The organism is Shewanella psychromarinicola, from assembly GCF_003855155.1.
Classification (GTDB): Bacteria; Pseudomonadota; Gammaproteobacteria; order Enterobacterales; family Shewanellaceae; genus Shewanella; species Shewanella psychromarinicola.
Window position 1 is genome coordinate 2710559 of the sequence record NZ_CP034073.1, and the last position, 230686, is coordinate 2941244.

Below are 230686 nucleotides of genomic sequence, written 5' to 3' on the forward strand. Positions count from 1 at the left end.
CCTTAGCAGAGATCAATGAGTGGGTGTATGGCCAAGGATTACCCCAATGGTTTATTGCCCCAATATCAAGTAGTTTGGATAAAGTCGATTTGGCTGTTGAGGCTATTGTCAAAGGAACACCCGCTAGTGAGTTGTTGGTAGATGAATGGCGAGTTCACCACTGGCAGTATTTTCTCAGCCAATTACCGTTATTCGTTAATCAAGCCACCTTATTAGATTTAGACGACACCTTTATATTAACAGACAGCCACAATGCCGAAATAGCATGTGATTGGTATCGAGTCGCCATTCGTAATCATTTTGATCCCGTGTTGCCTGCGCTAAAAGACTACTTATGCCGGATCGGCCGAGGAAAGTTTGTTAGGCCATTATTTGTTGAATTACAAATAGCCGGTTACCAGCAAGAATTAGTCGATATTTATGTTAAAGCTCGCCCTGGTTATCATCCTTCATTGCAAGTGCAGCTAGACAATTTACTTAACCTTTAGCAAGTTAACTGCTTTAGTATTAACAATTTAACATCAAAAAATGAAAAAAATGGCAGCCATATTGGCTGCCAAAATAACTCTTTACGGGTTGCTATTAACGGTGCGCTAGCGTGTTAATGCTTCCCAATGGGGATGATGATGAACAATAAACGGTGTAGCAGTAACTCAATCCTAACTGAAGCTTGAGGGAAGTAGGATAAACCACTAAACAGTGCGAATAATTAGCTCCGGGGGAGAAGGTTAACTCATCACGCTGCACTTACTTCAAACTGCATTTTATTCCTTACATACTTACTCGTACAATTAATCAGACTGGGCGTCATCAGGAAAGTTCACCGAAAGAGAGATTTTTTTTAATAAATTTTATCGGGCAAAATTTATTGCGCTAAAAATAATCATGAGTTTTATGGCATACGCATTAATCTTATTAAATAATTATTAATAACAATGACTTGTTAATACTGCGGCAGGAACATAAGTTTTTTATGTCCCAATGGTTGGTTTTACTGAGTACCAGTGGCGTTAGCTGTTGGTTATGGTAGAGAACGATGATAATTGGGGCGGGAGGGATGATGTCAATACGTAAAGAGAATTCACAAAATGAACCTAAAAAAAGGGCAACCAATGTGGTTGCCTAAGTCGTTCTTTGTGGGTTGTGATTAACGGTGCGCTAGCGTGTTAACACTCCCCAAATAGGGATGATGATGAACAATAAACATAAAACGGTGTAGCAGTAACTCAATCCTAACTGAAGCTTGAGGTAAGTAAGATAAATCACTAAGCAGTTTACTCAATTAACTTTCGGGGGAAAAGATTAACTCATGACGCTGCACTTACTTCAAACTAAATCTTATTCCGTACAATTAATCAGACTGGGCGTCATCAGGAAAGTTCACCGAAAGAGAGATTTTTTTTAATAAATTTTATCGGGCAAAATTTATTGCGCTAAAAATAATCATGAGTCTTATGGAATACGCATTAATCTTATTAAATAATTATTAATAACAATGACTTGTTAATACTGCGCCAGGAACATAAGTTTTTTATGTCCCAATGGTTGGTTTTACTGAGTACCAGTGGCGTTAGCTGTTGGTTATGGTAGAGAACGATGATAATTGGGGCGGGAGGGATGATGTCAATACGTAAAGAGAATTCACAAAATGAACCTAAAAAAAGGGCAACCAATGTGGTTGCCTAAGTCGTTCTTTGTGGGTTGTGATTAACGGTGCGCTAGCGTGTTAACACTCCCCAAATAGGGATGATGATGAACAATAAACATAAAACGGTGTAGCAGTAACTCAATCCTAACTGAAGCTTGAGGTAAGTAAGATAAATCACTAAGCAGTTTACTCAATTAACTTTCGGGGGAGAAGATTAACTCATGACGCTGCACTTACTTCAAACTAAATCTTATTCCGTACAATTAATCAGACTGGGCGTCATCAGGAAAGTTCACCGAAAGAGAGATTTTTTTTAATAAATTTTATCGGGCAAAATTTATTGAGCTAAAAATAATCATGAGTCTTATGGAATACGCATTAATCTTATTAAATAATTATTAATAACAATGACTTGTTAATACTGCGCCAGGAACATAAGTTTTTTATGTCCCAATGGTTGGTTTTACTGAGTACCAGTGGCGTTAGCTGTTGGTTATGGTAGAGAACGATGATAATTGGGGCGGGAGGGATGATGTCAATACGTAAAGAGAATTCACAAAATGAGCCTAAAAAAAGGGCAACCAATGTGGTTGCCTAAGTCGTTCTTTGTGGGTTGTGATTAACGGTGCGCTAGCGTGTTAACACTCCCCAAATAGGGATGATGATGAACAATAAACATAAAACGGTGTAGCAGTAACTCAATCCTAACTGAAGCTTGAGGTAAGTAAGATAAATCACTAAGCAGTTTACTCAATTAACTTTCGGGGGAGAAGATTAACTCATGACGCTGCACTTACTTCAAACTAAATCTTATTCCGTACAATTAATCAGACTGGGCGTCATCAGGAAAGTTCACCGAAAGAGAGATTTTTTTTAATAAATTTTATCGGGCAAAATTTATTGAGCTAAAAATAATCATGAGTCTTATGGCATACGCATTAATCTTATTAAATAATTATTAATAACAATACGTTGTTAATCGTTATACCAAGATCATAATGTCTACATTCAACCTGTTGGTTTTTCCCGAGAGCAAATGGGGCCTGCGGTTGGTTATGCTAGCCGTCGATGATGACTTTTGGCTTGGTTTATACCAATACGTAAAGAGAATTCACAAAATGAGCCTAAAAAAAGGGCAACCAATGTGGTTGCCTAAGTCGTTCTTTGTGGGTTGTGATTAACGGTGCGCTAGCGTGTTAACACTCCCCAATAGGGATGATGATGATGAACAATAAACATAAACTGTAGTGGCAAGTAAATATGAGCTTTGAATACACACTAAACCGTTGGAGGAAGACGTTTAGTGAGTTCGTGTTCTTACTTGCTACATATACTATGACTAGGGCTATTTGGAAAAGTTCATTAAATGATGTACTAAATTTAAACGTCATTAATTGCTAGAATTTGTTCATCTTTGATAGTCGAAAGTGGTTCGATATACACGGGTGTTAATCGCGATGTACAGTATGTTTTTTTACTTAGTTATCGATTGTTAGTGTGTCGTGATGACACTTAACAAGTCCTACTTAATCTCAATTCTAGAAAGCAGATCGGATAACTGGTTAAAAAAGGGGTTTATTTCAAGTCAGTAATATTAAACTTTCCATGTCTTTTGCTAACAAGATCTATTGCAAGTCGATACAACTTCGACCGCGGCAAAAGCGCTGTTTGATAACGGGTTATGAGCCCCTGTTGAGGTAAGTTATTATAAGTAAGACACTAATAGTGGAACAACGCCTCTAGAAAGTTCAATAAATGGTAAATATGCGATCAAATCTATAGACATAAAAAAAGGCAATCAAATAATTGCCTATCGATCGACTTAGCGATCAAGGGGACCGCGCTAGAAGTCCCAGGGAGATGATGAACAAAAGTGAATATCACTGTTACTAAGTTTGAGTACGTGGTGGTTTAAAAGTTCAATATAAATGTATTTTTTTAGCCAAATAATGATGTTTATTTTATATTGCATATTTATCATAAACTTAAGTTTTGATGTGTTTTGTAATGTGTTTCTTGTGGTTTGAGCGTATTTAATTTGAGCATGTTCAATTCGGGCATATCGTTAAATGGAAATGTTATTGACTTAACATGGTCATGGAGCGTCCGCCTATGCCCCAAGAAGTAAAGTAAGGCGATTAACATGACATCAATCGCCCAAAGCAAACTCGCATACATTATGGATTAACGGTATTCGATTACAGGTAAAAGCCACGGCTAACTTAGCAGCTTTTCAATAATAACGTTAAGGTCTTCTGGCTTAGTGGTTGGCGAATAACGTTCAATAACATTTCCTTGTTTATCGACTAAGAACTTAGTGAAGTTCCATTTGATAGACTCACTAGCCAAAAGGCCTTTGGCAGACTTTTTAAGGTGTTGGTACAAGGGGTGACTATTAGCACCATTAACATCAATTTTACTGAATAGCGGAAACGTAACCCCAAAGTTGAGTTCACAAAATTGGCTGATCTCGTCTTCATTACCTTGCTCTTGCTTACCGAATTGATTACAAGGAAACCCCAAAATAACTAAACCACGATCTTTATATTGTTGATATAAGGCTTCAAGACCTTTGTATTGCGGTGTAAATCCACATTTACTTGCCGTGTTAACAATAAGGATAACTTTATCTTTAAAGTCCTCCATAACAACGTCTTTGCCTTGAATGTCTTTTACGATAATAGGGTAAATTGCAGCGGTCATGTGAAGCTCCTTATATGAAAAGTAAACTATAATACAAATATGGTTGGCTGGCAATTAAGTTGCGCGCAACTTAATTTATCTATTTGCTTATAAATACTAATTTCAATATAGTTTGCGCATAATTTACTATCAAGGATTAAGGACGGGCTTATGAATGAATTGAAGAACGAACTTAACTCTGAAGATGAAATCGACTCCAATTCGCAGCCACAAGCTGATGTCAGTCACGTGGTACATTTATTAACGGAAGCCGAGGGTGATGAGCAGGCCGAAATGTTCAGTGAGATTTTGACTGAAGCTGAACCAGGTACAATTGCTTTACTTTTAGAATCGTTACCGCTGGATGAGCGTTATGAACGTTGGCAGCAAGTTGATGTAGAAGAGCGTGTTGACGTTTTAAACTTAATGCGTGCAGATCCTCGTTTAGGCATAGTGAAAAAAATGCCAGACGAGGAGTTAGACTTACTCTTTTCGCAATTAAGTCCCGAAGATCTTATCGAGTGGAGTGATACGTTACCAGACAATATTACCGATCGTGCATTAGCACAGATGGGGGAGCGTCAGCGCAAGCACTTCGAACTGTATGATCAATATTCTGATAATGAAATCGGTCGTTATGCTGATCACCAAATGTTGGCATTAAGTCTTACGTCTACGGTCGCGCAAGGGCAACGTTTTTTTCGTCGAATTGATTTAGATTGTAATGACCACCTTTTTTTGGTGGATAATAACGATAAATATCTAGGGACAGTGCGTCGTTATGATGTTTTTAAAACGACCGATCTTGATACCCAATTACAGGTATTAATATGGGAAGACAGCCGGGTGATCTCTGCCGACTCATCTTTGATCGAAGCGGCCGAAGCCATTGAGCATAGTCGTGAGCTTGAATTACCGGTTGTCGATGATGACGGTATATTGATTGGCCGAATGACACTGAGAACGGCTACAGCCCTAGTGCGTGAACATTACGAAGCACAATTAATGGCAACCGCAGGTATGGATGAACACGACGATTTGTTTGCTCCAATTATGGTGGGAGCAAAACGTCGTGCAGTGTGGCTAGGGATTAACTTACTCACTGCTTTTTTAGCTTCTGCGACCATTGGATTATTTGAAAATGTGTTGTCGCAAGTGGTGGCATTAGCGGTATTGATGCCTATTGTGGCTTCAATGGGCGGTATTGCTGGTAGCCAATCGTTAACACTGATGATCCGCGGTATGGCAATGGGGCAGATTTCTGCCGGTAACGTGATGTCGTTGATGAAAAACGAACTCGGGATCGGTGCACTTAACGGCATGTTGTGGTCGATTGTCATTGGTATTGTTGCCGGGTGGTGGTTTAACGATACGATAATGGGCATTGTAATTGGTTGTGCCATCTTAATTAATATGGCGGTTGCGGCTATTGCGGGTGTTATGGTGCCAATGATCTTACAACGTTTTAATCAAGATGCGGCATTATCAGGATCGGTCATTCTCACCACTGTCACCGACGTGGTAGGTTTTTTTACCTTCTTGGGATTGGCCACCATATTGTATCTGTAAAGGTGCGGCATTGCTTACATCGAAATGCACTGAGTCAACATTGGGCTAGCCTTTGGTTAACGTTGTCCAGCGCCTCGACGATTATCACGTATGCTGTTATTTAGCTTCAATTCGCCTTGCGGGTAAAACAAATGACACGTTTAATATAGCCTGACTTGAAAGAGACTTATTGCTATCGGTTTAGCCTATATCTTATTCCAAGTTGAGGTCATTTAAATGCTCGTGAGTCTCTCAAGGTCATTTTTTGACAATAAAAAAGCAAGTTACAGGTAACTTGCTTTTTAAACTCGATGAGACAATGCGGTTAAATTATTTCCACTTAGGAGGCGCTAACTCCATTTCTGGATTATCGTCAAAGTAGCCTCGCTTGGTATCTCGGCGGCGTTGTTTTACTTTTTTCGATTTTGGTTTTCCCTTTCCCTCGATGTTATCGCCCCATGGCGCATCGTCTTCATCAAATTCAAATGAGTGTGACATTTTTAACATTCCAGATAACTGTACCTTTTTTGGTACAACCCCTTTTTTACCTAAAGTTAATAATAAGCTAAAGCGAAATATTTAATCCTTGATGGTAAAAATTATTGCACGTAGAAATGACAATTCAATTTTTGGCGACAAATAAACATTCTTTGCTGTGTTTGAGTTCATTTAGGCATAGGGATAATTGTTGTTGCCAGGGGTTTTGTGTGGCAATGGTGTGTGATAAACCGCTATCTAGCGCACTAAATACTGGCCTATTGACGATTGAAGCATATTGTTCTGATGTTATAGGCTGTAAATAAATCGGTTGACGTAATAAGCCTAACCCTATCGCTTGTGTTTTTATCGCTTGTGCAAACTCATACCAAGTGCATATGCCAGCATCACTCCAATGGTAAATAGCTGACCATTGTTTTTGTAAACACAGTTTCCACAAAAAACGCGTAAGATCATCAACCATTGTCGGGCTGCCGGTTTGGTCATTAACAATATTAATCGGGTTTTCTTTACTTGAGCCTATGGCTGCCTGATTATGCGTCTGTGACATTAACTTCAGCATAGTGGTCAGAAAATTATTGCCAGTATGATGGTAAAGCCAAGAGGTACGTACAATGCAAAATAGATCAGATTGGTAGCTCAGTAGTGTTGCTTCTGCGAGTAATTTTGATTGCCCATAAGTATTAATAGCCGCTGGTTTTTGTGTCACCAAATAAGGTGTCGATGAGCCGCCATCGAATACATAATCTGTTGACAATTGGATCAGTTTAATCCCATAAGCACTGGCCGCTTTAGCGATATACTCAACGGCTAATGCATTGGTTTTTATCGCGGACTCAGGGTTGATTTCGGCTTTTTCGACGTTGGTATAGGCTGCGCAGTTAATGATGATATTGGGTCGATAATAAGCCAATGCTTCGTCAATACGTTGTGGCTGAGTAATATCAACTTGTTGGTGGCTGAGCTGGATCAGTTCCACCGTATTAGGCTGAGTACGTTTTAAGGCTCGGGCTAGTTGACCTGTTTGACCAAAGGTTAATATTTTCATTGAACGTGAGCCAAATACCATTGGACAGTGCGGTATAAGCCATTAAAGAAGGTATGTTTAGGTGTCCAATTCAATGTTGTGGCCAATTTACTGGCATCAATGGCATAGCGACGATCATGTCCGGGTCTATCTTCAATATGCTCAATGAGTGAGGTAAAGCCATTGCCACTAGCAAGGCGATGATCCGGGAGTAATTGGCTAAGGTGTGCGCAAATCGACCTCACTACCTCAATATTAGTTTGCTCATTATTGCCGCCTACCGTATAGGTTTCACCCACGTTGCCTAAGGTTAATATTGTCAGTAAAGCTTCAACATGATCATCGACATAAAGCCAGTCTCGAATTTGTAGACCATTACCATAGATAGGAATTTGCTCACCCGCTATAGCGCGGATAATGGTCAATGGGATCAGTTTTTCTGGATGTTGGTATGGGCCATAATTATTAGAACAATAACTGATTAAAATGGGTAAACCATAGGTTCGATACCAGGCTTTGACTAGATGATCGCTTGATGCTTTACTTGCTGAGTAAGGTGAGCTGGGTGCATAAGCACTTTGCTCATTGAAAAAGCCTGTGCCGGGTAAGTCACCAAATACCTCATCAGTCGAAATATGATGGAAGCGAAATCGTGCAGCCTTAGCGCTCAATAAACCATTATAAAATTGTCTGCTGGCTTCTAAAAGTTGATAAGTACCGACTATATTAGTCTGAATAAATTCTGCAGGACCTGAAATGGATCGATCAACATGAGTCTCTGCCGCTAAATGCATGACGGCGTCGGGTTGAAACCGATTAAATACTTGGGTTAATAATTGAGCATCACAGATATCGCCTTCGATGAAATGGTATCGTTGACTTTGGTTTAGCATTTTAAGGCTGCTGGGATCCGCTGCATATGTCAGCTTATCGATATTAATGACACTGTGATGGGTAAAATTAATGATAAATCTGATTAGTGCCGATCCAATAAATCCACAACCACCAGTAATCAGTATTGCGAGTGCTTGTTCGTTTCTGTGTGTCATTGTTTTAGGCCAAATGAGATAACCTTAGGGTTTAGCATCGGGTTATCTTTGTCTGAGACGAGAGGAGCAAGGTGTTGTTTTAATGGCCATTGAATATTGAGCACGGGATCATTCCATGCGATGGTTTGATCATCATCTGGTCGATAATATTGTGAACATTTATAAATAACATCAGCGATGTCAGACAATACGTAAAAGCCATGAGCAAATCCCGCAGGGATCCACATTTGATAGCCATTTTCGTCTGAGATTTCTTGGCCTATCCACTGACCATACGTTGTAGACCCTTGACGAATGTCGACAGCAACGTCAAAGATGCTTCCTCTTGCTACCCGGATTAATTTACCTTGAGGGAAGTGTTGCTGGAAGTGAAGTCCACGTAAGACATTGTTAATAGAACGCGATTGATTTTCTTGGACTAGTTGAGGAACATCTAAGTTGTTTTGAGTAAACGCGTCACTAAAGGTGTTTTGGCGTAACGTTTCCATAAAGAATCCACGCTCATCAATGAACTTACGTGGGCTAAAAATCATCACGTCTTTGAGTTGAGTGTTAATCCATTTCATCTGGAAAATTCTTATTTAATAGAGACAGTAAGTATTCACCATAACCACTTTTTAACAGTGGCTTAGCCAGTTTTTTGAGTTGTAATTGATCAATTAATCCCATCGAATAGGCTATTTCCTCAGGGCAGGACACTTTTAAACCTTGGCGTTTTTCTATTGCAGCTATGTATTGTGTCGCTTCTGCCATGGCATCGGGTGTACCAGTGTCTAGCCAAGCGGTTCCTCGGCCTAAGATATTGACTTGAAGATTATTATTATCAAGATATTGATTTATCACATCCACTATTTCGAGTTCTCCTCTTTCAGAGGGGAAGACTTGCTTAGCGTAATAGCTTGCCTTGTTGTCGAAAAAATACAGCCCTGGCATGGCAAAATTTGATTTGGGTTTAGCGGGCTTTTCTGTAATAGAAAGTACTTGATTATGTTTATCAAACTCAATAACCCCATAAGCTTGTGGATTAGCAACGTGATAACCAAAGACGGTGGCAGATGATATTTTATTCGTTGATTGTAGAGTGTGCTGTAATTGATGGCCATAAAATAAATTATCCCCTAAAATCATTGCACAAGGACTACCATTTAGAAAATGTTCAGCAATAATGAGTGCTTGTGCGAGTCCTTTAGGCTTTGCTTGTGTTGCAAATTCAATGTTAATACCCCATTGATGGCCATTGTGCAGCAGTGATTTAAAAAGAGGCAGATCGGTAGGCGTGCAAATAAGCAAAATCTCTGTAATACCAGCCTGCATCAATGTGCATAGCGGATAATAAACCATAGGTTTATCGTAAACGGGTAATAACTGTTTACAGACAACTTGGGTGATAGGAAATAGTCGAGTGCCTAAACCTCCAGCTAATAAAATACCTTTTCTCATCAATCTTTCTTTAAGTGATTCATAAGTGAATTTTAGCACAGCTAAAATCAATTAAGCAGATTTGTTATGGGTGTTATTTACCTAAGCCTTCAATTATATCAAGGCTATATCGCTCTGCATCAGGGCCTTTAATTCGCTGAAATTTAACATCTAATAAAGATAAGGGATCTGAATAGACTCGATAAATATGGTCGCGATCTAAATGATAATATTACTCGTTTGATCCTATTTGAAGGTGCCTTTACCTCGATAGAGATGAGGATCGCTGTCTAAACCTATGGTGTGGATGGTGCATGTAAGTTCGAGTTTGGGCAAGGGAACATGCCACGATAAACACCTGCCATTGCAAGGTTGCTTTGCAGCTTGTTGCTATATCAATCGTGAGATTGTTTAGTCGGTTGGCTGCAGCCTAAGATTACCCATCCGAGTACTAAGCATAAATTTTCATCTAAGCCCCCTTTAGATACAAAATTGTCGTGCATATTATCCTCAGCAGTTTTGGTGTTATGTGTCTACACTCAATGATAAAAAACTACAAAAGGATTTTCTAGAGTAGGTGATACTATTTTAAATGATTGTTTTTAAGTTATTTTTTTTAAACGATTATTTTTAAACGATTGTTTTTAACAAATCGTTTTAAGAGATTATTTTTAAATGGCTATTTGACTCAAGTTAAACCAGTATCATAAGGATTACTTGATAATAGGTGACCAGAGTGTACTCGTGCTTTTATCATCAACCGATCCTGGCGTTAAAATATAGCTAACGCATATATTTTGCGCTTTAATGGTTAAACTTTAGTCGGGATATCAAAAAATTGTTTTATCTCATCTATTCTATCCATTGCATCTTGATAACCCAAATCAATCAAGGTTGTGGTATAGCTTTTTTCGAACAATAGATATGAGACGATACTTGAATCTGACTGTCGATTAATGCCAAAAAACTTCAATAAGATTTTGATTGCAAATGGCATGTCATCATAAAATCGATCCGCAATTCGGCTGAGATCTTGACTGGGCTTTATGACCAATGTCTCTATATGGCGAAGATTTAATGAGTCACGTCCTTCTTTCGACATGAATGACAATGTTTGATTTTCTCTCTGTAACCTTTCTAAATCACTGTTTAATGTATCCGAAAAAATCGTGTCTAATAAATGTCCTCCTATTGTTGCTGTTTTAGGATGATATTCAAACTCGATAGGGACATTTTTGTGTGGACTTTCTAAATTAATAACAAATATTTTATTGGCACCAAGGTGGACCGGACTTGATAAGGGAGAGAGTTGATGGACTGACCCATCGCAATAATAAGCCTGATTAAGTTTAATTGATGGAAAGACCATTGGGATAGCAGAGCTTGCGAGTAAATGCTCAGTATTTAATAAGCTGCGAATACCACTTCGTTTAGCACTTTGCCAATTTTCAATGTGTTTATTGCCCTGATAAAAACTATATGATCGTGAATTGTTATAACTCGAGGCGTCGACACTTATTGCCTTGAGTGCATCGTTACTGATGTTGCGGTCGATTCTTTTAAAATCGATAAGTTTATCCAATAATTCACGTAATGGTTGATTATCAAGTAGGCTTGCTGCGTCCGTACTCACCTTGTCGTCTTGTAAGCCTTTGATTGCCATTCGGCCCAAATGTCTTAACACTTGGGGGATGGAAGCCCGATAGACTTTATGGGTTTCAAAATGACGCCACACCCAATCCAGTTTTTTTATGCCCAAATGGAAGCAAGATGCGTGGGTTGCCAGAGATGTTGCGTTAATGGCTCCTGCCGATGTCCCGCAAATGATATCAAATGGGACATTATGGTTGCGTGGGTAAAACTGCACTAGCGCTTTCAATACGCCTATTTGATACGCAGCTCTTGCCCCACCGCCACCTAAAACTAATGCTGTTGATACTGACAATATCTATCCTTAATGTTTTAAATGTACTTATTTTTAGTATGAATTCTTTTTCGAGTTTATACCAGTTACCAATAAGTCGACTATGCTATTTATCGTCTGTTTCTCATCTTAATGCGAGTAAGCAGTCTATGAGTAAACAGTAAGCATTAAGCATTGAACATTAAATATTACTGATCAAAAAGGTATCATCTGTTTTTCTTGAAGCAATAAAAAAACGCACCATAAAGTGCGTTTTTAAAATGTATTGTTGTTAATTATTAAGGGTTAACCTTTAGCGGCCTTGGTTAAAAACGCCACAATCTCATCAAATGGGATATCTTGTTTCTCACCAGTACGACGATTTTTGTACTCAAATACGCCAGCATCGATATTGCGGTCGCCAATAACCACAACATGGGGTAAACCGATTAATTCCATATCAGCAAACATAACACCAGGACGTTCTTTACGATCATCCATTAATACTTCAATACCGGCATCCGCTAAGTCTTGGTAAAGTTTTTCAGCGATGTCAGCAACGCGATGGGATTTATGCATATTCATGGGTAAAATACCCACCGTGAATGGTGCAATTGCTTCTGGCCAAATAATGCCGCGATCATCGTTGTTTTGCTCAATGGCAGCAGCCACAATACGGCTCACGCCGACACCATAACAACCCATCAACAACACCTGTGCTTTGCCGTTTTCATCTAACACTGTGGCATTCATTGATGTAGAGTAACTTGTTCCTAACTGGAAAATATGGCCGACTTCAATACCACGAGCCATTGCATAAGTACCAAGGCCATCTGGGGTCGGTTCACCTTCAACCACATTACGAATGTCAGCAGCGGTTGCTAAAGGGAAATCTCGCTCCCAGTTGATACCGAAATAATGCTTATCTTCAGCGTTAGCACCTGCGGCAAAATCGCTCATCACAGTAACACTGTGATCAACAATAATCGGCATAGTTAAGCCGACAGGTCCGATAGAACCAGGACCTGCGCCAACGGCTTCTCGAATTTCAGCTTCTGATGCAAATTCAAATGGCGATGCGACTAATTCAAGCTTGTCGGCTTTGACTTCGTTAAGTTCATGATCGCCACGGATAACTAATGCCACCAATGGTGCTTCTTCAGTCGCGCCTTTAACAATTAAGGTTTTAACTGTTTGGGTGATGACGACATTAAATTGCTCAACCAATTCGGCAATTGTTTTTGCGTTAGGTGTCGCGACCAACGTCATTGCTTCAGTTGGCTCTGCGCGTGTTTGGGTTGGCATAGGTGATTCAGCTTTTTCAATGTTAGCGGCATAGTCGCTGCCCGTTGAATAAGCGATTAAATCTTCACCACTGCTTGCGAGCACATGGAATTCATGCGACATGCTGCCACCAATAGAGCCCGTATCAGCTAGTACAGGGCGGAACGATAAGCCCATACGAGTCAGTATATTGCTGTATGCGGTATGCATTGCATGGTAAGTACTGTCCATGGTTTGTTGATCTAAATGGAAAGAATAGGCATCTTTCATCAAGAATTCGCGCGCGCGCATGACGCCAAAACGTGGACGTACTTCATCACGGAATTTGGTTTGTACTTGGTATAGTGTTAACGGCAGTTGTTTGTATGAGTTTAGCTCTTTACGGACTAAATCGGTGATCACTTCTTCATGGGTTGGTCCCAATACAAAGTCACGATTATTACGGTCTTGGAAACGCAATAACTCAGGACCAAATTTGTCCCAACGGCCTGTTTCAACCCATAGATCAGCAGGTTGTACTAACGGCATTAATATTTCGATAGCGCCTGTTTTGTTCATTTCTTCACGAACAATAGCTTCAACTTTACGTAATACACGTAAACCTGACGGAAGCCAAGTGTAGAGACCTGAAGCATTACGACGGATCATACCGGCACGTAACATTAACTGATGACTAACCACCTCTGCATTTGCAGGGGTTTCTTTTTGTGTTGAAAGCAGGTACTTGCTAACTCGCATTCCCAATGTCCAAAATAGTTACTATGAATGAGCATCATTTTAGCACCTGCTTCAATGATGTCACCTGCTAATTCGACTCAAAAGTAGGCTTTGTGGTGCTTTAATGGCGGGATATTATTATTTAACTTCCGCGCCGGATAATAAACGGTTATCAAACCACTCTTTGTCCTGCTATCTGTGTTGTATTCACGTAGACGTTAAATTGCTATAGGCACGCTATTGACGCATCAATGCGCCTTGTTGGTAAACAAATGGAAAGTTTGATATTGCAGACTTGAAGTCAATCCGTTTTTGTCGATTTAGCTCATCTTCTATTCCAATTTGAGGTTATTTTTTACGTCTATCGCCAATGACTCGGGCAGGATTACCAGCAACAATGGCGTAGTGTGGAACATCTTTTGTGACAATGCAGCCCATACCAATAACAGCATGATCCCCAATGGTCACACCGTCAACAATGCCTGCTTGAGCGCCAATCCATACATCTTGGCCAATCACGACACCTTTTGATGTTGCGGGTTGTTGATAAACGGGGGTGTCGGGTGACATGCCATGATTAAAGGCATATATAGTCACGTTATTAGCTATGCGGGTTTGGCTGCCAATTTTGATGCCGTTGCGGCCGCCATCTAAGCTACAACCATGATTAATGGCCACTTCATTGCCTAGGGTGATTGGACCATGCATAAACACTTCGGCGGCAATCATGCATTGATCTCCAATGCTGATGTCTCTACTGGGTTCGGCAAAAAGCTGAGCTTGTGGCGCTATAAAGCATTGTTCACCAATATGAATGGTTTCAAGCTGACGCAACCGCTGCTGAATGTCATCTTGCCAGGGCTTTGCCCATGCTAAATGTTTTGTTTTAAGCGAAAAATACAGCCATGGCATCCATGACAAACGTTTTTTGTGTTGAGCTTGGTAATCAATGTCTGTCATTGGCTTAATCCTTTAATAATGTCACTTTGGTCGGTTTAAGCTCTAATACTTCGATACCTTGAGAAGTGATATGCCAAAAAATATCTAAATCGTACAATGCAACTTGATATAATTTGGGGTCATCTTTATTTTTTTTATAAGCGGGTCGCGGGTCTTGAGATAATACCCCGTTAATTAATTCGGCTAAGCCTTGGTATTGTTCTATAGCAGCATATTGAGCTATTTGTGTCAGCGCTATTGCGGTATAAGTTACCGCAATAAGTACGGGAGCATCTTGGGCTATGCCGCTTTTTGCATCGACAATGGCATCAGAAAAAGGAATATACGGTTTAATATCAATGATAGGAGTACCGTCTAATAAATCCATCCCCGATATTATTAAACAGACTTTACCTTTGCGTTGAACCACGCCATGGAGTTTGACCACTGACTGGCCAATACCATTGGGGCGAAACGTTGAGCGTGTGGCAAATACGCCCAATTTTTCATTACCACCTAAACGGGGAGGGCGTACCATCGTTTTCCAGCCTTGTGCTATATTTTCATGGAAACAAAATAATAACCATAAGTGCGAGTTTTGTTCTATCCCTCTGACGGCATCAATGTGATTAAAAGCAGGTTCAAATTCAATATAACCAACCACATCGACTAAGCCGGGCTGACGCGGAATACCAAACTTTTGTTTATAAGGTGTTCGGCATATTGCAACAGCATTTAATTGGCTGCTAAATGGAACGCGAGATCTGTTATTTATAGGATCTGTTTGACCGTGTTGATCGTTACCTTGTGTCATGCAATACCTGGATTAAACATAAAAAGGAAATCAGACATAAAATATAAAAAATCTTGATGAGTATTATATGGGCACTCATCATTTACAGGCTACCAATATATTATATTGAGTTATTATTTTTCTGTAGGCGTTTTAATGGCTTGACCTACGCATAGTGCACGACTAAAACAACTGGTGTCCGCTTCTGCAAGAATAAAGCAACTTTTAACCACGAATCCATTAGCGCCCAAATCGGCTGCTGCTCTTCTAGCATTAGTACGTGCAACGGCCATTTGTGGCGGTGCATCTTGGCTGCTTTCTTGACAGGCTTCACCTTCAACTAAGCCTAATACTGCAAACGGTCCTTTTGGTAGTTGGTTACCTTCGTATAATTGGACATCACTGGCTTTAAAGTAATCATTGATATTTTTACTGTCTAAATTACTTTTGAATGTGTAATCACTTGCACAAGCACTCAATAATAATGCGATACCGGAGATAATAAAAATAGGTTTAAGAGGAAAAGTCATAGCCGTAACCTTCTATTAATGGGAAATGGATCAACAAGGGTGAGTTTACCTTGTCTGATGGCGATGATAAAGCGATTAAAGGCCATAAAAAAAGAGCTTACCGAAGTAAGCTCTTTTCAAATTTAAGGGGTAATTGTGTTGTTAACCATTAAGTCAGAAAAATTATTCCATACCAGGAATTAAAAATTCAGCCATGTTCTTTCCGCTATCAACTTGTTGTTTGAATACGGTTGGCATACGCCCTTGACCAGTCCATTGAATTAATTTGTCATCAATGGTGATTTGATATTTTGGTGGACGTGGCGCACGTTTTTTGGTCGACGTTTTAGCTGAAGAGGTAACTTCACCTAAATCTTCAATTGATAAACCACTGTTTTGAATTTGGGCAAGAATTTCAGCAATACGTGCATTACGCTCAGCATTAGCTTCGAGTTCTAATTTCTCTTCTTCTTGACGTTCGGCAATAATTTTTTCTAATTTTGCAGCGGCTTCACGCAAATCATCAAGCGACAATTCTTTTACTGCAGCTTTAAAACGGCGACCGTGGGTTAATATGTGTAAAAAGTCACTCATGATATGTAGTTTCCTAATGATTGATTTATAAAAATAAACAGTTATAAGATATAAAGTTATTAACGTTTCAGTGCCACTGATGGTTTATTTAGTCGTTATTCTTAATCTAAATCAGATATAAATCAGATATAAATCAGATTATTTGTCTAATTATTACCAATACAGCTAAATAAATACTGAATATAGATGTAATAATAGAAACTATTTGGCATTGAATCAAATTAAATTACCTGTTTATGAAATAAAATTTAACTCAGCGTTCTCATTAAGCCCTAATTCAACTCTGTTTGTTTAGTTTGATTGCCACCATAACAACAAAAAATATGTAAACAAGCGTTTGACTTTGATTGACGTTCACGTTAACAGAACGTAAAGTTAACCCATCTTGCATTGGCAAACGCCAATGTGTTGTCCAAATGCATTGAAGGTGTAGGAAGGAAACCCTATGAAAGTATTGGTGCCAGTTAAACGCGTAGTCGATTCCAATGTGAAGGTCAGAGTAAAAGCTGACAACACAAGTGTTGATATGACAAACCTTAAAATGGCGTTAAACCCATTTTGCGAAATTGCGATAGAAGAGGCTGTTCGCTTAAAAGAAGCCGGTATTGCTACTGAAGTTGTGGTAGTGAGTGTTGGTTCTAAAGCGGTGCAAGAACAATTAAGAACAGCAATGGCATTAGGTGCAGACCGAGCGATTCATATTGAAACCGATGAAGAGCTAGTGCCGTTGTCTATAGCAAAGCTTTTAAAAGCGGTGCAAGAAAAAGAGCAAGCGCAATTAATTATTTTTGGTAAGCAGTCAATTGATGGCGATAACAATCAAACTGGACAAATGTTAGCGGCTTTAACTGATATGCCACAAGCAACATTTGCATCAGAAGTCAACGTTGAGGGTGATATTGTTACGGTTATCCGTGAGGTAGATGGTGGGTTACAAACCTTAAAAATGCCATTACCTGCGATTGTTACGGTTGACTTACGTTTGAATGAGCCTCGTTATGCTTCATTACCTAATATTATGAAGGCTAAGCGTAAGCCATTAGAGATAATGACGGTAGCAGATCTTGGTGTGAGCTTAAAGACACATCAAACGGTACTAAGCGTTACGCCTCCTGTTGAGCGTAAAGCAGGCATCATGGTGTCTTCTGTTGAAGAGCTAGTTGATAAGTTAAAAAATGAAGCGAAGGTGATCTAATATGACCATTTTAGTATTAGCAGAACACGATAATATCAGTCTGAAAACTGATACGGCTAAAGTGGTTAGCGCTGCTGCAGCCATTGGTGGTGATATTCATGTATTGGTTGCTGGTGTTGATTGTTCTGCCGCGGTAAGTGCAGCACAAAGTTTAGCGGGTGTGAGTAAAGTCTTAGTAGCAGATGCGGCATTATATGGTGCTCAATTAGCTGAAAATGTTTCAAAACTGGTCGTTGAAATAGCGGCGGATTACGAATACATTTTGGCTGCGGCTTCGAGCGTAGGTAAAGATACCTTACCTCGTGTGGCAGCATTATTAGACGTTGCTCAGATTTCTGAAGTGATTGAAGTGGTAAGCAGTGACACTTTTGTACGCCCTATTTATGCTGGTAATGCACTTGCTACAGTTCAGAGCTTGGATGCCAAGAAAGTCATGACTGTGCGCTCAAGTGCCTTTGATGCTGCGGCCTCAACAGGCAGTGCTGAAGCGATAAACTTAAGCCAAGCAATTGATGCCCGCACTGAATTTGTATCTCAATCGTTAACTGAATCAGTCCGTCCTGAACTCGGCAATGCAGGCATTATTGTGTCTGGTGGCCGTGGCATGGGTAACGGTGAGAACTTTGCTTTATTAGAGCAATTGGCAGATAAACTAGGCGCGGCTGTTGGCGCATCTCGTGCGGCTGTGGATGCTGGTTTTGTGCCAAACGATTTACAAGTGGGTCAAACGGGTAAGATTGTCGCACCTGACTTGTATATTGCGGTAGGTATTTCTGGTGCGATTCAACATCTTGCCGGTATGAAAGATTCAAAAGTGATTGTAGCGATTAATAAAGATCCAGAAGCACCTATTTTTCAAGTGGCTGATTATGGACTGGTTGCCGATTTATTTGAAGCGGTACCAGCACTGAATAATCTCGTATAATCGGGCTTAAATTAGAGAGATGCGAGTTGATCTAGTCAGCAATGGCTACTGATGTAGAAGTGTTATTGAGCGTCTTGTCGATTGATTCTAAAAGGTTTCTACTCATAAGGTAGAAACCTTTTTATTGGATTACTTTTGGATTATTACTGGATCTATCCTGATCTTGAAAAGAGGTTTCTGTCCAAATGTCGACGCTTGTATGCCGTTGCTATTTCTGTGCCCGTTACGCTAGCGTGTGTTTTATGTAAAAACGTTACATTAATGCTAAGAGGTTGTAGTTTAAATTGGTGTTATTGTTATTTGCACTTCCGTTAAGTGTTTTTTTACTGGCATTGCATATGCTACTTATGGTTGTATGTTCGCGCTGTTTGTAATGAGCTTTAAGTGCAAACAACAAAAGTAGAGGTGCGTTGCATAAAAGTCATGTTGAATTGGGTGATGCCAATAATTCAACATAAAAGGATGCAATGCCGAAGCAAATGGGTCTATCAAGCGCATTTGTTGGGGCAGTTCTTGAAAGGGACTGCACTGTCATGGTGTTTTTTATCGATAAGATAAAAATAATGATATTCATATTAAATGGGTATTGCTGTGGAGTGCTACTAGTAAGTTGTGCATATGCTTTCTGTGTATGCTTAGTCTTATTTCTAGTGTTGCTTCATTCGTATCCAGCGAAGACATAAATTAACTATTATGATGACAAGTTATGCCGATTCGGCTCTTTCTGTATTGCCTCCTCTTGTGGCAATTACGTTAGCCATTTTAACCCGTAAAGTTTTATTATCCTTAGGTTTAGGTATTATTTTTGGTGCCTTATTACTCACTCAGTTTTCGCTGGTTGGAACGGGTGAGTATATCGTGCAAACCGCTAGCCAGCTTGTCTGGAAAGACGGTGAGCTGAGTTCATGGAATGTTTATATTCTAGGGTTTTTAATTGTACTTGGGATGATCACTGCGCTGATCACCGTGAGTGGATCGGCTCGAGCGTTTGCCGATTGGGCCAAACTGCGCATTCGTAATAAGCGTGATGCAAAGTTAATGACCATTTTTCTCGGTTGTGTAGTCTTTATTGATGATTACTTCAACAGTTTAGTTGTGGGTTCTATTTCTCGACCTATTACAGACCGATATCATATTTCACGCGCTAAACTCGCCTATATTCTTGACTCTACAGCAGCTCCTATTTGCGTTATTTCTCCTGTATCGAGCTGGGGTGCATATATTATTGCGCTCATTGGCGGTATTTTAACGGCACATGGTTTTGCTGATTCTGGTCATCTAAGTGTGTTCATTCAAATGATCCCAATGAACTTTTATGCGTTGTTCTCGTTACTGTTATTAGTGTGTGTGGCGATTTTTGGCTTAGATGTGGGTCCAATGCGCCAGCATGAATTGAATGCACTTCGAGGTAACTTATTTGATGAATCAAAAGGCAAGCCACCTGGCGCCGTGACCGATTTACCGGAAGCTGACACCGGTAAAGTGATTGGGTTGTTTTTACCTATCGCCATATTAGTGTTTGCGACCGTTTACTTTATGGTTTCCAGTGGCGCTGAGGCATTAGTAGCCAAAGACCAAGTGTTTAGTATGTTAGGCGCATTCGAAAATACAGACGTCAGTTTTTCTCTATTTTTTGGATCTTTAGTGGGATTGATTGTCACCGTATTGTTAGCGTTCCAGCAGAAAGTTGAGCTGTCTATGCTGTTCAAAGGAATGTCTGTTGGTGCACGTTCAATGCTACCTGCAATTTACATTTTATTATTTGCTTGGACTATTTCCAGCGTAATTGGTCAGCTTGAAACCGGTAAGTACATGGCCAGTTTGGCTACTGACAACATTCCATTTGCTTTGTTACCAGCAATGTTATTTTTATTAGCTGGTATTACCGCATTTTCAACCGGAACGAGTTGGGGCACCTTTGGCATTATGCTACCGATAGCGGCCGATATGGCGATGGGCAGTGATAGCACTATGATGTTACCTATGCTGGCAGCGGTGCTTTCTGGTGCTGTATTTGGTGATCATTGTTCGCCTATTTCAGACACCACGATTTTGTCATCAACCGGAGCCAGTTGCCATCATATTGACCATGTTGTGACTCAGTTGCCTTATGCACTTATTGCGGCCTTGGTTAGTTTAGTGGGTTATATCGTACTTGGTTTTACCGGTTCATTAATGGCCGGGCTTGTTTGTTGCTCAATATTATTTGTGATCAGTATTGTGATCCTGCGCTTTTGGGCTAGAAAATGCGCGATATGAATAAGGCTGCTTTTTGTAAATGATGGTCTTGTTCAGCTGAATGGCCTCACTTTGTGTCACATCGAAAAAATGGCGTATGGGTAACGAATACGCCATTTTTGTTTTTCATTACGATGCTAGAAAAGGTAATATGAACGATATTATCTGGCTAAACATTAGGACGCTTAACTTTGGCGCAACTGTATTTTTATTATTCGGCGATGAATGCCGGTAAATCAACGTCATTACTGCAGTCTTCTTATAATTATCGTGAGCGCGGTATGCACACGTTAGTGATGACGGCATCAATAGATAATCGTTATGGTGTTGGTAAAGTGGCATCGCGTATTGGTATTGAAACTGAGGCACAGGTGTTCGGTAGCACCGATAATTTAACTGAGTTAATTTCGACTTCGAATCATGAGCAAAAAATTCACTGTGTATTGATTGATGAATGTCAGTTTTTAAGTAAAGCCCAAGTCAGGCAGATAACACATGTTGTAGATAACCTCGATATCCCGGTGTTATGTTATGGCTTGCGCAATGATTTTCAAGGTGAATTGTTTACGGGTAGTCATTACTTATTAGCGTGGGCAGACAAGCTAGTCGAACTGAAAACCATTTGTCATTGTGGCCGTAAAGCCAACATGGTGGTTCGCCTTGATCATGAAGGTAATCCAATGCGCGAAGGTGAGCAAGTTGAGATTGGCGGTAATGAAAGTTACGAGTCGGTTTGCCGTAAACATTTTCGCGAATTTTTGTGGGATTAACACTTAATTACTGCGACAGAATAAAATAAAAACCGCTTCAATGGATATTGAAGCGATTTTTTTAGGATTTTTTACGGTTGTTTTGACAGCATCATACCGTGATTAAAAGTCGGCTTCTGCGAAATCGACAATATCGGCGCTGCTAGACTCAATTTGTTTGCGTAGGCTGCGAGTTTGGCTGCCCCAGTAGCTCATGAAGAATTTTGCCGTATTAAGCTTAGCTTGATAAAACTCGGCTTCTTCAGTGCCAGCCTCTAATGCGGCCAATGATGTTGCCGCCACACGGGTCCACATCCAAGCGAGTGCGGTAATTCCAAAGAGTTGCATATACGGCATTGATGCTGCGCCAATAAGGTCTGGGTTTTTGCTGGCTGATTGCACTATAAAGCCAGTGGCTTTTTCAAGATCGCCCGCCGCATCCATTAACCCTGCAATATAAGGCTTCATGGCTTCGTTGCTAGCGTTTTCTTGAATTAACTGTTTCACCATGCCCGACCATACCGTTAATGCTGCGCCTTTGTCGCTCAGTAGTTTTCGGCCAACTAAATCGAGGGCCTGTACGCCATTTGTGCCTTCGTAAATCATCGCGATACGAATATCACGCACATACTGCTCCATACCCCATTCATTAATATACCCATGCCCGCCATAAACCTGCTGGGCATCAACACAAGCTTTAAAGCCTTGGTCGGTGACAAAGCCTTTAACAATAGGCGTAAACAAGGCGGCAAGTGCATTAGCTTGTTTAGCTTTTTCAGGGTCTGCATGACGTTCTACTTGGTCAAGCCATAACGCCTGTTGGCCCATTAGCGCACGTGTACCTTCATTGAAAGACTTTTGTGATAACAACATACGTCGAATGTCACCATGCACTAACAAAGAGTCTGCGGCTTTCTCAGGTTGTTTAACACCACTTAAGGCGCGGCCTTGAATACGATCTTTGGCATAGACCAATGCATTTTGGTAAGCAATATCGGATACGCCTAAACCTTGAATACCGACACCTAAACGCGCTTGGTTCATCATGGTGAACATGGCTTTTAAGCCTTGATGCGCTGCGCCAACTAATTCGCCTATTGCGCCGTCAAAATGCATTACACAAGTCGAGTTGCCGTGAATTCCCATTTTATGTTCAAGGCCTGTCGCACTCAGAGTGTTTGCTTCGCCTAGGCTGCCATCGGCATTGACTAAAAACTTAGGCACTGCGAATAACGAAATCCCTTTAACGCCTTCTGGCGCATCAGGCAGGCGAGCTAATACTAAGTGAATAATATTTTCGGCAAGATCATGATCACCAGATGATATAAAGATTTTCTCACCACTAATGGCAAAAAGCTCATCACCGGCTGGGACAGCCTTGGTGCGAAGTAACGCTAAATCGGTACCAGCATGGGACTCGGTTAAGTTCATGGTGCCGGTCCACTCGCCACTGACTAGCTTGGCTAAGTACTTTTGCTTTAATGCATCACTGCCGTGCACATGAATAGCCGAATAAGCACCATGGGTTAACCCTGGATACATAGCAAAAGCCATGTTAGTAGCCGTTTTCATTTCGGTAGCAAATGTGCCAATAACTTCTGGCAGACCTTGGCCGCCAAACTCAGGATCGCAAGTTAATGTGGCCCAACCATCTTCTACATATTGCTTATAAGCTTGCTTAAAACCAGAAGGGGTAATGACCTTGCCATCGACCAGTTTACAACCTTCCAAGTCACCACTAGCATTGAGAGGCAACATGATGTCGGTAGTGAAGTCGGCGACACCTTGTAAAATTGCATCAGTGAGATCTGCATCTAATTCATCAAAGCCGCGTAAATCAGTTTGTTGATAAACATTAAGCAGTTCAGACAGAATGAATTGATAATCACGAAGAGGAGCTTGGTAAATTGGCATAAGGTCGTTCCTTGGTTATGTTATATTTAAGTTTGGTCTCGGTAACAAGTCGTAACCATTGCTACTGGTCGAATCAGATTATGTATGCTTATCTAACATACGCAAATTCGAGTAAAAACTCAGTTTTTTACATCAGGGTAAACTTATCTTTTTGGCGACACTGTAACGATTTATTTACTCTTTAATCTATCTGTTGCTTACCGCTATATTAATACCTTACTTGGGCTTGAAAAGATCAGTACTAATGAAAGCGTTTTTATACACAGCAAGCGAACACAAAATGGGTTTTGTCTGGTCGGTATAATCTCAACTTGGCATAACAGATGAGATAAAATAAGCTATCAAAATAATGTTGAAGCTTAAGAGCCTAAAAATATAAGTATTTGAAGCGGCTGAAATCTCACTGGCTAGTAGGAGTTAAGACGTTGCAAGATTTAATCAAGGATCCACAAGCATGTTATTAAATTCGTGGGATACTTCGGGATCTAAGCCAATTTTATTATGTTCTATCAAGTAACTTATCTTACTGGGTCTACATAGCATCCAGCAGCAAAAGAACCAGAATCACAAGAACTAAGAGTAACAATAGAGTGGTCGCAATTGACCAACGCTGCAAAAAGTATTCACCGGTGTCGAACGCGTTTTGCCAGCCTCGCTTTTGCCAGAATCTCTTCCATCTGGCAAACCATGAAGCACGCAGTTCTGGCAAAGTCTCGTTTCCCATCCACCTTCCCCAACGAATGAAGGCATCAAACCAGCGCTCTATAGTCAATTCTGTGAGGTTCTCATTGCTCGATGCGGATGTTTCCCCTCTATCCTTGAACCATTCTAACCTAGCTGTCATCAATGCCAGCCCCCATCCTAGAGAGGCAACGATGACATGGGCCGAGCCTCCATATTGGTTCCATAGGGCAGGTTCTATCAACCCCATCCCCAAGCCTATAACAACGCCTCCCGTCGAAATGAAGAAAACACAGATAAGTCGCTGTTTCCATTGAACCCACAAAACCGACAGCATGGCATAAAGGATTGTCGCAAAGCCGATAGCTATCAGCACGGCCCCAGCCATGGGTGCGGCAAGTTCACCCAACGGCAACCAACGCAGGCCACAAAGCAAGCCAGTGGCGACGGGGCCGAGCCACAATAGCAGCGCCATCGCCGGCCGAACCGAGTAATAAGACAGAGATAGCCATCGATGTAATGGCCACACTCCTACCTTGAGGGCGATGCCGACAATGACCATCGATAGATAAAAAGAGGATGACTTTGATAGCGTCATTGCTTTGGCTAAGGTGGCGAAGTCCAGATATTGTGTTGTTGCTGTGGCCATCATCATGGCCTCGAATAGCAGGATGTCTGCCAGGATCAGTAGCACCAAATATATCCGCCCAGCGCGGCGCGTAGCTTCATCACCATGAGCAAGCAAGAGGCCAATACACGAGTAGCTCATCAGAGTCGTAAAGCTGAAGAAGACCATCATATCCGTCGCCAGCACTGCGCCAATCTGCCCCACCATAAATAATAGCAATAAACTAGTCTGTGGATTATAGATATTACGTTTGGCTGGCGTAGGAAAAAAGGCTGCTCCAACGCCCCACACCACCACCGACATAGCCAGCCACCAGCGGGATAGCGCGTCGAGACCCAAGCCAGCGCCCTGCCAAAACCAGGGCAGTTCAATAGCCAAATCCACAGGGATAAACACGAGCATAACAGCTGGCAACAGCGCCATATGTATCGGCCTAGGTAGGTGAGTGTGCAGTGCAGGGAACGCCAACAGCAGCGGCAAGCCTAGTGCTGATAAAAGTAGGAATACACTCACTATGGCGTTCATTAGGCAAATCCTCGACTTACAATTAATCGAGTCCATTCCAATAGGTTAAACGGTGCAGACGCCAGAAGCCCCAAAGCCAATGTCAACAGCGCGGTAACCACGGGGGGGAGAAGTAATGTCCAAGCGGTCTCTTTATTTCCAAAAGATCGTTCGGCCGGCCAGTTATCGGGAGGGGTCTTGAACCAAGCGGTATACAATATGGGTAAAAAGTAGGCTGCGTTGAGGACACTACTTACCGCCAGAACATATATCACCCAGCCTTGCCCAGCGTCCAATGCCCCCAGCCCTAGATACCATTTGCTAAAAAAACCTGCGAGCGGCGGCGCACCTATCATACCGAAGGCGCCAATGGTGAATGCCGCCATGGTCCAAGGCATCCGACGTCCAACCCCGTTCATCTCGCTGATTTTATGAATTCCTAGGGTCTCGGCGAGGTTACCTGCGCACATAAAAAGGGTGATTTTTTGCACCCCCTGATGCACTAGATGGATCAGACCTCCCAGCGTCGCGATAGGACTGGCAAGCGCTATGCCTAGCACAATATAGGACACTTGGCTGACGGTAGAAAATGCGAGTCGACGTTTAAGTTCGTCCTGAAATAAGGCACGCAGCGAGCCATAAATTATGGTCGCAGCAGCCAGTGTCGCTAGGGGCAAGGTTAGCCCCAAACTGTTAGCGAACTCAATGCCATATACTTCATAAACCACCCGTATTATGCCAAATGCGCCCGCCTTTACCACAGCAACGGCATGCAGCAGCGCACTTACGGGCGCAGGGGCAACCATGGCCTGAGGTAGCCAGCCATGCAAGGGGATCAAAGCCGCTTTTACACCCAAGCCGGCAATCAACAAGCCGAAGATTATCATCAGCGTTGGGTGCAAAGAGGCATCAAGACCAGACAGGAATCCGCGATCGGTAAACTCCAGGGTGCCAGCAAGCGTATAGAGCCACACAGATGACAGCAGCAGCAATGCCCCCCCCATGATAGTATAAATTAGGTAATTTCTGCCGGCCTGGCGTGCTATGTCAGTTCCGCGGTGGACAATCAGCGGGTAAGTACACAGGGTCAGTAGTTCATAAAACAACAGGAAGGTAATCAAATTCCCCGCAAGGGCAACACCTGTAGTGGCAGTGACACACAGACTGAAGAAGCCAAAAAAGCGGCTGCGATGAGGTGACTCCTCCAGATATCCAATTGCATAAACGGTAGTGACCAGCCACAGTCCGGAAGAAAGTGTCACGAAAAGCATCGCCAATGGACCGGAACGCAGAACCAAATCGAGTCCTGGCAAGAGGGCTAGGCGAGCCTCAAAATGATAGCCATGTAACATGCCCCAAAACATTCCCCCGACCAGCACAATCTTAAATAGCGCACCTGCCAGATTAAGCATTGTGCGGGTGACGACACGATCCTCGGGTAAACAGAATATTATCAGTCCCGGCAAGAAAGAGCTGGCAAGGATCAACAAGGGCAGAGCCGTATTCCAATTCATCCACTATATCCTGTGCCAATAGGGGAACCCATTTCTAACATTGCCAACGGCCAGTAAGTGAATATGCCCAAGAGCACTGCTATTAAAGCCAACCCCAAAGCGCTCCACTCCATCGTGGCCGGCAGCTTTCCAGCTTGGCTTGTAGGCTCGTCATGGGTGAAAACATGGCCAATGACTTTGAACACATAGCCAGCGGCCAGAAATCCACCAAGGAGCAGAATAATTCCCCACCACCACTGTCCGGATTCTATTGATGCCTGCAGTAATAACCACTTGCCAATGAATCCCCCGCTGGGCGGTAGCCCCATAATACTGATACCTGCTAGGGCGAATGCCGTCAATGTCAACGGCAAGCGTTGGGTTATAGGTCCGAGTTCCGCTATGCGGTCATGCCCCCCCAAAAACTGAATATTACCCGCAGCCATGAACATCGCCGCCTTAGCCATGGCATGGGAAAACAACATATATAGCGCCCCCTTCCAGGCAAGGCTAGTCCCCAGCGGAAAAGCCAGAAACAGATAGCCCAGCTGCGATACTGTCGAGTAGGCAATAAGTAATTTTAACCGTGTCTGGCGTAGCGCTTGGATTCCGCCCCAAAGGACGGCCGCTGCCCCAAGCAGTCCCAGCAAATTAGCGAATGAACCACCCTGAGTTTGGAAGAACTCCAGCCACATGCGTAGCAGAATATAGAAGGAAGCTTTCACTACCAATGCGGACATGAGCGCACTCACGGGGGCTGGGGCTGAGGCATGGGCTGGCGGCAACCAAAAATGCATTGGGAAAAGAGCTGTTTTGAGCAGTAGGCCGGTACTTATCAATCCCACCGCCGTCCACACCGCAGGCGACGGTTCTACTCGTTGTGCTAATATTGCAATGTCCAGACTACCAACACTGTGGTAGATAAGGGCAACGCCCAACAGATAGAACAAGGAGCCCAGTAGGCTGACCAATAGATAACGCATGGCTGAGATCAGGGCGTTGGCGCTACCGGCCAACGCCACAAGAGCCACCGCCGTTAATCCCAGTAATTCCAGTGTGACATAGAGATTGAAGATATCAGCTGACAGAAATAGTGCATTGAGCGCCCCGCACAGGAGTAACCACAACGGCCAAAAATGGTTCGCTTTATCGCGACTGAAATAACTGCTGGAATAGATGCTGATACCTAGACCTACCAGTGCCGCCATCAGTAGCATTAGCAGACTCAGACCATCTGCGTAAAGATCGATGCCCAATGGCGCCCCCCAGCCACCTATGGGGTAGCGCAGCGATCCTAACGCTTTGAGTTGCCAGCCGAGCCCAGTCACACATGTCAAAACAACCAACGAAGTCAGCAGACTCAGTGATTTAGCTTTAGCCGGAAACAGGAAGCAAAGCATACTCCCTATCAAGGGGAATATGATCGGCATCACAATCCACGGAACCTGCTCCAATATTAACGCCATGCAACGGTCTCGTCCTTTTTAGTGTTCAGAGCCTGTCCTTAAATTACTGTAGAACTCTTTTACGAACCCCGACAGCTCAACAAGCCGGGGCCTGCCAGTTCCAAATATGGCCATATACCATCGAGTGGATCGCAGACCTGAAGCATAAAAATTCGACTAATTTGTCTGGTAGTCCTTTCTTGCTGTACTGCAATCTTTGGTTGTGTAGTCTGCATGGCACTCAATCATTGAGACAATATGACATGGCCTATATTTTCTCGGTCCCAGACACCGAGATATCATTCACAATCTCTGTCCACGAGTTCGATTTTTCCGATTGCCTTTTTTATCCTTAGCATCAAAATGAGTGCCAGCGCAGTCGCTGACACGGCAACCACGATACCGGTAATCACCATGGCATGAGGCACAGGATCTGGTTGGACATCATTATTACGTGAAGCCAATGATACCAAAACCAGAAACACCCCGGTGCACATCACATTGATAGCCAGTATTTTGCGCAGCAAATTAGCATAAACGATTAAAGCGTGCAGGCCCAAAACGAGCAAACCCAACCCAAGTAGTGCATAGAGGTAAATATGGCTCACTTGTCTTCCCCCTTCGGCCGCCCACCGAGGAACAGTGCCGCCAGTGTTGCACCGATGGAAAGGGTAGCCGCCGATTCGATCATCAACATCAGTTCACTGGCCAAAGTTGGTGGATATTGTAAGAATTCGTCTCCGATCAGCAACGCCCCCGTACCGGCCATTACAAACATACCTAGACCCAAGACTAAAAGTACTCTCAACGGAAGCCCTGAGTAACGGTTGTCTATCCTCCATCCGCAAAGCCGAAGCAGTACACCAGCCGCTCCCAGAAGAGCACCTGCTTGAAAGGCTCCCCCCGGCGCATCGGCGCCTGTCCACAGCAGGTACCCGGCGACCAAAATAAACACGGGAACCAGCTGACGTGACATGATGTCCAGAATCAGGTCCGGGTCTGATCCGCGATAAGCCGGCATATCGCCCAAAGACCACACGCCAAGCAGAGCTGCCAGCAATACTGCCATTTCCAGCAAAGTGTCGTAACCGCGAAAATTCAGAAGCACCGCACTCACAGGATTGTGCGCGCCACTGATCGTGATGCTGTCGGCAAGCATTGTTGGCAGATCTTGCGCAGGTTCAGGTATAGACAATACGGCATAACTGAGAACAACACCGAGCGCCAGCAATAACGGCAACAACAACCAAGGCTTGGTATCCATATTATCTCTCCTAGTTTTGCGCTGCCGCCAGACTTTGACTGGATTGCAGTTTATAAAAGGAAACAACACTGAAGTAGCTGACAAGGGGAAGGGGAGTCATAATGCCGCCAGTGTCTATCAGTGAAATGTTATTCATATCAGGTTCGAACTGATTCGGGTTATCCAGTATCTTTTTACTCCCCATTTGTTTCTCCCTCAATCGAATTATGTGGAATAATTTTCTGACCTTCCTCACCATCAGACACATCGACGCAGGGATCCTTAAGCCGCGCAAACGCCGCCAGCAACAGGGCGCCAGTCAGGCCAGCACCAATAGCCGCCTCAGCCAAGGCAAGATCAGGAGCATTAAGCCTTACCCAAGCTAAAGCCATTAACAATCCAAAATTGATAAACAGCACAATCGACTTGAACATATCCGGGCTGGCGAGTGCCTGCCAGGCTAGGTAAAACAAGCTCATTCCCAACAGGCTATCAAAGCCCCAGTAAAGCAGGTTTAACGCTTCCAAGGCTTGATACCTCGCTGCAATGCACGTCTTGCAATCAAATGGGACGTGGTTGCGCTAGCGAGCATAACGAACGCCCAGATAAGCAGCAGCTTCCCAACGATGAACCAGCTTTGTGCCTGAACAGCCAATCCTGCGACCACCAGACCCAGACCCACGTTGTCGGCTTTGGTCAAGGCATGTAAGCGAGTGTATACATCTGGAAACCGCAATAAACCCAGAGTGCCTGCTAGGAAGAAGACGCCCCCAGTGAAGAGCAGTATGCTGGAGAGGACATTAATGGGTGTCATGCTTTGTCTCCCTATCGCCCCAGACTCGCCGGACAAAGGTTACCGCGGTTACCGCCGCAAGTAAGGCTAATACCAACGCCACATCATGAAGGGCTGGTTTATCCGTCGCCTGAGCTAGTAATAACATTACAGCCACTGATGTGGTGCCGAACAACTGAGCCGTCAACATGCGATCCGCTTCAGTGGGGCCGCGCAACACTCGCCACATTCCAACAATGAGATTCAGCAAGAGGAACAAAGCCAGTGAGATATATAGAGTTTGCATAGGGATTTAATCGTCCAATATAACCGAGGTTTTAAGGCCCCAGTGGTTTGACCGCGAGTAGGAAGCAATCTTTTTGATTCAGGATTGATTTTGCAGTATTTCCCATAACAACAAGATCGGCATCGATACGCCTAGCCAGCGCAGGTATTTGTTTACGAACCGCTTCCTTTACAAGATGGGTTTTGGGGTTAAGATAGTTAAAAGTATTCTGCACCATATTGACGCTTACCTCGCACACTAGATTATTCAGAATAGCCTCGTGTTGTGCCCAACATGCTGGACACAGGCGTTAATTTCTCTTTCCTATAACGCTTTAATTGCCATAACGTATGGATACATTTCAAAATATAGTTAATGCATGCACGATATGCCACTCGGCAGCATCGGCCAGAGCCAGAATACTGACAATTTAGTTTATGCCGAAATTCCCTCTCCGGTTGTAGATAAGTGTCATCGACATAGACTAGGATGACTCTGTGGGTCTTTGGCACGACTTGATTAACCAAACTGTACATAGGCACTTGGGCAAAATATGCATATCGTCACTGTCAAACAACCGTGCTAACCAATTTTGATATTCAGGAACTACTATCACTATATCGTGGCCGTTTTGCACAATATCACGTATGACTTTCAAGAAAGGAATGCCAACGTACACCTTAGTTTCGATCTTAATCCGTTTAGCTAATTGATCGACGAATGCTTCTAGTCGTTGTTTGTGTATACTAACCATCGCGGCTGCAAATCGGCTAAGCCTGTGCCACCATCAGACATCCCAACTCTTCACATTAATGTATGGCGCCTCGTTAACTACCGTTAAGCAGGCCTGATTATTCTCGGCCAAAGTGACGCTACTCTCCAGCTCTTGTGCGCAAATGTCATTGGTTCCAACTGAAAACGTCTGTCTTTAAATATCTTGATTGCATTTATCTTCTTTAGCATCTTGCAAAGAGATCTTGAACATTTCGGCCACTATTTTTTCTAACGTCATTAGTTCCGACAACACATTTTTTCGTGTATCAAGCACATGAACTTTTAAATGGTTTTTTCCCAAATTGACACTCAATGTACCAGGTAACAGACTGACCGTATTAACCATGAATACACGGGATATTCCCGGTGGCAGATGTAAGGGAAAATCAATTAGGCCCGGGGCTATGGGTATTTTGGGATTTAATGCGCACCACGCGACATCTGCACCACCACGAAGGGAGTTCCAAATAAAAAAAGGTACGAAGCGTGCAGAGTGAATCACCGAGCAGGAAAAAGGAGACACCAGTACCATACTTATCAACGTAGCAACGAGCACTACCGGAGCGCCAACCAACCATGAGTTGACTGACCCCTCAGTGAGCATCACCCACATAAAGGCAAAAGCAACCACGCGAAACCATGCTATTGGAAAATGAATATTCATCAAATCGTTAAACCAGCTTTTACTTGATAATCTACTCATCCCTCATCCCTTATCTCCTAGAACCATTTCGTCGTATAATGTAATACACCCATATACGGCATCATTACTAGGGGCAACTCCTATTTCTCCTAACCAGCGACAGCAGCCAATCTATAATCTGCTAATTCACTAAATATGCTTTGGAAAATGCTCGTTTATTCGTTTTATCGTGCTCCACCAAAGTGTAGGAGTGATCCCGTCTAGTTAGTCGTATTTCTGAATGATTACCGTTGGACTCCACCAGAAAAGAACGCTGCCGGTTCTATTTACATCATTAAATGACAAGAAGGCTTTTTTAATTTAGTTACTTCTCGTTATTGATAGAAGCACTATTTGCCTACACTTATGTAAAGGAACCTAGCGCACTGCAGAGCGTTTCTGCTCAGCTGGATCAATTTTCTTACAACTCCGAGTGACGAATATTATCGTATTTAATGGCTTATTTCATCATCGCAAACTCCGTTACTTCAATGTAATACACGCTAAAAAGATTTTATATTCAGAGTGTTAGTCATCCAATAAGCACATTTTTTACGATTCCACCATTTGAGGTCATCACAGTGTATTAAAGGGAAACTCCAAAGGTAGTGGTCAACAATTATTGGCCAAGGTTTTAGGAGCATTCCAATATAACCATTTAGATTAATTTGGCATCAGCCCGCAATCATATTGAGGAGCTTGGTTTCACTGTAATGTTGACCTTTCATCTGCTTCCTAAAAATGGGTACAACCACACGTCGGTATCCTTTCTTATTTTAGACTTCAAAAAAAGCGTTCCATTGGAGTATTAATCTTGCTGTGATTTATCCGACTACGATTGGCCCCTCTGTCGGTTACTAAGTTCATCCAAAACTCTACCAGCAACCAGAATGAGTGATATAACAAAGTTGTCTATTGCCATATCTCTCCCCTAAGTTGGTTAATATATAATTGATTCATATTGCTTTAAAAAAGTTGATTTCGATCAACTTTTGTACCGATACTTAAGCACAAACTTACGCTATTGGCTAATCTGAAAATAGTGACTTGTTCACGTTTTGCTCAGTTTTTTAACCTCATTTTTGCTGGTGGAATATTAGAGTGATAATTTATTGGCTACTCTAAAGATAGTTACTTGCTCACGTTTTGCTCAGTTTTTTAACCTCATTTTTGCTAGTGGAATATTAGCGTGATAATTAGTTGGGGAAGCCTGCTCGTCAGCTTTATTAAGCTTACCGATAGATGCTTGTTTAATGACGTGAATTGAGTTTTTTTCAAGCGTTTTACACAGTAAAAATTAGCTTGTATAAGGAGATTTAAATGGACAAAGTGTTTATTATTGCTCAAATGGAACAGGCACATACCGACGCGGTCGCCAGCGGATTGCAACTGGCTAAGCAACTGAACAAAACGGCGGAAGTCTTTGCTTATACTTATGCCTATTTCAGCGGTGCTGAAAGCTATAATCCTCGTTTAGTCAGCGTTGCTCAAAAGCAGTTAATGGATCAACGCCAAACCGACTTAAAGCAGCACTTAGCGGCGCTCAATGATGAGGATGTTCCGGTACACATGGTGTGGAGCAAATATTTATTTGAACATGCTTGTCATCATTCGATCCGTCATGGATTCGACCTTATGGTAAAGGCGGTGCATCATGCCGATCATTACTTACCTACAGATTGGCAATTAATACGCCATACTCGGATCCCGTTGTTATTGTTAACGGATAATCCGCTCCATAAAAGCAATACTATTCTGATGGCTGTCGATCTCGCTACCCATGATCCCATTAAACAACAGCTCAATAGCGTTGTGGCGGCTTATGGTAAGCAACTTGCCAAGGCTACGGGGGCTCAATTGCATTTAGCCTATATTCTTAGAGTGCCCAAAGTCTTGCGCGATATGGATTTACTTGATTGTGATGCCCTGGTGAAAAAGGCCTATAAAGACCATCAAAAACAGATAGCTAAATTTAATATGGATCCTGGATCCGTGCATATCATTGCTGGTGAACCAGAGCTGTGTTTATATGAGTTAGCCTGTAGACTGAAGAGTCAATACTTTGTGATTGGTGCGCGGCAACGACAGGGGGTTTTAGGACATATTATAGGCAATACTGCCGAATCAGTTTTGGGCCGCATGCGCACAAATGTATTGATTATTCCTGCGGATGATCAATTGCTTGCACCTTTAACCTAGTCGCTTAGTGTACACATTTACCGCCATACCCGCCGTCAGATCTGATCTCTGTTACTGAGCGGTTCATTTTCTATAATAAACAAAGCCCGTATCATTGAGTATATCAAGAGTCGCGGGCTTTGTTGATATTGACCGTTTACGCTTAATTAAAACGTCATTTCAGGTACGTGTACTGGGACGATTAACTTACCAGCGGTTTTGGCCACAATTTCTTCAACGGTAACGCCGGGCGCGCGCTCAAGTAAATGGAACGCACCTTCTTTAATTTCCATAAAAGCTAAATCGGTCATCACCCGTTTAATACAGCCGTAACCGGTTAGCGGTAACTCGCATTTTGACAATAGTTTAGAGTTGCCGTATTTGTCTGCGTGCATCATGGTGACAATAATATTGTCAGCACCGGCGACTAAATCCATCGCGCCGCCCATACCTTTAATCAGTTTTCCGGGGATCATCCATGAGGCAATTGAGCCGTTAATATCCACTTCAAATGCACCCAATACGGTGAGGTCGACATGGCCGCCACGGATCATGGCGAAGCTTTCTGCTGATGAAAAAAATGAAGCCCCTTTTACCGCTGTCACCGTTTGCTTACCAGCGTTGATAAGGTCTGCATCTATATTGTCTTCAGTAGGAAACTCGCCCATCCCCAACAAACCATTTTCTGACTGCAACATCACTTGTATGCCATCAGGAATATAGTTAGCTACAAGGGTAGGGATGCCAATGCCTAGGTTAACGTAAAAGCCATCTTGTAATTCTTTTGCTACGCGCTGGGCGAGTTGTTCTCTGGTCAATGCCATGGTGTTATCTCCCTTATTTTGCCGCAGCGGGTGCTGTTTTGACTGTGCGTTGCTCGATACGTTTTTCAAAGCTGGCTTTGATCACGCGATCGACATAAATACCCGGTGTATGAATGTGGTCTGGATCGAGCTCGCCAGGTTGAACAATTTCTTCTGCTTCAACTACGGTAATTTTACCCGCGGTGGCCATCATCGGATTGAAGTTAGCGGCGGTTTTGCGAAACACCAAGTTACCCATAGTATCGGCTTTCCACGCTCGCACTAAGGCAAAATCAGCGCTAAGTGATTCTTCTAATACGTAGTGACGACCTTTGATTTCACGGGTTTCTTTACCATCAGCAATGGGCGTGCCGTAACCTGTGGCGGTAAAAAACGCAGGTATGCCAGCGCCGCCAGCACGAATTTTTTCAGCTAGAGTGCCTTGCGGGGTTAATATAACGTTGAGCTCACCCGATAACATTTGTTGTTCAAAAGTGGCGTTTTCACCCACGTAAGAAGCGATCATGGTCGAAATTTGGTGTTGTTTCAGTAATAGCCCTAAACCAAAGTCATCGACACCGGCGTTGTTTGATATTGCCGTTAAGCCTTTAACGCCCAATTTAACCATGTGGTTAATTAACCCTTCTGGGATGCCACACAAACCAAAGCCGCCGACCATAATGGTCATGTCATCTTTTAATCCTGCTAGTGCTTCTTCATAGCTGTGGACGACTTTATTGAATCCTGCCATCTTGTTGTCCTTATGGTTATATTTATATCAACTGCCAGCGTTATGTCGTGCCAACTATTTTGAGTATATGTGATTATGCTCTGATTGCATTTGCTACTTTGGACCCATTAGTGCGCCCCAATGCGCGACTAATAGTGTCGCCAGCTAGTGCAAGTTTTGTTAAGTCTATGCCCGTTTCTATGCCCATGCCATGGAGCATGTAAACAAGATCTTCTGTGGCTAAATTACCCGATGCACCTTTGGCGTAAGGGCAGCCTCCAAGGCCGGCTACCGAAGCGTCAAACACGCTGACACCTGTTTCAAGGCAGGCGAGTATATTGGCAAGTGCCTGACCGTAAGTGTCATGAAAATGCAGGGCTAATTTATCCACGGGTACCACATTAGCAACAGCTTCGACCATTTTACGGGCTTGGTTTGGTGTGCCAACGCCAATGGTGTCGCCAAGGGATATTTCGTAGCAACCCATCTTATAAAGGATTTCAGATACTCTAGCGACTTCACTGACGTTAATATGGCCTTCGTATGGGCAACCGAGTACACAAGACACATAACCGCGCACGGCAATATTGTGCTTTTTGGCAGTTTCAATCAGCGGAATAAAGCGCTCTATTGACTCATCAATGGAGCAATTAATATTTTTTTGGCTAAAGGTTTCTGATGCCGCGCCAAAAATGGCCACTTCATCAGCGCCAGCAGCGAGTGCCAGTTCAAAGCCTTTTAAGTTAGGCGTTAATGCACTGTAAACCACGCCAAGGCGGCGATTAATTTGACGTTTAAGTTGCTGAAATACCGCATCCGAGTCGGCCATTTGTGGCACCCACTTAGGCGACACAAAGCTGCCAGCTTCAATACGCTTAATACCCGCATCGGCTAGTTGCTCAATCAGTGTCAGCTTGTCTGCGGTTGTTACCGGCGTTTCATTTTGCAAACCATCACGGGCGCCGACTTCAAAAACGCTCACTTTAGTGGGCAGCATTTATGCTTCCTCGACGCTGGTTTCATTCACTAATGGCTCAACATTTAAAAGTTGGGCACCATCGCTGACAAGCTCGCCGCTTTGGAAGTAAAATTCACTGACTACGCCATCAAACGGCGCTTCAATGGTGTATTCCATTTTCATCGCTTCCATTACGAGCAAACCCTGGCCTGCTTTGACTTCATCGCCCACTTCCACTAAATGGGTCACCACGGTGCCATTCATTGGCGCTTTAAGTTTATCTGCATGGTTAACCACGTCCTCGGCCACTTGTGCCAAGATGGCTTTAAAGTGGTAACTGCCTGACGGTAAGAACAGGGTGAAGTCATCACCTTGATGGCTTACTGGGATTTTACTTTTATGGCCGTTAATTTCTGCTAAGAGTAAATCGGCTTTCAGCTCACCCGCTAACGTCAGTACTTGGTCGTGTAAACACAGTTGATATTGCTCGCCAACGGCGGTGAGTAACAAATCATGTTGCTGAACATCGGCTGCGGCATCGGTTAATAACGACACCCGATGTACGCTGGAGCTGTTTAATCTAAAGCCGCTCACTAAGCCCCACGGTGAGTATGGGTCAGCGCTATTAATTGCCAATGCTTTAGCCGCATGCTTACGTGACAGTACTTGAAAAAGCCCTGCTAGGGCTAATGCGGTATCGGCTTCAATGGCCGCATCACCAATTAAGGTGTCGCCATAACGTTCAATAAAGTCAGTACAGAAGTCTGCAGCAGCAAAGGCTGGGTGTTCAGCTATGTTGGCTAAAAACTCGATGTTATGTTTAAGGCCACTTATTTGGTATGACTCAAGCGCATGTACTAAGCGTTGCAGTGCGCTTGGTCGCGACTCATCCCACACAATCAATTTGGCGATCATTGGGTCATAAAAGTTACTGATGACATCGTTTTCACGAATGCCCGAGTCGATACGCACATGGCGATTTTGCTCAGGTTCACGCAAAAAGTTGAGCTTACCGCTGGCGGGTAAAAATTCGTTTTGGGGATCTTCAGCGTAAATACGCACTTCAAATGAATGACCATGAATACGCACTTCATCTTGGCGAAGCGGTAATTCATTGCCACTGGCCACAAGAAGCTGCCATTTGACAAGATCTTGGCCGGTGACCATTTCGGTGACGGGGTGTTCGACCTGTAAACGGGTATTCATTTCCATAAAGTAAAAGCGGTTGTCGGTATCAAGTAAAAACTCAACCGTACCGGCACCGACGTAATCAATCGCCTTAGCGGCGGCAACCGCGGCATTACCCATCTGGGCGCGTAACTCATCTGATAAACCCGGTGCAGGCGCCTCTTCAACCACTTTTTGATGGCGACGTTGAATGGAGCAGTCTCGATCGGATAAGTAAATGGCATTACCTTGACTGTCGGCAAACACTTGTACTTCAACATGGCGAGGTTGACGTAAGTAGCGTTCCATCAAGAGTTTATCGTTACCAAATGACGAGCTGGCTTCACGGCGTGCGGAGTTAATCGCTTCAAGGATTTCGCCGTCGTTTTCGACGATGCGCATACCTTTTCCGCCGCCACCATAAGCCGCTTTAATTAATAGCGGAAAGCCAACGGCTTTAGCTTCGGCAATCAAGGTAGCGTCAGTTTGATCTTCACCATGATAACCCGGCACTAGCGGTACATTGGCCTTAGACATGATTTCTTTAGCGGCACTTTTACTGCCCATAGCATCAATCGCGTCACTACCTGGACCAACAAAGACGATGCCATTTTGTTCACATTTGCGGGCGAAATCGGCATTTTCAGACAGAAAACCATAACCAGGATGGATGGCTTCTGCGCCTGACTTTTTTGCAATCTCGATAATTAAATCGGCTTTTAAATACGAGTCAGCAGGGGCACTACCACCTAAGTAAAACGACTCATCTGCCATGGCCACATGACGGGCGTCTTTGTCGGCGTCAGAATACAAAGCAATGGTGCGTACCCCCATGGTTTGGGCCGTTTTAATAATACGACAAGCAATTTCACCACGGTTTGCGATCAGTAATTTGGTAAACATTATTGGGCTCCTTGTGGATCAGATTTGGCGGTTTGCCATGCTGGGGGTCTTTTTTCAAAAAAGGCATTAAGACCTTCTTGACCTTCATCTGATACTCGAATTCGAGCAATCTGCTCGCTGGTGAAATTGAGCGTAGCGTCGTCGATCACGCCATCTTCTAATCGTGATACTAAGGTTTTTACCCATGCCATGCCTTGTGGACTGTTGGCATTAAACGCGGCAATAAATGGCGCAGCAGCGGCGTCTAAATCATCATTGATCTCGTGGACCACTTGATGGGTTAAGGCTACATCGGCACTAAAACGTTCTGCGGTCAGCATAAAGCGACGAGATTGGCGGTTACCCATGGCGCGCAACACATACGGACTTATTACTGCGGGAATAAGACCGAGTTTCACTTCGCTTAAACAGAAGCTAGCGCGAGCAGTGGCAATGGCAATGTCGCAGCAACAAATCAGCCCTAATGCACCACCAAAGGCGGCACCTTGAACGAGGGCGATGGTTGGTTTGGGAAACTTGTCCAGTACATGCATCAGCTTGGCAAGCTCATGGGCGTCAGCAAGGTTTTGGCCAACGTCCATTTTTGCTTGTTTACGCATCCAGTTTAGGTCTGCACCTGCACTGAAGTTTTTGCCATTGGCACGTAAAATGAGCATATTGCATTGACTGTCACTGGCAAAGGTTTCGATGGCGTTGATCATTTCGCTGATCATCACTTCATCAAAAGCATTGTGAACTTCGGCCCGGTTTAAGGTGAGCTGTGCAACGCCTTGCGCTACACCACATTCAATGTGTTTATATTGGTTTGATAACATTGTACTTACTCCTAGTTAGTTGAATTAACCGCATGAGTTACATGCGAAACACCCCAAAACGGGTGTCTTCAATAGGAGCATTTAACGCTGCCGATAACGCTAATCCGACAACGTCACGAGTTTGTGCTGGGTCAATAATGCCATCATCCCAAAGACGGGCGCTGGCATGATACGGATGACCTTCTTTTTCGTATTGTTCAACAATGGGTTTACGGAAAGCTTGTTCATCTTCTGCAGACCATTCAACCCCTTTACGGGCTAAACCGTCACGGCGCACGGTGGCTAATACACCCGCAGCTTGTTCGCCGCCCATCACTGAAATACGGGCGTTAGGCCACATCCACATCATGGTGGGTTCAAATGCGCGGCCGCACATGCCGTAGTTACCGGCGCCATAACTGCCACCGATAATTACAGTAAATTTAGGTACATTGGCACAAGATACCGCAGTGACCATTTTGGCGCCGTGCTTGGCAATGCCTTCATGTTCGTACTTTTTACCCACCATAAAACCGGTGATATTTTGTAAGAACAATAAGGGGATTTTACGTTGGCAACACAGTTCAATGAAGTGAGCGCCTTTTTGCGCCGACTCGGAAAAAAGAATGCCGTTATTAGCCACAATTCCGACCGGATAACCATGGATGCGAGCAAACCCGCACACTAAGGTTGCGCCGTAGTTGGCTTTAAATTCGTCAAAGTCAGAATCGTCAACCACACGGGCAATCACTTCTTTTACATCGAACGGCTTTTTAAGGTCGGTACCGACAATGCCATACAATTCATGGATATCAAATTGTGGCGGCTTAGCTGGACTTAATAAGCTTTTGATGTGTTTTTGGTGATTCAAACGCAGTATAGCTCGGCGAGCAAGCTCGAGTGCGTGGTCGTCATTTTGCGCCAAGTGATCCGCAACACCAGATATTTTAGTGTGAACATCTGCGCCGCCGAGCTCTTCTGCACTGACTTCTTCTCCGGTTGCCGCTTTCACTAGTGGCGGCCCTGCTAAAAAGATGGTGCCCTGATCTTTAACAATAATAGATTCATCTGCCATCGCTGGCACATAGGCGCCGCCCGCGGTACATAAACCCATTACCACCGCAATTTGCGGAATACCTTTAGCTGACATTTGTGCTTGGTTATAGAAAATTCGGCCGAAATGATCCCGGTCAGGAAACACTTCATCTTGGCGGGGTAAATTGGCGCCCCCAGAATCAACTAGGTAAATACACGGTAAGTGACAGCGACTGGCAATGTCTTGGGCCCGTAAATGCTTTTTCACGGTGATAGGATAATAGGTACCGCCTTTTACTGTGGCATCGTTGGCGATGATCATGCATTCAACACCACTGACACGGCCGATACCAGCGATAACGCCGGCTGCAGGCACTTCTTCGTCATAGACTTCGTAGGCGGCAAATTGCGATAACTCTAAGAAGGGTGACCCGGGATCGAGTAGCTTTTCAACGCGTTGACGAGGCAATAATTTACCACGCGACAAGTGACGTTCAAGGGCAACAGGGCCACCGCCTTGTTCGATTTTTGCCAGCTTTTGTTGGAGATCGTTGACTAATAACGCCATGCTGTCTGACTTGGTTTTAAATTCGTCACTGCGAGGATTGATGCGGCTGCTCAGTTGCGTCATTTCTATGTCCTTAATGAAGCAAAAAAAAAGGGGCTTGATAAGGGCGACATGACACGTTGAATATGTCGCCCTACAGAGGGGGCAAATGTTGCTTACTTTGACTCGTTAAATAATTCGCGGCCAATTAACATGCGGCGGATTTCTGAGGTGCCCGCGCCAATTTCGTAAAGCTTGGCATCACGCAGTAAACGACCAGTGGCATACTCGTTAACATAACCATTGCCGCCAAGAAGTTGAATCGCATCTAAGGCCATTTTAGTCGCAAGCTCTGCGCTGTATAAAATGGCACCTGCTGCATCTTTACGAGTCGCTTCACCACGGTCACAAGACTTGGCCACGCTGTAAACATAAGCCTTTGCGGCATTCATGCCAGTGTACATATCGGCTAACTTACCTTGCACTAATTGGAATTGACCAATCGATTTGCCAAATTGTTCACGCTCATGAATGTAAGGTATGACGATGTCCATACACGCTGACATAATGCCTAATGGGCCGCCAGATAACACAACTCGTTCGTAATCAAGGCCACTCATTAACACTTTAATGCCGTTATTGAGGCCGCCTAAGATGTTTTCTTCTGGTACCTCACAGTCTTCAAACACCAATTCACAGGTGTTTGAACCGCGCATACCCAGCTTGTCGAGTTTTTGTGCCTGACTGAAACCTTTAGAATCGCGTTCAACAATAAACGCGGTAATGCCATGTGCACCCTTGTCTACATCTGTTTTAGCATAAATAACATAGGTGTGAGCGTCTGGGCCGTTAGTTATCCACATTTTGTTGCCATTCAGAATATAACGATCGCCTTCTTTACGGGCATGTAGCTTCATTGACACCACATCTGAACCGGCATTAGGTTCGCTCATGGCTAAGGCGCCAATATGCTCTCCACTGATCAGTTTAGGCAAATATTTTGTTTTTTGAGTGTCATTTCCATTACGGTTAATTTGGTTAACACACAAGTTTGAGTGAGCACCATAACTTAGGCCTATGGATGCCGATGCGCGTGAAATTTCTTCCATCGCAACGACATGGGCAAGATAGCCCATGTTGGCGCCACCATATTGCTCATCAACGGTTACGCCTAATAGCCCCATATCGCCAAGCACTGGCCATAATTGATTAGGGAAGGCGTTGTCGATATCGACTTGGGCGGCCATTGGGGCAATCTCGTTAGCGGCAAAACCACGAACGGCATCACGTAACATGTCTACGTCTTCACCTAAACCAAAGTTTAGGCTGGTATATAAGTCGCTCATATGCATGTGTCCTGTTGAATTTATTATTATCTGGCAAAACATTATCTACCAACGCTTATATGCGTTTTTGGCAGTGGAGTATTACGTTAGACTTAATTGAGTAAGCCTTTTATTATTATCAGTATTATGTCGCTAGTTGGCTTACTTGCTCTTTTTGAGGCTATTGTCTTCTAACGCGACTCGGCATTGCTGCTCGGCCGAATTCAGCTCCATTAGCACCACTTTAATGTCGTCCATTTGCTGCTGTAGAGCCGATTTTTTTTCATTAACTAAGTCAAGCATGGTGTTGAGCTGCGTTGAACTACTTTTATCTGCATCGTAAAGTTCAAATAGACGACGCGTTTCTGCTAACGAAAAACCGAGGCGTTTGCCGCGTAAAATGAGTTTTAACCGCACTCGGTCTTTCAGACTGTATATACGGGTTTGTCCGCGCCGCTTAGGTTTAATCAAACCTTGGTCTTCGTAAAAACGAATACTGCGGGTGGTGATATCAAATTCTTTTGATAAGTCACTGATTGAATACGTTGATTGAGGGCTATGGGTTGTGCTCATCATGTCACCAAAAGTGTTTCTTTTGATGCAAGATATATGAAGTTTACGTAAAGGTAAAGTTTGCATGGCTTTTTTCGATATAATACCGACAGTTAAAGTGTTATTTTTGCTTTCCACTCTATCGGTTGTTGTACTCTAACTAATTGTTATATTGTGTTTTATTTTAATAACTTGAACGTTCAACCTTAAGCTAAACACTTGGATGGATCTAACGGTTTTCTTATTGATTATCGTGGCTATTATCCTTTTGTCTAATAGGGCAATTTAATGAATTCTGCTCATAATCATTGTAATACAAGTTGATTAACGGAGAGCGATATGGCTGATTTAGGACTATCAATGCACGCACAATCGATAGCCGAGCCCGAAGTATTCTGGCTACAAGCCGCCGAAGCCATCAGTTGGGACCTTACTCCTAAAACAGTATTAGACGCCAGTCAAAAACCTTTTTATCGCTGGTTTGCCGATGGCAAGATGAATACCTGTTTTAATGCGGTAGACCGTCATGTGTTAGCTGGCCGAGGCGAACAAACAGCGATCCATTATATTAGCCCAGTGACACAGCATGAATATTCCGTTAGTTATCAATCGGTACTAGCGCAGGTTAAAAGACTGGCGGGCTTAATGGTCTCGCTGGGTGTAAAGAAAGGTGACCGTGTGGTGATTTACATGCCCATGGTGCCTGAAACGGCCTATGCCATGTTGGCGTGCGCGCGTATTGGCGCGATTCATTCTGTGGTCTTTGGTGGTTTTGCGGCCAATGAGTTGTCTACGCGGATTAATGATGCCAAGCCAAAATTGATTTTGTCTGCTTCATGCGGTATCGAACCTTCAGGTGTGGTGCCTTACAAACCGCTACTAGATGATGCTTTAGCTCAAGCTAGCCACCAAGTCGATCACTGTATTATTTTAAATCGTACTGAATACAAGGCTGAATTACTCTCGCCCCGCGATCTTGATTGGTATAATGCGCTGGTGGATGCGCCTGATGCTGATTGTGTATCGCTGGATGCAACTGACCCATTGTATGTGCTGTATACCTCAGGCACGACAGGACAACCGAAAGGGGTGGTGCGTGATAATGGCGGTCATGCAGTTGCATTGGCGTGGTCGATGAAACACATTTACGACACCGGTGTAGGTGATGTGTTTTGGGCTGCATCGGATGTTGGCTGGGTGGTAGGGCATTCATATATTGTTTATGGACCGCTATTGGTTGGTGCAACCACCGTTATGTATGAAGGTAAGCCCATTGGTACTCCTGATGCTGGCGCCTTTTGGCGGATTATCGAACAAAAGCAAGTTCGCAGCTTTTTTACTGCGCCGACTGCCATTAGAGCCATTAAACGCGAAGACCCTGAAGGCGACTTGATTAAGAAATTTGATTTAAGCTGCCTCAAGCAAATGTATTTAGCGGGTGAGCGCTGTGATCCAGACACCTTAAATTGGAGTCAGCATCATTTAGGTAAACCTGTGATTGATCATTGGTGGCAAACTGAAACAGGTTGGCCAGTAGCGGCAAACTTGATGGGAACCGATCCGATAGAAATTAAACCGGGATCGCCAGCGCGTGCCGTGCCGGGTTATCAAGTGGAGATCCTCGATGCGATGGGGCAACAAGTGGCACCCAATGAAAGCGGCAATGTGGTGATAAAGCAGCCATTACCTCCTGGCACATTAACGACCTTGTGGCAAAACGATAAACGTTATATTGACAGTTACTTATCTATGTATCCTGGATATTACTTAACCGGTGATGCTGGCTACATAGATGAAGATGGCTATTTGTACATTATGAGTCGCATCGACGACATTATTAATGTCGCAGGACATCGTTTATCAACAGGCCGATTTGAAGAAGTACTTTGTCAACATGATGCGGTTGCTGAGGCGGCGGTGATTGGTGTGCAAGATAAACTAAAAGGCCAAGTGCCTCTTGGGTTGGTGGTGCTTAAAAACGGCGTTACCTTGTCAGATGAAGCATTGTATAAAGAGTTGCTTGCACTGGTACGCCATGAAATAGGCCCCGTGGCTTCTTTTAGGCTAGTGAGTGCAGTACAAAAATTACCTAAAACCCGTTCAGGAAAAATATTGCGAGCCACAATGCGTAAAATTGCTGACAATCAAGATTACACCATGCCGGCCACCATTGAAGATCCACAAACCTTAGACATAGTACGTAATGCGCTCACTAAAATGGGTTATGCCAATGCGTTAACGACTGAGTTGACTAAATCTTAGTTCAGAGCTTTCTGTGGTACTCATCCCTTGTAATGAGACCATTACTCAGGCACAGCTGTGTTAGTCGACCTGCTAGTATACTTTTTAGTCATTTTATTTTAGCTTCAGTAGCGCGTCGACATTGTATTCGACTAATAAAAAATCAGAAACGCCAATGGTGTTTCTGATTTTTCCTATTGTAGCAATCTGTTAATTAAATTGAGCATACATTGTAAAAAACAGCGTTTCCGCATTTTGTTACTGGTAATTTAGTTACAAGAATCGCTATAATTGCCAACCAAATGGATTCGCACTACGCGATTAATCTCTGTGACCTGTGGGAACTACACTAATGAATAACCACATCCAACAATCACACGTCGGCGTTATCGGCCTTGGTGTTATGGGCAAGAACCTCGCATTAAACATTGCTGACAACGGCTACCATGTTGCAGTTTTCGATTTAGATACTCCAAAAGTCAACGCAGCTGTGGCTCAAGAAGAAAATGAGCGTAAAGCGGGTACGGCACCGCGCATGCAAGCTTGTAATAATCTTACAGAAATGCTTGCTAATTTAGTTGAGCCTCGAGTCATTGTATTATCTGTGCCTGCAGGAGCGCCTGTTGACGGAGTCTGTAAATCGTTAATCGAAGCTGGTATTGAAGCCAATGATATCGTTATTGATACGGGTAATAGTCTTTGGACTGACACAGTAGAGCGAGAGTCTCGCTATAAAGAACAGTTTATCTTTTTCAGTTCGGCTGTTTCAGGTGGTGAGGTTGGCGCGCGTTTTGGCCCTTCATTAATGCCCAGTGGCGATGAAAAAGCATGGCGTTATGTTGAACCTATTTGGAAAGCGATTGCCGCTAAAGTTGATTCAACCACTGGTTTACCTATAGAACGTTTTGAGCCGGGTAATCCGGTCACCGAAGGTGAGCCTTGTACTGCGTATATAGGTCCTGCAGGTTCTGGTCATTACGTTAAAATGGTTCATAACGGCATTGAATATGCGGATATGCAGCTTATTTGCGAAGCTTATCAATTGCTTAGTGATGGTTTAGGCATGTCAGCTCATGATGTCGGTGACATTTTCAATGGCTGGAATAAAGGTATTCTTAACAGTTACCTTATGGGCATTAGCGCTGAAGTCTTGCAACAAGCCGATCCGCTAACGGGTAAGCCATTAGTTGAAATGATCCTTGATAAAGCAGGTCAAAAAGGCACTGGTTTATGGACGGCAGTGAGCAGCTTGCAAATTGGTTGTCCGGCGCCAACGATTGCAGAAGCGGTATATGCTCGTGCTGTCAGTACTCAAAAAAACTTGCGTATGCAGCTAAGCACAACGCTAGCGGGTCCAGCTCCCGTTAGTTTTAGTGGTGCAGAGAAAACGGAATTTATTGCCAATCTTGAAGATGCTTTATATTGCGCTAAAGTCTGTTGTTATGCTCAAGGATTTGAGCTCATGGCGATGACAGCAAAAGAGCAAAATTGGGCTTTAGATTTTGCTGAAATAGCTAAAATATGGCGTGCAGGCTGTATTATTCGCGCGACGTTTTTGCAATCAATTACTAAGGCTTATCAAGAAGATGTAAGCCTTACAAACTTATTGATGGCCGATACCTTTAGTCAAACCTTGTCACAGAAGCAGCTTAACTGGCGTAAAACCGTTGCGGCCGCTGTTATGCAAGGCATTCCAGCACCATGTATTAGTTCGGCGATTGCATATTATGACAGTTACCGCAGTGAAACGTTACCAGCGAACTTACTACAAGGCCAACGTGATTTTTTCGGCTCGCACACTTTTGAACGTACTGATAAGCCAGCGGGTGAGAAATACCATTTAGATTGGAGTGCGAAGCAGCGTACTTTATCTAAAGTGTAATGACCTTCACACTTTAAAAAGGCGCCTGATTTTACAATGAGGCGCCTTTTTAATTATTCAGGACGTTAAGTGATAGATGACATTTAACAAATAGGACATTCAGGTTAGTGAAAAGTACAATCCAACGCTAAACAGCACGCTGAAAATCATAGTTAATTTAGCGGTTTGTCCCAATATCGGATTCAATGCTTCACCAGAATTCTCGTGAAATTCGCGGCTGAGATTACGCGCAATGATTAACGAGGCTCCCGATAACAATACCGGTAATCCATCCAATGAACCTAATAAAAATCCCGCGATAATGATACCAAAAGGTAAGTAGACAAAACTTTGATATAGCACTTTAGCCTGTGCTTCTCCTATTCTCACCGCAAGGGTGTTTTTACCTGCTTTGGTGTCGGTTGAAATATCTCTAGTGTTATTGACCAGCATGATGGCAGCATTAAAAAAGCCAATGGCACAACCGAGTAACCATGCTGTTATGGTGGTAGTTCCTGCTTGTAAATAGTAACTGCCAACAACGGCCACTAAACCAAAAAAAACAAATGCTGCTATTTCGCCTAATCCATGTGAGGCAAGTGGATAGGGACCGCCGCTATAACATAACGCGCCTAAAATAGAGGCTGCAGCAAGAATGGCAATAGGCCATCCTCCGTGAAGTATTAATAATGAACCGACTAATAATGATGTGATCAAGCAGCCTATCATGGCATTTCGAACTGATGAGGGCGCTAGGATACCACTTTGAGTCACTCTTACAGGTCCGATACGCTCTTCGGTGTCAATGCCATTTTTAAAGTCAAAGTAGTCATTAGCGAGATTAACTGAAATTTGTAATAATACGGCACATAGCATTGAGGTAAACGCGATGAGTAAGCTAAAGTGTTCGAGTCCAATTGCCAGCATGTTTCCGATTAATAATGGACCAATTGCCGCAGGGAGCGTTCGAGGACGAATAGCAATAAACCATGATTGCATTGAGCTAGGTTGCATAATATTGTGAAACGCAGTGTTGATTAGTCATGTTAATAGCATACCAAAAATTCAATTACGGTGCAGATATGAATCTTTGCGTTGCATCACTCTTTTGCGATTTGTCATAAGATAGCTGAAATACAACAATTACCATAGAATAAGCTAGAAAACATAAGCTTAACTAAGGTAACCTTAACGTTAATCCATGTCGTAAAGAAGGTGTTATGAGTCAGGTATTAAACGATTTATTGTCATTGTTGTCACTTGAGCAAATTGAATTAGGCTTGTTTCGTGGTCAGAGTCAAGATTTAGGCTTCGGGCATGTGTTTGGGGGCCAAGTGATGGGACAAGCGTTAAGTGCTGCAAAACAAACGGTTAGCGAAGATCGCCATGCACATTCTTTGCATTCATACTTTTTGCGTGCCGGTGATGAAAAGTTACCGATAATTTATGATGTTGAAAATATGCGTGATGGAGGCAGTTTTAGTGCGCGTAGTGTGAAGGCTATTCAGAAAGGTCGACCCATTTTTTACATGATATGTTCGTTCCAAACAGTCGAAGAAGGCTTTGAACATCAAGATCTCATGCCTGATGTGCCAGGACCTGAAGGTTTATTGAATCAGCAAGAACTCGCGATGACCATGCGTGATAAAGTACCTGCGAAAATGCTCGAAAAATTTATGGCAGATTCTCCGATTGAAATGCGTTTAGTTCACCCCGTTCATCCTATTGCGCCAAGTGCCACAGAGCCTAAACGGTATGTATGGTTGCGTGCCAATGGAAAAATCCCATCAGACCACAGCATTCAAGAATATTTATTAGCTTATGCATCGGATTTTAATTTTTTAATGACGGCAACTCAACCGCACGGTGTGTCATTTTTAACCCCAGGTATGCGTATGGCCACCATTGATCATGCTATGTGGTTTCATCGTCCATTTAATATGGGAGAATGGCTCCTATACTGTATTGATAGCCCTAATGCTGGCGGTGGACGTGGATTTGTGAAAGGGCAGTTTTTTGATCAGCGAGGACGTCTTGTGGCTTCTGCCACACAGGAAGGTTTACTCAGAATGACCAAGTAGGACGCTAATATGATAATAATTAACAAAGGCATACAATTAGCGGTTGTCGCTTTGATTGCTATGATGTTACATGGATGTACGACAATCGAGCCTGAAAAACCCATTATTGTTAATGGTTATGCAGGATATGCAGAAAAAATTACCTTGCCAAAGGGTTGTAAAATCAATATTGCATTAATTGATTTCAATACCCCAGGGGCCATAATTGCTCAAAAAAACTTTGATATTGCCAGAGTGCCTGTTCCGTTTAAATTTAGCTTACCAGCAGGGCTAATTAGTCGTGGTGTCGATTATGGTGTGGTGGCGATGATCACTTACCAAGGTAATGCGATTTTTCAGACCTATGATAAGTTCCGTGTGATCAACAACGGTCAATTTACCACTCAAGTGTTAATGAAACGCGTTAAATAGCCGCTTCGTAACCTTGCTCACAAACTCTTATCCCCGCCATTGATTAATATACTCGGCGGGTAATAATCTTTTTCCTGCCCTATTTTGTTGTTTAGGTGGTCTATGACAGAGTTTACGCCAACGTTGCGCTCCCATGCTGAAACGCGCCTCATTTGGGCGTTGTGCTTAGCTTCTATGGTGATTTACATTAACTTGTACACATTGCAAGGTATGCTGCCGTCTATTGCGGAGCATTTTGATGTGTCGGGCGCACAAGCCACGTTAGTGTTGTCTGTGACTAGCTTTACCTTAGCTTTCTCGTTACTTTTCTATGCTTTGTTATCCGATAGAATTGGACGCTTAGCGCCCATTGTTATGAGTTTATGGTTGCTGGCAGCATCAAATATTTTATTGGCTTTTGCACAAAGCTTTGATGCTTTAGTGTGGGTTAGATTACTGCAAGGGATATTATTAGCAGCAGTGCCTGCTATTTCAATGGCCTATTTTAAAGAGCAGTTAGATCCAGTTTTTATGCTTAAAGCGGCTGCTGTGTACATAATGGCAAACAGCATTGGTGGCATTGCGGGTCGATTATTGGGGGGGTTAATGGCCCAATATTTATCGTGGCAATCTTCAATGGGATTAATTTTTATTGTGACATTCATGGGGGTTGCGTTTGTTACATACTTATTGCCACGTAGGGAGATTAAACCTTCTGTTATAAAGGAAAAAATTAATTGGCGCCGCAAAGCCAAACAAGATTTTAATGGTTTTATGTTCCATTTATCTGACACTCAAATGCGTTTGGCTTATATAATTGGCGGATTAGCATTTATGATGATGGTTAATCAGTTTAGCTTTATTCAGTTACATATTATGGCCGAACCTTATGGACTCAGTCGTTTTCAAGCCACATTAATCTTTCTATGCTACCTGAGTGGCACCTTTGCTGCTTGGCTGTCGGCTAAATGGATTGTACGATATGGGTCAATGCCGTTATTTAGAGTGGCATTATGCTTAATGGTTGCAGGCACATTATTAACCTTGGTGGATACCTTGACTGCGATTGTGGTCGGATTTTTGATTACCGCTTGCGGTTTTTTCTTAACTCATAGCTGCTGTAATTCGTTTGTGGCTATTCGTGCCACGAGTCACCGTGCTAAAGCGACGTCGTTGTATTTATGTTGCTATTATCTTGGTGCATCTTTAGGTGGGCCATATTTAATGTTGTTTTGGCATAAAGCTGAATGGAATGGCGTGGTAGTGGGCTCTATGAGTCTTTTGGTGTTGCTCCTAGTTACTATTTGGCGCTTAGGGAAACACCAAAAGCAAGTTATTGATGTTTCCGAAGTAGATTAACTCTCAATAAAGTCGTAAGCGCCATTTTTTGAGCGTCTACGACCATAGCCATATCACCAGACCGGTTAATAGTACCACTGGCAATTCAACGTCTTGTTGTTTCTGTTGTTGCAATAAACTCAAACCATCGAGTTGCGGCATATTAATATCATATATAGCAATGCCCAGCCAATTAGCGGTAAGTTAAAAATACTTTAACAACTTACTCACCGGGTAAACGCTGTTCTCTCAATTCTTCAAACTTAAGTGCTATTTGTTCTTTTGGCGTGCTTTCGGCCACGAGATGCGAAAAAGTAATTTCTATAGTGTCAGCAAAAACATTAAAACTCGCCGCGAAAACTGAAGCAATAGTTACTAGCTTAGCCATTGACTTTAGTGGCGGTGTAAAAGGTGATTGTTGATTTTTTTATGATAATTAGCTTCCTTTTTTTAGGGTTATATTTTCCTCAAGGAGCTGACTTGCTCTAGAACAAGTACGCCATAAATACTTATGAGGATAGATAATAAGAAGCAAGCATCTGGCCGTATGTTATTAATATGTAACTAATTGAGGTGTAATAGCTTTAATTTATATAGCTATGTGGGAAGTTATTTTGTGTGAGGATTGTCACGCAGCGAGAGATGGTCATGGTTGGAAAGTCATACGTTAGCGTTGATGGTGATGTTATAGGGTAGTGGTGGCTGAACAATATGAGTTTAAATGGATTAAATAAAGAGAATTATCAGGTAATAAAAAACCACCCGAAGGTGGTTTTTTATTAATGTCATATACTGAATATGCATTAGTTACCAAATATTTGGTGGAGCTACACGGGATCGAACCGTGGACCTCTTCACTGCCAGCGAAGCGCTCTCCCAGCTGAGCTATAGCCCCAAATTCTAGCTAATATAACTAAAATTTGAATATGGTATCCCATAGGGGATTCGAACCCCTGTTACCGCCGTGAAAGGGCGGTGTCCTAGGCCTCTAGACGAATGGGACACAGTTGATACGTTATACTCTGTACCGAGTGAATGCTCATCAATGTCTGTAGGCTAAACATCAACGCTTTATAGATCATCAAACAACTCTTTCGAATTATGTTCAACCATCTTAAATATGGTATCCCATAGGGGATTCGAACCCCTGTTACCGCCGTGAAAGGGCGGTGTCCTAGGCCTCTAGACGAATGGGACACAGTTGATACATTAAACTCTGTATCGAGTGAATACTCATTGGTGTCTGTAGGCTAAACATCAACGCTTAATTACCTATATTGAAATTCAAAACCCTAAGGATCCGAACCCCTGTTACCGCCGACTCTTTATAAACCAAAGTGGTCGATGTCCTAAGCGCTATTTCTAGACGAATGGGACACAGTTGATACGTTATACTCTGTATCGAGTGAATACTCATCAATGTCTGTAGGCTAAACATCAACGCTTTATAGATCATCAAACAACTCTTTCGAATTATGTTCAACCATCTTAAATATGGTATCCCATAGGGGATTCGAACCCCTGTTACCGCCGTGAAAGGGCGGTGTCCTAGGCCTCTAGACGAATGGGACACAGTTGATACGTTAAACTCTGTATCGAGTGAATACTCATTGGTGTCTGTAGGCTAAACACCAGTGCTAGTTACCTATAATGAAGAACAAACCCAAAGGCTCCGACTCCCTGTTACCGCCGACTCTTTATAAACCAAAGTGGGCGATGTCCTAAGCGCTATTTCTAGACGAATGGGACACAGTTGATACGTTAAACTCTGTATCGAGTGAATACTCGTCAATGTCTGTAGGCTAAACATCAACGCTTTATAGATCATCAAACAACTCTTTCGAATTATGTTCAACCATCTTAAATATGGTATCCCATAGGGGATTCGAACCCCTGTTACCGCCGTGAAAGGGCGGTGTCCTAGGCCTCTAGACGAATGGGACACAGTTGATACGTTATACTCTGTATCGAGTGAATACTCATCAATGTCTGTAGGCTAAACATCAACGCTTTATAGATCATCAAACAACTCTTTCGAATTATGTTCAACCATCTTAAATATGGTATCCCATAGGGGATTCGAACCCCTGTTACCGCCGTGAAAGGGCGGTGTCCTAGGCCTCTAGACGAATGGGACACAGTTGATACGTTAAACTCTGTATCGAGTGAATACTCATTGGTGTCTGTAGGCTAAACACCAACGCTTAATAGATCATCAAACAACTCTTTCGAATTATGTTCAACCATCTTAAATATGGTATCCCATAGGGGATTCGAACCCCTGTTACCGCCGTGAAAGGGCGGTGTCCTAGGCCTCTAGACGAATGGGACACAGTTGATACGTTATACTCTGTATCGAGTGAATACTCATCAATGTCTGTAGGCTAAACATTAATGCTAATTATCTAATTAAAGATGAACAAGTAAGTGGTGGAGCTACACGGGATCGAACCGTGGACCTCTTCACTGCCAGCGAAGCGCTCTCCCAGCTGAGCTATAGCCCCTCTTACTTAATGCTTTTGAATATGCTACCAGAATAACCTGACATCATGTCTCAACTGCGAGGCGCATTCTATGCAGCATACCCAAAAGTGTCAACTCGTTTTTTAGGAATTTATTCTATTTGCTACAAATTCAATCGCTTTGGATATTCTTTGCGCAGATCTTTCTTTTCCGATTAAGAACAAGGTTAAATCTAACGCTGGAGACTGTCCTGCGCCTGTAACCGCAACACGTAACGGCATGCCAACTTTACCCATACCAACATCAAGTTCCGTGGCAGTGGCTTCGATAGCGTGGTGAATATTCTCTACACTCCAATCATTTAGTTCAGATAACTTTTGATTGAACAATGTTAAAGGCTCTAGTGCCACACCTCGTAAGTGCTTTTTAGCTTGTGCTTCGTCGAAATCGCTAAAATCTTCATAGAAATAGCGACTAGAAGCGGCTAACTCTTTTAATGTTTTAGCGCGTTCAGATAATGCAGTCACAATTTCCGTTAACGCAGGGCCATTACTGATATCAATTTTTTGGTCATCCATGTGCCACTGTAAATGTGTTGCTACATAAACAGGATCAAGTGACTTTATATAATGCTGATTTAACCAAATTAGCTTATCGGTATTAAAAGCAGAAGCCGCCTTATTGATATCATCTAATTTAAACAGCGTTTTCAACTCTTCCATTGAAAATACTTCTTGATCGCCATGTGACCAACCTAAACGAACCAGATAATTTAATAGTGCTTCAGGTAAATAACCATCATCACGATATTGCATCACACCTACAGCACCATGACGCTTAGATAACTTGGCACCATCGTCACCTAAAATCATCGATACATGGGCATATTCAGGAATTGGAGCACCTAGTGCTTTAAGGATGTTGATTTGGCGTGGAGTATTATTGATATGATCTTCACCACGAACAACGCAAGTAATGCCCATATCCCAGTCATCAACGACAACACAGAAGTTGTAAGTAGGAACACCATCGGTGCGCTTAATGATTAAATCATCAAGCATATCATTTGAAATTTCGATGCGCCCACGAACGTGATCATCAAATATCACACTGCCTTCGGCGGGGTTTTTAAAGCGAACAACAAAAGGCTCGTCAGTATCACGAGGAGCAAGGTTTCGACAGCAACCGTCGTATTTTTGTTGTAAACCCTGTGCCGATTGCTCTTCACGCATTTTTTCAACACGTTCACGTGTGCAATAGCATTTGTACGCAGAGCCATTATCTAGCATTTGCTCAATAATTTCGTTGTAACGATCAAAACGCTTAGTCTGATAATAAGGACCCTCATCCCAAGTCAAACCTAACCAGTTCATACCATCAAGAATAGCATCACAGGCTTCTTGAGTTGAACGTTCAATGTCTGTGTCTTCAATACGCAGTACGAATTCACCATTATTAGCACGTGCGTGTAACCATGAATACAGAGCAGTACGGGCACCACCTACATGAAGAAAACCTGTTGGACTTGGGGCAAAACGCGTCTTAGTTGTCATAATCGGACACTAACCTATTTATAAACGTCTATAAAAAGACAAACAAAAAAATGTAGCGTCATTCTAACAGTCTAACTGAGTAGTTGAAATGGCGGACGCGTAAACCTAAGGCGGTTTTTGAATTTTCTTTATTATTAAACTCAATCTCTTGTTTAACAAAGCATCAAAGCGAACAATTTTAGCTCGACTGACATTTTTTTAAATAAAAAGCGTTGACAGGCTTTGCTCGCTCCCTATAATACTGCCCCACACAGCGAGGTCGATTAGCTCAGCTGGGAGAGCACCTCCCTTACAAGGAGGGGGTCACTGGTTCGAGCCCAGTATCGACCACCATGATTTTATTTATGAAGTCAATGTTGTTAATTATATCCCAGGTCGCTTAGCTCAGCTGGGAGAGCACCTCCCTTACAAGGAGGGGGTCACTGGTTCGAGCCCAGTAGCGACCACCATATAATTAACTAAACTGTTAGAGTCTCAGGTCGCTTAGCTCAGCTGGGAGAGCACCTCCCTTACAAGGAGGGGGTCACTGGTTCGAGCCCAGTAGCGACCACCATTTCTCTCATAGAGTGGTGGACTTGAAAGTAAAATATCCCAGGTCGCTTAGCTCAGCTGGGAGAGCACCTCCCTTACAAGGAGGGGGTCACTGGTTCGAGCCCAGTAGCGACCACCATATTTTACACGCTTTTTTACAAAAATAGATTGATATCCCAGGTCGCTTAGCTCAGCTGGGAGAGCACCTCCCTTACAAGGAGGGGGTCACTGGTTCGAGCCCAGTAGCGACCACCATATCAATTTAGATTTTGCGTTATATCCCAGGTCGCTTAGCTCAGCTGGGAGAGCACCTCCCTTACAAGGAGGGGGTCACTGGTTCGAGCCCAGTAGCGACCACCATATAGCTTTACTGTTAATCTCATCAAATTATCTCGCTGCATCTATTAAACCCCCTAAGCTTTACCATTTTTTTGTACATCAATTATTTTTGTTAATTGCTAAGTCTCTAATGTAGATGTTTTTGTTGGATTGGGTTATCTCGGCAAACCGCAATAAAAAACCACTCAAAGTTGAGTGGCTCTTATTAGTTTTATTTTAATAATTTAAGTACTTAATTAATCTAACCCTAAAAACCCTCCAGTTTGATGGGCCCAGAGTTGCGCATAGATGCCACTGGCATTAATGAGCTCTTGATGGGTTCCTTGTTCAACAACACAGCCTTGATCCAATACAATGAGTCTATCCATAGCCGCAATCGTTGACAGTCGATGCGCTATTGCTATCACGGTTTTGCCTTCCATTAATTCATAAAAGGATTCTTGAATCGCTGCTTCAACTTCAGAATCGAGTGCTGAGGTTGCCTCATCAAGCAATAAAATCGGCGCGTTTTTTAATAATACACGTGCAATGGCAATTCGTTGACGTTGACCACCTGAGAGTTTTACTCCACGTTCGCCAACTTGAGCGTCAAGACCTTTATTACCAAATGGGTCAGTTAAATTTTCAATAAACTCTGCCGCTTGTGCTTGAGTGATTGCCGCCATTAATTGTTCATCACTTGCATGGGGATCGCCGTACAAGATGTTTTCACGAATTGAACGGTGCAATAACGACGTATCCTGAGTCACCATACCAATATTGGCGCGTAATGAATCTTGGCGAATATCCGTTATTGGTTGATTATCAATGAGTATTTCACCTTTTTCCACATCATGGAAACGCATTAGTAAGTTCACTAAGGTCGACTTTCCTGCGCCTGAACGTCCAACCAGACCGACTTTTTCCCCCGCTTTAATGTTCAGGTTTAGCTGCTCAATAACGCCCGTTTTCTCGCCATAATGAAAACAAACTTGATTAAAGTCTATTTTACCTTGATTAACAACAATGTCTTTGGCGTCGGGTTTATCTTGGATAGCAATGGGTTTAGATAGCGTATTCATACCATCGGTCGCCGTGCCAATATTTTCAAAAAGTGAGCTGATTTCCCACATGATCCATTGTGACATGCCATTTAAACGCAACGCTAAACTCACGGCTATGGCAATGGCGCCAACCGTAATCGCACTGTCAGCCCATAACCAAATAGACACTGCGGTGATGGTAAATGCTAAAAGGTAATTGATGATTTGTACCAAAACATTAATTATCGTCACCAAACGCATTTGGCCATAAACGGTTTTTAAGAAACGCGTCATACTATCTTGGGCATAGTCGGCTTCTTGGGTGGTATGTGAGAACAGTTTTACGGTTGAAATGTTGGTATAACTGTCAACAATACGCCCTGTCATCGTTGAACGAGCATCGGCTTGTTCTGTGGATATTGCTTTTAGCTTTGGCACTAATTTCCATTGAATCAAGATATAAGCAGCCAACCATAGGAGCATGGGTAACACTAAGCGCACATCAGCAGCGGCAATCATCACGAGCATAGACGTGAAATACACTAAAATATACATCAGTACGTCCAGCAATTTCATTACCGTTTCACGTACCGCAAGCGAGGTTTGCATGACCTTTGTGGCTATTCGTCCAGCAAAGTCATCTTGATAGAAAGAAATACTCTGTTTGAGTAAATAACGATGCGCTTGCCAGCGAATGGCCATGGGGAAGTTACCCAAAAGCGTCTGGTGCACGATAGACGAATGTAGCCAAACAATCACAGGAATGACCACTAAGACAACCACCGACATGGTAATTAACGTCGTGCTTTCATCTTGCCACAAAGTTTGCGGGTTTTTGGTCACTAACCAATCGACTAATTTGCCCATAAAGCCAAACAGTGATACCTCCAACATCGCCAGCACCGCCGTAAGCACCGACATGATAATTAATGGCCTACCAAATCCGCGGGTATAATGGCGGCAAAATGCATATAAGGTATTGGGTGGCTGACTCGGTTCTTCTTGTGGTAATGCTTGGGTCAATGATTCAAAAAATTTAAACATCTAATGCTCTAACTTCATGGTGATAGTTCTGCTGACTAGGATAACGTAAAATGGCCAAATGTAATCGGTTAAATTGTTACATGATACGAAACGATTGAGTTCCGTTTTCCGCTAGTCGTGGTGGTTGTGTTTCGGTAAAGTAATCACTTAAGTACGCAGTGCAGGGAAAATGGTTCAGTTTTCGATTGAACCTGATTAACGTAAAGAGGCTAGCGAGACTAATGGTACAGATCCACAGCGATTGTAATGTTGCAGCACAGATTTGCCGGCAGGCTAGATTAAGTCGTGACGCTCGCTTTGATGGTCAATTTTTTACAGGGGTGCTAACTACAGGTATCTATTGTCGATCAATTTGTCCCGCGCCTGCGCCTTATGAGAAAAATGTGCGTTACTTTGATTCTGCTGTAAAAGCAGCTAATGCTGGACTGAGGCCTTGCCTTCGATGTCGACCAGATAGTGCACCAAGCTCATTTGCGTGGTTAGGGACTCAAACAACGTTAATGCGGGCAATAAAGTTGATTGAGCAAGGCTTTTTAAAAGGCGACAATCCAGGAACTGTGGTCAAGCTGGCAGAGAAACTAGGTATTAGCAGTCGGTATTTGAATAAACTCTTTAGCCAAGGATTGGGTACATCCCCTAAACGCTTTGCGTTGTACCAACAGTTGATGTTTGCCAAACAGTTATTGCACCAAACACCATTATCGATGACTGAAGTTGCCATGGCTGCGGGTTTTAATAGCATCAGGCGGTTTAATGAAATATTTAAACAAGAATTACGATTAACCCCAAGTGATTTACGCCAGAAAAGTCGATCCTCAACGAATGTTATTCACCCTCACAAAGATAACCACGTGAGTACTTATATTAAACCAATAACATTAGCATTAGCCTACAGACCACCCCTCAATTGGGCGAAGATGTTGGCTTTTTATGCCTTTCGCCAAGTCGACAATATGGAAGTAATTGATGATATTTCTGGCCGTTATGGTCGAACGTTTTCATTTGATGGCGTGGAGGGTTTTTTTTACATTTCAGCTCATAAAGATAAACCCCAACTTGATGTGAGTATTTACTTAGTTGATGCCAATGATATTAAGTTTTTACACAATATAGTGTTGCAACTTCGTCGCATGTTCGATTTAAATGCCGACATGGATATAATCCAGCAGGCATTATTACCCATCATCGAATTAGGAGCCAAAATTGATAGTGGTTTGCGTATTCCTGCCGCGGGTAGTGTGTTTGAAGCTGCTTGTCGAGCCGTTTTAGGGCAACAAGTGAGTGTCCTGCAAGCGACTAAATTATTAAATTTGCTGGTCGAGCATTATGGTACCTCACTGGTAATTGATGGTAAAACTTGGCGATTATTCCCGACAGCAGAAGCAATCGCTAAGGCATCATTAGATGAACTTAACATGCCTGGTGCGCGAAAATTAGCCTTAAATGCCTTGGGGGAATTTGTGCATCAACACCCAGATTCTATGCCTGATGATTGGCTTGCGGTAAAAGGTATTGGCCCGTGGACAGTTGCTTACGTTAACATGCGAGGCTTGAGCGATCCTGATGTTTTTTTGAGCTCTGACTTAGTCATTAAAAATCGCCTGCATGCGTTACATGAGCAATTGGGTAAAGCCATTGAAACACCTAAATCATACCTAAATATTGCCGCTGAGATCGCAAAACAAGCATCACCGTGGGGCAGTTACTTAACATTTCAGCTTTGGGATAACGATCCTGTTATTGCAAAAAAAGGATAATATTATGCCCCAATTTGCCTTACCTAAGCGTCACGCTTTAGTGACAAGTCCTGTTGGTTTACTCTCGCTTAAAGCCTCTGAGCATGGGTTAACGCATTTACAGGTTGAGGATCTCGTTCAAATAAGTTCAACAGTAGAAATTCAAACTCAAGTTACATTGCAGCAAAGTGGCATAGTGCATGCTCAAACTTTACTGTTACAGGCTCAGCGACACATTGATGAAACTGTGTTCCAGTTAGCTGAGTATTTCGCTAAGCAAAGGCAACAATTTGATGTGACCTTAGCGCCGAAAGGGACAGTGTTTCAACAAGAGGTTTGGCAAGCATTGAGTCAATTAACATTCGGTCAGCGTTGCAGTTACAGTGATATCGCTAATACTATTGGGCGACCTAAAGCCGTTAGAGCTGTGGGGGCTGCAAATGGTGCTAATCCAATTGCCATTATCGTCCCATGTCATCGGGTGATAGGCAAAGGTGGTAAGCTCACAGGTTATGCTTATGGGCTCGACATGAAGCAATGGCTACTCGACCTAGAAGGGATTGACGAAATTAACTGATTTATCTGACTGCTGCGCCAAAGTACGTTAAAATGACCGATTGATAACCTTTTTTTGAGCGCATTTGATACATGACCCAAGCTTCTTTAGTCACGACTTTTGCTGAATTTGGCCTGCATACCCCATTGTTGGCAAGATTAGCTGAGCTTAATTATATTCAGCCTACACCAATCCAAGCTGAAACCATTCCCAGTACGCTAACCGGTAAAGACTTACTGGCGGGTGCGAATACAGGCTCAGGTAAAACAGCGGCTTTTGCTCTGCCGATTTTACATCAATTAATGAATCGTCGGGCAACATCATCTGCTAAAGGTAATTTTGTGAGTGCATTAGTCTTGGTACCCACACGGGAATTAGCCAAGCAAGTTGCTGACAGCTTTAAATCCTATGCGGTTCATTTAAATGGTGACATTAAAGTGGTTGCTGCATTTGGTGGCGTATCGGTCAACACTCAAATGTTAGCATTGCGTGGCGGCGCGGATGTGGTAGTGGCAACCCCAGGCCGTTTACTCGATTTAGTCTCTTCTAATGCACTCAGGTTGTCTCAAGTGTCAACGTTGGTGCTTGATGAAGCTGACCGTATGCTAAGTCTTGGTTTTACTGAAGAATTGACTCAAGTACTCAACTTCCTCCCTAAGCAAAAACAAACGTTATTGTTTTCAGCGACTTTTCCTGATGAAGTTCGTCAATTAACGCAAGCGTTGTTAGTGGACCCACTTGAGATACAATTACAAAGCGCTGAGACGAGTACCTTAGTGCAGCGTGTAATGACGGTTAACCGTGAAAAAAAGACGGCATTACTTGCACACTTGCTACAACAACATCAATGGCGCCAAGTATTGATCTTTGTTAGTGCCAAAAATAGTTGTAATCATTTAGCTGAAAAATTAGCTAAACGTGGTATCACTGCAGAAGTCTTTCATGGTGATAAAGCCCAAGGCGCGCGAAGTCGGGTATTAGACGGTTTTAAAGCGGGTGAGATTCAAGTACTCATTGCGACAGACATTGCTGCCCGTGGTCTCGATATTGAAAAATTACCTGTGGTAATTAATTTTGACTTACCGCGCAGCCCAGCAGATTATATGCATCGAATTGGTCGCAGTGGACGTGCGGGAGAAATTGGTTTAGCGTTGACCTTATTGTCTCATGACGAGTATCATCACTTCTGTGTAATCGAGAAGAAAAACAAAATTCGCCTTGAACGTGAACAAGTTAACGGATTTGAGGCTGATGATGTTGTGCCTGAAACCGTACTCGAACAACCTAAACCAATGGCTAAGCCAGAAGGTAGTGGTAAAAAAAAGCGCAAAAAAGTAGCCTCCGTTAATATTGGTATTTGGGCTAAGAAATCTGATTAGTAGTAGGTAATATGAAAGATATTTTTTGGTTAGTTGATAAGCAAGTCGCAGGCCGTAGTGGTCCAAACAAAGATGCATGGGACTTAGCTGAATTAAAGCAAGCTGGTTTTGCTGCTATCGCATCATTAAATAATGGTGAAGGTTGTGATGTCGATGCTATGGCAGAATTAGGCTTGCGTCATAAAGTGTTTAATTTACCTGATAATATGCCACCTAAACCACAAGATTTAGCCATTTGTGCTGAGGTATTACCTCAGGTATTAGCATTCATTCGTGAATGTGAAAGTGAGCAAAAGGCAATATTATTGCACTGCAGTTCGGGAATTAATCGTACTCAAATGGTGATGGCTTATTATTTGATGGAAAACGGTGCCGCCCCTTTGCATGCTGTTAGCCAAGTCAGAAATGCCTGCGGGTTAGCGTTTGATGCTGAAGGCTGGGATCAATTTGTTTATGACGTGCTTTACGAACTGCAAGCCGCTTCGAACTGATTTATTTGAGTTTTAGCCTCATAGTTTTAGATCTCATAGTTTTAGATCTCATATTATTAGGGAGACAATTGATTGGATCTGTAACTGATTAAATCAATTGACTCCCTTTGTTGTTTTTACCGAACATCTCCACATTCCCGAATGTTATATTCAGCCTTCTATCCGATATTCATCGGCAGTTAAGCTTATTACAGTGGCCGTGATGATTTACATTGTAGGCGGCGGAACATCTCAACCATTATCGACTATGCCCGTTACACTGGCTGTTTGCCGAGAAAAGAGCATTAAATACTACAAGCCTGTTTTATATTGCGAGTAAGCGATATCTCTTTTACCAACAGTGGGGCTTGATTGAGTGTAAATCGAATATCGTCTAGTAATAGCTGCATTGATTATCGGATGAATTGCTAATTTTGTGATTTATAATGATATTTGCAGATAAAATAGCTGGCTAAAGTTAGTCTATATTCTGACGATAAATGCTATAGTGAAGCTTATTTCAGTCTTCAGATGAAGGAGTAGTGATGAGTCCGAAAACGAGCAAAGCGAATCAATCGCAGGGTCTATTACTTTTTAAGTTAAATCAAACACAACTGTTTGCTTTAGGTACTTTAAAAATTCGTGAACTTGTGCCGTTTACTCCTTTAAATAAAATTCTGCACTCCCACTCTTCCATTATGGGTGCAGCCACTATTCGGGGGATAACTATTCCGGTTATCGATATGGCTGCTGCCATTGGTTATAAACCTGTGACCGAACAAGAGCGTAAAGATTGCCACATCATTATTACTGATTGCCAGCGAATGGTGATAGGTTTTCTTGTGCGTTCAATCGATAAAATTATTGAGTGTAACTGGCGTAATATCGAGGCGCCTTCCAGCAACTTAGGTAAAAATGCCTTTCTAACTGGTGTAACTCGTTTTGATGATCAGTTAGTTCAATTACTGGATGTCGAATTGTTACTATCAAAAATCTTTCCTGATGATCCTCTTCGTAATCGAGCCATATTAACCGATGTTCAACGTGAAAAATTAACACCATTACAAATTTTACTGGTGGATGACTCAAAAGTGGCCCGTAAACAGCTGTCTGATGCACTAGACTCGATTAACATTGCCTATCAAGTGACGGCAGATGGTCGCGACGCACTAGATATTATGCAACAAGCCGCTACAGACCGAAAACCAATTGATTTACTGGTGAGTGATATTGAAATGCCTGGTCTTGATGGTTATGAATTAGCCTTTGAGGTTAAAAATAATCCCGAAATTGAACACGCGTACATAATTTTACATACATCATTATCCAGCGAAATTAGTGTCAGCCAAGCTAAACAGGTCGGAGCCAATGAGGCATTAACTAAGTTTGATGCTCAAGAGTTAATTGAAGCGATGCTTAGAGGCGCTCATGCATTGCAGTCTGCTTAATATTTAATAGTTGTTTCACTGTTAGTCTTTCATGGCTTTTAACATTGATAATAAGTTAGCATCAAAAAAAGTGCAACCATTAAATTAACGTTTACTTTGCGAACGATGGTTGAATTTTTTTACTCATTTGGCATCAAGACTAGACTTATTACACACCATCCTGATATACAGCTATAAGGCTTTTACAGTGTCAGTATATTCGATGTTCACAAGGTAATGCTTAACGTTAATGAGGGAGTGCTATCCCTGAAAACGAATTGATTGAAGTGTATTTATTGAGTGTGAGTTAATTTCACATCAATAAGTAAAATGAGCAGGGTGTTTTCAGTAATAGCATTGTTATTATCGATAATGTCATGAGTATCGTAGCATACGTGTTATATCACTATATGTTGTAAGGTGGTTAATGTGGATGTTACCAGTATTGTGATGTTTCCTTTTTAAAGATAAGCAAAATCTTGATCATAAAAAGCCATAAATATAATAATCATAGGTTAAACAATGAATCAAAAAAAATCACTGTTAGCTCGTATCGCTAGCGGTAGCCTTGTGCTACAAATTATCAGCGGGATCATTTTGGGCGTGATTCTGGCAAGTATTTCAACAACGGGTGCCAATAGTGTGGCTTTTCTGGGCTCACTCTTTGTGGGTGCACTGAAAGCCATTGCGCCGATTCTGGTTTTTGTTCTGGTTGCATCATCGATTGCCAATCAAAAGAAAAATAGTCAAACCAATATGCGCCCGATTATTATGTTATATCTTCTGGGTACCTTTGCTGCGGCATTAACGGCGGTATTATTCAGTTTTGCGTTTCCAACCACCTTACTGCTAACCGCAGGCATTGAAGGCTCTAATCCTCCTCAAGGGATTGGCGAAGTTATTAATACCTTATTATTTAAAATTGTCGATAATCCGGTTAACGCATTAGTAACGGGTAATTATATTGGTATTTTAGTATGGGGAGCAGGCTTAGGGATAACCATGCATCATGCCAGTGACAGCACCAAGCAAATGCTTTCAGATGTCAGTGACGCTGTATCAAATATTGTCCGCTTTGTGATCCGTCTAGCGCCGATAGGTATTTTTGGCTTAGTGGCTGCTACGTTTGCCGAAACAGGTTTTGAAGCACTAGCAGGTTACGGCCAGTTACTCATGGTACTCGTGGGCTCTATGTTATTTATTGCCTTGGTTGTTAACCCAATTATCGTTTATGCCAAAATCAAACGTAACCCTTATCCCTTAGTGTTTAAGTGTTTACGCGGTAGTGGTGTTACGGCATTTTTTACTCGTTCAAGTGCTGCCAATATCCCGGTCAATATGGCCTTGTGTGAAGAGCTAAAACTGCATAAAGACACTTATTCGGTATCGATTCCATTAGGTGCCACCATCAATATGGGCGGCGCTGCTATCACCATTACGGTATTAACCTTAGCTGCAGCTCATACTTTAGGTATCGAAGTTGATTTTATGACGGCATTGTTATTGAGTTTGATGGCTTCTGTTTCAGCTTGCGGTGCTTCAGGTGTTGCGGGTGGTTCGCTATTATTAATCCCACTGGCGTGTAGCTTGTTTGGTATTTCTAATGATGTTGCGATGCAAGTTGTGGCTGTCGGATTTATCATTGGTGTGATCCAAGATTCTGCAGAAACCGCATTAAATAGTTCTACTGATGTGATCTTTACTGCTGCAGCGTGTGAAGCTGCTGAAGCAAAAGAGGCCTCTCAAGCCGGCTAATATTGTAAAGATATATTGATTGAAGAAATGCCGACGCGATTGAGTCGGCATTTTTTTCATTTAATTAGCTGCGAATTAAAATGGATGCTGACTAAAGAAAGTCATCTCGACTTGGCTGTAAGGGTGGGTAATCGTTAGCAATTGCGCATGTAAATTTAAGCGCTTACTGGCATTAATTGTCTCCGTATCGCCATAAAACTCATCCCCTAAAATGGCATGACCAAGCGACAGCATATGAACCCTAAGTTGGTGAGTGCGACCAGTGTGCGGTTTCAGTTCCATCAAGGTTGACTGTGGCCTATGTTCAAGCACTTGGAAGTAGGTCAACGCAGCTTTGCCAGAGTCGGTGAGCATTTGGAATGGTGGCGAATCAGGATTAGGCCCAATGGAGACGTTTACTTTGCCTTGTTGTTCATTGACGTAGCCCATGACTTCGGCAATATACACTTTTTTAGCTTGGCGATTTTGAAATTGAATTTTTAAATGCGATTCTGCTTTTTTAGTTCGAGCAAAAATCATGATCCCAGAAGTGTCACAATCTAAGCGATGGATCAGAATGGCTTCAGGATAGCTTTGTTGCAAGCGAGTGATTGCCGTATCGTGTGTGTCAGGTGAACGTCCTGGATTTGATAATAGGCCTGAAGGTTTATTGATGACGATAATGTCACGGTCTTTATAGCGTATGTCCAACCATGGGATCGAAGGAGGTTGATAAGTAAAGATGTGCATTATGAGTTATTCTCTTTAATTGAGTCAGATTCAGGTATTCGTATTACGAAAAATTAACGTCGCCAATACTACCGCCGCGAATACTAACAAAGTTTTACTCATAACAAAAAATCAATTGTCCAGTTGAACAGAGGCGTTTAACTAAAGGCGGGTGACCAAGTCGCTAACCACAAGCGCAATGACATTCCCCAACCGCTGGTCACGCCTGAGGTAACAAAACGGATATTATTGTTGGTATCAATGATATAAATAGCGGGTAAAGCCATTGCACCCCATTGTTGGCTTAATAACGCAGCCTGAGGTTGGTATTGTTGATTGATCACTTCAAAATCATAATGATGTTGTTGCATAAAGCGACTAATTTCAACATCAGATCCTGAAGCTACCGCAATGGAAATAACCTGATAATCTTGATTAAGATTAACCGAGTTGACCATAGGAGAGGTCACTTTGCATACCGGACACCAAGTACCCCAAAAATAGATCAAGGTGGGTTTATTGTTGGTATTCATCGGTCTGATATTTATTTGCGTGTTAGTAGAGGTTGAGGTAAACAATGATATGGGTTTATTGGCTATCGTGTGGGCTTGAATTGGCGTGGCGATACCTGTTCGCATATCTCGTTGTAAATAACTGGCAAGCGTGAACAATACCACTGCGATGAGTATTATATCGCGAAGGCTAGTTAGCCAAAACCGCCCGGATGTGAGTGTGGATTTTAGGTTAGTTAACCATGATGTCATACTTAATTAACTCCATTATTGCTCGGTGTTAAGGTAAATATTCAGCTGGAGTTTTACGACTATAAACTTTGCTATAGGCCATTAATTGCGGATAAAAGGTTCTAAATGCAATTTCAATATCAATATAAATCTTATCAATATCGTTAATGGCATGATCAAACAGTTCCGGTTTTGATAAGCGACGACTCACACCTTTAATCGCTTGATCTAATCCTTGCCTTGTTTGGTAACTACTTAACCAATCTTGCTCAATAATTTGTGGCGCAATTGCCTGTAATGTCGGGGGTAATTCAGGTGTCGTGCTAAGTTGATGGTATGCTTTTTGGCAAAATTCATCCAATGGCTGGTGATGATACTCTTCCCAATAAAACGCTAAGTAATGATCAAAGACTAAATCAACCAGTATCGGTGCAACGCGGCGTGAGGTTTTAGGGAATAACTTGAGTAAGTCGATAATAATTTCATGGCTGTCAGTAACTTGGTCTATCTGACGGTGAAGCCATATCCCTTGTTGCAGATGTTTTGGATGTTGCTGTATATTACCTTTTGCGAAATCGCCCGACAAATTAGCGACTAGGTGAGTGTTGCTGATGTCGGCTAAATGTAAGTGAGCTAAAAAGTTCATAAATTGTACTTCTAATTTTATTATTTTACAGTATGATACTAACCGATTGTAACAAAGCGTTACGAAGTGGCGAGTGTGTAGACCTAATGATAACGCTTTATCGAAAAATGTCATTGAGTATTGAGCATCTCTCGTTGTGACGGCTAGAGGTCAGTGCTTTTAAAGGGTATAGGATTAATTATAGGGATCAAGGATGATGAAAGATTGGTTTAAAAAATTATTGGGCAGGTCTACAGCGACCAAAAGAAATAAAGTATACATCGACATGCGTTATGAAGTGCATTCATATAAATCGAATGAAATCTTTTACGCTGCTAAGCCTAATCCGATTACTAGCGATGATCTCGACACTGAGATCATAGAGCAAAAGCCGACAACATAATCAGTAAACTTGATCTTAACCTTTGCTCGCCATAGACTAGCGGCCGTTTTTACTGTTGAGATAATACTATGCGTGTTGCAGATTTTTCATTCGACCTACCAGATGAGCTGATTGCTCGCTATCCGACAGCACAACGCAATGCCTCGCGTTTACTCACGCTAAGTGGCGAAAACGGTGAGCTTGTTGACAAAAAATTTACTGATTTACTCAATATGATCAATCCTGGTGACTTGATGGTGTTTAATAACACTCGAGTCATACCAGCGCGTTTATTTGGCCAAAAGTCCACTGGCGGTAAGCTTGAGATCCTCGTTGAACGTATGCTGGACGATAAACGTATTTTAGCCCATGTTCGCAGCTCTAAATCCCCTAAAGTTGATACCCTTATCGATTTAGACGGCGGATACCAGATGAAAATGTTGGCGCGTCACGATGCCTTATTTGAACTTGAGTTACTTTCTGATAAAACCGTATTAGAAGTGCTTGAAGACGTCGGTCATATGCCTCTGCCGCCTTATATTGATCGTCCAGATGAAGATGCTGATAAAGAGCGTTATCAAACGGTATATAACCAAACACCAGGCGCTGTTGCAGCACCGACCGCAGGTTTACACTTTGACGACGCTATGCTGGCTGAACTAAAAGCTAAAGGCGTCAATATTGCTTTTGTGACATTACATGTTGGCGCGGGTACCTTTCAACCAGTACGGGTCGATAATATTCTGGAGCACAAGATGCATTCAGAATGGGCAAACGTTCCTCAAGATGTCGTTGACCTCATTGCGCAAACTAAAGCCAACGGCTATCGCGTCGTTGCCGTTGGCACGACGTCTGTTCGTTCACTTGAAAGTGCAGCTCGTGCCAGTGGCGATGGTCCACTAAAAGCCTTCAGTGGTGATACCGATATTTTTATTTACCCTGGCTTTCAATTTAAAATAGTCGATGCCATGGTGACCAATTTTCATTTGCCTGAGTCGACATTAATCATGCTATTAAGCGCTTTTGCCGGTTTTGATGAAGTGATGAACGCCTATCAGCATGCGATTACGCAAAAATATCGCTTTTTTAGCTACGGTGATGCAATGTTTGTGACGAAAAAAGCCCCCTAAGCAACGAATTTGATTTAAAATACTCGCCCACAGTAGTGGGCGTTTTTTTGATTTAATGTGTCAGTAACCTTGAAGCAGTAAAATTCGCCCTCATTACTATAGAAACTAAACGAGTCAGACTGTTTATCTGGCAAGGTGATTTATGAAATTTGAATTAGATACAACAGATGGTCGTGCTCGTCGCGGACGTCTTATTTTTGATCGTGGCACTGTTGAAACGCCTGCATTTATGCCAGTGGGAACTTACGGTACGGTAAAAGGTATGACGCCTGAAGAAGTGCGTGCTACCGGTGCCGATATTTTATTGGGTAACACCTTCCATTTATGGTTACGTCCTGGTGAAGAGATCATGCGTAAGCACGGTGACTTGCACGACTTTATGAATTGGCAGCGTCCTATTCTAACGGACTCAGGCGGATTCCAAGTGTTTAGTTTGGGCGACATCCGTAAAATCACTGAAGAAGGTGTCCATTTCCGCTCACCAATTAATGGTGAAAAGATTTTTTTAGATCCAGAAAAATCAATGCAAATTCAGAATTCTTTAGGTTCTGACGTGGTAATGATTTTTGATGAATGTACCCCATATCCTGCAACACATGACGAAGCGCGTAAGTCGATGCAAATGTCACTGCGTTGGGCAAAACGCTCGCGTGATGAATTTGACCGCTTAGAAAATCCAAACTCTTTGTTTGGCATTATTCAAGGTGGGGTATTCGAAGATTTACGTGATGAGAGTGTAAAGGGTCTTTTAGACATAGGTTTTGATGGCTATGCCGTTGGTGGCTTGGCTGTGGGCGAGCCTAAAGCTGATATGCACCGTATTTTAGAGCATGTTTGCCCGCAAATTCCAGCTGACAAACCACGTTATCTAATGGGTGTAGGTAAACCTGAAGACTTAGTGGAAGGTGTTCGTCGTGGCGTCGATATGTTTGACTGTGTGATGCCAACGCGTAATGCCCGTAATGGCCATTTATTTACCAGTGAAGGTGTGATTAAAATTCGCAATGCACGCCATCGTGATGATACAGCAACATTAGACACTAAGTGCGATTGTTACACTTGTAAAAACTATTCACGTGCTTATTTGTACCATTTAGATCGTTGTAATGAAATTTTAGGTGCGCGTTTAAACACCATTCACAATTTACGTTATTATCAAATTTTGATGGAAGGTTTGCGCGGCGCAATTGAGACAGGTACATTAGACGCCTTTGTTAAGGAGTTCTACACCAGTCTAGGTCGTGAAGTACCTGAGTTAATCGATTAATTTTAGCTAATAAGAAGAGAGAACTATGTTTATTTCAAATGCATATGCAAGTCCAATAAGTGGAATAGCCGGTGGCGAAACCATGCAATTAATTTTCATGCTCGTCATGTTTGGATTAATTTTTTACTTTATGATTTTCCGTCCACAGTCAAAGCGTGTTAAAGAACACAAAAACCTAATGGCGTCGATTTCAAAAGGTGATGAAGTGTTAACCAGTGGTGGCATTCTCGGTAAAGTGACCAAAATCGCTGATGAAAGTGATTATGTGTTATTAGCTATTAATGATAATAACCAAATCACGATTAAAAAGGATTACATCGCAGCGGTATTGCCTAAAGGTTCTATTCAGTCGTTATAAGCCAAGAGGGCTATGGTGTGTTAAATAAATACCCAATGTGGAAAAACATCATGGTGATGCTTATCATCGCCGTTGGTAGTTTTTATGCAATTCCAAATTTGTTTGGTGAAGATCATGCAGTACAGATCGTCGCGACTCGCGGCGCTGAAGTCACTGTATCGACACAAACGACTGTCGTTGATCTATTAGAGAGTCAGGATATTGCCGTAAAGCGCGCCGAGCTTGAAAATGGTCAGTTATTAGTTCGCGTACAAAATCCTGAGCAGCAGTTGGTGGCGAAAGAGGCTATCGCTGAACTACTTGGTCAGAAATATACCGTTGCGTTAAACTTAGCACCGGCAACCCCAGCATGGCTTGAAGCTGTTGGTGGGTCGCCAATGAAGCTAGGTTTAGACTTGCGCGGTGGTGTTCATTTCTTAATGGAAGTGGACATGGGCGAGGCGGTCCGCAAAATGGAAGCGGCTAAAATAGCTGATTTTCGCAGTCAGCTTCGTGAAGAGAAAATTCGCTACGCCGGTATTCGTAAAACCCCGAAAGGGATTGCGATTAAGTTTCGTGATGCTGAAACGGTTGTCGAAGCTGAGGATTTTTTAAAAATCCGCAGCAATGACATGACCTATACCGATGCGAGTAGCGGCGATGAGTTTATGCTTCTTGCTACCATGAGTGATACCTACCTTACGCAAATTAAGGAAGAAGCACTGAAGCAAAACATGACCATCCTTCGTAACCGTGTCAACGAGCTTGGTGTCGCTGAGCCTGTCGTACAACGTCAAGGCGCAGAGCGCATTATTGTTGAACTGCCAGGTGTACAAGACACTGCTCGTGCAAAAGAAATTTTAGGTGCTACAGCATCAATTGAATTTCGTATGGTTGATGACAAGGCGGATGTAAGTGCCGCGGCAAATGGTCGTGTACCTGCCGGTGCAGAAGTGTACAAACGTCGTGAAGGCGGGATTGCCGTATTGAAGAAAGAAGTCATGCTCACTGGCGATCATATCACCGGCGCGCAACCGACTTTTGACCAATACAGCCGTCCACAGGTTGCGATTAATCTTGACGCCGAAGGCGGCTCGATTTTCTCGAACGTTACCAAAGACAATATCGGTAAGCCAATGGCTACATTGTTTATCGAATATAAAGATAGTGGTACACGTAATCCTGATGGCACAGTGAAAATGACTAGGATTGAAGAGGTCATTTCGGTTGCCACTATCCAGGCTCGTTTAGGTCGTAATTTTGTGATTACGGGTCTTGAGCACTCTGAATCACAGAGCTTAGCGTTACTGTTACGTGCCGGAGCGCTTATTGCTCCTATCACTATCGTAGAAGAAAGAACGATTGGTCCAAGCTTAGGCGCTGAAAATATCCAAAACGGTGTTCAAGCAATGGTTTGGGGCATGGTTGTTGTGCTTATATTCATGATGATTTACTACCGTGCGTTTGGCTTTATTGCCAACTTGGCATTGATGGCTAACTTAATCATGGTTGTTGGTGTGATGTCGATGATCCCTGGTGCGGTGTTAACCTTACCTGGTATTGCTGGCATGGTATTAACGGTGGGGATGGCAGTAGACGGCAACGTGCTTATTTTTGAACGTATCCGTGAAGAACTCCTAAACGGCCGCAGTGTACAACAAGCCATCCATGAAGGTTATGGTAATGCGTTTTCAACCATTGCAGATGCCAACATTACTACCTTTATGACAGCGTTAATTTTATTTGCTGTTGGTACCGGTGCGGTTAAAGGCTTTGCTGTTACCTTAATGATAGGTATCGCGACTTCGATGTTTACAGCCATTATTGGCACACGCTCAATCGTGAATGCGGTTTGGGGTGGTAAACGCGTTAAGTCATTGTCTATCTAAAGGAGAAGTTGAATATGTTTCAGATATTTTCAGTAAAGAACACCGTCGACTTCCTTCGTCATGCAATGCCTATCAGTGTGATGTCGATGATCTTAGTGATAGCCTCATTTGTGTCGCTGGGTGTCCAAGGCATTAACTGGGGATTAGACTTTACCGGTGGTACTGTTGTTGAAATGGAGTTTTCAGCTCCTGTTGACTTGAGTGCTTTACGCGCGAAGATGACTTCAGCGGAAGCTGAAGGGGCGGTAGTACAGAACTTTGGTTCCAGCCGCGATATATTGGTTCGTTTACCGGTAAGAGAGACCTTAAAAAGTGATGTGCAAGTAGCTGCAGTATTAGCTGCTGCTCAAACTATTGATTCTGCTGTAATTCAAAAGCGAGTTGAGTTTGTTGGACCACAAGTGGGTAAGCAATTAGCAGAGCAGGGTGGCTTAGCGGTTATTGTTGCGCTTATTTGTATTCTTATCTACGTATCATTTCGTTTTGAATGGCGTTTAGCAGCAGGTTCTGTTGCGGCGTTAGCCCATGACGTTATTGTGACTTTAGGGGTGTTTTCGGTATTACAGCTTGAGTTTGACTTGACTGTATTGGCAGGTTTATTGACGGTTGTAGGTTACTCACTTAACGATACTATCGTGGTGTATGACCGTATCCGTGAAAACTTCCTTAAAATGCGTAAAGGTAGCCCTATAGAGGTTGTGAATACCTCAATCACTCAGACCATGAGTCGTACTGTGATAACCACAGGTACTACATTAGTTACCGTTATTGCGCTGTTCTTAAAAGGCGGCACAATGATCCATGGCTTTGCGACGGCATTGTTATTAGGTATTTTTGTTGGTACATACTCATCGATTTTCGTGGCCAGTTATTTAGCCGTTAAATTGGGTATCAATCGTGAGCATATGTTACCTGTAGAGATTGAAAAAGAAGGTGCAGATCAACCTGCAATGATGCCTTAATAGGCATGATTAATATCAATCACTAAAAATAAACCCTGGCTCTGCTGGGGTTTATTTTTTTATGACTAGGTTATTTCTTTGTTGGCTTAAATGAACTTCACAGGCAGCGACTAACGTTTTGTACCACTGAGTGTGTGGATCGATTATCAATGCTTCCCACCCATCACAGCCTAGTATGTCAACGGTGCTAAAAAGCAATCCAGACGGCGTGAGCTTGACCGTGGTTCTAAACGTGCCGATATCAGTATCTAAACGAGAAATGGTTACCTTAGTCATGATATAGGGTGATGGTGTAATCAGCTTGACCATTTTCGGTTGAGGTAAACTCTCCGTGGCCAAGATAGTGTTGCAGGTTATGGGTCCCCGAGTCCGCTATTACGCTAAATTGGCTTTGTGCAACGCCTTGTGAAAATAATCCATCATGTTGTAATACTAATGTACCCGCTATCTCGGGGGTATTTATGGTTAAGTGCTCTATCCCTACAAATACCGCAGAGCCATCTTTTTGATACGACATCACACAGCGGTTCTGTGCAGCACCACTGATATCACCAGAGTAAGTTTGGGCAATTTCTGCAATGGTTTGTTTGCTGCTATCATCATGTTCTGCATAAGCAGTTTCATTCCAAGCAGTGATTTGAAAGATACCTTTTAAGACTATTTTTGTCATCTAGCATCCCATTAATGATGTTATTGAGTGCGAATGACTCATACAGCGTTAAGATAATCATTGTTTATGATAAATGTCCAATTTATAAACAGTACTCGACAGATTTTGATTGAGGCAGTAGGATGAAATTAATTTGCCAGCAAGAGCAATCACGGTGGATAACGCATGGAACAACGAAAAGTATTATTGGCCGGTGGTAATTTATTACAGGCTCACACATGGAAAGGGCTACTGGAAACCAGCGGAATAGACGTTGATCTTAAAGGTGAAGCTCTCATTGGTGGTGTAGGAGGTTTGCCGATTGAAATGCAGACGGTTGAGTTATGGGTAGCAGACAGTCAACTTGTCGCGGCACAAACGCTACTGGATGCACATGATATCGAACAGCCTCAATGGCAATGTGTTCAATGCCATGAAATAAACGAAGGAAGTTTTGAATTGTGCTGGCAATGTAGTTCGCAACAAAGTGAAATGCATAACGAATAAGCGCTTGTATAAGATTATTTTTTTCTTAAACTAGTGAGTAAACCACTTTTAGGTTTATGACGTATGTAGTGCTAATTTGTCGCTAATGAGTGACTTTACTTTACTTAAGGAAACCCTATGCAAGCAACCCCAGCATTCGCCAGTTTGGTTGATTCTGTTATGCCTCATGTCACCTTGTTAACCATTGAACAATATCAACAACAAGATCAATGGCTATTAATTGATGTACGAGAAGATAACGAGTGGCTGCAAGGTCATTTACCCAATGCCAAACACTTGAGCCGCGGCATTATTGAACGCGATATAGAGCATCGTTTTCCGGACAAAAACACCCCGTTATTGCTTTATTGCGGCGCGGGTCAACGTGCAGCGTTATCGGCCTATAATCTACAACTTATGGGCTATACACAAGTCGCTTCAATGATTGGTGGGTACCGCGCTTGGATCCAACATCAATTTCCTATTGTTGAAGACTGAGTAGATTAATGCAATATTTCCCATTGTTTGTGGATACTCAAGGTCTACAGGTTTTAGTCGTTGGCGCTGGTGAGGTCGCCACGCGTAAATTGGATTTACTGTCTCGTACTGATGCTCATATTCATGTAATAGCGCCTGTGATCGCTAATGACATTGAAAACTATCATACCCAAGCTCGGATCCAGTTGTCTCGTCGTGAAGTGTGCCGTGATGATATTGCCAACGTCGATATCATTTACCTCGCCACTGCCGATGAGCAGTTGAATATGGAGTACGCAGAATTAGCGACTGAGCGTGGAATTTGGGTCAATGTAGTCGATAATCCTAAGTTTTGCAGATTTATTACGCCTTCAATAGTGGATAGAGGCAGGTTAGTCGTTGCCATCAGTACCGCTGGCGCCGCGCCAGTTTTTGCTCGAACTATCCGTTCACGACTCGAAACGATGTTACCGTCATCGTTAACGCCTTTATTTGATTTTGTTGCCAGCAAGCGAGAGGAAGTTCAAGATAAATTACTTGCAGGTAAAGATAGACGTTTGTTTTGGGAACGATTTTTTACCACTAACCAAGATAAATTTGATACGTTAACCGAGCAGCGTTTCCATAACGCTTTTCAAGATTTTAGCGTTAAAGGTGACATTATTCTATTAACTGAGGATACGCCAGCACATTTATTGCCTATCGCAGCAATGCCCTTGCTACAGACGTTAGACGTTGTCTTCAGTGATAACCCGCTTGACAGCGAGTTTAATGAGTTATTAAGGCGTGATGCAAGCAGAGAAACGCTACCATTATTAAGTGATATTACCCATCAATATGAACATGGAAGTCGTATGTTAATAGTGTCTTCTGTTGCAAAAGTTGCCCAGTTAAGTGCGCATTTCCCCATGGCCAAACATCTACGCCCTGGCGCTATTTAACCCGATAAGTACGATGTCCTATTATGCCGAGTCTACTTTGTAGTAGACTCGGTTTTTTTATGTTAGTTGGAACCCTTTATGGCCGCTAAAGCTACCGTTTTTAAAGTATTACTGCAGATAGCAGATATGGATCGTCATTATTATGCCGATCATCAATTTACCTTAGCGCAACATCCCTCTGAAACGGATACCCGTATGATGGTTCGATTATTGGCGTTCGCCTTAAATGCCTCTGAGTCATTAGTGTTCAGCAAAGGGTTAAGTGTTGATGATGAAGCAGAACTTTGGGATAAAAATCTAACGGGTGAAATCGATCTTTGGGTTGAGTTTGGCCAAGCTGATGAGAAGTGGCTCAGAAAAGCCTGTGGTCGCTCAAAACAAGTCATTCTTTATACTTACGGTGGCAGAAGTGTACCGATTTGGTGGCAACAGAACCAACAAGCGTTTACCCGTTACGATAATTTAGCTGTGATTAATCTTCCTGAAGATGCAGTGAAACAAATGGATGTATTTGTTAATCGAAATATGACATTGCAAGTGAGCATTAGTGAGGGACAAATATGGTTGTCGGATGCAAACAATAGCGTATTAATCGAGCCTGAAACCTTAAAATGATCGAGATTGCACCTAGTGGTCATTATCATATTTACGACCACAAAAAAGTGAATTTAACCTTAATTTAGCAAAAGTTAATTAAATTTAATCAAAAGGGTCTTGTACTAATAAAAACACAGGCAGATAATTAATTCATGTAGTGGACATCATGAAAATATATAACCAATTAATATATATGGTTTTTTGTTTCTTGATGGTTGTTGATTAAGGATGTTATTGTGAAGAAGTTAGCCCTATACCCAGTAGAAAAAATTGATGAATTAACCTCTCCTGATGTTCATGAAGATATATCAGTACTATCTTCAGCGCTAAATGTGTTCACTGACTTTAAGAAAGTGACTCCGCTGGTTATTGAATCAAATACATCCGCTGTTAACGTTGAACATTTAATGCAGAAATCTCATGTTCGTCTTAAATTAGTGATCGATAATGCAGATCGATTTATAGGTTTAATCAGTTTTGAGTCTTTACATAATCAAGAGATATTAAAACGTGTTGCAGCCGGGCATCAACGTGAGCAATTAAGTGTAGCGGATTTTATGATCCCTAAAGAAGACCTTAAAGCGATTGATTATGAAGATTTAAGTTATGCAAGAATTGGCGATGTGATAGAAACATTAAAATCTGCAGGACAGCAACATTGTTTAGTATTAGACCGTGTAAACCATGCTATCTGTGGTGTGTTGTCTGCTAATGATATTGCTCGGCGATTAAAACTTGCTGTCGATGTGAGTACGCCCAATTCATTTGCTTCAATATTTGAAGTTATTTCGAATAGTCAGCAGCCATCAGTGTTGCAATCACCGCAGCCTCATGTTTAATCTATAAATAATAAAAATAGCCACATCACGTGGCTATTTTTGCGTTCAATTGAATATATTATTGAAAGCTTAAGCTCCAAGTGTCGATATATCCGCTGTCTTGGTTTGCATTATCAACGGCTTTTAATGTCCATATACCACTTGATTCAACACCTGCCATATTAGCTGTGTAAGTCTGGGTTAGGTTATCGGTTCCGCCACCTGTGTTGTTATGAATAACAACCGTTTGACCTGTAGGGCTAACTAACTGGATTTTTAAATCGCCGATATAAGTATGAATAATCCCGATAGACACCGATACCGTTCCTGAATCGCCAGTGCGGTTAACATTTATAGGGCTGACTATGCCAGTAGTATTATTATCTGGAATAGTATAATTACCCGTATTAGTGTAGCTTGCTGGACCTCCAGTGTTACCACCACTCGTATTACCAGCAGTGTAATTAGCGACTAAACTGACACCGCTAAATGCACTGTAACCTTGTACCATCACATAATAAGTACCAGATTGAGGCGTCGCAATTGGGCAAGACTCTGCATTACCACTTTTCCAAGGACGACAGTCATAACTGCTGCTGGTAGGTGATGCGCCATACTGCACATACAAGTCAGCATCGCCTGTACCACCACTCATGGTAAAGCTTAAGTCTTTTGCACCTGTTGGCACATCTAACGAGAAATATAGTTCATCACTTTTTGCACCAGCTAAACCGGTTTTAACAGCGCCTTTTTCAAGTACACTGTCTCCAGATCCGGTTCCCGGATCGGTTGGACCATTACATGATTCGTCTAGATAAGCTTTTGCTGCAACGGCATTAATCATCCCGTAACCTGTTTGGTTATCACGACCCGCAACGTTTAAGTCATCTGCGGTTGCATTGAGTGCAGCACGCACTTGGCTAGCGCTACATTCTGGATGATAACTCCACACTAATGTGGCGACACCTGAAACATGCGGCGTTGCCATTGAAGTACCATTATAATATGCATAATCTCGGTTCCCTTGGTTGCTCACCGTGGTTGATTGCCCCAACTTGGCTTTAAGAGCAAGCCCTGTTGTCCGATCGATAGAAACTGAAGGCACTGTAATGTCACTATTTGCATCAACCAAAAATGGATTTTGTAAGCCAGGTAACGCACTATTACTGTAAACAATGATCCCAGCTGCCCCAGCATCTTTACAGGCTTTGGTTGAGTTTATTTCTGGATAGCTTGAGCCTTGATTGCCGACTCGCTCGACTAAACAGATTTTGTTACTCATATTACCGCAGTTAACACTAGTACCACTCACGGTACATTCTGCCAGTGTGGCCGTTGCACTTGCGTTAATAGGTGCAGCAGTGTAACTGCTTCCAGATGGTGTCAGACGGTTATGCGGCACTACGCCATTACTAAAATACGACTGAGCACCAATGGTGATATCGGCCAAACGTCCTTCACCAACCGTTACGGTTGAAAGAATCGCTTCACCGGGGCCGGATATTTCAACTTGATCTGTATATTGTGAAAACGCGGCATGATCCAGATTGCTATCAACCGCTGCCACCGACATCACACCGTCGTAAGATGCTGGATAGCTGTAACTACTGTCTCCTGCGTTGCCTGCTGCTGCAATTAATAATACCCCATTATTATAATGATTATTCAATGCATTACGCTCAGTAGTAGTTGAACCGCTGCCACCTAAACTCATTGTGACTACATTGGCGCCACCTGAATTAACACACGTATCGATAGCGGCCACGAGTGATGATGAGTAACCCCAGCCAGCTTCGTTAAACACTTTTACCACATGAATATTGGCATTTTGGTTAGGCATAACCCCGACCACACCTTCGTTATTTGCAATTGCCGCAATAGTACCTGCCACATGGGTTCCATGGGCATTATTGTTACCTGGTTGATACCAGTTTCCTGTACCTGAGTTATTGGTTCCCGTAACGTTGTTTGCATTTAAATCGTTGTGGCTACGATCGTAGCCAGAGTCGATAATACAAATAGTGCGATTACCTGCTTGGCTGTCACTGAGTACTGTCGCGCCAACAAAGGTTTGTCCCCAAGGTGTTGTTTCTGCAAGTAGTCTACGTGGTGAATCCTCTTCAACATATTCAACATCTTGGCGTAAACGCAATGCTTTAATCGAAGGCGAGTCGAGTTTGACCGAATAACTATTGCTACGACCAACGCGTTTCATTTCTCGCGCTTTTACGCTGTTCAAGGCGCGAAATTGACTGAAGACTTCATTTGAGCGAGGCTCATAAGACATGCTATTTGTTTCTGATTGCACGTCCACATTTTGTACTGCAGAACTGTCGCTGAATGTTTGTGCTGCGTTGTCATTTCTAAACTTAACAATATAACGTTTTGGTAACGGAGATTGTTGTTCAATTTGTTGGTTAGTTGCAGAGAGTTGCAAGGGGGTCGGAGCAGCATTGACTTGAGTTGAAATGGCTAACGCGAGTGCTGTCATGCTAAGCACGACAGCTGGGTTTTTATGCTTTTTCATATTATCTTCCATGTTACGAGGGTGACGTAATGTCTTTTATAATTATGTTTTATTGATAAGCTTATTCTGCCTATCTGTATAAAAGGTAATCACTTTTTCGGTGCATGTAAACAAGATGTTAACTAGTGTCGTTGGTAAACGAGTGGCTTAAACTCTACTATATGAATATTTATTTGTTATATTTGAATTAAAAATCATATTGCCGCCCTAAAATAGAACGTTATCTATCTAATTATAATCGAGTTAATGTTATAATCCGCTTAACTTAAAAGTGAATAGATAAAGCTGTATATGCTAATAAATAATTAACTAATACTAAGTGTAAACAATACTTTGCGGAATGATGAATATGGAACGATACTGATAAAAAGAGTGTATTGATACTAGGGGGTTAGGCAAGGCAAGCCATTAGGTTATTGAACTTAAAACCACAGTAATAGACCTGTGGTTTTAGACTTGGTTGATATAGCTGATTGCTAAGATTATCGTGATGACATCAAAGTGTCGAAACCGCCAGCGTTATAGGTGTTGCTGTAACCTTGTTTTACTAATGATTCCTGTGCAATACCACTACGGCGACCGCTATGGCAATATAATACAAGGTCAGTATCTTTGGCCAAGTTAAGTTTTGCAAGTTCTGGCACTATTTGATCAAATGGAATGTTAATCGCACCGTCAATATGCCCCGCAGCAAACTCTTCAACAGTGCGAACATCAATTAACGTGACACCGCGATCTATTTTTTCCCATGCAACGCTAGGCTCTTGCTCTGTTGCCCAAGTTGGCATTATTGCTGCCGATAACATGACTAATAGCGCCAATATGATTTTAACAGACAAGAGCATAGATTTTTTAAACACAATAATTTCCTTGTTATTTATTTAAGGCTATTTCTGCCGCGGTTTTGATCCCAAATTTTTTCATGACCATTGCCGCAGGACAAAAGCCTGTGAAGGCACTCTGGAATAGATTAGCGCCTACAAACACGGTTAGCCAGACAAAATGTGGACTGACGGTTGCGGTTAACACAATGGATAATAAAACCATGAAGCCTGCAAAGGCCATAATACTTCTCTCTACTGACATATCGAGCTCCTTATTGGGCGTTGCCCAGTTAACAACATAATCTTGTTACTTAGCTGTGATAACGAGTTTATTTTTCATCACCGAAAAATACAATACGGGGATCACCACTAACGTTAAAATGGTTGAGATAAAAATTCCAAAAATTAAACTGATGGCTAAACCGTTAAAAATAGGGTCATCAATAATGAATAATGCGCCAATTATTGCTGCTAATGCAGTCAACATAATCGGCTTTGCCCTTACCGCACCTGAGTGGATCACGGCTCGCTCTAAGGGCACTCCCGCAGCCGTTTGTTGATTAATGAAATCAACCAATAAAATAGAGTTTCGAACAATAATGCCTGCTAATGCAATCATGCCTATCATTGACGGTGCAGTAAATTGAGCGCCTAACAAAGCGTGTCCAGGCATAACGCCGATAATGGTTAATGGAATTGGCGCCATGATGATTAACGGCACGATATAAGATTTAAATTGACCCACAACGAGTAAGTAAATCGCAATCATACCGACGGCGTATGCAATGCCCATATCACGGAAAGTTTCATAGGTGATTTTCCATTCACCGTCCCACAAAATGGAAACGTCGGTTAATCCATCTGGCTGATTCACCAGATTTTGTTTAATAGGATAACTTGAGTTACCTTGTTCATTTTGTTGATTAATTTGACTGACCATATCAAACATGCCATAAAGTGGGCTACCTGTTGGCCCTGCCATATCGGCAATAACCATTATCATAGGCACCATATTTTTATGAACAATAGGTGCATTAATCACTTGTTGTTGCACCTTAACTAATTCTGTCAGTGGTACTGTTTCACCTGATTGAGTCGGTAGGCGTAATAACAAGACTTGCTTTAGATCTACTTTAGCGGCTTCATCAAGCTGTAATCTAATCGGTGTGGGATGAGCTAACTGTGCTTGATGCAAGTAACTGACGTCCTTACCATCCACGGCAGTGCTGATCGTATCCACAATACTGGCGTAAGAAACACCCATTAAGCTGGCTTTATTTCGATCAATGACCACTTGCCACTTTTGTTGTTGCGCAGGCAAATAAATATCCATATCAACAACGTATTCGGTATCTCTGAAACGTTGCAATAAGTCATTAGCTGCTTGTTCACGTAACTCGGTGTTAGGCGCATAAACCTCAGCAACTATAGGTGACCAAACCGGTGGGCCTGGTGGTACCTCAACAATTTTGATATTGGCTTGATAACGTAGGCCAATTTTTTGCAACGGCTCGCGTACAGATGATGCAATGGTATGACTGTCGCGGTCTCGATGTTTTTTATCCACTAGATTGACCTGAATTTCACCGAGCTCTTGGCTGCTGCGTAAAAAATAATGACGAACTAAGCCATTAAAATTCATAGGTGCATGGGTGCCCGCATACAACTGTAAATGCTCAACTTCTTCTACACTGCTGAGATATTGACTGAGATCTTGCAATACTCTTTGAGTTTGTTCCACAGGGGTGCCTTCAGGCATGTCGACCATCACCTGAAACTCAGACTTATTATCAAAAGGCAGCATTTTTAGTACTACAGCTTGCATTACAGGCAAGGCGATAGCGAAGGCAATCAATAATACGATCCCTAAAGCCAAGCCTTTTCGCGCTTTTGGCGCATGTTCGCCGAGTAAAAAAGGACTCATTATTCGCGTAAATAGACGTGTTAATCGATTGTCTTCTTCTACTGGTACGCCTGTGTCAGTCGCTTTATTGTTTGAGCTATGTGACTTTTTATGAGGTTTTAACAATATGCGGCTTAACCATGGGGTCATAATAAACGCGATTAATAGCGAAATAATCATTCCCATACTGGCATTAATCGGAATTGGGCTCATGTATGGACCCATTAGTCCGGATACGAATGCCATTGGCAATAGGGCGGCGATAACGGTGAAGGTGGCTAATATAGTTGGCCCACCGACTTCATCAACGGCATGAGGTATGAGCTCGCTTATGGGTTTATCACTCATTGCCATATGCCGATGAATATTCTCTACCACCACGATGGCGTCATCGACCAAGATACCAATGGAGAATATAAGTGCGAACAATGAAATTCGGTTTAGGGTGAATCCCCATGCCCAAGATGCAAATAAGGTTATGGCGAGAGTAATGATAATGGCTACACCAACGACGGCAGACTCACGAAGTCCCATGGTGAAAAATACCAGTAGTACTACCGCAGATGTGGCAAAGATCAATTTGAAAATAAGTGTATTAGATTTATCTCCAGCGGTTTTACCGTAGTTGCGAGAGATAGCGACATTGACATTATCGGGAATTAATACGTTATCGACAGCATCGATTTTGGCTAATACGGCATCAGCAATGTCGACGGCATTTTGCCCTGCCTGTTTACCAATAGCGATTGTTATAGCCGGGTAAGTACCCTTATCTGTTACGTGCCAAACATGCTGTTTAGGAATATCACTTTTAAGGCTCACATCGGCGACATCAGATAAATAAACTGCACGAGGAAATGGACTTTTCTCCGTTGTTGTATCACTCTGATTAACTTTAATCAGCAGATTATTCACATCATCAGGCGTCTGTAAAAACTGCCCCGCTTGCAGTTTTATTACTTGATTAAACTGCGTCATCGAGCCGACTGTAGACAGTTGGTTATTATCTTGTAATGTGGCACTAATATCGTTGAACGTTACGCCGAAACTGTTCATCTTGACAGGATCAATACGCACATTTAACACCATCTCGTGGCCACCTTGGCTATAAATCTCTCGAGTACCCGGTATCCGTTTTAGTTCGGTTTCTAGGCCCGATGCGACCAAGGTAAGCTGCTCTGCAGTGATGTTTGGATCTTGAGACCAGAGCGTCAACCCTACTATAGGTACGTCATCAATACCTCTAGGTTTGATTAACGGCTCACCAATGCCTGCTGCATGGTTAAACTTATCGCTGTTTGAATACAGTTGATTGTATAAATTAACCACGGCTTCATCTCGTGGAACGCCGACGTCAAAAATAGCGATAATGAGCGCGCCATCGGGCTGAGAAAATGAGTAAAGGGTATCAATGCCTTTTATTTGAGAAATGATCCGTTCTGCAGGCAAGGTGACCTGGTTTTCAACTTCCGTTGGTGTAGCTCCTGGGTAGGGGATAAACACATCTGCAAAAGTGACATCAATTTGCGGCTCTTCTTCTTTGGGGGTAATAATCACTGCAAAAAGGCCTAGTAATAAACCTAAAATAGCCAATAATGGAGTAATAGCACTGTGTTGAAATGCCTTTGCTATGGAGCCTGAAATGCCGAGTTTCATTGATTCATTTGGTGTTGTCATCAGGTTTACTCCTGACCTTTCGCTGCTGAGGACATAATTAAATATCGTCCAGCATCGATAACAATTTCATCGCCTTCCAGTAGCCCTGATAATACTTCAGCAGTATTATGTTGACGATCTATTCGGCCTATACGTACTTGGTTAAGCACTATTTCCCCCGCATTTTTGCGATACACAGAGGTTAAGTCACTGACTTGGTGTATGGCCGACAATGGGATCATCAAACTCGTTCTGCTTGGAAAGTTTACTATTACTTTGGTCCATTGACCCACAATGACATCTTGCATATTACTGACATCAAGATTGACTCTCACTTGATGTTGGTGTGTCAAAGGATCGGCAAATTGATACACTTGGATATCATTCGAAGTGATTTCATCGCCGTTTAATAATTGAATAGTAACTTGATCTTGTTGTTGCACCTGAGCAATATCTTGTTGGGGAATTTGAAATACCGCTCTAAGATGTTGATTATCATAACCGGAGAATAAGGCTTGGCCGTAGGATATCGTTTCACCTTGTTCAACGAAGCGTTGGGTCATTCGACCACTGAAAGGTGCGCTCACTACGGTGTAATTCAAACCTTCTTTAGCTTTTACTAATTGTGCTTGAGCGGCGCTGATAGCTTGTTTGCTGGATTTGGCTTTGGCAGTGGCTTCATCCATGGCACCTTTTGATATCGCCCCTTTGGGGAATAATGCTTTATAACGAATATACTGTGCTTGAGCTTCAGTGTTTAACGCTTCTGCTTTGGCGAGTTCAGCTTCAGCCCCTGCTAATCCAGCCCCTTGTTCTTTATTGGTAATTTCCAATAAAGCCGCGCCTTGTGGAACCAGGTCATTAACATCAAAATGGATATTCATGATCCGTCCCGAGGTTTGCGCAGACACAGTTGCAGCTTTAATGGCTTCAATTTTCGCATCGTATAATCGCGGTTGATATTGTTCGGAATACACCAGCTTTAATGTATCAACATCAGAGGCTTGGGCTGCGCTGGGTAAAACTATTGTGGTGAGTATGGCACCAAGGAATAAATAATTGGATAAGCGAGACATATTGATAGCCTATTCGGAAGTCTATAAGAAAATTCTAATGGACTTTCGCCTGTTACGCAACCGATATATTATAAAACTTTATAAATTAGAACTCAGTGATATAACAGCTATAAAAAAACCGCCAGTTTAAGATGAAGGCGGCTTAGTTGAAAAGGGTGCTGCTGTTCTTTAGTCCGTGGTGAGTGGACGAAAAAAAACAGTAAAGACAAATGATTAAATAGTAATAATTGAGTACTGCTAATTAGAAACTGTAGTTATATTGTACTGAGTAATAAACAGCATTAGATCGGGTTTGTGCTGAAATCTCACTGTTGTAGCCAGGCACTTGCGCAAGAAGATTGCTATTTTCTAATACAGTAACATCTTCTCCTCGGACAAAAGCAATGCCTAAATCAACGCTCGATTTTTGATTTAAATCGTAACTGACACCCGCGGTATACCAAGTACGATCAGAATCAGGGATAGATAAAGATGAATGCTGATTAACTACGCCTTGATCTGTTGCGATACCAGCCCGTAGAGTCCAATCTTGAGTGAGGTTATAGGTTGCACCTAAACTTAGGAACCACGAGTCTTTCCAGTGATATTCTTTTAAGTCTGCTTGGTCGACACCATTTGAACCGTCTTTAACCACGATTTTGTCGAATGCACTCCAATTAGTCCATTGAGCAGTATAATGCACGGCAAATTTATCCGTTAGCTGGTGGAAACCGGCAAACTGAGCAATATCAGCGATAGGAATATCTATTTCATTGTATTGAGAGTAAACGTAGTTTACATCACCTTTGGCGGTCAGTTTTGGGCTAATACGATAGCTTAGACCAAAGCGGTTATCCGGGTTAACTTCATAAACCACGCCCACAATCCCACCCAAAGCCCAGCCATCAGCATCAACATCAACTAAGTTACCAACCTGTGGGTTTTCGCTTGTACGTGTCAGGGTTCCGCTGCCATAAACCGCATCAATACCAAAACCAAAACTAAATTCATCATTCACACGATAAGACATACTGGTGTTGAAGTTAATGGTAACCACTTCGGTGTTACCCAATAAATCTACCGGCGGGGGCAGCGGTACAGCATTGCCGTTAATAGTAGGGGTTCTGTTTGCCAAGTCGCCTAAATCGGTGCCGGTGCCATAGTTACTGAATACGGCAACACCGAAAGCCATTTTATCGTTAATTGGGTTGATATAGTAAAAATTGGGGATGACTTTTGCTTCTGCAGCATGATGTTCACTACCAAAATCAACATCTTTTCCGTTAAAATTTCCTTCAGCATCCGATACCGAGACATCGATATCAGCATAAATAATGCCCAAAGATAACGCTGTTTCATCAAAAAGAGCCATTGCTGCAGGGTTACGAGATAAGACTGATGCATTGTCAGCAATAACTGCATCTCCAGCCATAGCACGACCGATACCGGTAGCTGATTGGCTATTTAACTGGAAACCGGCTGCGGATGCTTGGGTACTAATTAAGCCTACAGCCAGAGCAATAAGGGTTTTGTGGAACTTATTCATTATTATTTCCCATTTATTATTACCGTTTTGGTACAAAGTTTATTCATTTCAGATATTTGACGGTTAAAAATTAGGGCATTTTAGGTAAATGTGAACAATGTGACAACTCCGACCAGATGTTAGTTGTTGTTAATGTTATGTTAATTGTTATTTTTAATGGTGAAGTAGGTGTTTGATAGCATGACAGTATAGGTAAATTATCGTCAGTTTTAATACGACAATTAATAGGCGGGGAGATGTCAATTAACGTTTATTTATACTGAATGATGTTGAATCAAACAAATAACGATTAACCATAATCGGCTTAATATGACGTAACGTCATCTTTTTTTGGATGTTTGGTGACTTAACGCCATTACGGTAGTGAATAACTCAACCTCTGAGGGAGAGACGCTGAGTTATCAAGATCAGTGAACTACATAAAAGTACTATGATTTTAATGATTCACGAAAAGCCGTAAAGTCGGCGATAGTTTTTTGTGTTGGTGGTGATACTTTACTGACGATGACGCCAATTAACATTGCAAAAATAAATCCAGGTACGATTTCATATAAATCAAAAATCCCGCCAGTCATTTGTTTCCATATCACTACCGTTATCGCACCCACCAAAATGGTTGAAATCGCACCATTACGACTATAGTTCTGCCAAAAAAGCGATAATAACACCACGGGACCAAATGCAGCTCCAAACCCCGCCCATGCATAACTGACGAGCCCTAAAACACTGCTTTCAGGATTGAATGCAACCACTCCAGCCACTAATGCGATAGCGATAACGCCAATTCTCCCTACGAGCATTAATTCTTTGCTGCTGGCCTGGGGACGCAACCATTTAAGATAAAAATCTTCTGTGATCACACTGGAACAGACTAATAGTTGTGAATCAATCGTGCTCATGATGGCTGATAAAATAGCCGCAATCAGTAAACCGCCAATCCAAGGATTAAAGGCCACATGTGCTAAATAAATAAATACCGTTTCTGAGTTCTCAAGTGGATCGGCAGCAAAGTAAAGACTGCCAGCAATACCTGTGGCTAAGGCACCCAATAGCGACAATATCATCCAAGTCATCGCAATACGTCGGGAAAGCACTAAATCATTCGGGTTGCCGATAGCCATAAAACGAGACAAAATATGCGGTTGACCGGAATATCCTAATCCCCAGGCCAGTAAAGAGACAAGTCCAATAACCGTGGTGTTTTCATTAATAAATGACAACATGGCTGGATCAATTTTTTCAAGACCTGCTTGTGTATCTGGTTGACTAAAGATAGATATTGGCACGATGATTAATGCTATTAACATTAAGCAACCTTGAAAGAAGTCTGTCCAACTAACGGCAAAGAATCCCCCCACAAAGGTATATGAAACAATAATAAATGAGCCGATTATTAAGGCGACGGTATAATCGAGACCAAATACTTGTTCAAATAATATCGCGCCGCCCACCATGCCTGAAGATGCGTAGAAGGTGAAAAATATGATGATAGTTAACGCTGAGATCGATTTTAATAGCCCATTAGAGTCATTAAAACGGTTTTCAAAAAAATCGGGTAACGTTAAAGAATTATTGGCAACTTGGGTATAAATACGCAAACGTTTGGCGACAAATAGCCAATTAAGCCAAGCGCCAAACACTAATCCAAAACCAATCCATGCTTCGCCTAATCCGCTTAAATATACGGCACCGGGTAAACCAAGTAATAACCAACCTGACATATCTGATGCACCCACACTCAGAGCGGTTACCGCGGGGCCCATTTTTCGCCCACCGAGAATGTAATCATCGACTGTATCGGTTTTACGGTAGGCCCAGTAACCAATGCCCATCATTAAAGCCAAGTATCCGATAAAGGTAATGAGGATCGGTGTTTGAATTTCCATATGGCTTCCAATGAATTATTTTTATGGCCAACATGCTTGTAGAAGTTAAATATAGTTCACACCTTGAATTATTCAAGTGTAAAAAAATCCGCTATTCAATGAAGTAGCGGATTTTAGATTGTCATCAATATGATTTAAATAAAGGTGTTTTCAACTTCTTTTTTGATAAAATCAAGATCCGAAGCGGGTTCTCCAACCAAGACCATATAGGCATCAGCTGTTTGAAAACTTTTACCTTTATATTGGTTATCAGCAAAAGCTTCTTCTAACACAATACGGCTTTCTATGGGAACAATGAACAAGGTGACCTTGTTTCCGTGCTCGTCGGCCATCACCAAGTGCAATGATTTGACACCTTGGAAGTCACAATATGAGGTGTAAAAAACGCGCCCAGGTTGTTGGATAAACTTCGAATCACGTAATCCATCTAAACTGGCTAGTTTAAAGTTTACGTCATTAAAACCAATATCTTGTTCCATGATTAATGCTTTGGTTTCATGGTGAACATGAGCCAACGAGTTTTCGCCTAAGTTTACGGGCGTAAAGCGCAATAAACTAAAGCTGACACCCACAATAAATGCCACCGATGCAGCCATTGCCATCATATAACGAGCGTGTTTTTTACTCTTTTGATGTTGACTCAATTGCTGTCGTAAAATCAATTTATCAGCCAAATCATCAGGCACGCTAATATTGAGTGCTTGGATGAGTTTATGGTCAAAAGCTTTTAGGTCTTTGACAAATTTAGCATCGTCTTTATTTTCAGCTAAATGAGCTAAAAATTCATCGGACTGATTATTGGGGTCACCATATGCTTGGCGACGAAACTGTAGATCATCCATTTGATTGACCTCTTACCTCAGGTGCTTCGAGAGCGTCTTTTAACTGGTTTCTGGCTCTAAATAAACGTGTCATTACCGTATTTCGATTGAGCTCGAGCATGGTGGCAATTTCATCACCGCTAAACCCGCCGATCAGCTGCAATAACAGAGGTTCTCGGTATTCGATATCGAGTTTACCTATTTGACGACGTAACCAATACTGTTCAGTATCTTCTTCATGACTTGTTGAGCGAACATCTTCAAGTAATTCTTGTTCCACGTCGCTGTAGTTAAATTGTTTACGCTCAAAACGTCTGGCATTTTCCCGTCTTAAAATGGTAATTAACCATGCTTTAGCGGCTTTATCGTCATTTAAAGAGTCCAACGCTCGCCACGCTCTTAAGAACGTTTCTTGAGTAATATCTTCGGCGACATGTTTATCACCACATAGCCAAAAGGCGTAGCGAAAAATGTCGGTATGAAGGGCCCTGACAAGGCTATCGTATCGTCGTTGTTTTGTTAGCATCTCAGATAAGACCGCGGGTTCGGACTTTTTCTTTCGCAGGTAATCAAACATTTTTTAACTTTATTGAGTTAATAATATGTAACAGCTTAAAAAGGGGATGGCTTAATAGCAAGCTAAATAGCAGAATTCACCTGCTACCTAGCCTTTTGATACTAGGGGTTAAGCTCTGCAATTAACGATTTTTTATAGGTAATGGATGGTTGCTGATACGTTAAAATCGCATCCATTAGCGTTTTTTTGTCCATTGCTTGTGGTTGGCTACTGTATCTATCAGCTTGTAATTTATGAATGGCAAACGCAAGCTGTGTTGATAGTCTGCTTATTTGGGTCAAACTCATAGGTTGACCTAAGCACTGACTAAAATATTGTTGTACGGCCTTTATTGCACCACTGCTGTCATTACGATCACAGGCATGAATAATGGCATTTAATCCCGTTGTCGCATTTGTTGTAGGTATTTTTTTACGTTTGGGTGTTTCATCACTAATGGCAACGTTTGCTATCACGGCTTTACGCCATAATATGAGGGTGATTATCCAAAGTACTGCCAATATTGCGCTTATATAAGGCCAATAACCTGCGGATTCATTCTCGGTAAAACGAGCTGTTGATGGAATATTTGTCGGGGTAACAGTGCTGCCAATCACATTAATGGTACGAGCAGGAAGCGTGGCAAATTGTTGTTTTTTAAGATGCGGATTCCACCAAGGAACACGTATCTCGGGTAAGGTATAGGTGCCTGGTTTTGTTGGCACAATGGCAGTGGTTAAACTGTATTGAGATACCACTTGATTATCACGTACAAAAGTTTGTCGTAACGGCTTTTCTGGGTACGCCTTTAATCCCTCAGCAAGCGGAATGTCGATATCAGGTAAGCTGGTGTTATCGGTATTGGAAGCGATTAAACTGATAGTGCGAGTGATCGGGCTACCCACTTCAAATTCGCTGATATCATCTGGCCAGGTTTCTTTTAACACCGCAATATCACTGACCAACCATTTTCCTTGATAGCTTGGTGGCGTTGGGTTGATTTGAATGACTTGCCTTTGTGCTTCAGTTTGTATTGGACGACTTTCGTTAAAACCAAACATACCATCACGTCTTGCTGCTTCCACTAACACATCGCCTGAAAAACTCGCGCCATTAATCACCAACTCGCCAGGGAGATCGGCAATAATACCGTAGGTGCGCTCAATCACTCTAAAGCGACGACCCTCGACAATTTCGCTGCCGTCTTTGTCATCACCGATTTGCTTGACTTGCGCCCCTTCAATCACGGGGGCACTTAACACTCCGCGCTGTAATTCTACTGCAAGATATAATTTTACTTTATAAGTGATTAATTGCCCGACATAGGCGTCGGATGCAGGGGTGTCAACATCAATAAACACATTTTGTACTTCACTTGGCTGAGCACCTTGTGGTATCACTTTTAGAGTGATGGGTTGAGAGCTAACGCCAGTGATATTGAAAGCAGGTATGGTGACATTACCTAATGATTTAGGTGACAATAATATCTGCCAGCGGGTTTCTTTGCTGGTGTCAAAATTAATCATTTTGGTGCTACGGCCAACACTGGTTCTGCCGACAATAAAGTCATTGAGCAATACCGAGGTATCTAATGCGCCGGCATTGAGATCATCATCGGCAATAACATCGAGTACTAGGTATTCACCAGCAACAACCGGGTTACGGTCTACGGTTGCTTGCACTTGGCTAAGTGCAAAGACGGGGGCTGCAATGATGAATAGCAATAGGCTAAAAAAGGTTCTAATTACCACTGTTCATTATCCTTGGTAGGTTGGCTATTTTGACGACGTTTTTGGTATTCAAGTTGCATTTTGTTGCGGATCAACACTTGTGGGTCTTCATTAATGGCACGTAATGCACGCTGCATGTCAGCAGGTAAATCATCTTGGTTCATTTGCGAAGCCGATACCACTTCAGCAGAATCACTTGCTGGCTTATCTGTTGTACTTTCCTCTGTAGATGATGCACTCAATGGTTGTTTTTCGGTAGGCTGATTTTGTGCCTGGCCTGACTCTGCTTGCATGCTGGCTTCGTTACTCAGTGATTTGTCATCGCTCGGTTTTTTATCACTTTGCTGAGATTGGCTATTACTCTGTGAAGGTTCTGAATTAGCTTGCTCACCAGCTGCTTGGCTATTGTCGCTGTTTTCTTGTTTATCACTTTGTTGCTGCTGAGGATCAGACGGTTGATCTGTACTTTCCTCTGACTTGCCTTGCGATGGTTCTGCTTGATCGCTTCCAGTCTCGTTTTGTGACGGGTTCTGTTTCTGCTCATCGCTTTGTTGATTATTTTGCTCATCGTTTTGTTGATTTGATTGTGACTGTTCAGAGGATGACGAATTAGAGTTTTGCTTAGATTTGTCTGAATTTGAGTCATCTGACTGTTGGCCATCGCCTGATGGGTCTTGATTTGACTGATCAGATTGTTTTTGTTGCTCTCGTCTTTTTTTAGCCAGCTCAAGGTTTTGCTGTGCTTCAGCAAATGGAGAACGTACCTCTAGGGCTTGCTGATAACGGTTAATCGCTTCTTGATAATTGTTAAGCTGCATCAGTGCATTACCTTGATTATACAATCCGTTTGCACTGTTATCTTGCTCAAATCCTGCTAGTGCTTGTTGATAATTACCGGCTTTGTATTGCGCAGAGGCTTGCCATTGTGGGTTCTCGAATGTTTCAGCGGCTTGGGTAAATTCACCTTGCTCAAACGCTGATTGTGCTTGTTGATCTTGGGTTTTCCATAAGTCTTGCCAGATTGAGGCTTGTGCAGGTTGGCTATTGACGGCACTTAAGCTCATTAAGGTGCCAAGTAATAGTAATGGATTCAATATTAGAGTGAGCAATCCTTGTCTAAAACTCATTAACATCGGAATAATTAATAACATGGCAAGATATGGCCCCAGATCTTGCCAGGTTTCACCAACAAGTTCAGTTTCGGTTGCATCGCCTTCTGACGTTAGCCAGTGGGTTAACGTTGTGACATCGCTGCCATCGGTTTGGGCTGGCACAAGGATCCCTTGATGTTGTTGCACAAGTTGTTGCAACAAAACATAATCGGTTTTAGTCACTACCACTTCGTTACTATTATCACGCAGTAATTGGCCGTCAGCTAAACGAATGGGTGCGCCTTGCTTACTGCCAAAAGCCATGATTGATAAGCGATAACGGCCGTTGAGTGCATTTTTGGCTTGATTATATTGTTGTGCAGAAATGCCATCGGTCATAACAATAATATCACCACTGACATGGCCCCCTTGAGCCAGCAGTTTTTCTGCTAGTGATAATGCTGCCGCTAAGTTAGAGCCTTTGGTCGGCATAATATCGGGTGATAATGTAGGCAGTAAATTTAAAATGGTGCCACTGTCGCGGGTTAATGGACTAATAGTGTAAGCATCACCTGCATAGGCAATCAGCCCGGTTTCGCCTTCTTTTAATTCGTTGAGTAAATCGGTCGCTCTAAATTTAGCATAGGACAAGCGGTTCGGGCTTAAGTCAGTGGCATACATGGACTGGGACATATCCATAATGAGCACTCGTCCTTGCTCGGTAGCAAATACTGGCAGGCTTTGTTTATTCAATGCCGGTCCTGCAAGCGCGATCACTGTAATCATCCAACAGGCAATTAATAACCATTTAGGTTGATGAGTTTTATCGACTGTTTGGGTGATCAGCAACTGACTTAAATGCGGAGCAATATACTGCTTCCATGCAGATTGCTGGCTATGTTTACGCCAAAATAATGCACTTAATATCACCACCGGGATAAACCCGATTAGCCACTCTGGGCGAATAAAATGAACCATTACTCTTTCGCCTCTTTGTTAGCGTTTTTTTTAGGCACTAACTGAGCAGGCCATTGCTGTTGCAAGCTGATTAAAAAACTGATTAATAATGACATTAATAACGGCCAATAAAATAATTCACTTTTGGGGCGGTAGCTCAATTGATCTCGACTCACAGGTTCTAACTTGTCTATTTCTTGATAAATGCTTTCTAGTTCTTCACTGTTTCGGGCTCTAAAGTAACGACCTTTGGTCATGTTGGCTAATTTTTTGAGTTGGACTTCGTCTAAGTCCATTGACGGGTTAATGCGCTCTTTGCCAAAAATAGTTCGCCGTTCTAGTATTTCTGCGCCAACACCAATAGTGTAAATGGTGATATTACGTTTAGCGGCAATTTGGGCGGCAATATCGGGTTCAATATTGCCGGCATTATTAGAACCGTCCGTGAGTAAAATCAGTACACGGTTACTTTCATCTACTTTATCAAAGCGTTTAACCGCCAGCGCGATAGCTTCACCGATAGCGGTTTGCTTACCGACTAAACCTATTTGTGCATCGTCTAGAAATGTGGCCACAGAGCGACGGTCTAGGGTCAGTGGTGCTTGTAAATAAGCATGGTCAGCAAATAAAATCAGTCCGAGTCGGTCACCTTTGCGGCGTTCGATAAAGTCACTTAGGACATGTTGTATCAGGGTAAATCGGTCCACTGTTTGATTGTTTATTACCATGTCTTCAATTTGCATGCTGCCTGATAAATCGACCGCTATCATTAAATCACGACCTTTTGAAGGTAATTCAATTGGATCGCCTAGCCATTGTGGCCTAGCTACCGCTAACAATAGACATATCCACATTAACCAATAACGTTTACGGCCGCCTTTATGGCTTATTGAGTTTGTTTTTGTAACCGTAGTGGTGATGCCGGGTAATTGTAAATGTCCGCCGACATTGGTTAAATTGATGCGCTTAATTAACAACGGCAACGGCAGTAAGATTAATAACCATGGCCAGTAAAATACTAACATTAGGCCTCCTGATGGGTATGGTTGGATGTTAAGGTCGCATCACTAAAAGGACGTTTATTGCTTAGCCAGGCTTTTGCTAAACGGTGTAATTGTGCATTTTCGGTTTGATCTAAGCCACTCGCTTGATGACGCTTAACTAATAATGGACCGATTTTATGTTGTTGCCCAGGCGCGAGACGAGTATCTAACCAATCAAACCAAGGTTGACCATTGAGTTTGGCGAGGTGCTCGCGTGGTAAATAGGTTAGTGCAGTGCGTTTGAGTAAGCTATTGACTTGTGCAGCAAAGGTATCATCGTCAATATGATAATTTTCTAGCAGCGCCAGCGCTATTTTTCGCGGTGCATGATATTGATGTTGCTTGTAAAAACGGTAACTCAGCCAACTCGCTAAGGCGACAAATACTACCGCGATTATCCAATATCCTAGTGCAATAGGCATAGCGCTAATAGGATCGGGTAACGCAATATCTTGCAATTGCGCTAAAGCGGATGCTTTAGTATCGATTGGCATTGGTTGTGTTGGTAAATTCTGAGTGGTCATTTAACGTAAAATATCCAATTGTGCACTGAGAGGTTTGGCAGCATCAATAAATTTGGCTTGTACTTTGATCAAATTCATTAAGGCAAGAAATTGTTGCTGCTGTGCTTGTTGATCCGCTAACCAAGCCTCATAACTTTGCCGTGTTAAGGTCAGTTGTTGTTGGCCATCACGAACAGGTAAGGCAAATTGTTTGGGTAACGCTAAGGTCCCTTGTCTTAATGGGTCGGTGACCACAAACGCGCCGATATCACAGTGACGCGATAATTCAGTTAAGGGCGCTAAACATTGTTGGTTAATATTTTGGCCGTCGGTGATGATCCAAATAAGTGATCCCGGTTTGGCAATACGTTGCAACCGTTGGCAGGCTTTAAACATGTGACCTGGATCCGATGACAATTGATTAATTTGGCTTAATTGCTGTTGATGAACATTAATAAGTCCTGAGGTTAACTGTAAAATCCCTTGGCGACGGCTTCGCGGTTTGAGTTCTAAATGAGTACTTTCACTAGCAATTAATGCCCCGAGTCTATCGCCATGGTTAATGGCATTCCAACCTAAGGTTGTGGCTAAATGGGCCACTTGAACTGATTGTAATAGTAGCTGGGAGCCAAAATATGCACTGTGGCTCAAATCAATTAACAACAGAATAGGGCGTTCACGTTCTTCAACAAAAAGCTTGGTGTGCGCGACGCCTGTACGAGCCGTTACTCGCCAGTCGATAGTACGAACATCATCACCATTTTGGTAATGACGTACTTCGGCAAACTCCATCCCGCGGCCTTTTATCTGGCTGTTTCTGTGACCCGATAATGTTGCTTTAGCCCGCGATGAGCGATCGGGTATCGCGCGCGATAAGCTTTGACAAGCAATAAGTTCCTGCTCGTTTAAGCTCATACCATCACTGTAAAGTGGTAATGAATTAGTTTGGTTCATCATAATCTAATCATGTTTAATCGTTGGTGTCCGTATTGTAATATTTACGGTACGGCAACTTGGCTAAGAATGTGATCAATCACATGATCTGCAGTGACACCTTCCGCTTGTGCTTGATAACTGAGCAATAAACGATGACGTAAAACATTGGGTGCAACCGCTTGAATATCTTCTGGCGAGACAAAGTCGCGTTCATGCAACCAAGCACGTGCTCTTGCACAACGTTCTAATGAAATAGTGGCTCGAGGGCTGACACCATATTCAAGCCATTTGGCTAAATCAGTGCTGTACCTTGCAGGTTGGCGAGTGGCCATAATAATTTCAACAATGTATTTCTCTAACGGTTCCGCTAAATAAATCTCTAATGCCTGATCCCGGGCGGCAAATACGTCGGCTTGAGCGACAGGCTCAATGGTCGGCAATTGATGTGTTTTGGCCTCTTTACGCGATTGGCGTAAGATTTCGCATTCTGTTTCAGCACTAGGATAATCAAGATTAAGATGCATTAAAAAACGATCTAATTGTGCCTCTGGTAGCGGGTAAGTGCCTTCGTTTTCAAGTGGGTTTTGTGTCGCCATGACTAAAAATAGCGGCGGTAAAGGATAGCTGTGTTTACCGACGGTAACTTGACCTTCGGCCATGGCTTCTAATAAAGCAGATTGTACTTTAGCTGGGGCACGGTTAATTTCATCCGCTAAAATAAGATTATGGAAGATTGGCCCCGCTTCAAATTCAAATGTACCCGTTTGCTGACGATAAATATCGGTACCGGTTAAATCAGCTGGCAGTAAATCTGGCGTGAACTGAATACGGTGAAACTCGCCTTCTACGCCATCGCATAATGCTTTTACTGCACGGGTTTTAGCTAAACCTGGCGGTCCTTCAACTAATAAATGTCCGTTGGCGATAAGTGCGATCAGCAAGTTTTCAGTTAATACGGGTTGGCCTAACACTACAGTATCTAAATAGGTTCGTAGTGAGTGGAAACGACTTAACGACATAGCGGTACTCAATTTATTTAGTTGGCATTGGGGTTATTACAACCTATGTTATGAATTCTATTGGTTTTTGGCTAGTAGGATTAACACATTTTAACTATTAATGAAGTAGATAGTTATAAACGCCTGTTTAAAACCATGCAATAAAAAGTTAGACTTAGATCACGCTTTGATGGTCTGACCAGACTATCTAACAAAATAGAAACTTACCGGCCGAGCCGAGATGAGCTAACAATAATAGAGGGTGGCACATGAGTGATAGACAACAGGTAACGAATTCCCGGGGTGAACGCATTGCGATTGTTGCCGGTTTAAGAACACCATTTGCGAAACAAGCAACCGCTTTTCATGGCGTATCTGCGCTGGATATGGGCAAAATGGTGGTAAATGAGTTGCTGTCTCGCTCTGAAATCGACCCTCAATTAATTGAACAACTTGTATTTGGTAAAGTGGTGCAAATGACAGCTGCGCCAAATATTGCTCGTGAAATTGTACTCGGTACGGGAATGAATGTGTCAACTGATGCCTATTCGGTGACCCGAGCTTGTGCGACTAGTTTTCAATCTACCGTTAATGTGGCTGAGTCAATCATGACGGGCAATATCGAAATCGGTTTAGCCGGTGGTTCTGATTCGTCTTCGGTATTACCGATCGGAGTATCAAGAAAATTAGCACATGCTTTAGTCGATCTAAATAAAGCTCGTTCGTTTAAAGAAAAATTTGCGATTGCACGTCGTTTAGGTTTGAAAGATCTTTTACCTGTACCGCCAGCTGTTGCTGAGTATTCAACTGGTTTATCGATGGGACAAACTGCAGAGCAAATGGCTAAAACTTATCATATTAGCCGCGCTGATCAAGATGCATTAGCGCACCGCTCGCATACATTGGCGACAGAAGCGTGGAATTCAGGTTATCTGCGCGATGAAGTCATGACCGCTCATATTCCTCCGTACAAACAATTTATTGATCGCGATAATAATATTCGTGAAGACTCAGTATTAGAGTCTTATGCCAAATTGCGCCCAGCCTTTGACCGTCAACACGGTACGGTAACAGCGGCGAACAGTACGCCATTAACTGATGGTGCCTCTGCAATCATTTTAATGAGCGAAGGTCGTGCCAAAGCCTTAGGCTATCAGCCAATGGGTTACATTAAGAGTTACGCGTTTACTGCTATTGATGTTTGGCAAGATATGTTGATGGGTCCATCGTATGCCACACCATTAGCATTAAAACGTGCTGGTATGGAATTAGAGGATTTAACCCTGATTGAAATGCATGAAGCGTTTGCAGCGCAGACATTAGCGAACATGCAAATGTTTGCTTCTAAAAAGTTTGCCCAAGAAAAATTAGGTCGAGATCGTGCCATTGGTGAAATCGACATGAGTAAATTTAACGTATTAGGTGGTTCATTGGCTTATGGCCATCCTTTTGCGGCAACCGGTACTCGATTAATCACCCAAGTCTGTCGTGAGCTTAAGCGTCGTGGTGGTGGTACAGGTTTGACAACGGCTTGTGCAGCGGGTGGTTTAGGTGTAGCAATGATTTTAGAGGTGGAGTAATGAGCATGGAAAAGACATTTAATTTAGCTCGTCGTGATGATGGTATTGCGATTTTAACCATGGATGTTCCTGGCGAAACCATGAACACCTTAAGGGCGGAATTTGGGCCTGAAATTACAGAAATTTTAGCTGAAGTTAAAGCTGATCCAAGCATTACAGGTTTAGTCATTATCTCTGGTAAAGCGGATTCATTTGTTGCTGGTGCTGACATTAGCATGCTCGCGGCATGTAAGAGTGAGCAAGATGCTAAGGCATTATCACAACAAGGTCATGTGCTATTTTCTGAACTTGAAGGATTATCTATTCCGGTTGTTGCTGCGATAAATGGTGCTTGTTTAGGCGGTGGCTTAGAGTTAGCGCTAGCATGTCATTTACGTGTATGCAGTGATGATAAAAAAACCATGCTAGGTTTGCCCGAAGTACAACTGGGTTTGCTGCCTGGCACTGGTGGTACCCAGCGTTTGCCTCGTTTAGTCGGTATTACTACAGCACTTGATATGATGTTAACCGGTAAGCAAATTCGCCCTAAACAAGCGTTAAAAATGGGCTTAGTGAATGATGTCGTACCTAATTCAATTTTATTAGAAACCGCAATCGAGCTGGCTAAAAAAGGCAAAAAAGCCATTAAGCCAGTGGTGCAATCTAAAATTAATCAGTTTTTAGAATCAACATCATTTACGCGCGACATCATTTTTGATCAAGCGCGTAAGCAAGTGTTAAAGAAGACTCAAGGTAATTATCCTGCTCCGACTAAGATCATAGACAGTGTTCGCCAAGGTATGAGTAAAGGCATGGTGAAAGGTCTTGAGGTTGAAGCGACTCATTTTGCTAATTTGGTCATGTCTAAAGAATCAGCCGCACTGAGAGGACTCTTTTTTGCTACTACCGAGATGAAAAAAGAGACTGGCGCTGAAGGCGCTGTACCTCGTAAAGTCAAAAAAGTGATGGTATTAGGTGGTGGCTTAATGGGCGGCGGTATTGCGTCTGTGACCACCACGAAGGCTAAAATCCCCGCTCGAGTGAAAGATATCTCTGAACAAGGTTTGAGTAATGCCTTAGCTTATGCTTACAAGCTATTAGATAAAGGGGTTAAGCGTCGCCATATGACGCCTGCGGCCCGCGACAAGTTAATGGCGTTAATGACCACAACGACTGAGTATAAAGGCATTAAAGATGCTGATATCGTTGTTGAAGCAGTATTTGAAGACCTCGCATTGAAACATCAGATGGTGAAAGATGTTGAACGTGAGTGCGGTGAAAACACCATTTTCGCATCTAACACTTCATCTCTGCCGATTGGACAAATTGCCGAAGCAGCAAGCCGCCCTGAAAATGTCATTGGTCTACATTACTTCTCTCCAGTAGAAAAAATGCCGTTGGTTGAAGTTATTGCGCATAAAACAACGTCACCTGAAACCATTGCAACGACCGTGGCTTTTGCTCGTAAGCAAGGTAAAACGCCTATTGTGGTACAAGATGGTGCTGGTTTTTATGTTAACCGTATTCTTGCCCTGTATATGAACGAAGCGGCGCAATTATTACTAGAAGGTCAGCGTGTTGAGCATCTAGATCGCGCATTAGTGAAGTTTGGTTTCCCTGTTGGGCCGATGACATTACTTGATGAAGTAGGTATAGATGTTGGTGGCAAAATTTCGCCTATTTTAGAAAAAGAGTTAGGTTCACGTTTTAAAGCGCCTGCAGCATTTGATAAGTTATTAGCCGATGACCGTAAGGGTCGTAAAAATGGCAAAGGTTTCTATCAATACGGACCTAAAGCGAAAAAAGCTAAATCAGTTGATGAGTCAGTTTACAAAGTGCTCGATATTTCAATTGCTTCAGATAAAGAAGCAAAAAATGTGGCTGAGCGTTGTACTATTCAAATGCTCAATGAGGCCGTTCGTTGTCTTGAAGAGGGGATCATTGCTTCTGCTCGAGACGGTGATATCGGTGCGATATTTGGTATTGGTTTTCCGCCATTCTTAGGTGGCCCGTTCCGTTACATTGACACATTAGGTGCAAGTAACTTAGTGGCGACATTACAAGGTTATCAATCACTCTACGGTGAGCGTTTCTCACCGTGTGATACGTTAGTCAAAATGGCCAGGGAGGGAAGTCTGTTCTACACAAAGTAAATTCTTTGTTGTATAGATAGCTTGTTAGTTATCGCATTGTAATAAAAAAGCGGCAAGTTATTGCCACTTTTTTATTTGTTAAAGGCATACTTTTGCCTGTTTTTTAATCGATACGTTACTTCTTTTCGGTATAGTACACATTCTTAAGTATGATAACGTTATTTGATTATGGGATCAGACGCCGCCATTAAGCTGTCATCGCACGGGTAATGTGATGTTAATATCATCACTTACAAGTTAAATAAGCGCCGTAATGGTGTATGGGCAGGGATTATATTAACTGAGTTATTTAGGTTCAGTGATAATGTAGTTTAGTTATTCATACTAGTTTTATCGAGTATTCGTCGTGGTTTTTTTATTTAGTTTGCTGCTTATCAATATGGAATATAAATAAAGTATTGGTGATGCATAGGCTGTATTCTAGGGCCACTCACCTATGTTTAGCAGGCACTAACGCTTGGCTGATGTGAAAGTATGTCGACATGGCGTATAGAATAGACGGCTAAGCCTGTGTAGTCTGCGTCAGACACTCAACAAAAAAGGAGCTAATGCTCCTTTTTTGTGGCTGATGGTTAACCATCCGTCAGTACTATACCGACTACTTCCACCATGCTTTAGCTTGGATCACTTCGAGGTGGTTTAAACCTTCAGGTAATTTTACTTTCTTACGAGCTGGTTTTGCTAAACCAAGTGCAATTTTTAGAGAAGTAAACATAGGATTCTCCTTAAGCTGTTTGAGTGTCAAGCACTTTGATGGCTGGAATACCGGCGGTTTGCGTGTCTAGAACCTTGATGGCTGGAATACCGGCGGTTTGCGTGTCTAGCACCTTGATGGCTGGAATACCGGCGGTTTGCGTGTCTAGAACCTTGATGGCTGGAATACCGGCGGTTTGGGTGTCTAGCACCTTGATGGCTGGAATACCGGCGGTTTGGGTGTCTAGCACCTTGATGGCTGGAATACCGGCGGTTTGGGTGTCTAGCACCTTGATGGCTGGAATACCGGCGGTTTGCGTGTCTAGCACCTTGATGGCAGGAATACCGGCGGTTTGGGTGTCTAGCACCTTGATGGCAGGAATACCGGCGGTTTGCGTGTCTAGCACCTTGATGGCAGGAATACCGGCGGTTTGCGTGTCTAGCACCTTGATGGCAGGAATACCGGCGGTTTGCGTGTCTAGCACCTTGATGGCAGGAATACCGGCGGTTTGCGTGTCTAGCACTTTGATGGCAGGAATACCGGCGGTTTGAGTGTCTATAACCTTGATGGCTGGAATACCGACGGTTTGCGTTTCAATTCCATTTACCATAGCAACACTACTGATAGATAATGCCGATAAAACTGCTACTGTAATTATTCCTTTAATCATTTTAATCTCTCTTATATTTAGTAATTCAAGCTCAGGGTTAAATAACAATATTATTTTTACAACTGAACTTAGAATTGCATTTGTCATGCCAAATATATGAGGAGATGATTTATTTTTTCATTAACCTACCGTTTAGAGTGTCAAATTTGAGTTTGTCTGCAGTGAGCATTAACTCAAAGTCTGCTTCTTTGATAGGCTTACTGTATATATATCCCTGAATTTCTTCACAGTTAAGTGCTTTTAAAATGTTGAGTTGTGAGGTTTGTTCTACACCTTCACCAACGACCGTCAACCCCATATTATGGGCAATGGTAATAATAGAATCGACCATCTTGAGGTCTCGGTCTGATTTATCAATATCATCAACAAAGGTTTTATCAATTTTTAAACAGTTGATAGGGAATCGTTTTAAATATGACAAAGAAGAGTAACCGGTACCAAAATCGTCAAGAGCGAGGCTAATGCCCATTTTTGCCAATTGTTGCATCACTTTAATGGCTTGCTCTGGGTTTTTGATAACAGTGCTTTCAGTGATTTCCAGTTCTAAGTGTTCAGCCGGTAGTTTTGTGAGGCGTAAAATAGACTCTATGCGTAATAGTAAATCAGGAAGTGCAAATTGTTTTGATGACAAATTGACTGCAACGCGACCACTAAATAGTCCTAGTTCCAACCATTTCTGCGCAGCAAAACAGGCTTTTCGCATTACAACATCACCAATTTCAACTATTAGGCCGTTTTCTTCAGCAAGGGGAATAAATTCGTTCGGTCCTATCAGGCCTAATTTAGGGTGATTTAATCTCACTAACGCTTCCATTCCAGTGAGGCGATCTTTTTTTACATCGACTTTAGGTTGGTAATAGACTTCAAATAAATCATCTTTTAGTGCTTCCCGAATTAAACTTTCGATTTCCAGTTGGCGTAAAGCATTTTGGTTTAATGATTCTGAATAGAACTGATAGCGGTTACCACCCCCTGACTTAGCGTGATACATGGCGATATCCGCTTTACGCAATAAGGCTTGCTCATTTTGCTCATCTTCAGGATAAAGCACAATGCCGATACTAATACCTAATACTAGTGAGTCATTATTAACAGTGAAGGCGGGTTTTAGACAGTTAATGACTTGGGTAGCGATGGCGGCACAAGAACCTATATCTGGGAGTTGATCGACGAGTAAAGCAAATTCATCACCTCCGAGACGGTATAAGCTGGCATGTTTTGGAATGGTTGACTGAATTCGCTCAGCAACACCGATCAATAAATCATCACCAATTTGATGGCCTAAAGAATCATTGATACGCTTAAAGTTATCTAAATCGAGTACCATTAAGGTGTGATGAATGTCTTTTTTGACTAAGTTGCTTAAGGTCACTTGTAAACTAGAACGATTAGGCAGCCCGGTAAGTAAGTCATTATTAGTCAGTTTTCTGAGCTCTTCTTCTTGCTGTTTACGGCGGGTAATATCGGAAAACACGCCAACGTAATGACTTGTTTCGCCTTGCTCATTGTATATGGCGTCGATTGTCAGCTCGATTAAGAAGAAACCGTCTTTACCTTTACTTGCTTCAATTTCACCGCTCCAACGACCTTGTTGCTTTAGTAAATTTCTTATTTGTTCAGAATAACTTGCTGGATAGCGAGTGAAATTGAGTATTTCATGGACAAACTTCTCTTTTGTAGAGGCTGTTAGTTCACAACAGGCATTATTGACTTCAACAAATTGATACTTCTCATCGAGAATAAACATCCCTTCAGAGATATTCTCAATTGCTCTAGCGAACAAGCGTAATTGCTCTTCTGCTTGTTTAATATTATTGATATCTTTAATGGTGCCCGTCATCCGTAGCGGCTGATCTTTTTGATCGCGTTCAACTATTTTGGCTCTGTCTAATATCCATATCCATTGCTGGTTACGCGCTTTAACACGATAAGCAATTTCAAAATGGTCGGTTATCGCATTAAAATGATCATTTAACGCTTTGGTGACTCTATCTCTATCGAGAGGGTGGATATTACTTTCTTCGTCAGCATTACCCGAGCGACGACCATCTTGAGGGAAGTCTAAAGAACCCCAAATGTTAGAACGGTAGATTTTGCCACTTTCAATATCCCAGTCCCACATTTCATCGCCACTACCCCATAAAGACAGCTTTAACCGCTCTTCACTCTGGGCTATTTGTTTCTGAATTTCACGGCGACGAATTATAATCTTAAAAGAGATGATAATTAAAGCTAATATAAATAGTCCGTATACTAATTTGGCTTCCAGAGATAACCACCAAGGTGGGGTTACTAATATTTTTATACTCTTAATATCTGTTTTTCTACCAGATAGTCTATTTTGAGCATATAACTTAAAGGTATATTTATCAGCTGATAAATTTGTATAAGTTACATTGTTATTTCCCTTTGTAGATAACCAATTTCTTTCTAGGCCTTCTAAGTAATAAAAAAATTCGAAATCATTATTATTTTTCCCTAGAACATTAAATTTAATTGTAAATGGATAGTCTGAGTGTTTTAGTATGATTTGATCTAAATTATTTATTGGTTTTTTGAGGATTTTTGAACCAACGCGGACTGGGGTGTTAAATAAAAGGAAATCAGACAGTTTTATAGTGGATATAGAATTTTCTGATATTGCAGATAATATTTTTTTAGGCTCTACTAAACTAAGACCTTCACCCCCCCCAAATAATACTGACTTATTCAGTGTTAGTAATGATTGGGTGTTGTAATCTTTTAATACACCATTTTCAACGCTAAGTGTGTGAGTGATATTTGTATTAGTATCAATTATATAAACTTCTCTATTTGAAGATGCGACCATTATATTATCTACAAAAGCTATTGAGTATATTACTTTTTTTCTATTGAATATTATTTTCGGTTTGCTAAAGATATTTTTATCTGTAGAATAAATAGAACTTCGAGTGCCAAAATATACTTTATTGTTTTTAACCGCGATATTAAACACAATGTCTTCATTAAAAACTTCGGTTATTTTATTATTTTCCCATATAAGTAGCCCTGCTTGTGATGCAATCCATAATTTAGAGTCAATCTTAACCATATCATAGATTGGGTAACTGAATTTAGTATTTATTTCTTCAATAACCTCACCCGTTATCGATAAAACTTGCACTTCACCTTTGAAGTTTGAACTATAGAATTGGTCTAGATCTTTGTTATATTTAATGCTGACAATTAACTCATTGTTTAGTTTTCTTTCTTTTCCATTTTCAATATTTATTAAATATAGTCCAGACTTAGTGCCAACAAAAGCTTTTTTGTTTATCACTAATATTGATTTTGGCCCATATGGCAATGATGTTTTAATCGTCTTCTTTAAAACTATACTTTTGTCATATACATATATTTTATTTCCGTCATTAACTAGGAAAATATCATCTTTATATTCTGAAATCGACCATATGTTATTTGGAATGTCTTTGATTTTTTTTACTAAGTTTTTTTCTGGTGATATCTTTATGAATCCATCATTATAATTGGATATGTAAAGGTTTCCCCCATTGGCTGATATGAAAGATTTAATGAACTTTTCACCCTCAACTTGAAGTTCTCCTAATGATGTCCATGTTATTTTATTATTGTTTTTTTTAAGACTAAATATTTTGTTTTCGTACAATCCTATGACATTGTTCATATTAGTATAATCGATGGATAAATCTATAAGCTTTAATTTAGATATTTTTTTAATTTTTTCATTAATAATATATATGCCTTGATCTGTTGCGGCAATTACATTGTTCTTAAATATTATAATATCGTTAGATTTGCTTATTATTTTTTTTGTAGTATTCGTATTATTTGTAAAAACACTACCTTCATAGTTTCTAATGTAAAAAATACCATTAAACTTTAAGATGTTTTTTATTTCTTTTAGATTGTCATCTTCAAAAATTAAATACTGATTATTGCTTTCTTCATAGGTCACAAATTTACCATTTAAACCAATGAAAATTTTATCATCTTGTTTTGATATTGACCAAATGGCTTGATCACCAATTTGAGTAGAAATACTGTTTCTACTGAATGACTCTGTTTCTTTATCAAATTGAACGAGACCTTTATCCGTCCCAACTAACAGCACGCCATTATCATCTATAAGCAAATTGCGGATAAAAGAACTGGGGAGAGACTTTGCATCGTCACCAGCATAGAACTGTTTAAACTCGTTACCATCAAAACGGTTTAAGCCATTGATGGTACCAACCCAAACGTAGCCCTCTTTGTCTTCTACAATGGCGGTAACGGTATCTTGTGATAAACCATCGGCAACACCATAATTGGTATGATTGAGTAGAATATCAAAATTTGATTCGGTGTTGTCAGCTTCAATGGCTGTTACGCCAAAGCTACAAATAAAATAAACACAGATTAACAATAAAATTTTAGGCATAATTTTTATACTTATTCTCTTTCGATGCCGCAAAGAAGTTGATGAATTGTCTACTTTTTCAGAAACCTGAGCCTTTGTCAAAAGCATGTTAACAAAAAAGGTGTGATTGATAGGATATTACCTAACAATTACGATAGCATTGTCTAAAAGTCGTTTTTTAATCAATAGCTTATGGGATATTAACGTTTTATTTAGTATTTTGCACCGTTAATATTGGTAGCGACTATTTTGTAACCGTAATCGCAGTCTCTTTTCTGAACTTTTCTGCCGTAGACATTTACTAAAACTGAAATTTATCCGTCTGTTGTTTAAACGTTTTTAAGTCTACAATCATATTATTTGAACGCAGGCTCGCTTGACTGTGATGTTGTTTACCGCTGTTAAACAGGACTAAGCGGTCACAATCTTTACTGCGCATGTGAGCCACCATAAACTTAATCAAATCTGCTCTTGTGAGCTTTTCTACTTCAGCCACGACCATCTCACGTTGATTAAATTCATAATCGCGGTTTCCTAAGCTCACCCAATAGCGTTGGCTGCGTGTTTTTAGGTTAGTATCGTGTTCCATTATTTGACCTATCATGCCTCGTTTAGTGCTTTCCCATTGTTGATTGGTTATTTGCATCACGGCATAATTAAAGTCGGCGATGAACTCATCTATGGCTTCGAGTAGTTGTCTTGGACCTGTAGTGGGGGATTGAACATAGAAAATCATCCCTGGATGTCGGTTTAATGGCAAGTAGCCTGTTCCTACCATGTAGCCTAATTGTTGTTTAGTGCGTAACTCATGGAAAAAGGTTGATGACATTGTATGGTTTAGTAGGCTAAATAATGCCATACGATCAGGTGTTGCCATACGAGACTGATAGTAAACAATAATCGCGCTATCTTGGTGAACCATGGTTTTTTCGCGAAGCAATGAGCCTCTTTTATCGAGATTGATAAGTTCGCGAGATGCTTCAGCGCTTGGCTTTGTTACCAAAGATAATAAATGCTGCAAACGCTTGGCGAGTAGCTGAGCTTCTTCAACCAGCCAATCCCCGTAAACTAATCCTTCAAGATAAATCTTTTTGTAAAATGCGCTAACATGATTATGCAAATCATCAAGGGTCAGTAGCGTGAGTTGTTCAGCCATTGTTGTCGGTTCAAAACTGCTTTTTTGTAGCGTGACCGTTAAGCTGGTAAATAATTGTGATATTGGCTTGGCTTGAGCAACATTATTCCAACTGCGTAATATCTGTTTTTTAATCATGTTAAAGCGCTGCTCGGTAAAATTTCGCTCGCGTGCTTTTTTGATTATTAAGGTTAATAGCTTTTCTTGGTTACCAGTAAAGCCGGTTAAATGGAGGGTAATACCGCCTTGGTGGGGGTAGATATTGTAGTTAAGGCCAGCAACCTCTGCTTGATATGTTGGTTCTGTCAGGTAATCGATAAGCATTTCGACGTACAGTCTTGTTAATGCTGCCTGTCTTGGCGTTGAGCTAGCTTGATCGGAATCTAATGATAAGTATAAATGCCCTTTAGGGACATTGAACTCATCATCTTTTTTATGCCAAATACGGTAACCTTCACCTTCAGCAACAATAGTGGGTACTGGGGTATTACTTTTGTTTGCTCGAGCTTGTGGATCCGAGACAATAAACGGATTTTTTTCAGGTAGTTTAAGATCTTCTCTTATTGAAACCGCAGACCATTTTTTTATTTGTTGAGCTTGTAATGGCCTAACTTGGTAAGGGGTGTCGTACCATTGGGCTTGATTATCGACCTGAGACTCTTTTGCTACCGTGAGGAGACGCATATTGGTCGCCGACATCAATGAAAGGAGGTATTTTGTTTCATCCTCAAGCATCTCATCCATGCGATAGTCGCCATAAATAATGTTTTCAATATCGTAATGGTGCATGTTGATGCTGAGATGACTCGCTAAATCCAAGGTTTTGATCTGTTCTTGGAAACGAAAGGCAGTATCAAGCAGATTGGCTCGTTCTTGGTAACGCCATGCTTGAACACCTTGTTGCTTTATCAGTTCGATATATTCAAAGACACAAGAGACCACTTCATTTAGTTCAGTAAATCCCTTGTCGGTTAGCTGTATGCTGATCGAATAATCTTTGAAATTGTAGCCATTTATGCCACCGCCAGCAGATAAATGGTTGGCTAATCCGTGTCCTTTTAAATAAGACAATAAACTCCCCGGACTTTCATTACCGAGTAAGTGGCTAATAAAGGTGAGGGGTTTACGTTTATAAAATTGGTCTATCTCTGGGAGTGAAAAGCAAATACTGAGTCGTTTTTGATCTTTCAACGGTACAATTTGTATATGTGTTTGTTGCTGAGCCTCGGTTATCAGTGCTTCAGAAGGATAGTGTTTACTTACATTTCTATTGAGTATTTTTGAAAAATATTGTCTAACGATGGTGTCGAGTTCTGCGATAGGACGAGGCGCTACAACGCACAACGTCATAATATTAGCACTGTAATGTTGCTGATAAAAAGCCAGCAGTTCATCCCGAATGTCTGCTTGTTTACCTGCTAATGTCGCTTGGTTACCCACAGAGAATTTTGAAAACGGATGTTTTGGGTTAACGGTTTCTTTTTGAACTTGGTAGACTCGACGAATGTCATCTTTTAATTTTAAACTAAACTCCGATTCTATTGCCTGCCTTTCTCTATCAACTAACTCTAAATCAAACTTGGGAGCAATGAAAAATTGACTAAATCGGTCTAACGAACCTTCTAAAGCTTCTGCATTAATGCTATAAAAAAAGTTAGTTTGTTCTGTGCCTGTCCACGCATTATTGTTTCCACCATGTTGATTAATATAAGCATGGTATTCACCTGAGTCTGGATATTTTTCTGTGCCTAAAAACAACATATGCTCAAGAAAATGCGCCATACCAGGCCGTTCAACGGGATCGTCAAAATGACCAACACTGACAGCCATTGACGCTGCAGCTTGATTCGATTGCATATCTTCAACCAATAATACTCGAAGTTGATTGTCTAACACTCGATATTGGTACTGACGATGATCATTTTGGCTTTTATAAACTGCTGGAAATTCAGGCAAAAGGAGACTCCAGAAAAGATAACTTGTTATATATTGATCTTGTTATTACTTTTTAGCAAATTACCTTGGCTTGTTTTATTCGATTATCGACTAAAGTTTATCAAAATAAGCTCAATTCTAGGTTTGTTGTTGCGCTGATTAACGCTACAATTGGCTAAGAATGATAATAAAAACATCACGAGAGAAGTATGCAGCTATTTTTGATGCGCCATGGTGAAGCGGGTTTTGATGCACCGTCAGACAGGGAACGAAAGTTAACTGATATTGGCCGTATTCACACAGGTTTTATGGCTAATTGGTTAGCAAAACAGGTTAGCCATTTTGATTTGGTTATTGTGAGTCCTTATTTACGTGCACAACAAACGTGGCAAGAAGTCAGTAAACACCTATCCGATCCCCGTAAGTGGTTAGTGCTTGATGATGTCACCCCCTCTGGAGATGCCAAAATGACTGTTGATATTGTGCTTGCTTATGCAGAGCAATATAAAGCGGATAATGTATTGGTTATTGCACATATGCCTATTTTAGGCTTTATGGTTAGTGAACTTGTGGCAGGTATTGAGCCACCGTTGTTTGCTACGTCTGCGGTGGCTCACATTGACATGCATGGCCAGCACTCTAGTTTTGTGGCTATGACTGCACCACATCAAGTTATTGTGTAATGGCAATATTGGTTGTAATCATGTGTACTCATAAAAAGGTAAGTCAGCACTTACCTTTACTAACACTTTTTGCGCTTATTACCTCGAATTAACGTCGGTGAGGTTGCTCACCAATATCAATTAATACCAATAACGCTGCATCGCCACCCCATTCTTTTGGTGCTTGATGGAATGCTTTTACGTTTGGATGTTGCGCTAACCACATTGGTGTTTGCTGCTTTAAAATCCCCATACCATAGCCGTGCATGACACAACAACATATTGTGCTTTGCTTAACGCATGCCTGGATAAGTGCTGCTAATTCAAGTTTGGCTTCAGCTTGACGCATCCCGTGTAAATCAAGCAGTAGGTCAGGTGAATAGTCACCACGTCTTAAACGTTTTAATTCAAGCTTATCTGTGTTGGCATTAATCCAACGCATAGGACCATTAATCGGCAGAAGCGGCTGATATGTATCCGAAAAATAACTGTCAACATGGATCTGACGTTCTTTTATTTCGAACTGTTGTTTGGGTTTGACAGGCTGTTTAAAGTAGTGGGTATCTTGTTTTAGTGGTTTGATACCATCGATTAATGTACTAAACAGCGATAAGTCTACATAATTATTGTCTTTCATCGGCGTATTGTATTGAATTTTAGGTCATCTTAATAGACATCAGTTACAATAGCTGAGAAGAATTTTTAAGGAGTGTGTTTTGGATAAGATCTTTGTAGATGAAGCTGTCACTGAGTTACGTACCATAGCTGATATGTTGCGTTGGGCTGTCAGTCGTTTTAATGATGCTAACATTTATTATGGCCACGGAACGGATAATGCCTGGGACGAAGCGATTGCATTGGTTTTTGATGCTTTACATTTACCCGAAGAAATCGGCCAGCAGGTTATTTTAAGTAATTTAACCAGTAGCGAAAAACACAAAATCGTTGAATTGATTATTCGCCGTGTACGTGAACGTTTACCGGTTCCGTATTTGACCAATAAAGCCAATTTTGCCGGACTCGAATTTTATGTTGATGAGCGCGTACTTGTACCACGCTCACCGATAGCAGAAATGATCAATTATAAATTTAGCCCTTGGTTATATAATAAACCTGTTAATCGCATTATGGATTTATGTACCGGCAGTGCTTGTATTGCCATTGCTTGTGCCTATGCGTTTGAAGATGCTGAAGTTGACGCCTTAGATATTAGTGAAGATGCACTTGAAGTGGCCCAGATTAATGTTGAGTCTTTGGGTGTGTTAGAACGTGTTTTCCCGATTCAATCCGATTTATTTTCGGCGATCCCTAAAGGTCCTCATTACGATTTAATTGTATCTAACCCTCCATATGTTGATGCTGAAGATATTGGCGATATGCCTCAAGAGTATCATCACGAACCCGCGATAGGGTTAGCGTCTGGTAATGATGGCTTAGATTTAACCAAACGCATTTTGGCGAATGCGGCAGATTATTTGACCGAAACCGGTTTACTTGTGGTTGAGGTGGGTAATTCAATGGTGCATTTGATTGAGCAATATCCTGATATGCCGTTTACTTGGGTTGATTTTGAATTTGGCGGTGATGGTGTGTTTGTATTAACTCGTGATCAGCTAGTTGAAAATGAAACACTTTTCGCCATCTACAAAGATGGTGAATAATCGCGATAACATTAGCGACAAGAATAGCACTCAATAAAGTGAATAATTAATAGAGGTAGTTAACGCGCATGTCAGGAAATAGTATTGGCCAAAACTTTGTTGTGACAACATTTGGTGAAAGCCATGGTGTTGCTCTAGGTTGTATCATTGATGGTTGTCCTCCAGGGCTTGAGTTAACTGTTGAAGATATGCAACATGATTTAGACCGTCGTCGTCCTGGCACGTCACGCTACACTACTGCCCGGCGTGAAGCTGATGAAGTGAGAATTCTGTCAGGCGTCTTTGAAGGTAAAACGACTGGCACCTCTATTGGTTTGTTGATTGAGAATACCGATCAACGCAGCCAAGACTATTCCGACATAAAAGACACTTTTCGTCCTGGTCATGCTGATTATACCTATCAGCAAAAGTATGGCATGCGTGATTACCGTGGCGGTGGTCGCTCGTCTGCGCGTGAAACCGCAATGCGCGTTGCTGCCGGTGCGGTTGCTAAAAAATACCTTAAACAAGTTCATGGCATTGAAATCCACGGCTATCTTGCTCAATTAGGGCCAATTTGCGCCGAGACCATCGATTTAACTCAAATTGAACAAAATGCATTTTTCTTTCCTGATGCCAGTAAATTAGAAGCATTGGACGAGTATATGCGTGGTTTACGTAAATCTGGTGATTCGATTGGTGCCAAGATAACTGTGGTGGCAACTGGCGTACCTGTGGGGTTAGGTGAACCAGTATTTGATCGCCTCGATGCTGACATTGCCCATGCACTAATGGGCATTAATGCAGTGAAGGGCGTTGAAGTGGGTGATGGCTTTGGGGTTGTCACTCAAAAAGGCTCTGAAGGTCGCGACTTAATGTCACCACAAGGATTTGCGTCGAACCATGCTGGCGGAGTTCTGGGGGGGATTTCATCCGGTCAACCTGTTGTGGCTCATATTGCGCTAAAGCCGACCTCAAGCATTAGTGTGCCTGGTCAAAGCATGACAGTACAAGGTGAAACGATTGAGATGATCACCAAAGGTCGTCATGATCCTTGTGTCGGAATTCGTGCCGTACCCATTGCTGAAGCGATGCTTGCTATCGTGTTAATGGATCACTTATTAAGACATCGTGCTCAAAACCACGATGTGACCAGACAAACGCCCGTTATCGGAATGCGCTAATGTCCTCAGTTAAATGCCCTGAGCCGGATTTACGCTGGCTCAGGGCTTGTTATTTCTTTTTCTTTTCTATTCTTGGCATCATGGTCCCCTATTTGGGGGTTTTCTTTGACAGTCGAGGCTTCAATGCCCAAGAGATAGGTTTTTTGTTGGCGATATTAATGGCTACTCGCATTGTCGCACCTAATGTGTGGGCGGCGGTTGCTGATCGAACTGGCATGCGTTCAGAACTGATTAAATTAGGTTCTTGTGCCGCGGCGATCACCTATATCAGTTTTTTCTTTGATGGCAGCTTTGTCTATTTAGCGATTAGTCTGGCGATATACACGTTTTTTTGGAATGCGATTTTAGCTCAGCTAGAAGTGATTACCTTAGAAACGCTAGGTGACAAAGCTGAGCGTTATGGCGCTATTCGCAGTTGGGGCAGTGTGGGTTATATCGTGTTGGTGATCAGTGGTGGTCTTGCCATTGATTATTGGGGCCCTGAAGTGTTGCCTTATATGGGCATGATATTGTTTTTAGGTTTGTTTGCGTGTTCGTTACCTTTGCCTGCTAACCGCAGCGTTGTCGTCAATAAGTCCGAACGACCTAAGCTTAAGCTTGATGCCTCATTAGTGTGGTTTATGTTGTCTGCAATGTTACTCCAGATGAGTGTCGGACCATTTTATGGCTTTTTTGTATTGTATCTAAAACAGGTTGGCTACTCTGAGACCATCGCTGGTTTGCTGGTTGCCTTAGGCGTTCTAGCCGAAATCGTTATCTTTTTTTATTCATCTCGCCTTATTCGCCAATACGGTATCCGAGTATTACTCGTGGTGAGTATTTTACTGACGGTTATTCGTTGGTTACTGTTAGCCTTTGGCGTTGAATACGCTTCATTATTGATAATCAGCCAATTATTGCATGCATTTACCTTTGGTTTAGTGCATGCGGCCTCAATCCATTTTATTCATCGACACTTTAATGTCAGTCACCGGAGCACAGGGCAAGCATTATATGCCAGTGTCAGTTTTGGTGTGGGCGGTGCATTAGGCACATGGATAAGTGGCATGATTTGGGGGGATGGTAGTCAAATTATGTGGGTTTGGATATTTGCAGCAAGTTGTGCTTTTTTATCAATGCTTGCGGTTATGATGATCCCAAATATCAATGGCGAAGCATCCGCAAACGCACCACAAAGTTAATCTAAAATAGTGTTGTCGCAACAGCAAGGAGTCGACGTGAAACGTTTTCGTTTAGGGGTAATTATTAATCCACTGGCAGGATTAGGTGGGAGTGTCGGTTTAAAAGGCTCTGATGGTGTTGCTAATGATGCCATTGCCAAAGGAGCCATACCTAAAGCGCAGCAGCGGATGCAACAAGCCTTAGCGGTAGTGTTACCTTTTGCTGACACGATTGATATTATCACTGCATCGGGCGACATGGGTGCAGATTTGTGTCGTCAAATGGGGTTTCAAACAAATGCGGTGTATACCTGTAGTGCAACGACATCTTCGCTAGATACTCAGCAAGCGGTAACTTATTTACTTGAACAACAGTTGGATTTACTGCTTTTTGCGGGGGGGGATGGCACTGCTCGCGATATTTCTGCCGTGGTTGAAGACAAGCTACCTGTATTAGGCGTTCCTGCCGGAGTCAAAATTCATTCAGGTGTTTATGGCATTACGCCTCATGCTTCAGGGCTCGTGGTGAGCATGTTGTTAAAAGGTGAGTTAGTCAGTTTAATGTCAGCCGATGTAATGGATATTGATGAAGTTGCGTTTAGGCAAGGCACTGTCAGAGCCAAACGCTTTGGCGAAATGATGGTTCCTGCTGAGCCTAGATATATTCAAGCGGTAAAAATGGGTGGCAAAGAAGTCGATGAACTCGTGTTAGCTGATATTGCCGCTGACATTATCGAGTCTATGGAAGATGAGCTTTATATCATGGGTTCAGGTAGTACCGTTGCGGCGGTTATGGAAGACTTAGGCATTGATAATACCTTGTTGGGTGTCGATGTCATTCAACATAAAGCGCTAATTGCCAGCGATGTTACTGCTAAGCAATTACTTGAACTCACAAATGATACAGAATCTTGTCCTGCTAAATTGGTGATAACCTTAATTGGTGGTCAAGGTCACATATTGGGCCGCGGTAACCAACAATTATCGCCAGAATTAATAAAACGCATAGGAAAAGACAATATTTTAATCTTAGCCACAAAAACTAAGCTTAAAGCACTTGAAGGCAGGCCATTAATTGTGGATAGTGGCGACCCTGAATTAGACAAAGCACTCACAGGCTATTACAAAATAGTCACTGGCTACAATGATTACGTGATGTACCAGGTTGCCAACCCAGATTTAGTGGAGAACTAAACCATGTTAGAACTGTACGATGCCGCATTAGAGTCTTGGATGGAAGACAGTGTTAGCAATAGCGACGATGATGCATTATTTGCGTGTGGTTATTTACAAGGTCACATAGCGGTAGTATTAGCCGAATTAGAAGTGGAAACAGAACAAGATCTACCAGCTCTGGATCTCAAGTTGGTTAAATGCTTAGCCTTGGCAAATGAAGAGTTAGAAGAACACGATTTTTCATTAGTAGAAGCTGCATGGCTGCAATTACGTCAACGTATTGTGGTTCAAGCGGCATAACCGGAAAAGATTAATCTGCTTTATGGAAAATATTCAAACGAGAGTGACAATTGGATTAGTTAATCCTAAAACCCCAGTCAATGTCGGTGGCATCATGCGTGCTGCAGGCTGTTATCGGGTCGATAATGTTTGCTATACCGGTAAACGTTACGAATTGGCCGCTAAGTCGGGTGATGCTCAATACGATGTGGACACTAAAGATGCTGCAAAGCGCATTCCTTTGGTCGGCGTCGAGTCATTACTCGATAGCGTGCCTGACGGAGCAACGATTGTGTGTGTTGATCTCGTCGTTGGGGCAACGCCATTGCCTTTATTTACTCATCCCGAAAATGCATTTTATATTTTTGGTCCAGAAGATGGCACTATTCCTCAGCAATTGATTGATGCAGCAACAGCGGTAGTTTACGTACCAACCGTTGGCTGCATGAATTTAGCTGCATCAGTGAATGTACTGCTTTATGATCGCCTTGCAAAAATGACCCAAATGGATGCTGGTGATGAGCTGATTAGACAAAGCCGGGATAATAACAATCGTACCAAAGTGAAGCATTGGTTAAAGTAATTTTCCTGAGAATACAATAAATGCCGGATGAGAAATCATCCGGCATTTTTATTTAAGCGTTTTAAGGTAAAAATTCACTGACACTGAGGGCTACCAAGTCACATAGACAAAGCGGCGGTGTTAATTGGCCTTGTTAATTAATTGTCATGATATTAAGCGCAATAGCATAAACATGCCAAATAGAAGCTTGAGAATGAGGTTATTTGCTAATGTTAGTTTTTTAGACGTGGTTTAAATGTGGAACATTCATTGATAAAAGCTTGAATTATGAACTTAAGTGGTAGAAGTTGTGTAGGAAGACAAGCGTCGAAGTGCCCTTAAATGCGAATAGTGAGGTTTGTGCTAAAGGTCAAGTAACCGTCATTAGATTGATGACTTCGTAAGACTTAATGGTTCAGAATGAAGCCTTTTTAGGAATATATAGATGTCGATATTAACGAGTTTATCTCAGTGGTTACCGTTTGGAAATATGCCAGAAATGAACGCCGAAGAGGTGTATAAGCGTCTTAAGACAAATGATATTCAGATTGTAGATGTTCGAACGAAAATGGAATGGAATAAGTCACATATCGAAGGCTCGTTAAATCTGCCCATAACAAAGCTTTCAATTGACACTATAAAACAGCTTGATCTATCACAAGAGATAACCACCGTCGTGATATGTCTATCAGCCCATCGTAGCATCCCAGGCGTTAGAAAACTTAACCAGTTCGGGTTTGAGGATGTTTATCAACTTGAGGGAGGAATGCTTAGCTGGTGGCAGTCAAAGTTGCCAACATCAACTATGACACATTAGGGCAGAGAGACTAAGTATGACGTTAATATTTTTGCATTGTTCAGGCTGTACTCGTGTTGTCTGGTTCTAACGAGTCTTTAAGGCGTATGAATGCGATCGAAAAATTCAGCTGATGATTTTGTAACAAACTAATAATCAGGTTCGTTTAATTGCACTCAACCGTCCTTCATAGTGTCACCCAGATCGATTGATATGCTTGAAGCACTTTCAGTTGTGCTATAGGAGGCGGAAAGTGAAACTATTGTTCGGATAATTGTCCTTGCCAGAGGTTATGAATAGCTGAGCCCAGCGAGTGACTGCTTTATTTAGCAATGGACATGGGTAAATGCATTAATTTAAGTTTGATGGGGTAACACTAGGAAGTTTTAAAGAGAGGAATAACAATAAAAATGGTTGCGGGAGTAGGACTTGATAAAAAACTACAACCTTCGACTCTTTATTTATAAAAGCTGAGCCCGACGATCTAGCAATTGTTCCATTATGCATCTGACAACGCTATAAATTATTTTAATTCTATTGACTAAAGAAATGGTTGCGGGAGTAGGACTTGAACCTACGACCTTCGGGTTATGAGCCCGACGAGCTACCAACTGCTCCATCCCGCGTCCGATAAAACGCTATCAATTATTTTTATTCTATTGACTAAAGAAATGGTTGCAGGAGTAGGACTTGATAAAACTACGACCTTCGACTCTTTATTTATAAAAAGCTGAGCCCGATGAATCATCAATTTCTAGAACCGCGTCCTATAAGACTAGACGTTTAATATTCTTATTACTAAGAAATGGTTGCGGGAGTAGGACTTGAACCTACGACCTTCGGGTTATGAGCCCGACGAGCTACCAACTGCTCCATCCCGCGTCCGATAAACGCTATCAATTATTTTAATTCTATTGACTAAAGAAATGTTTGCGGGAGTAGGACTTGATAAAAACTACGACCTTCGACTCTTTATTTATAAAAAGTTGAGCCCGACGAGATAACAACAGCTCCATCCCGCGTCCGATAGACGCTATCAATTATTTTAATTCTATTGATTAAAGAAATGGTTGCGGGAGTAGGACTTGAACCTACGACCTTCGGGTTATGAGCCCGACGAGCTACCAACTGCTCCATCCCGCGTCCGACAAACGCTATCAATTATTTTAATTCTATTGACTAAAGAAATGGTTGCGGGAGTAGGACTTGAACCTACGACCTTCGGGTTATGAGCCCGACGAGCTACCAACTGCTCCATCCCGCGTCCGACAAACGCTATCAATTGTTTTTATTCTATTGATTAAAGAAATGGTTGCGGGAGTAGGACTTGAACCTACGACCTTCGGGTTATGAGCCCGACGAGCTACCAACTGCTCCATCCCGCGTCCGATAAATACTGCTTCAATCTGCCATGTTAAACTTGCTAGTTAGCGCGTTTAACTGTCTGCTTCAAAGCGGGGCGAACTATAGCGATCCCCGTTTATATTTGCAAGTAAAATCTAGGGGTAGTCTTTTATTTGCTGGTAAAATAAGCGAGTCACTGCTTTATCGTACGATATTGAGAAATTAACCCTAAAATAAGCGAATTTTGCAGCCCATTTCGATAAGTCATTGGGGTTATGTGTTTGTGCAGGTATAATGTTGCACTGAATTTTGCGTAACCGATGACTGACTAATACATGTTTAATTTTTTTGCTGCAGCCCCAAAGGGGTTCGAATATAGCCTTGCTTCTGAACTTAAAGAGTTTGGCGCAACCGACGTTAAAGAAAGTGTTGCTGGAGTGTATTTTTGTGCTCCACTAGAACTGGCTTATCGAATTACATTATGGACTCGCCTAGCGAGTCGTATCGTATTAGTGATCTATAAAGGAGCTTGTGATTCTGCTGAGCAACTTTATAACGCAGCATACTGCATTGATTGGCCATCGCATTTTTCCCATAAAAAAACCTTCAGTATTGATTTTCATGGCACGGGTGGTTTTATTAATAACACTCAATTTGGTGCGCTGAAAATTAAAGATGCTGTTGTAGATCGCTTTCGCGATGATGGTACAGTGCGTCCGGATGTTGAACGTGTCAATCCAGATTTTAAAATTGATGCTCATTACCGTAATGGTCAACTAACTATTTCAATGAATTTCTCTGGCGCTTCATTACATCAACGCGGATACCGTTCAACAACAGGTGAGGCACCATTAAAAGAAAACCTTGCTGCCAATATGTTGGTACGTAGTGGCTGGCAAGCAAATCCAATTACTGTGCTTGACCCATTTTGTGGTAGCGGTACGATATTGATTGAAGCTGCATTAATGGCTGCAGACATTGCTCCTGGACTTAAACGTGAAAAATTTGGTTTCGAAAATTGGCAGAGCCACAATAAAGCCATGTGGCAGGTTATTTTTGACGAAGCTCAAGCGCGTGCAACCTTGGGTAAAACACGTTGTAAACTCAAATTTTACGGATCAGATATAGCACCGCACTTGATTTCTATTGCTCAACGTAATGCTGAAAATGCTGGCGTAGCTGAATTAATTGAATTTAGTGTTTCAGATGCGCTGGATGTGACGCCTCCCGTAAGTGAAGGCTTTTTAATTTCGAACCCACCCTACGGTGAGCGTTTGGGAAATGTCACTGAACTTTTACAACTCTATTACCAGTTAGGTGATAAGTTTAAGAAAGAGTTTGGTGGCTGGAAAATTGCCATGTTATGTAGCGACATAGAGCTGATTTCATCGCTTAAATTAAAAGCGGATAAGCAAATGAAAATGTTCAACGGTGCATTAGAATGTGCTTTTAACATTTATACCTTACACGCAAACAGTACTCGTCGAGATGTGCCTGTATTGCCAGAAGGTGCTGATATTACTGATATCGCCCCAGCATTTGCTAATCGTATTAAAAAGAATATTAAACAGTTTGAAAAATGGGCTAAAAAAGAGCGCATCGACAGTTACCGTTTATATGATGCAGATTTACCAGAGTATAACGTTGCGATTGATAAGTATGTCGATTATGTGGTTATTCAAGAGTATTCAGCTCCAGCAACCATTCCAGAAGCAGTGACTAAACGTCGTCTTAGTGACGTGCTATTAGCATTGCCAGGCGCATTAGGTATCCATCCCGATCGCATTACCTTAAAAACCCGCGAACGTCAGAAAGGCGCCAATCAGTATCAAAAGATTGACGAGCGTAAATTGGAAGTTATCACTCAAGAATATGGTGCTAAATTCAAGCTTAACTTAACCGGTTATTTAGATACTGGTTTGTTTCTTGATCATCGTGTTACACGCAAATTGGTCGGTGATAAAGCAAAGGGCAAAAATGTCCTTAACTTATTCGCTTATACTGGTTCTGCATCTGTACATGCTGCGATTGGCGGGGCTAAATCGGTCACTACAATCGACATGTCTAATACCTACATCAATTGGGCTAAAGAAAACTTCGCCTTAAATGGATTGTCCGGTAAGCAATATGACTTTATTCAAGCAGACTGCTTACAGTGGATTAAAGACAACAGTCAACAGAAGTTTGACCTTATTTTTATTGATCCTCCTACGTTTTCAAATTCAAAACGCATGGAAGACAGTTGGGATGTACAACGGGATCATGCAGAGATGTTAGGCGGATTAATTAAACTACTGTCTCCAAATGGCGAACTTGTTTTTTCAAATAACAAGCGTAAATTTAAAATGGATATCGAAACGTTGAACCAAGCGGGTATCGACGTGACTAATATCGACCATCTATGTTTACCGCTGGATTATAAACGTAATCCACATATCCATAATGTGTGGCTACTGACTCATGCAAAAAAATAGTGCAGTAGCTTATGTGCTTTATCACACAGAGGGTTGCCATCTGTGTGATATAGCCCAAGCACTGGTTGAGCAAACCGCAATACATTATCAGCACATCGATATTTGTGATAACGCATCACTTACAGAGCGTTATAACATGAGCATTCCTGTATTTGTACAGGGAGAGCGTGAGTTATTCTGGCCTTTCGATGCCGCACAATTACAAAAATTTTTAGGAGTTTAGATTGAGTCTGGTACGGATTAATAATGGCTCGTTAGCCTACGGTTACATTCCTTTGCTGCTAAATGCAGACTTTACCATTGAACCTGGTGAGCGCGTGTGTATCGTCGGTCGTAACGGCGCCGGTAAATCAAGTTTAATGAAAGTGCTATCAGGTGATGTATTACTTGATGATGGTGAGTTTAATATTACAAATGACGTTAATGTTAGTCGTTTACAACAAGACCCACCTAAAGCAGAAACCGGAACGGTTTACGCTTATATCGCGGCGGGTCTTAAAGAAATTGGTGAAGCGTTAGAAAAGTATCATCAATTATCTCATGATGTTGCAGAAGCTAATCCTGAGCAGATGGATCGTATGCTCAATCAAATGCAGCGTCTGCAAGAAGTGTTAGATCACAATGACGGTTGGCAATTAGATTCGCGTATTATTCAAAACTGTCAGTTATTAGGCTTAGATCCCGATCAGCCATTGAATGAGTTGTCTGGCGGTTGGCAGCGTAAAGTGGCATTAGCTCGCGCACTCGTTGTTAACCCTGATTTACTGCTGCTTGACGAACCTACTAACCATTTAGATATCGATACCATTGAGTGGTTAGAGCAATTCTTATTAAGCTTTAAAGGCGCAATCGTGTTTGTAAGCCATGACCGTGGCTTTATTCAACGAATGGCAACACGTATTGTCGATTTAGATCGTGGTGTGGTCATTTCGTTTCCAGGTAACTACCAAGCATATTTAGATGGTAAGCAAGAATGGTTACGGGTAGAAGCCGAGAAAAACGCTCATTTCGATAAAAAACTTGCTGATGAAGAAACCTGGATCCGTCAGGGTGTTAAGGCTCGTCGTACTCGAAATGAAGGTCGTGTTCGAGCGCTAAAAGCATTACGAACTGAACGTAGCGAGCGTTTAAATCGTCTAGGTAACGCCAAAATGGCCGTGTCTGACGCCGACCGTTCTGGAAAGTTAGTCTTTGATATTAAAGATCTTAACTATAATTTACCGGATAAAAATTTAGTTAAAAACTTCAGTACTACGGTAATGCGTGGCGATCGTATAGCATTAATTGGTCCAAACGGTTGTGGTAAATCGACATTAATCAAACTGTTGATTGAAAAGTTACAACCCCAGTCTGGCGAAATTAAAGTCGGCACTAAGTTAGACGTTGCCTATTTTGACCAGTATCGTGAAGCGCTTGATCCTGAGAAAACCGTAGAAGAAAACGTGGGTGAGGGTAAAAGTACCGTCACTATTAATGGCCAAGATCGTCATATTCTGAGTTATCTACAAGATTTCTTGTTTTCACCCATGCGTGCCCGTACGCCGGTCAAAGCACTTTCTGGTGGTGAAAAGAATCGTTTGTTATTGGCGAGATTATTATTACGTCCAGCAAATCTAATTATTCTAGATGAACCAACAAACGATCTTGATATTGAGACCCTAGAGTTGTTAGAGTCACTACTTGCTGATTTTGAAGGCACATTACTCATAGTCAGTCACGATAGAGCATTTATTGACAATACTGTCACCAGTAGCTGGTGGTTTGCAGGTAATGGTCAGTGGGCAGAATATGTTGGTGGTTATCAAGATGCGGTGGCTCAAGGCGCAAAATTTTATTCTGAGGAACCAGTTGCCAGTAATGTTGTCCAACCTGCAGCAGTGGTTGAAACAAAGTCTGTAAACATCCCTGAGAAAACAGCCAAAAAACTGTCTTATAAATTGCAACAAGAATTAGATACGCTTCCGGGCCAAATGGAACAGCTCGAGCAAGAAATTGCGCAAATGCAGTTAGCCGTAGGTGGTGCTGATTTTTATAATCAACCGCAGGATTCGGTTAATAAAGCACTGCAGTTGTTGGCAGAAAAAGAACAAAATTTAGACGTTTGCTTTGAGCGATGGGAAGAGCTTGAGTCACTGAAGTAAAGCATAATAAAACAGGAATAGTTACATGAAGTTAAAGTTTGATAAAGCCTTATCCCTTGTTGCGATAGGTGTATTAAGTGTCATTGGAACAGTTCAAGCTGCGCCAGTATATGAAATTGTTAATATTGAAGATTTCGACCTAAATGGCACCATTGACGGTACACGTAATGGCTATGCCATGGCGGTGAACAGTGAAGATGAAGTTGTCGGTATTTCAAAAGGTAAAAAGAAACTTAGCACCGAAGACATTGAAGGCGGCATCATTGATGTTGAAGATGGTATTTCTGATGCGGAAGAAATTACCTATTCAGTATTAACACCAATAGAGGCAAATAACTTCACCGTCACTACCAGTGCAAATGCCGCTGAAGGCGCTTGGAAACCTTCATTTTATAGCCTAGCTGGTACTACTAATCCTACTGACGAAGACAGTGATGGTGAACTAGTTGTTAATTCAATTGATAGCTTCTTCTATGGCCTTAACAGTAATGGCACCAAAGTAGGTGCTTATACTGGCGTAGAAAAAACCTTAGCTTATGAAGGTACCAGTACCACCCAAGAGCTTTGGTATTATCGTGATTTTGAACTGCGTGCTATCGCAGTGAAAGATGACGTCGAATATTCATTGCTTCCTCCTTACACTACCTATGAACGTCTACAAGACGGTGATACTAGCGCTGCGACCGTTGAGTTAGGCGGTTCATCAGTAGCAGCGGACGTAAACGATAATAACCTTGTTGTCGGTTATGGTAGTACCGCATTAGTGTCATCAAGTGTTGACCGTGTAGATAGCTGTATTGCAAGCGCAGAAGACACCGATGCAGATAATCCTACGCCACTCGCTGTTTGTATTCAAGATTCTCAGTATCCAGACACTAACAGCCGTCGTTACATTCTTTATCAAACACGCGCTTTAGTGTGGGATTTAAACAACCTAGACGATACCGGTGTACCTGAGCGAACTCAATTACCGTTAGGACTGACTCCAGACGATGATTCAACGCTAATTTATACTGCCCAAGCATTAGGTGTTAACGGCAATGATGATTTGGCCGGACGCTCACATGTTTATCGTAATGGCGACACCGATAAATTATATTTTGATGCTGCTTACTGGAAAAAGAATGCCAACGGTGAATATCAATATAATTGGGTAGATATGGATGACGACGTCACTAGCTCTATCGCATATGATATTAACAATGATGGTATGTTAGTGGGCAGTTATCGCAAATATATTGGTGGTTATTTACGTGATAAATTCTTCACGTTAGATACTAATAATCCAGAACAAGGAATTGTTACGCCGAATGACTTCCAAACCACATTGTCGGATTTAAGTAGCAAACCTAAAGATATCAATAATAAAGGCCAAGTTGTCGGTTATATTGAATCAACTTACGACAAAGAAAAGCCTCGTCCAAAAGTGGGGTTCTTATTTGACAATAACACCAGTGAGTTTGTTAATTTAAATGATCGCCTTACCTGCGGTTCTAAAGGCTACGAACAGAATACCGATGGAGAGTGGGCTCGTCATCAAGTGAGTATTCAAGACGGCACCGGTGAAATTTTAAACTACAACACCGACATTCAAGTTGTTGAAGCTAATAATATTAATGAAGACGGCACTATCGTCGGTACGGCGTTTATTCGTAAACCACAATATCAAACAGATGCCATTACTGGTAATGTGCTTGTCGGTGAAAATAACCTACCGTTATTTGAACTAGACGGTAACGGCGACCCAGTGACAGCGTATTTGCCGCGAATGGTGATTTTGAAGCCAACTTCTGGTGAAGCGTGTAACACATCGGATGCCGTTGAAGAAGAGGCTTATGTACGCAAAGGTGCGGCCAGTTTTGCTTGGTTATTCACCTTGCCATTATTATGGTTACGTCGCCGAGTGAAAAAATAGGCTTACGGTAATCACAGTCATTTAGCACCTCAAACATGGGGTAGTCTAGAAACACAGAAAATCGAGGATAAATTCCTCGATTTTTTTTAACTTAATTCTCAATACTTTAATAAAAAAGCATTAAAATGAGGTTATTTTTAATTGATTTTGGTCAAAAACGTTCTATTCCTATGTTTAAGGCTTCAGCTTCATCATGTCAAACAGAAGCCTGTCACTGAAGAGGACGTATGCATGAAAAGACAGAAAAGAGATCGTTTAGACAGAGCATTTTCAAAAGGATTTCAAGCCGGAGTAGGAGGGCGTTCTAAGGAGGTTTGTCCCCATTCGAATCTGGATTCACGGTCTCAATGGTTAGGCGGATGGCGTGAAGGTATTGATGGCCGTCTTAATGGCCTATTTAATAAGTAACACTTAACTTAACAAGCAACACTTAACAAAATGCCCTCACGACGAATGTCGGAGGGCATTGAATAACGTAAATTAACGCTGTCACCACATAAGCGAGTGTATTTAGAATGTTGATGTGTCGCTGAAAACACCCACTTTCAAATCAGTTGCTGAATATATTTGACGGCCATCGACTTCCATCGTGGCATCTGCAATACCCATCACCAGTTTGCGGTGAATCTTACGTTTAATATTAAGCTTGTAAGTGACTTTCTTTGCATCGGGCAAAACTTGTCCGGTAAATTTCACATCACCGACACCTAATGCACGACCTTTCCCTTCAGCGCCTTCCCAGCCTAGGAAGAAACCGACAAGTTGCCACATCGCATCTAGGCCTAAACAACCAGGCATTACTGGGTCAGTGATAAAGTGACAATCAAAAAACCAAAGATCTGGGGTGATATCGAGTTCGGCAACAATTTCACCTTTACCATATACACCGCCATCTTGATTAATGGTAATGATACGATCAATCATCAACATATTGTCGACAGGTAAACGTGGTCTATTTGGCCCTAAAAGATTGCCATGACCACATGCGACAAGTTGCTCTTTAGTGAAACTATTAGCTTTTTCCATTTAAATCGGTACCACTTAATTGATTGATAATCCCAATAAGATAGCGAACACGTGTAAGCTAAACAACTCCGATCACTAAATAATCCGTAATCGAGCTAACAATTTAGCAAAAAAGTTCAATTCCACGTCGTCATCATCTTGTCCTGCTAATTTATCTAAACGCTGTTGTACTAATCCGTACAGCGTATTTTCAGCAAAGTCGTTCTCTTCATTGGCGACTCCAGCAGGCATTTGCATCAGTAGTTCAACCGCTTGATCCATATGCTCAATAGCATGGATATGAAATAATCCTGTATCAATGGCTTCAATTACAACAGGTTCGAGATTAAGCTGTAATACATTGGCTTTAGGCATAATAACACCTTGTTCTCCTGTTAAGCCCCGACGTTGACATAAATTAAAGAAACCTTCAATTTTTTCATTCACACCACCAATAGCTTGTACATTGCCAAACTGATCTAATGCGCCCGTTACCGCTAAACTTTGGATAATGGGCTGTTCTGCTATGGCAGACATTAAACAGCAATACTCAGCGAGTGAAGCGCTATCACCGTCGATTTCTTGATAAGACTGCTCAAACACAATATTAGCATTGAGATGTAGAGGCGCATCACGGCCAAAAATACGGTACAAGCAAGCCGAGAGGATCATCATGCCTTTTGCATGAATATTGCCACCCAGCTCTGATTTACGTTCAATATCTGCTACTTCACCGTCACCGTAATGAACAGACGAGGTAATTCTTGCTGGTTCACCGTAGGTATAATCGCCTGTATCTATAACAGTCAGGGCATTAATTTGGCCTACCATAGCGCCTTTAGTGGGCAGATTTATAAAATTGTCATCAAAACTTTGAGCCGAATATACTTCAGAGCTATTGTGACGGAACTTTAATTTTTCGAGTGCTTTCGCTATCGCAGAAGCATTTAATACAGATTGACCAGAATAAGCTTTTGCTTGTCCTAATAGCTGCCTAAACTCCAACATACTTAAGCTCAAACGTTGCTGATGTTCAACCAAACGAGAGCTATACCAAAATAACGGTAATAAACTTGATAGCTCTAACTCAACCGATTCAGCATGGGCAAGAACGTTCAGCCACTGCACATATGAAGATTCAGGATGCTGTGTCAAATCGACTTCATTACTCATTTCAGCCAGTAACGGGAAGTGACGATTAAAGTTGCGATCTTCAACACGAAGCTGACTATACGATAACCCAGAGCCCACAAGCACAATTTTACAATTAAGTGGGATCGGGGTTAACTCATTATTGATACGATAAAAACCATCGTGGATAATTTGCATCAACAAATCCCACAAGCTTTCACGCTGCCATAATGACGTTAAGCAAATAAACACAAAATGATTTGTCGCCAATGCACCAGGTTTATACACGCTGGATTTATCCGTTTTCATCATTTTCCCGAGCAGATCTGCCCGGCGAATCGTTCCTTGTAAATAACAACAAAGCGACTCTTGTTTGGCAATAATCCCCACATGTTCAGGGGGGAGTGTTTGCTGCCATTTAAACTGAATATCTCCATCTTCTTGCGACTTTTTAGTGGCAACAAGGTAATGGTTTGAAGGCGTATTCGCTTGGGTAACCAACGCATCGATAAATAGTGGTCTATCGACACCCAAAAAATCAGCAAGAAATAAATGTTGCGAATCAATTTTGCTCATTAGTTTGAAGGTATCAACAACGCGTTCTTGGCCAAGTAATATATGACTTGGGAAAAAAGCTGAAGTCGATGGATCAGGTAAATGATATTGAGGAGCGAGTTTGGCACTAGGCAATAGCGTTGAATTCATATAGTGGTAATTTAGCTGCGACAACGAAAAATAATACAATGATATTAGCATAAAGCGCCGTAAAGCCTTAGCAGATTCCACCCTTAGAGGTCATCTCATGGTTATTGAGGTGATTTCAGCCCACAAAAGCCATCCAACGGACCTCGGGGTTATTAAATAATGCTTCAATGACGACAAAAATATGAACATGCTGATTAAATGCTATGCATTCAGATGTTTTTTTTAACTTTATGGTTTACAACCAAACGCGTTACTTATATTATTCAGCCCGTTCGGAGGGATGGCAGAGTGGTCGAATGCACCGGTCTTGAAAACCGGCAACGGTTTATCCCGTTCTAGGGTTCAAATCCCTATCCCTCCGCCACATTCTAAAGTGAAAAAGCCATTGATAATCAATGGCTTTTTTGCTTTCTAGCATTTGAAAAATCATATTCTCAGACCCAAAACGGATGACTGAGACATATGTACCTATTCAGAGCCACAAATTGTACCTATTACACCCGCATGGTGTTGCCTGCTTATTTGCGTGATAAAGGCTTCGCTGCCGACATCAAAGTATCTTTGCTCACTAAACAGCGCTCAATCGCTATTGGCCGTAACCTTGTGGTTGCGGGTATCTACGACCATTAATCAGTAGCTTAACGCCACAATCACAGCCAGATGCATTTAAAGCACACGTTAATCAATTGATTAATGATGCCCGTGTAGGCTTTGTTGGGGTAACAGAAACGCTTGATGAAAACGCCAAGCCAGTGCGGGAAATCATCCAGTTTATTCCTACTCGGCCAACGCAATTAGCCCATAATAGTGCGACATATGACAATTACCCCTCATCAACAAACTTGGCTTTTTTAAATAGTTCGGGTAGTAAAAAGCAAACAAATTCAGTAGATAACGTCACATTAACGGATGCACTAATTAAGTTTATTGCGTCTAAAAAAAAGCAGTCTGTCTCAGTGTTAACGGTAAAGCAGCTAAATCAACGTATAGGCCACTTTATTGAGCGAACCCACTTAGATGATGTATTCGACATTACCAGCGCTGAGGCGATGGAATACAAGGATTGCTTGCTCGAAGAAGGGCGAAGCCATAAGAGTAACAAAGACTACCTAGCGGCGGTGTCGCAGTTCTTTAAGTGGTGCAAACTGATGCGCTACACCAGCGCTAACCCGTTTGATGAAGTGAAACTGTCAAAGCCAAGTAATCAAGCTGGGCACGATTTAGCGCGTCAGCGCTGGCAACCAGAGCAACTAAAACACGTACTGCAATCACAAGACTTTATCGATAAACAAGCCGACTTTAAATGGATAACGCTATTGATGCTCTATCACGGTTTACGGCCTTCAGAAGCCTGTCAGCTACACAGTAATGATATAAGCGTAATCGATGGCATCAACGTCATTCACGTCACCAATGAGGGCATGAGCCAACAACTCAAGACCACACAGTCAAAACGAACCGTTCCGCTACATCAAAAACTCATTGAGCTCGGTTTTATTGATTTCGTTCACACCATTATTGACCGAACATCAAAAACCAGTCAGTTTAAAAATAGTCATCTAACAAGCAGCCCATTATTTCATTATCAACCCAGCAGCGATGGCGTTTGGTCACACAAGTTCTGTCGTGAGTTTGGCAAATTACTCGACCAACTAGACTTTATCGCAGGTAAACGACCTACAGCATACTCATTCCGTCACACCTTTATTGATGAGCTTAAACAACTGCAAATAGAAGAATCGATGGTGGCACAGCTTGTTGGACACGTTTATCACAACATCACCTATGGACGATACGGTAAGCAATATGATGTGAAAACACTCAAACCAGTGGTGGATAAAGTCGAATACGTGCTGAATTTGTTACAACCCATATAAAGCGTTTGATTGAAAAGGGGTCAAGAGGAACACTTGCCGATGCGGTATTAGGCACGACATACCGCTTAGTCCGTCACTAGCTGTATCGTTTTATACTTTTTACGCCAATTTTCGCCCGTAGGATTGAAGAAACTGATTTGTATGAACGATTTTTTGATTTAATTGGTCACCGTAGGATGGAACAAATGACAGCAGTCAGTCAATCCTGAGTGACTTTACACACAAAATTTGCTCTCACAGTGTTAACAATCGGCTGAGAAATCGAATTTTCACCTTTTCGCGTTAATTTCACGTAACTTTTCACGTAAAGAATGCAATTTAAACCGCTTCGCACTCAGTGAGTGCGAAGCCAAAGCAGCCCACAATTATGTGGGACTAGTACGTAACCCGGTACGCTCCTATCCCACTTTTGTTCCAAAAGGTCGGATAGGAGCTACGGGCAAGGGAGGCTGGGTATCTCAAAAAACACATAAATCGAGCTGGAAATGAATGTTTTTGTCATATAAGGAAAGTAAAGTTAATCAATGTAGAATTTTTTTAGCTTTTTGACTGTAAAATGCTACGATGTCAAGTATTATAAGGATAGCGTAAATCAATTTGTAAATGTGCAGTATACAAATTTGAATGTGTCCTAAACGGTGTTTTAAACAATTTTTTAAGAGAGAAAAATGGAAAATATACTTCAATTTCAAACAGCTTTAGGCTCTTTGGTTGATATTGTTCCAGAGCCGAAGAAAGTAAAAAGAAAAACTCATAGCATTAAATTATCTTATGATTTGAACAATAGTAATGTTTCTTCTGCTTGGGCAGATAGCATTTATGAAATATCAAAGTCATTTGATCGTCTTGTTGATGATGAAGCTCGTCAAGCTAAAAAAAATGTTTTCAAAAGTTACTTTAAGTCATATGAACATACTATAGATCTTGGAGATAAAATCTCTCTGAATGAACTTATTGATGCTATTAATGAATTTGATGCACATTCTAATCAATTACGTTTAAAAAACTCAAGGAAGGTCGAGACAAAAAAATGAGTGAAAATGGAGCAGGAAATACTGAAAAAAATAACGTTCAAGAGAACGATGAACCTGAATCAATAGAGGGTGTTCTCGAAAGGGTATCAGTAAATGATCCAGAAGCTGGAAGAGTTTTGAGCCAGTATATAGAAGTACATACTTCACATCGTGGACCTATGCCTTCACCCGATGACCTTCAAAAGTATTCGGTTATACTTCCTGAACTCCCAGATCGCATGATGTCGATGGCTGAAAATAGCCAAACTGAAAAAATAAAACAACACTCGAAAATTTTAGAGCTTAAAAGTAAAGAGATAGAAGTTCAAAAATTGGAAGTCGAACAATCTGATGCTGCTCACAAAAGAGAAATATTTACTCAACAGCTTTCACTTATATTGGCTTTTATTGTAGTTTTAATTTGTATAGTAGGGGCGTTTTATCTGGCTTTAAATGATAAAACCGCTGTAGCCTTGGTTATTGGTGGCACAACAGTTGTAGGCATTGTTGTCGCTTTCTTAAAGAATAAAAACTCAACCAAGAGTCCTGATTAAATGTTATTTAGTGTTGGTCAATTTTTTATTTATACTTAAGATTCGGTTTTATTATTTAAAGTAGAATAATCATAAATTATACGATAAATATTTAAATGTCACATATCGACTACGAATGTTCACAATTTGAGATGTGATTTTTCTATTAGTTGTTGATTATAATGAATTTTAGTTTTATTTTGTGGCTGGTTTCTTGGGTTCAAATCCCTATCCCTCCGCCACATTAAATGAAAGAGCCTGCTTATCAAAGCGGGCTTTTTTGTGTCTGTAATAGTTTTGAACCTAGGGTTCCTATTTTTCAGATCGCTATCCATCCGCCACATTCAACAAAAAGGCCTTATCGAAAGATAAGGCCTTTTGTTTGGGCGAAAGATAGGACTTTGAACCCAAGGGCTCCTCTTTGTTACAAGCAAGCTATCCCTCCTCAAGATTCAAGTGATGATTGAGTTTTATTGTGGTAAATCTTTGAGGCAAAGCTAACTCACTTTTACCTCAAAAGACTTATCCAGGTATTAACTGGCATTAGGCAGGATGTTCTTGCTTAGTAATAAGCCTGCACTAGGCCAATAACGCAGGCTTACAAAATGAAGGTGGCGACTTTCTTGCTCAAATCTGTTGCACGGTCTTTGAGCATTTTAGCTTGGTTTAGATGGGTCATAGCCGATGAGGTGATCTGATCGGTGACATCTTTTATCGCGACTGTATTCTTCGTTATTTCGCTCGTCACCTGTGTTTGCTCTTCTGCTGCGATGGCAATTTGTCCCGCCATGTCAGAAATCACATTCACCGCTTGGGTGATCTCTTCGATAGCTTGTGCTGCAGCGTTAACATCATCAACACTGTTACTCGCCAATCCCTTGCTACTATCCATCAAGTTAACTGCTTGTTTCGTGGTATTTTGCAAGGTTTCGATAGTGGTATAAATCTCTGCGGTAGAGTCTTGAGTTCGGTGTGATAACACTCGCACTTCATCTGCAACCACGGCAAAACCTCGACCTTGCTCACCAGCACGTGCAGCTTCAATGGCCGCATTTAATGCCAATAAGTTAGTTTGCTCTGCAATCCCCTGAATCGTAGTTAAAATGCCAGAAATTGCTTGTGCATGAACGCTTAATTCACCCATCACTGTCGTGTTTTCATCAACTTCCAATGCTAATGAATTAATGGTGGTGCGGGTTTTATCGACCAAAGCTTTACCTTGAGTACTGCTTTGGGCTGATTGCTGCGCCGCCGCGGCAGTACTTTCAGCATTAGTAGCAATTTCCTGAGTTGCGCTCGACATTTCGGTAACTGCAGTGGCAACCATTGCCACTTCTTGTTGTTGGCGTTGTAGTTCATCGACACTAGATTGGTTTGTGAGCAGACTCTGCTCTGCATCTAAATTCAGTTCGGTCGCCAGTTGACGAATATGGCTGATCAGTTGATGTTGACTGCTCACAAAGCGGTTAAAGCTGTCTGCTAGCACGCCGACTTCATCTTGACTGTCGACTGTGATGCGTTGGGTTAAATCACCATTGCCGTCAGCGATGCGTGATAAGGCTTGAGACACTCGGCTTAATGGCCCAAGTAACAGGCTTAATAACCATGAAATCGCTAGCACACTGATAATTAATACTAATATAGCCAGCCCTAATTGGGTTAACATTAAACTGGTCAGTGGTGCTTCTAGAGTTAGTTTGTCGAGTACAAAAACGAGTTGCCAATCGGTGTTAGGGATCTCAACACCCCATAGCAGTTTATCTCGGCCTTCAGAGTCAAAATAAGCTGAAGCAAATTGACCTGACTGGCGGCTCGATTGGATTAATTGACTGTTTAGCTGAGCGTCAATATCGGTAACTTTGCCCATCAATTTACTTGAATCTTTATAGGCAATTACGGTACCGTCTTTATGCATCATGATGGCATAGCCGTTGGCTGGCAGCGACATTTCGTTGACGCTATCCACTAAACTGGCAATCGATAAATCACCACCGACAACGCCATTGCGGGTCGGTTGAGCCATAGTGACGATCGGTACTTTAATGGCCACACCCATGTAAGGCTTGGTCATAATTGGCCCGCCTGCTTGTTGCGTTTGACGGTACCAAGGACGGGATCTAGGATCGTAGCCGGTACGATCAATGCTCGGATCTGCGTCGACCATGACGCCATTGCTGTTACCGAAATAGGCCAGCTGAAAATCGCCGGAGATTTGTGCTTGCTGCAAGGCATTGAGCGCATCACCTTCGACCTTAGTGGCGACAGAAGAGATGACTCGTTGGCGATCAGCCAACCATTCTCCAATTCGCATCGCTTGTTGTTTACCAGATTGGTTTACCTGATCAACACTACTTTGCAGTAACAAGGTTTTTTGGGTGGAATAGCTGTGCCACGATAGCAGTCCAATGACAACCGCAAGGGCGAGGACAACCGATAACAATATCTTTTTCTTTAGTGAATATGACTTCATATTGAGTGCTAATACTGTTGTTGAATTAAATTGAAAAACGGAAATAAATACAGCCATTTGGTAGCTGAATTTAGAATGTGAATGGAGATGGAGAACCATCTGAATCGTGTAATTATTTTCGCATACATAATAAAAAAACGAAATAAAAGTCAATGATTTACAGTGTAACCTTGATCTGTGTAGCGATTAATCAATATGATTGACTAATTAAGAATATTTATTTGTAGTTGAAATATCAGCCAATGTAAAACCCCGCAACTATATAAATCTCACTTGTAATATCCTTGTTTGAAATCGTTACATCTAGTACCGTTTCAATTTAGTTTTGATCGATTGAGTTACCATTCCAGTGGTAGCTCATCGGTTTTTATTAACACTTTCAAAGAACGACTTTCTCTCGGGGTTCTGCTGATCAATTCGTCTGTTTCTAACTTCAAAATTGTCTGATGAACCGTAGGAGCTGAAACACCAAAGTACTTCTGGATATCAGCCTGAGCTGGCGGATAACCGTTCACTTTGCTGTAATAATAAATAAAAGCGAGGTATTGGCCTTGCTTCACGCTAAATGCGGGGTTAATGTTTTTCTCTGTGGGGATCGACATTCTCAAGGCTTTGTGATCAATTATCGTCTTTGATGGTTGAGAGTATCATGCCATGAATATCACTTACCTTGTAGAGTTGACCCAAGAAGAACTGCACTCCTTAAAGATTTTACTAAGCAAAGGCATACACAATGCTCGCTTGTTAAAACGAGCCAACATTCTGTTGCTTGCAAACGAACATAAACACAGTAATAAAGACATCGTTGAGTTACTCAATACCAGTACCTCAACGATTTACCGAACAAAAAAACGGTTCGTTGAAGACGGACTGGAAGCTGCACTCGCCGAAGGGAAACGAACAGGGCAACCCAAATTACTCTCAGCCAATGAAGATGCTAAATTGATCAGCATTGCTTGTAGCGAGCCACCAGATGACCGCGTTCGCTGGACATTAGCGCTCATCGCAGACAAATTAATTACGCTGACAGAACTTGAAAGCGTATCGCTGGAAACGGTCCGTCAACGACTGAAACACAATGAATTACATGCCTATGCATCTGAGTCAGTTTTGGCCTATTCTTATAGTATAAATCAAGACTAGAAGTGAGATTTGCTATGAAAATGCCTGAAACGAGTTTTTTTGAATGGCAACGTCAATTCAGCTCTGAAACTGATTGCTTAAATCACATTAAGAAAATGAGATGGCCTAATGGTTTTGTTTGCCCTAGATGCTCTTGTGAGCATGCCTATGAGCTTACAACCCGCAATGCATATGAATGCAGTCAATGTCATAAACAAACATCGGTCACAGCAGACACATTATTCCACGGTAGCCGTATTCCTATCACTAAGTGGTTTTGGGCTATCTACTTTTTAGGCTCAGATAAAGGCAGTATTTCAGCATTAAGACTGAGTAAGCACATTGAAGTTAATTGGCGAACGGCACGTTTGATATTAAGTAAGCTGAGAACAGCTATGGGCCATAGAGACAGCTTATATAGACTGTCAGGGGTCATTGAAATTGATGATGCGTTAGTGGGTGGCAAAAGCAAGGGCAAGCGTGGACGTTGAGCCGGAGGTAAAAAACCTGTTTTAGTTGCCGTTGAAAGCAAAGGAAAAAGAGCTGGATTTATTGCTATGCAGGCTGTAAATAGCGTTTGCCATGATAGTGTTGAAAAGTTCGTTGCCAAACTCTTAAGATACAGCAAAAAGTGCATACAGACGGCATACCTGCGTTAAACATTATAGATAAGACTCAACAACATGAAGCGAGGGTTACCCCCAGTGAGCTTGTTGATGAATGGCTCCCCTGGGTTCATATTGCCATTGGTAACTTAAAAGCATTTTTACTTGGGACATTCCATGGTGTTTCGGGAAAGTACCTACAAGAATACCTGAGTGAGTTCTGTTATCGGTTCAATCGTAGACAAATGGAAAGAGAAATACCTAACAGATTGTTAAATTTGGCAATAATTCACACGCCAATACATTCTTACTGAGCCAAGTGCATAGGCATGATGAATTAAAACCATGGCAAAAGAAGATGTGGTGTATTGGCGAGTTAAACAGCGACTTCATTGCGCAGATGGAAGAGGTGCTGGAAATTTATGCTATGCCTGCGGATGAAAAACATCCTGTGGATAATTTTGATGAAGCAATGAAACAACTGGTGTCACATGTAAAACCGCCCAAATTAGCTTCACCAGGGCACTTAGCTAAAGATGATTACGAATACCGGCGTGAGGATGTGGCCAATATCTATCTGATGTACGACAGGCATCGAGGCTGGCGGCATGCTAAAGCAACTGCAACCAAGAAACGAGAGGACTTTGCAGCGTGTATGCGGGATTTGGTTGATGTTCATTATCCTGATGCGGATAAAATCCACGAGGTTTTAGACAACTATACCCATGATCAATGAAGATGCTTGATTTTTTACCAATGAAGATCACCATACCCCTCATGAAAAACATCAAGTTGACCATCGAGCAAAAAATAGATCTTGAAGCCCTTCACGACGAGAGTCGAGATGGGCGTGTTCGTGATCGAATTAAAGCCGTTTTACTTCGCTCTGAAGGCTGGTCAACACCGATGATAGCTCAGGCCTTACGACTGCATGAAACAAGTATCGTTAGGCATATTGATGATTACGTCAGTAAAAATAAGTTAGACCTGAAAATGGAGGTTCACGACCTTATTTGAGTGAAACACAAACTGATGAGGTTATGGCTCACCTGATGTTAAACACTTATCGCTGCTCGTATGAAATCATTGAGTACATATGGAGAAACCATGGGCTGCGCTTCTCTATTCCAGGTTTAAATAAATGGCTTCATCAGCATAACTTTAGCTACAAATACCCTAAAGGCGTCCCTCATAAGTTTGATGAAAAAAAGCAAGCCGATTTTATTGAGCAGTACACTAAGTTAAAGTCTGAAGTAGTTGATGAGCCTATATTGTTTATGGATGCTATGCATCCAACTCAAGCGACAAAAGTAAGTTGTTACCAATAAATAGCATGGCCACTCATTCCAATTGGCTAAGTAGTAAACACTCGACTAGGCTTTAATTACGTTTTATCGACATGGTAATCTAAGATGGCTAGACCAAGACAAACTATCGTTAGCCTAGAAGATACACCTTACTACCACTGCTGTTCTCGTGTGGTACGTAAGGCATTCTTGTGTGGAATAGATAACTCAACGGGTGAAAATTATGAGCATCGGCGTGAATGGGTTGATTCGCGCATTCTAGAGTTAGCGACCGTCTTTGCTATTGATATCTGTGCTTATGTCGTGATGAGTAATCACTTACATGTGGTTATAAAAGTCGATGCTGACAAAGCGAAGCTGTGGTCAGATAAAGAAGTGTTTATACAGTGGCACAAAGGCTTTAAAGGCACGTTACTCACACACAAATACCTAAAAGAAGAGGAGCTTAATCAGTTTGAGCTTCAAACGGTTAATGAATGCATTACCGAATACCGTAAGCGCTTAATTGATATCAGTTGGTTTATGCGTTCACTCAGTGAGCCCATCGCCAGAATGGCCAACAAAGAAGATAAGTGTACAGGTAGATTCTGGGAAGGTCGTTTCAAATCTCAAGCTCTGCTTGATGAAGCCGCAGTATTAGCCTGTATGGCCTACGTTGATTTAAACCCAGTCAGAGCTAACATGGCTGCAACTCCAGAAACCTCAGATTACACCAGTATTCAGCGCCGTATAAATTCAGCGATGAAAGGCGAGCAACCACCAGAGCTATTACCGTTTGTGGGTAATGAACGACTCAACATGCCTAACGGGCTCATGTTCAGCGTGAAAGACTACATCGTCTTAGTTGAAGATACCGGTCGGATTATTCGAGAAGATAAACGTGGCGCCATTAGTTCAAGCAGTCAGGACATACTGAATAGGCTAAACATCCCCGCAGAGAATTGGCTTAAAATCACTACAGAGTTTGGTACATTATTTAAAGGCGCTGTCGGCGCATTACCTGCCTTAACCGAATACTGTGAGCATTTAGACCGAAAACGACGACAAGGCGCGGCAAATTGTCAGCGCTGGCTGTGCGCTTAAGTCATAATCCCCAATCAAATTACAATTCATCTTACACTTGATGACTATCAAGTTTTCCTGCTGTGCCGAATTTTGAAAAAGACTGGCAAACCAGTTGCTTAGCGCTAATTTTTTAGTCATATCGATAGGGATAGGTGAGTTGAGCATATCGACTATACCTCTCGCCAAAGCCATGAAAACGAGTTATGTTATTTGTTAAAAAATGGGTGGCTTAGTTTTTATTTCGATAGGGATAGGTGAGTTGAGCATATCGACTATACCTCTCGCCAAAGCCATGAAAACGAGTTATGTTATTTGTTAAAAAATGGGTGGCTTAGTTTTTATTATTCAAAGGCGAGTAACAAATTGATCGAGTCGTTGTCTTTCATTACCGTATTTATAAAAACTACAGGTTTAGCTATGCTGGCTATTGGCGGGCTTTGGGCTTCTGGATTGAGCTTCGAAAGTATTTCCATTGTGCCCCAAGAAACCTCGTCAACTCGCTTTCTTTGTTAACAGACTCTTCGTACTAGAGCTGTCATCTAGCCAGGTATATGGACCACAGTGAACTCCTCGTGGCTTTATCTTCGCTCGGATCAAAGGTTTTTGCCTATTTATTGAAGCTCACCCAGCTAAAGGAAGGTGAGCTTCAATAAACAAAATCATGCTGAGGTAAGCTAGGCTCATGACAATATCATCGATAAATACCCACCGATTAGTGCTAGAACGGTCGTGAATGCATAGCTCACTGGATAGGGGACTGCGGCAACTGAACTGTGCGATTCTTCCATGATTGCATTTAGGCTTGGAGTGCTGTTTCGTCCTCCTGCCGCGGCGCCGTCTGAGATTATTGTATTCAGACCAAATACCTTTATCCCGATCCAGAAGGCAACAAGTGGTGGAATAAGCGCCCCTGCAATACCGATTAGTACAATCCATAGAATCGTGTCGCCTCCAAAGGCTGTCATGACCTTAGATCCTACGTTGGCGGCTAAAACAGCAACAAAGGCATTTAAGCCGAAGTCTTGTAGAAAGCTACGCGCCCCTTCATTTACGGGGCCGCCAAAGTTTGGGTTTCGGCTTCTAAAATAACTTACTCCTATGCCTGCCATAATAACGCCTGCTGATGTTCCTAACGCAAAAGGGATGCCTGATATAGTGATTGTGATTACCCCCACTAGATAGCCGACCAACATGGCAAACGCAAGGTAAATGACCTCCGATTTCATCGTGAATAGGATTGCATGACCGCCCAGTTGCTTTGCCGCTCTTTGGATAGCAGCATCAGGGCCGTTCAGACGCATAACATCACCGAATAGAACGTCGGTCTTAGGACCGAGAGGCAACTCGTTGCCAGCCCGAAACATTGCTTGGACTGTAACGCCAGCCGACAGCTGCAAACGAAGTTCGTCTAGGCTTTTTCCCGATATTTTGTGCGATCCCATAGTGACATCTGCAACCTCAATGGGTACATTTCGTGCCTGCGGGTCGTCTGATTCTAGGCCGATTAACTTGCCTTCCGTCTCGATCAAGTCGTGCACATCGGCACGCACTGTGATTATGTCATCTTTTTGAACTGTGGGGTCAGTTGTCATATTCAGGATCTTGCCATCACGAACTACGCGTAGGATGGGCACTTCCGGAAAGTCTTTAGCCAGTTGCGACAAGGTGCGGTCGATAAAGCTTTTGTGGGTGACGGTAAATGCACGAAGGCCAATAGACGTGAAGGTCATTGTTAATGCACCCGGAGCTCCGGGCACTGGATCGGTCCCACCTCCGCTAAAATCAGTTTCAGCTAGCTTTGCCTCGGCAACGGCGTCATAGCCAAAAATGCGCGGTAGATAGCGGATCAACATAATGGTCAATACAGTAGACAGAACATAGCTGATTGCATAAGCGGCGGCCATATTAGCACCGACCTGTTGCACTGACATGTCATCAGGTGGAATGAAGGCTCCGCTAGTTAACGCATCCTGACCGACACCCAAGATTGCGGTGATCGTATAACTTCCTGAGATCAGTCCCGTTGCATAGCCCGGGGCAAGACCGGCCAGCATTGCACCAAAAAAACATATAACCCAGTTTAGACTCCAGACAATAAAGCCGATCACAAGAAATGCTAGTCCGCCTTTTCGCAAACCAGAAAAAAATTGTGGGCCGACTTTGAGCCCAAGTGCATACATGAAAAGTAGCAGCATAAACGATGACAGTACGCCTGGAATTGAATAGGCGATGCCATAAGCAGCCTGTGCAATCATCGAAAATAATACCCCGATCAGTAGTGTGCCAGCCGTTGAGCCCAGAGATATAGTCTTGAGACTGAACTTCCCGATCAGTGTCCCCAATGCAAGCGACAACAGTATGAAGACAATAGGCTGGTTGTCCAACAGCTGAAAAAAGCCGTGAAAACCCGCCTCGGTTACCGGTTTTATCGTATCGAATACTTGCTCGATAGCCCCACCTGAGCTAGATATCGTATTTTGAGCTGATGCCGGACAGGCTACAAATAGCAGTGGTAGAGTGATAATACCGACGACCGTTTTTAAGATCGACTTAATATATTGTATTGATTTATCCATGATTAAATCCTGGCTTCGCTGTTGAGTTTGGCACCGGATTTTTTACAAGATGGTCTATCGCAGATATTATATCGTCAAGCAGCAGTTGTACCAGATCATGGCTGACACCGTGCCGAATCAAAATCCGCTGAACTATGGTGTTTTGACGGTTCGAAGGTAGAGGGTAAGATGCAATCTGCCATCCCTTCATCCGCACCCTGTCCGATAGATCATAAAGTGTGAAACCTTGCTTCTCGTCTTTCAGCTTGTAGGCTACGGCAGGAAGACCGCCGTGACCGTCATAGATCATATCGAAAAATCCAAGTGTCGCCAATTGTTTAGCCAACCACTGAGCAGTATCCGAACAGGTCTGTTGAATAGCTGTATAACCTTCCATACCCAGGCGCAAGAAGTTATAATATTGGGCTATGATCTCGCCGCCTGGTCGTGAGAAATTCAGCGCAAAGGTAGGCATGTTGCCGCCAAGGTAATCGACATAGAAAACCAATTCCTCTGGTAGATCTTCCTGTGTTGCCCAGATCGCCCAGCCAACACCTAGCGGTGCGAGACCGTATTTATGACCGGATGCATTGATTGACTTGACTCTATCTATCTGGAAATCCCAGACTAGGTCGCGCTGAATGAAGGGGGCTATAAAACCACCTGAGGCAGCGTCCACATGGATTGGAATGTCGAGTCCAAACTCACGCTCGATCGCATCTAATTCAAGACTCAGAGCCTCTACTGGTTCATAGACACCAGTGAAGGTGACTCCGAGAGTCGCCACGACACCGATAGTGTTTTCGTCACAATATTTTCGTAGGTCCTCGGGTTTTAACCCAAGCGCATCGCCCTCTAATGGTACTTCCCGAATCTCGACATCGAAATAACGTGCGAATTTCTTCCAGCAAATCTGCACAGGGCCGGTCACGATGTTTGGCTTACTTGAGTCCTTGCCCTCAGCTTCACGGCGCTTACGCCATTTCCACTTGAGGGCTAGACCGCCTAGCATTGCCGCCTCACTAGACCCGGTTGTCGAGCATCCAATCGTTTCCTGTGATTTATGTGCATGCCAAAGATCCGCAAGTATATGAACACAGCGTTTCTCTATTTCGGCTGTTTGTGGGTATTCGTCCTTGTCGATCATGTTCTTGTCAACCGCGTCTGTCATTAGCTGCTTGACCTCGTCCTCGACCCAAGTTGTACAAAATGTAGCTAGGTTTTGACGAGAATTTCCGTCGAGCATGAGTTCATCGTGGACAAAAGCATAAGCAATGCGAGGTTCGGTCCGACCTTGCGGCATTTGATACTTAGGTAAGCTTTCTTGTGAGGCATTGGTTGCATAGATATCTAGTAGGCTGGATTGATCGTTTTGTTTTACTTTATGAATGGGCATGGTTAGTTCCTCGGTTGTAAAGGTACGTTAGAGGCAGGGGAGGTGATCTTGTGCCGTTGGAGCAAAGAAGATTTTATATCTTGGTTGCTTGTGTTGTATGTGTGGCATCCATAAAAACATTGGTTAATCGCTTTACTTTACAGAAAACGTATTTCATTTTTCTTGTTCATATTTATAAGTAAGGTCTTCTAAATTTTGTTTATATTTTAGTTACATTCAACTTTTACTCCAGATATGGTTGTTCATGTAACGCGACCACACTTCCAGAGGAGTTACTCTTTTGTATTTACGTTAACGCATACGGAATTAATGTAAGCAATGGAATGGATACAACATCATCCTTTACACCATTGTTACAGTAACAACAATGAACTAGGTATTTAGTGATGTGGGTAGCATCTTTGGCTACAATATGATGACGGTAGCAGTGATACTGTGCAAGTCTCCTGCGACAGGCCAGCTGCAATTTAGAAGAGCCATTTTCAATTTACTTGCTTGTAATCAAGATGATCACAGTAAAAACTGGGCATTTTTACAGAGTGATAATGGTGAGTGGCAACCCGCACTATTTTATGATGTCACTTTCAGCCGCAATTATTTTGGCGAGCATGCTAAGTCTTTCACGGGGTTCGGAAAGCGACCACCACTTAAGGCTTTGCAAAAACTTGCTGATTCCGCAGGCTTTGCCCGTTGGTCAATTGCAGAAAAATAATCCGAGAGCTGATAACTGCTTTATCTGGCTTCGGTGATGTTGCCAAGGATTTAGAAATCCATTCGCAGACATTACCTCTGATACTTCGTTCTCCAGAAAACGCGGAGCACCTGAATCGTTCAATAGCACAGTATCGAGCTGGTCAAACAACAGTACGAGAGCTAATAGATGAGTAGCCGTCAGCGTTTATTATCTTAGACTGATGAAGCTTGGGATATTTACCTGTATTGGCAAACCCAAGATAAAGGACACTTAAACGTATTAATAAACTCATCAGCGATGTGAAGCGTTCACCATTTGAAGGTATAGGTAAACCTGAGCCTTTAAAAGAAAATTTATCTGGTTTTTGGTCACGTCGAATCGATGACACAAATAGGTTAGTTTGCGCAGTTGATAGTCAGGCAATCACGATTATTTCATGCCGTTATCATTACTAACTCAACTTTCAGCGTCGCTCATACCTTAATTGGGCGCTGGCGGAACCCACCATGATTTCGGTCTGCCAGCGGTCTGCATCGGTTTGATATATTCATTTAGCGCCCAGTAAATTATTGATGATTTTAGTGTGTCTTTCGGCCTTCAGCGTACTTTTCCCAGTCTAACAACATTATAACGTTTCAAGTTTTTTGTATTCACGACTCACTTCTGGGGGCTAACGCGCGAAGTTTAAGTTTTGTAGACTCATGTGCTTGAACCTCGCTCAATTTTTTGCAGTCAAGACTGAATGCGATAGGTCCAGGCTTATTCGCTTTCTCGACCTCTCGTTTAATGATCATTTTTAAAGTGTATACTCAAGTGAATTCAAACTGTAGGTTTTAATTTCTGAAAGTTATCATTAATTGTATCACCGAGTGTATCGGCAATATCGGGGAGGGTGATGCTAAAAAAGTCAGTGATTTTTCGTCGGAATTCTTTTGTCGTTGCGAAGTATTGCCCATTCCTCGCATGCTTATTCATTACCTTCCACAATCGTTCTATTGGGTTTAAATTTGGACTATAAGGTGGCAGGTAATGCAATGTTATATTCAGATTTTTAGCCTCTTTAACCACTAAGGCATTTCGATGGTATCCAGCGCCATCAAGCACCAAATGGATAACACCACTTGTTGAGTAACGCGCTCTAATTTGGTTTAAAAAATCGATGATGGATGCACCGTTAACCGTTTTGCTATATTGCTCAATGACCGCTTCTGTTAAGTGACCAAGTCGGATTGCACCAACCACGTTAATACGGGTTCGGCTTCCCGTCGTTTCTATCGGTTTATCAACGCCTTTTTTATCCAGCCAGCGGTGATTTTTGTGGCTTGGGTCGGATGAACCGCATCCATAAATAATAACGGTTCATCAGGGGTTAACGAGGATTTTAGTTGCTCATAATATTCAATGAAAGCCGTTTGTTTGTCTTCATCAAATTTGTGAGGAACCCCTTTAGGGTTTTTATAGCTGAACTGATGTTTATGCAGCCATTATTGAGGCCTGACACTGTGTACTTAATCTGAAATTGTTCTGCGATATAAGCGACTATTTGATGGCTATGCAAGTAGGTCACCTCACACAGGTGTGCAATCAATAGTTCAGTTTGCTCTTGACTCAGATAGCTTAAAGAGCCGCCACTATTACACGTGAGTTTTTGGTCGTGAGCATAGGCATCAATGTATCGAACTACGGTCGTTTCGTGAATACGTAACGCTTGGGCAATCATTGGCGTTGGCCAATTTTCATCGCGTAGTAAAATGGCTTTAATGCGATCACACTCACGCCTATCACTCGAGCTTTTATGTCGAGTTTCCAATGCTACTTTTTGTTCTGGCGAGAGTGTAATTTGTTTCATGGGGCTATGATGATCCCATTTGGGACAAAATCAAGCATTTTCAATGATCACGGGTATATAACAGCTGAACTGATTACTGTCTTTGGTCATCAAAGTGACAAATTTAGGATGAACAAATAGCTTCTCTTTGCCTGATTGCACTTCTTCGAGTACACCTATTTCACAAAGCTTTTTTAAATATACTGAGGCGGTTTGACGCTTTGCTAAACCAATATCAACTAAGTTCTGAATGCGACAATAAGGTTGCTCAAAAATGACTTGCACCAGCTCATAACTATAGATTTTGGGCAATTGTAGGCGAACATATTCGGTGGTGTGCTCAGTTAACTCTAGAGCTGCAGCAACTTTATGGGTAGTCCACTTAGCTGTTTGTTCTACGGCATTAAGCATAAAGATGATCCACGGTTGCCACTCCTGCTTTGTTGTCACATTAAGTAACAAGCGATAGTAATCTTGCTTATTAGCGACGATATAACGGCTTAAATACAAGATTGGTGCGCTAAGCAGTTGCTGATCGATAAGATAGAGGATATTCATAGACAGGATCTTTAGCGATAAATCTATATTTTAGATAGAAAAAAGGCCTTATTTATGATCTGATGATGGTCGCCCAAAAACCACCATGACCAATAAATAAAGCCTATGACTATTATCTCCTTAAAAAAGCAGTTCATGCAATTCTTCAATGCAGACATCCTTCAAAAAACGGCTAAGCGCACTGGATTTATACAGCGAAATCGCTCTGTTCTTCCTGAACAACTGGTGCCGAGTTTGGTTTCTGCGTTGAGCAAAGGGAACTGCCATGCTATTGCTGACTTACATCGTCAGTTCAATGGAATGTGTCTGACAGAAAAAGATAATGTGGCTTACAAGCCTTTTCACAACCAGCTCCGTAAAGCCGCCTTTCCTGATTTTATGAAGCAACTGGTTCAGTTGGCTATCGCCCAATTTGCGCGCCAACAATGCGCTCTGCTACCGAAAAAGTTGTCTTGCTTTGATGATATCTTGCTTCAAGATGGCAGCTCTTTTCATGTCCACAAGGCGTTAGCAGACGTCTACCCAAGCCGTTTTAAACGTAATCCAGCTGCGATAGAGTGCCATATGACCATGTCATTACGCACGTTTAACCCAACAGCGATGACGATAAGTGCTGATACGGCTTCAGAAAGGGCCTATCTCCCCATGGCATTGAGGATGAACAACAAACTGCTTCTGGCTGATGCGGGCTATCCTGATTTTGATCATTTCGCCGATGTGGAACGCCATAATGGTTTCTATATTTTCCGGGGGGCAAAGTCACTCAACCCAAGGGTTGTTGAAGCTAAAAATGGCAAGGGCCGCGTGCTTGCTAAGCTTGCTGGAATGAAGCTAAAAGACATAACGCGTCGCACCAACCGCTCTGAAGTCCTTGACTTAAAAGTCCGCAGAGGAAAACAGGAGTTTCGAGTTATAAGGCGTTGGTTCGCTGAAGAAAAGCGTTTTTGCATCTGGTTAACAAACCTACCACTAGAGGCTTACTCGGCCGATGACATTATGGCAATTTACCGCTGCCGCTGCCGCTGGCAGGTTGAGCTGTTGTTCAAAGAGTTGAAATCACATACAAATTGGAAGAGATTTGCAACCGCGCAGAAAGCGATAGTTGACGGCCTAGTGTGGGCCAGCCTGCTGGCACTTATCATCAGACGCAGCACAGCACTTCAGATTATGCCCTCTGTTTCGCTATTTAAAGCAGCAAAGAATGTGGACGTTTGGCTGCTGCCGATCTTTGAATGTATCTGTCATCGGGCCTGGTCAGAAATAACAGAAAAGTTAGACTGGGCGGTCTGCTATATAACAAGAAACGCACAAAAGTCACAACAGAGAAAATCTAGAAAAGACATAACGTTAGATGGGATTTTTGCAGGCCTTAATGCTTAAGGTCCAGTGTATGAGAGGATATTAAGCACGCGGCCAGTACGACCATTACCATCAATAAAAGGGTGGATTGCTTCAAACTGGTAGTGGGCCATTGCCATTTTAATCAGTGGATCGACATCATCCTGATTATGCAAAAAAGCTTCCCAGTTACTGAGTAGATCACGAATAACAGTCTCACCTGCTGGTGGGGTGTAGATAACCTCACCCGTGGCCTGATTGGTTAAACTGGTGCCAGGTACTTTATGCACGTCCATCTGCACAGACTTGATGGTACTGCAGATCTCTAATGCGGTTGTGACACATAGCGGCCGGCTGGTTAGTTCAGTAAAACCTTGATAAAGCGCAATACGGTAGCGAAGCGCTTCTTTGGTCATTGGGTCGGCTTGGCTGTCTTCTTGGGCATACTGAAACAGTTTGTCTGTGGTGGTGAAAATGTTTTCTATCTCGCTACTGCCTTGAGCTTCGAGTAAAGGTAGTAAGTTGATAAGCAGGCCTTGGTTAGGCAATAGCTCACCCGCTTGTTTTAATTCAGCAAGGGCAGGAATACAGGCTCTGAGTATAGGTAAGGTTTCGGCCAACACCCCTAGCTTGTTATCTAGTGGTAGAGGGGGCAAATGGTTGTATGCTTGTTCAGCTTGCCATTTTATGTTTAAAAAACCTTCCTTTTTCGACATATGTTGATATTGCAGTGAGCTTATGTCGATTCAATTGACATGTAAAAATCACATGTTTATAAAAGCTAATTTAATCGACATGTTTTGAGTGGTTTTGGTGTTCATGTCGATCGCTTCAACATAAAGAAGCTGCTTAACAATTTAGGCGACAACTATCTTGAAAAACACCGGAAATCCAAGACTGAAATGCTTTTTCTATTTCATCTGATTTTAATCGACAGCTAACACGTGCGATAGTGTCATGTTTTGGTATACCAGCCTCGAAAGTACCGTATTTTTTAACCAATCAAGTTTGAGATGACGAAAGTCCTCAATATCCTCTCAACCTTCAGCCCAGACAGCACGGCCGTGATGGCGAGTAAAAGGATATCGATGAGTTGATGCTTTTTACAGCGTTCAATACTAGGATCTGTATTCGAATTAAAATGTCTTAGAGAAATAGTACTCATTTTCATCTACCAAGGAAATTATTATCTCTTGATCTGATCACGACTTGTTCTAAAAGTTCAATTTATAATGATCTTGCCGTGGGTTACTAGTCGTATCTATTGTTGTGATGTTGATTTCTATCCAGTTCCATCTCATCCTATCAGTACTAGGTACTGCAACAGAAGCTTATCAAATAGCTGAAGATATTTAGTGAACAAACCATGGTAGTGATGACAATCCGTTAATTAAAGATATTTGAATAATCGGTAACTAGGGGCTGTTGATCCCTGTTTAAAATAGTCGTAATGGTCGCAAATCATACAAAGATCAACAGACTCAAATGTAGTCATTTATTTAACCTAAACTCAGTCTTTTTTTGCTGAGTTTAAAAGATATAAGAATGTAATCAAGATATTGAAATCACTACTACTAAAAGACAGGAAAGCTCCATATGTCAGACTTTGAATTGAAACACAAAACAGCCTCCAAACTATCGGAACACGTGGCATACAAAATCACACAGTGCCTAAAGTTTCTTTTAAATATATTTTATGGCACAAAATACGCTAAGCGTGCCGTGATTTTGGAAACTATTGCCGCGGTGCCGGGGATGGTGGCGGGCATGTTTAATCATCTAAAAGCCTTACGCCGGATGAAAGATGATGAAGGATGGATCCGTGAATTGTTAGATGAGGCAGAAAACGAGAGAATGCATCTGATGATATTCTTGGAGGTTGCAAAACCAAGCTGGGTTGAACGAGCGTTAGTACTGCTTGGCCAAGGTGCTTTCATTATTGTGTTTAGCTTGATTTATTTGCTGTCTTCTAAGATTGCGCATCGCGTAGTTGGGTATTTTGAAGAAGAGGCCTGTAAAAGCTACACTGAATATCTAGACAAAATTGATGCTGGTGAAGTGGAAGATGGGGGAGCCCCTAAAATTGCCATTAAGTATTACAAGTTACCGTTAGATGCTTCACTACGAGATGTGATTGTTAAAATCCGTGAGGATGAATCTAAACATCGAGATCGAAATCATTCATTTGCTGATGCGTACGAAAGTAATAATTTGCCTGCACATCAGAGTTAATCCCCTGTTTTATTGTACCTAGCAGAGTTTGATAGTCGGATTTATAACTGTTTGTTCAAACTGTAGTTGAATAGCTCATTTGGCCAAAAACCACATAAAATGCTAGACATAACGCTTGTTATGGTTGATGAGAGTGAAGGGGACAGCTAGCTCCCTTCACTTACCCTGTATAATATAATCTGTATTACCATCGTTTAGTGCAATGACCCTAGCAATGTCAATATGATGTTTATGCTTGGAGATTCTGTTATCGTGGTTGCAGGAGCTCAATATTGAAGCAAATCAAATCTTGTCATAGTACGAACTGATCCAGCTTCCGTTGAGATTGAAAAGCTTGAAGACTTAACGTATCCAATCAAAGCAGATCAGCTAAGCTTTTATCGAATCTGTGGAGAAAACACCTGATTCAAGCGCAGCGAAAGTCGCGAGTATGAATCGATAACCTAACTTTACTCTTGAATATACCCATGATCAATGAAGATGCTTGATTTTTTACCAATGAAGATCACCATACCCCTCATGAAAAACATCAAGTTGACCATCGAGCAAAAAATAGATCTTGAAGCCCTTCACGACGAGAGTCGAGATGGGCGTGTTCGTGATCGAATTAAAGCCGTTTTACTTCGCTCTGAAGGCTGGTCAACACCGATGATAGCTCAGGCCTTACGACTGCATGAAACAAGTATCGTTAGGCATATTGATGATTACGTCAGTAAAAATAAGTTAGACCTGAAAATGGAGGTTCACGACCTTATTTGAGTGAAACACAAACTGATGAGGTTATGGCTCACCTGATGTTAAACACTTATCGCTGCTCGTATGAAATCATTGAGTACATATGGAGAAACCATGGGCTGCGCTTCTCTATTCCAGGTTTAAATAAATGGCTTCATCAGCATAACTTTAGCTACAAATACCCTAAAGGCGTCCCTCATAAGTTTGATGAAAAAAAGCAAGCCGATTTTATTGAGCAGTACACTAAGTTAAAGTCTGAAGTAGTTGATGAGCCTATATTGTTTATGGATGCTATGCATCCAACTCAAGCGACAAAAGTAAGTTGTGGCTGGATAAAAACAGGGCATGACAAAGCGATAGAAACAACGGGTAGTCGGACTCGATTAAATCTAGTTGGTGCAATTGATTTGAATGACTTAGCTGCCGCTCAAGTGAAGCGTTACGATAAAGTGAATGGTGAAACTATTCAGCATTTTTTCGAGGAGATAAGAGCGTATAACGGCAGTGATAAGCGAATTCATTTAATTTTAGATGGTGCAGGTTATCACCGAGCACAAGTCGTAAAGAATAAAGCAAAAGAGCTTAATATTGGGCTTCATTACCTCCCGCCTTACAGCCCCAATTTAAACCCAATAGAACGTTTGTGGAAGGTAATGAATGAGCATGTGAGAAATAACAAATATTTTGCAACGGCGAAAGAATTCAGGGATAAAATTGATGAACTTTTTAGTCAAACACTTCCCCTGATAGGTGATATTTTAGGGAGTAGAATTAATGACCATTTTCAGGTGTTAAAACATGCACCTTGAAGAATGATGGGTATATACAACGCACACCCCCGGTTCTTTATACAAAGCTTATCCAGCAGAAGAAGCTCGGCGTATCTTGAAGAGAATTGAATTTCACTACACCCCAAAACATGCCAGTTGGTTGAATATGGTAGAAATTGAGATTGGCGTGATGAACAGGCAATGTTTGGATAGACGAATTGCCACTTGGGATGATCTACGACTTTCGCTTACGGCTTGGGAAACAGCCAGAAATAGCGAGAATGCTCGTATTAAGTGGATGTTTGATGTAGATAACGCTCGGTTGAAACTCAACCGAGCTTATAAGCTTTTAAACAGTCAGAATTAAATGGAATTAGTACTAGTGTGTTGACATTCAACGGGAATAAAACCCAGTCACCCAAGAGGGTTGGCGGATATTTAACCATTTCTCTAGTTTTTAGTTACCTTTATTGACTTGCAGGTAATGAATGATAGTCTTATATTGCCCATGTGTGGGATGCTAGCCAATATCTATGTAGCATCATTGTCTTCGTCTCATTCTCATCGCTCTTATAACAACGTTCATAAAAGTATCCATCATCATCCTATAAACTGCCAGGTTGATAGTCAGCTATATACGTTCGATAGTTCAGTAATGCTGGTTTGGTGTCAGCTGTTAAATGATGTGGCGTCACAAGTGAGCATCGTTAGACACAATCTTGGGTTAGAATCATGCGTTAGAAGAGCTCATCAAAATGCTTTGTGGATTTGAAATTGCTCTGGGTGATGTTTTAGAACCCATTCAAACGAAAAAACGGGATGACTCAGACGGACAAGAGTTTAGTCAATTGGCGTTTTGCTCAAGCGTAAAAATATTTAGCATTAGACAGAGTCCTATCTAATTAGAAAAGTCACACTAAATTAGATCTAGTACACCTAATAAGACATCTTTCAACTAGATCCCTTTGGTGTACTGATTTGATATGGTGGGTTGTACCTGCTCCGTCAGCCTCTCAATTGCGGCTTGATCACCGGCAATCAATTTGCGTAATGCTTCGATAAAATCAGCTTTTGACCCATTGATCTGTGTGGATGTTTTAATATCTCGTAAATCCACCAACAGGCTAGTGAACTTGCCAGCCAAGTCACCGACAATATCCAAATTCATAAAGTTATGATTATTGTATAAACTATTGTGCGACCCCTTTTGTTTATCAATAACAAAAGCATTGTCCTTCACATTGATGATTGATGCATGCTTAGCGCATTTCGGCAGGCACTGGTTATCTACTCTATCTTTTTTACAACCGGTGACTTGGTGGAAAAAACACTGGCGGCTGGTCATTAATAATGTGGGATGATAAATGCTGTAATGTAGCTCGAAAGCTTCTGGGCATTTAATCGATCTGATTTGCTTTCGTGCGAGTTCGTTCGAGATAAAAGCGCCGCTACAATTAAAAGTCCGTTTTAGCGCTTCAAGACTAAACGAGTTACTCAGGTTGAGTTGAGGGCCGGCTATCCAGTCAATATTGGCGTTAAATGCCGCAAATCCGATACCAGTATTATTAGCCACAATATGTTTAGGCTGCACAGCGTTGAGTAGGGCAACGGCTTGGGAGAAGTCATCGCCAATAAGGATTGATGGAAACCAAGGAGCCAGATTTTGATTGTCGTTAAACAATTTAACCAGCCGATTAAAATGCTTGCCTATCTTTTCAGGTATTAGGTAATAGCAAATATCAGCGATTTCACCCAGTTCAATGTCTTTGTCATTCGCAATCAATACCACCAGCTTTGCTGCGCGGTCTTCCTTTGAGCTGGCGTTAGATCCTAGAACAATACTGGGTACTTGAACGTCTTCAATGAGTGGTTTGTCACCATTTAATTTGTGTTCAATTTGGCGTTTAAGTTCAGTTATCAACTTATACGACAGGTAGGTGCCATCAGTGAAACGTTCAAAATCAAGTTGTTCAATCCGGTACTTATCATTATTTAAACTGCTGAAGCGTTTGGTTAATGTTGCTTGGTCAATCGAATGGGATGCCGGTTGTTTATGGGTGTCAACGCGAACTGAAAAGCGTAAGTCATCTGCAGTAACATCGACGTCAAGCTGACCATTTTCTTGGGTGATAAACGTAAACTTCAGCGGGATTTTATCTATGACCATGCTGCTCGTTAGTTTATCTAGCGTCTGGATAATATCTGTTTTATCGTCGTAAATTTTCTGCTTCACAGCATCGATTTCGACTGGGCTTTTTGCATTGGTAAGTTGGATAAAATAATCGTTACTATTGTCTCGCGGGTTATCAATAAACATATCTTTATTGATATTGTTATTGAGATAACCATCGGTAAAATCACGATTAAAAACTTGATGTAAATTAATTTTTTCATCGACAAGTGGTTGGTTTTGGTAATATCGCTGTAATTGCTTACGCCAAGTATTTACCACAGTGTACACATAATGAGGCTTCTTGATCCGACCTTCAATTTTGAGTGAATCTACTCCAGCCTCAGCAAGCTCAGTTAATTGGTGGTAAGAAGAGTTATCTTTCATGTTGAGTGGGAATTCTTTAGCCGCTTTTGCAGGTTGATAGGCGTCGCGGCAGGGTTGGCTACAACGTCCTCGGTTGCCTGAATTACCGCCATGAACGGAGCTGATATAGCAAAGCCCTGAGAAACTGATGCAGTTTGAACCGTGTACAAAAACCTCCGTCGCCATATTCAAGGCGTGCGACACTTGAGTTAGGTCGCGGATCTCTTCAAGGGTTAACTCGCGTGAAAGGTTGGTTCTGCTCGAGCCTAATTGATGTAAAAACTCGATTTGGCCACTATTATGAGTTGTGACCTGAGTCGAAGCATGAATGTCTAAGCTCGGAAAGTAATGACCAAGAATGTAGAACAACCCCAAGTCTTGCACTATAACGCCGTCAATATCAGTATTCACGAGGCGGTTTAACAGCCGAAATAACGCCGGAACTTCCGTTTCAATAATGATGATATTCAGGGTGAGAAACATCTGACAATCGTGCTTGTGTGCTAATGCAAGTAGAGGGTTGAGCTCATCAAAGCTGACGTTTATCGCTCGGTTTCTTGCATTGAAGTTATCTAAGCCAAAATAAACCGCATCTGCGCCAGCAACAATGGCCGCTTTAATGGCTTCAACATCGCCGCCAGGGGCAAGTAGTTCGATTTTTTTATTCACTGAAAATAACTCGGGTTAACGAAAGGGGACTGCTTTTACAAGCGCGGCGTATTTTACGGTGTGAGAAGCCGCATGTCTATGCGGCCACACAGATGGTGACCGCGATGGGTCAATCAAGTTGACATTATATTGCCAATCACAATCATTGGTGAATTTTTAATCACTGTTTTGGTTTTTTGTTACCTTTATTAACTTGCAGGCAATGAATGATGGCCAGACCAAGACAAACAGTCGTCAGTTTAGATGACTCGTCTTATGATCACCTTTGTTCACATGTTATCCATAAACCGAGTGACCAGCCTTAGCGAAACCGCCAGCGTTAACAACTTCGGTGAAATAGTGCAGTGCTTTAAGAACTCAGTGCATAACCAAAAGGAATGAAGTTAATCATTAATATTCATTTTTTTTATCATTTGAGCAAGCGTAAACTCTCAATATCAACTAAAAAATCGATATTTGAAACGAAATGTTATCTCCATTAAATACCCATAGCGCCTTTTTGAAGGGCAAAATAACCTTAATCGTCCAAGTGAGTGGTCTATGTTTATTTGCTTGGCTATGTCAGTGGGCGGCTCACTCGGTTCATTCTGTTATTCCAGGAAGCGTTATTGGCTTAGGCGTATTATTGATATTATTATCTTGCCAATGGCTACCCGAAAAAGTCGTCAACCAAGGCTCGGCATGGTTAATTGGCGACTTACTTTTATTTTTCATTCCCCCCGTTGTCGCGGTTACCAAATATAAATCAATACTAGAAAACTATGGTGCTGAGTTGATTATGTGCATGTTACTGGCCAGTACCAGTGTGCTATTAGGTACGGCTGTTATCGTTGACAAGTTATTTAAGTTTGAACGTAAACAACGTCTAAACAACATTTCCTCACAGCGCTCACACCTTAAGTAACCGCTCTTTCAAATTGAATTTAATGGGTAGCAACAATGAACGATTCATTATTAGGCGCTTTGTGTTTATTACTCACATTGGCAGGATATTACCTCAGTAAGCGGCTTTATTTACGCCAACAACGGGTTTGGTTTGCCCCCATTATCATGGCCCCGACGATTATTTTGTTGACCGTGGTTATATTTCAAATTCCACTGGTCGATTACTTTCAATTTACCCATTGGCTGCCCGCTTTACTGGCACCTGCCACGATTGCATTTGCGGTGCCCATTTATCGTGAACGGCTACTAATCAAACGTTATCCGTTAACGATAAGCCTTGGGGTAATGGCTGGGTTATGTTTAGGCGTTGGATCCTCATGGTTGATTCTCCATTTCACCAATATGCCGTCAGCGCTTTCTCGTAGTTTAATCGTAAGATCGGTATCGACCCCGTTTGCCATTGAAGCAACAAGTGCATTTGGTGGCATACCGGAATTAACCGCAATGTTAGTCTTAGTCACAGGTATTATGGGAATGCTGATTTGTGAGCCCCTTTTTAAAGCGGCTAAGATACAAAGCAGCTTAGCGAGGGGGATTTCTTTAGGGGCATCTGCACATGGTGCTGGAGCGGCTAAAGCGAATCAAATTGGTCGGGAAGAAGGGGTTATCGCCAGCTTAACCATGATTTTTACCGGTATTGCCATGGTTATCACCGCGCCCTTATTTGCGTTACTGTTTTAGCTCACCTCAGAGCGGTTTAAGCCATTGCTGTGAGTGGCGCTGTCTAAAAATTTATATATTAAAACAAGAGTGGGGAATTGATTGGTCCATTCGTCGCTATTAGGTCCCATTACACATTGATTGTGGATTCTATTGCTAAACAGGCCATACAACGCGAACAGCTATAACAGAAAAAAGTTGATGGGTTCGCTTGTCCTGATTTAACAATGGATCACCCATTGTTGAGCTTTCTTCTCGCTTGGCAAAACACCTTGTGTCTGCTGGGGGTAAACTGCGAAATAAACCTTCGCGTCTTCAAATCAGTAAAGTCATTACCATTGTGTTATTTTATCGCTCCGCTAAGCACTATTACGGCTAATTTTTGCCGTTACTCCACCAAAGAATGTCCTGAATTCTTCTATACCGTCAGATATTGCTTACCCGCTGCTGAATCGGCTTTAATCTGCCATGATACGTTGATTAAAATCAAACGTTCTATGCTATGTATGTCTGCATTTTTCATCAATACCCATGCTTAGTCGACAGTAAAAGTTATTAACACATGAAGACGCCTTGTGAGCAAAAGAATGGCAAGTTTGATATGGAACTGGTGAAATATTCTGATTTTGCTTATTTACCTCATCTTTTAACTCGATGAGAGGTTAAGTAAATTATCTGACAATGAGCCCAAATCGTTTCAGACTTAATACTACTCTGATGTATGCTTCGCACTTCGCTTGACAATACGTTGTGCGTTAAAATCAAAAAAGGATCCATTTGATGTGGTTACAACGAGAATTGACTCTTAAGACACAGCGGCGAGGATTTCATTTAATTACCGACGAAGTGATCACAAAGCTGCCCGAGCTGAGATCCATAAATGTTGGATTATTACATGTGTTTATTCGTAAGCGCTCAATTAACCGCACATACCAATAATCTTCAAATGTGACATGATTATTTCCTAACTAAATCTAGGAAAACAATCATGTCAAAAAACGATAAAATACAATACTGGCAACGCATTTTTCAGCAGCAAACTGAAAGTAAATTAACCAAAGCTGAATTTTGTAAAACCAATGACTTAACCCTATCTACATTTTATGCGTGGACTAAAAAACTTAACCCGCATTCGTCATCAACTAAGCAAAAAGTGGTGCCGCTGATTTTTCCTGAAATTAAACCTGACCAGCCACTCACGCTGGCATTGCCCAACGGCTATCTGTTTTCTTTTCCAGCCTCATTAGCGCCAAGCAAATTACAACAATTTTTACGCGTGCTATCAGCATGACACCACATAAGCAGATCTATCTTGTTACCGGCCATACCGACATGCGTAAAGCCATTGATGGCTTATCTTTAATCGTCAGTGATGTATTGGAAATGGATCCGTTGAATCAAGCCTGGTTTATTTTTTGTAATCGCCACCGGGACAAAATTAAGATTTTATTTTGGGATACTAATGGTTTTTGGCTTTACTATCGGCGGCTAGAAAAAGGTCGCTTTAAGTGGCCTGGCGCTAACGACGAACAAGACGCGCTGACAATCAACCAGCATCAGCTAAATTGGTTACTATCAGGCTTATCGTTAGAAGTATCCCATGGGCATAAACCCTTAAATGGCCTGACAGTGAGGTGATCATCACTGGATCGCTAAATAGCGGTTGCATGATCAAATACAGCAGGCAAACTAGCGCTATCTATTGGTCTTGAACGCTAATTAATGACAACTGAACAGCCTGATAATATTGAACAACTAAAAAAAATGCTGGCAATGTTGCAGCATGAAAATCAGGTGCTCAATGCTAAAAATAAAGACTTGGAAAACCGCCTTAATATCGCTTTGGAACAATTGCAACTCAACCGCAATAAGCAGTTTGGTCAACGCAGTGAGAAAATGCCGAAAGGCACATTCAATGAAGCTGAGCAGGATCAATCCACAAATAAAAATGAAAATAAACAACAAGGTAAAACGGGTCGAAAACGATTACCTGAGCACCTTGAACGTGAAGAAAGATCTTATACTCTTGACAGCCCTATGTGCGATTGCTGTGGTCATGTGATGCGTGAATGCGGTGTGCAAGAAAGCGAACAAGTCAACATTATTCCAGAGAAGATCAGCGTCATTAAGCACAGGCAAACCAAGTATGCTTGCCGTGAATGTGAAACAACATCAACCAGTACCTCTGTCATTACCGCGCCTAAGCCTGCACAGCCGATCCCCCAGAGTATCGCCAGCCCTGAAGCGCTTGCGGCTGTGGTGACCGCCAAATACTGTGATGCCCTACCGCTTTATCGGTTAACCGACATATTTGCCCGTGGCGGTTTAAATATTAGCCGCGCTACACTGGCCAATTGGTGCATAGCCAGTGCCGAATTAGTTAGGCCGTTAATTGCTGCGATGAAAGCTAATCTACTCGCTCAATCAACGCTGTGCGCAGATGAAACAACGGTGCAAGTATTGGATGAACCAGATAGAAAAGCAGCAACTAAATCCTATATGTGGGTCTATCGCAGCAATGAATTTAGCGATAACCCTGTTGTTATTTATGATTATCAACCGAGTCGTGCACGCAGTTGCCCAGAAGCATTTCTAGCAGATTATGCCGGATATTTACAATGTGATGGTTACAGTGTTTACGACAATATAGAAGGAATAATGCCAGTCGGGTGCTGGGCACACGCCAGACGCAAATTCCACGATGCCTTAGCGGTGCAACCGAAGAAAACCGGCAAAGCAACAGTCGGTATCAATTATATTCAAAAACTGTATGCAATAGAAAAGCGGGCAAAAACATTACCGCCCGATAAGCGAAAATCACTCCGGCAGGAAAAGGCTGAGCCAATCTTAACATCGTTGCATGAATGGTTAGAAAAAAGCGAGAAAACAGTCCTGCCCAAAAGTAAAATTGGGGTAGCAATCAAGTACACATTGAATCAGTGGGAAAAACTGAGGCGTTACCTTGAATCAGGTGAATTAGGCATTGATAATAATGTCACTGAACGCGATATCAGGCCGTTTACGACGGGGCGGAAAAACTGGATGTTCTGCCAATCGGTAAATGGTGCAAAAGCCAGTGCTGCACTTTATAGCTTGGTGATGACTTGCCGTGCCAACGATATTAACCCGTACTTTTACTTCCAAAAACTTTTCACGGAACTGCCACAACGGGATAAATTTGCTGATTTAAGTGATTTATTACCTTGGCATGCCGATCTAAAAGCTTGATGATATCGGGCTCCACCGCTTAATTGACCGCTTACGTTTATTCAGCATACCTCTGCATCACTAGCGATTAACGAAAATGCAGATCCCACTGTTCGTGGCGATATGGAGCGGTATTTTAATGTACTCGCACCAGAAGGTGCGGCATACTTCCAGCATACAGATGAAGGTGCTGATGATATGCCTGCTCATATTAAGTCGACGTTGATAGGTGTTAGTCAGACTATCCCTATTACTAACGGGCACCTGAATCTTGGCCTTTGGCAAGGTTTATATTTATGCGAGCATCGCGATCATGCTTGTTCGCGCACCATTATTGTCACGTTGCAAGGTGAATGATTTAAAAGATAAAATGGCAATGTTAAGGAAACTGTGCTGGATATTTGATATACATATTTCACGTTCAACCATGACTTTACTTGTGTCTGTAAATGTAAAGATGTTAAATTTAGGCATCAAAGGTAGATGGGTAAAATATGTAATTTTACCCGCGCAGTTTTAGCATAATATTTTGGCATATTATTTTGCCTATAAATGTTTTATACATAAAAAATGGCCCTAAAATCCAAAAATAAATTACGCATAATAATAGGTGGGTTAACGTGATATCTGTATATTTGGTTGACGACCATGAACTCGTTAGAACGGGGATCCGTCGTATTTTGGAAGATGAGCGTGGTATTAAAGTCATCGGTGAAGCACCTGATGGAGAAACCGCGGTACAGTGGTCGCGACAGAACGAAGCAGATGTCATTTTAATGGACATGAATATGCCAGGTATGGGGGGATTAGAAGCTACTCGTAAAATTTTGCGCTACCAGCCCGATGCAAAAATTATTGTATTAACTGTACAAACAGAAGATCCATTTCCGACAAAAGTGATGCAGGCGGGTGCCTCTGGGTATTTAACCAAAGGGTCTACTTCACCTGAAGTATTACGCGCTATTACTCAAGTAGCTCGAGGTCAACGTTACTTGTCGTCAGAAATCGCCCAGCAAATGGCTCTCAGTCAATTTAACCACTCTGATGAGAACCCATTTAGCAGTTTATCTGAACGTGAGTTGCAAATCATGATGATGATAACCAATGGCGAGAAAGTTAATGATATTTCTGAAAAATTAAATTTAAGCCCGAAAACCGTCAACAGCTATCGTTATCGGTTATTTGCTAAGCTTGGGATCGGCGGAGATGTTGAGTTGACCCGTTTAGCTATCCGTTACAAAATGCTCGATACAGGTTCATTTTAGTCGGGAATACGTTATTCCTCGCAACGCATTAAGTAGCTTTAATCATGTCTAGTGGTTTTAACGCCAAATCCTTTTTAAAAAATGTTACTTCAGCGCCTGGGGTTTATCGTATGTACGATAAGCGCCAACAGGTTATTTATGTTGGTAAGGCCAAAGATCTTAAAAAACGTCTTAGCTCCTATTTTCGAGTCAATATACCCAACATTAAAACCCAAGCATTGGTATCGCATATCGATCATATTGATGTGACCGTTACCCATAGCGAAACCGATGCGTTATTGCTTGAAAACGATTATATCAAACAGTACATGCCCAAATACAACGTACTGCTTCGTGATGATAAATCGTACCCGTATATTTTGTTAAGTGGCCATAAACATCCTCGATTGGCATATCACCGTGGTCCCAAACGTGAAAAAGGTCATTACTTTGGCCCTTACCCTAATGGTGGTGCAGTGCGCGAGAGTTTGCATTTAATGCAAAAATTGTTTCCTATCCGCCAATGCGATGATTTGTACTACAAATCGCGATCTCGCCCTTGTTTACAGTATCAATTAGATCGTTGTAGTGCGCCTTGTGTCGGAATTGTCAGTGATGAGGAATACAGTGAGCAGGTTAAATTAGCCAGTCTATTTTTACGCGGTAAAGACAAGCAAGTGATATCGCAATTGGTGGCAAAAATGGAAATTGCTGCCATTGATATGGAATACGAACGCGCGGCACAATATCGCGACCAAATCACCGCTTTAAGGCGGGTTGCAGAGCAGCAGGAAGTGTCGAATCAGAAAGGGGATATGGATGTCATTGGCGTCGACTATGCCTCTGGTATTGCCTGTTTTCACCTATTGTTTATCCGCGACGGCAAAATCTTTGGCAGTCGCAGTTATTATCCTTCTGTACCTGCAGAAACTGCAATCGAAGAGGTGTTGTCGTCATTTTTAGGCCAGTTTTATCTCAATGCCGATATCCAGCGTACCATTCCCAAAGAAGTCATCCTCAGTCATCACTTTGACGGCATAAAAGAGTTGCAAGCCTCTATTGAACAAGCACTAGATAAAAAGTTTGAATTAAAAACGCAAGTGCGTGGTGATAGGGCCAATTTTTTACGCTTAGCCATGACTAATGCCAGTAATGCTGTTGCCACTAGATTGTCCCATAAAAATACCGTTGAACAACGGTTCCTATTACTTGAAGAAGCACTTGAGCTTAATGAGCCTATTAAGCGGATGGAGTGTTTTGATATCAGCCACACTATGGGCGAAAGTACGGTGGCCTCGTGTGTGGTGTTTAATCGAGAAGGGCCGCATAAAGCCGATTATCGCCGTTATAATATTACCGGAATTACCGGTGGCGATGATTATGCTGCTATGGAGCAAGCGATAAGCCGTCGATTCGATAAAATTAATAACAATGGCAAAGTACCTGACTTGGTCTTTATCGATGGTGGCATCGGCCAATTAAGAGTAGCGCAAACTATTGTTGATGAGAAGTGTGTCAATATTGATCATCCGCCATTACTCATTTGTGTGACCAAAGGTGAAGGGCGCAAAGCTGGACTCGAAACCTTTACCGTTGGTGGCAGTGAACAAACCTTTGAACTCCCGAGTGATTCGCCTGCATTTCATTTAATGTTACACATCCGTGATGAGTCACATCGATTTGCGATTGCCGGACATCGTAATAAACGCCAGAAAACACGTAACACCTCTACATTAGAATCTATCGCCGGAGTGGGTCCTAAGAGGCGTAAAGCCTTGTTGCAACATTTGGGGGGAATGCAAGAAGTCAAAGGCGCTAGCGTGACTGAATTGACAAAAGTACCCGGAATTAGCTTAGAAATGGCACAAACAATCCATGATACATTGCGAGGGGGCTAAATTTAAGGCAAAATTGGCGCTGCTTCTGACAATTTGGTCTTTTTATGCCGTTTAATTTACCTATTGCACTGACATTATTTCGTATTGCTTTGTTGCCCGTTTTCATCGCCGTTTTCTATTTACCTTACTCATGGGCACCATTTGTTTCAGCATTTATTTTTTGGTTGGCTGCATTGACCGATTGGTTAGACGGTTATGCCGCTCGTAAACTAGGTCAGCTAACCCGATTTGGCGCTTTTTTAGATCCTGTTGCCGATAAAGTCATGGTGTCGACGGCATTAGTGTTGTTGGTTCAGCAAAATGATAATATGTATTTAACCTTAGCTGCATTGTTTATGATTGGCCGAGAGATTGTGATTTCTGCATTACGTGAATGGATGGCCGAAATTGGCAAACGTGGTGTGGTAGCCGTTTCTTGGATTGGTAAATATAAAACCGCCGCGCAAATGGCCGCTATTACTGGATTAATTTGGAAACCGACGCCTTTGCTAACCGATGTTGCCTTTGGGTTGTTTTATATTGCGGCCGCACTGACATTCTGGTCGATGATAAGTTATATTTCAGCAGCTTGGAATGATTTAACTGCTGAATAGCGTAATAATACTTCAATAAGATTATTTAGTGCGCAAACAGTCATAATTGCGTAAATCAACAATTGACACTCGAGGTTAATTCGGTAAAATGCCTCCCCGTAGACAAGTGACTAGTCAACAGCAAGGCTTAGGTTTTTTGTTAACTAACACATCTCTATAGTATTAGTTCGATAAGATAAGTTGAAAGACGATACCTTTCTTACACATACAATAAAGCATTAAAACGATTGAAATGCGACATTAGTTTAGTTGGATAGGTTGAAAGACGATACCTTTCTGGCAGATATAATAAAGCATTAAAAAGATATAAAATGCGACATTAGCTCAGTTGGTAGAGCGATACCTTGCCAAGGTATAGGTCATCGGTTCGAACCCGATATGTCGCTCCAATTTCTTATCTTATCCGATGGATTAGAATTTGGTATAAGTATGGCGCGATGGCAGAATGGCTATGCTACGGATTGCAAATCCGTCTATCTCGGTTCGACTCCGGGTCGCGCCTCCACAAAATTGCATTTAATGGTTACTTTTAGTAACGGTTAAAACAACACTTTGCCCGAGTGGTGGAATCGGTAGACACAAGGGATTTAAAATCCCTCGCTGAATAAGCGTGCCGGTTCAAGTCCGGCCTCGGGTACCATTATTTATAGTAAGAAATTACATACGTAGGTATGGTGTAAAAAAGCCTCAACAATAGTTGGGGCTTTTTTACGTCTGTAGTTTAGTGAATTATTACAAACGATAGCAACAGTGTGATCGAGAACCTAGATACTAGAGCGGACTACGTCCTGCTAGGTCGCTACGCTGCTATAAGAGCGGCTAATTCGAAAAGTAGGTAGGTTCTTTGGCTTAACCCTTTACATAGTGAAACTGTTTGATATGGCCTGCGGCCACTAACGTCGTGGCGCTTCATCTGCATCAGATCAAGAGGAAACCAACGGTTGTCCCTCTTTACTTTTTATAAAAGAATTGGCTTAGCCGCCTCGCAAAATTCCCCCAATTTACTTAAGCAACAGATATGAAAAGGTCGCCATGGTGATTGATTTAGGGGAAGAACAGATCCAGCTTTGGAGCTCGTTTGTAATCTACCTCGTTCTTATTCGGAAATGCTATTACTTCCGAGAAGTCATCCATGACTACCTAAAACTAGTCTGAATTACTGTCAGGCTGACGTCATTATCTTTATTGTTCTAAAGTTCAGCGTTGAATCACACCGATTGCTAACTTCATATTATTATCTAACATGCCTATGCATCTGAGTCAGTTTTGGCTTATTCTTATAGTATAAATCAAGACTAGAAGTGAGATTTGCTATGAAAATGCCTGAAACGAGTTTTTTTGAATGGCAACGTCAATTCAGCGCTGAAACTGATTGCTTAAATCACATTAAGAAAATGAGATGGCCTAATGGTTTTGTTTGCCCTAGATGCTCTTGTGAGCATGCCTATGAGCTTACAACCCGCAATGTATATGAATGCAGTCAATGTCATAAACAAACATCGGTCACAGCAGACACATTATTCCACGGTAGCCGTATTCCTATCACTAAGTGGTTTTGGGCAATCTACTTTTTAGGCTCAGATAAAGGCAGTATTTCAGCATTAAGATTGAGCAAGCACATTGAAGTTAATTGGCGAACGGCACGTTTGATATTAAGTAAGCTGAGAACGGCTATGGGCCATAGAGACAGCTTATATAGACTGTCAGGCGTTATTGAAATTGATGATGCGTTAGTGGGTGGCAGAAGGAAGGGCAAGCGTGGACGTGGAGCAGAAGGTAAAACACCTGTTTTAGTTGCCGTTGAAAGCAAAGGAAAAAGAGCTGGATTTATTGCTATGCAGGCTGTGAATAGCGTTTGCCATGATAGTGTTGAAAAGTTCGTTGCCAAACACTTAACGAGACAGCAAAAAGTGCATACAGACGGCTTACCTGCGTTGAACATTATAGATAAGACTCAACAACATGAAGCGAGTTACCCCCAGTGAGCTTGTTGATGAATGGCTGCCTTGGGTTCATATTGCCATTGGTAACTTAAAAGCATTTTTACTTGGGACATTCCATGGTGTTTCAGGAAAGTACCTACAAGAATACCTGAGCGAGTTCTGTTATCGGTTCAATCGTAGACAAATGGAAAGAGAAATACCTAACAGATTGTTAAATTTGGCAATCATTCACACGCCAATACATTCTTACTGAGCCAAGTGCATAGGCATGTTATCTAATGATAACTATCTATTTTTCACGTATTGATTGACAAAATAATAGCCAAAAACCTATTTCTACTTCACTTTCTTGAGTCAAATAACACTTATACTTTTTTAATTGATTTTGTTTTAGTGTCTAAAGGAAAAGAGTCAAAGCGCTGACTTTAATTTTCTTGTATAACCAGCCTTAATCTCCTAAATGACAATGTTGTCATTTAGGTTGCTAGTGCGATGTGTCAGATGAGATACTTTTAAGCGTCACCCAAGGATAAAACTCAATGAACGTATTGCTTGTCGAAGATGAACAAAAAATTGCAGATTTTATCTGCGAAGGTTTGCGCGCCAAACATTTCAATGTCACTCATTGTGCCGATGGCAATCAAGGTTATCAGGCGGCAAGCAATAATACTTATGATGTGATTATTCTCGACATTATGCTTCCGGGTAGAGATGGGTTGGATATTCTTTGTTCGCTGCGTCAACAAGGTGTCGATGCGCCCATTATTCTGCTTACTGCGCGTAATGAATTGGGCGATCGCGTTCAGGGGTTAGACATGGGCGCAGATGATTACTTAGCCAAACCGTTTTATGTTGAAGAGTTGCATGCTCGCATTCAAGCCTTGCTTCGACGGCATTGCGGCACACAGCAGCATGTTGTCGAGGTAGGCGCATTGCAACTTGATTGTATTAATCGCAGCCTTAATTGTCAGGGACAATCGGTCGAGCTTACTAGCCGAGAATTTAGCCTGCTTGAACACTTAATGCGCTCACCCAACCAAGTGTTAACCCGGGGGCAGTTGCTGGAGCATGTTTGGGGATACGACTTTGATCCTTGTACCAATGTTGTCGATGTGTGTATTAAACGTATCCGCAGTAAAATGGCTTCTTTAGAGAAGGCAGGAAAAATGGTCGGCGCCATTGAGTCTCTTCGCGGCACAGGTTATCGCTTAAGTATCCGATAAGGTTTTAATATGCATTTTCGTACTCGTATTTTTGCCATATCAATTTTAACTGTAACAGCTGTGCTTACGTTGGTTATCAGCTTAAGTTGGTCGCGTATTATGAGCGTTGAATTGACTCACCTCGATTCTCGCCTTTGTATAGAAGCAAAACGCTTAATACGCAAACGTACTTTGCATGATGTCAATAATTCTGCAATGAATATAAGAGATTTAAACGATACACTTCTTTCGGGTGGTCGGTTAATGACTGATTTAATGGACAAGTTACGAGTCAATTCACCCAGCCAATTAATGCTGTCAGTCGGTTCTGCTGAGCAAGGCTTTTTAACCGCGCCAGACGGAGTAGACGTACAAGATGTGATAAGTCGCTTAAATTGGCTACGCGCAGAGTCACTCACATTACCCCACAATAATAAAGCCGACGCGGTTTGTCAGCTGGCCTTTTTTGAACATCAGCAAAGCCGATGGCGAGCAAGCTTATTTCAAACCTCAAACCAACAAAGTTTTATTGCTGTGGATATTGCAGCCACCACAAATCAGTTAACGAATACCTTACTGACCGCGTTGGTTGTGGTTATCCCTTTTTCATTACTGCTCAGTATTCTAGGCGCATGGATTATCTCGACCAATACCATTAAACCAATAAACAGATTACATAAAGCAATGGATAAAGTGACCCAAAAAGATCTTAGCCATCGCTTGCCTGAGCATAAAGAAGACAAAGAATTCAAAATGTTGATTGATGCATACAATATGATGCTCGATCGCCTAGAGGACAGTTTTCAACAAGTTTCTCGTTTTACGGCTGATGCCGCTCATGAGCTAAAAACACCACTTACAGTGCTAAGAGGTAAGCTTGAACAAGCAGTGTTGTCTGAAAACCCATCGCTATTGGATCTCAATGCCATTCTTGATGAAGTCGGGCATTTGTCGGCCATTACCCGTAAATTATTGCTGTTATCACAGGCGGATTCAGGCTCTATGGCGTTGCATTTTGAACCAATAAATATCACTGAATTGGTAGATGAGTTGATTGCCGATATGATCTTGTTGTCGGATGAACTGGAGCTCGATTGTGTGATTGAGAAAGGCTTAATCACTCAAGGCGATTTTGTGTTATTGAGGCAGCTGTTAAACAATCTGCTCGTAAACGTAATGCGTTATAGCCTTCCGCATAAAAGTGTCACCATCCACGCTCGCCAAAACGAGTCGGTTATTGAAGTGGTGATGAGCAATGCTTGTCTTCCAATCTCACGCGATGTCAGGGCCAAACTGTTTGATCGCTTTTACCGCGGCGAGCCAGCTCATACCCAGGGAATATCCGGCAGTGGTTTAGGGTTAAGTTTAGCCAGAGAAATCGCTCGCGCGCATGGTGGCGATCTTACACTTGAGCCCAGTGATATTGAGGTTGTGACAATGCGGCTGTTGTTACCCATCGTTAAATGACAACATTGTCATCCATCAGCGAAGCCTAATCGATACACTTAAGTTAACTCATTAATCGTTAACTTAATCGCATTGGAGATTAGGCCATGAATACCCACATTATTGGCTCCATTTTATCTTTGACGTTGCTCAGTGCAACCGCCGTTAATGCCAAGCCTTCACTTGAACTCACCAGTCCTGCATTTTCCGATAAGGGGACATTGCCAGTTGAGTTTACCTGTGAGGGAGAGGGCATTTCACCACAATTAAGTTGGAGCGGAGTACCAGACGGAACCCAGTCGTTGGTGGTGATAATGGATCACATACCTAAGCGTCATTTCACAAACAATGTCGCAGGCAACGAAAAGAACGCACCAAAGGCTGACTCAGCTGATAATAAAAAAGGCACCCCACCTCAAGTTGACTCTCAGGCATCTAGGCCAAACCAGCCTGAAGAACTCAAATGGTATTGGACTGTTTACAATATTCCGGCACAAGCTTCAGGCATTGATTCAGGTAGTAAAGCAAAGCAATCTGTTGGCTTATTTGGCAATAATACAGTGAATGATCGTAACGAGTATGCACCACCATGTTCCAAAGGACCTGGTCAAAAAGTGTATACTTTTCATCTTTATGCACTATCCAAATTGTTAGATATCGATCCGTCAGCCCCTGTGTCTGCAATAATGCTTCGACAAAGCATGCAAGACTTCGTTCTGGACTCAGACTCTTTGACTGTGAGTTTTGAGCGACACTGTCAAACGCCGCAACGGGCTCATTTACAACAAGCTCATTTACAACGACCTGATTCACCACAAGCTCATCCGCAACAAGCTTATCCAGAACAAGCTCGGCCACATAATGACAGCATGGATCCGCTGTCAACATTGCCATTGTGTAAACCCACTTTGAATTCGACGACGGCTGCTGTTATTGACATCAAATAAACGCAAATTCGTTATTACAAGATTGTTAGCATAAATTCAGTCACTCAAAAGACATCAAGAGATCCACATGAAAAAGAACATTAAAAACACCTTGTTGCTTATTTCCCTTGGCGCAATCGTTGCCGTTGTAGGGTACAAGTACACTCAAGCTCAACAGGAGCAACCTATCTTTACCACCGATGTGGTTAAACGCGGCAACATCGAAAAAGTAGTCCTGACAAACGGTGTGCTTTATCCGTCTAAATTAGTCAATGTTGGCGCTCAAGTGTCGGGGTTAATCGAAACAATGGACGTGAATGTTGGTCAAAACATAAAGCAGGGCGACTTGATTGCTCAAATCGATAACTTAACTCAACAAAATGCCCTTAAAGAAGCCCAAGCATCATTGCAAAGTATTGATGCGCAATATCGGGCAAAGCAGGCGCAAATAAAAGTCGCACAGTCTGAATATGCTCGTAATAAAAAGATGCTGGTTAATGGCGCTGCGTCGGTATCAGACTTTGACTCTGCAGAATCGATATTGGCGGTTTATCTGGCAGAGCTTGATGAACTCAGTGCTGAAAAAGACAAAGCAATCATTAGTGTCGATAACGCCAAGCTCAATTTAGGTTACACAACTATTCGTTCGCCCATTGATGGCACCGTGATTTACGTGTCGGTCGAAGAGGGGCAAACCGTTAATAACAATCAAGGCACTCCCAGTATTATTGAGCTGGCGCAGTTGGACGTAATGACGATTAAAGCGCAAGTGTCTGAAGCTGACATTATCAATGTGAGTACGGGCCAAGAAGTGTATTTTAGTATTTTAGGGGCCACTGCGAAAAAGTACCGTGGTGTATTACGTGCCATTGAACCTGGGCCAACATTGCTTAGCGGCGATGACAGTTCGTTGATGATTGGCGATGATGAGGCGATTTACTATAACGCCCTATTTGATGTGGAAAACCCAGACAACCTATTGCGTTTTGGCATGACAGCGCAGGTCTCCATTATTTTAGCTAATGCGCAAGACACTTTGCTGGTTCCATCACAGATATTGATAACAAAAACGAGGCTAAGTGTTTCGTATCAAGTGCCAGTGATAGTCAATAACCGCATTGAATATCGCGATGTTGAAGTGGGCATTAACAATAAAGTCTACGCTCAAATCCTTTCAGGTCTTAACGAAGGTGATCAAATTATGCTTGGTCAATCTTCAACTAATGACGGCGCAGCAACGAAGTCTGATTCATCTAGAGGTAACAAGCTAGGGCAGCGTACACCAGGTCTTGGCAAAGAGATGAGGTTATAACCCATGGCTGACGTTTTGTTAAATATTAAAGGGGTTAGTCGTTCTTTTATCGCTGGAGAGCAGGAACTGACGGTACTTAACAACATTAATCTGCAAATTTGCCGAGGTGAATTGATTGCCATTATCGGTGCATCTGGTTCCGGTAAATCTACATTAATGAACATCCTTGGCTGTCTGGATAAACCCAGTTCAGGCAGTTATTTCATTAATGGTCAGGACACATCCAGTATGGATGACAATGAACTGGCTGCACTGCGACGTGAATACTTTGGGTTTATCTTTCAGCGCTATCATCTTTTGGGTGATTTAACTGCGGTGGGTAATGTGGAAGTACCGGCATTGTACGCCAATGAGGCGCCGCAAATTCGACATGAAAAAGCCAAAAAGATACTCACTCGTTTAGGGTTAAGTGATCGCTTAGATCATAAACCAAGCCAGCTCAGTGGCGGCCAACAACAACGAGTCAGTGTCGCCAGAGCTTTAATTAATGGTGGCGATATTATTTTGGCCGATGAACCCACCGGCGCGCTTGATAGCAAAAGCGGCGAAGAAATGATGAAGCTCATTCAAGAACTGCATCGCGACGGCCACACCATTATTTTAGTGACACACGATCCGCATATTGCCGAATTTGCCGATCGCGTTATTGAGCTAAAAGACGGAGAAATCATTGCCGATAAACAAAATCGTATTCCAGCTGTAACGAACTCGTTAATCGCAAACAGACAATCTTCCCAAGCAAGTATGAAGATAAACTGGTCGCGTTATTTTGAAGCGTTAAAAATGGCCTTAATAGCCATGTCTAACCACCGTTTGCGTACGTTTCTGACGATGCTCGGCATTATTATTGGCATTGCTTCTGTGGTGTCTGTGGTCGCGCTGGGCGCGGGGTCGCAGCAATCTATTTTGGATAATATTGCTTCAATGGGCACGAATACCATTGAAATTAAACCCGGAACAGGACGAGGCGATCGCCGCTCTGAACGGGTTAAGTCACTCACGGCAGATGATGCCAATGCGCTTAAAATATTGCCCTTTGTGGACAGTGTTACCCCAACCGTTAGAGCTAATGTGGCTATACGTTATGCTAGCGAAACCGTCACCGGATCGATTCAAGGTGTGGGTACTGAGTATTTTCGCGTGCGCGGTTATACGCTTGCTAAGGGACAGTATTTTGCCGAAGACAGTGTTGATGCGTTAGAACAAGTTGCCGTTATTGACGCCAATACTGATCAAGCACTTTTTTCTGATGGTGATGCACTGGGAAGTGTGATTTTTCTTGGTCGTCTTCCTGTTCGTGTTATTGGGGTAACAAAACCGATTGACAGTGTGTCCGACAACAGTGATGAACTGAATATTTGGTTACCGTATACCACGGTGTCAGGTCGTATTCTTCGACAAAATTATGTTAATGATATTACTGTAAGGATAAATGCCAATGTATCAAGTGATGTGGCAGAACAAGGCATTATCAGTTTATTAACTATGCGCCACGACACGGTAGATTTTTTCACTATTAATACCGATACAATACGAAAAAGCATTGAAAAAACATCTGAAACCATGACGCTGCTGATATCTGCTATCGCCTTTATCTCATTGTTGGTTGGCGGGATTGGGGTAATGAATATTATGCTGGTATCAGTAACAGAGCGAACGCGCGAAATTGGCATTCGTATGGCAGTAGGCGCGAGACAAACCGATATTATGCGTCAGTTTTTGATTGAAGCTGTATTGGTGTGTTTTTGTGGTGGTGCATTGGGCATCGGACTTGCTTATTTTATCGGCATGGTATTTACCTACATAGGTAGCAGCTATCAGATGATTTATTCGAATACGTCAATTATTGCCGCTTTTGCTTGCTCGACGTTAATCGGGGTTGTGTTTGGTTATCTACCCGCCCGAAACGCAGCTAAATTGAATCCGGTTGATGCACTTTCAAGAGACTAACGCCAAGTCAATATGTTCCTCTGTTACTGGCACTTTGAGGACTAGCTCGTACAGTCTAGAATATGTACAAGATCAACGATAGTTAATCACAAATAGTCAAACACGGGGTTAACCCTAACCCCGTTATTCACTTATGTTGTTTGTGAGCAATATTCTGCATAGCGTTAGCCGTGATAAAGGCATTCTCTAATCTTTTTAGACTGGATTAAGTTAATGAACTAACTCATTTCTGTCGAAATATGAGCTAGTTCATTAACCTTTATCATGTTCTTAGCAGATAAACATAAAGTTAAATAGACGCTATATAGATAAGCCCGGTCTATAAGGCGAGTAGTTGCGGTAAATATTCGCTGTCTAAAGCTGCAATTTCGACTTGTTCCGTCAATACGTCGTGTAAAATTTGATGGCTGGTTAGCGGGTTGGCCAGTACCACTCTAAATACTGTCGTTTGTTGGCGGAAGTATTTTGCCGGTTTAATCCGCGTCCGTGACACAAATGATTTGCCTTGTTCGCGTTGATACTTTTGAATAAATTGGGTTAATCCATCCAGTAGCTCGTTAATTTTTAGCACCAATTCGGTGTCATTGTTCGATATTGCCTTTGTCAGTATTGCTTGTACTGATTTTGGAACATAACGATAGGTCAGCAAACATAACTCAGGCGCCGTGACTAACTCAAAATCGACATGACGGTCGATGATTGAGGCAAAATAACGGGCTTTTTCTAGGCTATTATTAATGAGGATCTCATAACCATCTCTACCAATAATCTGTAGGCATGCATGTACTAGCATTGCCATACCAGGACGTGAGCCTTCAAGCGTATGACTGCCTAAATCTTTTGAACCTACTCGTAAGATATATTCAGCATGATGGACAATGGCGTTGGCCAGTTCAGGGTCTTTAAATAACACCATACCCGCACCCATAGGGACGTACATTTGTTTATGGGCGTCGATAGTGACGGAGTCTGCTAACTCAATGCCGTTAAGCAGGTGACGATATTTGTTGGATAATAAACTGGCGCCGCCCCATGCTGCATCAACATGGAAGTGACAATTTAATTCGCGGGACAAAGCGGCCAATTCTGTTAAGGGATCCACATTACCGGTTTCGGTCGTGCCGGCTACGCCCACAATAGCCATCACTTTAATATTCTGCTGTGCCAGTTTAGCCGCGGTCTCACGCATCGCGACAACATCGACCTTATGATGTTCATCCGTTGCGATGCTAATGATATTATCTCGGCCAATACCTAATAAGTCTGCGCTCTTACCCAAAGAATAATGCCCCCGATCGGACACTAAAATGGCAAGGTCATCATAGCCATAAAAGCGAAGTGCTTTAGTCATTCCTTCACGAGTAATGCCTTTAAATTCGCCGCTAGGTTGTAATAAGCGGTTTCGGGCAATCCACAGTGCGGTAATGTTAGCAACGGTGCCCCCTGAGCAAAATGCCCCGAGCGAATGATTAGCGCTGTGCATCCATTGATGATAAAAATCATCTGATTGTTGATACACCAAATGATGCATCATGCCTAATACTTGGCGCTCTAACGGAGTAAAAGCTTTTGATGTCTCGATTTTAACCAGATTTTGGTTCAGTCCCACCATGATCTTCGACAGCGGCAACACAAAATAAGGTAATGCTGAGGTCATATGACCAATAAAACTGGGCGCCGCGGTATGGACTGAATGCGCGACTAAATTTTGCATGATTTCGTCTGCATAATCAGAGACAAATTTAGGCTCGGAGGGGATCTGATAAGCGTTAAAATCGGTTTCAATTTCTGAAAGAGGCTTTTCCAGTGCGGCGATGCTGTTGCCTAAAAAACCAGCAAGGTCTTGTGACAATTTCTGCTCAATAATGCTCAACGTCGAGGTTGAAGCTTCAGGCGCGGTAAAAATGCGCAGTAAACTGTCTTCTGAAGCGCTTGCTTTACGGGGGATTTTCGAAGTCATTTTGCTTGCCGTAATGATGAAAACTCCATCCTGTTAGCGTTGACTGATGCTTTACGATTAACGCCGCACCTTCAGGATGAAATGAGGGTGCTAACTTTACTGTATGGCTGGTTCCGCTTCAAGTATTTATCGTGTTATTGCTGATGATTAAGTTCAATAAATTCCCGCAGCGTCTTAATTTTTGTGGTCGAATTCGGTTCGTGGTATACGTGTTTAAATCGCTAGGTAATGTGTGCCCCTTTAGTGACGCTGCGTTAATACCTTGCAAAGCCGCCGCAAAATGGTCAGTAGTCCCTAGGGTACAGCATGTTAGCATTACATATACGGCACAAACACCTGTGGGTATTTGTGCCGTATATGATTACTTTTTAGTAAATGAAAGCGATAAAATAGCAGCAATATTGCGGGCAGTATTAGTGAGATTAACTTGTGCTTCAGATAATACTTGTTCTAATGGTTGTAGCGCAGGGATGATCGGGAAAATAGCATGCATGCCTTGGGCTAAAATAGCATCTGCATTTGGGCCAAGACATCCGGAAATACCAATAACGGGAACATTTTGTTGCTTAGCGACATTCAATACTCCCATTGGGGTTTTACCAAATACTGTTTGACCGTCAATGCGGCCTTCACCCGTAATGACTAAGTCGGCATTGTGACAATATTGTGCCAGTTTAACGCTCTTAGTGACGATATCGACCCCAGGTTTTAAGGTTGCGTTTAAGATTGTCATTACGCCAAACCCCATGCCTCCAGCGGCGCCGGCACCTGGATGTAAGCGACAATGAGCATCAATGGATTGGCTCAGCTGTTGGGTTATGGTGTGTGCAAAATGGCTTAGCGCTAGGTCGAGTTGCTCAATCATCTCTGTTGTCGCCCCTTTTTGAGGACCAAAAATCGCACTAGCACCTCGAGGTCCGCATAACGGGTTATCGACATCACACGCGACTTCGATAACACAATCCTTAATAGCAGGATGGAGCAATTGAACATCTACATGATGCAATGTGGTCAGCGCAGCGCCTCCAAAAGGTAATGGCGTCATAGCTATATCGCTTAGTTTTACGCCTAAGGCTTGCATCATTCCTGCGCCAGCATCATTAGTCGCGCTGCCGCCAAGGCCAAGGATAATGTGCCTAATCCCACGGTTTAATGCATCGGCAATTAACTCACCCGTACCAAAACTGGTGGTCAACAACGGATTACGTTGGCTTAACGGCACATGGTGTAAACCAGAGGCGGCGGCCATTTCGATAATAGCGGTTTGGTTTCCAGTCTCGTTAAGTTGTCCTAACACGCCATAAAATGCGTTAACAGGTGATCCTAAAGGGCCTGTTACTGTTAGGTTAATAATTTGCCCTTGTGTGGCATCGACCATAGCTTGTACCGTGCCTTCACCGCCATCGGCCATTGGCACTTTACAATACTGTGCATCAGGGAAGATAAGCTTAAAGCCTTGTTCGATGGCATTGGCCACTTCAAGCGCGCTTAAGCTTTCTTTAAATGAATCAGGTGCAATAACGATTTTCATAGAAGGCTCTATTTAGTAAGTTACAGTAAAAATAAGCTTAGCAGGTAAACAGTGATCATCGCCGTGATCCCTTGGACCAAGGTTGCCATTGTTTGGGCTCGGTAAGCTTGCTTGACACTCATATGACTAAACTGAGTAACAACCCAGAAGAAACTGTCATTAGCATGAGATACGGTCATTGCGCCTGCACCAATGGCCATTACCGTGAGTACGCGGCCCATTTCGGAGGCTAAACCAATATCGCCTAATAATGGTGCCACTAATGCAGATGTTGCAACTAATGCGACAGTGGATGAACCTTGCGCTGATTTGAGTGCGGCAGCAACGATAAAGGGCATAAAAATACCGACGCCCAAAGCCGATAAACTGCTGCCTAAAAAAGCACCAATTTCAGTGGCTTTTAATACTGCGCCAAATGCACCGCCAGCACCGGTGATCAATAAAATAGGCGCGGATACCACTAAGCCTTGGCTAATACGTTCGCTAAATTCTTTGATTTTCTGGTTACTCTTTAGCAGAGGTAAAGATAAAAATAAGCCAATCATTAAGGCGTTAACAGGTTGTCCTAAAAAGACTAATAAATTAAATAACCCCTGTTCATCAAGCGGTTTTGAAGGGAAGTTAGCCACTGTTCCTAAACAGATAAAAATAATAGGCACAAAAATAGGCGCAAATGCTTTGAGGGGGCTGGGTAATTCGCCGTATGTCTGCTTCAGATCGTCAAAGTCTGGTAGTTGTGCATTAAGTTCTTCAGCACCTTCGCCGTCAGGTTGTTCGTTGGCAAAACGGTTAGCCCATAGCATACCTGCAAAAGCGGCTATAGCAGCAACAAACACACCGACAGCAATGACCAGTCCTAGTTGTGACTCAAGCCCTAGATTGCCCGCCGCTGCGATAGGACCCGGGGTAGGTGGCACAAAGGTGTGAGTGGCATATAATCCCGTTGCTAGCGCGACACTCATGGCTACTTGCGACACTTTCATCCGGTTAGCCATCGATTGTTTCAATGAATTTAAAATAACAAAACCAGAATCACAGAAAACCGGGATCGACACCAAATAACCAATCATTGACATGGTTAGGGTTGGAAAGCGCTGGCCAAACAGTTTAATGACAACATCTGCCATGGTAATTGCCGCGCCGCTTTTTTCGAGAATAGTACCAATAATGGTACCTAATACAATAACTAATCCGATATAGCCTAAAATGCCACCAAAACCGCCAGTGATGGTTTTCGCTATTTCATTGCTGGGTAAGCCATAGGCAAACGCCGTTAAAAACGACGCTAAAATAAGGGTTAAAAAAGGGTGTAGTTTGAATGTAGAAGTGGCGATGACGATGAACGCAATCACGCCGAGTAAGATCAATATTAGTCCCATAGAATACTCGTTATTTATTTTTATTAGAATGGTTTAGTGACCCATCATAGTAGACTATTACCGATAAATTACTTTATTCATCCGCACTGATAAATGCATTATAAGAGACATTTTTTGTGCTAATGCACAGTTAAGTGTTGGGCTGATGGATGAGCTGACCTAAATAGAGACTCAGTAATCCATTAAAACTGTGTAAATCGATATTGGTGATGGTTTGAATTTTATCTAATCGATAACGTAATGTATTTCGATGTATAAACAAACTGTTAGCACAGGTTTGTATGTCACCCATATGTTCAAGATAAGCGGTGAGTGTTTTTTGTAATTGTTGATTCTTGTCCACTTCAATGAGTTTCAGGTAGGGTCCGGCAAGCGCATTACCTCGCCAGTGTTGACGTAAGCCTGATAAAAGCACCTGTAAGCTGTAATCCTGGTATAAATATTTACTTTTTGTTGGGTGTAATTTTTTGCCAATATCCATGGTTTCTTTGGCGGTGCGGTAAGAGTAACTGATGCCTAAATCACCATTGAAATAATGGCCCAATGAAATATGTAGGCTCAATTGCATGTTTGCTGGCAAGCGTTTGAGTAATTTGTTGATGCGTTGATTTTCAAGTTCAGGGTCAAATTGTTTACCGTCTAAAAACGCGGGTTTTAAAATAACTAATTGGGTTAACGAAGTCATCGCAATTAAATTATCTCGTACAGGATGCTGTAATAAAGACAGTACTTGTTTTAACGCTTGATTATCTTGTTGGTACATGGGGTTATTACTGTCGAGTTCGATGATAGCGGCCACTCGAGGTAAGCTCAAATCGATACCTAATTGTAATGCCCATTGCTTTAATGAAGGTAAGTCTTGTTCGGTGGCATGAATAAGCTGTGAAATAAACTCTTCTTTTTGACGATTTTGCCATTGTAGTTGTTCTTGCAAATTAGCTTGCTCGACAATCATTTCAGCGGTCATTTTAAGCAGCTCGCCATAATGACTTAATGTGCCTGGTTCGCCCGTAATACCGATAACGCCGACAACTTGACCTTGATAATGCAATGGTAAATTAAGTCCAGGTTTTACCCCTTGTAGATTTGAGGCAATAGTTTGACTGATCTCAACGTTGCGATTTTGGCTGATAGCCAATAATGCGCCCTCATGTACGGTGCCAATTCGATCGACTTCGCCCGATCCCAATATAACGGCTTGAGCATTCATAACATTGATATTATGGCCAATAATTTTCATGGTCCGGTTGACAATTTTAGCCGCAATTTGGGTATCAATCTGAAACATGAAGTTCTCTAAGCAATAAATATCAGTACTGAATGATACCTGATGTTGGTCAGGTATTGGGAGGCTGTTGACCCACAAATGTGTTCAAAAAGTAAAAAGAAGGGCGCATCTTGTGAGATAAAGACGAGGTAATAGAGATGAAGAACAAGAAAGATAAACATTAGTTTGCCCAAACTCAATCTCAAGCCATGCACCTTGTTAATGCAATGTTAGCAAAGGCCTGGTGGCAAGTTTTTATTCAATCAAGTATTCGCGAACATTTTCCCATCCATGGATTATCTGAAGTGATATAAAAACGCCAACCTGGATAAGGTTGGCGTAATGTGCAGTGTGAGTGAACCCGTTATAGGACGGTTATTTCACTTACAGAGTATAACGGACGTTAAGCATAATCATGTGTGCAGTATAATCATGCTGTAAGTTGCCTAAACTCATCACGTTCCAAATGGTATCAGGTTCGATATCATTGGCATCGTCATTATCAAGGTACTTTTCCATTTTGTAGTCTATGCGTAAGGACATTTTGTCTGTCGCTTGATATTGTGCATAGACATTAATGTTATGTACTTTGGCAAAATAGTCACCGTAGTCACCACTAACACCTTGTCTGACTTGGGTAGTACTGTCTGAGTCAGAGTAGGTATAATCTAATCCTAGGCGTAAACGACTATCCATTAAATTATTGTAACTTAAGCCAGCACCAACGACATCGACCGTGTCTTCAATATCGGCTTGCCAAGTGGCGATACTAACATTAGCACTACCAGATTGAGCTGATTTTATGATTTGATGGTTATAAAATGTATTTATATTAATATCATTATTAATCATGTAGTTAATATTAATATCGTAGTTAGTGTCTTTTGATTCAGTTAAGCCAATTTGAGTGTCGGTATAGTCATCAAACGCGTAGCGTACACCAAAATCTATGTTCAAGTTATCCATAGGTGTGTGGTTGATGCGTGCTTCAACTTGGGTGCGGTCGCGGTCGGCAATGTAATAGCGGCGTAGCAGTGGATTTTGCTCTGCCGATGACGATTCAGATGCTAGATATTCAGAACCATCTCTTTTGCTGAAACTACCTTTAAGCCACATATCCCACATATCAAAACTATTAAGGCGTAAACGCGCCCAAACGTTATTGTCGTCAGTGGTTTCTCTGCCTTGATTACTGCGCTCGTCTCGTCTGAAGTCATAACCTGCATCAAGCTTAATATCATGACTAATACGATAGTCGGTTGATAATTTGGCTCGATGGGAAGTGTGATCATAAGGGGTGTTGTACACCACTTTGCCGGTTACATCGTTAATACTAATTTGGGTCCATTGCTCAATTTGGGTATTGTTTTCTCTGTCGTTATAATCATAACTGCCAGTCAGACGCCATGCACGACTCAGTTTGGTTACCGCTTTCAATGTCATGCCGGCGATGTCGACTTTGGCATCAATACTGTCAGCTGGTAATGAATAGCTATAACCTAAGCTGGTTAATTGCTGATCTTGGGTCATTTGGCCTAAGCGTAAGCGACCACTCAAGCTAGTGATGGAATCGTTATATTGGCCCATTAGTGAAATAGTATGGGCTTCGTTATCGGGGTCGAGTGCAATGTAACCTCGGGTTTGAGCCCCAAAAGTGGGATTAAAGGCACTGTCAAAGCCAAGCTGTTGGTGGTTATTACTAAACACAGAACCACTGTAGTTTAAGCTGGTAAACCAATTATCACCGCGCAGTTTAATCCCGGCGTTTAAGATGTCTGTGGTGTAATCAACCGGCTCTGCCAGCATCATAGATTGATTGAAGAAACTGCCTGAAGCAATTTTGGTTCCAGTTTTCTCTTCGCGCTGAAAATTGACGTAGGTCGTGAATAATGATTCGGTTTGATATTCAAAGCCTAGACTAGCCAGTTCACGTTTTAGTGACAGTTCAAATGGGGTTAAACTGTTATATAACATTGGCATGTCTGAACTTGCACCCGCGGTTACCCAATCACCCGCTAGTGTCAGGTTATCGCTGCCGATATTTTGATAAGGGCTCAATGCATTGTTGCTTTGATAAGTTGCAATGGATCGATAGCCTAGATTGAGGCGATATAATCCAAGTTTACCGGCATCAATCTCCATTCGACCGTTGTCCATGCCCATGTTATTTGCGACAACTTTTGCTTGGTAGCCATTGTCACCTTGATACTTTATATCGGCATCAACTTTACCCGCGGTTTGATTGCTGCTATTAAATGCATTGGCTGATTGAATATCGTCTTCACTGTTGTAACCAATACCAACACCGACAGTTCCTGTGGTACCTGTTTCGACAGCACAAGCCTTACAATTCCAAGCATCATATTTAATATTGTCGGTTTTAGCATTTGCTAGGCCATAACCATCAGCCATAAGGCTAAAGCTGGTGCTAGTGAGTAACGCTAAGGTGATGATGTTTAATTTAGTGTTCATAATATTAGCTCCTTAGCGCTGCAGTAACTTACCAGACGGATGGTTTGAACCATGTACTTGGCTGTGACAATTCAAGCAGCTACGCCCGCCAGTAAAGGCATTACCATTTACCGTTGAGCCCATGTCGGTGTTGCCTAGATAAGCATTGCTTGTATGATTGTCACTCGCATGACATTGCTGGCACAGTTGTGGCGCGCGAGTTTTGAGCATGGCGTCGTTTACCGAACCGTGAGGATTATGGCAATTGACGCAATTTTCGGTGACGGGTGCATGCTCCCACAGCTTTGGGCCGCGTTTCTCTGCGTGACATGAATAACAGGTTTCATTCACCGTGGGTTGAACAAGGTCTGCGTCACTCATACTGCCATGGGCGTTATGACAGTCGCTACAGGTCATTTGATTCCATTTCATTGGATGACTTGAACGCTTATTCATGTCGGCTTTTTGTCTGGTGTGACAACTGGTACACACTTCCACTTCAGTTTGCTTTGACAATATAGGGTCGTGTTCAGCGTGCACGCTATGACAAGATGCACATGCCACATCAGCATTGGCGTGATGGCTACTGTCCCATGCAACACGTTCGTCGTCGAGGTGACAACTCATGCACACACTGTTTTGCTTATCTGCGGCGAGTGTAGACGTTGGGCCAAACGTAATCATAGGCTCTTTACCACCCCGATTATGTGATCCTAATGGACCGTGACAAGCTTCGCACTGTAATCCTGCCATTGGACTTTTTGAAGAGTCAATTGAGCCGTGCGCACCCTTAAAGATGGCCATGACTTTTTCTGATCTTTTATGACACATTAAGCAAGTGTCAGCGCCTTTAGTTGAGTATTTTCCTTCGGCGAATTTTTTATCTAACGTGGCTTCAACTTCGGCCGGCGTCATGTTGGCATCCCATTTTGCTGCCTGTACAGGATTCGACACCAACAGCGACGCGGTGAGGCAGAGTAGGGCTAAAAATATTGTATTAATTTGATGTGTGGTCTTCATAAGTAGACTTCCTAATTTGTCCATTTAAATGGTCATTGGTTAATAACATAAGTCATAACATGAGAGAGAAGCCCTGCTTCTCTCTCAATGAACAAATTAAAGTTTCACTTGTGTGTGGTTTTCAATGGTGGGTGCATGGCAGTAGAAACAGGTTTCTAACTGCGCAGCATCATTGGCTTCTTGATAGCTACCATTAACAATTGCGCCACCTTGGAGCTCAACATGTTGTTTAATCTCGTCAAAGCCATGACATGAGGCACATGTCGCCGTGATAGGGGTGGTATAAAGGCCTGCAGATGTGGCTAGTGCACCTTTAACTCTGAATGCATCAAGGTTAAAGTCATTGTGACACTGGGTACAGTCTTTGATAATGCCTTGCTCGCCATGAACACTGTGCAATTTCATTTCAATCGCACCTTGATTAGCACCGGAAGCATAAGTGCCGTCAGGTGTGTGACAAACCACACAAGCATCCAAACCGACAGTGACTTCGCCATTAAGCTCGCGAGCTAATTGTTCGGTCATCACAAAGCCTGCATGGTGACCTTTATGCAACTCAAAGGTGTCGCCATGACAATTATCACACGAGCCAAAATTGACCGAGTCAATGTGACGATAGCTCGGTGCGTTGCCAGAGAAAGTACCTACTGTGAGCTCAGCTTTCATGCTGGTGGTCGCTACGCCGTCAGCGCAATCGATGGCTTGGATACCGTCGTTACACATTTCAAGACCAATAAAGCTAAAGGCGGTATCTGTGTCGCCTGCGCCAAATGGCAGTGATGCAATGTTATAGACCAAGTTACCTGATTCAATCACTACATCAGTTTGTAACAGACCCGCTGTGATAAAGTCTTTACTGATTTTGGCTAAGCCACTACCTGGGCTAGCTTTATATCCCATAATTGGGAAGTTAGGCCCAACGTTAGTGTTTGTTTCAAGACGTTGAATTTTACTGACTAAGCTTGAGGCGTCAATGGCCGTACCGTTGGCATCTAAAATGGTTACCGATAAGGTTGCTGATTTGTCATCAGGGCTGGTTTTATTAGCAGTCAATGTGGCTGTCATGCCATATAAATCGATGAATGCTTTTTTCTGAGTATAAGCCGTAGTGTGTAACTCTTCTGTCCAGTTAGCATTATGGCACGCAACACAATTTGAATTATCAACTTGTTGTGAGTGACCTTGACCGGTTTTAAAGTCAATATCGGTATGACAACTTGAACAGGTTTCCATGGTAGGAATGCGAGTCCAGTTACTTGATTCGCTAAGTTGTTCAGAGTCGACATGACAAGTGGTGCAATTATCTTGCACTATGGCATGTGCTGTTTCAGCACTCTTGTCCATGTTGCGACCATACATTTTGGCATTGTTGTGAACATTATGGATCAAATGACTAAACTCATCTTGAACCTTGTCTTTTTCAATGGCCAGTTCGTTGGTATGGCATGATGTACAGGTTTCTAAATCAGTGTAGCTATGATAAATGCTTTCACCCTTTGCATGGCAGGTATTACAAGTGGCTCCGCTAACAATGTTTTTGGTGTATTTAGCTTCGAAGCCTTCACCGTCAAAATCTTCGCTGATTTCAGTGCGCGGCACACCGGTAACGCCATCTTGCAAGGTGGATGCACTTGCAATGATGTTATAGCGCTGTGTCAGCTCTGGATTAAAGCCTTCAACATTGACATTAAAGCTATAATTTCCATTACCATGATCGGTAAAGGTTTTTTCTGAACCAATAAATTGCCATTGGGCTGAATTACCCGCGCCACTTGCGCCAACAGGAATGAGCTGAACGACTTTTTTAACTTCAAAGTCTTTAAGGCCAGCTACTGGGAGGTCTTGTTCATTTGTCGCAAAGACTTCAATCGTCGGTTTGCCGTCTTGATAAGTGACTTTGGTAATATCTAAGTTCAGCGTGTTAATCGCTGCAGCCGGCTCGCCACTAGGGTTGCCTGGATTACCTGCTTCACCATCATCGCCTCCGCCACAACCTACCATTGTCATTGATGCTGACATAGCAAGTAATAATGCCATTTTTGTGTATTTTTTATTCATCATGTTTTCCCTGCAAAGGTCATCCGTCTAACTTACTGGCAGTATGTTCTGCAATTATCTTATTCAGTTAAGTTGACGTTGGAATTAATTTTCCCAACACTAAGATTACGTTACAAACCGCTACTCGTCTTTAAAGCGAACGTAATTGTGTGATGGCGATCAGCCTATTAATAAAGAGGTATATAAAATACGGAGTTTATTGAGGATTATTGTTGGTACAAAAAAAAAGACCTTAGTCATACACTAAGGTCTTTGGAACATAAAACGATAATTCTATTTACATTTTAGGGTTAAAAACCGTGTGTTTTAGTGACGCGATCTACTGTATGACAGGTTGAGCATATTTCAGATGCACGATTATGAACATCGCCTTCACTGATCCCATCAATAATACCGCCATTTATCTCAATATGAGACTCGGCGGCGTCAGTAAGATACTTTTGGTGACAACTTAAGCACGCTCCAGTATCTGATGACACCCAAATATCGGCACCCGTTTCGAGGTCGCCATATCGCCACACTCTGTCAGTGGCTCTACCAAGTTCGATCCCATCTGCAGTATGGCAGGTTTTACAGTCGCTTTTTAACACAGTGCCAGACTTAACCCCAGCATACTTGAGGTAATGGCCTTCAGCTTCGTGCGCTTTAAAGGCAAAACTGGTTGATTTTTTGCCACCAGGGTAAGTGTCATCACTCCTAAGAATCTTATCAGCGGTATGACAGGTTTGGCAATTGACACCATTGTCATAGTGATACACTTCTTGGTTATGGCAACCTTGACAGCTTGCAGTGTTGATAATATTTCGACGCGAGGCTATGGCCTGACTATCATCTACAGCGCTTGCTGCCATGACAAAATGATATGGGCTACTTTTGATTTCCACTGTTTGGACATCATCAGTACTGCACGCGGTCAATTTCACTTCAGGTCTACCGTAACCACCATGGTTATAACAGGCTTTAACCGCAGACCATAGTTCAAAGGTTTTGCCGACGTAATCGGTTGGTAAGGAGACACTATCCCAAACCAGGGTCCAGCTATTGTCTGTGTTGGCGGTACCTTGACTCAACCTAAGACGACGATCATCGTAACTGGCATCGCTATAAGCAGGATAGTTTTTGTCACTGTCCCACGCCATCACCACTCGGCCGCTTTGGTCGATAAACTCAGCCGGGATGACCTGGCCACTTGCGTCAGTAAAGCTGACGTTAGTGCTGAACTTGTTGTCAGCAGTCACAGTAATATCGCTAAAGACCACTTTCATGGTTTGGGTTTCGTTATAAGCTTTCATGACATCGCCATGAGCTTCTTTTGCACTGCGACCATAGCCTTCTTCAACATGGCATGAAGTACAATTTGTGCCGGCACCAACATGGTGCTGAGTCGCTAACTCTGTGTGGCATGCAATACAAGCGGTATCACTTTTATTGGCATTAAACAGCGCGGCATCTTTGGGAGCGTTTGCGCCCTCTACGTGACATGCACTGCAATCCGCAGCGGGTTTTTGCGGGTACATCACGTTACCGTAATTGTGTAATCCGCCGCCATAACCAATCACTTTGTATGGTGCTGCTACATCGCCATCGGCAGTACTGGTTACGCGATCTTGGCCCTTATGAATGGCATGGATCATATAGGTGAAATCGACACTGTTACCGGTTTCAGGATCGCCCGATGTTGCCGTATGACAAGAAGCACAGTTTTCAAGATCGATTCGACGACCGCCATGTAATGCTAAGCTTTCTGGTTGATGGCATGTATAACAAGCTTCAATCGATACCACATCACGTGACGTAATACCTTCGGTTAAGCCGCTTGAAGGTTGAAAGTCGTAATGGGCATTTGCAGTGATTAATGGCTGCTTTAATTCTAAGGTAATACGTTGAGTGTCATCAGCTTGGTAAGTAATACTAATTGGCTCAGTTACTTGAGCAATATTAGTTTGAAAAGTGTATGAGTAAGAGCCATCTTGATTATCGACTAAACAGTCAGCACATTTTGATGCTGCCTCAACCTCAGCCTGATATTGATCCGATGGGGAAATATTGGTTTCACCATCAGGGATCCAACTGGCATTAGCTTGCTTTGTTGTATTGATATAAGACTGCCATTGATAGCCGCGGTCGACTTCAACCTTAGCACCATCAGCACCGACCATTTCCTGTACAGGAGTTAATTGAGCCATGCCAAAACGAAGATCGTGATCTTTTGTTAACCCTAATACCGCAACCCCATTGGCATTTCTAATGGTAAAGGCAACATTGACTTTTCCATCGACGACAGTGGCGTCGGTAAATGTAGCGTCTAACGTTGATGTTGCATCAATATTGACACCGATAATACCATCTGGACCATCTTCGCCATTGTTACCATCACTGCCTCCACAACCCGATAGCGCTAAAGCTATAAGCCCTGCACTCAATACCGCTTTTGCAGCGGGACTAACTATTCTTGTCTTCATCATGTATTCCCTGCATTTTTTTGTTATCTCGCATGTCACTATCAGATAGATGTGTGCGGATTTTATTTCAATCTTATGTTAGCTAACCTTAACTACTTACTCATTGAATTATGTGTAGAGTTGTGACTAAGATCTGACTATTCCTTTGTGAGTAACGTGGCTTGATAAGAATTAAGTCGGTATTGAGACACAAAGTGACATCATGCCTAAAATCCTAATGTGCGCGGTTGACTCACTTGTGTATAAGTTATTGGGTGTTCGTTTTGGCTAAGTAACCGCAGATAGGAATGAAAAACCATTATCAAAAAATGATTATCAAAAAACATTGTCCTGCTAACGCCCTGACATTCAACTGTAAAATACCGGCTATTGATGTGTTAATTCGCTCTATTAGCAAACAATCAGGCAAGTTTGATATAAAATATTTTGTCCTTTACCTATTTACCTCCGCTATTATCTCTGGTTGAGGTTAAGTATTGTGCAGTTAGGTGGAGGATTGAGAACTAATTAAGATAAAGGCTTGATCAAGCCAATAGGTTAGGGGATAATCTCCCCGTTCTGAGACATAAGCTTTATATTTTATGATCCAGAAGTCAATGGTGACCCTAGGGTCCCCCCGCAACGATAACTTGTGAACTCGGCCAGACCTGGAAGGGAGCAACCGCAGCAAGTGACTCGTGTGCCGGGGTGTCGGCTCTAGGGGAGCCTCCAATACTCCCCGTGTCATTTTTCACCAAATCACCAAATCACCAAATCACCAAATCACCAAATCACCAAATCGTTCAAACGTTAATACTCGTAATCTGCTATTTATAAATCCTTTGATTAAACGAATGATGCCCATATTGGGTCTAACGAATAATTATAGTTATTAAGTATTGATTATTTTATGATTAATGCTCAGTTCTACATCGATTAATACATGTTAGATTATTGTGGCTGTTCGCCCGCGAGTGCTGCGGCTTCTTCTTTTAAACGTTTTTGCAAATTCATTTTGAGGAATTGCCTTGACCGTTCGAGTGCTTCACTTATTTCGGTTTTCATCTGCTGTAGTTCTTGATAATTTTCGAAGAAATACGTATCAACTAAATGGCGAATGTACCTAACGGGTAATTGATTCAATGTGACACAGCATAAGTCTGCCAAGTACTCTTCTGGCAATTCTTCCATTAAGCCTTCATCTCTGAGTATTTCCATTAATAGAACTTCATAATAGTTTCGGATCTCTAATTGCATTATTACGCTCCATTGAGACGGTTTGATGTATCGACATGAGTGTTAATGTCGAGAGTATTGAGGTTAACTCTGTGGTGCATTTTTTGATTGGCACGGCTTAATGCAGTCGTCACCATGATTCATTTGCAGCAATTAATAATTGGCTATGGCGATGAGTTAATTCTGCCTCATTACGACTATAGCCTCCCCCTATGACCGCTGCAAGAGGGATGTTATGCATTTTTGCTATTGATATTACCTGTTTATCTCGAGCGAGAATACCTTGGTTTGAAATAGCAAAATATCCGAGGTCATCATGTTGATGGATATCGACTCCCGCATCATAGATGATCAGATCTGGCTGATGGAGACGGATCAAGTAAGGTAATATTTGTTGAATGTGTTCAAGATAGCGTTTATCGGTACAGCCTTTATCGAGATCGATATCGTGGTCAGATTGCTGTTTTCGGGACGGGAAATTTTGAGCACAGTGGATCGAGCAACTAATGATGTCTGGGCAGCCTTGAGTGAGGGTCGCCGTTCCATCGCCTTGATGAACATCGCAATCAAAAATGAGTACTTTATCTATTTTTCCTGAGTCAATGGCTAATCTAGCTGCGATAACCAAGTCATTGAAAATGCAAAAGCCACTACCATAATTATAGTGAGCATGATGATAACCACCGGTTAAATGAATTGCTATTCCATGTTCAAGCGCTAAGTCGGTACACAAACGGGTACCATTTACCGCGTGTAAAGTACGGGTGACTAATGCTGTACTCCACGGGAAACCAATGCGCCTTTGGGCTTTGTGATCTAAGGTGCCATTGATAAATTGTTCTACATACTGCGGGCAATGTACGCGAAAAAGGGCCTCTTTGGTCATTGGCATCGGAGTATGACGACATTGCTCAATCAACAAGTGATGTTTGAGCGCATGCTGGTATAAATTATGATATTTGGTCGTTGGAAAACGATGGGTACTAGGCAACGCCAGCTGTGAATAGCTGGCGTGATATACAAAAGGGATAGACATCAAGATTAGAGTTGTTTGATTGCCCAGCCCATAAATTCTTTCCGCGTTTTATCATCGGCTTGTAACCACCAATACTGCAGCATTTGTTCGGCTTTTGCCGGACTCGGTTTCTGAGCCGTTGCTGCCGGTACTGGAGTGACATCGGGGGCGCTCATCGTCGCTGTTGCAACGTCTGCGATTACCGGTAATGTTTGTACCGATTGGCTAGCGTTACTCGTTGCTGAAGCCGATAAGGTTTCAATATCATGTTGTTTTTTACTTTGAAACAGACTCGTCATAAATGATTCGTCAGTAAAATCGGTCTGTTTGACACTGTAAGTAACCGACCCATTGTCTTGACGAGTAATGCTAATTTGTGGTTTTTTTGCGAACGCTTTTGGATTTTTGATCACCTTGCCTTCAGCAGCCTGCAACTGGTATTGATGATCGCCATCCACCATTAACGTTAAAATTAAAGGCGTTGATTTTACAAAGGTTTGGCTATCACTAAAGGAATCATCAACCACATCATAATAACGAATAGCAATTTTATGGGTGCCATTGGTTAACGCTAAATCTGATTGGTGGTTGAACATACTGGTTTCAACCTCTGTACCATCAAGCGCTAGATACTCAAAAGACATGGGAATAGTCAAATTAGCGGCTAGAACAGATGATGACGATAACAATGCCAAAAGCGCACTAGTGGTAAATAAAGATTTCATTGTTTCTCCTTAACGTGGGTGAATTTGTCGAGGTCGTTCAAAAAGTTGAATACGCTCTTCTATATAACTGGTTGCTTGTTTACATTTTCCTAAACGACGATGCGTTGATAGGATATCATTTTGCAATTTTATCTTGTCATCACTATGACAGAATTCAAGATTTGCTTCCAATTGTTGTATTTTTTGCTCTATTTTTTTTGCCCAATTTAAATGTTTATTGAGTTCTGCATAGAGTTGATGGCTGTTTTGCATCACATTACTGGCGATCCAACCAAAGCCACTGTCTTGTATTGTTTGTTGTTGTTTTTTAGCATATCGAGCCCGATTACTGGCTTTACGCTGTTGTTCGGATTTAAGATTGATGTCAGTGGTAAGCAAGGCTCTGCGTAACGCACTAAATCGGTCTTGAATCCGATCGCAACTGAGTTGGATAACATTGCTACCCAATTTAAGGAAAAGTTGCTTTTCGAGTTGTTTGATATCTTTACGTAATTGTGTAATGCAAGGGCTTAGTTGAGCACCTTGTTGGGCAAATAACTGACTGTTAAAACGTTCAATATCTTTTAATGATTGACGTTGAGAAGGTGCCAAATTTTGGTCATGAATTAAGGCATCTTGTTCAAGCTGCACGAGCTGCTGTTTTAACATTGAGACTAATTGTTGGGTGTTCATACCCATGCACTCCACGTAAGATGGACTGCTATCGACAATACCATAATAATAAATATTGGTTTAATAAAAGGTATTCCGAATCGAATCGCGCTTCTTGCGCCGATAAATGACCCCGCCATCATGCATACACCCATCCACAAGCCAAGCATCCATTGCACTTGCCCCACCGAGGCAAAGATAATTAATGCTGTAATGTTACTCACTGCTGTCATCACTCGCGCTAAGCCACAACTGTGAAGTAGAGGGAGCTTATGCAGTGAGATAGACGTTACCGTCCAAAAGGCACCAATACCAGGTCCTGCAAAACCATCGTATCCACCCAAAATAAAACCTTGGCTAATCTGTTTGTACTTTGGCGAGCGAGATTTGGGGACAGTTATATTTTTTTCGCCCATGGCTTTGGGGTTCAATAAGGTGTAAATCGCGATACTAATAATCAGCAATGGCAATATTTTCTCTAACCATTTAGCATCAATAAGAAACACTAAACCACAACCTGCAATAGATCCTATCAGTGTGGCAAAAAAGCACGCTTTCCATAATGCAGGAGTAAATAAATGTTGTTTATAAAAGGTGTAACTTGAGGTAAGAGAGCCAAAACAAGCAGCAAGTTTATTGGTCCCTAAGGCTAAATGTGGTGGAATACCGACGGTCAGCAATGCCGGAATAGAAAGAAGCCCACCACCGCCAACTATGGCGTCAATAAAACCAGCAATAATACCGATGACCGCTAATACAGCCCAATGGCTAGGGTCTAATAATAAATCCAACTCAATACCTATTCGATAACACGTCTAAAAGGAGGAAGGGCATCAATTAATGATTTGCCATAACGTTTAGTGACCAAACGACGGTCTAAAATGGTCACTCGGCCATAATCTTGCTCATTTCGTAACAGTCGGCCACAACTTTGGACTAATTTACGTGAAGCATCGGGAATTGTCAGCTGTAAAAATGGGTTACCGCCTTTTACTTTTACATATTCGGCGTGAGCTTGTTCTACCGGTGATGTAGGAACCGCAAACGGGAGCTTGGTGATGATCAAGTTTGTTAAATAGTCTCCCGGTAAATCAAGGCCCTCAGAAAAACTGCCGGTGCCGAAAATAACACTGGGTAGCCCCTCATCACAACGTTTTTTGTGTTGCGTTAATATTTGCTGGCGCGGGATTGCACCTTGAACAAAAAGCTGGTCCTTAGGGATTTTACCTTCGACGAATTCAACCACTTTGTCCATTTGCCAATATGATGCAAACAGCACTAAGGTGGCCATTTCACCATCGATTAATGTCACAATATGTTGTGCCAGTTCGGCGGTGTAATTATCGTTGGTAGGTTCATTAACCATTTGAGGAATGAATAAGGTTGCATTATTCTCATAGTCAAAAGGCGATAGTAAGGCTAAAAAGCGACTGCCATCGTTGATTGATAATCCGACTTGGTGGGCAAAATGGTTGAAGCTATTTAACGCCCGCAGCGTGGCACTGCACAATACCACTCCAGCAGCCTTTTGCCATAACATGGATTCAAGCATAAAGCCGACTTCTATGGGTGATGAACAAAATAAATAATCTTGTTGTTTGCCGGTAATTAACTCCGCCCAACGTGCCATAGGCGCGCCTTTTTTGCTGTCTTCTTTGGCCATCATCTTCCATAGCTTATGTAAGTTATCTAGCCTTTGTAAGATGAAGCCGGTTTCAGACAATAACCCTTCCGACTGATGTTTAGGCACCTCACCATCTTTGATGGCTTCATTTAAGACTGAGACCACTTTATTAAATTGCTTTACCGCGGCGCCGGATGCCGTCGCAAGATTTTCTGCCTGTATTAATAATGATTGCGGTAACTTACCGTGTTCAAAACGAAGCCTAGATTCAGGATTGGCAAATAGCTGGGGTTGAGTATCACAATAATGAGCAACTTGGGTCAGTAAATTGGTTAATTCTGTGGCGTGATCGAGCATCGCTTGAACTGGAGCGATAATATGGGTGGTTTTAAGTTGATTTTGTAATTTTGAACAGGTTTTTGATGCCTTATCTAACCAATCGCATGCTCCCCGCAGTGTCGCTTGCGCACTGGAGAAATCTCTGGCAACAAGGGGCAGGTGATGAGCTTCGTCGATGACATAAAACATGTCTTCTGGTTCAGGTAAAATGACGCCACCGCCGAGCTCTAAATCGGCAAATAGCAGGCTGTGGTTAACAATTAATACATCCCAAGTGTCGACATCTTCACGGGCTTTATGAAACGGACAATTATGGTGAGCCGACACTTGACGATGGCAACTGTGCTTATCACAACAAATTTGTTGCCATAAAAAATCAGGAATAGGATGCTCTAAGGTATCTATTTCGCCATTCCAGCGTTTTTGATGAAAATCTTGATGTAATTTTTGTAATTCATTAATTTGACTCTGATCGGGTTTAGTTTGCCACATGGCTATTTGTGAGCTGTCTTGTGCACCAATCATGGCTTCAAGTTTGGCTAAACACACATAGCGTTGACGACCTTTGACTAAACCAAACTTAAACTCAATACCTGATTGTTGTAAAAAATAAGGCAGATCCTTATGAAGTAATTGTTCTTGAAGTGCTACGGTTGCACTGGCAATGCAGACTTTCTTTTTACTGGCGATAGCTAAAGGTATCGTGCCTAATATATAGGACAAGGATTTACCAATACCCGTACCCGCCTCAACCACAATAATACGACGGTCTTTGTCATACTCACCTGCTAAAGTTTTAGATATTTCCGCTACCATATAGTTTTGTTCGCGACGAGAACGAAATTGCGGCATAGATGCGGCAATTTCTTTATAAATGGTGCGAATTTGACTTTTTATATTATCCGCTAGCATAGGAAGTATGATTTCTACATAGACTGAATTATGCTGTACATAATAACAGTGAATTAGCATGCCACGAAGTAATAAATCAAATTGAGTAAACTTGTGCAGGAATTCAAACCCGTAGTGAAGCCGACAAATCATCAACCTACTTATACCAATGTGATGGGACAAGTATTAACTCGCCATGCCATTTATCGTCATGGGCAATTAGTCCTCCAGTATTATATCAAAACCGCTCAGGGTCCTGTCTTAGCTGAACTTTATCACAGTGAGGTGATATGTTTTTGCCGTCAACAAGATGTCAATCAATTAATTAACACCGTCGGTTTTGCGCTTAAAGCGCAATCGATATCACTGATGAGCTTTGCCCATGAGCCCATTAGTGCCTTGTATCTTAAGTCAAATACGCAATTAAAATTACTCAGTCGCATTGCTAATGATGTCGGTATTAGTTTATTTGAAGCCGATATAAGGCCTGAGCAACGCTACCTTATTGAGCGTTTTATCGCCTTAGATATTGAATGCATAGGGCATTATCAAGAGGTTAATCCCGCTTCAACCATTCCAGTGTTATCGATTAATCGTGCCAGAAAAATGCCCACAAACCCACTTGCCTCGATACCGTTGAAGATGATTTCGTTGGATTTTGAGTGCAGTTTTGCCGGCGAACTCTATTCGGTTGGTTTGTATGGTGCCGATTATCAATGCGTGTTTATGGTGGGCGAACCACAACCAGAGTGTCATGACTTTATCATTTGGGTTAAGGATGAAGTTGAACTTATCCATCGATTAATTGCGTGGTTTAGCGACTATGATCCCGATATTATTATCGGCTGGGCTGTGGTGACCTTTGATTTAGCCTTGTTGTTCAAACGCTGTGTTTTACATCAAATTCCATTAATCATAGGCCGAGGTAATAGCGAACTGAGTTGGAAAGTGGCCGACAAATATCGACCTGAGACATTATCTCTACCTGGGCGTGTAGTCTTAGATGGTATTGATTGGCTTAAAGCCGCGTTTTATCAATTTGATAGCTTTTCGTTAGAGACGGTTTCGCGGCAATTATTGGCTGAAGGTAAAGCCATTGACCATGTTGAAAATCGTGGTCAACAAATTACTCATTTGTTTGAGCAAGATAAAAATGCACTGGCTTTTTATAACATGACTGATTGTCGCTTAGTGTGGGATATTTTTGAAAAAACCCAACTATTAGATTTTGCACTTGAACGCGCTAAGTTAACCGGCTTGGAGTTTGGCCGCGTTGGCGCATCGATTGCGGCATTTTATCATTTGTATCTACCACACTTACATCGAAGTGGCTTTGTGGCACCAGCATTCCCCGCAAGTGAAGGGTTAGAAAGCCCTGGCGGCTATGTGATGTCCTCTATCCCGGGTTATTATAAAGATGTCTTAGTATTAGACTTTAAAAGCCTGTATCCGTCGATTATCAGAACATTCCTTATCGATCCTAAAGGCTTAGTCGAAGGGTTACATGCGACAAATTTACATAATGATACCACCGCCGTGGATGGCTATTTAGGCGCTAAATTTAGCCGGGACAAGCCCATTTTACCGGCATTAGTCGCCAGCCTTGCAGAACAAAGAGAGCGGGCTAAACGTGATAAAAATGCCCCTTTATCGCAAGCGATAAAAATTATTATGAATTCATTATATGGCGTGCTTGGCTCTCGAGGCTGCGTATTTCATGATGCAAAATTAGCCAGTTCTATTACCATGCGCGGTCATCAAATAATGAAACTGACCAAACAATGGATAGAAGAATGCGGCTATCAGGTGATTTATGGTGATACTGATTCCACATTTGTGTGGTTAGGGAATAATCATGGCATCAAAGATATTCAAGCCGTCGGTAAACACCTGTCGGTATCAATTACTCAACGTTGGCTTGATTGGTGCGCACAAGAATACCAATTAAGCAGTTATCTAGAACTCGAATTTGAAACACATTTTGAACAGTTTATTATGCCCACGCTTAGGGGCTCAGATGAAGGCAGCAAAAAGCGTTATGTCGGTGCGGTGTTCAATGATGAGCAACAATTGAAGCTGACTTTTAAAGGCATGGAGCAGGTGAGAAGTGATTGGAGCCCGATAGCGCGTAGGATGCAATATCATTTGTATGAACTGTTTTTCAAAGGTGAGGATATCATTGATTACCTGAGCAATGAGATCGCGGCCATTAACAATGGTGCCAGAGACGATGAACTCATTTTTAAAAAGCGCTTAAGACGCAACGTTGAAGATTATACCGCTAAATCATCACCCCATGTAAAAGCGGCTAAACAGCTTGGTGAAATTTTAGGCGACGTCAACGTTACTCGAAAAGGTCAACAAATCCGCTACATCATGACTCTTACTGGTGCCCAAGCCATTGAAGCAAAACCACAAAATATTGATTATGAATATTACATTAGTAAACAAATTAAACCCATCGCAGAGCCTATTTTGCAACTGTGTGGACATAGCTTTGACTCACTGGTAAATAATCAACTCATATTGCTTTAAGTTTACTAACCTAAGCCTCTACTTTATGTCTTTTAGCGCGAGATAAAATGAGCTGTCTTTTTCTTTGTATTAATTAACAATTTATTAAGTACAGGGGGATTAAGCATCGTTTGATAGCTGAAATCTGACTATCTAAAGTTATGGTAGATCCCGCCGGATACAAAATGTTAAACAACTGCTACTTATCCCTATTATGAACAGTTAACATTTTTTATGTTCGCCATAATAATAAAAAAAATATCAACTTCGAAGAAATCGTAAAGCAAAACATGATGTTAGGTTTTTTATTTGGATTTGGATATTTATTTTATTTGAACATGATTTATTTCAAGCTGTTGTTTAAATTGATAAAAAAAACTCTCTGTTCATATTTATTAACAGCTTTAGTTGTTACATTTGATTAACTTTTGCGCTTATGGTGTTTCAAATGTTGATTAGTTGTATTAAATGTGATTTTATTGCACCTGCAATTGAGTGTTTGTAGTCAATTCGTTGCAAGCCCTCATTCGATAGACACCTAAAATGGTCGTCAATATTATAAGAAAGACATAAAAGTCCAGGGAGATAGACAATGCATAAGAACGTATTAGCTAAATCAGTGCGCTTAGCACTGATCGGTGGTGTAGCTGCAACTGCAACTGCATTCGCTGCACCAGTAGCTTTTGCTGCTGAAGATGGCGCAAAAGTAGAACGTATCGAGGTAACTGGTTCACGTATTAAGCGTTCTGACCTTGAAGGCGCTTCGCCAGTTACCGTAATTACAACGGAAGATATGAAGATGGAAGGTAACTTTACAGTTGCTGACGCACTTCGTAACAGTAACTTAAACTCTTTCGGTTCATTCTCTGAGCGTTCAGGTAGTTCTGCACAATCGCAAGCAACGATTAACTTACGTGGTGCTGGTTCAAGCCGTACCCTAGTACTTATCGATGGTAAGCGTTTCCCAGGTTCACCAACGCTAGGTGGTGCATCTGCTAACTTGAACGCTATCCCAATGGCCGCAGTAGAACGTATTGAAATTTTAACTGACGGTGCATCTTCTACTTATGGTTCTGACGCGATTGCTGGTGTTGTTAACATCATCATGAAAAAGAACTATCAAGGTATTGAATTCAACGTTGGTGGTGGCTCACGTGACCAAGACGGTGGTTTGACAAGTAAAGAATTCTCGGTTGTCGCTGGTTATCAAATGGACAAAGGTAACATTACTTTCTCATTTGACCACCAAGACCGTAAAGGGATCTCTGACGCAGACCGTCCATATACGGCAGCAAGCATGACAGACTTCAATGGTGATGGTGAAATCCAAGCCTATGAAGAAACTGCTGGTTGGAGTATCTATGGCGCAACAGTTGCGGCACCTGATTTCTCTACTACTCAAGCATCACTATTATGTGATGACTTAGAATCAGAATACGGTTCAAATGTATTCCAAACTGTTAAAGCAGACAACGATTGGGGTGGAGCTGGTTCTACTTACTGTATGTATGCGTTTGCTAACGTTTCTTATAACAAAGCCTCTACAGAGCGTAATACAGTCTATGTTGATGCTAACTATGAAATTGCTGAAGACGTAGAATGGTTTGGCCGTGTTATGGTAACTCAAGGTAACTCGTTTGGTCGTTATGCGCCTCCAGCTGCAGCTTGGAATAGCATGGCTGCAGACAACCCGCATAACCCATATGGTGAGGAAACTACTGGTTACTTCCGTTGGGTTGGTATTGGTACTCGTGATGGTAACGTAGACGATTATAACCAAGATTACCTTACCGGTTTACGCGGTACTATCAGTGCACTAAACGATGCTGAGTGGGAAGTTTACTACCATCACAATATCGCCGATAACAAGTCTATCGGTGAGTACTACTTAAGCTATGCCGGTCTTGCTTATAACCAAGCAAATGATATTGATTTAGGTTCTGAAGCTGGCATCAATAATATGAAAGCTACAACCTTAACTCAAGGTCGTGCCACATTTGATCAGTACAGTGCAGGTCTTGGTTTTGATGCGTTTGAATTACCTGCTGGTGCCGTTGCACATTATGTCGGTATGGAATATTTTGACCAACAGTATAGTGAAGTGTATGACGCTCAGTCAGAAGCTGGCTTGATTGGTGGTAGCGCGGGTAACTCTGCAGGCGGCGATCGTCAAGTATGGGCAATGTTCTATGAAGCGGTTCTACCGATAACAGATGACGTTGAATTAAACCTTGCGGCTCGCTACGATGATTACAGTGATTTTGGTAATAACTTTGCGCCTAAGGCCTCTGTTCGCTGGCAAGCACTGGAAAACGTTGTCGTACGTGCGTCGTACTCTGAAGCGTTCCGTGCTCCAGCATTAGATCAGTTATATGCGGCAACCACATTCAGCGCTGAAAGTGGTAAAGATTATCCATTCTGTCAACAATCAGGTACTTCTGATGCCGATTGTAGCGAAAAACAGTACGATACTTACATTCGTGCTAACGATACCCTAGGTCCAGAAACGTCAGAATACATCAACTTTGGTGTAGCATGGGATATCATTGATGACATCGGTATTAAGGTTGATTACTTTAACCTCAATATTGATGATGTAATCAGTCAACGTACTAACACCAACGTAATGCGTGGTATTGCTGCGGGTACGCTGGAAGAAAATGAAACTTTCTATGTTAACCGTGCTCCAACTACGGATGGTTCATTAGGTCGTGCTTTAGAAATTGGTACTGGTTACGGTAACACTGACAAGTTAGAGATTACTGGTATAGATGTCGCGTTAAACGCGAAGTTTGAAACAGCAATTGGTGATATTGGCTTTAACTGGAACAACAGCTTCGTGCTAGAATACATCGAAGAAGTTGAAGCTGGCGGTGAAGCGATTGATACGGCTGGTTGGAATGGTTCACCAGACTATAAGTCTAACTTTACCACTAACTACAGCATGGGTGACCATCGTGTATCTTGGAACATGAGCTACACAGCTTCTACTTATGAAGATGATGACACAGGTAACTTAGATTCTTGGTTAATCCACAATCTAAGTTATGTGTATGATGCGGGTAACTATGGTTCACTACTGTTAGGCATCAATAACCTAACAGATGAAGATCCAGTGTTGAGCTCTTTTGGTACATACGATAACGCTGATCTGTATAACAACTACGGTCGTGAATATCGTGCAAGTTATACTCTTAAGTTCTAAATTCTAATAGCTCATTAATTAGATACAAGAAAGGCTCCTTCGGGAGCCTTTTTATTTAGTCTATTATGAACCCTCAGCTAGGATAATAAACGATTATTAAACCGCTCTTTGTCCTGCGGTCTGCGTTGCTTTGACTTGTCATCGACACGCGATTAACACATAAATGTGGCTTATTAGCAAAACTAATGGCAAGTTTGATATTGTGGACTTGAAATAAACCCGTTGTTATCGATTTACCTCATCTCCCATCTCGAGTTGAGGTTATTTAGCAATATGTTGTGATTAATTGAGGAGATCAAATGAATAATCACTGGAGTGAATATTGGCAACAAGGACACACAACTTCATTCGGTGAGGCAATATCAGGTAATTATGAAGGGATATTGAAAAGTGTTTGGCAACCGATATTTAATGGTCTAAATGAAGATTTTTTGGTAGTCGATGTTGGCACGGGTAATGGCTCTTTACCTCTTTTATTGCGTGACGGATTATTAACCAGTGAGTTAACCGGTAAAGTGATTGGTGTAGATTTAGCTGAAGTCAGTTTAGTTAACTCGGAAAATCAAAACGGCCATAAAATCGACATAGCCTTAATGTCTAATACTCGCTGTGAACAACTCCCTCTTGAATCAAATTCTGTTGACCTTTATATATCTCAATTTGGTTTTGAGTATTCAAACGTTGAAAAGTCACTTGAAGAAGCGACTAGAGTGTTAAAAGATGGCGGTCAGTTTGGCATTGTTTTTCATCATAGCCGTTCAATGATCCTTAACCGAAATAGAAAGATTTTAACCTTAATAGAAAAAGAAGAAGTTAATTTACTGATTAATTGTTTAACTAAAATGGCCAATGCCATGGGCAATATCACTAGTCAAAAAGATGTTGAGCGAATTAAGAAAGACCCTAAATGTGAAGATATTAGAGCAGAAATTAATCATTTGATTAAATTGTTAGTCGTTTTCGATGAAGCCGCTGCCCAGGATTCTGATTTAATGCGTTTTGTGGCTGAATTTTTTAAGGCCGGCTTATTTTGGCCTGTTACAAAAAAATTGCAATTTATTGAATTTATTACAATACAAATGGAAACGTTAAGACTACGATTAACTGAATTGATCAATGCTTCTTTTGATGAATCTAAATTGGCAATCTTTGTCGATAAACTCTACCAAAACAATATGATGTTAAATGAACTTAAAGTACTTAAAAGTGAACAAAATGAAGTTTTAAGTTGGTATTTACATGCTACAAAATTTATTTATCAATTAGAAAGTAGATAAATAGAAGGTAAAGTTGTGTTGCCGTATTTTTGTAACTAACTGAATGAAAACAAATAATTTTTTTATATTAGCATTAAATTATCACGCATTTATGTTAAAGACGTTTGATTATTAACCTTTCGTCAACATTGACCGCTTTAACTGTTCTTTCCAGTAGTTTTTAAACTTTGTAAATGTTGACATAGGTCGACATTTTGTGAAATGATGCCAGCGGGTCTACACTTTAACCGGTGTAGAAAAGGGAAGAAAAACTAACAATCACAAGAAAAAGACGTACTTAGTTGAAGTAACATTGATTAACAATTTTAGATCAAGGTTATTTTGCAGAGTTGAACTTTTTAATTCACTTCAAATTGGTTGGGAACTATGTCCAAGGTAAGCAATAGAACAAAAATCGCTACTGCACTTGTTGGCGCTCTGGCTTTAGCTGGTAGCAACTTCGTTGTTGCAGGCCCTCTCGCTGAGGTTCAAAAAGCCGATAGCAGTCTTAATGCTGCATCAGCTGCGTCACAAAAGAAAGTCGACAAATATTTCGACCAAGCACAAGACATGCTTTTTGAGTATAGCAACGTTGCTGATGAGCGTGAATCACTGGCATCATACAATGATTACGTTGCGGGCTTAGTAGCTGATCAACAAAATTCACTAGATTTAATTCAGACTGATATCAACGGCGTAGATAAACTTCGCCAGGGTGTTGTGCCATTAATGTTTAAAATGGTCGATGCTTTAGAGCAGTTTGTTAATTTAGATTTACCTTTTAATTCGGAAGTTCGTCATAACCGAGTTGAAAATCTAAAAGATATCCTTAATACCGCAGAAGTTACATTGGCAGAGAAATATCGTCTAATACTTGATGCTTATAGCATTGAGCGTGAGTATGGTAATTTTGTTGCAGTTCATACAGGTAAGCTAGACCTAGACGGCAAAGAAGTCTTAGTTGATTTCTTTAATTTAGGCCGTGTTGCTCTCTATGCCCAGAGTTTAGATCAGAAAATAGCATGGATGTATGATGCTGATGCGAAAACCTGGAATAAGTTAGAAGACAGCTATCTACGCGACATCACGAAAGGTATTCGTATTGCTCGTAAGCAAGGCGCATTAGACCTATTCGCATTACCAATTCCTGCTGCGGAGACTGCACAATAATGAAGAAGTTAATTACATCAGTGCTACTGGCTGCAACTTTCTCTTTAACAGCTGGTATGGTTTATGCTGCAGATGCACCAAAAACTATCGACCAATTGTTACAACAAGTTAAAGCAGACCGAGCTAGCGAAGGTAAGTCAAACGTTAAGCGTGAAAAAGAGTTTCAGGCTGAGCGTGGTGATAAAGCCGCATTGCTTAAACGTGAAAAAGATGCTTTATCTGCTGAAAAGCAACGCGGTAAAGATTTAAACCAAGCCTTCTTAGATAACGAGCGTAAAATTGCTCAGTTAGAAGAAGACTTAAAAACTGCTCAAGGTGACTTGGGTGAGATGTTTGGTGTTGTTAAAGGCGAAGCCGGTGATTTTTCTGGTAAGCTAGCCGCGTCTAACATCAGTGCTCAGTACCCTGGTCGCGATACTTTTATTGCTGAACTAGGTGCACGTAAATCACTGCCTAAAATTGAAGAGTTAGAGCAATTTTGGGAAGCACAATTATTTGAAATGGTTGAGTCAGGTAAAGTTGTTAAATTCGATGGTGATGTTACGGCCATTGACGGTAGCGTAGTGAATACTGCTATTCACCGCGTCGGTCCTTTTAACTTAACGGCCGAAGGTAAATATGTTGTTTACAAACCTGATCTTGGTTTAATTCAGCAATTATCACAGCAGCCTGAAGGCTACCAAGTGAGCGCTGTTGATTCGTGGGAGAACACCACTTCAGGTGTCGCTCCTTTTTATATCGATCCGGCCCGCGGCGTGTTATTAAACATCTTTACTAATAAAGCTAGTATAGAAGATCGTTTAGAAGCCGGTGGTACTATTGGTTATATCATTCTTACCTTGTTAGCAATCGGTGCGTTAATTGCTGTTGAGCGTTTAGTGACTCTGACTCTTGTTGGCGGTAAAGTTAATCGTCAGCGTAAGAGCATCGAAAACCCTGGCAACAATCCTCTAGGCCGTATCTTAAAAGTATATCAATCGAATAAAGACGTTGATGTTGAAACGCTTGAACTCAAACTTGATGAAGCTATCTTAAAAGAAACACCCGCTTTAGAAGCGCGTATTTCAATTATCAAAGTGATTGCGGCTATTGCTCCTATGATGGGTCTATTGGGTACGGTTACCGGTATGATCGCAACCTTCCAATCTATTCAATTATTCGGTACTGGTGACCCTAAATTGATGGCTGGTGGTATTTCTATGGCGCTTATTACTACTGTTCAAGGTCTTATTGCTGCATTGCCTCTAATGCTGTTACACGCAATCGTAGTTGCTCGTAGTAAGTCTATCGTTCAAATTCTTGAAGAGCAAAGTGCTGGTATTATTGCAGAACATGCTGAGAAGAGGGCTGACTAATGATGCTAATCCTGATGGACGTATGGGATTCCGTCAGGGGCTTCATGGCCTCGGGAGGCGATGTCCTCTGGTTGGTTGCAGCAGTGCTATTCCTGATGTGGGTGTTAATGCTTGAGCGTTATTGGTATCTAAATTGGATATCACCAAAACAACATCAAGCCGTGATAGCCTCTTGGGAAGCAAGAGAAGAGACAACTTCTTGGCATGCTCACCGTATCCGTGAAGCTTGGATATCCCAAGCGAGACAAGATTTGAATGCACGTATGCTGTTAATCAAAACCTTAGTAGCCATTTGTCCAATGATTGGTTTATTAGGTACTGTAACCGGTATGATTTCAGTATTCGATGTGATGGCAATTCAGGGGACGAGTAATGCTCGTTTAATGGCTGCTGGTATCTCTATGGCTACAATGCCGACAATGGCAGGAATGGTTGCGGCGCTATCGGGTGTGTTCTTTAGCACGCGTTTAGACTCAAAAATGAGAATCAGTTTAGAAAAGCTAAAAGACAGCATGCCTCACCATTAGAGAGAGATTGAACATGGCACGTAAGAAGCATTCCACTATGGAAGAGGAAGCGCAAATTGATATGACTCCGATGCTAGACATCGTGTTTATCATGCTGATTTTCTTCATTGTAACAACATCGTTTGTTAAGCCATCAGGCTTAGACTACAACAAGCCGAAAGCGTCACAGGCTACGTCTAAACCATCGGCAAACATCTTTATTGGCATCAGCAAAAATGGTGTCATTATGATGGAAAACCGTCAGGTTGATATCGAACGTGTAACGGCTAACGTAGAGCGTATGTTAGCTGAAGCACCTGAAGCAGCTGTATTGATTCAAGCAGACAAAGACTCTTTACATGGTTTAGTCGTTAAAGTACTTGATAACGTTAAAGCGGCCGGTATTGACAAAATTTCAGTATCAGCGGGGAATGACTAATATGCTAAGAGCACTCGTATCAATAATCATTGGTGCTGCAGTGACTTTTGGGCTGTTTGCTTTCATGGCTTTTCTGGTCGGTGGTGGTGCACAACGCAACGCTGACTCAGAGGAAACCCCTGTTATTGAAATTACGATGGATAAACAGGATTCGAAGGCACAGAAAAAACCAAGGGTTACACCTAAGCCACCTCCACCACCGGAGCAGCCGCCTAAGCCGGATACTACTCCGCCTGATACATCATCTAATATTGATACCAATATGGCGTTCAATATGGGTGGTATAGAATCTGGTGGGCCCAGTACTGGTTTTAAACTCGGTAACATGATGACCCGCGATGGTGATGCTACCCCTATTGTTCGTATTGAGCCTCAGTATCCGATTGCTGCTGCTCGTGATGGTAAAGAGGGTTGGGTTCAACTTAGCTTTACAATCAACGAACTCGGTGGTGTCGATGATGTTTCTATTATCAAGGCTGAACCTAGACGTTTATTCGATCGTGAAGCAATTCGTGCATTGAAAAAATGGAAATACAAGCCAAAGATTGTTGATGGTAAGCCATTAAAACAAACAGGTATGAAAGTACAGCTTGACTTCACACTAGAGAAAGGGAGGTAGATAATGCGTAAAGTTACTAGTATCGCTACAGTGTTATTACTTTCAGTCTGTGGAAGTGCATTGCTGTCTAACTCTGTAGTTGCTGCTGAAAAGTGTGAAATTGACACCCGTCAATCTCGTGCTGTGGGCGATAGCGCTGCAAAAAAAGTTCAAAAATCTTTTAAAGCGTATACAGAAGGTAATTTAGACGAAGCAATTGCAATTTTGCTTGAAGCTAATGCTAGAAACGATTTCGACAAAGCGTATGTCGATCGTATGTTAGGTAACTTCTATGCTGAAAAAGGTCAGATGAAAACAGCTATCAAGTTTTTAAAGACTGCTGTAGATGCTGACATTCTTGGTGGTACCGATCATGCTGCAACAATGCGTTTGTATGCTGATTTGTTACTACAAGAAAAAAAGTTTAAAGAAGCAATTCCATATTATTATAAGTGGATGGACTTTACCTGTAACTCTGATGCGCAAATGTATCGCAGAATTGGTATTGCCCACACTGAGTTAAAAGAATGGAATAAAGTGCTTCAAGTTGCTGATAAGGGATTATCTTTATCTGAAACACCTGATAAAGGTCTGTATCAGATGAAGTTAACTGCTTACTTTAACCAGAAAAAGTACAATGAAGCCGTAAAAGTATTAGAAACTATGGTGCCGTTGTTCCAAGACGATAAACGTCTCTGGGTTCAGTTGGCTCAATTTTACTTGATGACTGAAAACTATGATAAATCACTCGCAACATACGATTTGGCATACAAGAATGGCTTTTTAGAGACAGACAGTAACATTACTCGTTTGACTCAATTGTTAGCTCAAAAAGGCGCGCCTTATAAAGCTGCTACGATTTTTGAAAAGCACATGAAGTCAGGCCTTATTGCTGAAAACGAGAAGAGTTTTTCAACACTTGCTGGTTTTTATCATAATGCTAAAGAGTTAAAAGAAGCCGCTTACTATTATGGTAAAGCAGCTGCTGTTAACAACGAGGGTGATTTGTTTTTAAAACAAGGTCGCATCCTTTCTTTAGACCAAAAGTATCTAGATGCCATTCCTGTGCTTAAAAAAGCACTTGATGCAGGCATTGATAATCCTGGCGAAGCTCAATTTGAGTTAGCTTTATCATACTTAAGCCTTAAAAAGTACAAGTCTGCTTATCAGCGTGCACTACTTGCCGCAAAAGATGAAAAGACTGAACGTAGTGCTAAGAGCTATATTTCTTACATCAAAGAAAAAGCCCGTATTCACAACGTAACACTTTAATCTAAGCTTGATTTAAAAAGCCCCTTTTAGGGGCTTTTTTATTAGCTAGTAAAAATAATAGAGTCATTTTTTTGGCCCGCTTATTTTATTGTGTGAATAGGTTGAATATTACAGCGTGAAATCTACCGAGCGACGTTAGGGTACTATTAATTGTTAGTTTGTGTGTTTTTTGTTGAAGTTTTGTTTCTTGTAAAGCTAGCCAAAGATACAATGGTTGTAACTTGTCGATTTTAAGACTTTTTCATTTAGATTGAATCGCTGCAATGGGATAAATCAGACCACTAATATTAAGCCTTTGACTCTATTAGGGTAACAAGGCGTGAGTTAATTTGTGTTAAGGAATAATAATAATGAATAAAACATTGTTGGCGTTAACGGTGTCCTTACTATTGGCCACTCAAGGTTGTTCAGAAGGCTCGACGGTTTCTTCTACGTCTGAAAAGACCTCAAAGTCTAGCGCCGCCGTTATGCCTCAATCTGCTTCAGAGCAGTATTTAGCGATGGTTGATGATTTTTTTAATGCTCAGTTAAAGCTTGAACCCATTTATGCCACCTTTGTTGGGGTTAACGATTATAATGACCAATTTGGTGGTGCATTAACTGAAGAGTACTTAGCGGCCCGTCATGACTTGAATAGTCATTACTTTAGCCAAGCTAAAACCATTGATGTTGAGAAGCTTCCTGCTTCACTTAAATTGAGTTACGACATGTTCATTTATGATCGTAACATGGCGCTTATAGGCGAAACCTATCCAGAGTATTTCTTACCTATTAATCAGTTTTCTAGCACAGTATTTACCATGGTGCAGCTGGGAAGCGGTGAGAGTGCTCAACCATTTAAGACTGTTAAAGATTACCAGAATTGGTTATTACGATTACGGGGTTTTATTAACTGGACTAAGCTTGCACAGCAGCGGATGGATGAAGGTATTGCCAGTAAAGTGGTATTACCTCGAGTGCTTGTCGAACGCATTATTCCTCAGTTAGATGCCCAACTTGTTGCAGATGCAGAAAGTAGCTTTTTTTATTCGCCAATAACCTTGCTACCTGACGATTTTACAAACGCACAAAAATCAGCATTAACTATCGAATATACACAACTTATCAATACTGAGTTATTACCTGCATTGACTCAGTTACGTGACTATGTGAAGAATGTCTATTTGCCGAACTCTCGTGCTTCAGATGGTTGGTGGGGATTGCCAAATGGTAAAGACTGGTATCAACATTTAGCCAATAGCCACACCACAACAACCCTATCCGTGGATGAGATCCACCAAATTGGTTTGTCTGAAGTGGCTCGTATTTTAACTGAAATGGACACGGTAAGAGAGCAAGTTGGTTTTAAAGGCGATTTAAGCGCTTTTTTTGCTTCTTTATCGTCAGAATCAAAGTATTTTTTTAGTGACAAACAAGATCTTATTGATGGTTATATGACGATTAAAGATCATATTAATCAGGTTTTACCAGAGTATTTCAATGTGATGCCCAAAGCGGATTATATTGTAAAACCTGTGGAAAGTTTCCGCGAAAAATCTGCCGCTGGTGCATCGTATGAATCACCTGCAGTGGATGGTTCTCGCCCGGGTACTTTTTATATCAATACCTACAACTTAAAAGCACAACCTAAATGGGGTATGACAACCCTTTCTTTGCATGAAGCAGCACCTGGTCATCATTTTCAGATTTCGATTAAGCAAGAGTTAACTGACGTTCCACAATTTCAACGTTTCCAGGGTTATACCGCATTTGAAGAAGGCTGGGCACTGTATGCAGAATACTTAGGTGTTGAGATGGGCGTATTTAGCGATCCATATCAGTACTTTGGTAAGTTATCAGATGAAATGTTGCGGGCAATGCGATTAGTGGTTGATACGGGGCTTCATGCAAAAGGTTGGAGTCGTGAGCAAGCAATTCAATATATGAAGGACAATTCGCCTATGGCGGAGTCGGATATCATTGCTGAAGTGGAGCGTTACATGGCTATTCCTGGTCAAGCTTTGTCATATAAAGTGGGCCAACTGACTATTTTAAGATTACGTGCCGATGCAGAAAAAGCCCTTGGTGACAAATTTGATCTTAAAGGTTTTCATGACCAATTGTTAACATCAGGATCATTACCGATGGCCGTGATGGAAAACAAAATTGCCGATTGGATTAAAGCTGAATCAGCAAAATAAATGACGAACAGGTGTGGTGACTTAATTATGTCATCACCTTGTCGTTATGTTAGTGTTATTTTTATTTAATATTACATTTTTAGGAGCGATATTATGGTACAAGCAACGGCTAGACACCTACTCGTAAGCACCCAAGATCAATGCGAATCACTCAAGCAACAGATCGAAGCTGGTGCAGACTTTGCCGAGATTGCTAAGGCAAACTCTTCTTGTCCATCTGGGGCGCAAGGTGGTGATTTAGGTTCTTTTGGTCCTGGAATGATGGTTAAAGAATTTGATGAAGTGGTGTTTAGCGCGCCATTAAATACGGTTCAAGGTCCGGTAAAAACTCAATTTGGTTTTCATTTACTTGAAGTCACTAGCCGCAGCTAGCGCGTAGTGATTATGTGATATCGAATGGCAGCCTAGGCTGCCATTTTTATTAATGAACTAAGAGAGGATGTATGCAAATAAATCTTTATAGTGAGCGCTTGAAATTACGACATTTACAAAGTAAAGATTGGGAGCATTTTCTACGCTTACATCGTGATAAGGGTATCAATCAACATATCCGAAGTATTGAATCTGAATCGGAAATTGTTGCTAAATTTGAGCAGCGCAAAGCGATATGGCAATTTGGATCTGGAGACTGGTTATCTCTCGTTATTGAACGGATCGACACCAATGAATTTGTGGGGCTTATTGGTTTTAGATGCGACGATGCAGAATTAAGACGCGCCGAAGTAGGCTACCTTGTAGCACCAGAACAGCAAGGTTTAGGGTTTGCAAGTGAAAGCCTGCAAGCCTTAACGGATTGGGGGGCGTTACAATTTAGTATGCATAAATACATTGGTATTTGTGCTCAAGAAAATACCGCATCACGTAAGGTACTAGAGAAGGTTGGTTTTATTCTTGAGGGAACATTAAGACAGAATAGCTGCATTGATGGAATATGGTCAGATGACTGCTGCATGGGATTACTAACAGCACAAAGAGAGTAGCCCTTTTTTCTCATTCTGGCTTGCAAGTTAAAATAAAATCTTCGTTGTACTATATTCTAACGGGCATTTGTCACATAATGCGTAATACAACTGAAAACAATTCTCGTTAACAAGTGAAACTTTGATCTAGATTTGAGTTTAACTGTTTCAGTTCATATAAAATTTTAACGTTATTAATGTAGTTGAAGGTAGTGTTACATGAAGCTGAGTGAACTTAAGCCTGGTGATCAGGCGATTATCTCTGAAATCGGTCAATTAACGTTACCGCAAACTGTCAAACGTAAATTGTTATCTATGGGCATTACACCCAACACTCGTTTTCATTTTATACGTCGAGCCCCTATGGGCTCGGGTGTTGAGTTAGATTTACGTGGCAGTAAATTATGTATGCGTTGTGATTTAGCCGATATTATCGAGGTAGTTCTAAAAAATGACTAAACAATTTCACTGTGTCACCGTGGGTAACCCCAATGCAGGTAAATCGACTCTTTTTAATGCACTTACAGGTGCAAGCCAGCAGGTTGGCAATTGGTCGGGTGTAACCGTAGAAAAGAAAACCGGTAAGCTTAGTTACTCTGGTACTGATGTTTTTCTTACCGATTTACCGGGCATATATGATTTATTACCCGCAGGTAATAGCTGCGATTGTTCATTAGATGAACAAATCGCCCAGGCCTATCTTTCAAATCAACAAGTGGACGCCATTATCAACTTAGTTGATGCCACAAACGTTGAGCGTCATCTGTATTTAACCACCCAATTACGTGAGTTAGGTATTCCGGTTATTGTTGTCATTAACAAAATTGACGCAGCTAAAAAGCTGGGGATCAATATTAATGCAGATGACATGTCGGCACGACTTGGTTGTCCAGTCGTCGCAATTTGCTCACGTAAGCAAGCCGATGTTGAACATCTACAGACTGAATTATTGGCATTATTGAAAAAAGGCGACACAACATCATCGTTATTACTGCAGTATCATGCTGATATCGAGGCAAGTGTCACAGCTTTACAGAAGCAAAATGACAGCCAAGGTCTTGTTGAGTTAAGCCGCGGACAAGCCCTTGCTATTTTAGCCAACAGTCATGGAAATGGCTGTGGTACCAGTGAAACGCAATTACACGACACGGTACAACAATGTACCCAGCGGGTAGAGCAAGCTGGTGAAGATATTGATATTATGATCGCGACGACACGTTACGATTTTGTGCAACAGGTGTTTGAAGCTTCAGTCAGTCAAGGTACACATGTTAGTGCCACTGATAGACTCGACAAGGTGGTGTTGCACCCCGTTTTGGGCATCCCAATCTTCTTGTTTGTTATGTATCTGATGTTTTTATTCAGTATTAACGTGGGTAATGCATTTATTGACTTGTTTGATATTACCGCGGGTGCCATTTTTGTTGATCATTTTGGGGCTTTGCTGTCGTCAATGGGCTCACCTGATTGGCTAGTGACGATTTTAGCTGGCGGTGTTGGCCAAGGTATTCAAACGGTCGCGACGTTTATACCGGTTATTGCAGCGTTATTTTTAGCCCTCTCGGTACTTGAAGGGTCTGGTTACATGGCTCGTGCAGCCTTTGTCGTTGATGGTTTAATGCGCCGTATTGGTTTGCCGGGCAAAGCCTTTGTGCCGATGATTGTTGGTTTTGGCTGTTCCGTTCCTGCCATTATGGCAACGAGAACCTTAGGCAGTGAGCGTGAGCGGATCGTGACAGGTATGATGGCACCGTTTATGTCTTGTAGTGCTCGCTTGCCTGTTTATGCGTTATTCGCAGCCGCATTCTTTCCACAGTCGGGTCAAAACTTGGTGTTTTTACTTTACATCATTGGTATTTTTGCTGCGATTGGTACTGGTTTATTACTGCGTAAAACGGTATTGCCAGGTACAAGCAGTGCCGTTGTTATGGAGCTACCAAGTTACGAAATGCCTAAATCTAAAGCGGTGTTCTCTCGCACAACTAAGCGAACTAAAAGCTTTATTATGGGCGCGGGTAAAACCATCATTATTGTGGTGACGCTGCTTAACTTTGTTAATGCTATTGGTACTGATGGCTCTTTTGGGCATGAAGATAGTAAAGAATCATTACTCAGCGCTGCGAGTCAACAAATCACACCCTTTTTTAGTCCAATGGGGATTGAGCAAGATAACTGGGCGGCAACAGTGGGTATTATTACCGGCATTTTTGCTAAAGAAGCTGTCGTTGGGACGTTAAATAGTTTATACAGCACCGTCGATGGTGATGACGTAGAACTTGTGTCTATTTGGGATAGCGTCAAAATAGGCTTAGCCACAGTTCCGGCAAATTTATTAGGCATAGAGCCAGGTGACCCATTATCAATTGCAATAGCGGGTATTACTGATTTAGATGAAGCTGCGATGGCATTGTCTGTTGATTCCTCCACATTCAGTGCGCTTCAAACAGGCTTTAAAAGTCAGATAGCGGCATTTTCATACTTGTTATTCATCTTGCTTTATACGCCTTGTGTGGCCGCTATGGGGGCCTTGGTTCATGAGTTTGGTGCTAAATGGGCTCGTTTTGCTGCAATTTGGACGTTTTCACTCGCCTATGGTTCGGCGACCGTGGTTTACCAAGGCGCGACCTTTACTCAACATCCGTTGCAGTCTGCCAGTTGGATCGGTTTCTTTGTTGTGGCATTGATTGGGTTTTATCTCTGGTTAAATAAAAAAGGCAGAAAAGCCCAACAAATTATTCCTGGAATACGCATTATCACGGAATAGTTAACCTTAATCCTGTTTGATTTAAACCATAAACCCAGCTTTGCTGGGTTTATTTGCTTTATAAGGTTAACTTTTTCGATCCTAGTAGTTGTAACTACTTAAGTTCTGTAGGATCATCTATTTTTATTCATATTGCCATTGTGCGCCAAGAGGAATTCCATGAGTCATGTGGACACCGAAGTACGTCCAAGTAACTTCATTCGTAATATCATAGACGAAGACCTAAAAAGCGGTAAGCATAGCCAAGTACATACTCGTTTCCCACCAGAGCCTAACGGGTATTTACATATTGGCCATGCTAAATCTATTTGCTTAAATTTTGGTATTGCCAAAGATTATCAAGGTCAGTGTAACTTACGTTTTGATGATACAAATCCTGAAAAAGAAGACATCAATTATGTTAATTCTATTCAGGAAGACGTGCGCTGGTTGGGCTTTGAATGGTCTGGCGATATCCGTTATTCATCGAATTATTTTGAGCAGTTACACCAGTATGCTGTTGAGTTAATTACTAAAGGGCTTGCTTACGTTTGTTTTTTAAATGGTGAGCAAACAAGAGAATACCGGGGTTCATTAAAAGAACCGGGTAAAAACAGTCCTTATCGTGATACCAGTATTGAAGAAAACCTCACGCTGTTTGAAAAAATGCGTAAAGGTGAATTCAAAGAAGGCGAATGTGCACTGCGCGCCAAAATCGATATGGCATCGCCTTTTATGTGTATGCGTGATCCTATTATTTACCGTATACGTTTTGCCCATCATCATCAAACGGGGGATAAATGGTGCATTTATCCTATGTACGATTTTACCCATTGTGTTTCAGATGCGATTGAAAATATTACTCATTCAATTTGTACGTTAGAGTTTCAAGATAATCGTCGTTTATACGATTGGGTATTGGATCATTTAGACGATTTTAAAATCCCGGATCGTACGCGTCAGTATGAGTTTTCGCGTTTGAATCTTGAATATACTCTGATGTCTAAGCGTAAGTTGAATGATCTAGTCGTACGTAAACTCGTCACCGGTTGGGATGACCCAAGAATGCCAACGATTGCGGGCTTGCGTCGTCGTGGTTATACGGCTGCATCTATTCGTGAGTTTTGCTCACGTATTGGCGTCACCAAGCAAGATAATTTGGTTGAAGTAGGCATGTTAGATGCTTGTATCCGTGAAGAGCTTAATGAGCATGCTCCTCGAGCAATGGCAGTGTTAAGACCGATAAAAGTCGTCATTGAAAACTATTCGAATACTGAAACCGAAACCATTATTGCTGCTGCTCATCCAAACAATGAAACCATGGGAACTCGTGAGCTGACATTTGGGCGTGAGCTATTTATTGACGTCGCAGATTTTAAAGAAGAGGCAAATAAGCATTTTAAACGACTGGTTTTAGGTAAAGAAGTCCGTTTACGTAATGCTTATATTATCAAAGCAGATCGGTGTGATAAAGACGCTGATGGTAATATCACAACGGTTTATTGTACCTATGATGCAGATACTTTAGGCAAAAATCCTGCTGACGGTCGTAAAGTAAAAGGGGTTATTCATTGGGTTGAGGCATCAACAGCGAAACCTGCTGAGTTTCGTTTGTATGAACGTCTATTTACCAATGTAAATCCTGCGGCTTTTGAAACGGTCGATGAAGTCCTTAACCCCAATTCACTTACTGTGGTCAAGGGACTGGTTGAACCTAGTTTGGGCAATGCTTCGGCTGAAAAAACCTACCAGTTTGAGCGTGAAGGTTATTTCTGTGCTGACAGTAAAGATTCTAGCGCTGAACATTTAGTGTTTAACTTAACCGTACCGTTACGAGATACTTTCGCGTAATCAAGGTAATTAGTAAAAAAAGGCGCTGAATGCGCCTTTTTTATATCATTTTTTCAATAATCAATAATCAATAACTCATAATAAGTTACCAATAAATTATTGCATCATTGGGCCTAAGCCAATACTCCATAAAATCACACTACTTGCCATCAGTGCGACTAATAACACCAGACCAGCGGTCACTACTGAGCTTGCGTAAATAAAGCCTTTTTCTTCAGGGATATTCATAATAATAGGAACACCTGCATACAGAAGATAAACCGAATAGGATAAGCCAATTAGTCCGATCACCATAATGAACCATAGTACAGGGTAGAGTGCGGCTAGACCGACCATAAACAGGGGCGTCGCAGTATAGGATGCTAATTCAAGAGCTTGTGTATAGGTTGGATCTGCATCAAACGTCCTACCCATCCAAAAGGCTAAATAAGCAAGCGCCAAAACGCCAATAATTAAACCAAAATACATCGCAATTGACATCAGTAGTGCGCTTTGTGATGTAAGAAATAACGGTTCTCCAACGCCAGGATTCCAACCAATATGTGCCGTTGCAAAATAAGCACAAATTGCCGGGATAAGTGCGATAAGCAGTATATGGCTCAAACTGCTTTTTAGCGCTTCATGATTTTTTTCAATTTTTTGCCACTCTTGTTTCGGATGAGTGTACAGTCCCATTAAGTGATTCAATACCATTATAGTTATCCTTGTTTAGCATTTTCTGACCTAGTTCGCCAAACAACGACGAACTGACTACAGCTCTTTACCCACCGCCTTAATCAGTCCACATCTACTTATCAACAGGCGTTATTGTGTTGGCATCACACTGAGATGGTTTCATTGCCAACATCTATGTTGTTAAGTTATGACTCTATCCCAATGTAGAGTCATCATTTAAGGTGATCGATTGCATCTGTTACAAAATCGTTAAAATAAGATGCTTAGCTTATTTATTGAACATAAATAGACATTCGTCAAGTGGTATTACGTTTTTGACTTCAGAAAAGATCGTTATATAGGTAAAATAACCTTAGTTTTTTTGAAAGGATTATCCATCTTATGCAGCAATTACTGGTCCCTATTTATGACTTTCTAGGTTGTGAGACCCCAAACAGTTGGCTTGAACAAGCAAAACAACCTGAACAATTAACGCCACTGTTGATCGACCATTGCAACTGCGAGCTTAAGGCTGCTCAAACGGCTATTTTAATGATCCGCAAATATGCGATTGATAAAAGTAGTTCACATTTATTAAAGGCTTGGGCAAAACCCTATGAGGATTTTATCTATCAACCAGACCGTAATGTGCAAGCATTTCTGGCTCGTGATAGTAAAAAAAATGATATCACCAGTGAATTAGTCGCCAACAACGAATTAACCAATAGTGCTGACTTAATGAGTAAAATGGTGCGCCTTACCAAAGAAGAGTTTCATCATTTTGAACAAGTCCTGCAAATTATGTCTGCACGCGGTATTGACTACCGTAATATTCGCGCAGGCCGTTATGCCAAACAATTAATTTCTCATGTCCGAACTCATGAGCCTGAGACCATGATTGATAAGTTGATTATTGGTGCGTTTATTGAGGCGCGTTCGTGTGAGCGATTTGCCAAGCTTGCGCCGCACTTAGATGATGACCTAGCTAAGTTTTACACTTCATTACTTCGTTCAGAAGCTCGGCATTATCAGGATTATTTAGCTCTTGCTGAGGTTGTAGCAGGTAAAGATATTAGTGAACGAATTAATTATTTTCGAGAAAAAGAAATGCAGTTAATTTTGTCAGTAGATACAGAGTTTCGTTTTCACAGTGGAATACCGCCTCAATAATCAATAATGGCGCTATATAAACCAAGACTCACAGTTGATATCAATTCTGATACCTTCAAGTGAGCCTAGTTTGTTGCGGAAAAGGGTAATGTTACTAACTCACAACCTTTATCACTGACATTTAGCACGCTGCCTTGAGTATACCAATCACCGACCACCACACGTTGTTCTTGAGCTGTGAGCTGATGAATCGCGGGCCGATGTGTATGACCATGGATCATTCGTTGGCAGCCAGTACTTGCTAGTAGTGCTGTGACCGCGCTTGGCTCAACATCCATAATTTTGTGGTGTTTGTGCTGATTGTCTTGCACACTTGTTTGACGAATTTTAGCGGCAATGTTTAAGCGGGTCTTTTTAGGTAAGTGGGCGTAAACCCAGCGAACAAGTCCAAAACTTCGAAAGCGTCTGAATCGCTGATAAGCAATATCAAGTGTACAAAGGCTATCACCATGCAAAATCACGGTGTTAACACCGTACAAGTTGATACAATACACCTCAGGCAATATTTTCATACCTGCGCGTTGGCAAAATTGTTTGCCAACCATAAAATCACGGTTACCATGAATAAAGTACACTGGTAGGGTGTCTGATACCGTTTTGATTGCCTCCGCTATGGCAACACTAAAGGGTTCTGCAATATCATCACCCATCCACACTTCGAATAGATCGCCGATGATATAAAGCGCTTCGGTATTGTCTAAACCATGGTTTAGAAAATACACAAAGGCTTGAGTAATATCGGGGCGATCAACACTCAAGTGCAAATCGCCCACAAAGATTGTTTTTTTCACAATTACGCTTTAACGCTAACGCTTTTGATCACAATGGCTTCTAATGGCACATCTTGATGCATGCCATTGTTACCGGTTGCAACATTCTTGATTTTTTCAATAATATCTAAGCCTTCAACGACTTCACCAAAGACACAGTAACCCCAGCCTTGAGAGGTTTCTGATTTAAAATCAAGGAAGGTATTATCATTTACGTTAAAGAAAAATTGTGCCGTTGCTGAATGCGGATCAGACGTTCTCGCCATTGCAACTGTGCCTTTACGATTAGATAAGCCATTGTTAGCTTCGTTTTTGATTGATGCTTTAACACTTTTTTGGCTCATCTCTTCAGTGAAACCACCACCTTGGACCATAAAACCGTCAATAACACGGTGGAAAATCGTACCATCAAAAGAGCCATCTTCAACATACTGCATAAAGTTAGCGGCAGTGATAGGCGCTTTTTCTGCATTTAGTTGCAAAGTAATATCGCCGAAATTGGTATGTAAAGTAATCATGTTATCTCACTTGAAAAAATTGATTTGCGCGATTCTAACTTATCTTAAGTGCCGCTTAAAGTGCATTGTTCAAAACAGGTGACATCATGGTAGAATCTGAATTAATATTTCCCGTTATAAATTAGTGTAAAAGAGACCATTCGATGTTAAAGATTTACAATAGTATTAGCCGTGATAAACAAGAATTTATACCAATAAATCCAGGTAAAATCGGAATGTACGTCTGTGGCGTGACCATTTACGATTTATGTCATATTGGTCATGGGCGTACCTTTGTTTCGTTTGACATGATAGTACGTTATTTACGTTACCTAGGTTATGAGGTGAATTTTCAGCGTAATATTACCGATGTTGATGATAAAATCATCAAACGGGCAGCTGAAAACAATGAATCTTGTGAGTCACTTACTGAGCGCTTGATTGCCGAAATGCATAAAGATTTTGACGCATTAAATATGATGCGACCTGATTTTGAGCCTCGGGCAACGTTACATATTGAAGAAATTATCGATATGGTTGAGCGTTTACTGGACCGAAAACATGCCTATGTCGCCAGTAATGGCGATGTCTTATTTAGTGTTGCCTCGTTTCCTGAGTATGGCCAGTTGTCAGGTCAAAACCTTGATCAACTTCAAGCGGGTGCTCGAGTTGAAATTGATAATGCCAAACATAATCCGATGGATTTTGTGTTATGGAAAATGTCAAAACCCGGTGAGCCGACATGGGAATCACCTTGGGGACCTGGTCGTCCTGGTTGGCATATTGAATGTTCAGCCATGAACAGTAAACATTTGGGCTCACATTTTGATATTCATGGTGGCGGCTCTGATTTACAGTTTCCTCATCATGAAAATGAAATTGCTCAGTCTTGCTGTGCCCACGATACGCCTTATGTAAATTATTGGATCCACACCGGAATGGTGATGGTTGACCGTGAAAAAATGTCTAAATCATTAGACAACTTTTTTACCATTCGTGATGTGCTTAAGCATTATGATCCTGAAACGGTACGTTACTTTTTATTATCCGGTCATTATCGCAGCCAGTTAAATTATTCTGAAGATAATTTAAAGCAAGCTCGTTCAGCATTAGAGCGTTTATACACGGCGATTAAAGACTTAGACTTAACCGTCGACGCAGCTCCTGCTGAAGCGTTTGTGGCCAAGTTCAAGTTGGCAATGGATGATGACTTTAATACGCCTGAAGCGTATTCGGTTTTATTTGAGATGGTACGTGAAATTAACCGTCTTAAAATAACCGATATGACTGCCGCCTCTGCATTAGGTGTGCGTTTGAAGCAATTAGCGGGTGTGCTGGGAATTATCAGCCAAACACCAGATGCTTTCTTTAAAGGTGAGGGCAGTGATGATGAAGTGGCAGAAATTGAAGCGCTTATTGTCGAGCGTAACCGCGCCCGCACCGAAAAAGATTGGCCCGCAGCTGATGTCGCCCGCGATCGCCTCAATCAACTAGGTGTGATCTTAGAAGACGGACCAAGCGGCACCACATGGCGTAAAAAGTAAGTCTGACATTGAAATGATCCTTTAGCCTGCATTTATGCGGGCTTTTTTATTGCTTCGTGTTGGCCTTGTTTTACCAGTTCATCTAAGCAATCTAATGCATTGGTTGAATGTTGCCAAAATGTATTAGTTAATACTTGTCTTGTTTGTGGACTACAAAACGCTTGTCTTGATGAGTCGGCTACATTTAATGAGGGTTCAGCATTGACGGCCATGTGTTTGAGCATATTTTGCAACTCGGCAAAGTTATAAACACTGGGCCCAGCAGCAGGAAGTTTCGCTACATAAGAATATTCACTTCTGCATTCGCTGTGATAGTGCGCCTTATCAAATGGAAAAAAAGCGATATCGCATTTGTATTGTAATGCATCAATGTAAATCGATGAGTAGTCAGTGATCAGTAAATCTATTTTGTTGATAATACCGTATATGTCGTCCCATTCGGTAATATTGATGATATTAGGGTATTGATCCAGTTCAGCCGCAAAATGCGCTTCATTTGGATGTAATCGCAGTAATAGTATTTGGTTTTGATCGATCAATTGTGTTGACAAGGCTTTAAAATTAATGGCCTCAGCATAAATGTTATTATTGTCATTGGTTAAGCTTGAATCACGCCATGACGGCGCGTAAAGAATAACGTGTTTAACCTCTTGATTAGTAAATGGTGTTTGATGATTATTGATTTGATAATAACGATGATAATCGGTACGAGGATTACCACAACAGAGAAACTGCTCGTCTGTCATTTTAAAGCCAGTGCGAAAAAGCCCTTTCACCGTATCACTGGCAGCAAGCATGAAATCGGGTTTGACGTACTGTTGATGATACAAGGCTTTAGCATTTAATTTTTGCGCCCATGTCGATGGATGATAAACCGAGTGTAACGGTCCATTACTGATATCAAATTCGATTTGTTTTAATGGTGAACCATGCCATAAATTAATTTTAATAGCACCCTTAGCAAAGTACTGATTAATATCACCAATATAACTATTATAAATATAGTATTTAGCCGTTAATGCATGAAAAACGCCCATTAAAGACCAACGATAATAAGCTAAATAGCCTTGTTGTGTTAACTGCTTAATGAGTGCTTTATCACCCGATATCCAAATCGCGGTAATGGTTTGTTGTCTTTGCCAATGGAGAAACAAGTATTTGCTATTATCTGCAAACTTGTTTTTATAGCAGCCCATGACCGCTTTATGTTGCTTCGGTATCAAACCTGACAAACAATAAAGCGTTTGAGTGATGAGTAATCTAATACATTGATCAACATAGCTAAATAACATGTTAATTCCTTATGCAATATTAGCGCTAACGGGATGACTTATTGGATCTGGAATCACTCTGTTGGCAAGATTATTCTTAATTTCTGTCGTTGAAATTTGTTGCGTGCGTTCAAGATAAAATACGTTACAGATATCAGATAAATCATCAAATTTACCTTTCCAGTCATCACCAATAGCAAAGATGTCAGCATTTAGCCGAATAATATCATTCCTTTTCTGGCGCCAATCGTTTTCAGCTATCACCTCATCAACATATTTACAGGCTGCGACAATTTCTTGTCGTTGTTGAAAATTGAAAAACGCGGCCTTACCTTTAAGCGCATTAAATTCGTCGGTGGATACACCCACAATTAGCTTATCACCAAGCTTTTTTAAGCGTTTAAACAACCTCACGTGTCCAAAATGAAATAAATCAAACGTGCCGTAAGTAATGATAGTTTTCATGGAATACCTCAAGTCTTGATATATGAATTAACGAGCATTGATTGAGTGGGTTATTTGCCATAATCGACGCAGGTAACCTAGTTGACTTAATGGTTGAAACTCCATTTCAACCAATTCTATTTCTTCCTGTGGGGTCGTATCATTCAGTAGGATTTGTACCGGACCAAATACACCATAACGTGCATGTTGGTGACCCAGAGAACTTGCGCCAAAGAGCAATAGCTCACCTTTAACGACGAGCCACAATTGTGGCAACTTTGCCAGCACCGGAGCGTTGATGGCGATTTCAATCAAAGAGATAAGCTGTTGCTGATTATTACTGACGCAAATCCGTTTAATGGGATGTTTAGGCCGTTGAATACAAGCTACCAGTAAACTGATTAACATAATCGGTAGGGTTAATAGAATTAACAATGCCGCCACTAATCGGGTGATAAATGACACCTTGGTTAATTTCTTTACCTTGAGATGACATGTAGAAACAAGACTAGGATCGTTGACTTTAACCCAAGTGTTTTTGGCAATATCGATAATGTAATCTTGAGATACAATTTGATTGCTAACATTAAGGTTATTACCAATGTATGTATTGGGTAATACGATACTATTGCTTAATTCGCTATTATCGATATAACAATGCTGGCCGATCACGATCGCACCGTGACATTTTACCTGATTATTTAAATAGGTATTGGCTCCAATGTTGCCGTAAGTTTTTTGGTTTGCAAAACTAGGGTGCTGTGTTTGATGTTCAATTCTAAGTTGGTTATTTTTTTGCGCGGAATCAACTCTACGGCCTTTTAAGCCAAAGGTGTCGACATGTTTAATAATATAATGGTTTGCGGCAACAAAATTGTCGATGCTGTCTAGATGGAAAGCCATACCGTGTAAGACTTGATTAATGGTTTTATCGTTATCTTTTTGGGGAGCGGCTAATGGCCAATTTAAATTGTGCCCATGTAAGCGGCCCTCGGGTAGCATTAATAGTCCAGGGTTTAGATCGCTCATTGAGGCTAGCACAAATGCTTGTTTAACCTGCTTGGCAAATTCAACAAAACGTCTAATACAAGGTGTGCGAACAATATCACCCCTCACGACTAATAGAGACTGATTAGGGTCTAATTTCATCCGTTTTAATACTGATTCAATATCTTCTTCTGGTTTGCTTAAAAAATATTCGATAGTTAAATTCCATCTAGCACCGTTAGCAACATGGGATTCAATTTCTGCAGCATTATTGGCGATGACTAATTTTGCACGGGTAATACCCGCTTGAGCAAGATCTTCAAGGGTATAGTCAATTATTGCTTTGTTGGCCACGGGTAATAACGCAGCACAGTATTGACGATTCAATGGTGCCAGTTCGGTCGCTGAACGGTTGGCAAAAATAATGGCTTGCATATCCTTACTCCTAGTATGCACCCCGGGCGAAAATAACTGCCGGAATGGTCTTAAATAATAACTTAATGTCTTTTATCAGTGATTGTTGGTAGATATAATCAACATCAAGTTCAACCTGTTTGTCGAATGGAATGTGAGATCGGCCAGATACTTGCCAAATACAGGTAATACCGGGTTTAACCATTAATCTTCGTCTATCTGATAACTGATATTGGTTCACTTCACTGGGTAATGCAGGACGCGGGCCAACTAATGACATATCGCCTTTAAAGACGTTCCAAAGTTGTGGTAATTCGTCAATTGATAGCTTACGGATCCAAGCGCCGATGTGAGTGATCCTAGGATCAGATTTCATCTTAAACAGCACCCCACCTTGCATATCATTCTGTGCAGTTAATTTACCCAATCTAGCTTCTGCATCGGTAAACATTGAACGAAACTTAAACATGGTAAACGGTTGATTGTCTTGTCCTGCACGGGTTTGGCTAAAAAATACATTGCCTTTTGATTCAAGTCGTATCGCACAAGCCGTGAGTAATAAAAGCGGAGACAGCATCAGCAATAAGCTAGCCGACGCACTAATATCCAATAGCCTTTTGCTGATTTGGTTTAACTTTATTTTGCTGAAAAACCATCGTTGTTTACCCCATGATTTTCGCTGTGTGGTAGCGTCTAAAAGGTTGACGTTTATCGATGTCGCAACCAACGGATTTGCATTTTGAGACGGCGTTGATGCAAATTGCAATGTGGCTTTGTTTGCACTCTTATGCGCTAGTAATCGCTGCGCGATCAAATCAATTAATACCCGCAGAACAAACAATGGGTTGCCAATAATATATCGACGCCACATTCTCTTAGGCTCTTGCATTAACCGCCAAGTCCATTCCATTCCCATTTGACGAAGTGCCAAAGGTGCACGAGTGACCGCATCAGCATAAAAGTCGAATAATCCTCCGACACCAACGGCTGCTCCCACATTCAACTGATGCTGATGATTAGCTATCCACATCTCTTGAGTAGGAGCCCCCATAGCGACCAATAAAATTCCGCTATCAGACTGATTAATATGCTTAATGATGTCCTCAGTTTGATGAGCTTTAAAATAGCCATCTTGTATGCCAGCAATGCGTAATTGGGGATAACGTTTTGTCATGTTCGCTGCGGCTTTTTCTGCTACGCCAGGTTTAGCACCTAAAAAATAAATAGATGTGCCATTTTTGGCTGCTTGTTCACATAAGCGTGGAAACATATCGGTGCCATTAACATTATCTTTAAGCACAATGTGGTTGTATTTACAGGCTAAGCGCAAACCACTGCCGTCAGCAAAAACCTGCTTGGTTTGATTTAATACTTGGCGATACTCAATATTGGTATGGGCAATATTCATGCAGTCTGTATTGACGAATGCGAAAGCGTCACAGTTACGGCTTCGGCCACTGGTTAATAAGCTATCAATGGCTTGTTTCATGGTGACGTTACTAATCGCCACTTTGAGTAAGGTAAAATGGGTCTGGCTAGTGCAAACCATCTTTGATGACAAGGTATAACCTATTAAGTAACGAAGGGTTGTTAATATATAGCGGCTCACTGAGGCATTTAATTTCGGGTCAATGGTAAACTTGTCATAGGCAATACCCATTCTTGAGTGCATTTGGCTAAAGGACATTAAACCTGGACGGACTATATAGTCTTGATATTCCAATACCTCATATTGATATTGACAACCCACAAAGCCAAGCTCACCTTTAATCACATTAATGAGGCCTAACCAATAGGACCATTGCGGCTGAATAAATTGTAATAACGCGATAGGTTTTTCATTGCCGCTGTGTAAATAGACCACTTCAATCGCTTGAGCGTGCTGATATTTCAAGTAACAAGCTTTTAATAATAACAACGGACTGACCAAGAGTAGTAATATCAAGCTGATAATTGATTCAACTATTCTGACTGACCATGAAATGTTTTTGATGTGAGTGCGCATAAGCCACCTCGATAACCATTGTGGTACGGATAGGAAACTCGGTGAGATTCCTAATGAGTTATCTAGATAATGCTTAAATCGTGCCACTATTTATAATGTTGATTTGTATGGGTTTATTTTGATTTGTTTGGGTTTGTTTCACCTGATTGCAGTTTGCAAAGCAGCTTGCAATCAGATGATATTGCTTGAATGAACCTTGTTATAAGAACGCGGATGACACGCCGTCACGGATAATCTTGTATTTTTGGATTAAACCAATGATTTTATGTCCTACACTTTCACACCAATGGTAGCAAATTGCCGGCAGTATCCATTGTAAATAAGCGGCACTCACAGTGCTAATTGTCCTGCCCATTTCATCGATTAGAATTTTAGGTGACGTTTGCAATGCTTGGGTGGCTAATTTGGCTGCCATTTTGCCATCTTTCATTCTTATTGCTTGACGAGCTAAATAACGTAACTGATAAGCTCGTGCAACATTTTCATGACGTTTTAATAGTTTAGGAGCAAAATATCTTGCCTTGTTGATCATTTGCTCCCAAGAGGCAAGCTGCTTTAGTAAGTTAGCGGATAATCCGCCATGGTTAAGTCGATAATAAGTTAACGGTTGCGGCAATCCTTCCATTTTCCACTTAGTGGTTGCCACAATACGCAGCCAACATTCGATATCTTCAGATTGACGAAATTTTTCATCAAAATAACATGAGTACAACTCATATTTGTATACCGCTTGAAAACGAATATCATCCAACGTTTCGCGACGGATAACGGGTGCTGAGCCATTACCAACCGGATTACGGCAAAGTAAATGTGCAGCATCAATATTAGTTAACTGTGGCATTTGGTAAAAATTAATCGTTTTGCCCTCATAGTTCATAAAGCTTGAACGTGAAAAGCTGATCCCCACCTTAGGGTTTTCGTCTAAATGGGTGCAGTGACGCTGCAGTTTTTCTGTATGCCACATGTCATCGGAGTCAATAAAGGCGACGTATTTACCTAAAGCATGACGAATTCCGGTATTACGAGCAGCTGCCAGTCCTTTGTTTTCAATATGATTAATGATACGGATACGAGGATCGATTATTTTCTGACAAATTCTCAGACTATTGTCCGTCGCACAGTCATTAATTATGATAAGTTCAAAATCAGTAAACGTTTGACTTAAAACAGATTCAATGGCTTGTTTTACAAATTTCTGCACATTATAAACGGGCATGATTACAGAGATTTTAGGGCTCATGATGATTCTCCTACAGGGCTTAATTGGAGAGTGCTTTTAAACACTCTTTGATAGCTATAAATACTCACTAGCGGTAACGTGATGAGATAGGTGACCATTACTGTTTGAGCTACGGCAACGAGGCTATATTGACAAGCAATACTGATGACCACGGCATATAGAGCGGTTAGTAATAGGTTGATTTTCAAATTGACTTGGCTTAAGCCATTAACGAGCAATAATTGACTAGCGGCTTCGCCTAATGGCCTTGCTAAACCACTCAGACACAAAAACAGGAATACACTCACAGCATCCGTTGCGAGCCATTTATCGCCATAGACCATGGGCACATACCAATGTGATAACAGGCTTTGTAATAAAATTATCGGGATGGTTATCGCCATAATGGCTGCAATGCTGCTGAGATATTTAGCACAAAGATCGCGCTGTAAAGAACTGCGTTGACAAAGGTGACTGTAAAATGCGGTGCCAAAACTTTGTATTAAGCCAAGGCTGATCCCTAAACTGATGTTATAAGCAAAAAAGTACACTCCGAGTGTCTCTACTCCCATAAAGAAACCAATTAGCAAGTAATCGATATTTTGTCTAAGGGTGGTGGTGAGATCGCTTAAGCTCACCGGAATACCAAAAGCTAACAACGAGGTTATTTTAACCAAGTTGATGTCCCTAAAGGTGTTCGAAGTAGACAGCGTTTGAGGAAGAGGATTTTGATAACGATGGATCGCAATCCAAATAAAAATAACCAGAACTTTGGGTAAAATAATGGCCCAAATTCCAAAGCCTAATAATGCCAATGTGGCCGTTAAGAACGCATCTATTAGGGTCTGCCATAAATTAGCTCTGCCCACAATACGCATATTATTTCTACGCAAATTTAATGTTGCATACTGCATACCCATTGGTAGAAATAAAAAGCTCGTCGCCATTAGCACGATAGGCATAACCAATTGAGGAGATTGGTAGTAGTTCGCTAATGGAAAACTAATCGCCACCATAAGCAAAAAGGCAATGATGCAGACGATGATATTGACCCAGTTTGCACTGTTAAAGTGGTCGGAAAAGGTTTGATCATCCATGCGAATTAATGCCGCTGATGTAATACGGCGAGTGGCGGTGCAAATGAGTTCAAATAGGGTGAGTACGATTGCTGCTTGGCCAAAAATTTCGGGCATTAATAAACGCGCTAAAATAACACTGGAAACTAAGCGGATCATTCGGCCACTAAATTGCGCAGAACCAAGCCACATCATACTTTTTCCCAACCCCGCAAAGCCTTGATTTATGAGTTGGCTTGATTGATATAACTTATTAACGTGCCAGTTTTTCATATTAATCCCAGGGTAATTTACTGCATAGATGCTATGCCTCGTAGGGATTAATACATAAATTGTGCCATGTTTTAATGCATTGTTTTATATGGTTTATTTGTTTTTTTTAATTGAGAAAGGCGATTTGTAAAAGGTCGTGTTGCAGATTGCAAAAGCAAAATGCAACGTTCGATAGTCTGGAGGGAGTGAGCTTTATTTATTGAATCTGTCGAGAAAACCCTGTGATCCGGGCGGAGCGAAAGTCGCAGAGTAGTTCACTTAACGAATATCGCTAAGTGATAGACTTGATGAGTAAATGACCTTGATGAAATTGATTTACTGCTTGGTGTCAACAAGGTGCGATGGCGCGGTCGGTGGATCAATAAGCGCTTTGCCCAAAATGATCAACCCAGGCCAAAATAGATAAGCGAGAATTTCTAAGTTTTCACCAAAAGTGTATAGCATTAACAGCATCAGTATCGCCATGCCTACTTTTGCCAATGGGTGGGTAAAAATCCTCAGCAATAACACCACAAATGTCACTAGCATGGGAATAGCCAGTGCTATAGCCCCCACCAAACCTTTGACAAATAATAGCCCATACCAAGTATGGTGAGAACCAATTGGCATAAACTCCACCATATGCGGTCCTCGCTCAACAATACCATGACCAAACATAACCGCTTCGTTCCACCATCGTTCAACAGCAATATCAGCTAAGGACTGTCGAACCCGAGTGGAGTCTGCTCTGGCTCCTTTCACCGCAGCAATAGTCATGGTTATTTTATTCAGAATGGATTCACCAACAAATCCAGTCGCTAAAATGATAGGGCATAATATAAAGTACAGGAGTGGGGTACGGACAAATTTTAGCATCGAGAAGTAGCCAAATAAGGCCATATAGCAAATTAAGGCCAGCCGAGATTGAGACATTAGCACCATAAGTAAACTGCCAATAACCCCCCAACGTTTCCAACGACGAGAAGACTCTTGCAGTGCAAAAATAAAATATAAATTGCCCAACATCCCTAATGCGGGAGCCCAAGGTGTAAATAAACGCCAGCGCGGGATCCCACTGCCAGGATCTATCTCATATAAGCTTAATGAGAAAAACTCAGGCCCTGGGCCACCAATAATACTTAATGGGGAAACATATAAGGTACTGGGTAATTTAAGTAGCCATGCCAGTACAAATATCGGCAGCAATATAACGGTATGTTTGCAGACTTGACAACACGCTCGGTAAATAACTTGCGGCCTAATGTCTAAACAACCAATCACAGGAAAAATAGCCAATAAAGCCCATCCCTTAGCCCAGCCTATACTCGACTTTATTAATTTGGCTATGCCCAAGCTCTGTTCAAGATGGCCAACAATAAGGGCGATTAACATCACCCACATACCTAATAACCAAATATACAGGGTTAATCTGATGGTACTTGCGGGTTGATAAGACAGCTTTTTGACCAGTAAGCGACAAAATAAAATCCAAGCAATAACCGGAGCGATAATATAAAGGGCTCCCACTAGCCAAAACAAATAGCTATAGACTATGGCTTTGTAGACGATTCTTTCGTCAGCATTTTGCGGAGTAACGGTTTGCGGATCCATAAAATACTCAGTCCTATTATTGCCATAAACGATGCGCAAAAGGCCGCAACAAGTAATAACATGGTCGCCAAATTATCTGCTTTAGAAGCAAATGAAGGTGGCGACAATAATTGCAATAACGGATAGGCAGTAAAAATATCCGCTTTTCCTACATCCATTTTGGCTACAGCAGAGGTCATTACCGCGGTGGCCAGTTGATGAGCACGATGTAAATCTTCTAGTTTTGCGGCATCATCATTAGACAAGTCTAAACGGATTTCCCAGTGTACAATTTGTTCATCCAATGTGCTAAGTTGTTGCTTTAAACCAAGATGTTTAGCCCTTAGTTGTATCAGTTGCCCCATTAACTCTGCGCGGCCATCAATGTCTTTTAACATCAGTATATTCAGTAGCTTAGTTTGTTGTATACGCTGTTTTTGTCTTAATAATAACGTTATACGCGCTTCTAAGGCTGTTTGTAATTTAGTTTCTTCGGCACGTAAACTGGTTATTTGTGGATGATTAGTTCCATAATGAGCGGATAGGGCATGTTGTTGGCCCATGGTGTCATTGTAAGCCATTAATAGCTGCTGAAAGAGCTTATCATTATGCAGCTTTAACAGAGCTGCGGCCTCATCAGATGATGTTCCTAAATGTTGATGTAGACTTTGTTCTTCCGCTTCAATCCCGGTTAATGTAGACAGCATATTGACCCGGCCATGGCGTAATCGCTCAATAGTTAATGCGAGTTCTTTAAACTGATCAAGTGATACTAAACCACGTTCTGACTGAAAGGCTAAAATAGCATCTTGAGTCTTTTTTACTTTGCTATTGTAGCCCGCTAAACCTTGACTAATGCCACTATCTCGAAGATTCACTTCATCGGTACGAAGGTCACTGAGCAGCTGTTGTAATGAACGATATAATGCCCAACCTTTATCTTGCGCTTCTTGAGCTGTACCGCCTTTAACGCTAAATTCCATTAGACCCGTTTGGCTGGGTAACGTAAGCTTTGGCTTACCGAGTTGTGCAACGGACATTTTTAATTGTTTTGCCGCCTGAGTCATTAACATATCACTGCTAGATATGGCTTTATAATTTTCTCGAGGATCAATTGCCGAACTCAAATAAGGTGAGCTAGATGAGCTGGTTGCTTGGCCTACGCTATCTAGGTTAACTAATGCTCCAGCACCATTACCGGGTAAGATTAATATCCACTTTGACACGTAAGAGGTGGGTTTAATCACCAGTAATATCGACGTCATTACCCAGATAATTAATAAGCTCATCATTGCCGTTTTAAGATATAAACGCTTACGTGCTTTGGGGGTGAGTTTACTGCCTTCCAATGCTGCCCGTTTTATCCAAAATAAGTAAGCCAATTCGCTTAAGCTATTATCTTTGGCATCATTGATTTGATAATCAGCTTCATTGTTATTGTGTGCCCTTTTTTGCTGGTTTTTGTCTTTAATAACATTATCCATGACATGCTCCTTATAACCAGCCAATTAAGCTGCTTGGAATAATGACGTCGGTTAGGCTACGTGCAAGTTCACGGAAGTTGGTCATTCTTGAGTCATAACAGGCAATGCCATCACCCGGTAATAACACTGGGTTCATATTATTTTTCCAAGATTGCTGTATTAACCCATCAATCGAACGTTCGACTACATCCATCTGATTCGATAATGGATTTTTAGTCACTAATAATATGTAACGGCTGGCATTGGTTGATTGCGCGCCGCCGACACAGTTGGCTGCAATGGCGCCATGGAGTAAGCGTGTACCGTAAGGGAATCGGGTGGCTTCTCTGTCTACTGCTGATTGGCTGTTTGAACTTGCTGGTTGGGTTAAGTTAGACATAAATACTCGAATACCCGGTGTTGTAATCGGCGATGGTCTAGCCAATTCGTCATTGAATTGGTTTGTTGAGGGGACATACACTTTGTCCCCTGCCATTAAGGTAAACTCTTGAATCGATTCGCCGGTTAAAACACCTGTTAAGTCGATGCGGTATATCCGATTATCACGAATAACATTCACCGCCGTTAAATCGGCATCTGGACGAATACCTCCAGAAGAACGAAGCGCTGCATCAATGCTTCGCTCAGTGGCTTGATCACCAGAAAAATCACTTCCGTCATCTTTAGTTTCAATGGGTTGTTTTTTATTAATCATGTGCTGACCAGGTTCATATACCGCGCCAGAAGTGGTGATATTAATCGGGGCCCAACTGATGGGCACAATGCTGATACGGATAGCAGCAGGTTGCATCAGTTTTTCAACGATCAATTGATGCCTGATGGCATCGTTCAATTGTATTAAGGTGAGGTTTTTTGCTGATACACTTTGAATGAATGGCAGGTAGATATTGCCATCGGCATCAATTTCAACGGCTTTACTGAAATCTTCACCGTTTAAAATATTAATATCTAATTTGTCACCCACCGACAATTTCAGTTGGGCTTTTTGCCATTGCGAGTCAATTAAGCCCAGGGCAAGGTGTTGCGCCTTAACACCTTCTTTAGTGAGCAAATGGCTGTTTGCATTAATGTAGGAATTATTGATTGGCACGTTTTCAATTAAGCCCAATTTAAGATTATTTGGACGTTGGGCACTGATCTGTCGATCATAAGGCGTGTGCTGACCAAAATAGTGGCATTCACTAGAGGTAGTTAACTGGCAAATATCTTGGCTTGCTGGTCTATTGGGGGTGACGCAAGCTGAAACACTTACGCAAAATAATCCAATGAGCGTAACGTGGGATAAGTTTGTCATGATAAATTCCTTAATAAGTAAAGCCCAACAATCTGCCCGTATTGACACTAGCGGGTTATTTCTTTTAAAGGCGTATCTTCACGCAGCCCATCAAGCGCTTGCTCTTCAGATTCATAAATATCCATAATATGATGCAACCGAGTTAACTCAATTAATGCTCTTACGCTAGAATTTGGATTTAACAACACAATATTCCCATGGTAATGCATGGTATTTTTACGTGCAGAAATCAAAACTGAAAGCCCACTTGAGTCAATGTATTCAAGCTGGCTCATGTCGAAGACCAGTCGAGTATTACCCTTGTTGATGTATTCTAAAATAGCGGCTCTATATGTTGGCGTTTGTGCCATTACCATTTTTCTTGGTAAGCGAACTACACTCGCGTGTTGTTGTGCTTTTAATTCGAAGTTCATAATGTCGCCCTCTGATTTATCATGTAACAAAGTGAATATTGGTATTATCAATCATTGATTTTTATATCATCGGCTGAGAATATCTTTAATTACTAAAAGATACTGCAGTATATGTGCCAGTTATTTTATTGTTTAATTTCAATTGATTGCATGTATTAGAGAGTGTTTATTGCAAATTGAGGGTGAGATTTTGCAGATTGCAATGCATTGGTGCATGCCGGAGGGGGTTATTTTTAGTGATAAGTAAGTTCTGACGTGCAGCGAAGATTTTAAAAAGCAGTAAGCTGGGCTAATTTACTGCTGTTATAAGGGTTCGTAATCGTTATTTCTGTCAGTAAGTGGGTTAGTTTCTTAATAAACTCATTCTTAGGTGGCTGCCTAATACTGTGGGTTGATTCCACACCTGATCCATCCAACTATACATTATCCATAAACCCCGACCATGTTCCTCATTTTGATCAGGACAATCAATCAAAGCGGGTAATTCGGTATAAAGAGCATTATCAAGTAAGTCGACGATGACGCTATCGGTATTACAGTGCATTAATAAGGTAATGTTGGCAGCATCACAGCTTGTGTGTTGAAGGATATTATTGACGCCTTCTAACGTACAGGTAATGACTTTAAAACGCTGCTTATCACATACTTGGTTGTTCAGCATAAATTGTTCTAGTTCGATACAAAATTGCTGCTGCTCAATAATTTGAGGCGTTAAGTTTAATTGTAAACTATTCATAATGCGCTCCTTATGGCATTTTATCACTTATGGATCCCGATGAATTAACCGCTTTGTTTGCCTGATGGCTTTGCTGGTTATGGCTTTTTTGGTGTTCAACAGACTTTTTCTGGTGCCACAGTCTGTTGGAAAACAACATAAGTGACATGTCGTCTTGTGCTTCACCTTGTTGCCACATTGACAATGCATGACGAATACGATGGATCATCGCATCACCACTAATTGCGTGGTTGACCATGCATAATGTTTTGAGCCGTTCAAGCCCAAACATACCCAACTTCGGATGGTTAATTTCATAAATACCATCAGAAAAAATCATTAGATGTTCATCATCAGCTAGGTGACCTTGGCAGTCGATATATTGAGTATTTTCATCAATACCAATGGGTAAACTCGAAGGGATATCGAGTGACTCACAGCGATGTTGGCTGATGAGAAAGGGCTGTGGGTGACCGGCATTGCACATTTCATATTGGCCACTTTTACTGTTGATTTTTCCTATTATCATCGTGGCAAATTGACCGTGCTGGCAGGGGTCTGAAAAAACCTGATTAATGTAATCCATTAGTATTGCTGGAGATTGATGCCAATCTACTCGACTTGGATTTAATGATTGTGCCAGGGCGAAACTTTGCATTGCGGCCCCCGCGCCGTGACCTGACACATCGATTAAGAAAAATCCGATCCATTGGCCGTCAATAGTAAAGCATTGAAACATGTCACCGGCCAACTCATTTGCTGCAGCGAAATAATGATTCACTTGCCAATTTTCTAAGGTGAATCGTTTGTCAGGTAATAATGCATGTTGCAATTGAGCGGCTTGTTTCAATTCAGATTTTTTCTGATCAAGTAATTTTTGTGTTTTATGAAATGCCTGATTAAGTGCATTATTTTGTGCTTTCATTATCTGTTGTGCCTTAATCAGACGAATCGCGGCGATGACACGCATCTTTAGCACTTTGGGTTCAAAAGGCTTAGCTAAATAATCATCTGCTCCAGACTCTAATGCATAAATGAGGTCATCGGTTGCATTATTACCGGTAAGTAACAGTATGTAAGGAGGTGAATCAGTTTGTTTCAATATTTCACAGACGGCAATCCCAGTTAATTTAGGCATACGCCAGTCGCTGATGAGTAAATCAATGGGTTGATTTTCACACAAGGATAAGGCTTGTTGCCCGTCGATACACTGATGCAATACGATGTTGCAATCTTCAACCTGCAGCAATTCCAACAGACTTGCGATAAACAGTCTTTCGCTTGTCGAGTCTTCTGCGAGCAGTATATTGATAGTGTGTGTTAACTTAGCCAGATTCATGTTTTACTCCAATGTTGACCTTTGAAGGTTTACTGATCAACCTTCACACTGTGTCTTCGGTGTTAATTCCACTCTTAACCCATAACTACAATCAATAACTACAAGCAATAACTATTCCATTCTTCAAATAACTTTTAAAACATGATCTTGTGAAAGTTTATTTGCTATACCTGTTTTCAATTTTCAATTTGCAATGTCGTT

178 protein-coding genes, 23 tRNA genes, 1 other RNA gene, 14 pseudogenes and 1 riboswitch (1 of these 217 only partly in view) are annotated in these 230686 nt (G+C 41.8%); of the genes and pseudogenes, 104 read left to right on the plus strand and 112 right to left on the minus strand.

What is annotated here, in order from left to right; genetic code table 11:
- Positions 1–488, plus strand: a pseudogene (locus tag EGC80_RS11865) (M1 family metallopeptidase); it begins 1294 nt to the left of the window's first position.
- A 3377-nt stretch (positions 489–3865) separates the two neighbouring features.
- Here the strand turns inward: EGC80_RS11865 and EGC80_RS11870 are convergent.
- A complete protein-coding gene (locus EGC80_RS11870) occupies positions 3866–4351 on the minus strand; it encodes a glutathione peroxidase (protein ID WP_124013955.1) in 486 nt (161 codons plus the stop codon).
- A 150-nt stretch (positions 4352–4501) separates the two neighbouring features.
- On the opposite strand from EGC80_RS11870, the gene EGC80_RS11875 reads away from it, so the two are divergent.
- Complete coding sequence (locus EGC80_RS11875) at positions 4502–5899, plus strand: magnesium transporter (protein WP_124013954.1); 1398 nt, start codon at positions 4502–4504, stop codon at positions 5897–5899.
- A 309-nt stretch (positions 5900–6208) separates the two neighbouring features.
- Here the strand turns inward: EGC80_RS11875 and EGC80_RS11880 are convergent, their stop codons facing one another.
- From EGC80_RS11880 to EGC80_RS11930, 11 genes are all read right to left on the minus strand, one after another.
- Positions 6209–6376 carry a small highly charged protein gene (locus EGC80_RS11880; RefSeq protein WP_101034621.1) on the minus strand — a complete coding sequence of 56 codons (168 nt, stop codon included), beginning with the start codon at positions 6374–6376 and terminating at the stop codon, positions 6209–6211.
- A 124-nt stretch (positions 6377–6500) separates the two neighbouring features.
- Positions 6501–7424, minus strand: a complete 924-nt coding sequence (gene rfbD, locus EGC80_RS11885) for a dTDP-4-dehydrorhamnose reductase (protein WP_164839461.1) — start codon at positions 7422–7424, stop codon at positions 6501–6503.
- Positions 7421–8452, minus strand: coding sequence for a dTDP-glucose 4,6-dehydratase (gene rfbB / locus EGC80_RS11890; protein WP_124013952.1), 1032 nt, complete (start codon positions 8450–8452; stop codon positions 7421–7423). The genes rfbD and rfbB overlap by 4 nt, the downstream gene beginning before the upstream one ends.
- Entirely contained in the window at positions 8449–9018 is a 570-nt protein-coding gene (rfbC, locus tag EGC80_RS11895) for a dTDP-4-dehydrorhamnose 3,5-epimerase (protein WP_124013951.1), read from the minus strand. The genes rfbB and rfbC overlap by 4 nt, the downstream gene beginning before the upstream one ends.
- Positions 9005–9892 (minus strand): glucose-1-phosphate thymidylyltransferase RfbA, encoded by an 888-nt coding sequence (rfbA, locus tag EGC80_RS11900; protein ID WP_124013950.1) that lies wholly within the window; start codon positions 9890–9892, stop codon positions 9005–9007. Before rfbA ends, rfbC begins: the two co-directional genes overlap by 14 nt.
- Positions 9893–10682: 790 nt before the next feature.
- The gene (locus tag EGC80_RS11905) at positions 10683–11816 is read right to left on the minus strand and encodes a patatin-like phospholipase family protein (protein WP_124013949.1); all 1134 of its coding nucleotides are present in this window, start codon (positions 11814–11816) and stop codon (positions 10683–10685) included.
- A gap of 264 nt (positions 11817–12080) precedes the next feature.
- Complete coding sequence (locus tag EGC80_RS11910; protein ID WP_124013948.1) at positions 12081–13796, minus strand: proline--tRNA ligase; 1716 nt, start codon at positions 13794–13796, stop codon at positions 12081–12083.
- Between the two features lie 327 nt (positions 13797–14123).
- Entirely contained in the window at positions 14124–14735 is a 612-nt protein-coding gene (locus tag EGC80_RS11915; RefSeq protein WP_124013947.1) for an acyltransferase, read from the minus strand.
- Positions 14736–14739: 4 nt separating this feature from the next.
- Entirely contained in the window at positions 14740–15528 is a 789-nt protein-coding gene (gene tsaA / locus EGC80_RS11920) for a tRNA (N6-threonylcarbamoyladenosine(37)-N6)-methyltransferase TrmO (RefSeq protein ID WP_101030171.1), read from the minus strand.
- A gap of 113 nt (positions 15529–15641) precedes the next feature.
- Positions 15642–16037 (minus strand): Rcs stress response system protein RcsF, encoded by a 396-nt coding sequence (gene rcsF, locus EGC80_RS11925; RefSeq protein ID WP_124013946.1) that lies wholly within the window; start codon positions 16035–16037, stop codon positions 15642–15644.
- Positions 16038–16199: 162 nt separating this feature from the next.
- The gene (locus EGC80_RS11930; RefSeq protein WP_124013945.1) at positions 16200–16610 is read right to left on the minus strand and encodes an H-NS histone family protein; all 411 of its coding nucleotides are present in this window, start codon (positions 16608–16610) and stop codon (positions 16200–16202) included.
- Between the two features lie 445 nt (positions 16611–17055).
- Here EGC80_RS11930 and EGC80_RS11935 point away from each other — a divergent pair, with 445 nt between their 5' ends.
- The 4 genes from EGC80_RS11935 (at position 17056) to EGC80_RS11950 (ending at position 21738) form a co-directional block, all read left to right on the plus strand.
- Entirely contained in the window at positions 17056–17805 is a 750-nt protein-coding gene (locus tag EGC80_RS11935; protein WP_101030174.1) for an electron transfer flavoprotein subunit beta/FixA family protein, read from the plus strand.
- 1 nt (position 17806) lies between these two features.
- Entirely contained in the window at positions 17807–18730 is a 924-nt protein-coding gene (locus tag EGC80_RS11940) for an electron transfer flavoprotein subunit alpha/FixB family protein (RefSeq protein WP_124013944.1), read from the plus strand.
- A 392-nt stretch (positions 18731–19122) separates the two neighbouring features.
- Positions 19123–19340, plus strand: a riboswitch (Lysine riboswitch).
- 83 nt (positions 19341–19423) lie between these two features.
- The gene (locus tag EGC80_RS11945) at positions 19424–20989 is read left to right on the plus strand and encodes a Na+/H+ antiporter NhaC family protein (protein WP_124013943.1); all 1566 of its coding nucleotides are present in this window, start codon (positions 19424–19426) and stop codon (positions 20987–20989) included.
- Between the two features lie 170 nt (positions 20990–21159).
- Entirely contained in the window at positions 21160–21738 is a 579-nt protein-coding gene (locus EGC80_RS11950) for a thymidine kinase (RefSeq protein ID WP_101030177.1), read from the plus strand.
- Positions 21739–21840: 102 nt separating this feature from the next.
- Here EGC80_RS11950 and EGC80_RS11955 read toward each other — a convergent pair whose 3' ends face one another.
- The 11 genes from EGC80_RS11955 to EGC80_RS12005 form a co-directional block, all read right to left on the minus strand.
- The gene (locus tag EGC80_RS11955; protein WP_124013942.1) at positions 21841–23631 is read right to left on the minus strand and encodes an acyl-CoA dehydrogenase C-terminal domain-containing protein; all 1791 of its coding nucleotides are present in this window, start codon (positions 23629–23631) and stop codon (positions 21841–21843) included.
- Positions 23632–24163: 532 nt separating this feature from the next.
- On the minus strand, positions 24164–25465 hold the full coding sequence (locus EGC80_RS11960) for a proton-conducting transporter transmembrane domain-containing protein (RefSeq protein WP_124013941.1): 1302 nt from the start codon (positions 25463–25465) through the stop codon (positions 24164–24166).
- Complete coding sequence (locus tag EGC80_RS11965) at positions 25465–26958, minus strand: complex I subunit 5 family protein (RefSeq protein ID WP_124013940.1); 1494 nt, start codon at positions 26956–26958, stop codon at positions 25465–25467. The genes EGC80_RS11960 and EGC80_RS11965 overlap by 1 nt, the downstream gene beginning before the upstream one ends.
- Positions 26955–28403 (minus strand): complex I subunit 5 family protein, encoded by a 1449-nt coding sequence (locus EGC80_RS11970; RefSeq protein WP_124013939.1) that lies wholly within the window; start codon positions 28401–28403, stop codon positions 26955–26957. The genes EGC80_RS11965 and EGC80_RS11970 overlap by 4 nt, the downstream gene beginning before the upstream one ends.
- A gap of 278 nt (positions 28404–28681) precedes the next feature.
- Positions 28682–28990 carry an NADH-quinone oxidoreductase subunit K gene (locus EGC80_RS11975; protein WP_198554713.1) on the minus strand — a complete coding sequence of 103 codons (309 nt, stop codon included), beginning with the start codon at positions 28988–28990 and terminating at the stop codon, positions 28682–28684.
- Positions 28987–29646 carry a hydrogen gas-evolving membrane-bound hydrogenase subunit E gene (gene mbhE, locus EGC80_RS11980; RefSeq protein WP_124013938.1) on the minus strand — a complete coding sequence of 220 codons (660 nt, stop codon included), beginning with the start codon at positions 29644–29646 and terminating at the stop codon, positions 28987–28989. Before mbhE ends, EGC80_RS11975 begins: the two co-directional genes overlap by 4 nt.
- Before the next feature lie 173 nt (positions 29647–29819).
- Positions 29820–30152: a Na(+)/H(+) antiporter subunit B gene (locus EGC80_RS11985; protein ID WP_206191877.1), complete on the minus strand. Its 333-nt coding sequence runs from the start codon at positions 30150–30152 to the stop codon at positions 29820–29822.
- Entirely contained in the window at positions 30140–30439 is a 300-nt protein-coding gene (gene mnhG / locus EGC80_RS11990; protein WP_101030183.1) for a monovalent cation/H(+) antiporter subunit G, read from the minus strand. The genes EGC80_RS11985 and mnhG overlap by 13 nt, the downstream gene beginning before the upstream one ends.
- Positions 30426–30647 (minus strand): monovalent cation/H+ antiporter complex subunit F, encoded by a 222-nt coding sequence (locus EGC80_RS11995; protein WP_407695566.1) that lies wholly within the window; start codon positions 30645–30647, stop codon positions 30426–30428. The genes mnhG and EGC80_RS11995 overlap by 14 nt, the downstream gene beginning before the upstream one ends.
- Positions 30648–30735: 88 nt before the next feature.
- Positions 30736–30921 (minus strand): adenine nucleotide alpha hydrolase family protein, encoded by a 186-nt coding sequence (locus EGC80_RS12000; protein WP_124013937.1) that lies wholly within the window; start codon positions 30919–30921, stop codon positions 30736–30738.
- A gap of 690 nt (positions 30922–31611) precedes the next feature.
- Positions 31612–32160 (minus strand): Na+/H+ antiporter subunit E, encoded by a 549-nt coding sequence (locus EGC80_RS12005; protein ID WP_124013936.1) that lies wholly within the window; start codon positions 32158–32160, stop codon positions 31612–31614.
- Between the two features lie 1299 nt (positions 32161–33459).
- On the opposite strand from EGC80_RS12005, the gene EGC80_RS12010 reads away from it, so the two are divergent.
- Positions 33460–34338, plus strand: a complete 879-nt coding sequence (locus tag EGC80_RS12010; RefSeq protein ID WP_101030188.1) for a universal stress protein — start codon at positions 33460–33462, stop codon at positions 34336–34338.
- A gap of 146 nt (positions 34339–34484) precedes the next feature.
- On the opposite strand, the gene EGC80_RS12015 is transcribed toward EGC80_RS12010, so the two are convergent.
- The 8 genes from EGC80_RS12015 to EGC80_RS12050 form a co-directional block, all read right to left on the minus strand.
- Positions 34485–35141 carry a 3-oxoacid CoA-transferase subunit B gene (locus EGC80_RS12015; protein WP_124013935.1) on the minus strand — a complete coding sequence of 219 codons (657 nt, stop codon included), beginning with the start codon at positions 35139–35141 and terminating at the stop codon, positions 34485–34487.
- Positions 35142–35154: 13 nt separating this feature from the next.
- Positions 35155–35871, minus strand: coding sequence for a CoA transferase subunit A (locus EGC80_RS12020; protein ID WP_101030190.1), 717 nt, complete (start codon positions 35869–35871; stop codon positions 35155–35157).
- 73 nt (positions 35872–35944) lie between these two features.
- Entirely contained in the window at positions 35945–36847 is a 903-nt protein-coding gene (locus EGC80_RS12025; RefSeq protein WP_101030191.1) for a hydroxymethylglutaryl-CoA lyase, read from the minus strand.
- A complete protein-coding gene (locus tag EGC80_RS12030; protein WP_124013934.1) occupies positions 36848–38878 on the minus strand; it encodes an acetyl/propionyl/methylcrotonyl-CoA carboxylase subunit alpha in 2031 nt (676 codons plus the stop codon). It lies immediately after the preceding gene.
- Entirely contained in the window at positions 38878–39693 is an 816-nt protein-coding gene (locus tag EGC80_RS12035; protein ID WP_101030193.1) for an enoyl-CoA hydratase-related protein, read from the minus strand. Before EGC80_RS12035 ends, EGC80_RS12030 begins: the two co-directional genes overlap by 1 nt.
- Positions 39694–39730: 37 nt before the next feature.
- Positions 39731–41338: a carboxyl transferase domain-containing protein gene (locus tag EGC80_RS12040; protein WP_124013933.1), complete on the minus strand. Its 1608-nt coding sequence runs from the start codon at positions 41336–41338 to the stop codon at positions 39731–39733.
- Between the two features lie 92 nt (positions 41339–41430).
- Positions 41431–42600, minus strand: coding sequence for an isovaleryl-CoA dehydrogenase (locus EGC80_RS12045; RefSeq protein WP_124013932.1), 1170 nt, complete (start codon positions 42598–42600; stop codon positions 41431–41433).
- A 141-nt stretch (positions 42601–42741) separates the two neighbouring features.
- Entirely contained in the window at positions 42742–43152 is a 411-nt protein-coding gene (locus EGC80_RS12050; RefSeq protein ID WP_101034624.1) for a MerR family transcriptional regulator, read from the minus strand.
- A gap of 318 nt (positions 43153–43470) precedes the next feature.
- On the opposite strand from EGC80_RS12050, the gene EGC80_RS12055 reads away from it, so the two are divergent.
- Together EGC80_RS12055 and gndA are read left to right on the plus strand one after the other, a co-directional pair.
- Positions 43471–45393 (plus strand): propionyl-CoA synthetase, encoded by a 1923-nt coding sequence (locus EGC80_RS12055; protein WP_124013931.1) that lies wholly within the window; start codon positions 43471–43473, stop codon positions 45391–45393.
- Positions 45394–45724: 331 nt separating this feature from the next.
- Positions 45725–47254, plus strand: a complete 1530-nt coding sequence (gene gndA, locus EGC80_RS12060; RefSeq protein WP_124693481.1) for an NADP-dependent phosphogluconate dehydrogenase — start codon at positions 45725–45727, stop codon at positions 47252–47254.
- Between the two features lie 99 nt (positions 47255–47353).
- On the opposite strand, the gene EGC80_RS12065 is transcribed toward gndA, so the two are convergent.
- Positions 47354–48247 (minus strand): 1,4-dihydroxy-2-naphthoate polyprenyltransferase, encoded by an 894-nt coding sequence (locus EGC80_RS12065; RefSeq protein WP_267898620.1) that lies wholly within the window; start codon positions 48245–48247, stop codon positions 47354–47356.
- Positions 48248–48453: 206 nt separating this feature from the next.
- Between EGC80_RS12065 and tesB the strand changes: the two genes are divergently transcribed.
- The 3 genes from tesB (at position 48454) to EGC80_RS12080 (ending at position 51063) form a co-directional block, all read left to right on the plus strand.
- Positions 48454–49314 carry an acyl-CoA thioesterase II gene (gene tesB / locus EGC80_RS12070; protein WP_124013928.1) on the plus strand — a complete coding sequence of 287 codons (861 nt, stop codon included), beginning with the start codon at positions 48454–48456 and terminating at the stop codon, positions 49312–49314.
- A 9-nt stretch (positions 49315–49323) separates the two neighbouring features.
- Complete coding sequence (locus EGC80_RS12075) at positions 49324–49725, plus strand: YbaY family lipoprotein (RefSeq protein ID WP_101030200.1); 402 nt, start codon at positions 49324–49326, stop codon at positions 49723–49725.
- A 102-nt stretch (positions 49726–49827) separates the two neighbouring features.
- Entirely contained in the window at positions 49828–51063 is a 1236-nt protein-coding gene (locus tag EGC80_RS12080; RefSeq protein WP_124013927.1) for an MFS transporter, read from the plus strand.
- A gap of 2 nt (positions 51064–51065) precedes the next feature.
- On the opposite strand, the pseudogene EGC80_RS22715 reads toward EGC80_RS12080, so the two are convergent.
- The 11 genes and pseudogenes from EGC80_RS22715 to gltX all read right to left on the minus strand — a co-directional run.
- Positions 51066–51246, minus strand: a pseudogene (locus tag EGC80_RS22715) (response regulator); the annotation flags it as partial.
- Positions 51247–51265: 19 nt separating this feature from the next.
- On the minus strand, positions 51266–51430 hold the full coding sequence (locus EGC80_RS12090; RefSeq protein ID WP_206191876.1) for a hypothetical protein: 165 nt from the start codon (positions 51428–51430) through the stop codon (positions 51266–51268).
- Positions 51431–51861: 431 nt separating this feature from the next.
- Positions 51862–51937: transfer RNA gene (locus EGC80_RS12095), tRNA-Ala, on the minus strand.
- A 32-nt stretch (positions 51938–51969) separates the two neighbouring features.
- A tRNA-Glu gene (locus EGC80_RS12100) sits at positions 51970–52045 on the minus strand.
- A gap of 118 nt (positions 52046–52163) precedes the next feature.
- Positions 52164–52239, minus strand: a tRNA-Glu gene (locus tag EGC80_RS12105).
- Positions 52240–52537: 298 nt separating this feature from the next.
- Positions 52538–52613: transfer RNA gene (locus tag EGC80_RS12110), tRNA-Glu, on the minus strand.
- 296 nt (positions 52614–52909) lie between these two features.
- Positions 52910–52985, minus strand: a tRNA-Glu gene (locus EGC80_RS12115).
- 118 nt (positions 52986–53103) lie between these two features.
- Positions 53104–53179, minus strand: a tRNA-Glu gene (locus EGC80_RS12120).
- Between the two features lie 118 nt (positions 53180–53297).
- Positions 53298–53373: transfer RNA gene (locus EGC80_RS12125), tRNA-Glu, on the minus strand.
- Between the two features lie 97 nt (positions 53374–53470).
- A tRNA-Ala gene (locus EGC80_RS12130) sits at positions 53471–53546 on the minus strand.
- A gap of 102 nt (positions 53547–53648) precedes the next feature.
- On the minus strand, positions 53649–55058 hold the full coding sequence (gene gltX, locus EGC80_RS12135; protein WP_124013654.1) for a glutamate--tRNA ligase: 1410 nt from the start codon (positions 55056–55058) through the stop codon (positions 53649–53651).
- A gap of 257 nt (positions 55059–55315) precedes the next feature.
- On the opposite strand from gltX, the gene EGC80_RS12140 reads away from it, so the two are divergent.
- The 6 genes from EGC80_RS12140 to EGC80_RS12165 all read left to right on the plus strand — a co-directional run bounded on the left by EGC80_RS12140 (position 55316) and on the right by EGC80_RS12165 (position 55949).
- Positions 55316–55391: transfer RNA gene (locus EGC80_RS12140), tRNA-Val, on the plus strand.
- A 40-nt stretch (positions 55392–55431) separates the two neighbouring features.
- A tRNA-Val gene (locus EGC80_RS12145) sits at positions 55432–55507 on the plus strand.
- A 28-nt stretch (positions 55508–55535) separates the two neighbouring features.
- Positions 55536–55611 (plus strand) — tRNA-Val (locus EGC80_RS12150).
- Positions 55612–55652: 41 nt separating this feature from the next.
- A tRNA-Val gene (locus EGC80_RS12155) sits at positions 55653–55728 on the plus strand.
- Positions 55729–55768: 40 nt separating this feature from the next.
- Positions 55769–55844: transfer RNA gene (locus tag EGC80_RS12160), tRNA-Val, on the plus strand.
- A gap of 29 nt (positions 55845–55873) precedes the next feature.
- A tRNA-Val gene (locus EGC80_RS12165) sits at positions 55874–55949 on the plus strand.
- Between the two features lie 215 nt (positions 55950–56164).
- Here the strand turns inward: EGC80_RS12165 and EGC80_RS12170 are convergent.
- Complete coding sequence (locus tag EGC80_RS12170; protein ID WP_124013653.1) at positions 56165–57994, minus strand: ABC transporter ATP-binding protein; 1830 nt, start codon at positions 57992–57994, stop codon at positions 56165–56167.
- 221 nt (positions 57995–58215) lie between these two features.
- Here EGC80_RS12170 and EGC80_RS12175 point away from each other — a divergent pair, with 221 nt between their 5' ends.
- From EGC80_RS12175 to sstT, 6 genes are all read left to right on the plus strand, one after another.
- Positions 58216–59751, plus strand: a complete 1536-nt coding sequence (locus EGC80_RS12175; protein ID WP_124013652.1) for an AlkA N-terminal domain-containing protein — start codon at positions 58216–58218, stop codon at positions 59749–59751.
- A gap of 4 nt (positions 59752–59755) precedes the next feature.
- Positions 59756–60307, plus strand: a complete 552-nt coding sequence (locus tag EGC80_RS12180; protein ID WP_124013651.1) for a methylated-DNA--[protein]-cysteine S-methyltransferase — start codon at positions 59756–59758, stop codon at positions 60305–60307.
- Positions 60308–60378: 71 nt separating this feature from the next.
- On the plus strand, positions 60379–61665 hold the full coding sequence (locus tag EGC80_RS12185) for a DEAD/DEAH box helicase (RefSeq protein ID WP_124013650.1): 1287 nt from the start codon (positions 60379–60381) through the stop codon (positions 61663–61665).
- 11 nt (positions 61666–61676) lie between these two features.
- The gene (locus EGC80_RS12190) at positions 61677–62156 is read left to right on the plus strand and encodes a dual specificity protein phosphatase family protein (protein WP_124013649.1); all 480 of its coding nucleotides are present in this window, start codon (positions 61677–61679) and stop codon (positions 62154–62156) included.
- 524 nt (positions 62157–62680) lie between these two features.
- On the plus strand, positions 62681–63583 hold the full coding sequence (locus EGC80_RS12195; protein ID WP_101030208.1) for a chemotaxis protein: 903 nt from the start codon (positions 62681–62683) through the stop codon (positions 63581–63583).
- A 501-nt stretch (positions 63584–64084) separates the two neighbouring features.
- Complete coding sequence (gene sstT, locus EGC80_RS12200; RefSeq protein ID WP_124013648.1) at positions 64085–65317, plus strand: serine/threonine transporter SstT; 1233 nt, start codon at positions 64085–64087, stop codon at positions 65315–65317.
- Positions 65318–65392: 75 nt separating this feature from the next.
- On the opposite strand, the gene EGC80_RS12205 is transcribed toward sstT, so the two are convergent.
- The 3 genes from EGC80_RS12205 to EGC80_RS12215 form a co-directional block, all read right to left on the minus strand.
- On the minus strand, positions 65393–66046 hold the full coding sequence (locus EGC80_RS12205) for an RluA family pseudouridine synthase (protein ID WP_124013647.1): 654 nt from the start codon (positions 66044–66046) through the stop codon (positions 65393–65395).
- 137 nt (positions 66047–66183) lie between these two features.
- Positions 66184–66789 (minus strand): protein disulfide oxidoreductase, encoded by a 606-nt coding sequence (locus EGC80_RS12210; protein WP_124013646.1) that lies wholly within the window; start codon positions 66787–66789, stop codon positions 66184–66186.
- Positions 66790–66817: 28 nt separating this feature from the next.
- Entirely contained in the window at positions 66818–67414 is a 597-nt protein-coding gene (locus EGC80_RS12215) for an acyl carrier protein phosphodiesterase (RefSeq protein ID WP_101030212.1), read from the minus strand.
- Positions 67415–67607: 193 nt separating this feature from the next.
- Here EGC80_RS12215 and EGC80_RS12220 point away from each other — a divergent pair, with 193 nt between their 5' ends.
- The 6 genes from EGC80_RS12220 (at position 67608) to secF (ending at position 73360) form a co-directional block, all read left to right on the plus strand.
- A complete protein-coding gene (locus EGC80_RS12220; RefSeq protein WP_124013645.1) occupies positions 67608–67796 on the plus strand; it encodes a hypothetical protein in 189 nt (62 codons plus the stop codon).
- Positions 67797–67864: 68 nt separating this feature from the next.
- Positions 67865–68905, plus strand: a complete 1041-nt coding sequence (queA, locus tag EGC80_RS12225; protein WP_101030214.1) for a tRNA preQ1(34) S-adenosylmethionine ribosyltransferase-isomerase QueA — start codon at positions 67865–67867, stop codon at positions 68903–68905.
- A 142-nt stretch (positions 68906–69047) separates the two neighbouring features.
- Positions 69048–70172, plus strand: coding sequence for a tRNA guanosine(34) transglycosylase Tgt (gene tgt, locus EGC80_RS12230; protein ID WP_124013644.1), 1125 nt, complete (start codon positions 69048–69050; stop codon positions 70170–70172).
- A 25-nt stretch (positions 70173–70197) separates the two neighbouring features.
- On the plus strand, positions 70198–70530 hold the full coding sequence (yajC, locus tag EGC80_RS12235) for a preprotein translocase subunit YajC (RefSeq protein WP_101030216.1): 333 nt from the start codon (positions 70198–70200) through the stop codon (positions 70528–70530).
- A 17-nt stretch (positions 70531–70547) separates the two neighbouring features.
- Entirely contained in the window at positions 70548–72398 is a 1851-nt protein-coding gene (gene secD, locus EGC80_RS12240; RefSeq protein WP_124013643.1) for a protein translocase subunit SecD, read from the plus strand.
- Positions 72399–72412: 14 nt separating this feature from the next.
- Positions 72413–73360 carry a protein translocase subunit SecF gene (secF, locus tag EGC80_RS12245; protein WP_124013642.1) on the plus strand — a complete coding sequence of 316 codons (948 nt, stop codon included), beginning with the start codon at positions 72413–72415 and terminating at the stop codon, positions 73358–73360.
- Positions 73361–73628: 268 nt separating this feature from the next.
- Here secF and EGC80_RS12250 read toward each other — a convergent pair whose 3' ends face one another.
- Positions 73629–74030 (minus strand): DUF3224 domain-containing protein, encoded by a 402-nt coding sequence (locus EGC80_RS12250; RefSeq protein WP_124013641.1) that lies wholly within the window; start codon positions 74028–74030, stop codon positions 73629–73631.
- 165 nt (positions 74031–74195) lie between these two features.
- Here EGC80_RS12250 and EGC80_RS12255 point away from each other — a divergent pair, with 165 nt between their 5' ends.
- The 5 genes from EGC80_RS12255 (at position 74196) to EGC80_RS12275 (ending at position 77349) form a co-directional block, all read left to right on the plus strand.
- Positions 74196–74516, plus strand: a complete 321-nt coding sequence (locus EGC80_RS12255; protein WP_101030221.1) for a putative signal transducing protein — start codon at positions 74196–74198, stop codon at positions 74514–74516.
- Between the two features lie 117 nt (positions 74517–74633).
- Positions 74634–74993: a rhodanese-like domain-containing protein gene (locus tag EGC80_RS12260; protein WP_101030222.1), complete on the plus strand. Its 360-nt coding sequence runs from the start codon at positions 74634–74636 to the stop codon at positions 74991–74993.
- A gap of 8 nt (positions 74994–75001) precedes the next feature.
- The gene (locus tag EGC80_RS12265) at positions 75002–75913 is read left to right on the plus strand and encodes a precorrin-2 dehydrogenase/sirohydrochlorin ferrochelatase family protein (RefSeq protein WP_124013640.1); all 912 of its coding nucleotides are present in this window, start codon (positions 75002–75004) and stop codon (positions 75911–75913) included.
- Between the two features lie 78 nt (positions 75914–75991).
- Positions 75992–76528: a YaeQ family protein gene (locus tag EGC80_RS12270; RefSeq protein ID WP_101030224.1), complete on the plus strand. Its 537-nt coding sequence runs from the start codon at positions 75992–75994 to the stop codon at positions 76526–76528.
- A 218-nt stretch (positions 76529–76746) separates the two neighbouring features.
- Positions 76747–77349: a CBS domain-containing protein gene (locus tag EGC80_RS12275; RefSeq protein ID WP_101030225.1), complete on the plus strand. Its 603-nt coding sequence runs from the start codon at positions 76747–76749 to the stop codon at positions 77347–77349.
- A 58-nt stretch (positions 77350–77407) separates the two neighbouring features.
- On the opposite strand, the gene EGC80_RS12280 is transcribed toward EGC80_RS12275, so the two are convergent.
- The 15 genes from EGC80_RS12280 to EGC80_RS12350 form a co-directional block, all read right to left on the minus strand.
- A complete protein-coding gene (locus tag EGC80_RS12280; protein WP_124013639.1) occupies positions 77408–79855 on the minus strand; it encodes a S8 family serine peptidase in 2448 nt (815 codons plus the stop codon).
- 482 nt (positions 79856–80337) lie between these two features.
- Entirely contained in the window at positions 80338–80715 is a 378-nt protein-coding gene (locus EGC80_RS12285) for a rhodanese-like domain-containing protein (RefSeq protein WP_124013638.1), read from the minus strand.
- A 13-nt stretch (positions 80716–80728) separates the two neighbouring features.
- A complete protein-coding gene (locus EGC80_RS12290; RefSeq protein ID WP_124013637.1) occupies positions 80729–80941 on the minus strand; it encodes a YgaP family membrane protein in 213 nt (70 codons plus the stop codon).
- A 45-nt stretch (positions 80942–80986) separates the two neighbouring features.
- Positions 80987–84259 (minus strand): efflux RND transporter permease subunit, encoded by a 3273-nt coding sequence (locus EGC80_RS12295; protein ID WP_124013636.1) that lies wholly within the window; start codon positions 84257–84259, stop codon positions 80987–80989.
- Positions 84260–84264: 5 nt separating this feature from the next.
- Positions 84265–85314, minus strand: a complete 1050-nt coding sequence (locus EGC80_RS12300; protein ID WP_124013635.1) for an efflux RND transporter periplasmic adaptor subunit — start codon at positions 85312–85314, stop codon at positions 84265–84267.
- Positions 85315–85555: 241 nt separating this feature from the next.
- The gene (locus EGC80_RS12305; RefSeq protein WP_124013634.1) at positions 85556–86839 is read right to left on the minus strand and encodes an OmpP1/FadL family transporter; all 1284 of its coding nucleotides are present in this window, start codon (positions 86837–86839) and stop codon (positions 85556–85558) included.
- A 428-nt stretch (positions 86840–87267) separates the two neighbouring features.
- Positions 87268–88725 (minus strand): sodium/proline symporter PutP, encoded by a 1458-nt coding sequence (gene putP, locus EGC80_RS12310; protein WP_124013633.1) that lies wholly within the window; start codon positions 88723–88725, stop codon positions 87268–87270.
- Positions 88726–88859: 134 nt separating this feature from the next.
- Positions 88860–89567 (minus strand): DUF3379 domain-containing protein, encoded by a 708-nt coding sequence (locus EGC80_RS12315; protein WP_124013632.1) that lies wholly within the window; start codon positions 89565–89567, stop codon positions 88860–88862.
- Complete coding sequence (locus EGC80_RS12320; RefSeq protein ID WP_101030234.1) at positions 89560–90123, minus strand: sigma-70 family RNA polymerase sigma factor; 564 nt, start codon at positions 90121–90123, stop codon at positions 89560–89562. The genes EGC80_RS12315 and EGC80_RS12320 overlap by 8 nt, the downstream gene beginning before the upstream one ends.
- A gap of 101 nt (positions 90124–90224) precedes the next feature.
- Complete coding sequence (locus tag EGC80_RS12325) at positions 90225–91853, minus strand: BatD family protein (RefSeq protein ID WP_124013631.1); 1629 nt, start codon at positions 91851–91853, stop codon at positions 90225–90227.
- Entirely contained in the window at positions 91847–93901 is a 2055-nt protein-coding gene (locus EGC80_RS12330) for a VWA domain-containing protein (RefSeq protein ID WP_124013630.1), read from the minus strand. Before EGC80_RS12330 ends, EGC80_RS12325 begins: the two co-directional genes overlap by 7 nt.
- On the minus strand, positions 93901–94905 hold the full coding sequence (locus EGC80_RS12335) for a vWA domain-containing protein (RefSeq protein WP_124013629.1): 1005 nt from the start codon (positions 94903–94905) through the stop codon (positions 93901–93903). Before EGC80_RS12335 ends, EGC80_RS12330 begins: the two co-directional genes overlap by 1 nt.
- On the minus strand, positions 94905–95447 hold the full coding sequence (locus EGC80_RS12340; protein ID WP_124013628.1) for a DUF4381 domain-containing protein: 543 nt from the start codon (positions 95445–95447) through the stop codon (positions 94905–94907). Before EGC80_RS12340 ends, EGC80_RS12335 begins: the two co-directional genes overlap by 1 nt.
- Positions 95448–96383, minus strand: a complete 936-nt coding sequence (locus tag EGC80_RS12345; RefSeq protein ID WP_124013627.1) for a DUF58 domain-containing protein — start codon at positions 96381–96383, stop codon at positions 95448–95450.
- A gap of 41 nt (positions 96384–96424) precedes the next feature.
- Positions 96425–97381, minus strand: a complete 957-nt coding sequence (locus EGC80_RS12350) for an AAA family ATPase (RefSeq protein ID WP_124013626.1) — start codon at positions 97379–97381, stop codon at positions 96425–96427.
- A gap of 248 nt (positions 97382–97629) precedes the next feature.
- Between EGC80_RS12350 and fadI the strand changes: the two genes are divergently transcribed.
- On the plus strand, positions 97630–98940 hold the full coding sequence (gene fadI / locus EGC80_RS12355; protein WP_124013625.1) for an acetyl-CoA C-acyltransferase FadI: 1311 nt from the start codon (positions 97630–97632) through the stop codon (positions 98938–98940).
- A 5-nt stretch (positions 98941–98945) separates the two neighbouring features.
- Positions 98946–101072, plus strand: coding sequence for a fatty acid oxidation complex subunit alpha FadJ (fadJ, locus tag EGC80_RS12360; RefSeq protein WP_124013624.1), 2127 nt, complete (start codon positions 98946–98948; stop codon positions 101070–101072).
- Between the two features lie 725 nt (positions 101073–101797).
- Here the strand turns inward: fadJ and EGC80_RS12370 are convergent.
- From EGC80_RS12370 to EGC80_RS12380, 3 genes are all read right to left on the minus strand, one after another.
- Positions 101798–102436: a hypothetical protein gene (locus EGC80_RS12370; protein WP_124693482.1), complete on the minus strand. Its 639-nt coding sequence runs from the start codon at positions 102434–102436 to the stop codon at positions 101798–101800.
- A gap of 109 nt (positions 102437–102545) precedes the next feature.
- Positions 102546–106859, minus strand: coding sequence for an EAL domain-containing protein (locus EGC80_RS12375; protein WP_124013622.1), 4314 nt, complete (start codon positions 106857–106859; stop codon positions 102546–102548).
- A 280-nt stretch (positions 106860–107139) separates the two neighbouring features.
- Positions 107140–109929, minus strand: a complete 2790-nt coding sequence (locus EGC80_RS12380; protein WP_124013621.1) for an insulinase family protein — start codon at positions 109927–109929, stop codon at positions 107140–107142.
- A 188-nt stretch (positions 109930–110117) separates the two neighbouring features.
- Between EGC80_RS12380 and sixA the strand changes: the two genes are divergently transcribed.
- Positions 110118–110591 (plus strand): phosphohistidine phosphatase SixA, encoded by a 474-nt coding sequence (sixA, locus tag EGC80_RS12385; protein ID WP_101030247.1) that lies wholly within the window; start codon positions 110118–110120, stop codon positions 110589–110591.
- A gap of 88 nt (positions 110592–110679) precedes the next feature.
- Here the strand turns inward: sixA and smrB are convergent, their stop codons facing one another.
- The gene (gene smrB, locus EGC80_RS12390; protein WP_101030248.1) at positions 110680–111207 is read right to left on the minus strand and encodes an endonuclease SmrB; all 528 of its coding nucleotides are present in this window, start codon (positions 111205–111207) and stop codon (positions 110680–110682) included.
- 79 nt (positions 111208–111286) lie between these two features.
- On the opposite strand from smrB, the gene prmB reads away from it, so the two are divergent.
- The 7 genes from prmB to EGC80_RS12425 all read left to right on the plus strand — a co-directional run bounded on the left by prmB (position 111287) and on the right by EGC80_RS12425 (position 117388).
- Complete coding sequence (prmB, locus tag EGC80_RS12395) at positions 111287–112231, plus strand: 50S ribosomal protein L3 N(5)-glutamine methyltransferase (protein WP_124013620.1); 945 nt, start codon at positions 111287–111289, stop codon at positions 112229–112231.
- Positions 112232–112299: 68 nt separating this feature from the next.
- Positions 112300–113394 carry a chorismate synthase gene (gene aroC, locus EGC80_RS12400; protein WP_124013619.1) on the plus strand — a complete coding sequence of 365 codons (1095 nt, stop codon included), beginning with the start codon at positions 112300–112302 and terminating at the stop codon, positions 113392–113394.
- Positions 113394–114575 (plus strand): MFS transporter, encoded by a 1182-nt coding sequence (locus EGC80_RS12405; RefSeq protein WP_124013618.1) that lies wholly within the window; start codon positions 113394–113396, stop codon positions 114573–114575. The genes aroC and EGC80_RS12405 overlap by 1 nt, the downstream gene beginning before the upstream one ends.
- Positions 114576–114611: 36 nt before the next feature.
- Complete coding sequence (locus EGC80_RS12410; RefSeq protein WP_124013617.1) at positions 114612–115748, plus strand: ATP-NAD kinase family protein; 1137 nt, start codon at positions 114612–114614, stop codon at positions 115746–115748.
- A gap of 3 nt (positions 115749–115751) precedes the next feature.
- Complete coding sequence (locus tag EGC80_RS12415) at positions 115752–116030, plus strand: YfcL family protein (RefSeq protein WP_101030253.1); 279 nt, start codon at positions 115752–115754, stop codon at positions 116028–116030.
- 22 nt (positions 116031–116052) lie between these two features.
- The gene (locus EGC80_RS12420) at positions 116053–116592 is read left to right on the plus strand and encodes an RNA methyltransferase (protein ID WP_124013616.1); all 540 of its coding nucleotides are present in this window, start codon (positions 116053–116055) and stop codon (positions 116590–116592) included.
- A gap of 424 nt (positions 116593–117016) precedes the next feature.
- Entirely contained in the window at positions 117017–117388 is a 372-nt protein-coding gene (locus EGC80_RS12425) for a rhodanese-like domain-containing protein (protein ID WP_124013615.1), read from the plus strand.
- Between the two features lie 529 nt (positions 117389–117917).
- On the opposite strand, the gene EGC80_RS12430 is transcribed toward EGC80_RS12425, so the two are convergent.
- From EGC80_RS12430 to EGC80_RS12450, 5 genes are all read right to left on the minus strand, one after another.
- A tRNA-Met gene (locus EGC80_RS12430) sits at positions 117918–117993 on the minus strand.
- A gap of 180 nt (positions 117994–118173) precedes the next feature.
- Positions 118174–118249 (minus strand) — tRNA-Met (locus tag EGC80_RS12435).
- 185 nt (positions 118250–118434) lie between these two features.
- Positions 118435–118510, minus strand: a tRNA-Met gene (locus tag EGC80_RS12440).
- Between the two features lie 45 nt (positions 118511–118555).
- Positions 118556–118631 (minus strand) — tRNA-Met (locus tag EGC80_RS12445).
- A gap of 45 nt (positions 118632–118676) precedes the next feature.
- Positions 118677–118752: transfer RNA gene (locus tag EGC80_RS12450), tRNA-Met, on the minus strand.
- A gap of 294 nt (positions 118753–119046) precedes the next feature.
- Here EGC80_RS12450 and rlmKL point away from each other — a divergent pair.
- From rlmKL to rmf, 5 genes are all read left to right on the plus strand, one after another.
- Entirely contained in the window at positions 119047–121185 is a 2139-nt protein-coding gene (rlmKL, locus tag EGC80_RS12455) for a bifunctional 23S rRNA (guanine(2069)-N(7))-methyltransferase RlmK/23S rRNA (guanine(2445)-N(2))-methyltransferase RlmL (protein ID WP_124013614.1), read from the plus strand.
- Positions 121172–121408: a glutaredoxin family protein gene (locus tag EGC80_RS12460; protein ID WP_124013613.1), complete on the plus strand. Its 237-nt coding sequence runs from the start codon at positions 121172–121174 to the stop codon at positions 121406–121408. Before rlmKL ends, EGC80_RS12460 begins: the two co-directional genes overlap by 14 nt.
- Before the next feature lies 1 nt (position 121409).
- Positions 121410–123326 (plus strand): ABC transporter ATP-binding protein, encoded by a 1917-nt coding sequence (locus EGC80_RS12465; RefSeq protein WP_124013612.1) that lies wholly within the window; start codon positions 121410–121412, stop codon positions 123324–123326.
- Positions 123327–123351: 25 nt separating this feature from the next.
- On the plus strand, positions 123352–125241 hold the full coding sequence (locus EGC80_RS12470) for a DUF3466 family protein (protein ID WP_124013611.1): 1890 nt from the start codon (positions 123352–123354) through the stop codon (positions 125239–125241).
- A gap of 231 nt (positions 125242–125472) precedes the next feature.
- The gene (gene rmf / locus EGC80_RS12475; RefSeq protein ID WP_011638106.1) at positions 125473–125649 is read left to right on the plus strand and encodes a ribosome modulation factor; all 177 of its coding nucleotides are present in this window, start codon (positions 125473–125475) and stop codon (positions 125647–125649) included.
- A gap of 102 nt (positions 125650–125751) precedes the next feature.
- Here rmf and fabA read toward each other — a convergent pair whose 3' ends face one another.
- Positions 125752–126267: a bifunctional 3-hydroxydecanoyl-ACP dehydratase/trans-2-decenoyl-ACP isomerase gene (gene fabA / locus EGC80_RS12480; protein WP_124013610.1), complete on the minus strand. Its 516-nt coding sequence runs from the start codon at positions 126265–126267 to the stop codon at positions 125752–125754.
- Positions 126268–126342: 75 nt separating this feature from the next.
- Positions 126343–128082 (minus strand): AAA family ATPase, encoded by a 1740-nt coding sequence (locus EGC80_RS12485; protein ID WP_124013656.1) that lies wholly within the window; start codon positions 128080–128082, stop codon positions 126343–126345.
- Positions 128083–128356: 274 nt separating this feature from the next.
- Here EGC80_RS12485 and EGC80_RS12490 point away from each other — a divergent pair.
- The 5 genes from EGC80_RS12490 (at position 128357) to EGC80_RS12505 (ending at position 131526) form a co-directional block, all read left to right on the plus strand.
- Positions 128357–128446, plus strand: a tRNA-Ser gene (locus EGC80_RS12490).
- Between the two features lie 98 nt (positions 128447–128544).
- Positions 128545–128712, plus strand: coding sequence for a hypothetical protein (locus tag EGC80_RS22440; RefSeq protein ID WP_164839462.1), 168 nt, complete (start codon positions 128545–128547; stop codon positions 128710–128712).
- A 56-nt stretch (positions 128713–128768) separates the two neighbouring features.
- Complete coding sequence (locus EGC80_RS12495; RefSeq protein ID WP_124013609.1) at positions 128769–129959, plus strand: site-specific integrase; 1191 nt, start codon at positions 128769–128771, stop codon at positions 129957–129959.
- A 668-nt stretch (positions 129960–130627) separates the two neighbouring features.
- On the plus strand, positions 130628–130993 hold the full coding sequence (locus EGC80_RS12500; protein WP_124013608.1) for a hypothetical protein: 366 nt from the start codon (positions 130628–130630) through the stop codon (positions 130991–130993).
- Positions 130990–131526, plus strand: a complete 537-nt coding sequence (locus EGC80_RS12505) for a DUF2335 domain-containing protein (protein ID WP_124013607.1) — start codon at positions 130990–130992, stop codon at positions 131524–131526. The genes EGC80_RS12500 and EGC80_RS12505 overlap by 4 nt, the downstream gene beginning before the upstream one ends.
- A gap of 577 nt (positions 131527–132103) precedes the next feature.
- Here the strand turns inward: EGC80_RS12505 and EGC80_RS12510 are convergent.
- The gene (locus EGC80_RS12510; protein WP_124013606.1) at positions 132104–133975 is read right to left on the minus strand and encodes a methyl-accepting chemotaxis protein; all 1872 of its coding nucleotides are present in this window, start codon (positions 133973–133975) and stop codon (positions 132104–132106) included.
- A 338-nt stretch (positions 133976–134313) separates the two neighbouring features.
- Entirely contained in the window at positions 134314–134577 is a 264-nt protein-coding gene (locus EGC80_RS12515; protein WP_233768497.1) for a LexA family protein, read from the minus strand.
- A 52-nt stretch (positions 134578–134629) separates the two neighbouring features.
- Between EGC80_RS12515 and EGC80_RS12520 the strand changes: the two genes are divergently transcribed.
- The 6 genes and pseudogenes from EGC80_RS12520 to EGC80_RS12545 all read left to right on the plus strand — a co-directional run bounded on the left by EGC80_RS12520 (position 134630) and on the right by EGC80_RS12545 (position 138092).
- Positions 134630–135118 carry a helix-turn-helix domain-containing protein gene (locus tag EGC80_RS12520; protein ID WP_124013605.1) on the plus strand — a complete coding sequence of 163 codons (489 nt, stop codon included), beginning with the start codon at positions 134630–134632 and terminating at the stop codon, positions 135116–135118.
- Positions 135119–135132: 14 nt separating this feature from the next.
- Positions 135133–136016, plus strand: a pseudogene (locus tag EGC80_RS12525) (IS1595 family transposase).
- Positions 136017–136060: 44 nt separating this feature from the next.
- Positions 136061–136438, plus strand: coding sequence for a transposase (locus EGC80_RS12530; protein ID WP_233768498.1), 378 nt, complete (start codon positions 136061–136063; stop codon positions 136436–136438).
- Between the two features lie 41 nt (positions 136439–136479).
- Positions 136480–136740: pseudogene (locus EGC80_RS12535) on the plus strand (helix-turn-helix domain-containing protein); the annotation flags it as partial.
- Between the two features lie 14 nt (positions 136741–136754).
- Positions 136755–137018, plus strand: a pseudogene (locus tag EGC80_RS12540) (winged helix-turn-helix domain-containing protein); the annotation flags it as partial.
- Positions 137019–137114: 96 nt separating this feature from the next.
- Positions 137115–138092: a transposase gene (locus tag EGC80_RS12545; protein WP_124014322.1), complete on the plus strand. Its 978-nt coding sequence runs from the start codon at positions 137115–137117 to the stop codon at positions 138090–138092.
- Positions 138093–138754: 662 nt separating this feature from the next.
- Here the strand turns inward: EGC80_RS12545 and EGC80_RS12555 are convergent.
- Complete coding sequence (locus tag EGC80_RS12555) at positions 138755–140650, minus strand: aspartate:alanine exchanger family transporter (RefSeq protein ID WP_124693483.1); 1896 nt, start codon at positions 140648–140650, stop codon at positions 138755–138757.
- Positions 140643–142025 (minus strand): glutamate decarboxylase, encoded by a 1383-nt coding sequence (locus EGC80_RS12560; protein ID WP_124014320.1) that lies wholly within the window; start codon positions 142023–142025, stop codon positions 140643–140645. Before EGC80_RS12560 ends, EGC80_RS12555 begins: the two co-directional genes overlap by 8 nt.
- A 412-nt stretch (positions 142026–142437) precedes the next feature.
- Here EGC80_RS12560 and EGC80_RS12565 point away from each other — a divergent pair, with 412 nt between their 5' ends.
- The 3 genes and pseudogenes from EGC80_RS12565 (at position 142438) to EGC80_RS12575 (ending at position 143174) form a co-directional block, all read left to right on the plus strand.
- Positions 142438–142737, plus strand: coding sequence for a HipA domain-containing protein (locus EGC80_RS12565; protein WP_124014319.1), 300 nt, complete (start codon positions 142438–142440; stop codon positions 142735–142737).
- 80 nt (positions 142738–142817) lie between these two features.
- Positions 142818–142913 (plus strand): annotated as a pseudogene (locus tag EGC80_RS12570) (type II toxin-antitoxin system prevent-host-death family antitoxin); the annotation flags it as partial.
- A gap of 40 nt (positions 142914–142953) precedes the next feature.
- Positions 142954–143174, plus strand: a pseudogene (locus EGC80_RS12575) (Txe/YoeB family addiction module toxin).
- A gap of 364 nt (positions 143175–143538) precedes the next feature.
- Here the strand turns inward: EGC80_RS12575 and EGC80_RS12580 are convergent.
- Positions 143539–144568: pseudogene (locus EGC80_RS12580) on the minus strand (IS630 family transposase).
- A 30-nt stretch (positions 144569–144598) separates the two neighbouring features.
- A pseudogene (locus tag EGC80_RS12585) lies at positions 144599–145105 on the minus strand (Fic family protein); the annotation flags it as partial.
- Between the two features lie 105 nt (positions 145106–145210).
- Between EGC80_RS12585 and EGC80_RS12590 the strand changes: the two are divergent.
- Positions 145211–146485: an IS4 family transposase gene (locus EGC80_RS12590; RefSeq protein ID WP_124014343.1), complete on the plus strand. Its 1275-nt coding sequence runs from the start codon at positions 145211–145213 to the stop codon at positions 146483–146485.
- A gap of 14 nt (positions 146486–146499) precedes the next feature.
- On the opposite strand, the pseudogene EGC80_RS12595 reads toward EGC80_RS12590, so the two are convergent.
- Both EGC80_RS12595 and EGC80_RS23015 read right to left on the minus strand, forming a co-directional pair.
- Positions 146500–147132, minus strand: a pseudogene (locus tag EGC80_RS12595) (Fic family protein); the annotation flags it as partial.
- A 160-nt stretch (positions 147133–147292) separates the two neighbouring features.
- Positions 147293–147445 carry a transposase family protein gene (locus EGC80_RS23015; protein ID WP_372491521.1) on the minus strand — a complete coding sequence of 51 codons (153 nt, stop codon included), beginning with the start codon at positions 147443–147445 and terminating at the stop codon, positions 147293–147295.
- Positions 147446–148039: 594 nt separating this feature from the next.
- Here EGC80_RS23015 and EGC80_RS12605 point away from each other — a divergent pair.
- From EGC80_RS12605 to EGC80_RS12615, 3 genes and pseudogenes are all read left to right on the plus strand, one after another.
- Positions 148040–148675, plus strand: coding sequence for an alternative oxidase (locus EGC80_RS12605; RefSeq protein ID WP_124014342.1), 636 nt, complete (start codon positions 148040–148042; stop codon positions 148673–148675).
- Between the two features lie 519 nt (positions 148676–149194).
- Positions 149195–150219, plus strand: a pseudogene (locus EGC80_RS12610) (IS630 family transposase).
- Positions 150220–150235: 16 nt separating this feature from the next.
- Positions 150236–150547: pseudogene (locus EGC80_RS12615) on the plus strand (transposase); the annotation flags it as partial.
- 588 nt (positions 150548–151135) lie between these two features.
- Here the strand turns inward: EGC80_RS12615 and EGC80_RS12620 are convergent.
- The gene (locus EGC80_RS12620) at positions 151136–153385 is read right to left on the minus strand and encodes a peptidase U32 family protein (RefSeq protein WP_124014332.1); all 2250 of its coding nucleotides are present in this window, start codon (positions 153383–153385) and stop codon (positions 151136–151138) included.
- A gap of 466 nt (positions 153386–153851) precedes the next feature.
- On the opposite strand from EGC80_RS12620, the gene EGC80_RS12625 reads away from it, so the two are divergent.
- From EGC80_RS12625 to EGC80_RS12715, 18 genes and pseudogenes are all read left to right on the plus strand, one after another.
- Positions 153852–154289 (plus strand): CidA/LrgA family protein, encoded by a 438-nt coding sequence (locus tag EGC80_RS12625; RefSeq protein WP_124014331.1) that lies wholly within the window; start codon positions 153852–153854, stop codon positions 154287–154289.
- A 35-nt stretch (positions 154290–154324) separates the two neighbouring features.
- Positions 154325–155011: an LrgB family protein gene (locus EGC80_RS12630; protein ID WP_124014330.1), complete on the plus strand. Its 687-nt coding sequence runs from the start codon at positions 154325–154327 to the stop codon at positions 155009–155011.
- A gap of 967 nt (positions 155012–155978) precedes the next feature.
- Entirely contained in the window at positions 155979–156281 is a 303-nt protein-coding gene (gene tnpA, locus EGC80_RS12640; RefSeq protein WP_124011565.1) for an IS66 family insertion sequence element accessory protein TnpA, read from the plus strand.
- Complete coding sequence (gene tnpB / locus EGC80_RS12645) at positions 156278–156628, plus strand: IS66 family insertion sequence element accessory protein TnpB (protein ID WP_124011564.1); 351 nt, start codon at positions 156278–156280, stop codon at positions 156626–156628. Before tnpA ends, tnpB begins: the two co-directional genes overlap by 4 nt.
- A gap of 84 nt (positions 156629–156712) precedes the next feature.
- Positions 156713–158218, plus strand: coding sequence for an IS66 family transposase (tnpC, locus tag EGC80_RS12650; RefSeq protein WP_124011563.1), 1506 nt, complete (start codon positions 156713–156715; stop codon positions 158216–158218).
- Positions 158219–158254: 36 nt separating this feature from the next.
- A pseudogene (locus tag EGC80_RS12655) lies at positions 158255–158554 on the plus strand (secondary thiamine-phosphate synthase enzyme YjbQ); the annotation flags it as partial.
- A gap of 263 nt (positions 158555–158817) precedes the next feature.
- Entirely contained in the window at positions 158818–159462 is a 645-nt protein-coding gene (gene uvrY, locus EGC80_RS12660) for a UvrY/SirA/GacA family response regulator transcription factor (RefSeq protein WP_101030271.1), read from the plus strand.
- 44 nt (positions 159463–159506) lie between these two features.
- A complete protein-coding gene (gene uvrC, locus EGC80_RS12665) occupies positions 159507–161339 on the plus strand; it encodes an excinuclease ABC subunit UvrC (protein ID WP_124693484.1) in 1833 nt (610 codons plus the stop codon).
- Positions 161340–161383: 44 nt separating this feature from the next.
- The gene (pgsA, locus tag EGC80_RS12670) at positions 161384–161932 is read left to right on the plus strand and encodes a CDP-diacylglycerol--glycerol-3-phosphate 3-phosphatidyltransferase (protein WP_124014316.1); all 549 of its coding nucleotides are present in this window, start codon (positions 161384–161386) and stop codon (positions 161930–161932) included.
- Positions 161933–162245: 313 nt separating this feature from the next.
- A tRNA-Gly gene (locus EGC80_RS12675) sits at positions 162246–162321 on the plus strand.
- A gap of 42 nt (positions 162322–162363) precedes the next feature.
- A tRNA-Cys gene (locus EGC80_RS12680) sits at positions 162364–162437 on the plus strand.
- A gap of 49 nt (positions 162438–162486) precedes the next feature.
- Positions 162487–162572: transfer RNA gene (locus EGC80_RS12685), tRNA-Leu, on the plus strand.
- A gap of 673 nt (positions 162573–163245) precedes the next feature.
- A pseudogene (locus EGC80_RS12690) lies at positions 163246–164128 on the plus strand (IS1595 family transposase).
- Positions 164129–164414: 286 nt separating this feature from the next.
- Positions 164415–165098: a response regulator transcription factor gene (locus tag EGC80_RS12695; protein ID WP_124013413.1), complete on the plus strand. Its 684-nt coding sequence runs from the start codon at positions 164415–164417 to the stop codon at positions 165096–165098.
- A 9-nt stretch (positions 165099–165107) separates the two neighbouring features.
- Entirely contained in the window at positions 165108–166544 is a 1437-nt protein-coding gene (locus EGC80_RS12700) for an ATP-binding protein (RefSeq protein ID WP_124013412.1), read from the plus strand.
- An 86-nt stretch (positions 166545–166630) separates the two neighbouring features.
- Positions 166631–167470: a YbhB/YbcL family Raf kinase inhibitor-like protein gene (locus EGC80_RS12705; RefSeq protein ID WP_124013411.1), complete on the plus strand. Its 840-nt coding sequence runs from the start codon at positions 166631–166633 to the stop codon at positions 167468–167470.
- Between the two features lie 67 nt (positions 167471–167537).
- On the plus strand, positions 167538–168761 hold the full coding sequence (locus EGC80_RS12710) for an efflux RND transporter periplasmic adaptor subunit (RefSeq protein WP_124013410.1): 1224 nt from the start codon (positions 167538–167540) through the stop codon (positions 168759–168761).
- Between the two features lie 3 nt (positions 168762–168764).
- A complete protein-coding gene (locus EGC80_RS12715) occupies positions 168765–170711 on the plus strand; it encodes a MacB family efflux pump subunit (protein ID WP_124013409.1) in 1947 nt (648 codons plus the stop codon).
- Between the two features lie 319 nt (positions 170712–171030).
- On the opposite strand, the gene panP is transcribed toward EGC80_RS12715, so the two are convergent.
- From panP to EGC80_RS12755, 8 genes are all read right to left on the minus strand, one after another.
- Positions 171031–172671 (minus strand): pyridoxal-dependent aspartate 1-decarboxylase PanP, encoded by a 1641-nt coding sequence (panP, locus tag EGC80_RS12720; RefSeq protein WP_101030276.1) that lies wholly within the window; start codon positions 172669–172671, stop codon positions 171031–171033.
- A gap of 361 nt (positions 172672–173032) precedes the next feature.
- Complete coding sequence (locus EGC80_RS12725; protein ID WP_124013408.1) at positions 173033–174202, minus strand: glycerate kinase family protein; 1170 nt, start codon at positions 174200–174202, stop codon at positions 173033–173035.
- A gap of 20 nt (positions 174203–174222) precedes the next feature.
- Positions 174223–175581 (minus strand): GntP family permease, encoded by a 1359-nt coding sequence (locus tag EGC80_RS12730; RefSeq protein ID WP_101030278.1) that lies wholly within the window; start codon positions 175579–175581, stop codon positions 174223–174225.
- Between the two features lie 130 nt (positions 175582–175711).
- Complete coding sequence (locus tag EGC80_RS12735) at positions 175712–176869, minus strand: sugar diacid recognition domain-containing protein (RefSeq protein ID WP_124013407.1); 1158 nt, start codon at positions 176867–176869, stop codon at positions 175712–175714.
- 363 nt (positions 176870–177232) lie between these two features.
- Positions 177233–179320, minus strand: a complete 2088-nt coding sequence (locus tag EGC80_RS12740) for an MtrB/PioB family decaheme-associated outer membrane protein (protein WP_124013406.1) — start codon at positions 179318–179320, stop codon at positions 177233–177235.
- A gap of 12 nt (positions 179321–179332) precedes the next feature.
- Positions 179333–180319: a DmsE family decaheme c-type cytochrome gene (locus EGC80_RS12745; protein ID WP_124013405.1), complete on the minus strand. Its 987-nt coding sequence runs from the start codon at positions 180317–180319 to the stop codon at positions 179333–179335.
- 96 nt (positions 180320–180415) lie between these two features.
- Entirely contained in the window at positions 180416–182380 is a 1965-nt protein-coding gene (locus tag EGC80_RS12750; RefSeq protein ID WP_124013404.1) for an OmcA/MtrC family decaheme c-type cytochrome, read from the minus strand.
- A 287-nt stretch (positions 182381–182667) separates the two neighbouring features.
- Positions 182668–184842, minus strand: a complete 2175-nt coding sequence (locus tag EGC80_RS12755) for an OmcA/MtrC family decaheme c-type cytochrome (RefSeq protein WP_124013403.1) — start codon at positions 184840–184842, stop codon at positions 182668–182670.
- Positions 184843–185444: 602 nt separating this feature from the next.
- Between EGC80_RS12755 and ffs the strand changes: the two genes are divergently transcribed.
- Positions 185445–185542: signal recognition particle sRNA small type (ffs, locus tag EGC80_RS12760), an RNA gene on the plus strand.
- Between the two features lie 227 nt (positions 185543–185769).
- Here ffs and EGC80_RS12765 read toward each other — a convergent pair.
- From EGC80_RS12765 to dinG, 6 genes are all read right to left on the minus strand, one after another.
- Positions 185770–186075, minus strand: a complete 306-nt coding sequence (locus EGC80_RS12765; protein ID WP_124013402.1) for a late competence development ComFB family protein — start codon at positions 186073–186075, stop codon at positions 185770–185772.
- A gap of 109 nt (positions 186076–186184) precedes the next feature.
- Positions 186185–187093 (minus strand): histone deacetylase family protein, encoded by a 909-nt coding sequence (locus tag EGC80_RS12770; protein ID WP_164839465.1) that lies wholly within the window; start codon positions 187091–187093, stop codon positions 186185–186187.
- Between the two features lie 2 nt (positions 187094–187095).
- Complete coding sequence (locus EGC80_RS12775) at positions 187096–187794, minus strand: DUF2057 domain-containing protein (RefSeq protein WP_124013400.1); 699 nt, start codon at positions 187792–187794, stop codon at positions 187096–187098.
- A 9-nt stretch (positions 187795–187803) separates the two neighbouring features.
- Positions 187804–188466 (minus strand): primosomal replication protein, encoded by a 663-nt coding sequence (locus EGC80_RS12780; RefSeq protein WP_101030287.1) that lies wholly within the window; start codon positions 188464–188466, stop codon positions 187804–187806.
- On the minus strand, positions 188463–189236 hold the full coding sequence (locus tag EGC80_RS12785; protein WP_124013399.1) for a TSUP family transporter: 774 nt from the start codon (positions 189234–189236) through the stop codon (positions 188463–188465). The genes EGC80_RS12780 and EGC80_RS12785 overlap by 4 nt, the downstream gene beginning before the upstream one ends.
- Positions 189237–189244: 8 nt before the next feature.
- Positions 189245–191320 (minus strand): ATP-dependent DNA helicase DinG, encoded by a 2076-nt coding sequence (gene dinG, locus EGC80_RS12790; protein ID WP_101034627.1) that lies wholly within the window; start codon positions 191318–191320, stop codon positions 189245–189247.
- A 114-nt stretch (positions 191321–191434) separates the two neighbouring features.
- Between dinG and EGC80_RS12795 the strand changes: the two genes are divergently transcribed.
- The 15 genes from EGC80_RS12795 (at position 191435) to glnS (ending at position 211347) form a co-directional block, all read left to right on the plus strand.
- Complete coding sequence (locus tag EGC80_RS12795; protein WP_372491454.1) at positions 191435–193834, plus strand: DNA polymerase II; 2400 nt, start codon at positions 191435–191437, stop codon at positions 193832–193834.
- 571 nt (positions 193835–194405) lie between these two features.
- Positions 194406–197018, plus strand: a complete 2613-nt coding sequence (locus tag EGC80_RS12800) for a TonB-dependent receptor domain-containing protein (RefSeq protein WP_101030289.1) — start codon at positions 194406–194408, stop codon at positions 197016–197018.
- A gap of 299 nt (positions 197019–197317) precedes the next feature.
- On the plus strand, positions 197318–198295 hold the full coding sequence (locus EGC80_RS12805; protein WP_124013398.1) for a class I SAM-dependent methyltransferase: 978 nt from the start codon (positions 197318–197320) through the stop codon (positions 198293–198295).
- 366 nt (positions 198296–198661) lie between these two features.
- Positions 198662–199444, plus strand: a complete 783-nt coding sequence (locus EGC80_RS12810) for a DUF3450 domain-containing protein (RefSeq protein WP_124693485.1) — start codon at positions 198662–198664, stop codon at positions 199442–199444.
- Positions 199444–200799 carry a MotA/TolQ/ExbB proton channel family protein gene (locus EGC80_RS12815; protein ID WP_101030292.1) on the plus strand — a complete coding sequence of 452 codons (1356 nt, stop codon included), beginning with the start codon at positions 199444–199446 and terminating at the stop codon, positions 200797–200799. Before EGC80_RS12810 ends, EGC80_RS12815 begins: the two co-directional genes overlap by 1 nt.
- The gene (locus EGC80_RS12820) at positions 200799–201326 is read left to right on the plus strand and encodes a MotA/TolQ/ExbB proton channel family protein (protein WP_101030293.1); all 528 of its coding nucleotides are present in this window, start codon (positions 200799–200801) and stop codon (positions 201324–201326) included. The genes EGC80_RS12815 and EGC80_RS12820 overlap by 1 nt, the downstream gene beginning before the upstream one ends.
- A 13-nt stretch (positions 201327–201339) precedes the next feature.
- On the plus strand, positions 201340–201744 hold the full coding sequence (locus EGC80_RS12825; protein ID WP_101030294.1) for an ExbD/TolR family protein: 405 nt from the start codon (positions 201340–201342) through the stop codon (positions 201742–201744).
- A gap of 1 nt (position 201745) precedes the next feature.
- Positions 201746–202363: an energy transducer TonB gene (locus EGC80_RS12830; RefSeq protein ID WP_101030295.1), complete on the plus strand. Its 618-nt coding sequence runs from the start codon at positions 201746–201748 to the stop codon at positions 202361–202363.
- Between the two features lie 3 nt (positions 202364–202366).
- Complete coding sequence (locus EGC80_RS12835; protein WP_101030296.1) at positions 202367–203614, plus strand: tetratricopeptide repeat protein; 1248 nt, start codon at positions 202367–202369, stop codon at positions 203612–203614.
- Positions 203615–203964: 350 nt separating this feature from the next.
- Positions 203965–205794, plus strand: a complete 1830-nt coding sequence (locus tag EGC80_RS12840) for a DUF885 domain-containing protein (protein ID WP_124013397.1) — start codon at positions 203965–203967, stop codon at positions 205792–205794.
- 93 nt (positions 205795–205887) lie between these two features.
- Entirely contained in the window at positions 205888–206166 is a 279-nt protein-coding gene (locus EGC80_RS12845) for a peptidylprolyl isomerase (protein ID WP_101030298.1), read from the plus strand.
- A gap of 71 nt (positions 206167–206237) precedes the next feature.
- Positions 206238–206774, plus strand: coding sequence for a GNAT family N-acetyltransferase (locus tag EGC80_RS12850; protein ID WP_101030299.1), 537 nt, complete (start codon positions 206238–206240; stop codon positions 206772–206774).
- A 198-nt stretch (positions 206775–206972) separates the two neighbouring features.
- Positions 206973–207212 (plus strand): FeoA family protein, encoded by a 240-nt coding sequence (locus EGC80_RS12855; RefSeq protein ID WP_011638067.1) that lies wholly within the window; start codon positions 206973–206975, stop codon positions 207210–207212.
- Positions 207205–209517, plus strand: a complete 2313-nt coding sequence (gene feoB / locus EGC80_RS12860) for a Fe(2+) transporter permease subunit FeoB (protein WP_124013396.1) — start codon at positions 207205–207207, stop codon at positions 209515–209517. The genes EGC80_RS12855 and feoB overlap by 8 nt, the downstream gene beginning before the upstream one ends.
- Before the next feature lie 159 nt (positions 209518–209676).
- On the plus strand, positions 209677–211347 hold the full coding sequence (glnS, locus tag EGC80_RS12865; protein WP_124013395.1) for a glutamine--tRNA ligase: 1671 nt from the start codon (positions 209677–209679) through the stop codon (positions 211345–211347).
- Positions 211348–211443: 96 nt separating this feature from the next.
- Here the strand turns inward: glnS and EGC80_RS12870 are convergent, their stop codons facing one another.
- Positions 211444–212040 carry a Yip1 family protein gene (locus EGC80_RS12870; protein ID WP_101030302.1) on the minus strand — a complete coding sequence of 199 codons (597 nt, stop codon included), beginning with the start codon at positions 212038–212040 and terminating at the stop codon, positions 211444–211446.
- Between the two features lie 363 nt (positions 212041–212403).
- Between EGC80_RS12870 and miaE the strand changes: the two genes are divergently transcribed.
- On the plus strand, positions 212404–213171 hold the full coding sequence (gene miaE, locus EGC80_RS12875; RefSeq protein WP_124013394.1) for a tRNA isopentenyl-2-thiomethyl-A-37 hydroxylase MiaE: 768 nt from the start codon (positions 212404–212406) through the stop codon (positions 213169–213171).
- A 65-nt stretch (positions 213172–213236) separates the two neighbouring features.
- Here the strand turns inward: miaE and EGC80_RS12880 are convergent, their stop codons facing one another.
- Both EGC80_RS12880 and EGC80_RS12885 read right to left on the minus strand, forming a co-directional pair.
- The gene (locus EGC80_RS12880; RefSeq protein WP_124013393.1) at positions 213237–213962 is read right to left on the minus strand and encodes a UDP-2,3-diacylglucosamine diphosphatase; all 726 of its coding nucleotides are present in this window, start codon (positions 213960–213962) and stop codon (positions 213237–213239) included.
- A 2-nt stretch (positions 213963–213964) separates the two neighbouring features.
- Positions 213965–214459, minus strand: coding sequence for a peptidylprolyl isomerase (locus EGC80_RS12885; RefSeq protein WP_124013392.1), 495 nt, complete (start codon positions 214457–214459; stop codon positions 213965–213967).
- Positions 214460–214602: 143 nt separating this feature from the next.
- On the opposite strand from EGC80_RS12885, the gene cysS reads away from it, so the two are divergent.
- Positions 214603–215982, plus strand: a complete 1380-nt coding sequence (cysS, locus tag EGC80_RS12890) for a cysteine--tRNA ligase (RefSeq protein ID WP_124013391.1) — start codon at positions 214603–214605, stop codon at positions 215980–215982.
- Positions 215983–216014: 32 nt separating this feature from the next.
- Here cysS and EGC80_RS12895 read toward each other — a convergent pair whose 3' ends face one another.
- From EGC80_RS12895 to EGC80_RS12950, 12 genes are all read right to left on the minus strand, one after another.
- The gene (locus EGC80_RS12895) at positions 216015–217274 is read right to left on the minus strand and encodes a CDP-glycerol glycerophosphotransferase family protein (protein ID WP_124013390.1); all 1260 of its coding nucleotides are present in this window, start codon (positions 217272–217274) and stop codon (positions 216015–216017) included.
- Positions 217275–217283: 9 nt separating this feature from the next.
- Positions 217284–217718, minus strand: a complete 435-nt coding sequence (locus EGC80_RS12900; RefSeq protein ID WP_124013389.1) for an adenylyltransferase/cytidyltransferase family protein — start codon at positions 217716–217718, stop codon at positions 217284–217286.
- 27 nt (positions 217719–217745) lie between these two features.
- Positions 217746–219119 carry a sugar phosphate nucleotidyltransferase gene (locus EGC80_RS12905; RefSeq protein ID WP_124013388.1) on the minus strand — a complete coding sequence of 458 codons (1374 nt, stop codon included), beginning with the start codon at positions 219117–219119 and terminating at the stop codon, positions 217746–217748.
- Between the two features lie 10 nt (positions 219120–219129).
- Positions 219130–221103 (minus strand): WecB/TagA/CpsF family glycosyltransferase, encoded by a 1974-nt coding sequence (locus EGC80_RS12910; RefSeq protein WP_124013387.1) that lies wholly within the window; start codon positions 221101–221103, stop codon positions 219130–219132.
- Positions 221104–221302: 199 nt separating this feature from the next.
- A complete protein-coding gene (locus EGC80_RS12915; RefSeq protein WP_124013386.1) occupies positions 221303–222343 on the minus strand; it encodes a glycosyltransferase family 2 protein in 1041 nt (346 codons plus the stop codon).
- Positions 222340–223671, minus strand: a complete 1332-nt coding sequence (locus tag EGC80_RS12920; protein ID WP_124013385.1) for an oligosaccharide flippase family protein — start codon at positions 223669–223671, stop codon at positions 222340–222342. The genes EGC80_RS12915 and EGC80_RS12920 overlap by 4 nt, the downstream gene beginning before the upstream one ends.
- Positions 223672–223986: 315 nt before the next feature.
- Entirely contained in the window at positions 223987–225261 is a 1275-nt protein-coding gene (locus EGC80_RS12925; RefSeq protein WP_124013384.1) for an O-antigen ligase domain-containing protein, read from the minus strand.
- Positions 225201–226724, minus strand: coding sequence for a GumC domain-containing protein (locus EGC80_RS12930; protein ID WP_233768499.1), 1524 nt, complete (start codon positions 226722–226724; stop codon positions 225201–225203). Before EGC80_RS12930 ends, EGC80_RS12925 begins: the two co-directional genes overlap by 61 nt.
- Before the next feature lie 10 nt (positions 226725–226734).
- The gene (locus tag EGC80_RS12935) at positions 226735–228018 is read right to left on the minus strand and encodes a polysaccharide biosynthesis/export family protein (RefSeq protein WP_124013383.1); all 1284 of its coding nucleotides are present in this window, start codon (positions 228016–228018) and stop codon (positions 226735–226737) included.
- A 47-nt stretch (positions 228019–228065) separates the two neighbouring features.
- Positions 228066–228431, minus strand: coding sequence for an STAS domain-containing protein (locus EGC80_RS12940; RefSeq protein WP_124013382.1), 366 nt, complete (start codon positions 228429–228431; stop codon positions 228066–228068).
- A 343-nt stretch (positions 228432–228774) separates the two neighbouring features.
- Positions 228775–229167, minus strand: coding sequence for an ATP-binding protein (locus tag EGC80_RS12945; protein ID WP_101030316.1), 393 nt, complete (start codon positions 229165–229167; stop codon positions 228775–228777).
- Between the two features lie 10 nt (positions 229168–229177).
- Complete coding sequence (locus tag EGC80_RS12950) at positions 229178–230485, minus strand: SpoIIE family protein phosphatase (protein ID WP_124013381.1); 1308 nt, start codon at positions 230483–230485, stop codon at positions 229178–229180.
- Between the last annotated feature and the right edge of the window lie 201 nt (positions 230486–230686).

Excerpts from the sequence above, each read along its gene's own strand:
- EGC80_RS11870 (WP_124013955.1), bottom strand. The coding sequence starts at position 4,351 with ATGACCGCTGCAATTTACCCTATTATCGTAAAAGACATTCAAGGCAAA.
- EGC80_RS11875 (WP_124013954.1), top strand. The coding sequence starts at position 4,502 with ATGAATGAATTGAAGAACGAACTTAACTCTGAAGATGAAATCGACTCC.
- EGC80_RS11880 (WP_101034621.1), bottom strand. The coding sequence starts at position 6,376 with ATGTCACACTCATTTGAATTTGATGAAGACGATGCGCCATGGGGCGAT.
- rfbD (WP_164839461.1), bottom strand. The coding sequence starts at position 7,424 with ATGAAAATATTAACCTTTGGTCAAACAGGTCAACTAGCCCGAGCCTTA.
- rfbB (WP_124013952.1), bottom strand. The coding sequence starts at position 8,452 with ATGACACACAGAAACGAACAAGCACTCGCAATACTGATTACTGGTGGT.
- rfbC (WP_124013951.1), bottom strand. The coding sequence starts at position 9,018 with ATGAAATGGATTAACACTCAACTCAAAGACGTGATGATTTTTAGCCCA.
- rfbA (WP_124013950.1), bottom strand. The coding sequence starts at position 9,892 with ATGAGAAAAGGTATTTTATTAGCTGGAGGTTTAGGCACTCGACTATTT.
- EGC80_RS11910 (WP_124013948.1), bottom strand. The coding sequence starts at position 13,796 with ATGCGAGTTAGCAAGTACCTGCTTTCAACACAAAAAGAAACCCCTGCA.
- EGC80_RS11915 (WP_124013947.1), bottom strand. The coding sequence starts at position 14,735 with ATGACAGACATTGATTACCAAGCTCAACACAAAAAACGTTTGTCATGG.
- tsaA (WP_101030171.1), bottom strand. The coding sequence starts at position 15,528 with ATGACACAAGGTAACGATCAACACGGTCAAACAGATCCTATAAATAAC.
- rcsF (WP_124013946.1), bottom strand. The coding sequence starts at position 16,037 with ATGACTTTTCCTCTTAAACCTATTTTTATTATCTCCGGTATCGCATTA.
- EGC80_RS11930 (WP_124013945.1), bottom strand. The coding sequence starts at position 16,610 with ATGAGTGACTTTTTACACATATTAACCCACGGTCGCCGTTTTAAAGCT.
- EGC80_RS11935 (WP_101030174.1), top strand. The coding sequence starts at position 17,056 with ATGAAAGTATTGGTGCCAGTTAAACGCGTAGTCGATTCCAATGTGAAG.
- EGC80_RS11940 (WP_124013944.1), top strand. The coding sequence starts at position 17,807 with ATGACCATTTTAGTATTAGCAGAACACGATAATATCAGTCTGAAAACT.
- EGC80_RS11945 (WP_124013943.1), top strand. The coding sequence starts at position 19,424 with ATGATGACAAGTTATGCCGATTCGGCTCTTTCTGTATTGCCTCCTCTT.
- EGC80_RS11955 (WP_124013942.1), bottom strand. The coding sequence starts at position 23,631 with ATGCCAATTTACCAAGCTCCTCTTCGTGATTATCAATTCATTCTGTCT.
- EGC80_RS11960 (WP_124013941.1), bottom strand. The coding sequence starts at position 25,465 with ATGAACGCCATAGTGAGTGTATTCCTACTTTTATCAGCACTAGGCTTG.
- EGC80_RS11965 (WP_124013940.1), bottom strand. The coding sequence starts at position 26,958 with ATGAATTGGAATACGGCTCTGCCCTTGTTGATCCTTGCCAGCTCTTTC.
- EGC80_RS11970 (WP_124013939.1), bottom strand. The coding sequence starts at position 28,403 with ATGGCGTTAATATTGGAGCAGGTTCCGTGGATTGTGATGCCGATCATA.
- mbhE (WP_124013938.1), bottom strand. The coding sequence starts at position 29,646 with ATGGATACCAAGCCTTGGTTGTTGTTGCCGTTATTGCTGGCGCTCGGT.
- mnhG (WP_101030183.1), bottom strand. The coding sequence starts at position 30,439 with ATGACACCCATTAATGTCCTCTCCAGCATACTGCTCTTCACTGGGGGC.
- EGC80_RS11995 (WP_407695566.1), bottom strand. The coding sequence starts at position 30,647 with ATGTGGCGAGTGTTGCGCGGCCCCACTGAAGCGGATCGCATGTTGACG.
- EGC80_RS12000 (WP_124013937.1), bottom strand. The coding sequence starts at position 30,921 with ATGGTGCAGAATACTTTTAACTATCTTAACCCCAAAACCCATCTTGTA.
- EGC80_RS12005 (WP_124013936.1), bottom strand. The coding sequence starts at position 32,160 with ATGAGTAGATTATCAAGTAAAAGCTGGTTTAACGATTTGATGAATATT.
- EGC80_RS12010 (WP_101030188.1), top strand. The coding sequence starts at position 33,460 with ATGGACAAAGTGTTTATTATTGCTCAAATGGAACAGGCACATACCGAC.
- EGC80_RS12015 (WP_124013935.1), bottom strand. The coding sequence starts at position 35,141 with ATGGCATTGACCAGAGAACAACTCGCCCAGCGCGTAGCAAAAGAATTA.
- EGC80_RS12020 (WP_101030190.1), bottom strand. The coding sequence starts at position 35,871 with ATGGCAGGATTCAATAAAGTCGTCCACAGCTATGAAGAAGCACTAGCA.
- EGC80_RS12025 (WP_101030191.1), bottom strand. The coding sequence starts at position 36,847 with ATGCTGCCCACTAAAGTGAGCGTTTTTGAAGTCGGCGCCCGTGATGGT.
- EGC80_RS12030 (WP_124013934.1), bottom strand. The coding sequence starts at position 38,878 with ATGTTTACCAAATTACTGATCGCAAACCGTGGTGAAATTGCTTGTCGT.
- EGC80_RS12035 (WP_101030193.1), bottom strand. The coding sequence starts at position 39,693 with ATGTTATCAAACCAATATAAACACATTGAATGTGGTGTAGCGCAAGGC.
- EGC80_RS12040 (WP_124013933.1), bottom strand. The coding sequence starts at position 41,338 with ATGACGCAACTGAGCAGCCGCATCAATCCTCGCAGTGACGAATTTAAA.
- EGC80_RS12045 (WP_124013932.1), bottom strand. The coding sequence starts at position 42,600 with ATGAGCGACTTATATACCAGCCTAAACTTTGGTTTAGGTGAAGACGTA.
- EGC80_RS12050 (WP_101034624.1), bottom strand. The coding sequence starts at position 43,152 with ATGAGCACAACCCATAGCCCTCAATCAACGTATTCAATCAGTGACTTA.
- EGC80_RS12055 (WP_124013931.1), top strand. The coding sequence starts at position 43,471 with ATGGCTGATTTAGGACTATCAATGCACGCACAATCGATAGCCGAGCCC.
- gndA (WP_124693481.1), top strand. The coding sequence starts at position 45,725 with ATGAATAACCACATCCAACAATCACACGTCGGCGTTATCGGCCTTGGT.
- EGC80_RS12065 (WP_267898620.1), bottom strand. The coding sequence starts at position 48,247 with ATGCAACCTAGCTCAATGCAATCATGGTTTATTGCTATTCGTCCTCGA.
- tesB (WP_124013928.1), top strand. The coding sequence starts at position 48,454 with ATGAGTCAGGTATTAAACGATTTATTGTCATTGTTGTCACTTGAGCAA.
- EGC80_RS12075 (WP_101030200.1), top strand. The coding sequence starts at position 49,324 with ATGATAATAATTAACAAAGGCATACAATTAGCGGTTGTCGCTTTGATT.
- EGC80_RS12080 (WP_124013927.1), top strand. The coding sequence starts at position 49,828 with ATGACAGAGTTTACGCCAACGTTGCGCTCCCATGCTGAAACGCGCCTC.
- EGC80_RS12090 (WP_206191876.1), bottom strand. The coding sequence starts at position 51,430 with ATGGCTAAGCTAGTAACTATTGCTTCAGTTTTCGCGGCGAGTTTTAAT.
- gltX (WP_124013654.1), bottom strand. The coding sequence starts at position 55,058 with ATGACAACTAAGACGCGTTTTGCCCCAAGTCCAACAGGTTTTCTTCAT.
- EGC80_RS12170 (WP_124013653.1), bottom strand. The coding sequence starts at position 57,994 with ATGTTTAAATTTTTTGAATCATTGACCCAAGCATTACCACAAGAAGAA.
- EGC80_RS12175 (WP_124013652.1), top strand. The coding sequence starts at position 58,216 with ATGGTACAGATCCACAGCGATTGTAATGTTGCAGCACAGATTTGCCGG.
- EGC80_RS12180 (WP_124013651.1), top strand. The coding sequence starts at position 59,756 with ATGCCCCAATTTGCCTTACCTAAGCGTCACGCTTTAGTGACAAGTCCT.
- EGC80_RS12185 (WP_124013650.1), top strand. The coding sequence starts at position 60,379 with ATGACCCAAGCTTCTTTAGTCACGACTTTTGCTGAATTTGGCCTGCAT.
- EGC80_RS12190 (WP_124013649.1), top strand. The coding sequence starts at position 61,677 with ATGAAAGATATTTTTTGGTTAGTTGATAAGCAAGTCGCAGGCCGTAGT.
- EGC80_RS12195 (WP_101030208.1), top strand. The coding sequence starts at position 62,681 with ATGAGTCCGAAAACGAGCAAAGCGAATCAATCGCAGGGTCTATTACTT.
- sstT (WP_124013648.1), top strand. The coding sequence starts at position 64,085 with ATGAATCAAAAAAAATCACTGTTAGCTCGTATCGCTAGCGGTAGCCTT.
- EGC80_RS12205 (WP_124013647.1), bottom strand. The coding sequence starts at position 66,046 with ATGCACATCTTTACTTATCAACCTCCTTCGATCCCATGGTTGGACATA.
- EGC80_RS12210 (WP_124013646.1), bottom strand. The coding sequence starts at position 66,789 with ATGACATCATGGTTAACTAACCTAAAATCCACACTCACATCCGGGCGG.
- EGC80_RS12215 (WP_101030212.1), bottom strand. The coding sequence starts at position 67,414 with ATGAACTTTTTAGCTCACTTACATTTAGCCGACATCAGCAACACTCAC.
- EGC80_RS12220 (WP_124013645.1), top strand. The coding sequence starts at position 67,608 with ATGATGAAAGATTGGTTTAAAAAATTATTGGGCAGGTCTACAGCGACC.
- queA (WP_101030214.1), top strand. The coding sequence starts at position 67,865 with ATGCGTGTTGCAGATTTTTCATTCGACCTACCAGATGAGCTGATTGCT.
- tgt (WP_124013644.1), top strand. The coding sequence starts at position 69,048 with ATGAAATTTGAATTAGATACAACAGATGGTCGTGCTCGTCGCGGACGT.
- yajC (WP_101030216.1), top strand. The coding sequence starts at position 70,198 with ATGTTTATTTCAAATGCATATGCAAGTCCAATAAGTGGAATAGCCGGT.
- secF (WP_124013642.1), top strand. The coding sequence starts at position 72,413 with ATGTTTCAGATATTTTCAGTAAAGAACACCGTCGACTTCCTTCGTCAT.
- EGC80_RS12250 (WP_124013641.1), bottom strand. The coding sequence starts at position 74,030 with ATGACAAAAATAGTCTTAAAAGGTATCTTTCAAATCACTGCTTGGAAT.
- EGC80_RS12255 (WP_101030221.1), top strand. The coding sequence starts at position 74,196 with ATGGAACAACGAAAAGTATTATTGGCCGGTGGTAATTTATTACAGGCT.
- EGC80_RS12260 (WP_101030222.1), top strand. The coding sequence starts at position 74,634 with ATGCAAGCAACCCCAGCATTCGCCAGTTTGGTTGATTCTGTTATGCCT.
- EGC80_RS12265 (WP_124013640.1), top strand. The coding sequence starts at position 75,002 with ATGCAATATTTCCCATTGTTTGTGGATACTCAAGGTCTACAGGTTTTA.
- EGC80_RS12270 (WP_101030224.1), top strand. The coding sequence starts at position 75,992 with ATGGCCGCTAAAGCTACCGTTTTTAAAGTATTACTGCAGATAGCAGAT.
- EGC80_RS12280 (WP_124013639.1), bottom strand. The coding sequence starts at position 79,855 with ATGAAAAAGCATAAAAACCCAGCTGTCGTGCTTAGCATGACAGCACTC.
- EGC80_RS12290 (WP_124013637.1), bottom strand. The coding sequence starts at position 80,941 with ATGTCAGTAGAGAGAAGTATTATGGCCTTTGCAGGCTTCATGGTTTTA.
- EGC80_RS12295 (WP_124013636.1), bottom strand. The coding sequence starts at position 84,259 with ATGACAACACCAAATGAATCAATGAAACTCGGCATTTCAGGCTCCATA.
- EGC80_RS12300 (WP_124013635.1), bottom strand. The coding sequence starts at position 85,314 with ATGTCTCGCTTATCCAATTATTTATTCCTTGGTGCCATACTCACCACA.
- EGC80_RS12305 (WP_124013634.1), bottom strand. The coding sequence starts at position 86,839 with ATGAATAAGTTCCACAAAACCCTTATTGCTCTGGCTGTAGGCTTAATT.
- putP (WP_124013633.1), bottom strand. The coding sequence starts at position 88,725 with ATGGAAATTCAAACACCGATCCTCATTACCTTTATCGGATACTTGGCT.
- EGC80_RS12315 (WP_124013632.1), bottom strand. The coding sequence starts at position 89,567 with ATGGATGATCTACAGTTTCGTCGCCAAGCATATGGTGACCCCAATAAT.
- EGC80_RS12320 (WP_101030234.1), bottom strand. The coding sequence starts at position 90,123 with ATGTTTGATTACCTGCGAAAGAAAAAGTCCGAACCCGCGGTCTTATCT.
- EGC80_RS12330 (WP_124013630.1), bottom strand. The coding sequence starts at position 93,901 with ATGGTTCATTTTATTCGCCCAGAGTGGCTAATCGGGTTTATCCCGGTG.
- EGC80_RS12335 (WP_124013629.1), bottom strand. The coding sequence starts at position 94,905 with ATGTTAGTATTTTACTGGCCATGGTTATTAATCTTACTGCCGTTGCCG.
- EGC80_RS12340 (WP_124013628.1), bottom strand. The coding sequence starts at position 95,447 with ATGACCACTCAGAATTTACCAACACAACCAATGCCAATCGATACTAAA.
- EGC80_RS12345 (WP_124013627.1), bottom strand. The coding sequence starts at position 96,383 with ATGATGAACCAAACTAATTCATTACCACTTTACAGTGATGGTATGAGC.
- EGC80_RS12350 (WP_124013626.1), bottom strand. The coding sequence starts at position 97,381 with ATGTCGTTAAGTCGTTTCCACTCACTACGAACCTATTTAGATACTGTA.
- fadI (WP_124013625.1), top strand. The coding sequence starts at position 97,630 with ATGAGTGATAGACAACAGGTAACGAATTCCCGGGGTGAACGCATTGCG.
- fadJ (WP_124013624.1), top strand. The coding sequence starts at position 98,946 with ATGGAAAAGACATTTAATTTAGCTCGTCGTGATGATGGTATTGCGATT.
- EGC80_RS12370 (WP_124693482.1), bottom strand. The coding sequence starts at position 102,436 with ATGATTAAAGGAATAATTACAGTAGCAGTTTTATCGGCATTATCTATC.
- EGC80_RS12375 (WP_124013622.1), bottom strand. The coding sequence starts at position 106,859 with ATGCCTAAAATTTTATTGTTAATCTGTGTTTATTTTATTTGTAGCTTT.
- sixA (WP_101030247.1), top strand. The coding sequence starts at position 110,118 with ATGCAGCTATTTTTGATGCGCCATGGTGAAGCGGGTTTTGATGCACCG.
- smrB (WP_101030248.1), bottom strand. The coding sequence starts at position 111,207 with ATGAAAGACAATAATTATGTAGACTTATCGCTGTTTAGTACATTAATC.
- aroC (WP_124013619.1), top strand. The coding sequence starts at position 112,300 with ATGTCAGGAAATAGTATTGGCCAAAACTTTGTTGTGACAACATTTGGT.
- EGC80_RS12405 (WP_124013618.1), top strand. The coding sequence starts at position 113,394 with ATGTCCTCAGTTAAATGCCCTGAGCCGGATTTACGCTGGCTCAGGGCT.
- EGC80_RS12415 (WP_101030253.1), top strand. The coding sequence starts at position 115,752 with ATGTTAGAACTGTACGATGCCGCATTAGAGTCTTGGATGGAAGACAGT.
- EGC80_RS12420 (WP_124013616.1), top strand. The coding sequence starts at position 116,053 with ATGGAAAATATTCAAACGAGAGTGACAATTGGATTAGTTAATCCTAAA.
- EGC80_RS12425 (WP_124013615.1), top strand. The coding sequence starts at position 117,017 with ATGTCGATATTAACGAGTTTATCTCAGTGGTTACCGTTTGGAAATATG.
- rlmKL (WP_124013614.1), top strand. The coding sequence starts at position 119,047 with ATGTTTAATTTTTTTGCTGCAGCCCCAAAGGGGTTCGAATATAGCCTT.
- EGC80_RS12460 (WP_124013613.1), top strand. The coding sequence starts at position 121,172 with ATGCAAAAAAATAGTGCAGTAGCTTATGTGCTTTATCACACAGAGGGT.
- EGC80_RS12470 (WP_124013611.1), top strand. The coding sequence starts at position 123,352 with ATGAAGTTAAAGTTTGATAAAGCCTTATCCCTTGTTGCGATAGGTGTA.
- rmf (WP_011638106.1), top strand. The coding sequence starts at position 125,473 with ATGAAAAGACAGAAAAGAGATCGTTTAGACAGAGCATTTTCAAAAGGA.
- fabA (WP_124013610.1), bottom strand. The coding sequence starts at position 126,267 with ATGGAAAAAGCTAATAGTTTCACTAAAGAGCAACTTGTCGCATGTGGT.
- EGC80_RS12485 (WP_124013656.1), bottom strand. The coding sequence starts at position 128,082 with ATGAATTCAACGCTATTGCCTAGTGCCAAACTCGCTCCTCAATATCAT.
- EGC80_RS22440 (WP_164839462.1), top strand. The coding sequence starts at position 128,545 with ATGTACCTATTCAGAGCCACAAATTGTACCTATTACACCCGCATGGTG.
- EGC80_RS12500 (WP_124013608.1), top strand. The coding sequence starts at position 130,628 with ATGGAAAATATACTTCAATTTCAAACAGCTTTAGGCTCTTTGGTTGAT.
- EGC80_RS12505 (WP_124013607.1), top strand. The coding sequence starts at position 130,990 with ATGAGTGAAAATGGAGCAGGAAATACTGAAAAAAATAACGTTCAAGAG.
- EGC80_RS12510 (WP_124013606.1), bottom strand. The coding sequence starts at position 133,975 with ATGAAGTCATATTCACTAAAGAAAAAGATATTGTTATCGGTTGTCCTC.
- EGC80_RS12515 (WP_233768497.1), bottom strand. The coding sequence starts at position 134,577 with ATGTCGATCCCCACAGAGAAAAACATTAACCCCGCATTTAGCGTGAAG.
- EGC80_RS12520 (WP_124013605.1), top strand. The coding sequence starts at position 134,630 with ATGAATATCACTTACCTTGTAGAGTTGACCCAAGAAGAACTGCACTCC.
- EGC80_RS12530 (WP_233768498.1), top strand. The coding sequence starts at position 136,061 with ATGTGGTGTATTGGCGAGTTAAACAGCGACTTCATTGCGCAGATGGAA.
- EGC80_RS12545 (WP_124014322.1), top strand. The coding sequence starts at position 137,115 with ATGGCTAGACCAAGACAAACTATCGTTAGCCTAGAAGATACACCTTAC.
- EGC80_RS12555 (WP_124693483.1), bottom strand. The coding sequence starts at position 140,650 with ATGGATAAATCAATACAATATATTAAGTCGATCTTAAAAACGGTCGTC.
- EGC80_RS12560 (WP_124014320.1), bottom strand. The coding sequence starts at position 142,025 with ATGCCCATTCATAAAGTAAAACAAAACGATCAATCCAGCCTACTAGAT.
- EGC80_RS12565 (WP_124014319.1), top strand. The coding sequence starts at position 142,438 with ATGATGACGGTAGCAGTGATACTGTGCAAGTCTCCTGCGACAGGCCAG.
- EGC80_RS12590 (WP_124014343.1), top strand. The coding sequence starts at position 145,211 with ATGACTATTATCTCCTTAAAAAAGCAGTTCATGCAATTCTTCAATGCA.
- EGC80_RS12605 (WP_124014342.1), top strand. The coding sequence starts at position 148,040 with ATGTCAGACTTTGAATTGAAACACAAAACAGCCTCCAAACTATCGGAA.
- EGC80_RS12625 (WP_124014331.1), top strand. The coding sequence starts at position 153,852 with ATGTTATCTCCATTAAATACCCATAGCGCCTTTTTGAAGGGCAAAATA.
- EGC80_RS12630 (WP_124014330.1), top strand. The coding sequence starts at position 154,325 with ATGAACGATTCATTATTAGGCGCTTTGTGTTTATTACTCACATTGGCA.
- tnpA (WP_124011565.1), top strand. The coding sequence starts at position 155,979 with ATGTCAAAAAACGATAAAATACAATACTGGCAACGCATTTTTCAGCAG.
- tnpB (WP_124011564.1), top strand. The coding sequence starts at position 156,278 with ATGACACCACATAAGCAGATCTATCTTGTTACCGGCCATACCGACATG.
- tnpC (WP_124011563.1), top strand. The coding sequence starts at position 156,713 with ATGACAACTGAACAGCCTGATAATATTGAACAACTAAAAAAAATGCTG.
- uvrC (WP_124693484.1), top strand. The coding sequence starts at position 159,507 with ATGTCTAGTGGTTTTAACGCCAAATCCTTTTTAAAAAATGTTACTTCA.
- pgsA (WP_124014316.1), top strand. The coding sequence starts at position 161,384 with ATGCCGTTTAATTTACCTATTGCACTGACATTATTTCGTATTGCTTTG.
- EGC80_RS12695 (WP_124013413.1), top strand. The coding sequence starts at position 164,415 with ATGAACGTATTGCTTGTCGAAGATGAACAAAAAATTGCAGATTTTATC.
- EGC80_RS12700 (WP_124013412.1), top strand. The coding sequence starts at position 165,108 with ATGCATTTTCGTACTCGTATTTTTGCCATATCAATTTTAACTGTAACA.
- EGC80_RS12705 (WP_124013411.1), top strand. The coding sequence starts at position 166,631 with ATGAATACCCACATTATTGGCTCCATTTTATCTTTGACGTTGCTCAGT.
- EGC80_RS12710 (WP_124013410.1), top strand. The coding sequence starts at position 167,538 with ATGAAAAAGAACATTAAAAACACCTTGTTGCTTATTTCCCTTGGCGCA.
- EGC80_RS12715 (WP_124013409.1), top strand. The coding sequence starts at position 168,765 with ATGGCTGACGTTTTGTTAAATATTAAAGGGGTTAGTCGTTCTTTTATC.
- panP (WP_101030276.1), bottom strand. The coding sequence starts at position 172,671 with ATGACTTCGAAAATCCCCCGTAAAGCAAGCGCTTCAGAAGACAGTTTA.
- EGC80_RS12725 (WP_124013408.1), bottom strand. The coding sequence starts at position 174,202 with ATGAAAATCGTTATTGCACCTGATTCATTTAAAGAAAGCTTAAGCGCG.
- EGC80_RS12730 (WP_101030278.1), bottom strand. The coding sequence starts at position 175,581 with ATGGGACTAATATTGATCTTACTCGGCGTGATTGCGTTCATCGTCATC.
- EGC80_RS12735 (WP_124013407.1), bottom strand. The coding sequence starts at position 176,869 with ATGTTTCAGATTGATACCCAAATTGCGGCTAAAATTGTCAACCGGACC.
- EGC80_RS12740 (WP_124013406.1), bottom strand. The coding sequence starts at position 179,320 with ATGAACACTAAATTAAACATCATCACCTTAGCGTTACTCACTAGCACC.
- EGC80_RS12745 (WP_124013405.1), bottom strand. The coding sequence starts at position 180,319 with ATGAAGACCACACATCAAATTAATACAATATTTTTAGCCCTACTCTGC.
- EGC80_RS12750 (WP_124013404.1), bottom strand. The coding sequence starts at position 182,380 with ATGATGAATAAAAAATACACAAAAATGGCATTATTACTTGCTATGTCA.
- EGC80_RS12755 (WP_124013403.1), bottom strand. The coding sequence starts at position 184,842 with ATGATGAAGACAAGAATAGTTAGTCCCGCTGCAAAAGCGGTATTGAGT.
- EGC80_RS12765 (WP_124013402.1), bottom strand. The coding sequence starts at position 186,075 with ATGCAATTAGAGATCCGAAACTATTATGAAGTTCTATTAATGGAAATA.
- EGC80_RS12775 (WP_124013400.1), bottom strand. The coding sequence starts at position 187,794 with ATGAAATCTTTATTTACCACTAGTGCGCTTTTGGCATTGTTATCGTCA.
- EGC80_RS12780 (WP_101030287.1), bottom strand. The coding sequence starts at position 188,466 with ATGAACACCCAACAATTAGTCTCAATGTTAAAACAGCAGCTCGTGCAG.
- dinG (WP_101034627.1), bottom strand. The coding sequence starts at position 191,320 with ATGCTAGCGGATAATATAAAAAGTCAAATTCGCACCATTTATAAAGAA.
- EGC80_RS12800 (WP_101030289.1), top strand. The coding sequence starts at position 194,406 with ATGCATAAGAACGTATTAGCTAAATCAGTGCGCTTAGCACTGATCGGT.
- EGC80_RS12805 (WP_124013398.1), top strand. The coding sequence starts at position 197,318 with ATGAATAATCACTGGAGTGAATATTGGCAACAAGGACACACAACTTCA.
- EGC80_RS12810 (WP_124693485.1), top strand. The coding sequence starts at position 198,662 with ATGTCCAAGGTAAGCAATAGAACAAAAATCGCTACTGCACTTGTTGGC.
- EGC80_RS12815 (WP_101030292.1), top strand. The coding sequence starts at position 199,444 with ATGAAGAAGTTAATTACATCAGTGCTACTGGCTGCAACTTTCTCTTTA.
- EGC80_RS12820 (WP_101030293.1), top strand. The coding sequence starts at position 200,799 with ATGATGCTAATCCTGATGGACGTATGGGATTCCGTCAGGGGCTTCATG.
- EGC80_RS12825 (WP_101030294.1), top strand. The coding sequence starts at position 201,340 with ATGGCACGTAAGAAGCATTCCACTATGGAAGAGGAAGCGCAAATTGAT.
- EGC80_RS12830 (WP_101030295.1), top strand. The coding sequence starts at position 201,746 with ATGCTAAGAGCACTCGTATCAATAATCATTGGTGCTGCAGTGACTTTT.
- EGC80_RS12835 (WP_101030296.1), top strand. The coding sequence starts at position 202,367 with ATGCGTAAAGTTACTAGTATCGCTACAGTGTTATTACTTTCAGTCTGT.
- EGC80_RS12840 (WP_124013397.1), top strand. The coding sequence starts at position 203,965 with ATGAATAAAACATTGTTGGCGTTAACGGTGTCCTTACTATTGGCCACT.
- EGC80_RS12845 (WP_101030298.1), top strand. The coding sequence starts at position 205,888 with ATGGTACAAGCAACGGCTAGACACCTACTCGTAAGCACCCAAGATCAA.
- EGC80_RS12850 (WP_101030299.1), top strand. The coding sequence starts at position 206,238 with ATGCAAATAAATCTTTATAGTGAGCGCTTGAAATTACGACATTTACAA.
- EGC80_RS12855 (WP_011638067.1), top strand. The coding sequence starts at position 206,973 with ATGAAGCTGAGTGAACTTAAGCCTGGTGATCAGGCGATTATCTCTGAA.
- feoB (WP_124013396.1), top strand. The coding sequence starts at position 207,205 with ATGACTAAACAATTTCACTGTGTCACCGTGGGTAACCCCAATGCAGGT.
- glnS (WP_124013395.1), top strand. The coding sequence starts at position 209,677 with ATGAGTCATGTGGACACCGAAGTACGTCCAAGTAACTTCATTCGTAAT.
- EGC80_RS12870 (WP_101030302.1), bottom strand. The coding sequence starts at position 212,040 with ATGGTATTGAATCACTTAATGGGACTGTACACTCATCCGAAACAAGAG.
- miaE (WP_124013394.1), top strand. The coding sequence starts at position 212,404 with ATGCAGCAATTACTGGTCCCTATTTATGACTTTCTAGGTTGTGAGACC.
- EGC80_RS12885 (WP_124013392.1), bottom strand. The coding sequence starts at position 214,459 with ATGATTACTTTACATACCAATTTCGGCGATATTACTTTGCAACTAAAT.
- cysS (WP_124013391.1), top strand. The coding sequence starts at position 214,603 with ATGTTAAAGATTTACAATAGTATTAGCCGTGATAAACAAGAATTTATA.
- EGC80_RS12895 (WP_124013390.1), bottom strand. The coding sequence starts at position 217,274 with ATGTTATTTAGCTATGTTGATCAATGTATTAGATTACTCATCACTCAA.
- EGC80_RS12900 (WP_124013389.1), bottom strand. The coding sequence starts at position 217,718 with ATGAAAACTATCATTACTTACGGCACGTTTGATTTATTTCATTTTGGA.
- EGC80_RS12905 (WP_124013388.1), bottom strand. The coding sequence starts at position 219,119 with ATGCAAGCCATTATTTTTGCCAACCGTTCAGCGACCGAACTGGCACCA.
- EGC80_RS12910 (WP_124013387.1), bottom strand. The coding sequence starts at position 221,103 with ATGCGCACTCACATCAAAAACATTTCATGGTCAGTCAGAATAGTTGAA.
- EGC80_RS12915 (WP_124013386.1), bottom strand. The coding sequence starts at position 222,343 with ATGAGCCCTAAAATCTCTGTAATCATGCCCGTTTATAATGTGCAGAAA.
- EGC80_RS12920 (WP_124013385.1), bottom strand. The coding sequence starts at position 223,671 with ATGAAAAACTGGCACGTTAATAAGTTATATCAATCAAGCCAACTCATA.
- EGC80_RS12925 (WP_124013384.1), bottom strand. The coding sequence starts at position 225,261 with ATGGATCCGCAAACCGTTACTCCGCAAAATGCTGACGAAAGAATCGTC.
- EGC80_RS12930 (WP_233768499.1), bottom strand. The coding sequence starts at position 226,724 with ATGGATAATGTTATTAAAGACAAAAACCAGCAAAAAAGGGCACACAAT.
- EGC80_RS12935 (WP_124013383.1), bottom strand. The coding sequence starts at position 228,018 with ATGACAAACTTATCCCACGTTACGCTCATTGGATTATTTTGCGTAAGT.
- EGC80_RS12940 (WP_124013382.1), bottom strand. The coding sequence starts at position 228,431 with ATGAACTTCGAATTAAAAGCACAACAACACGCGAGTGTAGTTCGCTTA.
- EGC80_RS12945 (WP_101030316.1), bottom strand. The coding sequence starts at position 229,167 with ATGAATAGTTTACAATTAAACTTAACGCCTCAAATTATTGAGCAGCAG.
- EGC80_RS12950 (WP_124013381.1), bottom strand. The coding sequence starts at position 230,485 with ATGAATCTGGCTAAGTTAACACACACTATCAATATACTGCTCGCAGAA.